The 230,686-nt window shown below is 59.4% G+C and carries 176 protein-coding genes and 2 pseudogenes (2 of these 178 cut by a window edge); 72 read left to right on the forward strand and 106 right to left on the reverse strand.

Annotated elements, in window-relative coordinates; genetic code table 11:
* The 3 genes from AC5WNI_RS10355 to AC5WNI_RS10365 all read left to right on the forward strand — a co-directional run.
* A protein-coding gene (locus AC5WNI_RS10355; RefSeq protein ID WP_495928396.1) for an LTA synthase family protein crosses the window boundary here: on the forward strand, positions 1 to 173 show its end. It extends 1,579 nt beyond the left edge of the window; 173 of the gene's 1,752 nt are visible here — the last part of the coding sequence; its start codon lies off the left edge, out of view; its stop codon occupies positions 171 to 173.
* Positions 170 to 8,380, forward strand: coding sequence for a type I polyketide synthase (locus AC5WNI_RS10360; RefSeq protein WP_495928397.1), 8,211 nt, complete (start codon positions 170 to 172; stop codon positions 8,378 to 8,380). Before AC5WNI_RS10355 ends, AC5WNI_RS10360 begins: the two co-directional genes overlap by 4 nt.
* 1,139 nt (positions 8,381 to 9,519) lie before the next feature.
* On the forward strand, positions 9,520 to 10,857 hold the full coding sequence (locus AC5WNI_RS10365; RefSeq protein WP_495929195.1) for an aminotransferase class I/II-fold pyridoxal phosphate-dependent enzyme: 1,338 nt from the start codon (positions 9,520 to 9,522) through the stop codon (positions 10,855 to 10,857).
* Between the two features lie 184 nt (positions 10,858 to 11,041).
* On the opposite strand, the gene AC5WNI_RS10370 is transcribed toward AC5WNI_RS10365, so the two are convergent.
* The 16 genes from AC5WNI_RS10370 to AC5WNI_RS10445 form a co-directional block, all read right to left on the reverse strand.
* Positions 11,042 to 11,692 (reverse strand): DsbA family oxidoreductase, encoded by a 651-nt coding sequence (locus AC5WNI_RS10370; protein WP_495928398.1) that lies wholly within the window; start codon positions 11,690 to 11,692, stop codon positions 11,042 to 11,044.
* 225 nt (positions 11,693 to 11,917) lie between these two features.
* Positions 11,918 to 13,255: an O-antigen ligase family protein gene (locus AC5WNI_RS10375; RefSeq protein WP_495928399.1), complete on the reverse strand. Its 1,338-nt coding sequence runs from the start codon at positions 13,253 to 13,255 to the stop codon at positions 11,918 to 11,920.
* Positions 13,256 to 13,503: 248 nt separating this feature from the next.
* Positions 13,504 to 14,670, reverse strand: coding sequence for a nucleotide sugar dehydrogenase (locus tag AC5WNI_RS10380; protein ID WP_495928400.1), 1,167 nt, complete (start codon positions 14,668 to 14,670; stop codon positions 13,504 to 13,506).
* A gap of 92 nt (positions 14,671 to 14,762) precedes the next feature.
* The gene (locus tag AC5WNI_RS10385) at positions 14,763 to 16,169 is read right to left on the reverse strand and encodes a mannose-1-phosphate guanylyltransferase/mannose-6-phosphate isomerase (RefSeq protein WP_495928401.1); all 1,407 of its coding nucleotides are present in this window, start codon (positions 16,167 to 16,169) and stop codon (positions 14,763 to 14,765) included.
* Between the two features lie 26 nt (positions 16,170 to 16,195).
* Positions 16,196 to 16,678, reverse strand: coding sequence for a GDP-mannose mannosyl hydrolase (locus AC5WNI_RS10390; protein ID WP_495928402.1), 483 nt, complete (start codon positions 16,676 to 16,678; stop codon positions 16,196 to 16,198).
* A gap of 5 nt (positions 16,679 to 16,683) precedes the next feature.
* Positions 16,684 to 17,658, reverse strand: coding sequence for a GDP-L-fucose synthase (gene fcl, locus AC5WNI_RS10395; protein WP_495928403.1), 975 nt, complete (start codon positions 17,656 to 17,658; stop codon positions 16,684 to 16,686).
* A 2-nt stretch (positions 17,659 to 17,660) separates the two neighbouring features.
* The gene (gene gmd / locus AC5WNI_RS10400; RefSeq protein WP_495928404.1) at positions 17,661 to 18,782 is read right to left on the reverse strand and encodes a GDP-mannose 4,6-dehydratase; all 1,122 of its coding nucleotides are present in this window, start codon (positions 18,780 to 18,782) and stop codon (positions 17,661 to 17,663) included.
* A 29-nt stretch (positions 18,783 to 18,811) separates the two neighbouring features.
* The gene (locus AC5WNI_RS10405) at positions 18,812 to 19,558 is read right to left on the reverse strand and encodes a WecB/TagA/CpsF family glycosyltransferase (RefSeq protein ID WP_495928405.1); all 747 of its coding nucleotides are present in this window, start codon (positions 19,556 to 19,558) and stop codon (positions 18,812 to 18,814) included.
* Positions 19,555 to 20,751, reverse strand: a complete 1,197-nt coding sequence (locus AC5WNI_RS10410) for a glycosyltransferase family 4 protein (RefSeq protein ID WP_495928406.1) — start codon at positions 20,749 to 20,751, stop codon at positions 19,555 to 19,557. The genes AC5WNI_RS10405 and AC5WNI_RS10410 overlap by 4 nt, the downstream gene beginning before the upstream one ends.
* 104 nt (positions 20,752 to 20,855) lie before the next feature.
* A complete protein-coding gene (locus tag AC5WNI_RS10415) occupies positions 20,856 to 21,959 on the reverse strand; it encodes a glycosyltransferase family 4 protein (protein ID WP_495928407.1) in 1,104 nt (367 codons plus the stop codon).
* Positions 21,960 to 22,030: 71 nt separating this feature from the next.
* Positions 22,031 to 23,218, reverse strand: coding sequence for an O-antigen ligase family protein (locus tag AC5WNI_RS10420; RefSeq protein WP_495928408.1), 1,188 nt, complete (start codon positions 23,216 to 23,218; stop codon positions 22,031 to 22,033).
* Between the two features lie 770 nt (positions 23,219 to 23,988).
* Positions 23,989 to 25,074, reverse strand: coding sequence for a polysaccharide pyruvyl transferase family protein (locus AC5WNI_RS10425; protein WP_495928409.1), 1,086 nt, complete (start codon positions 25,072 to 25,074; stop codon positions 23,989 to 23,991).
* A gap of 44 nt (positions 25,075 to 25,118) precedes the next feature.
* Positions 25,119 to 26,414 (reverse strand): oligosaccharide flippase family protein, encoded by a 1,296-nt coding sequence (locus AC5WNI_RS10430; protein ID WP_495928410.1) that lies wholly within the window; start codon positions 26,412 to 26,414, stop codon positions 25,119 to 25,121.
* A gap of 248 nt (positions 26,415 to 26,662) precedes the next feature.
* Positions 26,663 to 27,958 carry an exopolysaccharide biosynthesis polyprenyl glycosylphosphotransferase gene (locus tag AC5WNI_RS10435; protein WP_495928411.1) on the reverse strand — a complete coding sequence of 432 codons (1,296 nt, stop codon included), beginning with the start codon at positions 27,956 to 27,958 and terminating at the stop codon, positions 26,663 to 26,665.
* Between the two features lie 49 nt (positions 27,959 to 28,007).
* Complete coding sequence (locus tag AC5WNI_RS10440; RefSeq protein ID WP_495928412.1) at positions 28,008 to 30,236, reverse strand: polysaccharide biosynthesis tyrosine autokinase; 2,229 nt, start codon at positions 30,234 to 30,236, stop codon at positions 28,008 to 28,010.
* 81 nt (positions 30,237 to 30,317) lie between these two features.
* Positions 30,318 to 31,421: a polysaccharide export protein gene (locus AC5WNI_RS10445; RefSeq protein ID WP_495929197.1), complete on the reverse strand. Its 1,104-nt coding sequence runs from the start codon at positions 31,419 to 31,421 to the stop codon at positions 30,318 to 30,320.
* Positions 31,422 to 33,108: 1,687 nt separating this feature from the next.
* Between AC5WNI_RS10445 and AC5WNI_RS10450 the strand changes: the two genes are divergently transcribed.
* The 4 genes from AC5WNI_RS10450 (at position 33,109) to AC5WNI_RS10465 (ending at position 37,601) form a co-directional block, all read left to right on the forward strand.
* Positions 33,109 to 33,438, forward strand: a complete 330-nt coding sequence (locus AC5WNI_RS10450) for a hypothetical protein (protein WP_495928413.1) — start codon at positions 33,109 to 33,111, stop codon at positions 33,436 to 33,438.
* A 5-nt stretch (positions 33,439 to 33,443) separates the two neighbouring features.
* Complete coding sequence (locus tag AC5WNI_RS10455) at positions 33,444 to 34,265, forward strand: hypothetical protein (RefSeq protein ID WP_495928414.1); 822 nt, start codon at positions 33,444 to 33,446, stop codon at positions 34,263 to 34,265.
* A gap of 85 nt (positions 34,266 to 34,350) precedes the next feature.
* Entirely contained in the window at positions 34,351 to 35,307 is a 957-nt protein-coding gene (locus AC5WNI_RS10460; protein ID WP_348473504.1) for a hypothetical protein, read from the forward strand.
* A 65-nt stretch (positions 35,308 to 35,372) separates the two neighbouring features.
* A complete protein-coding gene (locus AC5WNI_RS10465) occupies positions 35,373 to 37,601 on the forward strand; it encodes a YjbH domain-containing protein (RefSeq protein WP_495928415.1) in 2,229 nt (742 codons plus the stop codon).
* A 186-nt stretch (positions 37,602 to 37,787) separates the two neighbouring features.
* Here the strand turns inward: AC5WNI_RS10465 and AC5WNI_RS10470 are convergent, their stop codons facing one another.
* Positions 37,788 to 39,518, reverse strand: a complete 1,731-nt coding sequence (locus AC5WNI_RS10470) for a thiamine pyrophosphate-dependent enzyme (protein ID WP_348473502.1) — start codon at positions 39,516 to 39,518, stop codon at positions 37,788 to 37,790.
* A gap of 193 nt (positions 39,519 to 39,711) precedes the next feature.
* Between AC5WNI_RS10470 and AC5WNI_RS10475 the strand changes: the two genes are divergently transcribed.
* Positions 39,712 to 40,836: an NAD(P)H-dependent flavin oxidoreductase gene (locus AC5WNI_RS10475; protein ID WP_495928416.1), complete on the forward strand. Its 1,125-nt coding sequence runs from the start codon at positions 39,712 to 39,714 to the stop codon at positions 40,834 to 40,836.
* Here AC5WNI_RS10475 and AC5WNI_RS10480 read toward each other — a convergent pair whose 3' ends face one another.
* On the reverse strand, positions 40,837 to 41,565 hold the full coding sequence (locus AC5WNI_RS10480; RefSeq protein WP_495928417.1) for a FadR/GntR family transcriptional regulator: 729 nt from the start codon (positions 41,563 to 41,565) through the stop codon (positions 40,837 to 40,839). It lies immediately after the preceding gene.
* A gap of 224 nt (positions 41,566 to 41,789) precedes the next feature.
* On the opposite strand from AC5WNI_RS10480, the gene AC5WNI_RS10485 reads away from it, so the two are divergent.
* The 11 genes from AC5WNI_RS10485 to AC5WNI_RS10535 all read left to right on the forward strand — a co-directional run bounded on the left by AC5WNI_RS10485 (position 41,790) and on the right by AC5WNI_RS10535 (position 55,951).
* Positions 41,790 to 42,818: a 4-hydroxythreonine-4-phosphate dehydrogenase PdxA gene (locus AC5WNI_RS10485; protein ID WP_495928418.1), complete on the forward strand. Its 1,029-nt coding sequence runs from the start codon at positions 41,790 to 41,792 to the stop codon at positions 42,816 to 42,818.
* 60 nt (positions 42,819 to 42,878) lie between these two features.
* A complete protein-coding gene (locus AC5WNI_RS10490) occupies positions 42,879 to 44,051 on the forward strand; it encodes an L-rhamnonate dehydratase (protein WP_024952543.1) in 1,173 nt (390 codons plus the stop codon).
* 10 nt (positions 44,052 to 44,061) lie between these two features.
* Positions 44,062 to 45,075 carry an AraD1 family protein gene (gene araD1 / locus AC5WNI_RS10495; RefSeq protein WP_495928419.1) on the forward strand — a complete coding sequence of 338 codons (1,014 nt, stop codon included), beginning with the start codon at positions 44,062 to 44,064 and terminating at the stop codon, positions 45,073 to 45,075.
* 151 nt (positions 45,076 to 45,226) lie between these two features.
* Positions 45,227 to 46,225, forward strand: coding sequence for a TRAP transporter substrate-binding protein (locus AC5WNI_RS10500; RefSeq protein WP_495928420.1), 999 nt, complete (start codon positions 45,227 to 45,229; stop codon positions 46,223 to 46,225).
* A gap of 38 nt (positions 46,226 to 46,263) precedes the next feature.
* A complete protein-coding gene (locus AC5WNI_RS10505) occupies positions 46,264 to 47,298 on the forward strand; it encodes an amidohydrolase family protein (RefSeq protein ID WP_495928421.1) in 1,035 nt (344 codons plus the stop codon).
* A gap of 68 nt (positions 47,299 to 47,366) precedes the next feature.
* Positions 47,367 to 48,410 (forward strand): TRAP transporter substrate-binding protein, encoded by a 1,044-nt coding sequence (locus tag AC5WNI_RS10510; RefSeq protein WP_495928422.1) that lies wholly within the window; start codon positions 47,367 to 47,369, stop codon positions 48,408 to 48,410.
* 158 nt (positions 48,411 to 48,568) lie between these two features.
* Positions 48,569 to 49,237, forward strand: coding sequence for a TRAP transporter small permease (locus AC5WNI_RS10515; protein WP_495928423.1), 669 nt, complete (start codon positions 48,569 to 48,571; stop codon positions 49,235 to 49,237).
* The gene (locus AC5WNI_RS10520; RefSeq protein ID WP_495928424.1) at positions 49,234 to 50,514 is read left to right on the forward strand and encodes a TRAP transporter large permease subunit; all 1,281 of its coding nucleotides are present in this window, start codon (positions 49,234 to 49,236) and stop codon (positions 50,512 to 50,514) included. The genes AC5WNI_RS10515 and AC5WNI_RS10520 overlap by 4 nt, the downstream gene beginning before the upstream one ends.
* Positions 50,515 to 50,587: 73 nt before the next feature.
* On the forward strand, positions 50,588 to 51,649 hold the full coding sequence (locus AC5WNI_RS10525) for an amidohydrolase family protein (RefSeq protein ID WP_495928425.1): 1,062 nt from the start codon (positions 50,588 to 50,590) through the stop codon (positions 51,647 to 51,649).
* Between the two features lie 42 nt (positions 51,650 to 51,691).
* Positions 51,692 to 53,275, forward strand: coding sequence for an aldehyde dehydrogenase (NADP(+)) (locus AC5WNI_RS10530; RefSeq protein ID WP_131432341.1), 1,584 nt, complete (start codon positions 51,692 to 51,694; stop codon positions 53,273 to 53,275).
* A 453-nt stretch (positions 53,276 to 53,728) separates the two neighbouring features.
* The gene (locus AC5WNI_RS10535; RefSeq protein ID WP_495928426.1) at positions 53,729 to 55,951 is read left to right on the forward strand and encodes a sensor domain-containing phosphodiesterase; all 2,223 of its coding nucleotides are present in this window, start codon (positions 53,729 to 53,731) and stop codon (positions 55,949 to 55,951) included.
* A gap of 696 nt (positions 55,952 to 56,647) precedes the next feature.
* Here the strand turns inward: AC5WNI_RS10535 and AC5WNI_RS10540 are convergent.
* A complete protein-coding gene (locus tag AC5WNI_RS10540) occupies positions 56,648 to 57,568 on the reverse strand; it encodes a LysR substrate-binding domain-containing protein (protein WP_495928427.1) in 921 nt (306 codons plus the stop codon).
* Between the two features lie 204 nt (positions 57,569 to 57,772).
* Here AC5WNI_RS10540 and AC5WNI_RS10545 point away from each other — a divergent pair, with 204 nt between their 5' ends.
* Positions 57,773 to 58,714 (forward strand): DMT family transporter, encoded by a 942-nt coding sequence (locus AC5WNI_RS10545; protein WP_495929198.1) that lies wholly within the window; start codon positions 57,773 to 57,775, stop codon positions 58,712 to 58,714.
* 187 nt (positions 58,715 to 58,901) lie between these two features.
* On the opposite strand, the gene AC5WNI_RS10550 is transcribed toward AC5WNI_RS10545, so the two are convergent.
* The 6 genes from AC5WNI_RS10550 to AC5WNI_RS10575 all read right to left on the reverse strand — a co-directional run bounded on the left by AC5WNI_RS10550 (position 58,902) and on the right by AC5WNI_RS10575 (position 64,856).
* Entirely contained in the window at positions 58,902 to 60,185 is a 1,284-nt protein-coding gene (locus AC5WNI_RS10550; protein WP_024952532.1) for a TRAP transporter large permease, read from the reverse strand.
* The gene (locus AC5WNI_RS10555) at positions 60,182 to 60,811 is read right to left on the reverse strand and encodes a TRAP transporter small permease (protein ID WP_495928428.1); all 630 of its coding nucleotides are present in this window, start codon (positions 60,809 to 60,811) and stop codon (positions 60,182 to 60,184) included. Before AC5WNI_RS10555 ends, AC5WNI_RS10550 begins: the two co-directional genes overlap by 4 nt.
* Positions 60,812 to 60,814: 3 nt before the next feature.
* Entirely contained in the window at positions 60,815 to 61,789 is a 975-nt protein-coding gene (locus AC5WNI_RS10560; protein WP_495928429.1) for a TRAP transporter substrate-binding protein, read from the reverse strand.
* Positions 61,790 to 62,246: 457 nt separating this feature from the next.
* A complete protein-coding gene (gene folE2 / locus AC5WNI_RS10565; RefSeq protein ID WP_495928430.1) occupies positions 62,247 to 63,146 on the reverse strand; it encodes a GTP cyclohydrolase FolE2 in 900 nt (299 codons plus the stop codon).
* A 139-nt stretch (positions 63,147 to 63,285) separates the two neighbouring features.
* Positions 63,286 to 63,714 carry a DUF4440 domain-containing protein gene (locus AC5WNI_RS10570; protein WP_107336434.1) on the reverse strand — a complete coding sequence of 143 codons (429 nt, stop codon included), beginning with the start codon at positions 63,712 to 63,714 and terminating at the stop codon, positions 63,286 to 63,288.
* A gap of 80 nt (positions 63,715 to 63,794) precedes the next feature.
* On the reverse strand, positions 63,795 to 64,856 hold the full coding sequence (locus AC5WNI_RS10575; RefSeq protein WP_495928431.1) for a zinc ABC transporter substrate-binding protein: 1,062 nt from the start codon (positions 64,854 to 64,856) through the stop codon (positions 63,795 to 63,797).
* 126 nt (positions 64,857 to 64,982) lie between these two features.
* On the opposite strand from AC5WNI_RS10575, the gene AC5WNI_RS10580 reads away from it, so the two are divergent.
* Both AC5WNI_RS10580 and AC5WNI_RS10585 read left to right on the forward strand, forming a co-directional pair.
* Positions 64,983 to 65,885, forward strand: a complete 903-nt coding sequence (locus AC5WNI_RS10580) for a metal ABC transporter ATP-binding protein (RefSeq protein ID WP_495928432.1) — start codon at positions 64,983 to 64,985, stop codon at positions 65,883 to 65,885.
* A complete protein-coding gene (locus tag AC5WNI_RS10585) occupies positions 65,885 to 66,730 on the forward strand; it encodes a metal ABC transporter permease (protein ID WP_495928433.1) in 846 nt (281 codons plus the stop codon). Before AC5WNI_RS10580 ends, AC5WNI_RS10585 begins: the two co-directional genes overlap by 1 nt.
* A 140-nt stretch (positions 66,731 to 66,870) precedes the next feature.
* Here AC5WNI_RS10585 and zigA read toward each other — a convergent pair whose 3' ends face one another.
* From zigA to urtA, 14 genes are all read right to left on the reverse strand, one after another.
* A complete protein-coding gene (zigA, locus tag AC5WNI_RS10590) occupies positions 66,871 to 68,103 on the reverse strand; it encodes a zinc metallochaperone GTPase ZigA (protein WP_495928434.1) in 1,233 nt (410 codons plus the stop codon).
* 349 nt (positions 68,104 to 68,452) lie between these two features.
* Positions 68,453 to 69,037 carry a HupE/UreJ family protein gene (locus AC5WNI_RS10595; RefSeq protein WP_495928435.1) on the reverse strand — a complete coding sequence of 195 codons (585 nt, stop codon included), beginning with the start codon at positions 69,035 to 69,037 and terminating at the stop codon, positions 68,453 to 68,455.
* 103 nt (positions 69,038 to 69,140) lie between these two features.
* Complete coding sequence (gene ureG / locus AC5WNI_RS10600) at positions 69,141 to 69,779, reverse strand: urease accessory protein UreG (RefSeq protein WP_107336429.1); 639 nt, start codon at positions 69,777 to 69,779, stop codon at positions 69,141 to 69,143.
* 81 nt (positions 69,780 to 69,860) lie between these two features.
* A complete protein-coding gene (locus AC5WNI_RS10605) occupies positions 69,861 to 70,562 on the reverse strand; it encodes an urease accessory protein UreF (RefSeq protein WP_287021040.1) in 702 nt (233 codons plus the stop codon).
* Positions 70,552 to 71,190 carry an urease accessory protein UreE gene (locus tag AC5WNI_RS10610; protein ID WP_287021041.1) on the reverse strand — a complete coding sequence of 213 codons (639 nt, stop codon included), beginning with the start codon at positions 71,188 to 71,190 and terminating at the stop codon, positions 70,552 to 70,554. Before AC5WNI_RS10610 ends, AC5WNI_RS10605 begins: the two co-directional genes overlap by 11 nt.
* 48 nt (positions 71,191 to 71,238) lie before the next feature.
* The gene (gene ureC, locus AC5WNI_RS10615) at positions 71,239 to 72,942 is read right to left on the reverse strand and encodes an urease subunit alpha (RefSeq protein ID WP_347420932.1); all 1,704 of its coding nucleotides are present in this window, start codon (positions 72,940 to 72,942) and stop codon (positions 71,239 to 71,241) included.
* A 158-nt stretch (positions 72,943 to 73,100) separates the two neighbouring features.
* Entirely contained in the window at positions 73,101 to 73,430 is a 330-nt protein-coding gene (locus tag AC5WNI_RS10620; RefSeq protein WP_287021043.1) for an urease subunit beta, read from the reverse strand.
* A gap of 11 nt (positions 73,431 to 73,441) precedes the next feature.
* On the reverse strand, positions 73,442 to 73,744 hold the full coding sequence (ureA, locus tag AC5WNI_RS10625) for an urease subunit gamma (RefSeq protein ID WP_024952521.1): 303 nt from the start codon (positions 73,742 to 73,744) through the stop codon (positions 73,442 to 73,444).
* Between the two features lie 40 nt (positions 73,745 to 73,784).
* The gene (locus tag AC5WNI_RS10630) at positions 73,785 to 74,708 is read right to left on the reverse strand and encodes an urease accessory protein UreD (protein ID WP_287021044.1); all 924 of its coding nucleotides are present in this window, start codon (positions 74,706 to 74,708) and stop codon (positions 73,785 to 73,787) included.
* Positions 74,709 to 74,719: 11 nt separating this feature from the next.
* Entirely contained in the window at positions 74,720 to 75,463 is a 744-nt protein-coding gene (gene urtE, locus AC5WNI_RS10635; protein WP_286989450.1) for an urea ABC transporter ATP-binding subunit UrtE, read from the reverse strand.
* 47 nt (positions 75,464 to 75,510) lie between these two features.
* Complete coding sequence (gene urtD / locus AC5WNI_RS10640; RefSeq protein WP_495928436.1) at positions 75,511 to 76,338, reverse strand: urea ABC transporter ATP-binding protein UrtD; 828 nt, start codon at positions 76,336 to 76,338, stop codon at positions 75,511 to 75,513.
* Positions 76,335 to 77,504: an urea ABC transporter permease subunit UrtC gene (gene urtC, locus AC5WNI_RS10645; RefSeq protein WP_286989445.1), complete on the reverse strand. Its 1,170-nt coding sequence runs from the start codon at positions 77,502 to 77,504 to the stop codon at positions 76,335 to 76,337. Before urtC ends, urtD begins: the two co-directional genes overlap by 4 nt.
* A 3-nt stretch (positions 77,505 to 77,507) precedes the next feature.
* Entirely contained in the window at positions 77,508 to 79,145 is a 1,638-nt protein-coding gene (urtB, locus tag AC5WNI_RS10650) for an urea ABC transporter permease subunit UrtB (protein WP_287021045.1), read from the reverse strand.
* A 135-nt stretch (positions 79,146 to 79,280) separates the two neighbouring features.
* Entirely contained in the window at positions 79,281 to 80,555 is a 1,275-nt protein-coding gene (gene urtA / locus AC5WNI_RS10655; RefSeq protein WP_215824586.1) for an urea ABC transporter substrate-binding protein, read from the reverse strand.
* A gap of 650 nt (positions 80,556 to 81,205) precedes the next feature.
* Here urtA and AC5WNI_RS10660 point away from each other — a divergent pair.
* From AC5WNI_RS10660 to AC5WNI_RS10675, 4 genes are all read left to right on the forward strand, one after another.
* Positions 81,206 to 82,198, forward strand: coding sequence for a site-specific integrase (locus AC5WNI_RS10660; RefSeq protein WP_286989443.1), 993 nt, complete (start codon positions 81,206 to 81,208; stop codon positions 82,196 to 82,198).
* A gap of 115 nt (positions 82,199 to 82,313) precedes the next feature.
* Positions 82,314 to 83,123: a hypothetical protein gene (locus tag AC5WNI_RS10665; RefSeq protein ID WP_286989442.1), complete on the forward strand. Its 810-nt coding sequence runs from the start codon at positions 82,314 to 82,316 to the stop codon at positions 83,121 to 83,123.
* Complete coding sequence (locus AC5WNI_RS10670; RefSeq protein ID WP_286989440.1) at positions 83,120 to 85,570, forward strand: hypothetical protein; 2,451 nt, start codon at positions 83,120 to 83,122, stop codon at positions 85,568 to 85,570. The genes AC5WNI_RS10665 and AC5WNI_RS10670 overlap by 4 nt, the downstream gene beginning before the upstream one ends.
* A 107-nt stretch (positions 85,571 to 85,677) precedes the next feature.
* Positions 85,678 to 88,266 (forward strand): site-specific integrase, encoded by a 2,589-nt coding sequence (locus AC5WNI_RS10675; RefSeq protein WP_213115092.1) that lies wholly within the window; start codon positions 85,678 to 85,680, stop codon positions 88,264 to 88,266.
* Between the two features lie 85 nt (positions 88,267 to 88,351).
* Here the strand turns inward: AC5WNI_RS10675 and AC5WNI_RS10680 are convergent, their stop codons facing one another.
* Entirely contained in the window at positions 88,352 to 91,858 is a 3,507-nt protein-coding gene (locus AC5WNI_RS10680; protein ID WP_286989437.1) for a DEAD/DEAH box helicase, read from the reverse strand.
* Positions 91,859 to 92,128: 270 nt separating this feature from the next.
* Between AC5WNI_RS10680 and AC5WNI_RS10685 the strand changes: the two genes are divergently transcribed.
* The 4 genes from AC5WNI_RS10685 to AC5WNI_RS10700 all read left to right on the forward strand — a co-directional run bounded on the left by AC5WNI_RS10685 (position 92,129) and on the right by AC5WNI_RS10700 (position 96,762).
* On the forward strand, positions 92,129 to 93,550 hold the full coding sequence (locus tag AC5WNI_RS10685; protein WP_213115090.1) for an aminotransferase-like domain-containing protein: 1,422 nt from the start codon (positions 92,129 to 92,131) through the stop codon (positions 93,548 to 93,550).
* A gap of 547 nt (positions 93,551 to 94,097) precedes the next feature.
* The gene (locus tag AC5WNI_RS10690) at positions 94,098 to 95,513 is read left to right on the forward strand and encodes a cytochrome ubiquinol oxidase subunit I (RefSeq protein WP_495928437.1); all 1,416 of its coding nucleotides are present in this window, start codon (positions 94,098 to 94,100) and stop codon (positions 95,511 to 95,513) included.
* Positions 95,514 to 95,530: 17 nt separating this feature from the next.
* Positions 95,531 to 96,538 (forward strand): cytochrome d ubiquinol oxidase subunit II, encoded by a 1,008-nt coding sequence (gene cydB, locus AC5WNI_RS10695; RefSeq protein WP_495929201.1) that lies wholly within the window; start codon positions 95,531 to 95,533, stop codon positions 96,536 to 96,538.
* Between the two features lie 11 nt (positions 96,539 to 96,549).
* The gene (locus AC5WNI_RS10700) at positions 96,550 to 96,762 is read left to right on the forward strand and encodes a DUF2474 domain-containing protein (protein WP_024952509.1); all 213 of its coding nucleotides are present in this window, start codon (positions 96,550 to 96,552) and stop codon (positions 96,760 to 96,762) included.
* A gap of 167 nt (positions 96,763 to 96,929) precedes the next feature.
* On the opposite strand, the gene AC5WNI_RS10705 is transcribed toward AC5WNI_RS10700, so the two are convergent.
* The 6 genes from AC5WNI_RS10705 to AC5WNI_RS10730 all read right to left on the reverse strand — a co-directional run bounded on the left by AC5WNI_RS10705 (position 96,930) and on the right by AC5WNI_RS10730 (position 104,212).
* Entirely contained in the window at positions 96,930 to 97,313 is a 384-nt protein-coding gene (locus AC5WNI_RS10705; protein ID WP_495928438.1) for a RidA family protein, read from the reverse strand.
* A 99-nt stretch (positions 97,314 to 97,412) separates the two neighbouring features.
* Positions 97,413 to 98,201, reverse strand: a complete 789-nt coding sequence (locus AC5WNI_RS10710; RefSeq protein ID WP_479398272.1) for a DUF3726 domain-containing protein — start codon at positions 98,199 to 98,201, stop codon at positions 97,413 to 97,415.
* The gene (locus AC5WNI_RS10715) at positions 98,198 to 99,997 is read right to left on the reverse strand and encodes a hypothetical protein (RefSeq protein WP_495928439.1); all 1,800 of its coding nucleotides are present in this window, start codon (positions 99,995 to 99,997) and stop codon (positions 98,198 to 98,200) included. The genes AC5WNI_RS10710 and AC5WNI_RS10715 overlap by 4 nt, the downstream gene beginning before the upstream one ends.
* A gap of 1 nt (position 99,998) precedes the next feature.
* On the reverse strand, positions 99,999 to 101,615 hold the full coding sequence (locus AC5WNI_RS10720; protein WP_495928440.1) for a BCCT family transporter: 1,617 nt from the start codon (positions 101,613 to 101,615) through the stop codon (positions 99,999 to 100,001).
* Between the two features lie 119 nt (positions 101,616 to 101,734).
* Positions 101,735 to 102,736 carry a dipeptidase gene (locus AC5WNI_RS10725; protein WP_495928441.1) on the reverse strand — a complete coding sequence of 334 codons (1,002 nt, stop codon included), beginning with the start codon at positions 102,734 to 102,736 and terminating at the stop codon, positions 101,735 to 101,737.
* A gap of 9 nt (positions 102,737 to 102,745) precedes the next feature.
* A complete protein-coding gene (locus AC5WNI_RS10730) occupies positions 102,746 to 104,212 on the reverse strand; it encodes an aldehyde dehydrogenase family protein (protein WP_495928442.1) in 1,467 nt (488 codons plus the stop codon).
* A gap of 114 nt (positions 104,213 to 104,326) precedes the next feature.
* Between AC5WNI_RS10730 and AC5WNI_RS10735 the strand changes: the two genes are divergently transcribed.
* From AC5WNI_RS10735 to AC5WNI_RS10770, 8 genes are all read left to right on the forward strand, one after another.
* Positions 104,327 to 105,208: a LysR family transcriptional regulator gene (locus AC5WNI_RS10735; protein ID WP_495928443.1), complete on the forward strand. Its 882-nt coding sequence runs from the start codon at positions 104,327 to 104,329 to the stop codon at positions 105,206 to 105,208.
* A gap of 154 nt (positions 105,209 to 105,362) precedes the next feature.
* Positions 105,363 to 105,827, forward strand: coding sequence for a methylenetetrahydrofolate reductase C-terminal domain-containing protein (locus AC5WNI_RS10740; protein WP_479398281.1), 465 nt, complete (start codon positions 105,363 to 105,365; stop codon positions 105,825 to 105,827).
* The gene (locus AC5WNI_RS10745; RefSeq protein ID WP_495928444.1) at positions 105,824 to 106,795 is read left to right on the forward strand and encodes a methylenetetrahydrofolate reductase; all 972 of its coding nucleotides are present in this window, start codon (positions 105,824 to 105,826) and stop codon (positions 106,793 to 106,795) included. The genes AC5WNI_RS10740 and AC5WNI_RS10745 overlap by 4 nt, the downstream gene beginning before the upstream one ends.
* 85 nt (positions 106,796 to 106,880) lie before the next feature.
* On the forward strand, positions 106,881 to 107,549 hold the full coding sequence (locus AC5WNI_RS10750; protein ID WP_495928445.1) for an Xre family toxin-antitoxin system antitoxin: 669 nt from the start codon (positions 106,881 to 106,883) through the stop codon (positions 107,547 to 107,549).
* Positions 107,546 to 108,010, forward strand: a complete 465-nt coding sequence (locus AC5WNI_RS10755) for an RES family NAD+ phosphorylase (RefSeq protein WP_495928446.1) — start codon at positions 107,546 to 107,548, stop codon at positions 108,008 to 108,010. The genes AC5WNI_RS10750 and AC5WNI_RS10755 overlap by 4 nt, the downstream gene beginning before the upstream one ends.
* Positions 108,011 to 109,036: 1,026 nt before the next feature.
* Positions 109,037 to 109,762 carry a gluconate 2-dehydrogenase subunit 3 family protein gene (locus AC5WNI_RS10760; RefSeq protein WP_404627476.1) on the forward strand — a complete coding sequence of 242 codons (726 nt, stop codon included), beginning with the start codon at positions 109,037 to 109,039 and terminating at the stop codon, positions 109,760 to 109,762.
* A 61-nt stretch (positions 109,763 to 109,823) separates the two neighbouring features.
* Positions 109,824 to 111,284, forward strand: a complete 1,461-nt coding sequence (locus AC5WNI_RS10765) for a c-type cytochrome (protein ID WP_404627474.1) — start codon at positions 109,824 to 109,826, stop codon at positions 111,282 to 111,284.
* 13 nt (positions 111,285 to 111,297) lie between these two features.
* Positions 111,298 to 113,070 carry a GMC family oxidoreductase gene (locus AC5WNI_RS10770; RefSeq protein WP_495928447.1) on the forward strand — a complete coding sequence of 591 codons (1,773 nt, stop codon included), beginning with the start codon at positions 111,298 to 111,300 and terminating at the stop codon, positions 113,068 to 113,070.
* Between the two features lie 289 nt (positions 113,071 to 113,359).
* Here AC5WNI_RS10770 and AC5WNI_RS10775 read toward each other — a convergent pair whose 3' ends face one another.
* Entirely contained in the window at positions 113,360 to 114,289 is a 930-nt protein-coding gene (locus tag AC5WNI_RS10775; RefSeq protein WP_279856089.1) for a LysR substrate-binding domain-containing protein, read from the reverse strand.
* Positions 114,290 to 114,716: 427 nt separating this feature from the next.
* Here AC5WNI_RS10775 and betT point away from each other — a divergent pair, with 427 nt between their 5' ends.
* Positions 114,717 to 116,837 (forward strand): choline BCCT transporter BetT, encoded by a 2,121-nt coding sequence (gene betT / locus AC5WNI_RS10780; protein ID WP_495928448.1) that lies wholly within the window; start codon positions 114,717 to 114,719, stop codon positions 116,835 to 116,837.
* 236 nt (positions 116,838 to 117,073) lie between these two features.
* Here betT and AC5WNI_RS10785 read toward each other — a convergent pair whose 3' ends face one another.
* The 4 genes from AC5WNI_RS10785 to tnpA form a co-directional block, all read right to left on the reverse strand.
* Positions 117,074 to 119,632: a bifunctional diguanylate cyclase/phosphodiesterase gene (locus tag AC5WNI_RS10785; protein ID WP_495928449.1), complete on the reverse strand. Its 2,559-nt coding sequence runs from the start codon at positions 119,630 to 119,632 to the stop codon at positions 117,074 to 117,076.
* Positions 119,633 to 120,311: 679 nt separating this feature from the next.
* Positions 120,312 to 121,841: an IS66 family transposase gene (tnpC, locus tag AC5WNI_RS10790; protein WP_479399325.1), complete on the reverse strand. Its 1,530-nt coding sequence runs from the start codon at positions 121,839 to 121,841 to the stop codon at positions 120,312 to 120,314.
* A gap of 92 nt (positions 121,842 to 121,933) precedes the next feature.
* Entirely contained in the window at positions 121,934 to 122,269 is a 336-nt protein-coding gene (gene tnpB / locus AC5WNI_RS10795) for an IS66 family insertion sequence element accessory protein TnpB (RefSeq protein WP_175090695.1), read from the reverse strand.
* The gene (gene tnpA, locus AC5WNI_RS10800; protein WP_479399323.1) at positions 122,266 to 122,619 is read right to left on the reverse strand and encodes an IS66-like element accessory protein TnpA; all 354 of its coding nucleotides are present in this window, start codon (positions 122,617 to 122,619) and stop codon (positions 122,266 to 122,268) included. Before tnpA ends, tnpB begins: the two co-directional genes overlap by 4 nt.
* 1,480 nt (positions 122,620 to 124,099) lie before the next feature.
* On the opposite strand from tnpA, the gene AC5WNI_RS10805 reads away from it, so the two are divergent.
* The 8 genes from AC5WNI_RS10805 (at position 124,100) to AC5WNI_RS10840 (ending at position 132,103) form a co-directional block, all read left to right on the forward strand.
* Positions 124,100 to 124,771, forward strand: coding sequence for a hypothetical protein (locus tag AC5WNI_RS10805; RefSeq protein WP_495928450.1), 672 nt, complete (start codon positions 124,100 to 124,102; stop codon positions 124,769 to 124,771).
* On the forward strand, positions 124,768 to 126,300 hold the full coding sequence (locus tag AC5WNI_RS10810) for a DEAD/DEAH box helicase (protein ID WP_495928451.1): 1,533 nt from the start codon (positions 124,768 to 124,770) through the stop codon (positions 126,298 to 126,300). The genes AC5WNI_RS10805 and AC5WNI_RS10810 overlap by 4 nt, the downstream gene beginning before the upstream one ends.
* A 1,119-nt stretch (positions 126,301 to 127,419) precedes the next feature.
* Positions 127,420 to 128,589 carry a TauD/TfdA family dioxygenase gene (locus AC5WNI_RS10815; protein WP_495928452.1) on the forward strand — a complete coding sequence of 390 codons (1,170 nt, stop codon included), beginning with the start codon at positions 127,420 to 127,422 and terminating at the stop codon, positions 128,587 to 128,589.
* Positions 128,589 to 129,188 carry an HD domain-containing protein gene (locus tag AC5WNI_RS10820; protein ID WP_285461570.1) on the forward strand — a complete coding sequence of 200 codons (600 nt, stop codon included), beginning with the start codon at positions 128,589 to 128,591 and terminating at the stop codon, positions 129,186 to 129,188. Before AC5WNI_RS10815 ends, AC5WNI_RS10820 begins: the two co-directional genes overlap by 1 nt.
* Before the next feature lie 262 nt (positions 129,189 to 129,450).
* Complete coding sequence (locus AC5WNI_RS10825; protein WP_175089526.1) at positions 129,451 to 129,777, forward strand: gamma-glutamylcyclotransferase family protein; 327 nt, start codon at positions 129,451 to 129,453, stop codon at positions 129,775 to 129,777.
* Positions 129,778 to 129,952: 175 nt separating this feature from the next.
* A complete protein-coding gene (locus AC5WNI_RS10830; protein ID WP_487886113.1) occupies positions 129,953 to 130,429 on the forward strand; it encodes a GFA family protein in 477 nt (158 codons plus the stop codon).
* A gap of 284 nt (positions 130,430 to 130,713) precedes the next feature.
* Complete coding sequence (locus tag AC5WNI_RS10835; RefSeq protein ID WP_175089524.1) at positions 130,714 to 131,697, forward strand: LysR substrate-binding domain-containing protein; 984 nt, start codon at positions 130,714 to 130,716, stop codon at positions 131,695 to 131,697.
* Between the two features lie 76 nt (positions 131,698 to 131,773).
* Complete coding sequence (locus tag AC5WNI_RS10840) at positions 131,774 to 132,103, forward strand: gamma-glutamylcyclotransferase family protein (protein WP_153636169.1); 330 nt, start codon at positions 131,774 to 131,776, stop codon at positions 132,101 to 132,103.
* A gap of 121 nt (positions 132,104 to 132,224) precedes the next feature.
* Here the strand turns inward: AC5WNI_RS10840 and AC5WNI_RS10845 are convergent, their stop codons facing one another.
* Positions 132,225 to 133,100 carry a LysR family transcriptional regulator gene (locus AC5WNI_RS10845; RefSeq protein ID WP_175089523.1) on the reverse strand — a complete coding sequence of 292 codons (876 nt, stop codon included), beginning with the start codon at positions 133,098 to 133,100 and terminating at the stop codon, positions 132,225 to 132,227.
* A 204-nt stretch (positions 133,101 to 133,304) separates the two neighbouring features.
* On the opposite strand from AC5WNI_RS10845, the gene AC5WNI_RS10850 reads away from it, so the two are divergent.
* On the forward strand, positions 133,305 to 133,820 hold the full coding sequence (locus AC5WNI_RS10850; protein ID WP_043333918.1) for a lactoylglutathione lyase family protein: 516 nt from the start codon (positions 133,305 to 133,307) through the stop codon (positions 133,818 to 133,820).
* A 153-nt stretch (positions 133,821 to 133,973) separates the two neighbouring features.
* On the opposite strand, the gene AC5WNI_RS10855 is transcribed toward AC5WNI_RS10850, so the two are convergent.
* Both AC5WNI_RS10855 and AC5WNI_RS10860 read right to left on the reverse strand, forming a co-directional pair.
* Entirely contained in the window at positions 133,974 to 134,219 is a 246-nt protein-coding gene (locus AC5WNI_RS10855; protein WP_175089522.1) for a hypothetical protein, read from the reverse strand.
* Positions 134,220 to 134,669: 450 nt separating this feature from the next.
* The gene (locus tag AC5WNI_RS10860; RefSeq protein ID WP_267895301.1) at positions 134,670 to 134,795 is read right to left on the reverse strand and encodes a hypothetical protein; all 126 of its coding nucleotides are present in this window, start codon (positions 134,793 to 134,795) and stop codon (positions 134,670 to 134,672) included.
* Between the two features lie 358 nt (positions 134,796 to 135,153).
* On the opposite strand from AC5WNI_RS10860, the gene AC5WNI_RS10865 reads away from it, so the two are divergent.
* Positions 135,154 to 135,849 (forward strand): haloacid dehalogenase type II, encoded by a 696-nt coding sequence (locus AC5WNI_RS10865; RefSeq protein WP_368449391.1) that lies wholly within the window; start codon positions 135,154 to 135,156, stop codon positions 135,847 to 135,849.
* Between the two features lie 215 nt (positions 135,850 to 136,064).
* Here the strand turns inward: AC5WNI_RS10865 and AC5WNI_RS10870 are convergent, their stop codons facing one another.
* Positions 136,065 to 136,814 (reverse strand): IclR family transcriptional regulator, encoded by a 750-nt coding sequence (locus AC5WNI_RS10870; RefSeq protein WP_217485853.1) that lies wholly within the window; start codon positions 136,812 to 136,814, stop codon positions 136,065 to 136,067.
* 118 nt (positions 136,815 to 136,932) lie between these two features.
* Between AC5WNI_RS10870 and AC5WNI_RS10875 the strand changes: the two genes are divergently transcribed.
* Together AC5WNI_RS10875 and AC5WNI_RS10880 are read left to right on the forward strand one after the other, a co-directional pair.
* Positions 136,933 to 138,519 (forward strand): MFS transporter, encoded by a 1,587-nt coding sequence (locus tag AC5WNI_RS10875; protein WP_487886114.1) that lies wholly within the window; start codon positions 136,933 to 136,935, stop codon positions 138,517 to 138,519.
* A gap of 86 nt (positions 138,520 to 138,605) precedes the next feature.
* Positions 138,606 to 139,637: an HlyD family secretion protein gene (locus AC5WNI_RS10880; protein WP_487886115.1), complete on the forward strand. Its 1,032-nt coding sequence runs from the start codon at positions 138,606 to 138,608 to the stop codon at positions 139,635 to 139,637.
* Positions 139,638 to 139,859: 222 nt separating this feature from the next.
* On the opposite strand, the gene AC5WNI_RS10885 is transcribed toward AC5WNI_RS10880, so the two are convergent.
* The 6 genes from AC5WNI_RS10885 to AC5WNI_RS10910 all read right to left on the reverse strand — a co-directional run bounded on the left by AC5WNI_RS10885 (position 139,860) and on the right by AC5WNI_RS10910 (position 144,106).
* Positions 139,860 to 140,228: a Lin0512 family protein gene (locus AC5WNI_RS10885; RefSeq protein WP_175089518.1), complete on the reverse strand. Its 369-nt coding sequence runs from the start codon at positions 140,226 to 140,228 to the stop codon at positions 139,860 to 139,862.
* Complete coding sequence (locus AC5WNI_RS10890; RefSeq protein ID WP_487886116.1) at positions 140,225 to 140,623, reverse strand: Lin0512 family protein; 399 nt, start codon at positions 140,621 to 140,623, stop codon at positions 140,225 to 140,227. The genes AC5WNI_RS10885 and AC5WNI_RS10890 overlap by 4 nt, the downstream gene beginning before the upstream one ends.
* Before the next feature lie 51 nt (positions 140,624 to 140,674).
* A complete protein-coding gene (locus tag AC5WNI_RS10895; protein ID WP_285461560.1) occupies positions 140,675 to 140,845 on the reverse strand; it encodes a hypothetical protein in 171 nt (56 codons plus the stop codon).
* Positions 140,846 to 140,964: 119 nt separating this feature from the next.
* Complete coding sequence (locus AC5WNI_RS10900; RefSeq protein ID WP_487886117.1) at positions 140,965 to 142,179, reverse strand: ABC transporter substrate-binding protein; 1,215 nt, start codon at positions 142,177 to 142,179, stop codon at positions 140,965 to 140,967.
* Positions 142,176 to 143,027, reverse strand: a complete 852-nt coding sequence (locus AC5WNI_RS10905; protein ID WP_175089516.1) for an ABC transporter ATP-binding protein — start codon at positions 143,025 to 143,027, stop codon at positions 142,176 to 142,178. Before AC5WNI_RS10905 ends, AC5WNI_RS10900 begins: the two co-directional genes overlap by 4 nt.
* Positions 143,024 to 144,106, reverse strand: coding sequence for a FecCD family ABC transporter permease (locus tag AC5WNI_RS10910; protein ID WP_175089515.1), 1,083 nt, complete (start codon positions 144,104 to 144,106; stop codon positions 143,024 to 143,026). Before AC5WNI_RS10910 ends, AC5WNI_RS10905 begins: the two co-directional genes overlap by 4 nt.
* A 405-nt stretch (positions 144,107 to 144,511) precedes the next feature.
* Here AC5WNI_RS10910 and yghX point away from each other — a divergent pair, with 405 nt between their 5' ends.
* Positions 144,512 to 145,399 carry a YghX family hydrolase gene (gene yghX / locus AC5WNI_RS10915; RefSeq protein ID WP_495928453.1) on the forward strand — a complete coding sequence of 296 codons (888 nt, stop codon included), beginning with the start codon at positions 144,512 to 144,514 and terminating at the stop codon, positions 145,397 to 145,399.
* Positions 145,400 to 145,510: 111 nt separating this feature from the next.
* Here the strand turns inward: yghX and AC5WNI_RS10920 are convergent, their stop codons facing one another.
* Positions 145,511 to 146,767, reverse strand: coding sequence for an endonuclease/exonuclease/phosphatase family protein (locus AC5WNI_RS10920; protein WP_495928454.1), 1,257 nt, complete (start codon positions 146,765 to 146,767; stop codon positions 145,511 to 145,513).
* 232 nt (positions 146,768 to 146,999) lie between these two features.
* On the opposite strand from AC5WNI_RS10920, the gene thiM reads away from it, so the two are divergent.
* Positions 147,000 to 147,839 carry a hydroxyethylthiazole kinase gene (gene thiM, locus AC5WNI_RS10925; RefSeq protein WP_495928455.1) on the forward strand — a complete coding sequence of 280 codons (840 nt, stop codon included), beginning with the start codon at positions 147,000 to 147,002 and terminating at the stop codon, positions 147,837 to 147,839.
* The gene (gene thiE, locus AC5WNI_RS10930) at positions 147,829 to 148,452 is read left to right on the forward strand and encodes a thiamine phosphate synthase (protein ID WP_368449404.1); all 624 of its coding nucleotides are present in this window, start codon (positions 147,829 to 147,831) and stop codon (positions 148,450 to 148,452) included. The genes thiM and thiE overlap by 11 nt, the downstream gene beginning before the upstream one ends.
* Positions 148,453 to 148,562: 110 nt before the next feature.
* Here the strand turns inward: thiE and eat are convergent, their stop codons facing one another.
* The 4 genes and pseudogenes from eat to AC5WNI_RS10950 form a co-directional block, all read right to left on the reverse strand.
* A complete protein-coding gene (eat, locus tag AC5WNI_RS10935) occupies positions 148,563 to 149,981 on the reverse strand; it encodes an ethanolamine permease (protein ID WP_487886121.1) in 1,419 nt (472 codons plus the stop codon).
* 72 nt (positions 149,982 to 150,053) lie between these two features.
* Entirely contained in the window at positions 150,054 to 150,914 is an 861-nt protein-coding gene (gene eutC / locus AC5WNI_RS10940) for an ethanolamine ammonia-lyase subunit EutC (RefSeq protein ID WP_285461552.1), read from the reverse strand.
* A pseudogene (locus tag AC5WNI_RS10945) lies at positions 150,911 to 152,317 on the reverse strand (ethanolamine ammonia-lyase subunit EutB). The gene eutC and the pseudogene AC5WNI_RS10945 overlap by 4 nt, the downstream one beginning before the upstream one ends.
* A gap of 178 nt (positions 152,318 to 152,495) precedes the next feature.
* Positions 152,496 to 153,428, reverse strand: a complete 933-nt coding sequence (locus tag AC5WNI_RS10950; RefSeq protein ID WP_175089508.1) for a MurR/RpiR family transcriptional regulator — start codon at positions 153,426 to 153,428, stop codon at positions 152,496 to 152,498.
* A 165-nt stretch (positions 153,429 to 153,593) separates the two neighbouring features.
* Between AC5WNI_RS10950 and AC5WNI_RS10955 the strand changes: the two genes are divergently transcribed.
* The 3 genes from AC5WNI_RS10955 (at position 153,594) to AC5WNI_RS10965 (ending at position 157,059) form a co-directional block, all read left to right on the forward strand.
* A complete protein-coding gene (locus AC5WNI_RS10955; RefSeq protein ID WP_495928456.1) occupies positions 153,594 to 154,922 on the forward strand; it encodes an aspartate aminotransferase family protein in 1,329 nt (442 codons plus the stop codon).
* 65 nt (positions 154,923 to 154,987) lie between these two features.
* Positions 154,988 to 155,560 carry a carboxymuconolactone decarboxylase family protein gene (locus AC5WNI_RS10960; RefSeq protein ID WP_495928457.1) on the forward strand — a complete coding sequence of 191 codons (573 nt, stop codon included), beginning with the start codon at positions 154,988 to 154,990 and terminating at the stop codon, positions 155,558 to 155,560.
* A gap of 242 nt (positions 155,561 to 155,802) precedes the next feature.
* Positions 155,803 to 157,059 carry an NAD(P)/FAD-dependent oxidoreductase gene (locus tag AC5WNI_RS10965; RefSeq protein WP_285461548.1) on the forward strand — a complete coding sequence of 419 codons (1,257 nt, stop codon included), beginning with the start codon at positions 155,803 to 155,805 and terminating at the stop codon, positions 157,057 to 157,059.
* A 34-nt stretch (positions 157,060 to 157,093) separates the two neighbouring features.
* Here the strand turns inward: AC5WNI_RS10965 and AC5WNI_RS10970 are convergent, their stop codons facing one another.
* The 16 genes from AC5WNI_RS10970 to AC5WNI_RS11045 form a co-directional block, all read right to left on the reverse strand.
* On the reverse strand, positions 157,094 to 158,200 hold the full coding sequence (locus tag AC5WNI_RS10970) for a glycosyltransferase family 4 protein (protein WP_368449412.1): 1,107 nt from the start codon (positions 158,198 to 158,200) through the stop codon (positions 157,094 to 157,096).
* Positions 158,201 to 158,843: 643 nt separating this feature from the next.
* Positions 158,844 to 159,323 carry a hypothetical protein gene (locus AC5WNI_RS10975; RefSeq protein WP_175089503.1) on the reverse strand — a complete coding sequence of 160 codons (480 nt, stop codon included), beginning with the start codon at positions 159,321 to 159,323 and terminating at the stop codon, positions 158,844 to 158,846.
* Positions 159,324 to 159,340: 17 nt separating this feature from the next.
* The gene (locus AC5WNI_RS10980; RefSeq protein ID WP_368449414.1) at positions 159,341 to 160,507 is read right to left on the reverse strand and encodes a glycosyltransferase family 4 protein; all 1,167 of its coding nucleotides are present in this window, start codon (positions 160,505 to 160,507) and stop codon (positions 159,341 to 159,343) included.
* Between the two features lie 163 nt (positions 160,508 to 160,670).
* The gene (locus AC5WNI_RS10985) at positions 160,671 to 161,789 is read right to left on the reverse strand and encodes a hypothetical protein (RefSeq protein WP_285461544.1); all 1,119 of its coding nucleotides are present in this window, start codon (positions 161,787 to 161,789) and stop codon (positions 160,671 to 160,673) included.
* Between the two features lie 8 nt (positions 161,790 to 161,797).
* Positions 161,798 to 162,595, reverse strand: a complete 798-nt coding sequence (locus AC5WNI_RS10990) for a glycosyltransferase family 4 protein (protein WP_368449416.1) — start codon at positions 162,593 to 162,595, stop codon at positions 161,798 to 161,800.
* Between the two features lie 114 nt (positions 162,596 to 162,709).
* On the reverse strand, positions 162,710 to 163,699 hold the full coding sequence (locus tag AC5WNI_RS10995) for a phosphoribosyltransferase family protein (protein WP_368449418.1): 990 nt from the start codon (positions 163,697 to 163,699) through the stop codon (positions 162,710 to 162,712).
* 142 nt (positions 163,700 to 163,841) lie between these two features.
* A complete protein-coding gene (locus AC5WNI_RS11000; RefSeq protein WP_495928458.1) occupies positions 163,842 to 164,966 on the reverse strand; it encodes a glycosyltransferase family 2 protein in 1,125 nt (374 codons plus the stop codon).
* The gene (locus AC5WNI_RS11005; RefSeq protein WP_285461540.1) at positions 164,960 to 166,429 is read right to left on the reverse strand and encodes a lipopolysaccharide biosynthesis protein; all 1,470 of its coding nucleotides are present in this window, start codon (positions 166,427 to 166,429) and stop codon (positions 164,960 to 164,962) included. The genes AC5WNI_RS11000 and AC5WNI_RS11005 overlap by 7 nt, the downstream gene beginning before the upstream one ends.
* The gene (locus AC5WNI_RS11010) at positions 166,420 to 167,283 is read right to left on the reverse strand and encodes a WbqC family protein (RefSeq protein ID WP_175089497.1); all 864 of its coding nucleotides are present in this window, start codon (positions 167,281 to 167,283) and stop codon (positions 166,420 to 166,422) included. Before AC5WNI_RS11010 ends, AC5WNI_RS11005 begins: the two co-directional genes overlap by 10 nt.
* A 2-nt stretch (positions 167,284 to 167,285) precedes the next feature.
* Positions 167,286 to 168,428 (reverse strand): DegT/DnrJ/EryC1/StrS family aminotransferase, encoded by a 1,143-nt coding sequence (locus AC5WNI_RS11015; RefSeq protein ID WP_368449422.1) that lies wholly within the window; start codon positions 168,426 to 168,428, stop codon positions 167,286 to 167,288.
* Between the two features lie 178 nt (positions 168,429 to 168,606).
* Positions 168,607 to 169,917: an exopolysaccharide biosynthesis polyprenyl glycosylphosphotransferase gene (locus AC5WNI_RS11020; protein WP_285461537.1), complete on the reverse strand. Its 1,311-nt coding sequence runs from the start codon at positions 169,915 to 169,917 to the stop codon at positions 168,607 to 168,609.
* Between the two features lie 55 nt (positions 169,918 to 169,972).
* The gene (locus AC5WNI_RS11025; RefSeq protein WP_368449425.1) at positions 169,973 to 172,192 is read right to left on the reverse strand and encodes a polysaccharide biosynthesis tyrosine autokinase; all 2,220 of its coding nucleotides are present in this window, start codon (positions 172,190 to 172,192) and stop codon (positions 169,973 to 169,975) included.
* A gap of 90 nt (positions 172,193 to 172,282) precedes the next feature.
* On the reverse strand, positions 172,283 to 173,401 hold the full coding sequence (locus AC5WNI_RS11030) for a polysaccharide export protein (protein WP_285461536.1): 1,119 nt from the start codon (positions 173,399 to 173,401) through the stop codon (positions 172,283 to 172,285).
* A gap of 1,618 nt (positions 173,402 to 175,019) precedes the next feature.
* A complete protein-coding gene (locus AC5WNI_RS11035) occupies positions 175,020 to 176,129 on the reverse strand; it encodes a glycosyltransferase family 4 protein (protein WP_285461582.1) in 1,110 nt (369 codons plus the stop codon).
* Positions 176,130 to 176,248: 119 nt separating this feature from the next.
* On the reverse strand, positions 176,249 to 177,430 hold the full coding sequence (locus tag AC5WNI_RS11040; protein ID WP_175089488.1) for a glycosyltransferase family 4 protein: 1,182 nt from the start codon (positions 177,428 to 177,430) through the stop codon (positions 176,249 to 176,251).
* Complete coding sequence (locus AC5WNI_RS11045; RefSeq protein WP_175089486.1) at positions 177,427 to 178,479, reverse strand: glycosyltransferase family 2 protein; 1,053 nt, start codon at positions 178,477 to 178,479, stop codon at positions 177,427 to 177,429. The genes AC5WNI_RS11040 and AC5WNI_RS11045 overlap by 4 nt, the downstream gene beginning before the upstream one ends.
* Positions 178,480 to 179,167: 688 nt before the next feature.
* Here AC5WNI_RS11045 and AC5WNI_RS11050 point away from each other — a divergent pair.
* Complete coding sequence (locus AC5WNI_RS11050) at positions 179,168 to 179,929, forward strand: sulfite exporter TauE/SafE family protein (protein WP_175089484.1); 762 nt, start codon at positions 179,168 to 179,170, stop codon at positions 179,927 to 179,929.
* A 370-nt stretch (positions 179,930 to 180,299) separates the two neighbouring features.
* Here the strand turns inward: AC5WNI_RS11050 and glmS are convergent, their stop codons facing one another.
* The 11 genes from glmS to AC5WNI_RS11105 all read right to left on the reverse strand — a co-directional run bounded on the left by glmS (position 180,300) and on the right by AC5WNI_RS11105 (position 196,647).
* Positions 180,300 to 182,246 carry a glutamine--fructose-6-phosphate transaminase (isomerizing) gene (gene glmS / locus AC5WNI_RS11055; protein ID WP_368449427.1) on the reverse strand — a complete coding sequence of 649 codons (1,947 nt, stop codon included), beginning with the start codon at positions 182,244 to 182,246 and terminating at the stop codon, positions 180,300 to 180,302.
* A 208-nt stretch (positions 182,247 to 182,454) separates the two neighbouring features.
* Positions 182,455 to 183,801: a UDP-glucose dehydrogenase family protein gene (locus tag AC5WNI_RS11060; RefSeq protein ID WP_368449429.1), complete on the reverse strand. Its 1,347-nt coding sequence runs from the start codon at positions 183,799 to 183,801 to the stop codon at positions 182,455 to 182,457.
* Positions 183,802 to 184,457: 656 nt separating this feature from the next.
* Positions 184,458 to 185,408, reverse strand: coding sequence for a glycosyltransferase family A protein (locus AC5WNI_RS11065; protein WP_368449431.1), 951 nt, complete (start codon positions 185,406 to 185,408; stop codon positions 184,458 to 184,460).
* The gene (locus AC5WNI_RS11070; RefSeq protein WP_175089476.1) at positions 185,392 to 186,147 is read right to left on the reverse strand and encodes a glycosyltransferase family 2 protein; all 756 of its coding nucleotides are present in this window, start codon (positions 186,145 to 186,147) and stop codon (positions 185,392 to 185,394) included. Before AC5WNI_RS11070 ends, AC5WNI_RS11065 begins: the two co-directional genes overlap by 17 nt.
* Positions 186,140 to 187,414, reverse strand: coding sequence for a glycosyltransferase (locus AC5WNI_RS11075; RefSeq protein ID WP_495928459.1), 1,275 nt, complete (start codon positions 187,412 to 187,414; stop codon positions 186,140 to 186,142). The genes AC5WNI_RS11070 and AC5WNI_RS11075 overlap by 8 nt, the downstream gene beginning before the upstream one ends.
* 1 nt (position 187,415) lies before the next feature.
* Complete coding sequence (locus tag AC5WNI_RS11080) at positions 187,416 to 188,945, reverse strand: polysaccharide pyruvyl transferase family protein (RefSeq protein WP_368449435.1); 1,530 nt, start codon at positions 188,943 to 188,945, stop codon at positions 187,416 to 187,418.
* Positions 188,946 to 189,091: 146 nt separating this feature from the next.
* On the reverse strand, positions 189,092 to 190,453 hold the full coding sequence (locus tag AC5WNI_RS11085) for an MATE family efflux transporter (RefSeq protein WP_368449437.1): 1,362 nt from the start codon (positions 190,451 to 190,453) through the stop codon (positions 189,092 to 189,094).
* The gene (locus tag AC5WNI_RS11090) at positions 190,450 to 191,517 is read right to left on the reverse strand and encodes an EpsG family protein (protein WP_285461530.1); all 1,068 of its coding nucleotides are present in this window, start codon (positions 191,515 to 191,517) and stop codon (positions 190,450 to 190,452) included. Before AC5WNI_RS11090 ends, AC5WNI_RS11085 begins: the two co-directional genes overlap by 4 nt.
* Before the next feature lie 2 nt (positions 191,518 to 191,519).
* On the reverse strand, positions 191,520 to 192,815 hold the full coding sequence (locus AC5WNI_RS11095) for a sugar transferase (RefSeq protein ID WP_052384635.1): 1,296 nt from the start codon (positions 192,813 to 192,815) through the stop codon (positions 191,520 to 191,522).
* Positions 192,816 to 193,013: 198 nt separating this feature from the next.
* Positions 193,014 to 195,377: a GNVR domain-containing protein gene (locus tag AC5WNI_RS11100; protein WP_495928460.1), complete on the reverse strand. Its 2,364-nt coding sequence runs from the start codon at positions 195,375 to 195,377 to the stop codon at positions 193,014 to 193,016.
* A gap of 73 nt (positions 195,378 to 195,450) precedes the next feature.
* Positions 195,451 to 196,647 carry a polysaccharide export protein gene (locus tag AC5WNI_RS11105; RefSeq protein WP_175089466.1) on the reverse strand — a complete coding sequence of 399 codons (1,197 nt, stop codon included), beginning with the start codon at positions 196,645 to 196,647 and terminating at the stop codon, positions 195,451 to 195,453.
* 1,435 nt (positions 196,648 to 198,082) lie between these two features.
* Between AC5WNI_RS11105 and AC5WNI_RS11110 the strand changes: the two genes are divergently transcribed.
* The 5 genes from AC5WNI_RS11110 (at position 198,083) to AC5WNI_RS11130 (ending at position 203,145) form a co-directional block, all read left to right on the forward strand.
* A complete protein-coding gene (locus tag AC5WNI_RS11110; RefSeq protein WP_285461528.1) occupies positions 198,083 to 198,469 on the forward strand; it encodes a hypothetical protein in 387 nt (128 codons plus the stop codon).
* Positions 198,469 to 199,257 carry a YjbF family lipoprotein gene (locus AC5WNI_RS11115; protein WP_175089463.1) on the forward strand — a complete coding sequence of 263 codons (789 nt, stop codon included), beginning with the start codon at positions 198,469 to 198,471 and terminating at the stop codon, positions 199,255 to 199,257. Before AC5WNI_RS11110 ends, AC5WNI_RS11115 begins: the two co-directional genes overlap by 1 nt.
* Positions 199,251 to 200,162 (forward strand): hypothetical protein, encoded by a 912-nt coding sequence (locus AC5WNI_RS11120; protein WP_368449443.1) that lies wholly within the window; start codon positions 199,251 to 199,253, stop codon positions 200,160 to 200,162. The genes AC5WNI_RS11115 and AC5WNI_RS11120 overlap by 7 nt, the downstream gene beginning before the upstream one ends.
* A 99-nt stretch (positions 200,163 to 200,261) precedes the next feature.
* Entirely contained in the window at positions 200,262 to 202,736 is a 2,475-nt protein-coding gene (locus AC5WNI_RS11125; RefSeq protein WP_368449445.1) for a YjbH domain-containing protein, read from the forward strand.
* Between the two features lie 79 nt (positions 202,737 to 202,815).
* A complete protein-coding gene (locus AC5WNI_RS11130; protein WP_175089458.1) occupies positions 202,816 to 203,145 on the forward strand; it encodes a YkgJ family cysteine cluster protein in 330 nt (109 codons plus the stop codon).
* A gap of 59 nt (positions 203,146 to 203,204) precedes the next feature.
* Here the strand turns inward: AC5WNI_RS11130 and scpC are convergent, their stop codons facing one another.
* Together scpC and AC5WNI_RS11140 are read right to left on the reverse strand one after the other, a co-directional pair.
* A complete protein-coding gene (gene scpC, locus AC5WNI_RS11135) occupies positions 203,205 to 204,935 on the reverse strand; it encodes a succinyl-CoA:acetate CoA-transferase ScpC (protein ID WP_495928461.1) in 1,731 nt (576 codons plus the stop codon).
* A gap of 343 nt (positions 204,936 to 205,278) precedes the next feature.
* A complete protein-coding gene (locus tag AC5WNI_RS11140) occupies positions 205,279 to 206,220 on the reverse strand; it encodes a LysR family transcriptional regulator (RefSeq protein WP_043334148.1) in 942 nt (313 codons plus the stop codon).
* A 307-nt stretch (positions 206,221 to 206,527) separates the two neighbouring features.
* Here AC5WNI_RS11140 and AC5WNI_RS11145 point away from each other — a divergent pair, with 307 nt between their 5' ends.
* Together AC5WNI_RS11145 and ppnN are read left to right on the forward strand one after the other, a co-directional pair.
* A complete protein-coding gene (locus AC5WNI_RS11145; protein ID WP_166018474.1) occupies positions 206,528 to 206,827 on the forward strand; it encodes a hypothetical protein in 300 nt (99 codons plus the stop codon).
* A 16-nt stretch (positions 206,828 to 206,843) separates the two neighbouring features.
* On the forward strand, positions 206,844 to 208,256 hold the full coding sequence (gene ppnN / locus AC5WNI_RS11150; protein WP_282627783.1) for a nucleotide 5'-monophosphate nucleosidase PpnN: 1,413 nt from the start codon (positions 206,844 to 206,846) through the stop codon (positions 208,254 to 208,256).
* Between the two features lie 166 nt (positions 208,257 to 208,422).
* Here the strand turns inward: ppnN and AC5WNI_RS11155 are convergent, their stop codons facing one another.
* From AC5WNI_RS11155 to AC5WNI_RS11165, 3 genes are all read right to left on the reverse strand, one after another.
* Complete coding sequence (locus AC5WNI_RS11155; protein WP_107336349.1) at positions 208,423 to 208,839, reverse strand: hypothetical protein; 417 nt, start codon at positions 208,837 to 208,839, stop codon at positions 208,423 to 208,425.
* Positions 208,840 to 208,908: 69 nt separating this feature from the next.
* Positions 208,909 to 209,370 (reverse strand): flavodoxin domain-containing protein, encoded by a 462-nt coding sequence (locus AC5WNI_RS11160; RefSeq protein WP_043334117.1) that lies wholly within the window; start codon positions 209,368 to 209,370, stop codon positions 208,909 to 208,911.
* A 302-nt stretch (positions 209,371 to 209,672) separates the two neighbouring features.
* Positions 209,673 to 211,694 carry a TonB-dependent receptor domain-containing protein gene (locus AC5WNI_RS11165; RefSeq protein ID WP_495928462.1) on the reverse strand — a complete coding sequence of 674 codons (2,022 nt, stop codon included), beginning with the start codon at positions 211,692 to 211,694 and terminating at the stop codon, positions 209,673 to 209,675.
* Positions 211,695 to 212,412: 718 nt separating this feature from the next.
* Between AC5WNI_RS11165 and AC5WNI_RS11170 the strand changes: the two genes are divergently transcribed.
* Both AC5WNI_RS11170 and AC5WNI_RS11175 read left to right on the forward strand, forming a co-directional pair.
* Positions 212,413 to 213,321, forward strand: coding sequence for a LysR family transcriptional regulator (locus AC5WNI_RS11170; protein ID WP_175089453.1), 909 nt, complete (start codon positions 212,413 to 212,415; stop codon positions 213,319 to 213,321).
* 148 nt (positions 213,322 to 213,469) lie between these two features.
* A pseudogene (locus AC5WNI_RS11175) lies at positions 213,470 to 213,727 on the forward strand (secondary thiamine-phosphate synthase enzyme YjbQ); the annotation flags it as partial.
* 536 nt (positions 213,728 to 214,263) lie between these two features.
* On the opposite strand, the gene AC5WNI_RS11180 reads toward AC5WNI_RS11175, so the two are convergent.
* Positions 214,264 to 215,400 (reverse strand): hypothetical protein, encoded by a 1,137-nt coding sequence (locus AC5WNI_RS11180; RefSeq protein WP_317292173.1) that lies wholly within the window; start codon positions 215,398 to 215,400, stop codon positions 214,264 to 214,266.
* Positions 215,401 to 215,486: 86 nt separating this feature from the next.
* On the opposite strand from AC5WNI_RS11180, the gene AC5WNI_RS11185 reads away from it, so the two are divergent.
* The gene (locus AC5WNI_RS11185) at positions 215,487 to 215,729 is read left to right on the forward strand and encodes a helix-turn-helix domain-containing protein (RefSeq protein ID WP_317292174.1); all 243 of its coding nucleotides are present in this window, start codon (positions 215,487 to 215,489) and stop codon (positions 215,727 to 215,729) included.
* A gap of 159 nt (positions 215,730 to 215,888) precedes the next feature.
* On the opposite strand, the gene AC5WNI_RS11190 is transcribed toward AC5WNI_RS11185, so the two are convergent.
* From AC5WNI_RS11190 to AC5WNI_RS11220, 7 genes are all read right to left on the reverse strand, one after another.
* On the reverse strand, positions 215,889 to 216,638 hold the full coding sequence (locus AC5WNI_RS11190; RefSeq protein WP_317292175.1) for a M48 family metallopeptidase: 750 nt from the start codon (positions 216,636 to 216,638) through the stop codon (positions 215,889 to 215,891).
* 8 nt (positions 216,639 to 216,646) lie between these two features.
* The gene (locus AC5WNI_RS11195; RefSeq protein WP_317292176.1) at positions 216,647 to 219,946 is read right to left on the reverse strand and encodes a type I restriction endonuclease subunit R; all 3,300 of its coding nucleotides are present in this window, start codon (positions 219,944 to 219,946) and stop codon (positions 216,647 to 216,649) included.
* Between the two features lie 39 nt (positions 219,947 to 219,985).
* Positions 219,986 to 220,468: a hypothetical protein gene (locus AC5WNI_RS11200; RefSeq protein ID WP_317292177.1), complete on the reverse strand. Its 483-nt coding sequence runs from the start codon at positions 220,466 to 220,468 to the stop codon at positions 219,986 to 219,988.
* Complete coding sequence (locus tag AC5WNI_RS11205) at positions 220,465 to 221,760, reverse strand: AAA family ATPase (RefSeq protein WP_317292178.1); 1,296 nt, start codon at positions 221,758 to 221,760, stop codon at positions 220,465 to 220,467. The genes AC5WNI_RS11200 and AC5WNI_RS11205 overlap by 4 nt, the downstream gene beginning before the upstream one ends.
* A 151-nt stretch (positions 221,761 to 221,911) precedes the next feature.
* A complete protein-coding gene (locus tag AC5WNI_RS11210) occupies positions 221,912 to 222,979 on the reverse strand; it encodes a restriction endonuclease subunit S (RefSeq protein WP_495928463.1) in 1,068 nt (355 codons plus the stop codon).
* Entirely contained in the window at positions 222,969 to 224,492 is a 1,524-nt protein-coding gene (locus AC5WNI_RS11215) for a type I restriction-modification system subunit M (RefSeq protein ID WP_317292180.1), read from the reverse strand. Before AC5WNI_RS11215 ends, AC5WNI_RS11210 begins: the two co-directional genes overlap by 11 nt.
* 14 nt (positions 224,493 to 224,506) lie before the next feature.
* Complete coding sequence (locus AC5WNI_RS11220) at positions 224,507 to 225,091, reverse strand: restriction endonuclease subunit S (RefSeq protein WP_317292181.1); 585 nt, start codon at positions 225,089 to 225,091, stop codon at positions 224,507 to 224,509.
* Positions 225,092 to 225,198: 107 nt separating this feature from the next.
* Here AC5WNI_RS11220 and AC5WNI_RS11225 point away from each other — a divergent pair, with 107 nt between their 5' ends.
* The 4 genes from AC5WNI_RS11225 to AC5WNI_RS11240 all read left to right on the forward strand — a co-directional run.
* Positions 225,199 to 226,617: a site-specific integrase gene (locus AC5WNI_RS11225; RefSeq protein ID WP_317292182.1), complete on the forward strand. Its 1,419-nt coding sequence runs from the start codon at positions 225,199 to 225,201 to the stop codon at positions 226,615 to 226,617.
* 454 nt (positions 226,618 to 227,071) lie between these two features.
* Complete coding sequence (locus tag AC5WNI_RS11230) at positions 227,072 to 228,535, forward strand: hypothetical protein (RefSeq protein ID WP_495928464.1); 1,464 nt, start codon at positions 227,072 to 227,074, stop codon at positions 228,533 to 228,535.
* The gene (locus AC5WNI_RS11235) at positions 228,532 to 230,508 is read left to right on the forward strand and encodes a site-specific integrase (protein WP_317292184.1); all 1,977 of its coding nucleotides are present in this window, start codon (positions 228,532 to 228,534) and stop codon (positions 230,506 to 230,508) included. Before AC5WNI_RS11230 ends, AC5WNI_RS11235 begins: the two co-directional genes overlap by 4 nt.
* Positions 230,505 to 230,686: the beginning of a hypothetical protein gene (locus tag AC5WNI_RS11240; RefSeq protein WP_317292185.1), read on the forward strand. Its footprint extends 187 nt past the window's final position; 182 of the gene's 369 nt are visible here — the first part of the coding sequence; its start codon is at positions 230,505 to 230,507; its stop codon lies beyond the right edge, outside the window. Before AC5WNI_RS11235 ends, AC5WNI_RS11240 begins: the two co-directional genes overlap by 4 nt.

The following is a 230,686-nucleotide window of genomic DNA, read 5'->3' on the forward strand; positions in this document are numbered from 1 at the left end:
AGCTGATGGAGTGGGCCCTCGATTGCGAAGGGCCCTTCAAGACTGACGAGCAATGCCGCAAGGGCGACCCGCGCGTCATCAATATCGATACATTAGGAAGTGCGCTGCTGAAGGCGACCGCGAAACATGCTCGCCACAGTGCCGTGACTCAGAAGTTCAGGAGCTTGTCATGACCCGACGCGTTGCCATCATCGGCGCAGCCAGCCGTTTCCCCGGCACCACTCAGGCCACCCTGTGGGACGACCTCCTGGCCGGCAAGGACATGGTGACCGAAGTCGCCGACGACCGCTGGAGCAAGGAGTCTCTCTCGCACCCGGACAAGAAAGCCCCGGGCATGAGCTACAGCTTCGCCGCAGGTTCACTGGGCGACATCACCGGCTTTGACCCCGCCTTCTTCGGCATCAGCCCGCGCGAAGCCGCCAGCATGGACCCTCAGCAACGCATGCTGCTGGAGATGAGCTGGGAAGCCATCGAGCACGCCGGCATCCCGGCCGAGAAGATGCGCGGCTCACGCTGTGGCGTCTTCATGGGCATCGCGAGCCTGGATTATTCCTATCGCATGGCGGATGACCTGAGCGCCATCGGCCCGAATACCGCGACCGGCAATACCTCCAGCGTGGCCTCCAACCGCCTGTCGTATGCCTTCGACCTGCACGGCCCGAGCCTGTCGCTGGATACCGCCTGCTCTTCTTCGATGGTCGCCTTCCATCAGGCCTGCCAGTCGATCAGAAGCGGCGAGACCGACATGGCGCTGACCGGCGGCATCAGCCTGCACCTGCATCCGTACGGCTTCCTGATCTTCTCCAAGGCCACGATGCTGTCGAAGACCGGCCGCTGTCAGGTATTCGATGAGGCCGGCGACGGCTATGCGCGCTCCGAAGGCGGCGGCGTCTTCCTGCTCAAGGATCTCGATCAGGCCATCGCAGATGGCGATCGCATTCTCGCCGTGGTGGCCTCTTCCGTGGTCAATACCGATGGCTACAAGTCCGGCCTGACCGTGCCCAACCCGGCGGCGCAGATCCAGTTGATGGAACAGGCCTGCGAGCAGGCCGGCATCAGCCCGGACGAGATCGACTACCTCGAGGCCCACGGTACCGGCACCGCAGTCGGTGACCCGCTGGAAACCCGCGCCATCGGTGCCGCCATCGGCCAGAAGCGCTCCAGTCCGCTGCCGATCGGCTCGATCAAGAGCAACATGGGTCACCTGGAAACCGCCTCTGGCGTGGCAGGCCTGGCCAAGGCACTGGGCGTGATCGCGCACCGTGAAGTGCCCGCAACGATCAAGATCCAGCGCCTGAATCCGAAGATTCGTACCGACGAGTGGAATCTGGATATCGTCACTCAGCCGCGCAAGCTCAAGGCGGACGGGCGCCTGGTCGTCGGCGTCAACTCCTTCGGCTTCGGTGGCGCCAATGCCCACGTGCTGCTGGAAAGTGCCCCCGAACAGTCGTTAGCGCAACCGCATACTGAAGGCGAACAGACGCCGCCGCTGCGCCTGAGCGCCCGTTCGCCACAGGCGCTCAAGCAATCCGCGCTGGAGCTGGCAGAGCACCTGCGTGAGCTCGCCGCCCACGACATGGCGCCAAGTCTCTACGATCTCGCCTGGCAGCTGGCCGCTCGTCGCGAGCACCATGTGCATGGCGCCCTGCTCAGCGCGGATACCTTCACCACCTTGCTTGAGGACCTCGACACCCTCGGCAGCGAGGGGGATCTCGGTGACCATCCACGCATCACCCTGGCAGACCGTCTGCCAGCATTGCCGAGCGCCAGCGACAATGGTGCATCGCCACGCCATGGCGCAAAAGTCGTCAGCAGCGTGCAGCAAGAGCGCGGCCCGGTGTTCGTGTATTCCGGCAATGGCTGCCAGTGGGCCGGCATGGGGCGTACCCTGCTGGAAGAATCCGCCAGCGTGCGCGCCTGTCTCGAGCGCCTCGATGTCGCCTTCCGCGACTTCAATGGCTTCGAGCTGCTCAAGGAGCTGGACGGCAGCCTGAGCGAGAAAGGCGAGAACCGCCTGGACGCCACCGAGATCGCCCAGCCGACGCTGTTCGCGCTGCAGGTCGCGATCACCGAATGGCTGATCGAACGCGGTATCCGCCCCGCTGCCGTCACCGGCCACAGTGTCGGCGAAGTCGCTGCCGCCTGGGCCAGTGGCGCGCTGACGCTCGAACAGGCCACCCGCGTCATCTTCCAGCGCAGCTACCACCAGGGGCGCACCCGGGGCACCGGCGCGATGATGGCCGTCGGCCTCGGCGAGTGTGAAATGCGCGAGTGGCTGGAGCAGCCGCAATGGGCGTCGCTGTCACTGGCTGGCATCAATGGCCCGCGCGGCACCACCCTGGCCGGCGAGCGTGAGCTGCTGGAAGCACTGAGCAAGGAGCTCTCCGCCCAAGGCACCTTCGCACGGGTACTGGGGCTGGATTACGCCTTCCACAGCCCGGCGATGGACCCGATCAAGCCCGGCCTGCTCGAATCCCTCGACGGCCTGACGCCCCGCGCCACCCATACCCCGTTCATCTCCACCGTCACCGGCAGCGTCATTGCCGGCGAGCAGCTGGATGCACGCTACTGGTGGGAGAACATCCGGCAGCCGGTCATGTTCGAGGCCGCCGTCACGTCGCTGGTCAACTGGCACTCCGAGGCGGAGGAGAACGCTGCCCTCGGCCGCCATCGCCTGCTGGTCGAGATCGGCGCACACCCGATCCTGCGCAGCTACCTGAACGACATCCTCAAGGCGCGCAGTGACGAGGCGCCCGCCGGCCAGGTGCTCGCCAGTCTCGACCGTCGCCATGCCGGGCTAGATGCCCTGGAGCATCTGCGCGGTCGCGTGCTGCTTTCCGGCGCCGTCGACATCACCGGCCTGTTCCCGGTCGCCGGTCAGTTCGTCGAGCTGCCAAGCTACCCGTGGCAACGCATCCCGTGCTGGATCCAGACCACCAGCGAAAGCCAGCGTCTGCTGGATCGTCATTACGTGCACCCGCTGCTCGGTTATCGTCTCGCTCAGCAACGCCTGACCTGGGAAGCCCAGCTCGACACCCAGAAGGTCGCGTGGCTGGCCGACCACCAGGTCGGCGAGAGCGCCGTCTTCCCGGGGGCCGGCTATCTGGAGCAGTGCCTGGCCGCCGCCCACGAATGGCAGGCCGCCAGCGCCGATGCGGACAGCCTGCCCGACGTGCTGGATCTGGAAGACTTCGAGATTCGCGCCCCGCTGCTGCTCGATGACAGCACCCTGCGCCTGACCCGCCTGTCGCTGGACAGCGCCAATGGCGCAATGCGTCTGGAAAGTCGTGAGACTCGCGCAGAAGATGCCGACAAGTGGAACCTGCACGCCGTGGCGCGCGCCTTCACCGCCACGCGTGGACGTTTGCTGGAGCGAGCCGCCCCGATCATGCCGACTCGCGCCGCCGATTTCGGCCGCGATGAGCACGTGGCGGCTGCCGCACAACTCGGCCTGCATTACGGCCCGCATTTCCGCGCCGCCGAGCAGATCTGGGTCGACGCGGGCAACGACCATCACGCACCGGGCACTGCGCGTCCGCAGGTGCTGGCCCGTTTCTCGCTGACCGAGGAAATGGCCAGCCAGGACGCCGACTTCCACCTGCACCCCGGCGTGCTCGATAGCGCCTTCCAGCTGTTCATTCCGCTGCTGGGGGTGCTCAAGGGCCAGATGGCGGCCAGCAATGGTATGGCCTTCGTGCCGGTGCGCGTCGGTCGCCTGCAGGTGCGTGAGCAGGTACGCGCCTCGCAGATCGTCACCGCACGCGTCGTGCTGCGCTCGCGTGGCCCGCACTCCCTGTGTGCCGACTTCGAGCTGTTCGACGCCGAAGGCCGCGCCGTGGCAGTTGCCGAAGAGGCCCGCTTCCGCGCCGTACGCCTGGGACGTGATGGCACGGCGCATCTGGATTACCTGGATATCGAACTGACTGCCGCACCGCACCCGCTCACTCAGCCGTCCGCACCGGTATTGGATCTCGCAGGCCTGGTGAATGACGCCATGCAGGCGTCAGGGGCTGCCGATGGTGGTGAGGATGGTGATGCGAATGTTGGTGAGAGCGACGCGGCCGCCAGCGCACAGATGCTGATGGCCGACAGCCAATGTTTCCGCGATGAGTTGGAGCCGCTGCTCGACAGCCTGATGCTCGCCAGCGTCCACGAGACTCTGCTGCGTCACGCAGCGCCGGGCGACCCGGAGCTTGCCCACCTGGATCACGAGGCACTGTCGCGCTGGCAGCGCCGTTGTCCGTTGTTCAGCCGTGCCCTGCTCGACTGGGCCGAGTCACAAGGCCTGACGGAAGCACTCGACAACGGCGACTGGCAGATCAACTCGCTGGATCTGCCCGCCGCCAATGACATCTGGCAGCTGCTGGTACGCGACTACCCGGGCCAGTTCCCGCTGACGCATGCCGCCGGTCGCCTGCACCTGCATCTGGATGAATGGCTCAATCGCGGCATGCCGTTGGACGGGACTCAGTCAGAAGGGACTCAGCTGGACGGCACCGCTGATGAAGCGGTGGCAGATCGCGAGGCGCTGCTCTCGACGGACGCCAGTGCCGCACTGGAGCATCTGCGCCAGCCGCTGATCCCGACGCTGCTCAAGACGGCGGTCGGCAATGCCGGCTGGCAGTGGTTGAGCGCACAGCTCGATCAACGCATCAGCAGCGCGCTTGCCACTCTGCCTGCCGGCCAGCGCCTCGATGTGCTGGAACTGGGGGCCGGCGGCCCCTGGCTGGGCCAGCGTCTCGCGACACTGCGCGAGGCGGATGCACGCAACGGTCGCTACGCGGCGCTGGATTACCGCTTCGTGGCCGCCAGTGCCGGCGCCCTCAGTGAAGCCAATCGCCTGCAGGATGACTTGCCGCTGATCGACGTGATCGCGGGCGAGTCCTTCGAGGACACCGCCACGCCCCGCAAGGCTCAGCTCGCCATCGTGCATCTGGACTTCGAGGCACCGTCACAGGCGCGCGAGCTGCTGACAGCACTGATCGCCTGTCTGGCCCCCGGCGCGCAGCTGCTGCTGTGTGGCTGTGAACCGGCGGCCTGGGCCGGGCCGATTCTGGCCCTCGATGATGGTAAGCAGCTGCGCAGTCATCCGGGCATCGCGCAATGGCAGCGTCTCTTGACCCAGCTGGGCCTCGACATCGAGTCACCAGCGCCTGCCAGCGACAGCCTAGCCAGCGATCACCTGGGTACTGAAACATCAGGTGCCTGGTGGCTGTCCGCGACACTTGCCGCTCAGGCACAGCTTGCGGAAGGCCAGACGGCGCCAAGTGGATCAGTTGAAAGCGAAGCAGTGGCAAGCTTAGCCGCAGAAAGCAAAGCTGTAGAAAGCCAAGCCGCCACGCTCTCCATCGCGCTATTGGATTGCCCGCAGGCACCGGCGGATCAAGCACTGCTGACGCGCTTGAGCGACTCACTCGCCGCGCCTGGTCATCAGGTCAGCCATCAGCGCCTGTCAGCCAGCCTGCCTGCGGACGTGTCCGCATTGATCGAGCAGCTTGGCGACGTTGATCACCTGATCGCGCTGCCCAGTGCTGCGGCGACAGCTGAGCAGAATGGTGCGGATCACACCAATGCTCTCCAGTGCGCACGCCAACAACTGCTGACGCAAGTCGCCCAGGCCTTTGACAGCGCCCAGGAGCAGGACGACAGCCGCGTGGCCCCGACCCTGTGGGTGCTGACACATGACGTGGCGACGCTGTGGCAGACAGATGGCGCCCCCGCGGCGACCCCGCCGGCGGATGCCGCCAGCTGGGGCTTTGCGCGCAGTCTGGCCAACGAGAGCCAGTCGCTGGCCATTCGCCTGCTGGATACGCCGACGCTGGAGCACGACGCCGTCAGCATGCCGGCCTTGATGGGCGCGCTGGTACAGGAACTCGAAGCGCCGGATCACGAGCAGGAAGTGGTGCTGAATGCTACTGGCGCGCGCTTCGCGACACGCCTGCGTCAGGTAGCAGCGCCTCAGCAGGCCGCTGGTGGCGAGAGTGCCCGCTTGCAGATCTCAGGCTCGCAGACATCAGCCTCTAAAGCCCCAGGCACCCAGCGCCACGGCGTCAGCCTCGGCTTCAGCCAGCCCGGCCAATTGCGCAATCTGGAATGGCAGCCACGCATTCTGCCCGCCGTGGCAGCCGGCGAAGTCGAAGTGCGTGTCGAGGCGACCGGCCTCAACTTCCGCGATGTCATGTACACCCTCGGCCTGCTGTCGGATGAGGCCATCGAACACGGCTTCTCCGGCCCGAGCCTGGGACTCGAGTTCTCGGGCATCGTCACTCAGGCCGGTACCAATGCCGAATTCAAGGTCGGTGAGCGCGTGGTCGGCTTCGGCCCGGCCAGCTTCTCCGACCGTCTGGTGATCGCCGACACGGCGCTGGCCCATGTGCCCCACGGCGTCAGCCTGGAAGCCGCGGCGACCATCCCGACCACCTTCTTCACCGTCTACTACGCGCTCAAGCATCTGGCACGGTTGGAAGAAGGCGAGAAGGTACTGATTCACGGCGCCGCCGGCGGCGTGGGCATCGCGGCATTGCAGATCGCCGAATGGCTGGGCGCCGAGGTGTTCGCCACCGTCGGCTCGCCGGCCAAGCGCGACTTCCTTGCGCTGATGGGCATCACCAACGTCTATGACTCGCGCAGCCATGGCTTCGCCGAGGATATCCTGGCCGATCTCGCCGCACGTCAGCAGCGTGACCCATCCGTCGATGCGCGTGGTGTCGATGTGGTGCTCAACTCGCTGGCCGGTGAAGCCATCGCCCAGAACCTGCGCGTGCTCAAGCCGTTCGGGCGCTTCTGTGAGCTGGGCAAGCGCGACTTCTACGAGAACACCCCGATGGGGCTGCGTCCGTTCCGCAATAACCTCAGCTACTTCGGCATCGATTCCGATCAGCTGATGAAGGAATGCCCGGGCCTGACCACGCGCCTGTTCCGCGAGATGATGGCGCTGTTCGAGGACGGTACCCTGGCGCCGCTGCCCTACACCACCTTCGATGCCAGTCAGGTGGTCGAGGCCTTCCGCTACATGCAGCAGGCCCGCCAGATCGGCAAGGTCGTCGTCACTCAGCGCGTCGCCGAACACGCCGCTGAACAGACAGCCAGTGCAGTGTCCCATCAACACGACGCGCAAGCGGCCAAGGGAAAGACACTGACATTCGACCCGGCGGGCAGCTATCTGGTCACCGGCGGTCTGGGCGGCTTTGGCCTGCGCAGCGCCGAATGGCTGGCCGCGATGGGCGCGCGTGAACTGGTCCTGCTCGGGCGTTCCGGCGCGGCCAGTGAAGAAGCACAGCAAGGTGTCGCGCGTCTCGAGGCCCAGGGCGTGAACGTGCATGCGCTGGCCTGCGATGTCGCCGATGAGGCCGCGTTATCAAAGGTGTTCGCACGCTTCGGCAAGTCCGCTGACGCCGATGGCATCGCACCGCTCAAGGGCATCATTCATGCCGCCGCGGTAATCGATGATGCACTGATTCGCCATCTCGATGCCGAGGGTATCCAGCGTGTGATGACGCCGAAGCTGGAAGGTGCACGCCTGCTGGATCACCTGAGTGCCGAGCATGCGCTTGACTTCTTCGTGCTCTACTCCTCGGCTACCACCCTGTTCGGCAACCCGGGACAGAGCGTCTACGTGGCGGCCAACCACTGGCTGGAGGGGCTTGCCGCCCACCGTCGTGCACGTGGCCTGCCCGCCACCTGCGCACGCTGGGGCGCGATCGAGGATGCCGGCTTCCTGGCACGCAACGAGAAGACGCGCGAAGCACTCAAGAATCGCCTCGGTGGCGATGCGCTGATGGCAGACCATGCCCTGGCCTGTCTCGGCAAGATGATCAGCGCGGATCAACAGGCCCAAGCACTCGGCCTGCCAGGTCGCTCACTGGGCGTGCTAGAACTGGACTGGGGCGCGCTTGCACGCTTCCTACCAACCGCCGCTACACCCCGCTTTGAGGAAATCGCGCGTCGCGCCGGTGAGGATGACTCCAGTCAGGCACAGCAAGATGATATCGCCGCGATACTGGCAGGGCTTACAGGTGAGGCGCTTCAGACGGCCATCGTTGAGATACTCAAAGGCGAGCTGAGCAAGATTCTACTGATCGATGACACGGCCATTGACATCAATAAGAGCGTCTATGATATGGGCTTCGATTCACTGATGGGGGTGGAGCTGATGACGGCAGTCGAGGTGCGTCTGGGGATCAGCATTCCGGTGATGATGATCAGTGAAGCCGCCACCCTGTGGCGTCTCGCGGAGCGCCTGATGCACAAGATGTCAAATACCGACGGCGAGGATGCCGAAATCAGCTCGGAAGACCAGGCCATGGCGCAGCTGGTGAAGCAACATGGCAGTGAAGCAGCCACAGCGACTTCTAAACGCGGTGAGATGGTCAGCAAGTAACGCGTAATACTAGATGATCATCCAATCCTGAAATTAGTTGATACTTTTGGAACTCAAACGAGCACAATTTTGCATCGGTCGTTTGAGTTCCAAATCCATTTGAGGCTGAATTTGTAGATAGCACTCGCTCGTGCCTCAGCACTTGCCTCGAGCAGACCGAAGTGGAGATGCCAGCCATAAGGACCTGTAGACACCTTGAAATACGGCTACGTTGACAGGCGCTGACGTCGATCAACTAGTAAGCGATGAATCCAGGGAATGAAGTGAACATCAATATTTCAACCATTTTAGGACGCTAACTTCAAATTTGATGCCGAAAGTATCTACACCCTCTTACACTTATTGCGCTAAAAAATAAATGACAACTAGTGTTTTACTTACTAGAGTATTATAGCCAGCGGTGTTGCCTAAACGGACAATAGGCATCATCCAGTAAGTTCCCATATTTTCATGAGATGAGATCACCTTCATGGACGAAATGAGCATCCTGTCTGTCAACGCACATAGAGACATCGTAGATCATGTGCCTTTAGCTATCACTACGAGTACCGAAGGTTACGCATTGCTCCTTGCCCGAACGCAGCAGGCTACTTATCTCGTGATCGTCCAGCTGATGGGACGCACTGTCTCGACAATAGAACTCGCCTCATCGCGTTATGCGGAATTTGTCATTCAGCTAATCGATGAACAAATTCGGCAACACCCTGGGCTTCGGGGAGAGGAGCTCAATACGCACATTACTCTCAGAGCCAAGAACCATTTAACCCGTACCCCACTGCCTGGCGACTTTCTGGCTCCTATCGCTTGATCGCCCTGGCCGCTGAGTGCAACCGCTCGCCTGGCGGCCAGCCAAGAACGGCGATAAGACCTTGATATGGCAGCACACGTTGGATAAGGGACATTATTGTGTGCGCAACGCCCCGTGCCGTCCCCCTCTTCGACCAGCATGATCTCAGTGCACTCACGAACTCGCACGCTTGCCTGCAAGGCGCCTCCTGAAAGCCTGAGAGATTCGTCCCCACACCTGCAAAGACTTGCCCTCTTGCGCGTGCACACTCATCATCGGGGAAAAGACTGCTTCTACTTCAAGGACTTCCTCTTTGGCATCTCGTCACTCCTCCGGCCCCAACCCCCGCGACATGAAACAACAGTTGTTGGACAAAGCGCGTGCCCGTCGCACCCAAGCTACCGCCGCCATGGCGGGCGAGGCTGACAATGATGTGTTTGCCCCCAGGACACCGACACTGGAGATCAGCGACGACTTCGTGCGCTTCGATCGCCAACCCGGCTATCAGCAACTCAGCATGATGCAGCAGGCCGGTGCCGCCTTTGGCGTGCCGGAACCCTTCTTCCGCGTGCATGACGGCTGCGCCGGTGCCACGACGCGTATCGAGGGGCGTGAGCTGGTCAACTTCGCCAGCTACAACTACCTCGACTACTCGCGCCATCCGGAGGTGGTCAAGGCCGCGGCGGACGCTGCTGCGCACTATGGCACCTCGGTGTCGGCCTCGCGCGCGGTTTCCGGCGAACGTCCGATCCACCAGCAGCTGGAAGCCGCCGTCGCGCGCACCTACGACGTCGAGGATGCGGTGGTATTCGTCAGTGGCCACGCCACCAATGTCTCCACGCTGGGCTATCTGCTCGGGCCGAAGGACCTGATCCTGCATGACGAGTGGATCCACAACAGCTCGCTGGTCGGCGCCCAGCTGTCCGGCGCCCGCCGCATGCCGTTCGCGCACAATGACCCGGACGCGCTGGAAGCGCTGTTGCGTGCCCAGCGGGGCAAGTTCGAGCGCGTGCTGATTGTCACCGAAGGCCTCTACAGCATGGACGGCGACGTACCGGACCTGCCGCGCCTGATCGCCCTCAAGCAGAAGTACCGCTGCTGGTTGATGGTCGACGAAGCCCACTCCTTCGGCGTGCTCGGCGAGCGCGGTCTTGGCCTGAGAGAGCATTACGACATCGCTGCACGTGACGTCGATATCTGGATGGGCACGATGAGCAAGACGCTATCCGGCTGCGGCGGCTATATCGCCGGCTGCAAGGAGCTGGTCAGCATGCTGCGCTACTTCGCGCCGGGCTTCCTCTACTCGGTGGGCATGCCGGCACAGGTCGCCGCCCCATCGCTGAAGATTCTCGAACTGCTCCAGGGCGACGATGCCAGGCAGCGCATCGCCCGCCTGCACGATGTCTCCGGCTACTTCCTCAAGCGCGCACGCGCCCTGGGGCTCGATGTCGGCGACAGCCTGGGCGTTGCCGTCGTACCGGTGATTCTGGGCAGCTCGCTGGTAGCCGCTCGGCTCTCCAACCAGCTGTTCGAGGCAGGCTTCAACGTCCAGCCTATCCTGCACCCCGCCGTGCCGGAGAAGAGCGCGCGGCTGCGCTTCTTCCTCTCCTGCGAGCATACCGAAGCGCAGGTCGACGCCGTCCTCGACACGCTCATGCAGCAGCTGAGCAATATCAAGGCGGGTCTTTGACCAGACTTGTGAGCCAGAGTGACAAGTCAGCGCAGGAAGTCAGAATCGTGAGCCAAGGCTGATCGGACTTTCGCAACGCCTTCTCTGCTGATACATCCCACAACGAAAAACGCGGCCCTGCTTTTCAGCGGGGCCGCGTTCTCTATCACGACAGGAATCAGTGGCGGTGCCAGGTGTCAGTGCCTCAAGACTGCTCAGCCATCAGCTCGCTCAGCACCTGCTCGAACACTTCCTTGGGCTGAGCACCGCTCAGGGCACTGCGGCGGTTGAAGACGAAGGTCGGCACGCTGGAGATTCCCATCTGCTTCCAGTGGTTCTCATGCTGAACGACCTGCTCACGTGCCTCGGCGTCATCGAGTTGCGCGAGCCCTTCCGTGGCATCCAGCCCGACCGCTGCCAGAGAGTCCGCCATCACAGCGCGGTCCGACATGTCCTTCTGCAAGGTGAAGTAGTCAGCGTAGAACTGCATCATCAGATCATGCTGCATGCCCTGTTCGGCGGCGTACTCGAGCAGGACGTGGAGCTCGAGGGTATTCACCATGCGCATGTCGTCGAAGAAATTGAAGACCAGGCCTTCCTCGGCCGCCAGAGCGGTCAGATTGCGACGTGCCTCGGCACTTGCCTTGGGCGTGGTGTCGTACTTGCGCTCGATATGGGCGCGCAGATTCTCGCCGTGTGCCGGCATGTCCGGGTTCAGCTCAAAGGGCTGCCATTCGATCTCGACCTTGTCTTCCAGGCCCAGTGACTTAATGGCGCTCTCGAGGCGCTTGTAGCCAATGATGCACCACGGGCATACCACATCGGAGACGATGTCGATCTTGAGCTTGTCTTGCATGTTCATTCTCCTGAGCGGCGAAGCAATGCGCCTCACCGCTCGTCAATATTCGTGAGCGACTGCTCAAATTTGCGCGTACTGTAGACCCCGTGCGTGCTCAGGTCAAAACCTCTCCAGAGTGCCGGATCGCCTGAGCGCCGAATCACCAGAGCGCCAAGCGCTGAATCTCGAGAGCGCTGAACGCTGTTGCCTCTTCAGGTCTGACATTCCATGCAGACATCCCGATCAGCCATGCTTGGCTTGGGCTTTATCAAAAGCGGCAGGCGACGCTGCCTCAAGGCGACGCTCATGGGCGCGCAACGTGCCCCAGACGATCGCCAACCAGTAGACGTAGACCATCACGCCGCTGGCCTGGGAGAACATCACCCAGGTCATCCCGAAGTCGAGGAAGGTCAGCGGCAGCAGTACCCCGGCGACAGCCAGTGAGCGCAATGTCAGGTCGTCGCTGTCCAGACGACGATAGAAGAGGCGCAGCGGCACCAGATAGAGAGCCAGCAACGCAAGCAGCCCCAATATCCCGCGCTTTACCCACGCATCGAGAAACTCGTTATGGGGATGTTTATACCTTTTCACATGGCCACTCAGGCTGCCCTGTTCGATCAGCGTATCACGTGCCTCGGCGTAACCTGTCTCGCCCCTGCCCAGCCACGGCTGCTCGGCAATCATCAACAAGGCACCCCGCCACATCTCGAGGCGCGCCCCCGCCGAGGTGCCGGCATTGCGGTCTTCCACGTACTTCGTGACATCCGAGACACCGGCTTCGACACGTTGCTGAATGCCGGTCGCCGGCGTCATCACCATCAGGGCGATCACCCCGGCACACATGAAGACGCCCAGCCGCAGTACACGCCGCGAGATCACCTCACCATAACTGCGATACAGCACCCAGGCGGCAAACGGGAGGCCGATCCAACCGCCGCGCGTCCCCGACATCAAGGAGCCGATGATGCCGAACGAGCCGCCGATCAGTAGCGCCAGCAACCAATAGCGCCGCCGAGCTCCCGCCTGACTCATCGCCCAGCCAAGGCCTGCCAGACACATCAGCCCCATCAACATGCTGATATCACCGAAATTGATGGTATTGGTAAAGCCTTCGGCTCGATATACAGATCTAATTAGCTTTTGCCACATCGCCCAGCTGCCGGTCAGCACACTACCGAGGATCAACCCGCCCCACATGGCCCCGAGCGAGGGGGGGCACGACAACACCAGTAGCAGCACCGGCACAGCCAGCAACAGACGAATCGGCACGCCTGTCGTCTGCCACGCATCCCCCTGCAGCAAGATGCTCACCAGCAACAGGGCAGCGAGTCCTGCCACCACGCCGATCACTGCCAGGTCTTGCTTGTGGGCAGCTCCCAACAGTGTGCGCGGCTCGCGCAGCAGGCAATAGCCACTGATCAATACCAGCAATGCCGGCCCCACGCTATAGCCAGAAGGCATCACCAGGCTGAGCGAACCGAACAGGAAGACACTGAAGGAGACGGTGCGCGATATCATAGGGGAAAAATACGGAGCAACCCCGGATGAATCCGAGCGCGCAGCAGAAGCGAATGACGGCATACCTGGCCTTCCTGATCCAATGATGACGATATGAACGGTGATACGGGCAACTCAACCGAATTAGGCAGAGAGTTATCGTGAGCTTGATAAGCGGGATAGCCTGACACAACTGCCCTCCTCCTTGGCATCAGGCACTTAGCATGAAAGTCATCACCTGCTCCCTCTACTCCGTACCTGTAAACCCATACGAAAACGCCGCATCACAAGGATGCGGCGTTTGAGTTTTGATCAAGAATCAGAACTCTGGATCAATCGTTGCCGAACAGATCGCGGGTGTAGACCTTGTCGACCACATCAGCGAGCTCTCCCGCCATGCGATTGCTCAGGATGACATCCGCCTCCTGCTTGAACGCCTCAAGATCACGCATGACGCGTGAACCGAAGAAGGTGTCTTCTTCCAGCACCGGCTCGTAAACGATAACTTCAATACCCTTGGCCTTGATGCGCTTCATCACGCCCTGCATGGCACTGGCGCGGAAGTTGTCAGAGCCGGACTTCATCACCAGGCGATACACCCCCACCACCTGCGGGTTGCGCTTGAGTACGGACTCCGCAATGAAGTCCTTGCGCGTGGTGTTGGCATCGACGATGGCCTGGATCATGTTGTTGGGCACTTCCTGGTAATTGGCCAACAACTGCTTGGTATCCTTCGGCAGACAGTAGCCCCCATACCCGAAAGACGGGTTGTGGTAATGCTGCCCGATGCGCGGGTCCAGTCCCACACCTTCGATGATCTGCCTGGCATCCAGGCCATGTGACTCGGCGTAGGTATCCAGCTCATTGAAGTAAGCGACGCGCATTGCCAGATAAGTATTGGCAAACAGCTTGATGGCTTCCGCCTCAGTGCTGTCAGTGAAGAGCACATCAACACCCTGCTTGATCGCGCCTTCCTTGAGCAGACCAGCGAACACCTCGGCACGCTCGGAGCGCTCACCGACGATGATGCGAGACGGATGCAGGTTGTCGTACAGTGCCTTGCCTTCGCGCAGGAACTCCGGCGAGAAGATCAGATTCTCGGTATTGAAACGCTCACGCGCCTCTACCGTATAACCCACCGGCACAGTGGACTTGATCACCATCACCGCGTCAGGATTGATATCGCGTACATCCTGAATCACCGCTTCAACACTGGAAGTATTGAAGTAGTTGGTGGTGGTATCGTAATCCGTCGGCGTCGCGATGATCACAAAATCGGCATCGCGGTAGGCCACTTCCTTGTCGAGGGTAGCGCGGAAATTCAGGTCCCCACGCGCCAGAAACTCGTCAATCTCGGCGTCTTCAATCGGTGCGACACCACGGTTCAGGCCTTCCACCTTCTCCGGCACGATATCCAGTGCGATCACTTCATGATGCTGTGCGAGCAGCATGGCGTTGGAGAGGCCGACATAGCCGGTGCCTGCGATGGCAATTTTCATTTAGTGGATCCAATCAAATGAATTGAAAGCAAAGCAACTACTTAACACAAAACTTTAAGATGCTTTACTTAGCAGGTACAGACTGATCAGCCTCAACTGCGCCCGTAACGATCATTGAAGCGAATGATATCATCTTCGCCCAGATAAGACCCGGACTGAACTTCGATCAGCTCCAAGGGAATCTTGCCGGGATTTTCCAATGCATGAACCTGGCCAATGGGGATGTAGGTTGACTCATTCTCACTGACAAGCTGAGTCTTGTCGCCAATGGTAACCTTCGCCGTCCCAGAGACGACTACCCAATGCTCAGCACGATGATGATGCATCTGGACGGAGAGTTTCGCGCCAGGCTTCACGGTAATGCATTTGACCTGGTAACGATCACCTTTATCAATGCTGTCGTAGACACCCCAGGGGCGGTAAACCTCACGATGATTGATATGCTCCTGCCGGCCTTCTCTCTTGAGGCGTTCGACGATCTTCTTGACTTCCTGCACCCGGTCCTTGTGAGCGACCAGTACAGCATCCTTGGTCTCAACCACGACCAAGTCTTCAACACCGACTGTAGCCACCAGGCGGTGATCTGCATGCACCATCAAGCCATGACTATCGTGAAGCATGACATCCCCATGACAGGCATTCCGCTGCGCATCATGTTCCTTGACGTCCCACAGCGCTGACCAGGAGCCTATATCACTCCAACCCGCTTCAAGCGGCACAACAGCCGCCCGCTCAGTACGCTCCATTACGGCATAATCGATGGAGTCTGATGGGCAGACCTTGAAGGCTTCCGCATCCAGGCGGGTAAAGTCGAGATCTTGACTCGCGCCAGCCAGTGCCGCTCGACACGCTTCAACCATCGCAGGCTGGAAGCGTTCCAGCTCTTCCAGGTAGCTCTGGGCAGAAAAGAGGAACATCCCGCTGTTCCAGTAATAGCCACCAGAGGCCAGATAATCTTCAGCGGTATCGATGTCTGGCTTCTCGACGAAGCGCTTGACGCGGAAACCGAAGTCATTGAGCCCTTCACCACGCTGGATGTACCCATAACCGGTTTCAGCATGCGTCGGTACTATCCCGAACGTGACCAATTGATTCTGCTCAGCCAGCATTCGTGCATGACCAATGCTTTCGTGAAATTTCGCAACATCACGAATCAGGTGATCAGCCGCCAATACCAGCAGCAAGGCATTCGGGTCTTCCGCTATGGCATGAAGCGCTGCCACTGCTATCGCAGGCGCCGTATTACGGCCTTCAGGTTCAAGTAATATACGCGCGCCGGATACCCCTTGCTGACGCACTTGCTCGGCGACCAGAAAACGGTGCTCTTCATTGCAGATAAGCAATGGTGCGCGATGCTCAAGGGGTTCCAGGCGCTTGAGTGTTTCCTGCAGCATGCTGCCCTCGCCAGTAAGGGGCAAGAACTGTTTGGGATTCAATTGGCGCGACAGTGGCCACAGCCGTGAGCCACTGCCCCCGGCCATGATGACAGGAGTGATCATGGGAATTCCTTGTGAAGATTGCAAAGTTATACCGCCGGCAAGTAGGCACGCGTATTGGTATGTACCTTCTGGTCCTGGGCGATAGCGCTCGGTGGCCACCATTGGTAGCCACCGTGCTGCTGGCGAGGCAAGATTGCCAGATCAATATCAATGTTCAGTTGATAAGCGAGCACTATGTAGTGCGTCGAGATCTCGGCATCAAACATGCTGTCGGTGTAGAAGTGTTGATAGACACCGAGGAAACGCATGCTGGAAAGCGGCACGACTTGTCCCAGTTCATCCTGAGTCAAGCGCTGAGCGGTAGCTTCAAGAGTCTCTCCCTTGAGCACCCTCCCACCAGGGACGAACCAACTGCCCTGTGCTGGCCGGTTCAACCGCTCTCCCAATAACCACTCACCTTGAGAATTGGTAACCACAAAATCCATGGAAACAAGCGGTGCATGCGACACGATGTGCCGAAAGTCATCCTTGCTTAGCCAACCCTGCGGGGTAACAGATGCTTCATGCATGAGAATCAGCCACGGAAGCGGTCCTGATTGTCGATAAACCAGCCATAGGCATCCACAAGCCCTTCTTCCAGGGTAATGCTCGCCTCCCAACCAAGTGCCTTGAGACGTGAAACATCCATCAACTTGCGGGGCGTACCATCTGGCTTGCTGGCGTCAAATGTAAGTTCGCCTTCAAAACCAATCACCCGTTGTACAGTCTCTGCCAGCTCGCGGATGGTGCAATCCACCCCTGTACCGACATTGATATGAGATAGCATCGGTGTGGTATTGGCCTGATAGGCGCTATCGTCCAGTTCCATGACATGCACACTGGCCGCTGCCATATCATCGACATGCAGGAACTCACGCATCGGATTGCCGCTACCCCAGACAACGACTTCACTTTCCCCTTGCTGCTTGGCTTCATGGAAACGACGCAGCAAGGCAGGAATCACATGAGAGTTCTGCGGGTGAAAGTTGTCATGCGGACCGTAAAGATTCGTCGGCATCACGCTACGATAGTCACGGCCGTACTGACGGTTATAGCTCTCACATAGCTTGATACCGGCGATCTTGGCGATGGCATATGGCTCGTTGGTAGGTTCCAAGGTGCCAGTGAGAAGCGCTTCTTCACGCATCGGCTGCTCTGCATGCTTGGGGTATATACAGGAAGACCCCAGGAAAAGCAGTTTAGCCACATCAGCCATATGCGCAGCGTGAATTATGTTCGCTTCAATCATCAGGTTTTGATAGATGAAGTCAGCCGGATAGGTATTATTGGCTTGAATCCCGCCCACCTTGGCAGCAGCCAGGTAAACCTGGTCAATAGCATGCTGCTGGAAGTAAGCCTGTACTTGAGCTTGGTCAAGCAGGTCCAGCTCTTCGCGGCTAGCCGTCAGGATGTTGCGATAACCATGCTTCTGCAGGTGACGCACAATGGCTGAACCCACCATCCCACGATGGCCAGCGACAAAAATCGTCTGATCTAGATCGCGTGACATGCTCAGCCCTCCACCGAAACCGGGATCTCGTAGCCATGCTCTTTCAGTAGTGCATGGCGTTTGGCGACCTTGAGATCTTCAGACACCATCTCGGCACACATTTCTTCTACCGTGATTTCCGGCTCCCAGCCAAGCTTGGCTTTTGCCTTGGACGGATCACCCAGCAGAGTTTCGACTTCCGCCGGGCGGAAGTAACGCGGATCAACCCGAACAAGCACATCGCCAACCTTGAGTGCCGGCGCCTTGTCACCCACGATTTGCGCAACAATGGCCTGTTCGTCAACACCTTCGCCTTCAAAGCGCAAGGTGACACCCAGTTCCTGGGCACTCAGACGAATGAAGTCACGAACTGAAATCTGTTTGCCGGTCGCGATAACGAAGTCTTCGGCTTCTTCCTGCTGCAGCATCATCCACTGCATGCGCACATAGTCCTTGGCATGGCCCCAGTCACGCAAAGCATCCATGTTACCCATGTACAGACACTCTTCCAGGCCCTGAGCAATATTGGCGAGGCCACGAGTAATCTTGCGTGTCACGAAAGTCTCACCACGGCGCGGGGATTCATGATTGAAGAGAATGCCGTTACAGGCATACATACCGTAGGACTCACGGTAGTTGACCGTAATCCAGTAGGCATACATCTTGGCAGCCGCATAGGGAGAGCGCGGATAAAAAGGCGTGGTTTCGCGCTGCGGGACTTCCTGCACTTCGCCGAATAGCTCTGAGGTAGAAGCCTGGTAGAACTTGGTTTTCTTCTCGAGACCCAGTAGACGAATCGCTTCCAGGATTCTCAGGGTGCCCAGAGCATCGACATCAGCGGTGTACTCCGGTGATTCGAAGCTGACGGCAACATGAGATTGAGCGGCCAGATTATAGATTTCGTCCGGCTGCACCTCTTGAATGATGCGAGTCAGATTGGAAGAATCCGAAAGGTCTCCATAGTGCAGTACGAAATTTTGATTTTTAACATGCGGATCCTGATAGATGTGATCCACTCGCTGGGTATTGAATAGAGAAGCCCGACGTTTGATACCATGAACTTCGTAGCCTTTTTCGAGCAGTAGCTCCGCAAGATAAGAGCCATCTTGACCGGTTACACCTGTGATTAATGCTTTCTTTAACATGAAAAAACCTTATTTAGTGTATTTTTAAATTAAGTTTTGATTTTAAACTTAAGCACATGTAGTACAAATATTGGAGCAGAGACTAACATCCGCCTCCAAAGCCGTTTGGGCTGCTGAACCAATCTTGGCAACCACTCTAAACCCATGCGCTGAAAGATAGGATGCGATCGCTTCACACGCCCTGTATAAAAGTCGAATACAGCACCTATCGCTCCTGCAAATTTTACGTCAAGGTATGGTAGGTTATCGTAGATCCATTTTTCTTGCTTTGGTGCCGTCATACCTACCCATAGTACATCTGCTTTAGATGTATTAATAGCTTTCAACATCTCATTTAATTCTTCAGCGCTATAGCTTTCTTTAAACGGAGGTGAGTAAGTACCAACGACCTCTAAAGAAGGATAATCTCGGGCCATTGCTACTCGTATTTTAGCTAAAGTCTCTTCAGTTGAACCCAAGAAAAAAACTTTTCCTCCTCCCATATCATTCAAGCGCTGGTGAACACCTTGAAAAATATCAGACCCAGTAACTCGTTCTTTTATATTACCACCGAGCAGTTTAGATGCATATATAACTCCTATACCATCGGCAACAAGCCAGTCAGCAGATTTTAAAGATCTAGAAAAGTGTTTATCAGCTTGCGCTTCGACGTATGAATGCGGATTAAAGCATGCCAACCAAGCTTTATTGCCTAAGCAAATATTTTTTACTATGTCGTCACAGCAATTCGGGGTGCTATAAGAATCTACTCTGTAGCATAAAATCTCCTCTTTCATAACCTTCTCTCTTTCCTGTCTATAGCAATCTGGTATATGTTAATAAGCGCCTTATAGTTTACATCCTGATTGTATAAAGATTCATATGACTCTCGAGCGCCCTTTGCCAAATCAAGTAATTTATTAGAGTCTCTCCATGCTGCAGAAATCACGTCCCTTATTGAAGATGGATTAAAAGGTTCAAAAATAACCCCGTTGTAGTCATGTTTAACAATACTTGGCAACGGTCCTAAATTAGATGTGGCTACAGGTGTGCCTAGGGCGAAAGCTTCTCTAACGACCATTGGAAACCCCTCGAAACACTCAGAAGGAAGTACTAATAAAGCTGCATTGGCAATTTGCGCTTGAGCAGCTTCAGATGAAATATGACCATAAAAATTGACTGCAAGCCCATCACTTAATTTTTCCAGCTCTTCTCTTAGTGGCCCAGAACCAATTATACGGAGCTCAGGGGCGTCAGCCCCCCATTCTCTCCAAGCTTCTATTAAATTTCGTATACCCTTTTCACTGCTAAGCCTTCCTACAAACACTATATATCTGGGTCTATCCATGTATGGTATCACACAAGGATCTCCTTCATAGAAATTTGGCTTAACATAAATCTTACTCGATGGTAATCCACCCTCCGCCATCAAATTTTTTTGAAAATCGGATAAAGCAATAAAAGCATCGACGTGATTACACCAAGTTTTTTTCGCCCTATGTAAAGAAACATTAGCGGCCAGAGGTATAGTAGCTAAACGACTATTACGGTAACACCCATATTTAATTGCAGGATAAGCCGATTTAGAACTTATACACTCAGTGCATACTTTACCATTACGAATTGGAATAGCAGCGGGACAAAGTAGCCGATAGTTATGAAGAGTTATTACTGTGGCAGTGAGGTCGCTAATTGAATGAAATATCGCAGGGGAAATTAAAGGAAAAGTATTATGCACATGAACTACATCGGGTTCGAACTCAATAACTTTAGTACGTAGAGCAGCAGCTGAGAATGGGTTCCACGGAGTGGATAGAGCACCCTTAATTAACCCTAAAACTCCTTGATTACGAATTTCATCGCTATCACGACTAAAAATATTTACTATATGGCCCTGACCCTCAAGCAGTGCTTTTTCAATATTAAAAACATTACTTTCTCCGGAAGGTGCATCTGAGCCATAGAAATTATGTACTAACAAAATTTTCATTTTGTACTTCCAGGAAATTGTTAATTATAAAATAATTATCTTATTGAAATATTATACTATCAATAATTGATGTTTAGCTGAGATGATTCAATAGATAAAATAATTTATTTATTCACACTTAGCGATCTTAAAATACCATTAACAAAATTTTCACCCATATTTTGAATTGTATAATACTTAGCAGAATTAGCCGCCCCCGTTGCTAAAGTAGTCCGGAGCTCGTCATTCCTGAAGAAGAGAAGCACATTTTCAACATAATCGGTGATAGTATTTTTAGTGATCAAACCATTACTACCATTATCTAAGTACGCTATTTCAGGGCTATGTAAACCACAATTTGTAGTAATCATTGGTACTCCAGCAGTAAATGAATCAAGGATACTCAACCCTACTAAGCCAGGATTAAGTATAACGTTCGCTTCTGCTAGGTATTTGGCTTTACCTTTTGTATCTTTGAACCCAACATAATCACACCAATCATGCTGATTGCTAAACTCTATAACTTTATTTCTTTCAACACCATCACCAATAATAACAAGTTTGAACTCTGGGAGTTTCTTTTGTATTATTTTTGAAGCTTCGAATAAAAAATCCAATCGCTTTTCTGAATACAAGGATCCAATAAAAATAGCTGTTTTATCTATGTTATTTTTTTTATAATGGTTAAAATTTTTTAACTCTTTCTCTAATGATGAGATATCTATAGTGTTTTCTAAGTTTGTGATTTTATTCTTAGGAAATCCAGTATCTTCTACTAACTTTGCACTTAGTCCTGTATAAGCGAACCACCAATGTACATATCGATTCGTGTATTTTTTAAACGATTCACTTAAACTTTTTTTATGTCTAGATTGAAAATTAGCACCGTGTCCCCAAAAAGCAATTTTCTTATTAAAGAGTCTCATTAGCAATATGGCATAGTTACTAATTATTGAATTCTCTTGCGTAATTACAACCAGATCAAATTTTTTCAAATCGCCAGTTAAAGGTATCCAGCAAAATGTTTTATTGAATATGTTGAAATACTTATTTTTTACCTTAATGCCCCAACTGATAACCCCCTGGTCGTACTTTTTTTCTTCAGCAATTGTCGGATCACCATAAATAATTAAAAGCTCTACCCCATATTTGGCAAGCTCTATCCTCATATATTCAAAAAGTGGGATACGATAGTGAGTTAGCCTGCGTTGTATAATTACAACTTTCAATGTAACACCTGTATGTCGAGGTTAATGATATTAAGTTTTAGATATAGCTTGCGAATTCTATATTTAGAATGCTAGTTATGTATTTCTTTCATGCGCATAATATTTATAGAAAGCCCTAGTAATGACATCATAGGGTAAACGACATAACTGTACACAATCGCATTATCAGTAAACATAACACATAACAAAGCTAAGCTTGAAAAGTAAGCAGTCATAACTATAACCTTACTATCTTTATGTAGATTAGCAGATGTTAACACCAATTTTATTTTTTTTATTAGACTTAACAAAAAGGTTAAGAACAATACTAAACCCACAATTCCAAACTGGTGTAAAATCCGTAAATAATCATTATGTGGATGTGACCAACGCGGTATCTCTAGCATTTCTGGCGGGCCAGGGATGCCATATCCGAGCATTGGCCGGTTTAACCACGATTCTATTATTACCTGCCACATGCCTACCCTACCTGAGGTATTAATATGCACACCGTTTATTACTAAAGCCTGGTCGCCACCAGCAAACGAGTTACTAAAATATCCCGAGTGTAATAACCAGCTACCAAAAAGAACAATCATAAATGTAGATATTATACATAGAAGTAAAAACTTTGGAGATAACACCTTACGAATACCATAAAGCAATATAGGTCTTATGAGCAATATCAAAACCTCTGTGACATATACTATCCTAGCTTCAACTAATATATGGCCGGTCAATATCGCCACCATAAACAAAAGCGAACTATGCTTACCTTGTTCATATTTAGCCAAATGATAAAAAAAGAATAATAAACCAGCTAAGGCTGTAGTTGCATTTTCTCCCGAAAACAAGCCTAAATATAAGATCACTAGTATATATAAATAGCTCGCGAGGGATAATATCTTATTTACAGTCTTTATAAAAGAAATATTCAGATTCATCGGAGTTGAAAAGATCAGCAATAGAAATAACATCCCTCCCCATACAGCTGGATAATTTCTTACTGTTAACTCTTTTGCTGGATATAGCCCTAAAAGGCTAGCTATACTTAAGACCCAAAAAATAAAAAGGGCTATAACTGGCAACCATATTGATCTAGAAATCTTGGGGTTATTAATAAATAAAATTAAGGTAAAAATTGGTATAAGTAAAGTAATAATGCCGCTTAAACTAATTGGACCCAGCTTTACAAAAGTTGGAATAGAACCAAAAGCAGAAGATACTATTACAAAAAACAATAGAGCTGCTGGAAGTTTGTAATGAAAATTCAAATTCATAAAGTATTTTCTCTTGAATGTAAGATACCGGATGATCGAGTTTAAAAGAAATACTACATTTAGGGGTCATATTGAAGTCATCTAATAGTCTCAAGTAAAACTTCAGGCGACAAAAAAAAGCAAGCAACTACAACCCCGTTTGTGCCGTGCTCCAAAAGGATTTAATGCAATAAAAACTACTAATTAATATTAAAAATTAAATGCCATTTGACTCAAGAGTATTTGACCTGTATCGCATTCCTAATGCTGTATACGGAGAATACAGTGATTACATGTCATCTCCTACATACTAGAAAGAAATATCTCTGCAGGATAAGCTCGAGGGCCACATAAGCGTTGTTATTGTTTCATGACCGATCAAGGCCGTACCAATGGTGAATTGCGCCATTACCTCGATCCATATGAGTCAATAATTAAATAGCTAAACAAAAATAAATCGATAACCACACGCAGGTCTACTAAACGATTATGGCTTTCCTATGTAGTATCAGAGCAACATTTTGCAACGTGCTTTTCTTGGATAAATACAACCCATATAATAACGACGCGATGCAAAAATTTTGGCCCATGATTTTTAAATATTTTTGTAAAGCTTGTATCATACAATATGTTTAATCGACTCTATGTGTACAGGTTAATGCAATGACTTTATAAACATGGTCAGAATAATACGATACGACTACCTGGTATTACTATATAAAAACACAGGCCTTTAAAAAATCATATTTTAATTAATGTCATAGTGTGTTTTTTACTTACTAATATAGTATTTATGCTTTATTATCAAACTTGAACCAGCTGGTGTATTTTAAATCTGTGTTCTTCACCTGCATTACCTTTATTATAGAATCCGCAATTTTGTCTAATGATTTATTATCATCGTAAGTTATTATATTCGTAATACCTAGACTTTCTAAGCAACCTATAACTTTTTGATCCTTTTTAGAATCCACTAGTGCTATAGGAGTAGCTCCGTTGATTGCTGACAATATTAATACATGTAGCCTATCAGATATAACAAAATTAGTTTTGTTATATTCTTCAACAATATTATCAATTGATGCTTTGTCTATTTTATAACACAAAATGTCTGGAGCATTGAAGCAGCTCTTAGAATATTCAGAGTTTAAGTTATCATCGAATTTTACTTGAGATATAAATTTATAGTTAATTTTCGAACTACCTAAAATGTCCACTAGTTTTTTTATAATATCCAGCCTTTTATCAGTTCGATCAAATCTAAATGAAAATATTAGATTTTGTGTATTTTTTTTAGGTCGTTGAGTTGCTGTAAATTCGGAATTATTTTCTGCGTAATACAATGCCATATCGGGCCAATATTTAGCTTTATCAACCCCAATTTTTTTATAAGAATCTAACGTAATTGCATCCCTGACTAACAACAAATCAACAATATAGTTATTAATTATTTTTTCTAGCCGATTTTTATTACGTGTATTTATATTGTTTGAGTGGGGTAATTTTATTAATTTTCCCCCAGCAAGTTTTGAACATAAAAAATAACTTAAAAACAGTCCTTTTTTTAACGTAGCCTTTAATGTGGGGTTTGAAGCGTATCCACCTGGCTTAATAACATAAATTAAATTTTTATCTTTTAAAAGGCATGTCAGATAACCGGATTTAGTAAATTCTACATTTCGAATGTCATCGAAAAGAGCTAGATATTTATCTGGTAAACCTCTAACATTTAAGATAACACGACCATAATTTTGCAAATATGAGATAGAGGCTTTAGCAATTAAGAAATCACCTAAGTTTTCATATTGAGTCTTTAGAGAAATATAAAAAACATTATCAGCATCTTTTTTTAGCACTTGTTTAAGTAAGCTATCCATTAGATCTCCAAAATTAATCTATATAGTTTGTAAAATACGAATAATTACTTTAACTTCGGCAATATCCATATGCCGAGTTTACTCCATACATAATATAATGCAGCAAGGTTCTGCATTATCAGTGACATGGATAGAGCCAAAGCTGCTCCTAATGCTCCCCACAGAGGTATAAAGAATAAAAATAATATAAGCCCAACAATGCTAGAAATTATGGCAATATTTCGCATCAACCTTTCGTGACCTGTCATGGTCAATATAAAACTAACTGAACCAGTTGCAACATTCACTAATTGCGCTATAGCTATTATCTGTAGCAAGGTTCCAGCTGTTTTAAACTCTTCGCCGAAAATACTTAAAATCCAACTGGGGGCAACAATGCATAAGGCTAGTGCCGGAGACGCCAATATCAGTGCTAAAACAAGCCCTTTCTGGGCTAATTTTTCTAAGGAGGCTATATCTCCGCTTTGGTAGTAACTTGCGAATCGCGGTGGTAATACTGCATTCAAAACCACTAAGATAAAACTAATTATAAATGCAACACGCTCAGCTGTTTTAAAAAGACCTAAGTCTGAAGGGGTTAGCATTAGTCCAGCTATAAATACGCTTACTACTTGTTGTAAAAAAATAGCCAAGCTCATAATAAAAAACACATTAGAGCTCGCTAGAAATTGTTTTTTTGTCACCGTATCTTTAGAATACTGTAATTTATTATTTTTTAACCATATACTAACTTGGTATATACCTTGTAATAATATTAACCAAGCTGCAATTGAAAATGACCATCCAATTAGTCCAATATCATTAGGATAAAGACTATTTAAAACTAATAATAAACCGCATGCTACCAACGAAACAGTACCGTTTTCAAGTAAACAAGCCGCTGCCGGTTTGTGTATACCTTTCATAAATCCACCTATGATAAAGGTAAGAGTAAAAGCAGGTATACTAAACACAATACCAATTAAAACATTTTTTAATTGTGGTGTATCAAACCAATAACTTATTATTTCGCATGAAAAGAAAATAGCAACAGACAATAATACACTTAGAAATGTTGATCTAACAATAGACCACTTTAAATAACTCACAATACCTATCGAACTATTGTTTTGTCCTACGTAACGCATCAAACTATGATTCATGCCATATCGTGCTATTATACTAGCACCAAAATATACCCCTTGAGCTAACGAATATATACCTACACCTTTAGTCCCATATAATTTACTTATAACCAGGATTAATAGAATACCACCAGCCGCTGCAATTATACGCGCAATAAATGTCTGGGCTAATGTTCTATAAATTTCACTCTTATAATATCGGCTTATGCTAAACATTATTTAACCCTAGGTACATAGCTCGAAACCTCTACCGTATCAGTATGTTATTTATTTCAGCCAACGATACAATTGAAACTTAACCTATTTGTAAAAACACTCTAATGCACAGTCAAATATGACTCTTACAAAAAATGCAATTCCCTGATATCTCGCGCTACAAACAATACACTAAGTCCTTCATAATTATCACATAACTTTCTTACAGCTAGTCTGAAGGGCTAAAACTACCCAAAAGCTGCCATCTATTACCTGCTTCCTATACCAGTAAATATTACCTTAATGGTTCTAAAAACAATTAGTATATCCAGCCACGGAGAAAAGTTTTTAATATAATAAAAGTCATATTCTAATTTTTCTATCATGCCTTCCACTTCCGCCGCATAACCTTGTTCAACTTGTGCCCAACCAGTGATACCAGGACGAACGACGTGACGATAATGGAAGAAGGGAACATCCTTTTCATACCACTCTGTCAAACTCATGGATTCAGGGCGAGGTCCTATCATACTCATCTCTCCCTTCAAAATATTAAACAGTTGGGGAAGTTCGTCTAGACGACACTTACGAATAAAGTGCCCAACACGGGTAATCCGCGGGTCATTGCCTTCTTGAGTAAAGCCAGTACCCTTCATGTCAGTATACATGCTACGGAATTTATAGACCGTAAACGGGCGACAGTGGAATCCCATACGCGGCTGACAGAATAGTGCTTTACCGGGGCTATCCAGACGAATGGCGAGCGCTGTCAATAGCATAACGGGAGCCAGCAACGGAATCAGGATTAACGCGGCGAGAATGTCCATGCCGCGCTTGATAACTTCATAATCTTCGCGCGGGGTCAATGAGCCGAATTCATTTGCATAGAGATGATCCAGCAGGACCTTGCCAGTAATCATTTCATGCGCTTGGGTGGCGTGATACACCGGAATACGATGAATCGTGCAATCAGCAAGGAAACGTTGCCATTCTTCCGGTAGATCCGCACGTAAATCTGCGACTACTGCATCAATTCGCTTCATACCGACAAGTGTCGGGGCCTCCAATGGGTACCAATATACTGACTTGCTGTGGTCATCGCACAATGCAGGGGCTTTTCCGAAAGGTACTACTGCCATACGTTTGGTGGTCAGTTTACTGTCGACATAATAGAAGGCCCCGCCAAAGATGATAGCAAGAGCAAAGGATATTCCCACCTGAAGTCGAGACACTTCAATTTCCAATACACTGCAGATAATGATCAACAAGGTATAGGAAGCGGCGACTGTCGGGATAACGTAAGTGAAGGAGCGCGTTCCGGGCAACTGGCACAGGCGGTTGATCAGTGTCAATGACAAGGTAAAGGCAGCAGCGGTGCCCAGAATCGCATTCCACTGCGCCAGCGTAGAGGTATTCCAGAAATCAAATCCCCAGCGGTACATTGCTGGCAGCACTACGACCAACAATACGCCGAAGAACGTCTGCAGGCGTTTGCTGGCCAGCAAGCGCTCGTAATGGCGTGAATAGCGGCGCTGATGCTCCATGGTAGAGCTCATTTCTTTCATCACTGATTTCCTTGCGGTTCAAGACGGCTGATAGCGTAATCAAGCGAAATCATTTATAGCTGTAATTGTAATAGCCATAATTTTCGCCGTAGGCACCTGCGGCCTTGCGTTCCATCGCATTGAGTATCCCCCCCTTGACTACTACGCCTGAGGCTGCCAGGCGCTTGAGCGAGACTTCCACTTCCTTGGGAGCATTTACCTCGAAGCGAGTCACCAGAAGTGTCGTGCCCACGTGCTTACCAATGACGGCAGCATCGGTGACAGCTAGAATCGGCGGAGAATCGATAATGACTAAGTCAAAACGCTCGCTGACTATAGTCAGGAAGTCATTGAAGCGTTCACTCATCAGCAGCTCGGAGGGGTTAGGAGGCGCAATGCCACGCGCCACGTAGGAGAGTGTCTCAAGCTCGGGAACTGCGCGAATAACGTCTTCCAGAGACTTCTTGCTTGCCAGGTAATCGCTCAAACCACACTCTGAGCGCTCATCGAAGATGGAGTGCATATGCCCCTTGCGCATATCGGCATCTATCACCAATACACGCTGCCCAGTCTGAGCACAGACTGCGGCCAGATTGGCAGCTACGAAACTCTTACCGATGCCCGGACTGGGGCCGGTAATCATCAACGTATTGGTAGGGGCTTCCATCATCGCGAAGTGCAAGCTGGTACGCAGGCCACGTAACGCCTCGATCGCCAGGTCAGCCGGATTGCGCGCGGCAAGCAAGCCATTGGGGATTTCACGCGAGTGTTTATCTGTTTTCCGCTTTACCTTGCGACTCAACTTGCCCTGCTCATCCGAGAGCGGGATGGTGGCATACATCGGCAGGCCCAGCGCTTCCAATTGATCTGGCGACTCCACGCCACGGCGGAAAGCTGCACGCAACAGAATAACACCCACCGACAGCATGCCACCCAGCAGCGTCGCGATGGCTACAATCATCGCTTTTTGAGGTTTGATTGCGCCGGGCAAGATACCTGCTTCATCCAGAATGCGCACATTACCGACCGTGCTGGCCTTGGCGATCTCCATTTCCTGCACTTTATTCAAAAGCTGCACATAGATGGCCTGGGTCACTTCGACACTGCGCGTGAGACGCAACACTTCCTGCTGCGTTTCAGGCAAATTCTTCACCTGGGCATTCAGCTTGTCCATCTCACGCTTGAGCTGTGCCTTCTTCTCGAGCAATGCTTTGTAAGTCGGATGGCTGGGCGTATAGCGCTTGGCGATCTCGGCCTCGGTCAGCTCCAGCTGGTTGACCTGGGCTTCCAGGTTGACGATGCGCTCCAGCACTGACTGGGTTTCCAGCGAGAGATCCACACTGTCACGCGAAGTCCTGAATTCATTCAGGCGCGATTCCGCTGCATCCAGCTGCGCCCTCACCTTGGGCACCTGGTTATCAAGAAACTCGAGGCTGTTACGAGCTTCTTCACTCTGACGCTGCACATTCTGCGAATAATAGATATCCGCGATGGTATTCAAAGTACGCTGCAGTGCTTGCGGCTGCTCCCCCGTCATCGACCAGGAGAGAATGCCGGTTTCCTTGCCCTGCTCCGATACGGAGAAGGAGTTACGCAGATCTTCAATCGCCTGCATGCGGCTGATATGGGTCAGTTCGAATTCCGCACCTTGCGCAGCATTCAGTGAAGTCACACGTAGATTAAGCTGACCATCGGCGAAGGTGTCCAGCTGGTTGACGCTACCCTTGCCCAGCGACTCTCCCTCGAGGAGGAGCTCATAATGGGACTCATCCAACACGCGCAGGGTGATGGTGCTGCCAAGCAGGGCATCATCGACTGGCATCTCACTGACGGCAATGCTCTCCCCTGCCCAAGTACTTGCCCAGCCTTGCGCAAAGTCTGGGCGCTCCACTCCACGCCGCACGAGGAAGTCACCCAGCAAAGGCAGACGCTTCGGGGTAATAGTAATATCCAGATTTAACAGATCTACCGCACGGCCCAGCACCATACGTGAACGTATGATCTCGATCTCGGATTGAGACGGCGGCTCCTTGCCAAGCAACGAATTCACATCTGCCAGCGGATTGGTCGAAGGGGCGTCATCAATCTGAATCAGAGCATCCACCTTGTAGATGGGCGTCGCCAATAGCGCGTAGATCACCCCAATGGCGGCAAACAGGCCAGTGATCGCAATGATCCATTGCTTGTGATCAATCAGAGTGCCGAACAAGCGACCCAGATCAATCGCATCGTCATCGTTGTCGCGAGTAGCTGCCGTTGGCATCGCCCCAGTGGCCGTATTTTGCGATGTCTGATTCATGAAACACCCTTCGAGTGCTGCGGCTCTGGTGAGAGCCAGTGATAGTGGGTAGTGAAGAGAAAAGCGGAATGCTGGTGCTGTTTAATCACCACTGCGCAGGTCATCAAAATCATTGGCGGAGCTAGTTACCTGATAGACAGCGGTCAGGGTCGGCAGCAGCTGATTGACAACACGATTCCAACGGCTGAGCGGTGCGGCAGTGACGTAGACCACATCAGAAGGCTGCAGCATGAATTCGGCACCGATGACGAAGGCTGCAGAATCGCGGGCATCCAGCTGATAGACGGTCGCCAGCTTGCCGGTGCTGCTGTCAGCACGGCGCACGACGAAGATGCCCTTGGCATCGGCCTGGCCTTCATCGATGCCACCGGACTGGGCAATGGCATCTGTCAGCGAAATACGCGAATTGCCCATTGCCAGGCTGCCCGGCAGTTGCACTTCACCCATCACGTAGACTTTCTGATTGCCCACATCCGGGATGTGCAGCACATCACCGTCGCGCAGCAGGCGGTTGTTGCTCAGTGCGCCATTCTGCAGCAAGTCGTACAGCGAGAAGTGCTCATCACTGTCATCACGCGTCAGTACCACGTCGTGCCAGTTGGCCAGCGGTGACAGGCCGCCCGCCTGATTGACGGCATCCAGGATGGTCAGCGGCACATTGGTGATCGGCAGGATTCCCGGCGTTTGCACCTGGCCGGTGACGTATACCTTCTGGGACTTGAATGCCGCCACCTGCACATCGATCTGCGGTGAAGCGATATAACCAGACAGGCGACGCTCAATGACGGCACGCAGTTCCTTGACCGTCAGCCCCGCTGCTTTGACGCGCCCGATGTAGGGGTAAAAGATGGTGCCGTCGCTGTGCACGCTGTTGCCGGATTCGATGGCGCTGCGTTCAGAGCCGGCCGGGATGGTCAGTTCGGGGTGATCGTAGACGATGATGTTGAGCACATCACCGCGGCCGATGCGGTAATCGTAATCGGCCAGCTGCTGCTCAAGCAGCTGATTGTCACGCTGGCCCTGGCCACGACTATCATTCAGGGCATCTACCATGCCGAAGGTGATCGGCTTGACCTCAAGCGCATCATCCAGCGGGGCCGTTTCTGTCTGATAGTCCATATCGCCGCCGGGGGCGAAAGCACAGCCCGTGGTAGACAACATGGCAATCAACAGCGCGGTGGTCATTGCCAGGCGGGGGCGCGGCGACAGCGCACAGCCCTTGCCAAACATGGTGACCTTGATCATGTAAAACCCCCGAAAACTGCAAGATGGAATGGGCAGCCTCATGCTGCCCTGGAAGAGAAGGCGTCGTGGTCAGGCCGCGACGTAGTCAATCGAAAGTCGTCAACCGAAAATAGGCTCAGCAGCCCAAACCCGACATGCCAGTCAGGGTGAAGAGTCAAAATGTAGAGAAAGGATCTGCTGGGTGAATCTCGAGGATAGCCAGAGAGCTGTCTGATATCGGCCTGCATTGCGCTAGGCCTGCGATGTGTCTTCCCGGCTCAATCGACCTTTCGTGAGCGTGAGCTGGTTTTAGGCACGCTACCGCCCCAGGGTGGTTGACGGCGCATCCCTGAGGCCCTGACATGAAGATCTTGATGTCTTCCAGCTTGTGTCGTGCCTGGCCACCTGTTTCCCAAGCAGCATCAATCCTTCACTGACGCAAGAAAGCCTTGCTACGAGTGGCACCTCGAATTCAAGACAAGATCATTCCCTTTGAGGAAAATCCGGCGCACTGAACTCGTGGACAGATATCGAGCACAAAATTCAATTAGCTAATACTTAACAACCAGAAAGGTAATCCCGAAATTCAAGACGCAACAAACCCTAGCAGAGCAATCATCTTGTAGATCGCCAGTGCTATCAGATGAGGACTTGTTTTTGTTCAAATGAGTACAGGATTCAGGTTTCGAACTAATAAGACTTGTACAACCCTATCGGCTCGCACTGCCTGGATGGTACCAGTCACTGCAATTCCAATCGCTAACACGCCATGACAGCCTGTTACCGACACTGCTGAGGAGAGAATCTATCGGGCGTTGGTAGAGACACCAGCACCGCAAGCGCAAGATCCTTCCTGCGTGTCGTCAACACGGCATGACGCTCAACCGGTGACCCATCCTTCCTGTGTCGCAAAAAAGAAACAAAGCCTTTTCAATAAGGGACGCATGATACTGCATTCTGCGACTCTCGTTCCACCTTTTATTCATATTCCCCTGCCGCCCACCAAGGCATGAAAGCGAGACGATAACACCTAAATTACTGATATTTTTGGTATTATGTGGACCACTGGGCGCCAGGAGCCGCATTGCAGAGCATTAGATCATGAATCATTGCGTATCCAAAAGGAGACACTGAGCTCGGCCACGGCTGACCGCGATACGCATCAGCATCAATCAGAAACGAAAAATTTACACAAAGTACCAATTACCCAATAGCAAAATGACTAGTCTTCCCATCAAAGCATCATCAATCAGTATTGAAATGGGCTTACCGATAAAGATAACGAGTTTCACGACCCAGAATTCAAGCCCGTATGCTCTCTTCCGAGATTGGCCAATTTTTATCGGCTCGCATTTCTTGCGATTATTGTCGAGAGCCCGAGGCCATTCTTGTCAAGCATGATGCCGCGATCATCATATTCGATGGTTGTTTACGGTTAGATGTCAGTCGACCAACAACCTGAACTCTGTTAATTTCCACAACATTCGCGTATTGAAATCTGTCTCACGAGGCGATAGAACGTAGGCATCATTAATATCTCGCCGCACCAACTGTTTCCCATAAAGAAACAATGATTCAGAAAAATCAAAACTTTGCATGGGCGCAAACGCGCGCAGAGTTTCACCAACCATGAAAGAAGGGAACCCACATGAAACGTATTTCTACCTTGCTTGCCATTGCTGGTTTAGCACTGACTCCGATGGCCCATGCAGAAAGCGAAGCGCCCGCTCAGGCTAGCACTACATCAACCAGCGCTGGCGCCGGTGGTGGTGCCGCTGCCGGAGCTGGCGCAGCCGGCGGCATGGCTGCAGGAACGATCGCGACAGTGGCGGTAGGAGTCGCGGCAGCCGTGGGTGTTGCAGCCAAGGTAGCCTCTGGCGATGACAGCAGCAGTAGCACCACCGGCACTACAGGTACTACTGGCACCACTGGCACCACTGGCACGACAGGTACCACTGGCACCACAGGTACCTTCTGATCACCATGAAGCCGACAACCATCACGATGGGGGGCCGCCTGGCGGCCCCTTTGCTTGTGTCTGGTGCGCTTATGCTCGGTGGTTGCTCTTCTCTTGAGCAGGGACAGATTGCGCAAACCGCTCTGGCGTTCATCGACAGCGACCAATTCGATGCCGAGCGTGCGCGCGCCCTGCCCTATGCCACGCTGCGCTTAAGCTACGACGGCAACACCGGGATGGTGGTGCTGGCGTCTTTGGAGACAGCGACGCGCAAAGACATGGACGCAACGGACGCGGCCTATCAGCAAGAACATGCTGGGCTGACACCTCTGGCAGCCCTGTCCTCTTCCGCCACGCCTGTTAAGTCGAAAGCAAGACAGCCTTCGAGCACGACAGAGCTAGCCCGTTTTGAAACCGCGGATCATGCCTTCGTGCGTCTAGAGAACGGCTGGCTGAGCGGTACCGCCGGCTTCGTGACCGACCTGCTGGACATGCGACGCGATGTATTACTGACCACGCTGATGTCTGCGCTGGACAGGGGCGAATCCACGCCCAGCTACGTGATTCACTCACGCTGGCAGCGCGCCGATGGGATAGAGGGCTATGCGCAGGGCCAGGCAAGCTGGCAATGCGCGCCCCCCTCCGTGCAGGCCTTGCCGTTGGGCGATCAGACAGTGGCCCAGTGTGAGGAAAACATCCTCTGGCAAGATGGCTCGCGTAGCGTCAATCGATATGCGATTGCGCCTTCGACTGATGCCAATGCGGCACCAAGAATCTGGGCGGCGGATGTTCAACCCTGGCCGGATTCTCATTATTGGAGCTGGGAGGTCGCGCGTGGCTGGTGGTAAATGCCAAGAAATTTTCTTTCAGCGCCATGATCATGCCGCCCCGGCTGCACGAGTCGGCAGTGTGTCTTCTGTCCATCGAGGTGTCGTGTCTCTTGCCCGTCGAGGTGTCGTGAAAAGCTATCTGCATGAACGTCTGAAGGCCGCCCTTGGCGTAGCGATGCTCGCCTCTGCTTGCGGTGCACTTTTGCTACCTGGCGCAGCGCTGGCCAGCGAGACTCCGGCAGCATCGTCAGGCCCATCCCAAGACAAGGATGCCAGCGCACAGACACTGACCATCAGTGAGGCGCTATCGCGCCAGCTCGGCGTGCTGACAGATGCCAATGGTATCGAGTGGCCGCATGCGTTCGTGGCGACCCAGCAGACACGCGACAGGACACGTGAGCTGGGGCGCCGCCTGTTCTTCGAGCTGCGTCAGTTGAGCTCGCAGGCCGTCTTTGATGATCGACTGTCGGCTGAAGGGCTCAAGCACTGGATGCGCATCATCGGTCGCACGCCGGTCGAGGGGCGTCAGGTCGGGCGGATCGATCCCATCGCTCTGTGGCGTTTTCCGCGTCTGGACATCCCGCTCACGACGGGTGATTGGATAGGTCAATGTCAGGCCGAGACGCGCATTCAACTCTGGAGTGCCGTAGGCGTGCGTCAGCTGGACTGGCGCCCCGGTCTGACACTGCACGACGCCATCGCCGGCCTACCGGGCGCGCAGGCGGACTCGGAACACGCCAGTGTCATCACGCTGGGCGGCAGAATCATCGTCCGCGGCATCAGCGCCTGGAACGACCAGCCCTATACGCTGGCGCCGGGCGACCGTGTCGTGGTCAACATGCCGCGTATCTCGGCGGCCGCCGCCTGGGTCAATCGCAGCCTGCCCGAGTGGTTGAGTCTGCAATGGCCGGGCAAGGAGTGCCGCAGCGTGGACGCTATCACGGGAGAGCCGCAGCAGCGCGACTACCTGCAGGTAGCGCGGCAATACACTGACAGTGATGACAGTGATTACCGCGATGACAAGGACAGTGGCTCGCTCCCTCAGGGCGACACTCCATGAGCGACGTGACAATGACACAGCAGGACGCCTCGTGCTCAGGCAGGCAAAGGATGGCAGCAGACAGCATGGATCATTCGCACTTCTCTTCCATGGCACCGGCGCGTGCCCGGCTCACCCCCTTGACGCGCGCTATCCGGCAGCTGGCCATGCTCAGTGCGGGCGTGCTGCTGGCCCCGATGAGCTACGCCGGTCTGCTGGATGGTCCGCAGCCGATTGAGACACGTCTCAGCGGCCTGGGGCATGGGCAATCGGATTTCGGTGGCGTCGGCCTGATGCAGACCCCCACCGCGCGCATGCAGAAACCGGGCAGCATTCACTTCTCCTATACAGAGGTGGAGCCCTACCTGCGCTATAACGTCAGCCTGCAGCCGCTCGATTGGCTGGAGGTCGGCTTCCGCTACACGGAAGTCACCAACCGCCTGTACGGCGAAGCCATCGCTGGCGACCGCAACTACCTGGACAAGGGTGTCGACGCCAAGTTTCGTCTGTGGGAAGAGAGCCGTTATCTGCCCGAAGTCGCGGTCGGCCTGCGCGACATGGGTGGTACCAGCCTGTTCGGCAGTGAGTATCTGGTCGCCAGCAAGCGCTGGTATGACCTCGACTTCACGCTGGGGCTGGGCTGGGGCTATCTCGGTTCACGCGGTGATATCAGCAACCCTCTCGGCTGGGTGCGTGACAGCTACAACGACCGCCCCGGGCGTGGCGAGACCGGCGGTGATCAGGGCGGTGAGTTCTCCCTCAACAGCCTGTTCAAGGGTGATGTCGGCATCTTCGGCGGCGTGGAATGGCAGACACCGTGGGACCCGCTGGTGTTGATGGCAGAGCTTGATGGCAATGACTATCAGAGCGAACCGCAGGACAACGATCAAGAGCAGGACAGCCCGATCAACCTGGGTGCCCGCCTGAGCGTGACCGACAACCTGACCGTCAAGGCCGGCTGGGAGCGTGGCAATACCGCGATGTTCGGCGTCAACTTCGGGGTGGATCTCGCCGGGCTCTCGCAGGCCAAGCTGGATAGCCCGCCGGAGCGCTTGATTGCCGAGGCCCCCACGCGCAACCAGGTCAGCTGGCCAGAGCTCTCCCGGGAGATTCAGGCGCAATCGGGCATTCGTGTCGATAGCCTCTCGCGCGAGGGAACGGCGCTGATCGTCAGTGGCGAGAGCACGCGTTTCCGCTCCACCGCTCAGGCCGAAGGGCGTGCCAACCGCGTGCTGCACAACCGGCTGGATGACGATTTCGAGAGCTTCCATTACCGCCTGCGTTCTGGCGGTCTGGATACGCGCGAAGATGTCCATTCCCGCGCCGATGTCGTCAGCGCCGGACACGATGCGCGCCAGCAGCTGCGCTATACCCACAGCGTCTATGCGTTGGCGGCCACCGAGCCGACCGATGAGCATGGCGAAGGGGCGGCCCGCTACAGCGGTGAAAAGGTGCTGCTCGAGAATCCTGATGATCGCTGGAGCGCCGGCTTCTCGCCTGGCCTCAACCAGAATATCGGCGGCCCGGATGGCTACCTGTATCAGGCCTATCTGCGCGGCTCCGCCTCATGGCGGACCGATCGTCACGGCTGGCTCTCCGGTTCGGCGCAGCTGACCCTGTTCGACAACTTCGACAAGTTCGATTACATCTCGGACTCCAAGCTGCCCAGGGTTCGCTCCTATATCGGTCGCTATATCGAAGAGACCGACGTCGGCATCAATAACCTGCAGTACACCCGCACACACCAGTTCGGGCGTGACTGGTACGGTATGGCCTATGGCGGCATTCTGGAAATGATGTATGCCGGTGTGGGCGCGGAGGTGCTCTATCGCCCGCTGGGCTCGCCACTGGCCTACGGGGTCGATGTAAACTGGGTCAAGCAGCGCGAGTTCGATCAACAGTTCGGCCTACGTGATTACTCGACCACCACTGGCCATGCCAGCATCTACTGGGATACCGGCTATGAAGACGTGTTGGCCAAGGCCAGCTTCGGCCGCTATCTGGCAGAAGATGTAGGCATGACGCTGGATCTCTCACGCGGCTTCGCCAATGGCGCACGCATGGGCGCCTGGGCCACCTTCACCGATGCCGGCGACGACTTCGGCGAGGGTAGCTTCGACAAGGGTCTCTACATCGTGCTGCCGCTGGATGCGTTCTTCATGCATTCCAGCCGTGATAATGTCGGCCTGGCCTGGAATCCGCTGACCCGTGATGGTGGCGCACGTCTCAGCCGCAAGTTCAGCCTGTATGACATGACCAGCTATCGCGACATGGATGACTACTGGCGCGGCTTCGCTGCCCAGGTCTGGAAGTGAACGACGCCATTAGCTGTTCTTTGCCGCGAGGCGGTCTAGGTAATGAGCTGAGCTACGTAATGAGCTGACCTGAGTCATAGGGCAATAGCCGCACCCACAAGAAGGCCCCGATCCACAGGATCGGGGCCTTCTTTCGTTTCTGCTACGCAGAGACAACTGAGCAGCTTACCGCCTCATGTCATTTGTTCAGCGCTTGGTGAAGTTGTTACGCACCAGGTCAACCACGTCATCCATGCGGCCATTGAGCACCGCCTTGGCGGAGTAGAGCGCGGTGGAGGCGACCTGGCCGGCTTCCACATGCGGCGGCATCACCAGCTCCATGCGGTTGACCTTGACCTCGAGCACCCCGGGGCCGGCCTGGGCCAGCAGGCTCTGCACCGCCTCATCCAGCTCGTGCTTCTCCTCGACGCGACGCCCCCACAGCCCCATGGATTGTGCCAGCAGCGAGAAGTCAGGGTTCTCGAGCTCGGTGTAGGTATCCAGGATGCCCTCGACCTTCTGCTCAAGCTCGACGAAGCCCAGCGTGCTGTTATTGAAGATGACGATCTTGAGCGGGGTCTTCTCCTGCTTGAGGGTCAGCAGGTCCCCCATCAGCATGGCAAGGCCGCCATCGCCACACATGGCGATTACCTGACGCTGCGGGTAGGCCTTCTGGATGCCGATGGCCTGAGGGTAGGCGTTGGCCATGGTGCCGTGCATCAGGCTCGGCAGCGTGCGGCGCTTGCCGTTGGCCCGAATGTGGCGCAGGCACCATACCATCGGGCTGCCGCCATCGGCGGTGAACACGGCGTCCTCGCTGGCGTGGCGATCCAGCGCCAGTGTCAGCTCCTGCGGGTGGATGAGGCGCTCGTCATCGGAGGTGACGGCGGCATCGTCACGCGCCTCGAGATACTTCTTGCGGCAGCTGTCGAGCCAGGCGCTGTCATCACGCGGGTCCACACGGGTCAGCAGCGCCGCGCAGGTGTCCTTGACGCTACCGACGACCCCGAGATCCACCGGGTGGCGGATACCGATCTTGCCGGGGTCCAGATCGACCTGAATCACCGTCGCCTTGTCCGGATAGAACTGGGTCCAGGCGAAGCTGCAGCCGAGCAGCAGCAAGGTGTCACACTCCGCGACGGCCTCGTAGCCACCTTGCAGCCCGAACACGCCGGTCATGCCGACCTCGTGTTCATTGTTCGGCTCGATGAAGTCCTTGGCGCGCGACGTCCAGGCTATTGGCGCCTTGAGCCGCCGTGCCAACGCCAGCACTTCCTCCTGCGCATGCTGACAGCCGATACCGGCATAGATCGAGACCTTGCCCGGCGCATTCAGCGCCTCGGCCACGGCGGCCAGCTCCTGCTCGCCGGGACGAATCACCGGCGTAAAGCGATGGGCACGCCACGGCAGCGAGCCCTTGGGCTTCTGAGTGAAGAGATCCCCCGGCACGATCAGCACCGCGACCCCGCCTTCCGCCAGCGCCTTCTGCGCCGCGATGGCGACCATGCGGCGGGCATTCTCGGGGTTGGTCAGATACTCGCAGAACACGCTGTACTGGGAATAGAGCGCCTTCTGATCCACATCCTGCGGGAAGCCGACGCCCATCTCGCTGGTATCGATCTGCGAGGCAATGAACACCACAGGCGCGCCGTTGCGGTGTGATTCGATCAGGCCATTCAGAAAGTGTGTGCTGCCCGGCCCGCAGGTACCGGCGCAGCAGGAAAGCTCGCCACTGATGAAGGACTCGCCCCCTGCCGCGAAACCGGCCACCTCCTCGTGCCGCACATGCACCCACTCCATCTCGGAGCGCCGAATGGCGTCGGTGAAGTGGTTGATGGTGTCACCCACGATGCCGTAGCAACGCTTGGCGCCTGCCTCAAGCAGTGAATCGACGATGATCTCGGAGACGGACGCTGACGAAGATGTGGTTAGTGCCATGGAGGTGCTTTCCTTTTCCGGTGAACTTTCGGGTCAGGATGAGCAATGCATTCACTCATTCGAATAAACAGTGAACAAGACTTTGGGATCGAGACGCGGAAAACAATGGCCAGCCACGAAACTCACGTTGGCACACCGCGTTGCGTCAAGCGTACGATGAGGCCATACACCCTAGAGGCTTGAGGAGAACACCATGCAGCAAGCAGCGGGAAGCAGTGGCTCAATCAGCCTCAATCCCGACAGCAAACGCACGTCCATGGGCGAGCTGCTGGGTGTCGAGCTGCCGATCATCCAGGCCCCGATGGCCGGGGTCTCGACTCCACAGTTGGCGGCCGCTGTCTGCAATGCCGGTGGACTGGGCTCGCTGGGAGCAGGAGCCACTGATGCAGCAGGCGCACGCCGCATGATCCAAGAGTTGCAGTCACTGACCGACAAGCCCTTCAACATCAATGTCTTCGTGCATCAGGCCCCCGTTCATGACACAGAACGTCAAACGGAATGGCTCAAATGGCTGGCCCCTCACTTCCAGGCCTTCGACACAGAGCCTCCTACCCAGCTCGATGCGCTCTATACCAGCTTTGCCGATGATCCTGACATGTTGGCGATGTTACTCGAGACTCGTCCGCCGATTGTCAGCTTCCACTTCGGACTCCCCTCTTCGCAGGCCATTGCTGCCTTGAAGACAGCGGGCATCTCGCTCTTCGCAACGGCGACCTGCCTTGAGGAAGCCATCGCCATTGAACGAGCTGGTCTGGACGCCATCGTGGCGCAAGGGTTTGAAGCCGGGGGACATCGCGGCATGTTCGATCCACAAGCCGCAGATGCCGAGCTGAGTACTGCCGCACTGACACGGCTGCTGGTACATGAGACGCACCTGCCGATCATCGCCGCGGGCGGCATCATGGATGGTGCGGGCATTGCCGCTGCTCTCGTATGTGGCGCCGTGGCGGCACAGCTCGGCACCGTCTTCATCGCCTGCCCGGAATCCAGCGCCGATGACGCCTATCGAGACGCACTCACCGGGTCAGCAGCGCATCACACGCGAATGACCTCGATCGTCTCGGGCCGTCCCGCGCGCATTCTCGCCAACCGATTCGCCAGCCTGATGGAGGAACCTTCACGCCTCACCCCACCGGACTATCCTCTGAGCTACGCGGCAGGCAAGGCGCTCAACGCCGCAGCCAGATCAAAAGGGGAAACCGGTTTCGGGGCGCAATGGGCGGGGCAAGGGGCCCCGCTGGCCAGGGCAATGCCAGCGGAAGAATTGATGGATGTACTGAAGCAGGAATGGATTGAAGAGTCTGGCAATGCGAAGTGATCAATGCTTCATCTTGTCCTTCGTCGTGTAATACACGCTATCGATATGCGAGAGCATGGCGCGTTCAGCAGCATCCGGGTCACCGGCACGTAGCGCCTCGACAATACGCACATGCTCTTCATAGCTGCGCTTGATCGAGCCGTGTTCGGCCATGACCTGGCGGCGAATGTTGAGCGCGTAGGTATAAAGCTCATCGGCATAGCGGATCAGGATCTCGTTGCGCGAGTATTCGGCGATGACGTGATGGAAGTTCTGATCCGAGAGCTGGAAGTTCACCGGCGAGTCGAAGTGCTGTGACTGGGCTTCCAGCAAGACGTCCAGCTTCTTGAGCCCTACCTCATCAATATGCCGCGCGGCGCGGCGGGCGATGGCCGATTCCACCACGATCCGGCTCTCGAAGACGCTCTCGATATCCAGGTTGTTGAGCTCATCCCCCTGCTGACGCGCAGGATGATTGCGGAAGCTGTCGATCACGGCCTCACTGGCGCAGACCCGTGACTTGCTGCCGTGCGAGACATTCAAGAGGCCATAGCCCGTCAACAGCGCCAGCCCACCGCGCACCGTCTCACGACTCACCTCAAACAACTGCGCCAGTTCACGCTCGCTGGGCAGCTCATCTCCATCGCGCAGCAGGCCTGTCAGAATCATCTCGATGAGCTTGTCGGCGAGAATTTCCTTCTTGGTCTGATTCTTCAGCGCTTTCTCGAAGGCGAAAGGCGTCTGCTTCATGCAGCCTCCACTGGTATAGATTTCATACCAGCATAACCGACAACCGCATATCACGCATCCACAAACCGACCATGGTCGCAATTTTCGAGAAAACCTTGACCGATCAGCGTGGGCTCGGCTAATTTTTATCTCAACTGGTCTGGTAAACCAACCAGCAGACCATAAAGTGCGAATTGATTGAAGAAACCAACAACAACGCCAACTCTCACAAGGCTGGAATTCACATGTCAGCAACACGCCCTGTCATTGCCCTCACCCTTGGTGACCCCGCCGGTATCGGCCCGGAGCTGATCGCGCGCCTGGTCGCGGAACCCGAGCAGTTCGCCGAGACCCACAGCGTGCTGGTCGGCGATCAGTGGCTGTGGGAGCAGGGCCAGCGCCAGGCCGGTCTCTTCACCCAGCTGCCGCGCGTCGCAAGCTTCGCCGAGGCCCGCCAGCATGAAGGCCTGTCATTGATGCTGGTGGAAAGCGTGGCGCAGCAGGAGGTGACGCTGGCCGAGGAAAGCGCCGCCTGTGGCGCCTCGACCCTCGCGGTGCTGTCTCGCTGCCTGGAAGCGGCCCAGAACGAGGAAGTCGATGCCATCTGCTTCGCGCCGCTCAACAAGCTGTCGATGAAGAAAGGCGGTCTGGGGCATGAGGACGAGCTGCACTTCTTCGCGGAGAAACTGGGAGTCGAGGGCTATTTCTGCGAGTTCAACACCCTGGGGACGCTATGGACCTCGCGCATCTCCTCGCACATCCCGCTCAAGGACGCCGCCGAGTACGTCACCCAGGAGCGCATCATCGCCGCCAGCCAGCTGATTCATGACTCGCTGAAACTGGCCGGCTTCGAGCGCCCGCGCATCGCCGTCGCCGCCTTCAACCCCCACGGTGGCGAAGGTGGCACCTGTGGCCGCGAGGAAATCGACGTCATCGCGCCGGCCGTCGCGCGCTGCAATGAACAGGGCTACCCGGTCGAAGGCCCCTTCCCGGCCGACACCATATTTATCAAGGCGCGCGATGGCGAGTACGACGCCATCGTGACCATGTACCACGACCAGGGGCAGATCGCGATCAAGCTGCTGGGCTTCAAGTCCGGCGTCACCGTCCAGGGCGGCCTGCCTATCCCCATCACCACGCCGGCCCACGGCACCGCCTTCGATATCGCCGGCCAGGGCAAGGCGGACGTCAACCCGACCCGCAATGCCTTCGCGATCGCCAAGCGCATGGGCACCAACCTGCGTGCGCTGCGCCTCGAGACCGCTTCTGCCTGATGCGGCCGCGCCTCTCGCTCATGAACCTGGATCAACGCCATCCACAACAAGGATAATTCGATGAAGATCACCAACGTCAGAACTCGCGTCTTCGAATGGAAAGGCCACACCGTCCCCCCGACCGCCCACTTCTGCTCCAACGCCATGGACGAGCTATGGGACAAGGGCGACTCGATGGGCACCTTCCGCTTCCATGGCTGGACAGTGGTGGAGATCGAGACCGACAACGGCCTGGTCGGGCTGGGCAACGTGGCGCTGGCGCCGCGCATCGCCAAGGCGATCATCGACCAGTACCTCACGCCGCTGATCATCGGTCAGGACCCCTTCGACTACGAATACCTGTGGCAGCGCATGTACCGCTCCACCCACGCCTGGGGTCGCAAGGGCATCGGCATGGCCGCCATCTCCGGCGTCGATATCGCCATCTGGGACATCATGGGCAAGGCGGTCGGCAAGCCGGTCTTCAAGCTGCTGGGCGGGCGCACCAAGGAGAAGATCCCCTGCTACGCCTCCAAGCTCTACCGCACCGACCTCAAGGGCATGCAGGAAGAAGCCCAGTCCTATCTGGATCAAGGCTTCACCGCCATGAAGATGCGCTTCGGCTACGGTCCGCGTGATGGGGTCGAAGGTGTGCGTGCCAACCTGGATAGCGTGGCCGCTGTGCGTGAGGTCATCGGCGAGGATGTCGACCTGATGCTCGAGTGCTACATGGGCTGGAACCTGGACTACGCCAAGCGCATGTTGCCGAAGCTGGAACGCTTCCAGCCGCGCTGGCTGGAAGAGCCGGTGATCGCCGATGACATCGATGGCTACGCCGAACTCAATCAGCTGACCAGCATTCCCATCTCCGGTGGCGAGCACGAATTCACCCATTACGGCTTCCGCCAGCTGCTGGAAAAGCGCGCCGTCTCCGTCATCCAGTACGACACCAACCGGGTCGGTGGCATCACCGCCGCGCGCAAGATCAACGCCCTCGCCGAGTCCTTCAGCGTGCCGGTCATCCCGCACGCCGGCCAGATGCACAACTACCACCTGACCATGGCCTCTCTGGCCTCCCCGATGAGCGAGTACTTCCCGGTGCACGATGTCGAGATCGGCAACGAGCTCTTCTACTACATCTTCAAGGGTGACCCGGAGCCGGTGAACGGCTTCATCGACCTCGACGAAGAGACCCCGGGGCTGGGCCTCGAGCTGAACAGCGACTACTTCGATCAGTTCAACATCATCGAGTGAGGAAGCCATCATGAGACTCGTCCAACTTCGCACCGCCAATGGCCCGCGGGTCGCCGTGGTCGAAAGCCGTGACCAGCTGCGCCTGCTCGACTTTCCCGGCGGCACCTATGAGCTGGCCACCCGCGCCATCGAGCTGGGCATCGGGCTCAGCGCGCTGATCGAACAGCACTACTCGCACACCCTGGTCGACTACAAGCAGGCGATCGATCGCCGCGAACTGCTGCCGCCGGTCACCCACCCCGACCGCGCGCGCTGCACCATCACCGGCACCGGCCTGACCCACCTGGGCAGCGCTGACACCCGCGATGCCATGCATGCCGCCGCCCAGGCACAAAGCGAGAATGACGCCAACGTCACCGACTCGATGCGCATGTTCCGAATGGGCCTCGAGGGCGGCAAGCCCGCCGCGGGACAGGTCGGCGCGCAGCCGGAATGGTTCTACAAGGGTGACGGCAGCATCGTGGTCGCGCCGGAAACCGCGATCAGCGTACCGGCCTTCGCCGAGGATGCCGGCGAGGAGCCCGAACTGGTCGGCCTGTACCTCAACGATGCCAATGGCCAGCCGCACCGTATCGGCTACGCCGTGGGCAACGAGTTCTCCGACCACATCACCGAGCGCGCCAATTATCTATGGCTGGCCCACTCCAAACTGCGCGCCTGCAGCTACGGGCCTGAGCTGCTGATCGGCGAGCTGCCCCAACACCTGGAAGGCACCAGCCGCATCACCCGCGAAGGCCAGACCCTGTGGGAGAAGCCCTTCCTGACCGGTGAGGCCAACATGGCCCACAGCCTGGCCAACCTGGAACACCACCACTTCAAGTACGCCCAGTTCCGCGCGCCCGGAGACCTGCATGTGCACTTCTTCGGCACCGCCACTCTGAGCTTCGCCGATCAGATCAAGGTGCAGGAAGGAGACCGCTTCGAGATCGAGCTGCCGGCCTTCGGGCGCGCGCTGCGCAACCCGGTCGCCTTCGAGTCCCACGACAACCAAGCGGAGCAGCCATCCGCCATGGCAGTGCTTTAGGGCCGCCGATCAACACAAGAAGTAGAGAAAGGATCAGGGTCTTGAGACTTCCGCCCTCCCACGGCCCTGAACCCAGCAGCAGCAGTACCAGTAATATCAGCGTCAACACGCCGCCAACGCATCACGACAATAACGAGAAAAGGGTTTCGCCATGACAACCTCACGCCGCCACACCACCGCCACCCTCCTGACCGCCGCCCTGCTCAGCCTGGCGATGACAGGCACTGCAACTGCCGCCACCTCGCTGACCTTCGCGCATGCCCACCCGGTCACCGATTCGCAGCATCTGGCCGCCGAGCGCTTCGCCGAACGTCTCGCTGAGCGCAGCGCGGGAGAATTGACGGTCAAGATCTTCCCCAACGGCCAGCTGGGCAATGACCAGGCGATGATTTCCGGTGTCCGCAGCGGCACCATCGATCTGGAGCTCTCGGGCAATCCCTACTTCAGTGGTCTGGTCAGCGAGCTCAACGTGCTGGACCTGCCCTTCCTGTTCGACACCCGCGAGCAGGCCTATCAGGTACTGGACGGCGAGGTCGGTCAGGACCTGCTGACTGCCATGCAGCCTCAGCAGATCGAAGGGCTCGCCTTCTGGGAAATCGGCTTCCGCAACCTGACCAACTCGCGCCGCGCGGTAGAAACCGCCGATGACATCAGCGGCCTGACGCTGCGCACCACCCCGAACCCGGCGCATATCGCCGCCTTCCAGGCCCTCGGCGCCAACCCGACCCCGATGCCCTTCGCGGAGCTTTATACCGCGTTGGAAACCCGCACCGTGGATGGCCAGGAGAATCCGGTCAGCCTGATTCGCTCCGCCAACCTGTATTCGGTGCAGGACCATCTGTCGCTAACCGCGCATGCCTATACAGCCGCGCCCTTGATCATGAACAAGCAGACGTTCGACAGCCTCGCCCCCGAACTGCAGACGCTGATCAAGGAAGAAGCCCGCGAAGCGGCCCGCTATCAGCGCCAGCTCAATCATGACAATGAACAGGGCGATCTGGCCTTCCTCGAGGAACAGGGCATGCAGGTCGTGCGCGAACCCGATACCGCCAGCATGCGAGCCAAGGTCGCCGAGCCGGTGCGCGCCGAGTTCACCGCCAAGCACGGCAGCGAACTGCTGGAACGCATCGACGCCGCTCTCGCCCACTGATCACGCTCGCCTGACTCGCCACTGGAAGGAAGCTCGCCATGCTCTCTGACTCACTCCAATCCCCGGTGATGCCTGCGTCTCTTGCCGAACTGGGCGAGCAACGCGAGCGCTATCTGGCCACGCAGCAGGATGATGACCTGCCGATCATCGATGCCCACATGCATGTCTGGGACCCGACGCGCAATTACCACCCCTGGCTGTGCGATGAGCCGATGATTCCCTTCCGCTACGGCGACTATGCCGCGATTCGTCGCCCCTACCTGCCTGCCGAGCATCTCAGGGCGGCGGGAGAGGCGCATCGCGTGATGGGCTGCATCTATATGGAAGCGGAATGGGCGCGGGGTGATGCGCTCAAGGAAGTGCGCTGGGTCGAGGAGACTGCCCGCGAGACCGGCTGGCCGAATGCCATGATCGCCCAGGCCTGGCTGGATCAGGACGACATCGCCGAGCAACTCGCAACGCTGTGTGAGCCACGTACCCCCAGGGGCAGCCTGGCCATGGGCATTCGCCACAAGCCGGCCGCGCTGGAACGTCATGACCCTAGGCTTGCCACCCACGCCATGCCCGGCTCGCTGCGCTGCCCGCGTTATCAGTACGGCGTCAGTGAAGTCGCGCGGCGCGGGCTGATCTTCGAGTTGCAGGTGCCCTGGTGGCACCTCGAGGAACTGCTGCCACTACTGCACCGCCACCCCGAGATGTCGGTGGTGATCAATCACGCTGGCGTGCCCGGTGATCGCCATCCCGACACCCTGCGTCAGTGGTCACGAGCCCTCGCCAAGGTCGCCGCCTGGCCACAGGTGATGATCAAGTTCTCGGGTCTCGGCATCGCGGGTCAACCCTGGCGGCTGGAAGACAACCGTGAGGTCTTTGCCGTCGTGCTGCGCCATTTCGGGGTCCACCGCGTGATGTTCGCCAGCAACTTCCCGGTCGATGGGCTGGTGACCTCGCTCGATACGCTACTGCAGGACTTCAAGGACCTCAGCCGCTCCTTGAGTCCCGAACACCGCCTCAAGCTGTTCTGCGACAACGCCGTGCGCCGCTACCGCTTGAACGCTACCGACGGGCCGGAATGACCTCGACCGCCACGACAGCGATTGCCACAACGACAGCTTCTATAACAACAACTTGCAAGGAATTCGCCATGCTTACCCGCCACGCCCTGTCCATCAAAGCTCTTTTCCACAAATCCCCGTCCAACAAAGCCCTGCTCAAGACGGTCTCCACGCTGGGACTGATGCTGACTTTCGCGACCACTGCCCACGCCGAGATCACCGCGCGCATGGGCACCAGCCTGCCGGATGCCCACCCGCAGACGCTGGGGGCCAAGAAGTTCGCACAACTCGTCGAGGAAAGATCCGACGGCGAGATCACCGTCAAGGTGTTCTCCAACGGCATTCTGGGCAACGACGTCAACATGACCTCGATGCTGCAGTCCGGGACTCTGGATTTCACCGTACCGTCCACCGCGACCCTCAGCAGCCTCAATCCTGACTTCAACATCGTCAGCCTGCCCTTCCAGTTCGATGACAGTGCACATGCGGACGCGGTGCTGGATGGCGAGGCCGGCCGAGCCCTGCTCGCAAGCCTCGATGACAAGCAGCTGGTGGCACTCGAGTACTGGGAAAACGGCTTCCGTCACATGACCAACAGCCGCCGCCCCATCGAGACGCTCGAGGACATCGAGGGCCTCAAGATTCGCACCATGCAGAACGCGCTCTACATCGACCTCTTCAATGGGCTGGGTGCCAACGCCGTGCCCATGTCGGTCAATGAGCTGTTTACCGCCATGGAGACCCGCACGGTGGATGGCCAGGAAAACCCCTACACCGTGATCGACACCAAGCGCTTCTTCGAGGTCCAGAAGTACCTCTCGCGCACCGCGCATGCCTATGACGCCCTGGTGCTGGTCGCCTCGGCAGGCTTCATGCAGTCACTCGATGAGGCGCAGCGCCAGCTGGTCCACGAGGCCGCCCGTGAAGCCACGCTCTATCAGCGCGAACAGAGCCGCGCCCTGAACGAGGAGCTGCTGAGTGCCCTTGAGAAGAAGATGGCCGTCAACGTGGTCGCGGACAGTGAGCGCCAACGCATGCGTGAGGCCCTGGCACCGGTGATCGAGCAGCACACCCAGGCGCTTGACGCAGACGTGGTGACGCAGTTCCAGACTGCCCTGGCCGACGCGCGCTGAACACTTTCATCAGCGCCGGTCATCAGCGCCTGTGTCATCGGTCCCTGACATCAGTCCCAGCCACCGACACGCGGCAGCGCCCTTTTCGCTGCAACCAGAGGGGCGCAATGACAGCGCTGCCGCACCGTCATCGAGATGCCTCCTTCGGGGATGACACCATGAACAAACTGACCCAAGAGATGCCGTTATCCATGTCGATCAAACCGCCCTCTGCCACGCACGCCGAGTCCCGCAAGGCCACTGGCGCCGAGCAGGAAAAGACAGCTCCGCAGGACACGGCCGCCCCCTCAAGCATTGCCGTTGGCATCACGGCGCTGTTCAAGGGACTCGAGAAGACCCTGACACTGCTGATGGTGCTGGCGCTGGTGGCGATGATCGTACTGGTATTCGTCAATGTGGTGCTGCGCTACGGCTTCAACAGCGGCATCTCGATCAGTGTCGAGCTGTCCCGCTTCCTGTTCGTGTGGGTCACCTTCATGGGCGCGGTCACGGCGCTGATCCGTCAGGAGCACCTGAGCGTCAATACCTTCGCCGACAAGCTGCCAGCGGCCATACGCGCCGGGCTTGATCGGCTGGTGACCCTGGCGATGCTCGGCTGCTGTTTGATGCTGCTCAAGGGCAGCTATGCCCAGACGGTGCTCAACTGGAGCAACCTCTCTCCCATCAGCGGCATTCCGGTCGGCGTCTTCTATCTCGCCGGCCTGATGGCAGGCGTGCTGATGTCCCTGATTCTGCTCTGGCGTCTGCTGACGCCGCTGGCACTGCATGCTGTCACGCCGCGCGTCGCGCCGAGCCACGCCTCTGATTCGCAAGGAGATACGCCATGACCATCGGGCTCTTCCTCGGCTCCCTGCTGGCCGCCATCGGCCTGAGCCTCCCCATCGCCTTCGCCCTGCTGGTCAGCGCCATCGTGCTGATGCTGCATCTGGATCTGTTCAACTCGCAAATCCTAGCCCAGAACCTGGTCAATGGCGCCGACAGCTACACCCTGCTGGCCATTCCCTTCTTCCTCACCGCCGGCGAAGTGATGTCGCGCGGCGGACTTTCCCAGCGCATCGTCACGCTGGCGATGTCACTGGTGGGCCATCGCAAGGGCGGGCTCGGCTTCGTCGCCATCTTCGCCGCCATCGTCATGGCCAGTCTGTCCGGTTCCGCCGTCGCCGATACCGCGGCGCTGGCCAGCATGCTGCTGCCGATGATGCGCAAGGCCGGCTACCCGCTGGGTCGCTCCTCCGGCCTGATGGCCGCCGGTGGCATCATCGCGCCGATCATTCCGCCCTCCATTCCGCTGATCATCATCGGGGTCGCCGGTGGCATCTCCATCGGCAAGCTGTTCCTCGCCGGCATCGTGCCTGGGCTGATCATGGGTGTGACCCTGGTGGTGATGTGGCTGTTCATGACGCGCAAGGAAGATCTGGTGGTCACGAAGAAGGCCAGCGGGCGTGAACGCCTCAAGGCCCTCAAGGACAGCTTCTGGGCCATCATGCTGCCGGTCATCATCATCGGCGGCATCAAGAGCGGCATCTTCACCCCGACCGAGGCCGGTGTGGTCGCGGCGGTCTACGCCATCTTCGTCGCCACCGTGGTCTACCGCGAACTCGACCTCAGCCAGCTCTACGCCGTGCTCGCCCAGGCCGCCCGCAGCACCGCCATCGTGATGTTCCTGGTCGCTGCGGCGATGGTCGCCTCCTGGCTGATCAGCATCGCCCAACTGCCGCTGATGGTGGCCGGCCTGCTGCAGCCGCTCGCCGATGACCCGCGCATCCTGATGCTCGCCATCATGGGCATCGTGCTGGTGGTCGGCATGGTGATGGACCTGACGCCGACCATTCTGGTGCTCACCCCGATCCTGATGCCCATCGTCAAGCTGGCCGGCATCGACCCGGTCTACTTCGGGATCATGTTCGTTCTCAACTGCGCCATCGGCCTGATCACCCCGCCGGTCGGCAACGTGCTCAACGTGATCACCAGCGTCGGCAATCTCAAGTTCGAGAAGGCGGTCAGTGGCGTCGCGCCCTTCGCCCTCGCCTATGTGGTGATTCTGCTGCTGTTCATCGCCTTCCCACAGATCATCACCGCGCCGCTTTACTGGATGACCTCATGATGACTTTGACGATGATGAGGTGGGCGCTACATAGGGCAACCCTGCGCTCAATCATGCCTGTATGGAGATGCAGATGACCTCGCCTTCGATCAAAAGCAATATTCGCGCGCGATCCTTGATCGATGCGCACCATCACTTCTGGGCACTGGATGGCCAGGTGGCGTACCCCTGGTTGGAAGAGTCGCCGGTGGAGAACTTCTTTCTCGGCGATTACGCCGCGATCCGCCGGCCCTTTGTGGCCGCGGACTTGAAGCGACTGGTGCCTGAGGGCTTCCGGCTGGTGGGCAGTGTGCACTGTGAAGCCGAGGCTGCACGCTCGCAGGCACTGGTAGAGACGCGCTGGATCACCCAACAGCAGGCCACTCATGCACTACCGAGCGCGCATGTCGGCTGGGCCGCCTTCGGCACTGACGAGTGCGCCGCTCAGCTGGACGCCCAGCGCGAATCGCCGCTGTTTCGTGGCGTGCGCGCCAAGCCGGTCACCGCCGCCACGCCCCAGACCCGCCAGTCGGTGGCGGGCACCAGCGGCAGTCTGCAGGACCCGCGCTGGTGCGAGGGACTGGCGCTGCTCAAGGAGCGTGACCTGAGCTGGGACCTGCGCGTGCCCGCCTGGCATCTTGAAGAGGCGGCCGCGACGCTTGAGGACTTCCCCGGCTTGCGCGTCATCCTCAACCACAGTGGGCTGCCGTGGGATCGCACGCCACAAGGCCTTACTCAATGGCGCGCAGGCATGCGGGCGCTTGCCGACAACCCGAATGTCGCCGTGAAGCTGTCGGAATTGGGCACGCCCTGGCATGCCTGGGATGCCGGTGCCAATCGCGAGCTGCTGTGTGAAGTGCTGGATATCTTCGGCGCCCAGCGCTGCCTGTTCGCCAGCAACTTCCCGGTCTCCGGCCTCAAGGCCAGCTATGGCGACTGGCTATCACTGGTGACCGGCGCCATTGAACAAACGGCGAGCGCCGAGCTGCGCCAGCTCACGCTCGACAAGGTACTGCACGACAATGCCATTCATTGGTATCGGCTACCGATTGCCGCTATCGCATCGCCTACGGCCGCTGCCGCTGTCCCCAGCTCCACCGCTACTACACCTTCTATCACGTCCTCTACTGCAACCCACACGACACCCACGGCCTGACTCAACCTGCCTCAGGGCTTCACTTATCAAGGAGAAGACACGATGTCACTCAACGGTCATCAGCTTATCGGACAACGCAGCTGCGCTGCTCAGGGCGAGGCGATCCACGCCATCAATCCGGCCACGGGTGGGCGTCTGGAGCCCGCCTATCCGGGCGCCAACGCGAGTACGGTGGAAGAGGCCTGCCAGCTGGCCAGTCAGGCCTTCGATGCCTATCGCGCCACGTCGCCCGACGCGAGAGCCGTCTTCCTCGAGACCATCGCCGAGGAAATCGATGCACTGGGCGACACCCTGACCCAGCGCGCCCTGCAGGAAACCGGCCTGCCCGAGGCACGCCTAAACGGTGAACGCGGCCGCACCTGCGGGCAGCTCAAGCTGTTCGCCAAGGTACTGCGCCGCGGTGAGTGGCAGGATGTGCGCGTCGATCCTGCGCTGCCGGAACGTGCGCCCCTGCCGCGTGCCGACCTGCGCCAACGTCAGATCCCGCTGGGCCCGGTGGCCGTCTTCGGGGCCAGCAACTTCCCGTTGGCCTTCTCGGTGGCCGGTGGCGATACCGCTTCAGCGCTGGCCGCGGGCTGCCCGGTGGTGGTCAAGGGACACTCGGCCCACCCGGGCACCTCGGAACTGGTCGGTCAGGCCGTGGCGCGCGCCGCCAAGCGTTGCGACATGCCGGAAGGTGTCTTCTCACTACTATTTGGCCCGGGCAATGAGGTCGGCCAGGCACTGGTCAAGCATCCCGAGATCCAGGCGGTCGGCTTTACCGGCTCGCGCAGCGGGGGCACCGCTCTGCTGGCCCTCGCTCAGGCTCGCCCACAGCCGATTCCGGTCTATGCCGAGATGAGCAGCATCAACCCGGTCATCCTGATGCCGGCCGCACTGGAAGCCCGCGGCGAAGCGCTGGGTGGCGCATTCGTCGGCTCGCTCAACATGGGCGCCGGTCAGTTCTGCACCAACCCGGGGCTGGTGCTGGCCGTCAAGGGCGAAGCACTGGAGCGCTTCAAGCAAGCTGCCATCCCCGCCATCAAGGCAAGTCCGGTGCAGACCATGCTGACGCCGGGCATCCACAAGGCCTATGCCGAAGGCGTGGCGAGCCTGTCCTCACAGCCCGGCATCACCTGCCTGGCCAGTGGCGAAAGCGACTCTCCCATCGCCAGCCCCTGTCAGACCCAGCTGTTCAGCACCCAGGCGAGTGACTTCCTGGTCAATGAAGCTATGCAGGCGGAAGTCTTCGGCTCCAGCTCGTTGATCATCGAATGCGATGATCTCGCTCAGCTCAAGCAGGTCTGCAGCGCGCTGGAAGGCCAGCTGACCGCCACTCTGCACCTGGATGAGGCCGATCACGATGCCGCACGTCAGCTGCTGCCAGTGCTGGAGCGTCGCGCCGGGCGCATCCTCGTCAATGGCTGGCCGACAGGGGTCGAAGTCTGCGATGCCATGGTCCACGGTGGCCCCTGGCCCGCCACCTCCGACAGTCGCACCACCTCAGTCGGCACCGCCGCGATTCACCGCTTCCTGCGCCCGGTCTGCTATCAGGACCTACCGGATGCCCTGCTGCCACCGGAACTCAAGCACGACGCGCCCTCCGACATCAATCGACTGGTGGATGGGGTACGGGAAGGTCAATGAAGTACAACGACTGTAACTAGAATACTTGCTTAGCGTTTCTGTTAGGTGCCCGCCGGATAGGTGAAGGCACACGAGCGGCTGGAGGCCGTATGCCAGCCGCTCGAGCCAATAGCAACTCATCAGGGTTTACTTGCAAGATAAATTCTTCTTTAATCAATTGCATCGATCTGCAATGCGACTCGCCCTGGCTGTACCTCGTCCAGCTTGAACTATGACTTACCAGCACTACCACATTTCCCCCAATGCGGCAGGATGGTAGCAACAGAGCGGTAAACCGGATTCCCGAGAAGGCACGACCTCGTGAACCTCAGCGATATGCTATACCTGTATCAGTTCCTCCAGATGCGCCCATAGCTGGCTCACCCCATACTGAGAGGACTGCTTGAAGACGCTCTTTCCTCGTCATTGATACTTATTCATCGTAGGGTGTTACCGTAGCAAAAAGAGGGCTGTATGGAGGGTCAAAAAGTGGTCAACTGGTTAGTAATATTGAAGGCGCAGCTGGAAGTGCAAGAGCGAATTTTGCAACAAGCGCCACTTGAGGAGATCCTTGACGCTGTCACGCGTCAAGTCGAGCTACTACTCCCAGAGGCAATTATCGGATTCATGAGCTTTGATACCAAGGATAAAACGCTCAGTCTTCTTCGCAGTCGATACTTCTCATTACCTTACCAAGAATGCCTTCAGTCGGTTGAGGTCGGACCTGATGTGGCATCTTTCGGCTGTGCAGCCTTTTATCATAAGCCTATAATCACTGAAGATATCCGCACTGACTCGCGCTGGTCAGCATTCTACGATGCCGCAGAAAGCGAAGGACTACGTGCATGTTGGTCGACCCCTATCCTGACCACTAAAAACGAACTGATTGGGATTTTCAGCATCTACTTCCGTAAGCCCTGCTATCCTGATGAGGTCAGTCGACTAGGCTTAGAGCAATCCGCTGGGCTATTATCTTTGGCCTTTCTGCGTAAACGCGATATTACCGATCTTCGGATGCTATCTGAGTGGCATCGTTCGCTTTACTTGAATCACCCTGAAGGAGTCTATGAGTTTGACTTAACAGGGCGCTTCCAGCGTGGTAATGCGGCACTTACTCGCATTACGGGATATCATGAAAAAGAGTTGATCGGTCGACACTTCAATGAGTTTATCGAGCCAGCATATCGCGAACTGACACAGTCAGGATATGATATTGCCAGACAAGGTGGGACACACCAGTATGAGACTGTAGGGATCCACCGTGATGGTCATAACTATCGACTACAGATTTTTAATTTCCCAGTTTCAGTAGATGGTGAAGTTGTAGGGGTCTACGGTGTCTGCCACGACATTACCCAACAGCGCGAACAAGAAGTTCAGCTTTCCTACCAGGCGACACATGATTTGCTTACTGGTCTACCCAACCTCACATTTTTCGACGAGTGCCTACAGGTTTTATTTAAAAACAATCGACATGATCAGCTGTCGTTTACAATAATGCAAATTGGTCTAGATGGATTCAAAACGATAAACCGTAGTCTTGGTTACCAAAATGGCAATCAACTGCTGATAGCAGTGAGCCTCCGATTACGCCAAACAGTAGATAGTGCTGTCACATTAGCCCGTATAGGCGGGGACGAGTTCGCCCTATTAATTCCCTCTCAAGATAGTCGCCAGTCCAGTATCGAGTTAGCTGAGCGCATACTAGACTCACTGTCTAGCCCCTTTGTAATTGATGATACACCTCTCCGTATCAGTGCCAGCATCGGTATCGTTGACAACATCGAGGACGTACGATGCTCCCGCGAGCTGATGCCGATGGCCGACTTAGCCATGCTCGATGCCAAACGGCAGGGCTACAACACTTGGTGCTGGTATCTCAGTGGTCAAAACCAACTCAACCGGGATAACATACAGTTACATCATGACCTGCATACAGCACTACATAAGGATCAGAATCAGTTTGAGCTTTATTACCAGCCTATCGTAGAGGCGGTAAATGGACGTATATGCGGATTAGAGGCATTGATTCGTTGGCACCACCCCACTCGTGGATTAGTCTCTCCTGGAGTGTTCATTCCCCTAGCCGAACAAACGGGGCAAATTGTTCAACTAGGCCGTTGGATACTGCGCCATGCATGCCAAAATGCCGTAGAGATGCGCGCCAAAAGCGAACAAGTGATACCAGTCGCCGTCAATGTTTCGTCTCTTCAGTTTAGGCGCGACGATTTCTTGAGAAACCTTCAAGAAATACTAGATGAAACTTGCTTGCCGCCACATTTATTGGAGCTGGAGATTACCGAGAGCGTACTCATAGATTGGGCCCATAAAGCTATCGAATTGATCAATGCACTTAAGACAATGGGCATCCGGGTCGCGCTAGACGATTTCGGCACTGGCTTCTCCAGCCTCAGCTATCTACGTGATTTACCAATTCACAAGGTAAAACTCGATCGAGCTTTCATCCAAGATATTGATTCCAATCGCAGCCATGCTGCAATTGTGGAAGGTATCATCACTATGTCACATCATTTAAACTTAGTTGTAGTCGCAGAGGGCATTGAGAATCAAGAACAACAACAAGCTCTAATATGCCATAACTGCGATTTATTGCAGGGTTTCTATTTTGCCAAACCTATGCCAAAAAGAGAGTACATGGGGCTACCTAATCTACTCCCACTGCTTTCTGATGCCTGAGTATCAGGTTAGACACGCTATCGATAGCCAGGGCCTGTCACCCCGGTAATGCTGAGTAATAGCAGCACGAGGCCTCATATTAATCTGGGTTACTGGAGTCAAGTACACATCCTCGTAATCACGCAGAGTCTGGTGCTTATCGACTGGATTGGCCATCGGCGCGGTATCTGTCGCTGATGGCCATCATCATAACCTTACCAACGCTTCCTCACACGGGCCGACAGCTGACTCCGGTCTTCTGGTGACTTCGAAATCTCGAACCAAGCGAGTAGCAACCCGGCGCATCGAGCGTCGCTAAAGTCATTGAGGTCTATGTGAGATCGTAGGCCATCACCTACAGGTTGGCTCGAGCGAGACGCACCTACTAACCGAGCCTTCTCTCTTCGTGGTTAAGGGTGCCAGCATTACGCACTAGGTCTAGGACGCCCGAGATCATAACAAAGACGGGACTCAACCGCGCGGCCAGCCACAGCGGCGCTTTCTTCTGACACAATCTACTGCCAGACACCGCCTGATTGACTACAACTCCAGACTAGTTATTACAGCTTTAGATATAAAATTTTAAAACTCCTGAAGATCACATTGAAAAATACTTTGATGGACACTTTCAGCATACATCGCTCCCCATGCAAGGACTTCCTCCATACCCCAGCGAGCTACAGCTGCCTAAAAGTCCGATATGTTGAGCCCTCCTGCTCAGACATTCTGCCCTGACACACCACCCTCCCCAGCCTTGGCGATCAGCCAATCTCGGAACAGTCGCGCGGAGGCCGAGAGCGGTCGATCGAGATCAAACACGAGATGCTCCGCGAGGCCGGTGATCGCGCGATGATCCGTGACACGAACTAGCTCGCCCTTGGCGATGGCGTCCGCCGCCATGAAGTCCCACGCCAGTCCGATGCCGGCACCTCGCTGGATGGCGGCGAAGGTCAGCGTCAGCTGGTTGAAGGTGATGTCTGACTTGGGCGGGCGGTAGCGAATACCGAAATGGGCGAACCAATGAGACCAGTCCATGCAGTTCCAGGAGGAGTCCAGCTGAATCAGCGGCCGCTGAGCCAGCTCTTCCAGCGAAAGCTCCTGCTCCTTGATCACATCGGGGCGCGCCACCGGATAGATATCTTCGTGAATCAGCGGCGTGGCACCCAGCGCTGGCCATTCGCCGTCGCCATAGAGGATCGCGAGATCATGGTCCGACACCATGCTGGCACCCATCTCGTTGCTGGCGTGGATATGCACGGTGATCTCGGGGTGCTCGGCGCTGAAGCGCAACAGGCAGGGGAACAGCCAGTACTGGGAGACGGCATGCGTTGCCAGCACGCTGACGGTGTCAGAGTGCTGGAGCGCGCGCAGGCGCTGTCCGGCCATCTCGAGCCCTTGCAGCGCCGGCAGAATGTGCTGCTGGTAGAGCATTCCCGCCTTGGAAAGCGTGACACCGCGCGCCTTGCGCACGAACAGCGGCGTGCCAAGTGACGCTTCCAGCGCGCGAATCTGCTTGCTGATGGCGCTCTGGGTCAGGCACAGCTCATCGGCGGCACGGGTGAAGCTTCCCAAGCGACTCACGGACTCGAAGGCCGCGAGTCCCTCCAGTGAGGGAAGATGGCGAAAACGTCCTGCCATGGGGGCTCCCTGTATTTGGAATTGTGTCAGTGTTCGTCATTGCGCTCGCGCGGATGGCTCCAGGCAGCTCTCTCGGCGCACATTCCTTGATGGAATGTCTGGATGCGGCAAAGTCGCTGCTTGATCCCGAAGTAACGCATTAGAGTGGCCCCTTGATCAAGACAAGGGCGACTCATCATGAAAAAAGCAATAGTCCATGCTGGCATGGCAGGCGCCCTCTGGGGAGGCGTCATCGTGTTGCCCTCATTACTTGGCGACATCCATCCAGTGGTCATCAGCTGCGCACGTTTCGGGCTCTACGGACTGTTTGCCGCGGCGATCGCGTTACCCCATGCTCGCCGTCTGTCCGCTCGCCTCACTGCGCGCGATACCCGCTTGCTGCTGGAGTTGGCGCTGACAGGCAATGTGGCGTATTTCATCCTGCTGACGGCAGCAGTCCAATATGCCGGTGTGGCCATTGCGGCATTGATCAACGGGCTGGTGCCGGTGGCGGTGATGTTGATCGGGAGACGCCATATTCAGGCGAGCCGCCTGTCCGTGAGCCTGTCCCTGACACTGATCGGGGTGGGAATCGTCTGCATGAACGTGCCTGTTCTACTTCGCTTCCTGCAGGGGGCAGGAGAGTGGCGAGACCTGATCGGCGTGCTGTGTGGCTCGCTCGGCGTGATGTCCTGGGCATGGTTCGCGTTGCGCAATGCCCAACAACTCAAGGCAGGTCGTTTTTCCGCGCGTGAATGGTCCACCCTGCAAGGCATCGCGACCGGGATCGTGGCAGTGATGATTCTTGTGTTGGTCGCCGTCTTGCAGCCGCGGATATTGCCGCTGGAGCTCTCGTCTGAACGCTGGCTGGCCTTCACTGCTGCAGCCCTGTTCATGTCGGTCGGGGGCTCCTGGATCGCCAATGCCCTGTGGAATTCCTCGGCCCAGCGCCTGCCGGTATCGGTAGGCGGACAGATGATCGTCTTCGAGACCTGCTGCGCGTTGCTCTACGGATATCTGCTGGCATGGCAATGGCCGCAGAGCAATGAAGTGCTGGGCATGCTGTTGATTCTCGGCGGTGTGATGTGGACGCTGCGCGCCGAGCAGCGTGTGGCCGGCCCTCGAGAGGTTGCGAAAGGCGTACCTGTTACGGGATCAGAGCAGTGAAATACCCCGCCTGATGAAGTCTGGGTTGGCCGATGGTCATTCCTCGCACATTTCACTCGCCTATTTCAGACACGACAAGGCCGCCCTTTGAGGCGGCCTTGTCGTGTCTGGCGGGCAGTCTCCACCACTGCCCTCTCGACCATTGCTCTCAGCCATAGCGCTTAACCATGGCGCTCAACCATAGCTATCAACCATAGAAGTGCTCGACAAGACTCATGGGAATCGCCGGCACGTAGGTGACCAACATCAGCACCAGGAAAAGCACGAAAATCATCGGCAGATTGACCTTGGTGGTTTCCCACATGTCCGTCTTGGCGATGGAGCATGAGGTGGCCAGTACCGAAGCCACGGGTGGTGTCTGCTGACCGATGGCCAGATTGAGGGTCAGGATCAGGCCGAAGTGGATGGGGTCGATGCCGATCTGCTGGATCAATGGCATCACGATCGGTACCACCAGGATGATGGCAGCGGCGCCATGCAGGAACATGCCGAGCAGGAGCAGCAGAATGTTGAGCAACGCCAGCACCGCCACCGGGTCCGTGGTGATCGCGGTGATCTCCTGAGCCAGCTGTTGCGGCAGCTGCATCTCGGTGAGGAATAGCCCCAGTACCGCGGATGTGGCGACCAGCAGCATCACGACGGAAGTCTGGATCACGCCATCGATCACCGCGCGATACAGCACCTGCAGGTTCAGCTCACGATAGACCAGCCCCCCGATGACCAGCGCCGCCAGCACGGCGATGCCTGCGCCTTCGGTGGCGGTCACGAAGCCACCGAAGATGCCGCCCAGAATGATGACCGGCAGCGTCAGGGCCCAGAAGGCCTCGCGGAACGCCTTGCCGAGTGTCGACAGCGAGAAGGCAGCCTCACGCGGCATGTCGTACTTGCGGGCGTAGTAGTAGCAGAGCATCGCCAGCCCCAGACCACCCAGAATCCCCGGGATGATGCCTGCGACGAACAGCTTGACGATGGACGTGTCCGCGATGGCCCCGTAGAGAATCATCGACAGCGACGGCGGAATGATGATGGCAAGCGACGCCGAAGACGACGTGATCGCCGCCGAGAACTGCGGCGTGTACTTGCGCTTCTTCATCTCGGGAATCAGCACCGAACCCGTGGCGGCCACATCGGCCACCGCAGAGCCGGAAATCTCGGCGAAGAACAGCGATACCCCGACATTGACCATCGCCAGGCCACCGCGCACGAACCCGACCATGGCCGTGACGAGGTTGATCAGTCGCATGGAGATGCCCGAAGTATTCATCAGCGCGCCGGCCAGAATGAACAGCGGAATCGCGATCAGCGGGAACTTGGTGGCGCCATTGAAGAGCGTCAGCGGCACGTTCACCAGCGCGTCCACGCCCATGAAGATCACCACTCCGACGACCCCGACGGTACCGATGGCGACCGCAATGGGCACGTTGATCAACACCAGTGCGAACAGCGCCGCGATAATGATCAGTAGCGTCATGAACGGTGCTCCTTGAGGTCTTGCTCGGCGAGACGGATGGCTTCCGCGATCTCTTCCTCTTCGCTGTTGACGCCCGCACACATCTTGCGCCAGGCATGAGGCAGACTCAGCAGTTCACACAGGATGAAGAGCGCCGCACTGATCGGAATCACCGACTGTGTGACATCCAGACCGATGGTCGGCAAGGCGATGAGGGAGTCCCAGGCCAGCACGTCCAGCACCTGATAGCCGAACCAGCCCACCACGGCAAAGAATCCGACCACGATTAGCTCAGAGGTAATGAATAGCGTACTGCGCAGTGCGATCGGCGCCTTGGTGATCAGGCCCGGGAAGCCCATGTGGGAACGCTTCAGAGCCGCCAGACCAGCGCCATAGAAGCTGAGCCAGGCCAGATTGATCGAGGCGACCTCGTCATACCAGGGCAAGGAGCCACCGAAGGTACGCAAGGCCACCGCCGCCAGCACGATCACCGTCAGCGAGAGCAGCAACCCGACGGTGAACACTTCCAGGCAGCGCTCCACCACCTGGTTGACTCTGTCCAGCAGGGTCACATCAGCCGTGGCCGTCAGTCCTTCCCCACTCTCGGTGGGGAAGGTTGCCTTGGCCGCATGGGAATGCGAGCTCATGACTTACTCCTTGGCCAGTGCCATGGCCCGGTCGACCATCGCCTGACCACCGTCGACCTTGTCGGAGAACGCCTGATAGACCGGCGCACTCGCGGTGACGAAGGCATCCCGATCCACCTCATTGACGGCCATGCCGCCCGCCTTGAGGCTCGCCAGCAGCTTGTCATCCAGTTCTGCACCCTTGGCGAAGGCCCAGCTCTGGGTCTCGGCAGACACCTCGGCAATCGCGGCCTTCAGGTCCTCGGGCATCTTGCCCCAGCCGGCCTGACTGCTGGTCAGCCAGATGGGCGAATAGACATGATTGGAGAGTGACAGGTACTTCTGGACCTCCTGGAACTTGGCGCCATCGATGTTGGACAGCGGGTTCTCCTGGCCATCGACCACCCCGGTCTGGAGTGCCACGAAGACTTCCGAGAAGGCCATCGGTGTCGGATTGGCGCCCCACGCCGTGAACATGCCGGTACGCCATTCGCTCTGCGGGGTGCGCAGCTTCAGCCCGTCCAGGTCTTCCGGCTCCACCACGGGATGTTCATTGTTGGTGATCTGGCGGAAGCCGTTCTCCCAAGTGGAGACCAGCTTGAGGCCCTTGGCCTTGGCATCCTCGGCCAGGTCCGTCATCACGATCTCGTCATCGATGCGCTTGAGATGCTCGCGATCCTTGACCATGAACGGCATGTCAAACAGTGCAAAGCTTGGCGAGACGGATGACATCACCGAGGAAATCGCGGCCAGATCGACCGTGCCGAGGCGCAGCTTCTGGATCAGCTGGCGCTCATCGCCCAGCTGACCGCTGTGGTAGTACTCGACCTGATGCTCATCCCCAAGTCGAGCCTGCAGGCTATCGGCGAAATGTTGCGCAGTCTGGCCCTGCAGACTGTTGGGGCTACCGCCGATGGCAAACACGATCTTCTCGGCATGCGCAGTGGTGGTACCCAAGGCGGCGGCTAAAAGCGTGGCGGCAAGCATGGCTCGCTTCATTGTCGAATCCCTTTGATTGTTCTGTTGTGGGGTATGGACGTATCGGGTCTGGCTTGCCGCTTGAACGCTCCGGACCTGAGTCTGTGTCGGCGAGACTGACTCACGTACGTCACGTTCAAATTCCACTCCCTAAAGTGGACTGCAAACCATACCAGATGAAGCAAAACTTAGTCGTCCACTGCCGCATCGGTCAATCACACCGCCGCAGAAATAGACCTTTGTCTAGCGAAACACGCAACAATCCCCCTTCCACAACCTCATCTGGACTGGATGGCAAACCACATACCGACATCAACCATCTGCTGCCGTCAGCCGCGGTGTCTGGAAGTTTTTCAGCCCTGCAAAACCAAAAGCCCCGCCGATTTCCTCGGCGGGGCGTGCATGCGGATCAGAGACGTAACGCCTCGAAATAGGGCGTAACTGAGGAACGAAGCTGAAGAACCAGGCTGGACGTCACTCAGTCACGGCGACCCCAGGCCACGGCGTCGTGCGGGTGAAGGCTTTCGATATGCCGTACATGTACATGCGCCTCGCCGTCGGTGATCGCCAGGCCATTGATCAACCTGCGTGCGGCGTCTTCAACGAACATCAGGTTCTGGCCATTGAGCGCCGCGAAGGCTTGCTCATCGGCGCGTTTCACGGCCGTCTGGACCGGCGTGGCCACGGCCTGCTCGATGGCATCGATCAGTGCGATCAACCCCAGATCCCGCGCAGCGGGCTTCAGCTCGACCTGGACCTGCGCCTCGCTACGCTGGCTGTGGGGCGTGGCCAGAGTGGCGTTGTGGGTGAGCCACTCGGCGACCTGCGCAGGCGTCAGCGTAGTGTCATTGCGATGAGCCGCCAGGAATGCCTGCTCGATCAGCTGGCGCGACAGGGCCGCCGAGCACGGACAGGTGGAGGAATACCCCACCGTGACACTGGCCTGCAGTGTGAACCTGCCCTCGTGCAGGCTGGCCTCCAGCGTGACGGGATAGGACTTCCATCCTGAGAGTTGCGGTGTGACTAGCGCCGGACGTTTCACCAGCAGCGCGAATTCCAGCCTGACGCGTGCATTGCGCGAGGCGCAGTCGTGATGGCTTGCCACCATCGCGGCGAGCACGTCCTGCAGATTGCCCGGGGTCAGTGGCTCGCCCTCCGCCAGCCCATCCAGCAGGCGGTAAAGGCGCGACATGTGAATGCCCTTGGTATGCGGCATCGGCAGGTCGACCTGCGCATCCACGTGGGCATGCAATTCACGGCGATAATCGCCCTCCTCGATGAGTACAGGCAGATCGATCCCCTGCATGCCCACCCATTCCAGGGGACTCAAGGAGCGCGAGCGCTCGGTCAGGGAAACGTCGGGGAGTATTGCGGTCATTCGTCAGATATCCAAAGCGGCCCTCGTCAGTGACCGCCTCCCCCAGGATGCAGGAAGGCGGCACTGAGCTCAGCCAAAGTGTGGGGTGTGTCAGGAGAAATGAAGAGCAGAGCGCAGACGGCTCGTCGTCAGGTCAGAATCATCCCGCCAGTCGCGAGGAATGATGACCGGTGATCTTCCACTCACCGAGGATCTCCTCGAAGGTGAACAGAAAACGGGCCGGAATCGTGACCGTCTCGTCAGCGACGCGATATTCGAAGGTGTAGTGCCCTCCAATCACGACGGTACCCAGCTTGCGACTGACTCGGGGTGAGTACTCCCCCAACTCGCAGGCCAGCGCTTCATTGGCGAGAAAGCCATCGAAGTAGGCCTGTCGTTGCTGGCGATTCTCACGCACATCATCGGCGACCGTCGGCACCAGAATCGCGTCCTCTGCATACAGCGAGAGAAGCGTCTCCTTCTCCCCGCGAGTGACGGCAATCGCCCAGCGCTCCAGCGTGCGCGTCGCGGCATTGATGCAGAACTCTGCGTCACGCTCACTCAGCGGTGGCGATGTCGGGTGGGGCATGCGGTGGCTCTCCCTTGAGGATGAGGCTCTTGAGGAAAGACGGGGGCCGACAGCGCCCCCGTCGATTTGTCACGGAGCGATCAGGCGTCGGCACACCGCAGGATGCCCTGTCCCAGGCGCTCGATCAGCTGCGGATACAGCGTCTCGCCCAGCGGCAGTCCCACACCCAGCGGCTCGAAGACGATGGAGGTCTTGACGCCGGTTCTCTCGAAGACGCTCTCGATCAACGCCGGGTTGTACTGTGGCTCTCGGAAGACGCACTGGATGTCGTCCTGCTTCACGCGCGCCTGGATCTCCTTGACGCGGGCCGGGCTGGGGGTGGAGGCGTCGCCCAGCGAGATGGCACCAGACGCCGGCACGTCGAAGCGGTGCTCGAAGTACTGATAGGCATCATGGAAGACAATGTAGCGAGTGCCCTGCACCTGAGCCAGACGCGCTGACAGTGATTCGGTCAGCGCCTCGAGCTCCTGCTGCCCCGCCTGGGCATTGCTGCGATAGGTCGCCGCGTGCTCCGGGTCCTGTGCTGCCAGTGACTCCGCAATGGCGCCCAGCCAGGTGTGAGCATTCACCGGGTCCAGCCAGCCATGGGGATTCTCGCCGTCATGACCATGCTCGTCGTGATGCTCGTCGTGATCTGCATGGGCTTCGTGATCGCCATCGTGATGCTCGTCATGGTCGCCGTGATGCTCGTCGTGATCCGCATGGGCTTCGTGGCCACCATGCTCGTCGTGCTCTTCGCCATGCGCGGAAGAGGCTTCATCAGCGTGATGATGTGCCTCGAAGGTGGGGCCCGAACGATAGGTCAGGTGCAGGGTGCCCGGCACCTCCATCAACTCGACGGTATCGGCATCCGCGGCCAGCGACGCACGCGCCTTGGCAAGCCAGGGCGTCAGCTCATCACTGACGAAGAACACCACATCCGCATCGGACAGTGCCCTGGCCTCGGAGGGACGCATGGAATAGCCATGCGGTGAAGCGCCTGACTGGATGACCAGATCGGGGCTGCCCAGCTCCCCCATGACACGTGCCACCAGTGAGTGCACCGGGGGGATGTCCACCGCGACCGATGGCACCTCGGCCACTGCCACGGCAGGTGCCAGCATCAGGGGCAGAGAGAGGGAAGGCAGTAACCGATGGCGCATGGCGGTTCTCCAATAGAGGCGATATCGCGGAAGGAAGATCGGAGGCTGCAATGACCAGCCTCAATATGTTATAACATAACATTAATGATTGCTGCCCCGTCAACTCTTCAGCGCCAAGAGGTCCCCATGTCGCTGTTATCGATCAAAAATCTGTGTGTCACGCTCGGCAGGCATCGTATCCTCGATGCGATCGATCTCGAGGTTGAGCGCGGCGAAATCGTTACCCTGGTAGGCCCCAATGGCTCAGGCAAGTCCACGTTGCTTCGCAGCATCATCGGGGCGGTGTCCCCGACGAGCGGGCGGATACATCGTCAACAAGGCTGCAGAATCGGCTACGTCCCCCAGCGCCTGAGCCTGGACCCGACACTGCCGATGACGGTGGTGCGTTTCCTGAATCTGCCCCATCGCCATTCGCGCGCGGCGGTGGCAAATTCCCTGGCGCAGGCCGGCATCCCCGGCGTCGAGCAACAGCAGATCGCCGACCTCTCGGGGGGACAATTCCAGCGTATTCTGCTGGCCCGTGCCCTGATGGATTCGCCCGATATATTGCTGCTCGATGAGGCAACCCAAGGGCTGGATCACCGTGGCATCGCGGACTTCTACCGTCAGATCGATCGCGTCCGCCACACCCTCGGCTGCGGGGTACTGATGGTCAGTCACGAGCTGCATGTGGTGATGCGCGCCTCCGACCGTGTCGTCTGCCTGCATGGCCACGTCTGCTGTCAGGGCACGCCTGAGCGTGTCATGGCCTCACCGGCCTACCAGGATCTGTTCGGGCTCGATACCGCTGATGCCCTGGCCTTCTATCGCCATGAGCATTCACACGATCACTCTCCTGCTCAGTCTCACGATCACTCTGACTCTCGCACCCACTCGCCCGCTGACGCTGCGCCCACCTGTCGGACCTCATCCGGACCTGCACCTGCACCTGCACCCGCGCCTGCAGCCAAGCCTGTGCTCAAGCAAACAACGCAGAGCCGGGAACCAGCGCTCCAGCTCATTGCACCGAACGCAGAGGGATGTCACTGATGTTGGAGGGACTGATACTGGATGACTTCATGCTCCGCGCCGCCCTGGCCGGGATATTAGTGGCGCTTGCGGCAGCGCCGCTGGGCTGTTTCGTCGTCTGGCGACGCATGGCCTATTTCGGCGACGCCACGGCCCATGCCGCGATCCTCGGCGTGGCGCTGTCGCTCTTGATGTCCACCTCGATTCTGGCCGGCGTGCTCGCCGTCTCGCTGATCATGGCGACACTGGTCACGCTGCTCAGCGGACGCGGCTACGCCATGGACACCCTGCTTGGCGTGATGGCGCACTCCGCACTCGCCTTCGGCCTGGTGGCCGTCTCCTTCCTGCCCGGCGTACGCATTGACCTGATGGCCTATCTGTTCGGCGATATCCTGGCGGTCAGCAAGACAGACCTCGCAATCATCGCCGCAGGTGGCGTGTTGGTCATCGGCCTCATCTACTGGCGCTGGTCGGCGCTGCTCACTGCCACCCTGAATGAGGACCTGGCGCGTGCCAGCGGCATCAACCCGCGACGCGAGCAGCTGGTGCTGACACTGTCGCTGGCCGTGGTGGTCGCGGTTGCATTGAAGGTGGTCGGTGCGCTGTTGATCACCGCACTGCTGATCATCCCGGCGGCCACGGCGCGCCGCTTCTGTCACACCCCGGAACTGATGGCGATCGCCGCCGCTATTATCGGCGGAGTCTCCACCACCGGCGGGCTGCAAGCAGCTTACTGGCTGGATACCCCCACCGGCCCCACCATCGTGTGCCTCGCCACCCTGCTGTTTGCCCTGAGCACTGCAGCGGCACGCATCTCACGCCTTGTCGCACAGACCGGCAACGAAGCGTCTGCTCGAGGAAAGTGACGGCCCCTCCCTACTTGATCAGCACAACAGTACCGATCAGGAGCGCCAAAGACGCGCCAGCAATGAAGACACCCCACTGATCGCGGATCAGCGGGGTGTCTTGGCGAGTGTCAGCAGTTCAGAGACTCATGCGCCGTCGCTCATTCCCAGGCGGGGAACGGGTCTGGCAGGTCACGCCAAGCTTCCTTGCCCGCCAGCAGCGTGGCGTCATCGAGCAGGCACTCATCCAGCGCCTGGCGGATACGGGCTTCATCCAGGTTCTGACCGATGAATACCAGCTCCTGGCGCATGTCACCGAACGGCTCCTGCCACTTTTCTCGGATCGACTCCAGGTACTCGGGGTCTTCTGGCCATTCGACCTCCGGGACTGCCTTCCAGAACATGCAGCCGAACCCGTAGTGCGCGATGCCGCCGGCCTGGTTCCACTGCCCGGCAAACTGCGGCCGCGTGGCCAGCCAGAAGAAGCCCTTGGAGCGCAGCAGCTTGCCGCCGAACCAGTCTCCGTGGAGCAACTGGTGGAATTTCTCGGGATGGAACGGCACGCGCGCATGGTAGGAGAAGCTAGAGATGCCATATTCCTCGGTCTCCGGCACGTGCTCGCCGCGCATCTCCTTCAGCCAGCCCGGTGCCTGTTGCGCGCGATCGAAACTGAAGCGGCCAGTGTCCAGCACCTTGGAAAGCGGCACGGCACCCTTCGTCATGGGCAGAATCTCGGCCTCCGGGTTGAGCGAGCGCAGCACCGCGCTCAGCTCGGCAAGCTGTGAGGCATCGAGCAAATCCGTCTTGCTTATCAACAACACATCACAGAATTCGATCTGATCGACCAGCAGATCCGCGACATTGCGCTCATCGTCTTCGCCGAGGCTTTCACCCGCTTCGGCCAGTGACTGCGCTTCGCGATACTGGGTCAGAAAGTTGGCGCCATCCACGACGGTGACCATGGTGTCGAGACGCGCGACACTGGAGAGGCACTGGCCGTCCTCGTCCTCGAAGGTGAAGGTTTCCGCCACCGGTAGCGGCTCGGAAATGCCGGTGGATTCGATCACCAGGCAATCGAAGCGCCCTTCCTCGGCCAGTCGCCGTACCTCAATGAGCAGGTCCTCACGCAGCGTGCAGCAGATGCAGCCGTTACTCATCTCGACCAGCTGCTCCTCGGCACGATTGAGCGTCACCTCGTTGTCCGCACCGGGCGCGCCACGCACCATGGCAGCATCGATGTTGACCTCGCTCATGTCATTGACGATCACCGCCACCCGACGCCCTTCGCGGTTGGCAAGGATGTGATTGAGCAGCGTCGTCTTGCCGGCGCCCAGAAAACCGGACAGCACAGTGACTGGCAGGGGTTGCGACAGGGGCACTTGTGGGGAATTCATCAGGCGGTACCTCGATAGGATAGGGTCTTGGCCACGTCTCTTGCGCGTGAAGGCATCCTTGCCGGCGCAGGGCCTGGATCAGGGCCTGGGGCAGGGTCAGGTAAGTGCCTGGACGTGGGGACCTCTGGATTCTCGATCATCAAACACGCCAAATGATACGTTATAACATAATCTATCGTCAGCCATTTTTTGCCAGTGCCGCCCAGCGCGTGAGATCCCCCAAGCGATTATCAGAACGGCGAGAGCGCGCAGCAAGCAGAAACGCACACGCCCCGCTGGCAAGCCAGCGGGGCGTGAAGTGGTGTAATCAGCGGTACTTTTTAGCCGCGAGCGAAATCTCAGGTGATGATCAGACCGCCATGATCACGGCAGAGGCCATCACCGCCCCACCCACCAGACGTGAAGCGATGGCGGGCACGCCCATCAGGCGCTGGCCGATTGCACGGCCCAGCAACGCCAGGGCCAGCGTTGCGACCACGAAGCCCGCCATGTAGCCCGCGGCGCTGCCAGCCGCCGGCATTTCCAGCGCATGGGCGAAACCGTGGCAGGCCATGAAGCCGGCAACCATGACGGCACCAGCCAGGGTCGGCAGACGCAGCAGCAGCGCTACCAGCGCGCCAGAGGCCAGCACCGAGAGCAGAATGCCCTGCTCGGCGATCAGCGCATGCAGCGCCTGACCACCGCTGAGCAGCGCGATGCCCGCCCCCGCCAGCATGCCGACGACCATCAACAGCGGCGTGGCAAGCGTCAAGGCCCGCGACTGACGCGCACTCCAGATGCCGATGGCCAGCATGGCCAGCAGGTGGTCCAGCCCGGTGAAGGGATGCGACAGGCCCGCCATCAGTCCCTGGGCATCATGGCCGGGGTGGGCGAAAGCCGAGGTCGCCACCAGCAGCAGCGAGGTGGCAAGCAGTGCGGAGTGAGAACGCTTCATGTGTCATTCCTGAACAAGATGATGATAAATCCCCCGACACCCGTGGTGAGGCGAATGCCGGGAGACAATGGCTCGTAGAGAAGTGGTAGAAAACGCTGCGCCGTCAGGCCTGTGCCGCCAGCTTTTGCGGGCGACGCTCCGGCAACATGCCGCGATCCAGAATGAAGGCGATGATCTCTTCCAGCCCGACACCGTCATACAGATTGGCGAACACGAAGGGCCGCTCACCGCGCATCTTGCGCGAATCGCGATCCATCACTTCGAGGGAGGCATGCACCTGCTCGGCGATGTCGATCTTGTTGATGATCAGAAGATCCGACTTGGTGATGCCCGGCCCGCCCTTGCGCGGAATCTTGTCGCCTGCCGAGACATCGATCACATAGAGGGTAAGATCGGAAAGCTCGGGGCTGAAGGTCGCGGACAGGTTGTCGCCGCCGGATTCCACCAGCACCAGCTCCATGTCCGGATGGCGGGCCTGGAGATCATCAATGGCCGCCAGATTCATCGAGGCATCCTCGCGAATCGCGGTATGCGGACAGCCGCCAGTCTCGACCCCGAGGATACGGTCCGCCTCCAGTGCTTCATGTCGCAGCAGGAAATCGGCATCTTCGCGGGTGTAGATGTCATTGGTGACCACCCCGATGTCGTAATGATCGCGCAGGGCCAGACACAGCTGGCGCAACAGCGCCGTCTTGCCGGAGCCCACCGGCCCACCCACTCCTACGCGTAGACAATGCTTCATGGCAGCTTCCTTTCTCGTGAGATATCAGACGTTCATGTCGGTCGGTTCAGGCGCCGCCGCCTCAAGACAGGCGGTCTTGGCTCAACTCCTGAACAGACGGGAATATTGGGTTTCGTGCTGGGCGGAGGCGAGCGCCAGCCCCGGCAATATCGGGCCAAGCTCACCATCCAAACGCTCAAGCGCCTGCGCGACGATTTCCACCACGCGGGGGCGCAGCTGCTCGGTCAGGCGTTGGGCGGCGGTGTGCCCCAATGGCATGGCTTTGCAGGCCACCGCCAGCTGATTCTCGAGCCAGGCCCAGGCGAAGCCGATCAAGGTCTGGCGCGGCGGCACCCCACGCTGATGCGCCACCCAGGCGAACACCGTGACGTAGCCGGGTGCCTGGGGCATCAGCGCCACTGGCGGTTCGAGCTCGAGACTTCTGAGCAGGCGCAGCAGCGCCGCCCCGAGACGCGCGTCCTCATCGCTGAGTTCGGCGGTTTCGCGTGTCGCCTTGAGCCAGCCATCCCACTCATTGAGCGCCGACGCATCCTCCTCGGCCCATGCCTGCTGCAGGCGCACCAGCAACGGCAGTTCGCAACGGCCGAGCCCGTCTTCCAGCACGCCGTCGATCCATTCGCCAAGCTCCTGCTCCTGAGTGACCCACCCAAGTTCGAAGGCACTTTCCAGCCCCTGGGACCAGGCAAAGGCGCCGATGGGCAAGGCCGGACTCACCAGCTGCAGGAGCCCCAGTAGTGCCAGGTCCTCCTGAGCCGGCAGGCCCGCCATGGCATCAGTGCTCATGCGTGTGCTCATGAGTGTGGCTGTGAGAATGACCGTGGCTGTGAGAATGACCGTGGCTGTGCTCATGGTCATGTGGCTGACCATGATCGTGGCTATGGTCATGGCTGTGAGCATGGGAATGCGCTTGCCCCGCCTGGGCATAGGCGCCCGGCTCAGGATCAAAGGGTGCCTCGTGATGAGTGAGGGTCGCCCCCAGTCGCTCGGCCAGCGCTTCCAGCACGTGGTCCGGCGGGAAGCGCACCCAGCCGGTTTCGTCCTTGGCTTCAGCATCAGCGTCAGGCGTATGCATGCCGATCGCCAGCTGCACATGGCGATTGCCCAGGTGATAGCAGAGCGCCGCCATCGGACGCCCGGCGGCGATGTGGGCAGTCACTACCGGCTCATCCGCGGCGCGGATGCGGATCACCTCGCCCTCGCGCGAGGCCAGCCGATCGCCGTCACGCAGCACCGGTCCGCGATCCAGAAACAGGCCGACCTCGCGCCCGCCGTCCGTGGTAGCACGCAGCCGCCCACGAATGCGCAGCTCCAGCGGCAGAGTCAAGGTATCCAGAGGCTCCGCCTCGGTGTGAGCGCTCGCTGGGTCGCCTGATCCACTGGCGTCTGGCAGGCGATGTATCAGTTCCATCATGGCGTCATTCTCGAATAGGGAATCAGAACAGGCACTTGAAACAGGCCCTCAGAACAGGTGATAGCGCTGGGCCAGCGGCAGCTCGGTGGCAGGCTCACAGGTCAGAAGTTCACCGTCGGCGAAGACTTCGTAGGTTTCGGGGTCGACCTTGAGCTCCGGGCAGGCATCGTTGAGTTTCATGTCACGCTTGCGCACCTGGCGTACGTCGCGACAGGCGGACAACGGGCTGTCGAGTCCGAGGGCCTCGCCGACACCGGCCTTGAGTGCCGCCTGAGAGACGAAGGTCAGGCGCGTGGCGCTGGCCGCCTTGCCGAAGGCGCCGAACATCGGGCGGTAATGCACTGGCTGCGGCGTGGGAATCGAGGCATTCGGGTCGCCCATCGGCGCGGCGGCGATCATGCCGCCCTTGAGAATGCAGGCCGGTTTGACGCCAAAGAACGCCGGTGACCACAGCACCAGATCCGCCAGCTTGCCGACCTCGATGGAGCCGACTTCATGGGCGATGCCGTGGGTAATGGCCGAGTTGATGGTGTACTTGGCGATATAGCGGCGTGCGCGGAAGTTGTCGGTGCCGCGCTCGGCATCCTCCGCCAGCAGGCCGCGCTGCTCGCGCATCTTGTGCGCGGTCTGCCAGGTGCGGCAGATCACCTCGCCCACACGGCCCATCGCCTGGGAATCCGAGGACATCATCGAGATGACACCCAGATCATGCAGGATGTCCTCGGCGGCGATGGTCTCGCGGCGAATGCGCGAATCGGCGAAGGCCACATCCTCGGGGATGCTCGGGTCCAGGTGGTGGCAGACCATCAGCATGTCGAGATGCTCATCCACCGTGTTGATGGTGTAGGGGCGCGTCGGGTTGGTGGAAGACGGCAGCACGTTGGGCCGCGAGCAGGCGGTGATGATGTCCGGGGCATGGCCGCCACCGGCGCCTTCGGTGTGGAAGGTGTGGATGCAGCGGTCCTTGAAGGCCGCCAGGGTGTCCTCGACGAAGCCCGACTCGTTCAGGGTGTCGGTATGGATCGCCACCTGCACGTCATAGGCATCGGCGACGGTCAGACAGTTGTCGATGGAGGCCGGCGACGTGCCCCAGTCCTCATGAAGCTTGAGGCCGATCACGCCGGCCTCGATCTGCTGCTCCAGCCCCTGTGGCAGCGAGGCATTGCCCTTGCCGAGAAAGCCGATGTTCATCGGCAGGCTGTCCACCGCCTGCAGCATCTTGCCGATATGCCACGGCCCCGGCGTACAGGTAGTGGCATTGGTGCCGGTGGCAGGCCCGGTGCCGCCGCCGAGCATGGTGGTGATGCCGCTCATCAGCGCCTCTTCCACCTGCTGAGGGCAGATGAAGTGGATGTGCGGATCGACTCCACCAGCGGTGAGAATCTTGCCCTCACCGGCGATGATCTCGGTGCCCGGGCCGATCACGATATCCACATCGGGCTGGGTGTCGGGGTTGCCCGCCTTGCCGATGGCCGCGATGCGCCCGGCCTTGAGGCCGACATCCGCCTTGACGATGCCCCACCAGTCCAGAATCAGCGCATTGGTGATCACGGTATCCATCACGCTGTCATCGGCGCGCTGGCTCTGACCCATGCCATCGCGGATCACCTTGCCACCGCCGAACTTCACTTCTTCCCCGTAGTGGGTGAAATCCTTCTCCACCTCGATCCACAGCGCCGTATCGCCCAGACGCACGCGGTCCCCGGTGGTCGGGCCGTACATGTCGGCATAGGCCTGTCGCGTTATCTTCATGGGTTGCCTCTTGATCCCTGAGCCACAGCTTCTAAGCCAACGCTTTTGAGCTGCAGTTGCTAAGCCGCAGTTTCTGAACTGCTGATGCCAGGTGTGCTCCGAACTGAATGCCTGTCAGCGCCATTGCCTGACGCCTTGTCGTGAGAGGCATCGCTCGCTCAGCGCTCGACACTGCCGTCATCCTTGAGTTGCCCCATCACCTCGCCGCGGAAGCCATAGATATGACGACTGCCGGCGAAGGGAATCAGCGTGACGTCACGCGTCTGCCCCGGTTCGAAGCGAATCGCCGTGCCGGCGGCGATGTCCAGGCGCTGCCCGAGGGCGGCCTCGCGATCAAACACCAGCGCCGGATTGGCCTCGGCAAAGTGATAGTGCGAGCCGATCTGGATCGGTCGGTCGCCGGTATTGCCGACCGAGAGCGTGGTGAGCAGACGGTCTTCGCAAAGAGAGATCTCGCCGTCCGCCACCAGGTATTCACCGGGAATCATGATTGCTCGCCTCACACGATGGGGTTGTGAACGGTCACCAGCTTGGTGCCATCCGGGAAGGTCGCCTCGACCTGCACTTCGGGAATCATCTCGGCGATGCCTTCCATCACGTCGTCACGGGTCAGCACCTCCGCGCCGCGCCCCATCAGCTCGGCCACGCTCAAGCCTTCGCGGGCGCCCTCCAGAATCTCGGCGCTGATCAAGGCGATGGATTCCGGGTAGTTGAGCTTGAGGCCCTTGGCCTTGCGGCGTTCCGCCAGCAGCGCTGCGGTGAACAGCAACAGCTTGTCCTTGTCTCTTGGCGTCAGTTCCATGTCGTGGCTCTTGTGGTTGTCATTCAGTGGGCTTTCGAGATCAGGTCAGCCAGATACGTGGCACCTGTGCCTCAAGCCCCGTCATCAGGGGGCGCAGGAGCTGCCATGCCTGCTGGCACAGCGCCCAGGCCTCGTTGCGTTCATGGCCCAGATAGCGCAGCAGCAGTACGCCTTCGCGGCGGGTAACCGCCCAGCGCGGGGAGGCAGGTAGCGCCTCACGCAGGGCCTCGATGGCCGCCGCCTCATCCTCGAGCCCGACCGCCCACAGCGTCGCCTGCACACTGCAGCCGCCCTGCCCCCAGCGCCCGGTGAAGCGCGGATGCAGCGGGTCCAGCGACTGGCGCTCGATCCACACTGGCTTGCCGTCGCGGGTCAGGCGAAAGCGTTGTTCGAGATGGCCGCTGACGAAGGGCAGCTCGCCGACCGGGCGCCCCAGCGCCAGCACTTCCCAGCCCAGGCAGCGCGCAGAGCCGGCAAGCTCGAGGGTGGTGGTCTGCTCGCCGCGCGAGCCATTGAAGGCCAGCGTCTCCTGGGGCAGCCATTCCAGGGTGGCCCCGTCGGCGACCTTGAGATGCGTATGCTGGCCCCAGGCCACACCGTTGCGGTCGGCCTTGTAGAGCTTGGCCGCCGCCGGCGTGGTCAACAGCACATGCGCGCCCTCCTCCACCTCGGCCTCGATCTGCAGCGCATCGCCGCTGACCAGCCCACCGGGGGGATGCAGCAGATAGACGTGGCAGCAGCCGTGGCGGCCCTCGGGATAGAACGGGCGCTGCACGCGCAGCGGGCCATGATGGCGTCTGCGCGTCAGGCGGGTGATGGCGCGACCGGAATCACTGGTGTCGCGCGCATCCGCCTCGAACCGCAGCGCCAGCGCGGCCTGCCACTGGCGCTGGTCATCGAAGCGATGGCCGGAGGCATTGGCCTCACTGCGCGCGGCATCCGTCGCGCCATCAACGGGAATCACGCACCGGATCGTCATACGGTCAGGTGCTGCTTGATCAGTTCATCGGACAGCGCCGCGATCTCGCCTTCGGCTACCCGCCGGCCGCGATCCATGATCACGAAGCGATCAGCGTACTTGCGCGCGAAGGGCAGCTTCTGCTCGACCAGCAGTACCGTCAGGCCGTCTTCCTTGATCAGGCGGCGGATGACCTCGCCTATCTGCGCGACGATATTGGGCTGGATGCCCTCACCGGGCTCATCGAGGATCAGCAGGCGCGGTTCAATCACCAATGCGCGACCGATGGCGAGCTGTTGCTGCTGGCCGCCAGAGAGATCACCCCCGCGCCGGTGACGCATCTCCTTGAGCACGGGGAATAGCTCATAGATGCGCTCGGGAATCTGGCGCAGGCCATCGCGACGCACAGCAAGCCCGGTGCGCAAATTCTCTTCCACCGTCATCATCGGGAAGATCTGCCGCCCCTGGGGGACGTAGCCGACACCCAGCCGCGCACGCTCCTCGAGCTTGCGCCGCGTCAGATCAAGAGGCTCATTGCTGCTGGCATCGCGACTGGAATCGCTGCCACTGGCATCGGCGCGGTACAGAAGCTTGCCGTCACGGACGCTCTCCTCGCCCATGATGCATTTCATCAGCGTGGTCTTGCCGACGCCGTTACGGCCCATCACGCAGGTGCATTGCCCAACGGGAATCTCCAGCGTCAGGTCCCACAGCGTGTGGCTTTCCCCATAGAACTGGTTGAGCGTGTCGATGGTCAGCAGCGGCGACTCGCCGCTCGGCATCGGTGCCTTGGTGTTCAGCGCTTGCGTCATCCGTCACTCTCTCCCAGGTAGACCTCGACGACTTTCGGGTCGCTCGATACCGCATCCATGCTGCCTTCCGCCAACACCGCGCCCTGATGCAATACCGTGACCTTGCGCGCGATGGAGCGCACGAAGCCCATGTCATGCTCGACCAGCACCACCGACTGGCGCCCCGCCAGACTGGTCAGCAGCTCCGCGGTGCGCTCCATCTCCTGCTCGGTCATGCCGGCCACCGGTTCATCGACCAGCAGCAGCCGCGGCTTCTGCATCAGCAACATGCCGATCTCCAGCCACTGCTTCTGGCCGTGGGACAGGATGCCCGCCTCGCGCGCATGCCACTCCTTGAGGTGAATCGTCTCGAGCACCTCCTCGATCCTGGCGCGGGTCTCACCGCTCATGCGCGCGGCCAGCGTCGGAAAGATGCGCTTGTCGGTGGCCATGGCCAGTTCGAGATTCTCGAACACGCTGAGCGCCTCGAAGACGGTGGGCTTCTGGAACTTGCGCCCGATGCCCAAGGTGGCGATCTCGGGCTCACTCATGCGCAGCAGATCGTGCCGGCTGCCGAACCACACCGAGCCACTGTCGGGGCGCGTCTTGCCGGTGATGATGTCCATCATCGTGGTCTTGCCCGCGCCGTTGGGGCCGATGATGCAGCGCAGCTCGCCATCGTCGATGGTCAGGTTGAGGTCATTGATCGCCTTGAAGCCATCGAAGCTGACACTGACATCCTCCAGATAGAGGATCGGCCCGTGGGTCACGTCCACCGGCGAGATGCGCGGGGTCAGGAAGTCGAACACGCGGTCACGCGTGGCCATCTCTTTCAACAGGCTCATGCGGTGGCCTCCTCGATGGGGCGGGAACCGGATGCCGATTCGCTCTTCGCGTTGGACGACTGCGAGCGGCTGCCCCAGCCACGCTGGGCAAAGAGGCCAGCGATGCCCTTGGGCAACAGCACGGTGACCAGCACGAACAGGCCGCCGAGGGCGAACAGCCAGGCGTCCGGCATGATGCCGGTGAATACCGTCTTGGCGTAGTTGACGATCAGCGCGCCCAGCACGGCGCCGTAGAGCGTCGCGCGGCCACCCAGCGCCACCCACACCACCACCTCGATGGAGAACAGCGGCGAGAACTCGCCGGGATTGATGATGCCGACCTGCGGCACGTACAGCGCTCCCGCGACCCCGGCCAGCATCGCCGAGACCACGAAGATGAACAGCTGGACACGTTCGACGCGGTAACCCAGAAAGCGCGTGCGCGCCTCGGCGTCGCGACAGGCGATGCTCAGCCGCCCCAGCTTGGAACCGACGATGCCACGACACAGCAGATAGCCGAGCCCCAGCGCCACACCACTGGCGATGAACAGCGCGATGCGCACCGCATCCGTGCGCAGATCGAAGCCGAGAATGTCCTTGAAGTCGGTCAGGCCGTTGTTGCCACCGAAGCCCATCTCGTTGCGGAAGAACGCCAGCATCAAGGCAAAGGTCAGCGCCTGGGTGATGATCGAGAGATAGACGCCGGTGACGCGGGAGCGGAAGGCGAGGAAGCCGAACACCAGCGCCAGCAGCCCCGGCGCCAGCAGCACCATCAGGAAGGCGAAGCCGGGCATGTCGAAGCCCTGCCAGAACCACGGCAGCTCCTGCCAGTTGAGGAAGACCATGAAGTCCGGCAGTTCCGGATTGCCATAGACGCCGCGGTCACCGATCTCGCGCATCAGATACATGCCCATGGCGTAACCGCCCAGCGCGAAGAAGGCGCCGTGCCCCAGGCTGAGAATGCCCAGGTAGCCCCAGACGAGATCCACCGCCACCGCCAGCAGCGCATAGCACAGGTACTTGCCCAGCAGGGTGACGGTGAAGGTGCTGACATGCAGCGGATGCCCCTCGGGCAGCAGCACATGCAGCAGCGTGATGGCGAGCACCGACAGCGTCAGCACCGCGAGGAAGATCTGGGTGGAGCGCTCCGTGAAGGGGCGCGCCAGCCAGGAACGTGAATCAGGCATGGATCAACCCTCCGCGGCGCGGCCCTTCTGCGGGAAGAGTCCCCGCGGGCGCTTTTGAATGAACAGGATGATGAAGACCAGCACCACGATCTTGGCGAGAACCGCGCCCGCCCAGGGCTCGAGGAACTGATTGAGCAGCCCCAGCGACATGCCGGCCACCAGCGTGCCCCACAGATTGCCGACCCCGCCGAACACCACGACCATGAAGGAATCGATGATGTAGTTCTGGCCCAGGTTCGGCCCGACGTTGGTGATCTGGGAGAGCGCGACACCGGCCAGGCCGGCCACACCGGAGCCCAGCGCGAAGGTCATGATGTCGACGCGGGTCGCCTTGATGCCCATCGAACGCGCCATGGCACGGTTCTGGGTCACCGCACGTACTTCAAGGCCGAGACGGGTGCGGCGCATGATCAGCATCAGACCGGCGAACACGAACAGTGCGAAGCCGATGATGTAGAGGCGATTGAGCGTCAGTGACAGCGCCTCGTTGATCATCAGCGAGCCACTCATCCACTCCGGCGTGACCACGATGCGATTCAGGGGCGAGATGGTGGTACGCACCAGCTGCTGCAGGATCAGGCTGATGCCGAAGGTGGCCAGCAAGGTCTCCAGCGGACGCCCCTTGAGGTGCTGGATGACGCTGCGCTCGATGATGACGCCCACCGCCGCCGCGACCAGAAATCCCGCCGGAATCGACAGCAGCAGCGCCAGCCCCGGCTGCCCGGGCAATAGCTGCTGCATGCCCCAGGTGGTGTAGGCGCCCAGCATGATCAATTCGCCATGCGCCATGTTGATCACGCCCATGACACCGAAGGTGATGGCAAGCCCGATGGCGGCCAGCACCAGTACCGAGCCCAGCGAGAGGCCGAAATAAAGTGTCGCGAGCCCGCTGTTGAGCTGCAGCTTCTGCTCGATACCGGCCAGCGCCACCTTGGCGGCCTGGGCCAGCTGCGGATCATCACTCGCCGCGGCGCCATTGATGGCGGCGATCGCGGCGGCGTTCAGGCTGCCGGACAGTGTGTCCAGCGCTGCGGGGTCGCCATTGGCTTCCAGCTGCTGGATGGCGAGCCCCTCCTCGAGAGTGGCGCGGATAGCGTCATCGCCTTCCTGCTCGATCAGGCTCGGCAACCGCTCGGCCATGGCTTCATCGACACTGCCGCGCAGGCCGCGCGCCGCCGCGAGTCTGACCTCGGCATCCGGCGAAGACAGATCGATCATCGACAGCACGCCATCGATATGCCCACGCAGCGAGTTGTTGCTGCGCAGCGTCTTTAAGTCGCGGCGCGAGACCTTGCCCGCCGATTCTCCCGACAGGGCGTCGGAAACGGCCCATTCGCGGCCGCGATTGTTGTCGATGATCAAGAAGCGCTCGGCGTCCTTGAGGCGAGCCAGCTTGCTGGCAGAAAAGGCTTCCAGCCAGCCACGTGCACGCACATCGCCGCTCATGGCGATCTCATCGATCACGGCCGGCTTGGCCGGGTTGCGTGCCTCGGCGAGCCGGGTCAACAGGGATTGGGCAGCGCCGTCAGACAGGCGCGCAGACTCGGACTGGGCAGCAGCAAACAGGGGGAATGACAGCAGACAGACCAGCAGCATCCACTGCCAGCACCCGCGGTACATCGTTGCAACGGAGATAGACATCAAGAAGGCCATCCATGGTTAACGCGCAAAGGCGTCGTCAGTCTCCGCGGGCATCGTGACCTCGGAGGCTGACACTCAACAAGGCGGCATGCAGGTGAGCCTGCACGCCGCCTCGCTCTCAGAACGTGCTACGCATCATTGCGCCGCAACGCTCTGTTGAGCCCCACAGGAATGGGTCACGACATTGTAGTTGCCGCATTCCATCGGCTTGCGCCAGTCACTGATCAGGTCCTTGGAACCTTCCAGATAGTCCGACCAGGCATCGCCTGCCACGGTGGACGGGGTCTGCCAGACGACGGAGAACTGGCCGTTGTCCTGGATCTCGCCGATCAGCACCGGCTTGGTGATGTGATGATTGGGCATCATGGTGGCGTAGCCGCCGGTCAGGTTGGGCACCGAGACACCGATGATGGCGTCCTTGACCGCATCGACCTCGACGCTGCCGGCCTTGCGAGCGGCTTCCATCCACATGTTGAAGCCGATGTAGTGGGCTTCCATCGGGTCATTGGTGACCGCATCTTCCTTGCCGGTGTAATCGATCCACTCATCGATGAAGTCGTAGTTGGTGTCACTGTCCACGCTCATGAAGTAGTTCCAGGCGGCCAGGTGGCCGACCAGCGGCGCGGTATCGATGCCCGATAGCTCCTGCTCGCCCACCGAGAAGGCCACCACCGGGATGTCCTCGGCATTGATGCCCTGGTTGGCCAGCTCACGATAGAACGGCACATTGGCATCGCCATTGATGGTGGACACCACGGCCGTCTTCTTGCCGGCACTGCCGAATGACTTGATGTCCGAGACAATGGACTGCCAGTTGGAATGGCCGAAGGGGGTGTAATTGACCATCACATCCTCGTCCGCCACGCCCTTCGACTTGAGGTAGGCGGCCAGGATCTTGTTGGTGGTACGCGGATAGACATAATCCGTGCCCGCCAGCACCCAACGCTCCACGCCTACATCGTTCATCAGATAATCCACTGCCGGAATCGCCTGCTGATTGGGCGCCGCTCCGGTGTAGAAGACGTTCTCCGAGGACTCCTCGCCCTCATACTGCACCGGATAGAACAGCAGACCATTGAGCTCCTCGACCACCGGCAGCACCGACTTGCGCGAGACGGATGTCCAGTTGCCGAAGATCACGTCGACCTTGTCCTGTGCCAGCAGCTCACGCGCCTTCTCGGCGAACAGCGGCCAGTTGGAAGCCGGGTCGACCACGACAGGCTCCAACTTGCGTCCCAACAGCCCGCCCTGCTCGTTCTGCTTCTCGATCAGCATCAGCATGGTGTCTTTCAGTGTCGATTCACTGATCGCCATGGTGCCGGACAGTGAATGCAGGATGCCGACCTTGATCGGCCCCTCTTCTGCCTGAGCGACATTGGCCAGCGAGAAACCGACACAGGCGGATAGCATTGCGGCAGCGATTTTCTTGTTCACGACATTCCCTCGTGTCTTGTTGTACTTGTTGTCCCGACTGAGGTACTGCAATCGATGTGCCAGCCCGTGATCAATCGCCCCGTTATTGAGACATCATCCTTGTATCGCGCTTGTGGAGAGATGCGCGCGCACCTCAAGCGCACCGAAACAGAGCAACAAAATCTCCTTCATGCTAAAAGCGCACCAATATGGTGAGCTTTTTATAAAATCCTTATATAAGCCTCTGTTTCACAGTGCTTCTTAGACTGGTTTTATTGTTGCGTACTGGTGCATATCGAATTCGACAGACTTTCCGTCCACATGATGTCTCTGCGAAATCAACCCCTTTTTAACAGCCCTTCCCCTCTCTATGAGGACAGCGACTTCTGACATACAGACTGCAGGAGTGCGGCCGTCAGGCCGTTGCAGATCGCCTTCCCTGAAGCACGAAGCCCGATAGCGTAGGTGGGACTTGCGAACAACAGCGCAAGTCACAGGCGTCACAGCGTCGACGCCCCACACTACTGATCAACCGAGGTGCTTCATGACCATCCCATTGCCATACCGGTATTCATCCAGGCGTGAAAACGCCCCGTGCTGGATAACACCCTCTGACTTCGATGGATTGACACCATCAGGAGGTGAGCATGTCGCTTGAAAAGGAACCGGGACGCTTACCGAGCGAAGTCACGCCATGGCTCGGGAAAGAGCAGAGCCATGAGCTGACAGGCAACATGCAATTGTCACGCGCCGCGAGACGGCTACTGGCTGACAGCATGGCAAAGAACACCATCCTGGCATTTCGATCAGATATCCGGGGCTTCTTGAAAGCCGGCTACTCACTCCCCGCCACTTCCCATCAGGTCGCCAACTATCTGGCGGAGATGCATGCCAAAGGACGCAAGCCTGCCACGATTTCTCGTCACGCCAGCTCGCTGGGTACCTGGCATGTCTATATGCAGTTGCCCTCGCCCACGCTGAGCCTGGAAGTGAAAGGGGTATTGAAGGGGATTCATCGCAAGAGTGATGGACGACAGCGCCAGGCCCCCGCTTTGCGGCTCCATCATTTGCAACAGCTGTTGCAAGCTCTGGACCTCGATGCTCCCCGAGATCTACGTGATGCCAGCATGTTCTGCCTGTGCTTCTACGGGGCGTTTCGCGCAAGTGAGGTCGTCGCGCTCTACCGAGAGGATATCGAATGGCGTGATGCCGGTATCGTGATCACGTTGCGCCACAGCAAAACCAATCAAAGCGGACGGATCGAACAGAAGACGCTCCCCCGCAATCCAGCCGGCGGGCGTTGCTGCCCAGTGACGTTACTGGAGGCTTGGCTTGCCTGGAGTGGCATTCGTCGAGGTGCGCTGTATCGTTCCATCGATCAGGCAGATCGAGTGGGGGCCGGCAGAATGCACCCCGTCACGTTCGGCAATCTACTCAAGAAGGCGTTACAGCGCGCCAACCTCAGTGCAGAAAAGTTCACCACCCACAGCTTTCGTGCCGGCTTCATTACCGAAGCGCATCTTCGTGGGAAAAGCGATCAACAGATAAAGCGCATCAGCGGGCATCGTGATCAGAAAACCTTCGAACGCTACATTCGACTGGCGGATGACATGCATGACCCGGGCAATGACCTCTTCTGATAGCTCAGCCCATATAGGACGCTGCCAAGGATGGCAGCACTTTCCAAGGCACCAACGAGGTGATATTTATCCTACTATAAGGATTAGATAATTAATAAGACGCAAGGGACAGCTCATGACCGATACCTACACGCCCCTGCCCGAGGCTGACTTTTCCATCCCGGGCAAGATACGAAATCTTTCACGACGCTCTCTTGGCGATCTCATCTACCTTCAGCCTCCTCGCAAAGGCAAGGCCCCTTCACACAAGGGGCTGCTGCTCAGCCACCTCCCCATCGTGCTTGTCGGAGCCCAGGGCCACACCGAACTGCTCACCCATGGCATGCTCCTGCGACAACTCATAGGATCATCTCTCGAGAACTTTCGTTCCCTCAAGGTGTTTGAGGTGGAGCGTGAATCTCTCACCCACGAGGAGCTGGAGGTGTTGCGCTATTTGTCAGAGGTACTGCCCCAAGAGCTTTTCAATACCACACACGTGATGGAAGCCCGTACATTCATCAAGCAGCTCAATGAAAAACCTGGGCTGGAAGAGAAGTTGGCCCGTATCGTGTTCGGGTTATCGAAACCCACCCTGGATATCAAGAGTCTCATGATCCTGACCCAGGGCCGCTGGGCGAAGAGCACGCTGCAACGTGCCCACAGTCCCAAAGGCCAGCAGAGTCTCGACGACGATCGCGGAGCCTCAGAGCCACTCTCCCTCGAGACAAGCAAGGACAACGAGGCACAAAAAGCGGCGCCAACATCAGTGCCCCTCACTCCCCAGGCACCCAAGCCGACTCCACCCACTCGGTGGCAAGCAGCATCAGGCACCGCTAAAGACACTACGCGGCCAGCCCCACCACGCACCCGACAGTCGCATGTACTCAAAACGACAGGCGATCTGTTTGGCAACCCGTGGGATGAGTCGGAGAGCCCATCGTCATGATGCTTGATATTCCCGAAAGCAAGACATGGCTCCCCGAAACCATCCTTCATCAGTGGGAAGAACAATTAGATGACGTGGTATTGTCGGCTGCGGAGGAAACGCGCTTATGGCCGTTTCTTCACTGTAATCTTCCCCCATGTAGTCAGGCGGATCTCTGGATATCCGCTCATATTCAGGCAGCGGATGACAATGATCCTGAATTGCTCGACCTCATCAACAAACTCCTGAGGAGACTCCCTCTTGCGCCGGGACCATTACAGGCGATTCGTCAGAGCCACCCACTGCATAGTCAGCTGACCTTTCCCGATAAATTCGCCCCCTCCATGGTGCGAACCAATATCGCCAAAGAGGCAATACAGCTCGCGCGCCATGACACGACCTCAACAAACGCTTTCGAACTCTTGCCAGGCTATGGCGAGCCATCCCCCATCGAGCACAATCGCCGATTGATTCGTCTTGCCTTGCGCGACATGGCCGGCTACCACTCGGGGCCTTCTGTCGATTGCAATCTCTATTATCAACATTTATCGACCCTACATATCGCATTGAAGTACATGCTGCCACTTTGGCAGCACCCGATTGCGTGGCATCGTTCTGCCAATCTCTCGTTACTCAGCGCCTGTAAACATATCCCGTGGCTGAAAAACGGCAACCCCAGGCTGTATGACCAATTGCAGCTGGCCCAGGAACTGCTCTCTGGTTACCTGCCCATCGGGACTCGTCGCGCGCCCTACGCGAAGCGGCTCCCGCAACGCTCCGTCTTTTTTCAAGACTCATTCAAGCGCGACTTTTCATCGGTTGCCTCCAGCCCTGAACTACCTGAGACACTCGGTACCGCACGACTCTCGGACGACAACGAGGACGTTGATACCAGTCTCGAACCAGACAAGATCTCTCAGCCACAAGAAGAAGTGGAAGCGCCCTTTCATCACAAGGGAGACACCCTGTTGACACCGGAAGATTGCAGGGTGATCGCGCGCAAACGTCAGCAAACCTCTATCGCACAGAGTCTGGGAAGTCTGTCGAATTTCGCCACCACTCAAGGGCAGATCCGAAGAATACTGACATTACCTTTACCGCCTGATGCCAGACTGCTGGTGCAACTTGTGCTCGCAACAGGTATTGCCCCCGAACGTCTCAGTCAGCTCCGTGTGACGGGTGTCGAGCAGGAGACACTGCTCTGCACTGCGACGATGTCGCGGAATCGATCACTGCAGTGGGTCCCCGAAAGCAACACACTCTACGTTCCTGTCATTCATGCACCGTCAAAAAGCCCACCCCTGCCTCTGCGCCTACCGGACGCCCTCGCGATACCCCTCAATCAATTGAGCGAAGCGACAACTCAGCCTCTGACCAAGAGCCTGGCGGTGCTCAACCGCCAGCTCAGGCAACACATGGCAACGCACACAGGCACGACTCCCACGGCCCAGCGCGTGGCCAGAGCCGCACGTCATCACCTTCTCGGCATGGCGAATACCGATATCGAAGCGGAGTGGCTTCACGGGGAGCTCAGCCTGAAAACAGCAGCGCCTGCCGCTTACCGCAAGACGTCCCTACGTGAACTGCAGCGTCTCATGAACACGTCTCTGGCCTGGTGGGGGATCGCGACACCGATGAACACGACACTGCCGCCCAGGAATGCACACGCCATCACGACCTTGGGCTCGAGCATGACACTTTCGCTCCACACTGCCAGGGAGGCACTGAAGGGCTTGCATGATCTGGTCCAAAAGGGTCTTTCCGACTTTCCCATTGCTGTCCGTGGCCGAACCCCTTCACCTGAGGACTGCTCGGCCTTGATCGAGCTCAACAGTGCGCTTTGCTGCTACGTACTCATGGGAGTCCAGCTGACGGCAGGACTTCGTCCACCAGGTGCCACTACGCAAATGTCTCGGCGTGGACGCCTGCTGTGGGTCGCTGACAAGGATTCAGGTCTCTACAGAGAAAGCCGGGTCATCCCGTTGCCTCTCCCGGTTTGCCAGAATCTCGATACCCTGCAGGCATGGCAGGCCTCCTGGCGGCAGCACTGGCCACGAAATGGCGGGACCTGGCTGTCATGGCCAGAAGACGAGCAGGCACTGACCATGTGGTGGTCAAGACGCCAGGCCAGCCTCAATCTGACCGCAAAGCCTTGCCAGCAGACCCACATCCGAGGCTGGATCAGCACACATCATCAAGCGCCATCACTGACAGCCGCGTCACGCAGTGCACTCGCTACCCTGCTGGCACTTCCCGATAACGCGCCACGTCATTTCGTCGCCCAGATACTCGATGGGCGAATGCAAGCGAACACGCTGGATATGCTGCTGGGCCATGTCAAACGCGGCCAGCAGCGCCATGCCCCCTATGCCAGCAACATCTGCCTACCGCCGGAGATGCAACGCCTCTTGGGGGAGTTGTCCGATGAGTTGCGAATCAAGGTGATACCTCTCAAGGATTTGCCATGAGTAGAGATGGGAAGTTTTACCTTGCACCTGCAAGGGAGACGTCAGGAATCCGATCACTGGCCAAGCTCGACCCTGACTTGCACCTAAAGCTCATGAGCACCCACCACATGCAAGAGCTATGGTCGCGCTGGGAGGAACGCCGACTTGATCGAGTCAAAGGCACGCAACGCCAGCAAAGCCTGCACCTGCTGTACTGGATCGAGCGTCACGCCAAGCGCCAACCGGCCAACGATATGCCGGCAGAGGCCGGAAGCATGATGCTGTACCTCAACCATACGCAAGCCAAGGCAATGGTCACGGAACTGATTCGATGGAGAAAGGTGCATCATCGCCGGCCGATAAGGCCCCGTGAAGCTTACCGCGTCATCGGCCGCTTTCTGGAGGAAGTCAACCAAAGCCCGGGAGTCGTGGCGATGCTGCCACAGTGGCCCACACAGGCCCGGCGCAAAAGCGTGCTACCAATGGAGGCCAAAGCTCTGGACCGCGCGACCAGGGTCTTGCCGATCATCCGCGCGCTACGTCAACCCGGGACTGGCTTTCCGCTGTTGCGCGCTGCCGTAGAGCTCGGTGTGCGTGCAGGGTTGGGCCAACAGGTGATTCTGGTCACATTGGCCTGCCTGACGCGTCGTCACTTCGAGAGCGATCGCAACGCCCCCAATGAGTGGGTCTGGATCCCCGCTCACGCGGCACCGTCGACGGTCATGTCGCCTCACATGACGGCCTACCGTCTGCCATTGGAGTCGACACTGACGACTGCGCTCAAGACATTGAGAGCCAGAAAACCCACCACAGCCAAGGACGAGTGGTTATTGGCCGAGAGGCCAGAAGACCAGTCCCTCTCGATTCCCGAACGGATTCGCATCGTCAAGGGTCGCATGAGACAGGAGCTGGCCTCCCTGATCACCACACTGCCCATGACAACCGAGGAACGCCGAAGGCTTAAGCTGACCACCTTGCTGAGCGCATTGCCTCATGCGGCAGTCCTGGGGGGATTGCCCGGCTACTGGGTCAGCCAGTTCAGTCGCTATCCGATTCCCTACAGCAGCGCGCATGGGCTTTATGAGCCCCACTCCTACTTCGCTCGGCTCGAGGCTCCACCGGTCAGCACGGTCATGGCTATTGATTCCGGCTACCATCAGCAGGAACCCATGGCGGATGACGACTCGGTGAGCGCCATGGATCTTTTCGCGACCAAGGCATCAGAAACGAACGCTACCCCCCACTCAACCGTATTGACACAACCTCCGGGGCAGCGCTTGATGACCCAGGATTCCTGGCAGATAGACTGGCTTCCGTCGGCGAGACGCATCCTCAAGCAATGGATCGGGGTCATTTCCTCTGATCATCTTCGCAAGACAAGTGACGAAAGGGTCAAGAAGCGTCTGGAGGCGCTGCTGCTCGAGACAAGCAGACGCCTCACAAGACTCATGGGCATCCGCCATAGCTACCCGGTCATGGTGCTCTATTGGCTGCATGATCTGCGCGTGACTCGCATGCTGCGCGTCAGTTCGCTGCACACCTATCTTTCTCGCAGCTTGCCGATGGCGATGGCGGACTACACCTTGTCGATCGACATTCAGGAGTGGGACAACGACAGTGCCCAGGAAATGTGCTGGTGCGTGCCACGCGACATGGGGTGGTCAGCCAGCACGACACACAGCTTTCTTGGCAATATGGGGCAGCTCATCCGCTTCATGCACAGCATGGGAGTATTGCTGGACGTGGAGCCGCCGATATCAGGCAATCACAAGACCCCCAGCGCCAAACGAATTCATTTCGCCACCCTGAGACAGATGGAAAAGGTACGTACTCATCTTCTCGCAGTACCCGATGCAACACCTGATGCCACCATGCAGTGGCTCAGCATCGCGCTGGGCTTCCACGGGGGGATGCGCGCCAGCGAGGTCTGCGCCCTGACGCTACGGGACATTCGCATCGAATGTCCTCAGGGCACCTTTTCGCTCGAGCAGTGGTTGGAGGACCACTGCCCGGCCGAGCCCACAAAGGCGCTACCTGATACGGGATTCTCACCTCCCTCACCACATGAGAGAGATACCCTACACGTGAAGTTGCGTGAACTTCTGAAGTCATTGCCGGAGATTGAGTGTCGCGTTTATATTCACGCCGGAAAGACGCCTTCAGCGCGGCGCGTACTTCCCCTGCACCTTCTGACATTCTTCGGCGATATTGAAATGTTGGCAGCATGGTGGGTATATCGACGGCGATGCTTCCCCTCGACAGCCCTCTCTGATATCGCGCTGTTCGGCCCGAGCGAGAGTTGTCAGGCATTCAATCATGCCGGCCTGATCGCTCCGGCAATCGACACTATGCGAAGTGTGCTGGGGAGTGCCATCGATTTTCACTCGTTGCGCCATGCAGCGGTCAGTTGGTGGCTGATTCGTCTTGAGGCGGCGCAGAACCGTGACATACTCGACGACTTGCAGGAGCACGGCTCCTGGGGACTGCAAAAAGCGCCCCTGAAACGCTTTCTGAAGGGGGTTCGAGGCTATGCCGGACAGGACAGTCAGGATCGCGGCATGTTGTTGTATCAACTTGCCGTCTGGATCGGCCACCGCACCCCGGAACAGACATTGACGCACTATGCCCATAGTCTGGAATACCTGCACCGGCAGGCCATGCGGCGCGCCAGTGAGTACACCCGGGCGATCACACCCTGGGTAGCCCCAGTAACATGAGGTGCCATGGCCTGACTCAACGCCTCTCCCCCCAATAGGCAACCGCCTTGCCATGCCCCAACGGGGGGGGGGGGCCATATCGGGATCACACCGGAGCAAACAACAAGGCCAGATCCTCCTCATCAAACAGGGGCCCCTCCTCCTGACGCCCGCTTCCCCCTTCCAGTACTGATGCGGCAAGATCCGCCTTGCGAGACTGCAGCTCCAGGATGCGTTCCTCAACAGTTCCTGCACAAACCAGCTTGTAGACAAACACCGGATTCGTCTGGCCCATTCGATGAGCACGCCCGGTGGCTTGGGCCTCTACGGCAGGATTCCACCAGGGGTCGTAGTGGATGACCGTATCTGCCGTCGTGAGATTGAGCCCAGTCCCCCCTGCCTTGAGGCTGATCAGGAATACGGGTACCTCGCCACGCTGAAATTGCGCCACACGCTCGGTTCGCACTGCCCCGGGCGTCTGCCCTGTGAGAGTCAAGTGAGAAATCCCCTCCCGCTCCAGTGCTCCCCCGATCAATTCAAGCATTTCCGTAAATTGCGAGAAGATGAGGATACGCCGACCGTCCTCGACCAATGATGGCAACAGTTCACGTAGCGCCTCCAGTTTGGCTGAGCGCTGAACCGTCGCCGCACTTTGATGTTTGACAAGCCGTGGGTCACAGCACACCTGGCGTAATTTCAACAGCGCATCCAGCATCACGATGCCGGAGGCTGCCAGCCCGCGTGTCTCGATCGCCTCCTTGACCCGTTGATGCTGTGTCAGTCGAAGACTCTCATAAAGCTCTCGCTGCGCACCGGTCAGCGTGACGTCTCGCTGAGTCTCCGTTTTGTCCGGCAATTCATTGAGGACTTGCTGTTTGGTACGCCGGAGGATGAGTGGCGAGATACGACGAGAAAGTCGTTGACTCACAGCGTCGTCAGCATGTTTCTCGATAGGGGTACGAAAATGCCGACCAAACCACTGCTGGCTTCCCAAGGCGCCTGGTGCAGCAACATCCAATTGCGCCCATAACTCACCCAGGTGGTTTTCCAATGGCGTTCCGGTCATCGCGATCATGCGATCTGCATTGAGCCTGCGTACGGTACGCGCGGTCTGACTGGCAGCATTCTTGATGGCTTGGGCCTCATCCAGTACCACGATACCGAAGTGCTGCTCGCACAGATGCTCAATATCTCGCACCAGGAGGGGGTATGTCGTGATGACGAGATCCACATTGGCGACAACAGTATCGATCTGCTCACGACGGCTGGCCTTGGCTCCCTGAAGCGCCAGCACGCTCAGTGTCGGCGCAAATCGAGCCGCTTCGGCGCACCAGTTACCGACGAGACTTGTCGGGGCCACCACCATGACAGGCCCGCGCAGCTCCCCTCGCGAACGCTCATCGAGCACGTGTGCAAGGATCTGGATGGTTTTTCCAAGCCCCATGTCATCGGCCAGAATACCGCCAGTACTCAACTCCGAGAGGAATCGCAACCAGGCTAGTCCTCGCGCCTGATAATCGCGCAATTCACCCTGGAAACCGTCAGGGGCTGGCAATTTATCAGGAAGCTCACGCAATCGTTGGGCAAGGGCCACGGCATCCTCTCGCCCCACCCAGCGCTCATGATCTGCCAAGGGGGCCAGCTGATCGATGGAGGTCAATGGCACACGAAGTGCGCTTGTGGGTGCCTCGCTATCGTGAAGCCAGTCCATCAAGGGAGCCAACCAGGCACGTAGCTTGGCAAGTGGAAGCACCAGCCGACGGTTATCCGGCAGGTGTACTACCCAGCTTGCCCCCGCTTCCTCATCCTCCTCCGGCGTCAACGGAAAGTCTTCGCGCTGAATGAGTTGACGCAGAATGGGGAGCAGATTGAAGGATTCATTCTCCACCTCAACGCCCAACGCAAGATCGAACCAGCCGTTCTCGGCGGACTCGAGCGCTCCATACCAGTTGTCTGGCGATAGATATTCGGGCTCTTGCGGGAAGTCGTCACTGAACTCGACCACACATCCCGCCTGACGTAATTGCAGGATCATGTCCCACCATTCCTCAGGAGCAGAAAGACAGGTCCTCCATTCCGCCGCATTTTCTGGCACCTGCCTATCTATCGGCAGCAGCAAGCTCCACGAGGGCAACTCCAACCCATCCGGTACATCGTGGTGCGCGGCGAGTTCTTCCAACGTGACCATGCCTGGCGGAATGGCGCGAATCAGCGCGATTTCCGCCTGTTGATCACGTGGTATCGTCAAACGCTGCCCATCGCGCAGCCCCTGGGCCACCTCTCCCTCCTCTGGGGGTATCTCGATACCGGCATAGCTCAGGCTCACGACACCAGCGCCCAACCGAATAGGAGTTTCGTTCCAGACATGGCGGCGCGTTGGCAGACGTGCCTGTGCGACACACATGGTGATCTTCAGCTTGGGTTTCACATCCTCGAGCGTTGTTTCCACGAGGGTTCTCGGAGAGGGGACTTGGGCTGCCAGCCCCGAGACATTCTGGAGGCGAGAGGTCAACCACTCGCTCACTTCCGGCGGTAACGCGGGAACGTGCTGGAGTTGGCGCCAAAGCTCAACATCCCCCTCCAGAGGGCCAAACTGCTTATTTTGAGGGTCAAGATAACAAAGCGACTTGCCGACACTGGCTACGATAGCCGCGGGAGACAAGATATCTTCAGGTATCGTGGACATCTGCAGCCGCTGCACACCCTGCTCATCCATCTGCCAGGTCGGGGCGATACGGCAGGTCGGCCCAATACCAAGCTGTGGGCCCGTCTGCTTCTGATGGAAAAGCAAGGGGGAGGCATCGCTTGCCAGCAGGGACCAGAGCGCTTTCGCCTGGAATGCCTTGTTCAACGTCAAACCTTTGGATTGCCCAGGAAAGTACCATTGCGAATCTTTGCTGCCATGCAATAACTGCTCGATGGCCTCCTCCTGCGCCGGCTGCCATCCCATTGCAGGAACAGGTGACAACTCCCCCACGTGAGAGACTTCAACTTTCACTGGCGAGACCCATCGATCAAGCTGCGTCTTGCTCTTGGAGGGCCTCAACCACACCGGCTGCACCGTCAGCGCGGGAAGCCCCCTGTGGCCGGACTGCACATCAAGGAACAACCCGAGACGGTGGTTGGCACCTACTTGGACGGCTGACGGCACCGCCGGGGCTTGACTGTGATGTTGCAGCCAGATTGTCCACTCACGTTTCGCCGCCTGAAGTGACGGCGCTTGCTCCACTTCGTCGGGCTCAAGCGTGTCAGGAACCTCCAGGGCTTTTCCCAAAGGGCCGCTACTCAGGAAGGTATCGATCAATGCGACTGCGTGCTTGCAGGTACTGCCCACCGGACAACTACAAGCTGTTCGCATCTGGTGCCGAGTACCCACAGGAGCCAACATGATCATCGTGCGATAAGGGGTGCCCAGACTGCCCGCGACATCGCCAGAAAGCGTCAAACCACCCTTCTCATCCAACTCTACCTGCCACTGCTCATCCACTCGCTGCTGGCGCGCGTAACGCAGACCACGCTCCAAGGTGCCTGCATCAAACTCATCACGCCATCCATGCTGAAGGAGTGCGATATTCAAGGCGAACGATGCATTACTCAAACCAGTGGCTGCCACAGCGGCACTCTCCATAGAAATATGACGATATTGGAGCAAATTACGGGACTGCTAGTAAACCAGACGGATTCGCCGCCATAGGGCAGGCCTAACAAGCCTCATGGACCGAAGCAAACCTCTATGCAAAGGGGCTTGCTCCGATAGCCAGAGAAGTGAGCGAACACCATGAGAATTAAGGTATCAGTCGCGATGCCACCTGAGACTCTCTGGTATAGCGCCGTCCCCCACTTCGGTATCCTTGCCCTTCCACAGCCCACCAGGATAGCTCCCATGAAGCGTTATGAACGCTTTGCTGCCGAGATCTCAAACCTGATTCGTACCGGTATTCTCGCCCCAGGTGAGCGCGTGCCGTCAGTGCGTCAGGCCAGCAAGGCGCATGGCATCAGTCCCTCTACCGTCTTCCAAGCGTATTACCTGCTGGAGAATCAGGGATTGATCAGTGCGCGGCCGCGCTCGGGATATTTCGTGCGTGACAATGCCTCGCGGATACTCGATGAGCCGCATGTCGCCCTGCAGCAGCAAGCTCCATCCGATGTCGCCGTCAGTGAACTGGTGTTCTCGGTGCTGGGCTCACTGCGCGACAACGATACCGTCCCCTTCGGCTCTGCCTTCCCGAGCCCGGAGCTCTTTCCCCTCGCGCGGCTTGCGACCAGCATGACGCGCGGGCTGCGCCAGCTGTCATCGCATGCCGTGATCTCCGACATGACCACAGGCCATCCTGACCTGTGCCGACAGATCGCTCAGCGCTACATGGTCAATGGCATGCAGCTGCCGACAGAGGAGTTGGTGATCACCAATGGCGCCATGGAGGCGCTCAATCTTGGCCTGCAATGTGTCACCCAGCCCGGGGACCTTGTCGCCATCGAGGCGCCGGCCTTCTATGCCACGCTTCAGGTGCTTGAGCGGCTCAAGCTGCGCGCGGTGGAAATTCCGGTACACCCGCGCGAAGGGATTGATCTCGAGGTACTCGAGAATCGTCTGGAGACGCTGCCCATCAAGGCCTGCTGGTTCATGAGTCATCTGCAGAATCCGCTGGGGGCCAGCCTGAGCGATGCACGCAAGGCCGAACTGTATGCGCTGCTCTGCCGTCATCAGCTACCGATGCTGGAGGATGATGTCTACGCGGAACTGTATTTCGATCAACGTGCCGAGGTGTCGCCCCCGCAACCCGTCAAAGCGCTGGATGTCGAAGGTCTGGTGATGCATTGCGGGTCGTTCTCCAAGTGCCTGGCACCGGGCTATCGGGTGGGCTGGATATCCGCGGGGCGGCATACCCGGGAGATTTCGCGCCTCAAGCTGATGACGACCATCTCGCCATCGCTGCCCGCCCAAGTGGCCCTGGCCGACTACCTTCAGCATGGCGGCTACGACCGCCACCTGCGCAAGCTACGTCTGGCGCTCGAGACCCAGCAGACAGCCATGCTGGCAGCCATTGATCGCTACTTCCCCGAAGACACTCGCGTGACCCACCCCCACGGGGGTTATTTCCTGTGGTGCGAGCTTCCCGAGCACATCGACTCGCTGGCCCTGTTCCAGCAGGCGTTGGCCCACGGCATCAGCCTAGCGCCGGGGCCTATCTTCTCGGCCACACAGGGCTTCAAGCATTGCATTCGCTTGAGCTACGGCCACCCATGGGATGCGGCGTCAGAGCGCGCCATGCAGACATTGGGTGAATTGCTCAAGGCAGCCTGAAACGCGGACCGCTCAGGCTGCATGCGAGGTGCGAGGAGTGCCTCGAGTATATGCGCGCATGAGTGCGCGCAAATGCCGCAGCCCTTGTGGCCGCCTTGCCACACAGTCTTCACTCGTCATCCGCGGGGGCGAAAACAGCCTTTTGCGGCACATGTCACTCGCGCGCCAGCCGCTTGCCACACCTGGATGTCGCACCTTGTTGCGCACCCTGGCTGCATGCCTTGATGCCGCACGCGTGCCCTAGCAGGGTGCGCAAGAGCCCGCCATGGCGGGGCCTGCCGCCAAGGGCGATGTGGCACGCGCCTGACCCCGTCATAGTGCTGACGTGAATCAGAGTGCGCCCTCCTGCCCGACTCGCCTTGCTGGATTCTCGCCAGACCACCTGGCTGGCTCACGGGCATTTAACGACTGACCAAGATTCAGCTCGCAACTGATATGGTTTTTTCTCGCACAACTGAGCCTGTTATGGCTTCCGGTGGCTCCCTAGAGTAGCGGCGAAGATTCAGGCAGGGCCGTCCCCCTTGCCGCCTACTCAGGAGACATTGCCATGTTCGGCACCGAGGCCATCGACCTGGCCAGGATACAGTTCGCCTTCACCATCTCGTTTCACATCATCTTCCCGGCCATCACCATTGGCCTCGCCAGCTATCTGGCGGTGCTGGAAGGCATGTGGTTGAAGACGGGCACACAGGTCTACCGCAACCTCTATCATTTCTGGTCGAAGATTTTCGCGGTCAACTTCGCGATGGGCGTGGTGTCAGGGCTGGTCATGGCCTACCAGTTCGGCACGCATTGGAGCGGTTTCTCGGCCTTTGCCGGCAGCGTGACCGGGCCACTGCTGACCTATGAAGTGCTGACCGCCTTCTTCCTCGAAGCCGGCTTCCTCGGCGTGATGCTGTTTGGCTGGAATCGCGTCGGACGCGGCCTGCACTTCTTCTCGACCTGCATGGTCGCGCTTGGCACCCTGGTCTCGATGTTCTGGATCCTGTCCTCCAACAGCTGGATGCAGACCCCGCAGGGGCATGAGGTCATCGATGGCATCGTCGTGCCGGTCGACTGGTTCGCGATCGTCTTCAATCCCTCCTTCCCTTATCGCCTGGCCCACATGGCACTGGCCGCCTTCCTGAGCACTTCGCTGTTCGTCGCTGCCTCCGCCGCCTGGCTGCTGCTCAAGAAACGCGATACGCCGGAAGTGCGCAAGATGCTGGTCATGGCGGTGATGATGCTGATGGTGACCGCCCCGCTGCAGGCCTTCGTCGGCGACATGCATGGCCTGAATACGCTCAAGCACCAGCCGGCCAAGATCGCGGCCATCGAAGGGCATTGGGACAACAGCCATGGGGAACCGACGCCGTTGATCCTGTTCGGTGTGCCCGACATGCAGCGCGAAGAGACGCGCTTCGCGCTAGAGATTCCGGCTCTCGGCAGCCTGCTGTTGATGCATGACATCGACAAGCAGGTACCAGCACTCAAAGACTTTCCCGCCGCGGACCGTCCCAATTCGACCGTCGTGTTCTGGAGCTTCCGCCTGATGGTCGGCCTGGGCCTTGCGATGATTCTGCTCGGCCTCTCGGGTGTCTATCTGGCTCGCAAGGGCAGACTCTTCACCTCAGAGCGCTGGCTGAGGCTAGCCGTCGCCATGGGGCCGGCCGGTCTGATCGCGATACTCGCGGGCTGGTTCACCACCGAGGTCGGCCGCCAGCCGTGGGTGATCTACGGATTGATGAGAACGGAAGATGCAGTCTCTGCCCACAGCACCGCTCACCTCAGCATCAGCCTGACGGCCTTTGTCACGGTCTACTTCATCGTCTTCGGCACGGGGATCAACTACCTCTTCAAGCTGATCAGGAAAGGGCCGGCGGGTGATGACAGCCACGCTCCCAGCGGCGGCCCCGGCAAGCCACGCACGCCTTCCCGCCCACTATCGGCCATCGAGGAATCTCTCGACGGCCAGATTCACTGACTGGAGCGATGAACACTATGGGTATCGACCTTTCTGTCATCTGGGCGGGCATCATCCTGTTCGGCCTGATGATGTACGTGATCATGGATGGCTTTGACCTGGGTATCGGCATTCTCTTCCCGTGGGTGGAGGACAAGGTGGACCGCGATGTGATGATGAATACCGTGGCCCCTGTGTGGGATGGCAACGAGACATGGCTGGTACTGGGCGGCGCGGGGCTATTTGCGGCCTTCCCGCTGGCCTACGCCGTCTTGCTGGAAGCCCTGAGCATTCCCCTGGTCGCCATGTTGATCGGCCTCATCTTCCGCGGCGTCGCCTTCGAATTTCGCTTCAAGGCCTCGGACGCGAGCCGCCACTGGTGGGACAAGGCCTTCGTGGGCGGCTCGGTGCTGGCCACCTTCAGTCAAGGCGTCGCACTGGGAGGCTACATCCAGGGCATCGCCTTCGATGGGGTTACCTTCAGTGGCGGCTCGCTGGACTGGCTGTCCCCCTTCCCGCTGTTCTGCGGTGTGGCCTTGCTTTTCACCTATGCGCTTCTCGGCAGCACCTGGCTGATCATGAAGACCGAAGGCATTCTCCAGGCGCGCATGTTTGCCCTGACGCGCCCGCTGACGCTGTGGGTATTGATCATGATCGCGGCCGTCAGTCTGTGGACACCGCTGGCGCACCCCGCCATCGCCGAGCGCTGGTTCACGCTGCCGCAGCTATTCTGGTTCCTGCCGGTGCCAGTGCTGGTAGTGCTGGCCGGTTATGCGCTGATCCGCGCTGTCGCCTTTGAATATCATGCCCAGCCTTTCCTGCTGGTGCTGGCCTTGATCTTCCTGGGCTACAGCGGTTTCGGCATCAGCATGTGGCCTGACATCATTCCCGGTCATGTGACGATCTGGGAAGCGGCCTCTCCGCCACAAAGTCAGGGCTTTGCCCTCGTCGGCACGCTCTTCATCCTGCCGATCATCCTGGTGTATACGGCGTGGAGCTACTTCGTGTTCAAGGGCAAGGTCCGTCATACCGATGGCTACCATTGAGAGGTTCTGACATGACATCCCCGACACACGAGTCACCCTCAGCACCACTGCATACCCCCACAGCCAGACCCGGCGGTGAGCCATCCGGGACGCCCGCGCGCCCGGCCAGCTGGCTCAGTAAGATCGGCTGGCTAGTGCTGATCTGGGGAGGCAGCGTAAGCGCGCTGGGCCTCGTCTCTCTGGCACTGCGTCGCTTCATGCAGGCCGCGGGCCTTACGCCCTGAAAGCAGCGAAAGAAGACATCAAGTAGACACAAGAAAGACGCCGGAGCAGCAAATGCTCCGGCGTCTTTCTTGTTGGTCTGGGGGCTTGGTGAACCGATTGGCCTGAATGACGAGTCAATGCAGGGCGCAAACGTGACGGGTCACTCCCTCCCCCCATCACGGCGACTTTAGACATCAGCCTCCAATGCGGCATAGGCGACCATCTCGACCAGCATCTCTTCGCGTGCAAACCCGGAGACGATGATGGCAGCCCGGTTGGGATAGGGCTCACGCACATATTCTGCATAGAGGCTATTCACTGTCGCCAGGTGCTCGCGATCAGTCACATAGATCAGTACCTGGGTCAGCGAGGAGGCGTCACCACCGGCGCATTCCAGGGTATGAATCAGATTATCCAGGGTCTGGCGGGTCTGAGCCGCAATTCCACCCTCCACGACATTGCCAGCGGCGTCGATTGGAATCTGCGCAGTGAACAGGATGCCATTGCCGACACTCGCCCATGACAGGGGCGCACGAGAGGCAAACAGATCAGTCTTGACGGGATGAACCATGGGTGATTCCTCGGAAATCTTTCGATAGGTGCACTCCATGACTCGCCGGCGCAAGAGCGGCGAATCATGGAATGTTGGGGCGTATTGAGAAGCGAGAGGTCAGTCGTTGTCGGTGATACCGGCGCCGGCACCACTGCGAGAACCTTCCGTTGCCTCGACCAGCAGGCGTGTCGAGAGCGCTTTCAGGCGTGACCAGAGTTCGTCATCCACCTCGATCCCTTCCTGCATGGCTCGTTGGCGACAGGCAAGCAGCTTCGACTCTTCATGACAGGCCAGCAGGTCAACGTCATAGTCGGAGCGAAGGGATGGCAGCAGATCGACATGGTTGGCCATCACCAGGGTGATGCCGTCATTGGGCTCATTCTCTTCTGGCACTTCACGCACGGCATAGACCCGTATCTCGGGGACCGAGCTGTTGGCCCTGAAACCCACGACCTGCTCGATCATGGGGCAGCCGATCGCCTCATCCACATCCTGGGCGTTGCGCCAGAAGGCGGTAACATTCATGCCACGCCCCGCAAGACGCGCCAGATAGCCCATGATCAGCTGCCGATTGTGGCAATGCTGGATCTTGATGACAGCGAGGCCACGCGCACGGGCCTTGGCGAAACCGAGTTCCAACGCCAGCGATGAGCTCTTCAATACGCTGTGGCCGTGACTATCGAGTATCGCGAGGTCTCCATCGGCATAGACAATTTCCGGCGGACGCTCCTCGGTATCCTCCAGCAAGAAACGCAGTCCGCGATTGAGCGCCGCCAACCCTTCCAGCTCATAGAGCTGCATCCAGGCAACCATGTCGGCGGCATCACCGGCATCACCGTCTTCGAACCCCATCGCCTGAAAGGCCTTGCGACACAGTCCGTGAAGCTCGTTGTAGGAGACCTTCATGACATTCCTCCCACTGTCGTGGTGTTGCCCTGCCGAGGATCGGCAGTCATCTCTGGCCGCGTCGTGCTGGCAAGCTGCGGTGCCAGCGGGAAGCTCCAATCATCAAACGCGACAGGATCCTCTGGCTCGGCGTTGAGTTCCTCCACCAGCGGAGCCCCCTGGAAGAGCGTGATACGCACCCAACGATCAGACTTCGGGTCGAAACGGCTGGCACCGAAGAATGAGAGCTTGGTCCGCAACAGGTGCATGGGCTTCATGTCCCGCGCCCACAGGTTGGCGCGTATCTCGCCAAAGTTGGTGTTGGCCATGCTCTGAATGCGGCGCACGATATCCTTGTGACGTGGGCAATGGATGAGGAATTCCACCACCAAGGCACGAGGGTGGTCTTCCAAGTACTGACTGATCGCCGCATGGGTATCCGCGACGCGCGGGGCAATCGCCAGTTTCATTTCCTTGTCGGCGCCCGCCTCCCTGTCGCGGACTCCCAGACGAGGCTCCTCCTTCTCGACCGAGCGATACCAGAACCAGTGGCGATTCTCGGGAAGTGAAAAATCGAAGCGCAACGTCCAGTCGTAGTGCGTTTCGATCACCTGCTTGAGGTGAACCAGTGGCATGTCCGGGGTCAGCTCCAGACTTTCCTCCACCGCCATCAGGTCCTCATAGCGGTCGACGATGCTCGGGTACAGTTCCAGCAAGAGGGTATTCACCAGCTCCTGGGCTTCGAGCCCATGCTGCTGGTGGCTCCAGTCGATCAACTCCTGCCAGAGCTCCGGCGACAGCGGCACAAGCTCGAGCCAGGTCATCAGCTCAGGCAAGGACGCCACCGTGGCCTGGTTGCGCAAGGTCTGCTCGTGATCATCCGTGACCGTCTGGCGAAGATGGGTCTCGGCGCGCTTGAGGAGAGCCAGCAGACGTGAACGCTCCTGCTCTCCCGGCACCTGTGCCGTCACTTCGGCAAGCGCCAGTTCTCGGCTTTCCACCCAGCGCTGTACCAGCTGGGGATGATTGATCAGGAACGGCGCCATTCCGAGGCCAGTGGAGTTGCCAATGCCCAGATAACGCTTCAATGAGGTTGCCAGAGGTGCGGCGGTCTCGGGGGCCTGGGCACGGGCCATGTGCTCTATCTGCTGGATCGAGAAATGACGCAGCAGGTAGACGCCCAGCATCTGGGCAGAAAATGGCCGATGGAAATCCGCGTTGTCCTTGAGACGGTCATAATCCGCGATGCCGAACTTGCCATTGCCATAGACGGCCGTGGTTCGATACAGATAGCCGACCCGGGTCAGCCACTCAGGATCAGGTTGCTGGCCTGCACTCAGTGCCTCCAGGAAGCTTGCGAAGTTACGCAAGCTGCGATTGGCACGTGAAAGGACCAACAGTCTGGGATGCTGGCGCCCGGCTTCCTGCAACGGCACATTGGCCGCCATCTGCTCGAGAAGCGCATCATCCACATCACCTTCCACGACGCCGAAGGTGACATCCCAGGCTTCGGCGATGACGCGGTCAGAGCGTGCGGAATCCTCAAGCGCCTGAGAAAATATGACGCCGTGATAGCGCTTGCTCGGCGTCTGCAGGCAGTAGATCGCCACACCGTGACCGAGGGCATCCAGTTCGAAGCGGGTCGTGGTGATCTTCCATTTTTCAAGTGCCATCTGGCGCACCAGACTTCTCACGAAACTCAGGCGGCTGGCATGCAGACTGCCGAGGCGCTCCAGCTGCATCACATCGTCCGGTGCCCGTAGCCGTAGCCGCTGCTCGGTGGATGAGAGGCGTGCACCCTGGTAATTGCGCGACATATCAACGCTCTCCTTCGTGTTCCGGGGCCGGCATGGTGGGCCGCTGGCTGGTGATTCCCTGCGCACGTGCCATCGCGAAGGCGGATTGGGGGCCTGTCCACAATGAGGGCAGCAGCACCAGCGAGACAGGGATGGCGGTGATGACGATGAACTGCTGAAGCGCACTGATCTGACCGGCGCCCATATAGAGGAGTATCGCAGCCATCAACGCCATGCTGATGCCCCAGAAGGCACGCACCAGCGGGCTGGGGTCATCGTGCCCGGCACTGACGACGGCGATCGCGTAGCTCATCGAGTCACCGGTGGTGGCGACGAAGATGGTGGTCAGCGTCAGGATGGCAGCTGCCATTGCGGTCCCGCCCGGCAGTGCCTGCGCCACGGTGAGGGTCGCGACATCGAACTGGAAGTTGTTGAGCGCTTCGGTGAGGTCGATCACGCCGGTGAACTGATAGAAGATGCCCGCTCCGCCCAGTAGCGTGAACCAGACAGCGGTCGCCAGGGGCGCTAGTACGGCAACGGTCAGGATCATCTGGCGGATGGTTCTGCCCTTGGAAATGCGCGCCACGAAGATCGCCATCAGCGGGCCATAGCCGAGGAACCAGGCAAAGAAGAACACGGTCCACCACTGCATCCACCAGTCTGGAGCGCTCTGTGCCGTCATGGTCGACATGGTGAAGAACGAGCTCAGATACTCGCCAAAGCCCTGAGTGAAGGCATTGACCATGAACAGGGTCGGCCCGAAGACGAAGATCACCGCCGCCACGCCCAGCGCCAGGAAGACGTTGAAGCGCGACATGATCTGGATGCCCTTGTCGATGCCGGTCACGGCCGAGGTGACATAGATCACCCCGAGCACTACCAGCACGCTCAGCTGCGTCGAATAGTCATTGGTCACGCCAAAGAGTTCATGCAGGCCGAAGCTGACCTGGGTGGCCAGAAAACCGATCGGGCCCACCGTTCCCGCCACCACGGCGATGACGCACATGGCATCCACCACGCCCCCCAGCTTGCCCTTCATGATCTTCTCGCCGAAGACGGGATACAGCAGCGTTCTCGGCTGCAGGGGCTGGCCCTTGTCGTAATGGGCATGCGCCAGCACGATGGCGGTCAGGCTGCCCAGGATGGCCCAGGCAAGAAAGCCCCAGTGCATGAAGGATTGCGCCAGTGCAGGCGCGATGGCGTTCGCAGTGCCCGGTTCGGTATCAAAGGCAGGCGGCGTCACCAGGAAGTGGTACACCGGTTCGCCGGCAGCGAAGAAGACCCCGCCTCCCGCCAGCAAGGTGCACATGATGATCGACACCCACTTGAAGGTGGATAGCTCAGGCGTTCGTGTGCCACCGATACGGGCACTGGCCGCAGGCGTTGCGGTCAGCCCCAGGGCAATGAAGAAGGTAAGCAGCAACAGAATCTGGAAGTAGCTGCCCAGTGTTCTGGCGGTCCAGGCAAAGCCGGCACTGATGGCTTGCGCAACCCCTTCAAGATCAAACAGGGACAGGCCGACGAACAGCAGTATGAAGCCGATGCTGCAGGTCAGAACGACAGGGTCACCAAAGCGGTACTGACCTTGTGGTAACGCATCCGACGTGGCAGACGTCGTGGTCTTGCGAGATGAAGTCATGTGGCATTCCTCTGACGAGCTCTCGTCATTGGCAGGCATTTATTATGGTTGTTGGTTGCCGAGCGATACCCTGAGGATTCCTGGCTCGGCACAGGTGCCATGGCATAGCGTTACGTTGATCAGGCAGGCGCGGTCTCCTTACGGGTCGCGGCGCGCTTGAGGAGCGCGACCCAGTTCTTGCCCATGATGCCGGCCACTTCGTCCTCGGACATGCCGACCTTGCGCAAACCGGCAATCAGGTTGGGGAAGTCACGACTGTCTCGCAGCCAGGACAGCGGACGCGGCCAGTCAGCGTTGTTGGCACTGCCTTCACCGTAATCCATGTCCTTGGACCAGCGACCATTGCGCATCCACTCCAGAATGGACACCGGCTGGTTCTGGCACAGGTCGGTACCGATCCCCAGGTGCTCGATGCCCATCAGGTCTGCGGTTCTGGCGATCATTTCGCAGTATTCGGTCAGGGTACAGTCGGAGCCATTGCGCAGATGGAAGGGATACGCCGAGAACCCCAACAGCCCATCACTCTCCGCGATGGCCTTGAGCACCTTGTCGGACTTGTTGCGCTTTGCCGGATGGAAGCTTTCCGGGTTGGCATGGGAAATGATCACGGGGCGCTCGGATATCTCTATCGCCTCGAGCGTGGAGCGCTCTGCGCTGTGTGACATGTCGATGACCATGCCGACGCGATTCATCTCACGGATCACCTGGCGTCCGAAGCGAGTGATCCCGCTGTCTTCCGCCTCATAACACCCGCAGGCCAGCAGACTCTGGTTGTTGTAGGTCAGCTGCATGATCATCAACCCGAGATCACGCATCACCTCGACCATGTCGATATCATCCTCGATGGGCGAGCAGTTCTGCGCCCCCAGAATGATGCCGACACGCCCGCTGGCCTGCGCAACCGCGATGTCCTGCGGCACATGCACGGGCATGATCAGATCAGGCCAAGCCTCGAAACGGCGATTCCACTCGCCAAGACGCGACAAGGTCTCTCGCGTCGTCTCGTGGTACACAAGGGTGGCGTGCACGGCGTCCAGCCCGCCTTCACGCATCTGTTCAAATATCTCGCGTGACCAGTTGGAATACTGCAGGCCATCGATCGTCAGCATTGTCTTTGACATGGGGCCTCCTCACGCCTTGATGTAGCAGGTCTTCACGATGGTGTAGAACTCGCGCGCGTATCGCCCCTGCTCACGAGGCCCGAAGCTTGAAGCCTTACGTCCGCCAAAGGGCACGTGGTAATCCGTCCCCGCAGTCGGCAGATTGACCATCACGCAGCCGGTCTCGGCACGCGCCTTGAAGCTGCTGGCCAGTTTCAGGGAGTTGGTGATGATGCCCGCCGTGAGCCCGAAGTGTGTGTCATTGAGCACACTGATGGCCTCTTCTGCGTCGCTCACCTTGATGACACAGGCGATGGGACCGAAGATCTCCTCGCGATTGATGGCCATGTCGTTGCTGGTATTTACCAGCAGCGCCGGGCTCATGAAGTAACCCTCGGTGGCGCACTCCACACGCTCGCCGCCGCAGACCAACGTTGCCCCCTCTTGCTGTGCGCGCTGCACCCAGGACAGATTGGACTCGAGCTGTCTGGCATCGACGGCCGGCCCCATGTGAACGCCCTCTTCCAATGCGTGGCCGACGCGTACCTGAGACAGTCGCTGAGTCAGCTTTTCCACGAACTCGTCATGGACTGATTCCATCACGATCAGCCGCGAAGATGCCGTGCATTTCTGACCAGTGCCTGAGTAGGCACCATTGAAGGCTGCCTCGACGGCCAGCTCCATGTCGGCATCATCGGCGATGATCAGGGCGTTCTTGGAGCCCATTTCCAACTGGCACTTGACCAGATTGGCAGCAGTGGCCGCTGCCACTCGGCGCCCCACTTCCAGAGAGCCAGTGAAGGACAGGGCATGAATATCAGGGCTGGAGATCAGTTCATCCCCGATGCTGCTGCCCGGGCCCATCACCAGATTGAAAGTGCCTGCCGGGAGTGACTGGCGATGAATGATTTCGGTCAGCGCCCATGCGCTCGCAGGAACCAGATTGGCCGGTTTGAAGACGACCGCGTTGCCGAAGGCCAGCGCAGGCGCAATCTTCCAGACCGCTGTCGCCATCGGGAAATTCCAGGGGCTGATCACACCGACGACACCAACGGGCTCTCGGCGGACCTCGACCTCGACACCAGGGCGCACAGAGTCTGCGCGTTCATCAATCTGGCGCAGCACTTCAGCGCCGTAGTAATGGAAGAACTGCCCGGAGCGATGTACCTCACCCACTCCCTCCGCCAGGGTCTTGCCCTCTTCACGCGCCAGCAACTCACCCAGCTCCGTCTTGCGGGCGATCAGCTCATCGCCAATGGCCATCAACACGGAATAACGTTGCTCGAGGCCTGACTGTGCCCATTGTGCCTGGCCACGCTTGGCCGCCCGGATGGCACCGGCGACCTGATCGACACTGGCCTGCGCATAATGGCCGATGACATCACGGGTATCGGACGGATTGAGATTGGCGATGCTGCCCTGACCTGCGACCCACTGACCATCGATGTAGAGATCGTGAACAGCGGCGTGAGTGGCGGTAGTGGTGTGGTGTGACATGTGAACCTCCTTGAACGCGGTGACAACAGACTAGGAGGACCAGAGGGATAAAGATAATCAATAATAAATACCCTATGATAAATTTCCCTTACCACTTTGAAGAGGTTCGACGCGATGGTCGCAGAGCTGAAGATCACACCGCTGCGCTATGTCCTGGCAGTGGTGGATCACGGTGGTTTTCACGCAGCCTCTCGTTATCTGCATCGCACGCAACCGGCCCTGTCGATGGCCATCCGCGAGCTGGAAAACCGCCTGGGGGAGGCACTGTTCGAGAAGGGTGCCAAGGCGACTCTGACACCCTATGGCAGCTATTGCGTGCCGCGCTTTCGGGAGCTGATCAATCAGCATGATCGTCTGAGCCGGGAACTACAGGCGCGTGCCGCCAAAGAGGCAGGCCAACTGGACATGGCAGTGGTGCCGTCAGTGGCCAGCCGACTGATGCCGAAATTGCTCTCCGAGTTCGTCAGTCGCTATCCGGGGATTAAGGTCGGCCTCCACGATGGCAACGCCGATTTTGTTCGCGAGCAGGTCATCAGCGGTCAGGTCGACATCGGCATCACCAGCCTGTGGGGATTGGAGGAAGAATTGCTCTTTCATCCGTTGTTTCATGACGAAGTCGGTGTGGTCTGCCGTGACGATCACCCCCTGGCCGAGCGCCAGACTCTGACATGGCAAGCACTGGAGACAGAATCCCTGATCGGCAATGGCACCTCTCGGCTGTTGCAAGGCACGGCGGCCGAGTCACTGCTCGAGATGCATGCCTTGTATATCTCCAACATGATTTCGCTGACAGCCACGCTGGTCGCCGGGATGGGGATCACGACGCTGCCCCGCCTGGCGTTTCCGCAGGAATATGAACGCCTGCGGTTCATCGAACTCGCCGAACCGCGAGTCAGTCGCGAAGTGGGCCTGATTCGCCGCAAGGGCGCCAGCTTGTCGCCGGCGGCGCAGGCCATGGAGAGCTTCATCATTGAAAGCCTCGGCGCCAAACAATGAGTCCTTCATGGCCCGTCGCCTGCGCCTTGGCCTGCGCCATTCGATGGTGACCCTGTCGCCCATGGGATGTCGGCCCGGGTGGCGGCCGTGCGAAGATAGCGCTTTGAAACGCCCAAGGCGCGTTACCCCCGCCAGGTTTTGACAGGAGGCATGCGTGTATTCGATTCGTCTGTGGGCCGCACGTCACGCGCGACTGCTGGAGCTCACCTATCAGGCCGTTGAGCCGGTGATCATCAAACTGCAGCCGCTGTGGAAGTCCGTCGGTTACGCACGCGCCGAGAAGCCCGTCGCCAGGCTGGAGCAAGCCTGCAAGGGCTTGCTGTTTGATTGCCAGATGTGTGGCCAGTGCATCCTGAGTTCGACCGGCATGTCCTGCTCAATGAACTGCCCCAAGCACCTGCGCAACGGCCCCTGCGGCGGTGTCATGCAGAATGGCAACTGTGAAGTCAAACCGGACACACGCTGCGTCTGGGTGGAAGCCTGGGAAGGCAGCCAGCGGATGAAGGATAGCGACGCGATCCAGATCGTGCAGTTGCCGGTGGACCACCGCCTGCAGGGCACCTCATCCTGGCTGCGCGTGGCCCGGCAAGCCGCTGAGCGTCGAGAGAGCCTGAAATGACCTCCAGACTCACTATCCCGAACAGTTCCCAGCTGCCACCTGCCGAGGACGCTGGCAACGTCGGTCACCTGGAGCGAGTGCTTAGAAGCGGTCAGTTTGCCGTCACCGCCGAGCTGGCGCCGCCCGACTCGGCCGATCCAGAGGAGGTGCATGCGCGCGCGCAACTGTTTGCCGGCCATGTGGATGCCATGAACGCCACCGATGGCTCGGGCGCCAACTGTCATATGTCGAGCGTGGCGATGTGTACCCTGCTGGCCCGCGAAGGCCATGAGACGGTGATGCAGATCTCGTGTCGTGACAGAAACCGCATCGCCATCCAGGGCGATGTGCTGGGGGCCGCGGCGTTGGGCATTCGCAACCTGCTGTGTCTGACCGGCGATGGCGTGCAGGTCGGGGATCACCCCGAGGCCAAGCCGGTGTTCGATCTCGACTCCCTGTCGCTGCTGGAAATCGTCGCCGGATTGCGTGACAAGCACGCCTTTGCCAGCGGCCGGACACTGACCTCAGCGCCCCAGGTATTTCTGGGCGCAGCCGCCAACCCCTTCGCCCCGCCCTTCGCGTTTCGCCCTCATCGTCTGGCCAAGAAAATCGCCGCCGGGGCTCAGTTCATCCAAACACAGTACTGTTTCGACCTGCCACGCTTTCAGGACTTCATGCATCGTGCCCGTGATTTGGGGCTGGTAGAGAAGTGCTTCATTCTACCCGGCGTCGGCCCGCTTGCCTCGGCACGCACCGCCGAGTGGATGCGCCACCATGTTCCTGGCGTGCATATCCCGGATGACGTACTCAAGCGCTTGAAAGGAGCCAGGGATCAGAAGGCGGAAGGACGGGATATCTGCATCGAAATGATCCAGCAATTACGTGAGATCGAAGGCGTGAGCGGCGTGCATATCATGGCGCATCGCCAGGAGGCCTTCGTGCCCGAGATCGTGAAGCGCGCGGGCATTCTAGGAGCGCGTAAATCATAAATACCCGAACCTCGCCCAACCCCTTCTCCATAACCCGCTAGCCTGTGATTGATAGCGTCAAACTTCAGGAAGCAATTACAGGGTGATGACCAACAACAAGATTGATATCCGCTCGGGCACCCTTGTCGATATCGCGTCCAGCGAGGCTGGTGGCGGCGTTCGTGTTCTTCTGTCTGATGCCTGTTCAGGTTTTGGCTTATGGCCAGTACTACCTCAGGAAGCCGACAAACGATACGAGATGCTGTCAAATGAATCATCTGATACCCTGAAGAGGTATCAAATGAAGTCACGGGAGAGAGCTATGCAAGCCGCTATTAAAGAGTATCGCCCAAAACCAGCCGCTCGGAAGGACGACTTCTGGAGGGCTCTGGGTCTCCCCTCGCGTGGAGCCAAGCTGCATGAAGCGCTGAGTGCCGGCATCTCGTACAAAGTCTATACCAAGCTCACCGAGGCCTCCGGGCTTGAGAGCAAGGAGCTGGCACGGTATGTGGTCATTCCTCCGGCAACCCTGAAGCGTCGTGCCGATACTGGCTACTTCAAACCTGCCGAGGGCGATCGGCTTTACCGTTTCGCTGAGATGTACAAGAGCGCGGTGGACCTGTTCGAAGGCGACAAGGCGAAGGCGAAAGAATGGTTGCTCAGCCCCGTGCGTGGGCTGGGGGGCCGTCGACCGGTCGAGATGGTGGCTACCACTGCTGGCGCCGAAGCCGTTCTAGATCTGATCGGCCGGCTTGAGCATGGCGTCTTTGCATGACTGTGGTGCGCGGTTATCGGCTCGTTAAGCGGAAGTGGCTAAAGACAGCCTTTGATGGGGAAGGGGCTCGGCTGTACGGCGGGCGCTGGAACAGCAAAGGTAAGGCCTGTGTGTACCTCGCGAGCACAGAGTCATTGGCCATGCTCGAGGTGATGGTTCACCTGGAAGACAATCAACTGCTGAAGGAGTATACGCTCCTAGAGGTAACATTCCGGGAAGAGGTGCTAATGCAGCTCCCGGAGGACGTTCTGCCAGCAGATTGGCGAGCTGAGCCGGCGCCACCCTCCACAGCCGAGATCGGTGACGACTGGCTTGAGGGACAGTCGAGCCTAGTTCTGGCGGTTCCAAGTGTGGTCGCGCCCCGAGAAACGAACTACCTCGTTAATCCAGAGCACCCCGCTTTTCTGGCTCTGGCCCAAAGTGCCGAAGAGGTCGATTTCACTCCAGATCGTCGACTGTAGTGCCCCCCCCTCAGTATCAGCGCTCCCCTTTGCACCGGGAAAGCCGTGTGTTGCTCTTTCTTTCTGTCAGGAGCGCTATTGCCTCGCTCCTTTGCCCTTCTGACACTGTATGCCTGCATAAAAGTCGAGAGTGAGACGCTGCCCTTCCAATATGATGACGCCACCCCTTGCGGAGTCGAAATGCTGGGGCAGTCGGCTAGCGATTCTTGCTATACCCTGCCGTTGATGGCTGGGGAGGTTCGGGCTGGGTTTCCATCCACGCGGATGCGGCGCTTGATCACGTATTGGGCCCCACCGAACACCTGATCCCTCACCCCAGCACCAGCGACTTCTGTCGAGCCAAGGCGACAGCATGTTGGGCCAATGGCATGGCCAGCGGCGTTGCTGTCGGGGAACCCCGAGCACCCGTCTATCGCGCTGCGTGGCGTAGAGCCCACGTAAAGCTCGAGACGATGTGGAGATGACGTGGTATCCAGATGCTGGTCCTTGAGTTTCCAAGGCGCTTGCAAGCCCAAACCAAGGGTCAGGATCTGAGTACCATCCATATCAATTCTCCAGTCTGTTCAGGCCCCATATCCTGGACCATTCCAGGGCACTAATTCCACACCTGGCGTCGAAGAGCCAAAATGCACGACACTTACTGAGTCAGGTAACCTTCGTTGAGGGGCAATCTTATCCATCACGTTTGAGTCTAGAAGTATTGAATCACTCCACACGCCATTACCTGCCGACAAGCCTCTCACGCCTAGCAGACTGGTAAACGCAACGCTGCGTCACACCAACTCTTTACCCTCTCCTCTCAAATGCAACCAATCATGATGTTATTCTAATATTGTAGCATAGAATTCTGACACCCCCTCTGCATTCTCTAGGCATCACCACCCCATGACAGGAGTGACCTCGAAGAGAGGCGGCAAGAGTCGTCATATGGTGTGCCCCGCTCCCGAAGGAGTAAGCCAGATATCGCGTTGAATACTCGCTGAGAAGTTAAGCCAGTCACCGATGCACCGCGCGTAAGGAGGCAATATGTCGCTTGATCCCGAAGGCCAGAAACGCCGTGAGTTCATGCGAGACTCACTGACTGTCATTCCTGCCGTCACCTTGGCCCCAAGCCTGCTGTTCAGCCAGACGTCGGATGCGGCGACCCCACCTCTTCATCAGTACGCTCCCGCGTTTTTCAACGCGGAAGAATGGGAATTCATTCTCGCCGCCACCGATCGCCTGATACCTGAAGATGAACATGGTGCCGGGGCCTTGACGGCCAACGTCCCAGTCTTCATCGACAAGGAGTTGAGTGGAGACTACGGGCAGGCGAGCGACTGGTACATGCAAGGCCCCTTTCACCCGAACGCCGATCCCGTCTTTGGGTATCAGCTCCCCCACACACCTGCAGAACTCTATCGCTTGGGGATTCAAGGCGCTCGTCATCATGCCAAGCAACAAACGGGACAGGAATTCACTGACCTTTCATCAGAGCAACAAGATGCGCTGCTAACCGACCTGGAAAACGGACGAGCTGATTTCAAAGCCGTGGGGATACCTGACCTCCCTTCCGCCACCTTCTTTGCTTTTCTCTTGCAGAACACACGCGAAGGGTATCTCTCCGATCCCATGTATGGCGGAAACCGGGACATGGTGGGCTGGAAGATGCTTGGCTTCACCGGCGCTCGCGCCAGCTTCCGCGAGTGGGTCACACAACATGATGTGCCCTATCCGCTCGGTCCAGTCAGCCTTGCCGGAAAGCGCGGCTGATCAGCACCGCTCAAATTATTCAGCCAATCTCCCACTGGACAACGGGTAACAGGAGCAACGGATGCCCCAATACAGAAATTGGCCAGTACGCCTCGCACTCCTGGCGGCTGCCGTGAGTGCCGCAGGTGTGGCAATGGCCGTTTTCGGTGACAGCCCTACACATAGTCAGTCCTCAATCAGTACGGATAGTACGGCCAATCCCCAACTGATCAAGCGCGGCGCCTACCTGGCCCGAGCAGCAGATTGCATGGCATGCCACACCCGTGAGGGCGCGAGTCAAGAGTATGCAGGGGGACGCCCCATCGAGAGCCCCTTCGGTACCATCTACGCCACCAATATCACGCCAGCGCCCAAGGCAGGGATCGGGGAATATCGTGAGCAGGATTTCGCCGCTGCTCTGCGACAAGGGATACGTGCAGATGGCAGTTATCTGTACCCGGCAATGCCGTACCCGTCTTATGCCAGCCTGAGTGACGACGATATCAAGGCACTGTATGCCTATTTCATGGAGGGAGTCGCCCCTGTCACCGAGCCCGCACCGAAGACCTCTCTCAGCTTCCCATTCAATCAGCGCTGGGCGATTCGGTTCTGGAACTGGCTGTTCGTCGATGAGGTATCGAATACTTCTTCCGCCAACCTTTCCAGTGATCTCTCTGGTGATCGACAGCAACTGTTGGAGCGTGGACGCTATCTGGTGCAAGGCGCGGGACATTGCGGCAGTTGTCATACGCCCCGCGGCCTGTTCATGCAGGAAAAAGCGCTCAACGACCAGGACGGCGACGAGTACCTGGCTGGAACTGAGCTGAACGAGTGGCAGGTACCTTCTCTGCGTGGGGGCGACGCATCAGGATTACGCGATTGGTCGGAAGACGATGTCATCGATTATCTGGCCACTGGACGCAATCGCCACGCCGCGACTGGCGGCGAAATGACCTCTGTCATTCAGCACAGCACGTCTCACCTCACTGATGCGGACTTATCGTCCATCGCGGCCTATCTGACGACTCTGGGCGCCACGGACAAGCAACATGCCTCGTCCGCCCCCGCATCGACGCCACCTTCCCACACAGCACCGGATGCCACGACACGGCAACTGACGAGCGCGACTTCCCTGGACGAGGGGGCTCGTCTGTATCTGGACAACTGCAATGCTTGTCATTTCGCCAATGGCAGAGGGGCAGATAGCGTCTTCCCCCCGCTTTCCGGTAACACCCAGGTCAACGCTGACAATCCGACAGCCCTGATCAGTACCATTCTGTATGGCGCACAGTTGCCGTCGACGCCAAAACGCCCAGAACGCTTGCAAATGCCGGGCTTTGATTGGCGCTTGAGCAACGAGGAAGCCGCCAGCCTGGCAAGCTTTGTCCGACAGAGCTGGAGCAATGACGCCTCCAGGGTGACTCCTGAGCAGGTGGCGGAAGTGAGGCAGGCACACGGGCCTGTCAATCATGCGCAACAAGGCCGACCAGACTCCCTAGGCCACGCGCCCGAAGGCGCCACGTCCACTCCTCTGTCGAACTGAAAGGAATCACGACATGACCGTTACACAACCAGACGTCGATGTCGTCATCATCGGTCTTGGCTGGACCGGGTCCATCATGGGCCTGGAAATGACGAGCGCTGGATTGAACGTGCTGGCGCTTGAGCGCGGGGAAGATCGTAGCAAAGAAGACTTCCTGTATCCCAAGCCTGCCGATGAGCTCAAGTACGGCGTACGCCTCAAGATGATGCAGCGCCCACGTCAGAGCACTGTCACGATACGACGCAATCGCCAGGAACAGGCCGTTCCCCAACGTCATTGGACAACCTTCCATCCCGGTGATGGCGTGGGCGGCGCGGGTTCGCATTGGACTGGCGTGCTATATCGCGCCACACCAAACGAACTGGCACTCAAGAGCTTTGCCGATCGCACCTTTTCTCCCGGATTTCTGCCTGAGGACATGACCATCCAGGACTATGGCGTCAGCTACGACGAGCTGGAACCTCACTATGACTTCTTCGAAAAGGTCGCAGGCTTATCCGGTCAGGCTGGCAATATCCAAGGGGAAATGATTGAAGGGGGGAACCCCTTCGAAGGGCCGCGCAAGAACCCGTTCCCGCTCCCTCCCTTGCCGAGAACCCTGACGGACACCTTGTTCACCAAGGCGACCAAGGCACTGGGCTGGCACCCTTATCCCTACCCTTCTGCCAATGTGTCAGGCGCCTGGACCAACCCCTATGGCATGCAATTGGGTCCCTGCAACTTTTGCGGCTTTTGCAGCAACTACGGATGCCTCAACTATTCCAAGGCATCCCCACAGACCTGCACACTTGATGCACTCAAGCAACGCGAGAACTTCGCGTATCGGACGGGCTGTGAAGTCACACGTATCGTGAAGCGCAAGGAAGACGATACGGTCAAAGGGGTCATCTATCGCGATGCTGATGGCAATGAGGTCTTTCAGCCCGCGGGCATGGTCATTCTTGCCTCATTCCCCCTGTCCAATGTCCGCTTGCTGCTGCTATCCGAGATTGGAAAACCCTATGACCCGGAAAGCAACACCGGGGTGGTGGGGCGCAACTTCTCCTACCAGATCACGGGCTCCATGGATCTTTACTTCAAGGATCATCAATTCAACCCCTTCATCTCAGCTGGAGGAAGTGGACAGGTCATTGATGACTTCAGCCCCGATACCTTCGATACCGAGCAACACGGTTTCATTGGAGGCTCCTACATCTATACCACCCAAGGTCCGGGAGGCGCTATCGGTGCACTGCGCACGCCTCCGGGAACGCCGCAGTGGGGCAGTGAATGGAAAAAGCAGGTACGCGAGCACTACGGACATCACATGATGCTGGGCACTACCGGAACGAACATGTCCTATCGAGACGTCTACCTGGATCTGGACCCCACGTACAAGGATCCGCATGGTGATCCCTTGCTGCGCATGACCTATGACTGGAAAGATAACGACCTACGAATGACGGAATTCATGGCAGAGCGGATGCGTGAAATCGTCGCCCAGTTGCAACCTGACTACCATACCGAGAGCGTCAAACAGCGGGGTGACCACTTCGATCCCTCAAGTTATCAGTCAACGCATCTGACCGGTGGTGCCATCATGGGGACAGATCCAAAGACATCCGTCCTCAATCGATATCTACAGCATTGGGATGCGCACAATCTCTTCGTCATGGGGGCCAGTGCCTTCCCACAGAATATGCAACACAACCCCACGGGAACGGTCGCAGCCCTCACCTATTGGTCGGCACAGCATATTCGAGAACGCTATCTTGATAATCCGGGGCCTCTGATGTCACGCAGTTGACTGCCCCACGCCACGACACCCCATACCCTGTGTCCGACGAGATGTTCCAACCTCATCGTGACATGTCACTCGATCCCACTACGCCTGGTGCTTTTTCAGGGTCAGATTGCCCAGGCGTAGGAAAACGACAAGCTTCCTTTCCATGACATCCTCGACGCCCTCCAGCGCTGCCGAGGAAGGTGTCACACGCCTGAGGGCCCCCCCCTGGAAGCGTTAATACCCCAATAGGGCTACGTATCTCGCACAGCAACTTCCACAGCGGGTTTCGTGCAGACGGCTCACTCTCGTATCACTTGTCTAAGGCTACCTGTGTAACAGCATCGGGATCACCAAACCGAGCGGTGATCCAGTCAATCAACGCCTGCTTGGCCGGAGAAGGTTCGGTGGGATTGACCTCGATCAATGCGTACCCGTGGCGTGTGTCATGACAAAAGTCACGAAGCGCCACCAGACGCCCAGAGGATAGGGCCTCATCACATAACCCATCCCATCCCAACGCCATGCCTTGCCCCGCAGCTGCAGCTTGCAACAGAAGTGGGTAGTTGTTCATGACCAGCTCACGCTGCCCGGAGACATGGCCGATCCCATGGGCCATGAAATACGCTGGCCAATCCATCCAGACCTGTCCGTGTGCGGCCGTCAAGGTCAGCAGCGGAAGCTGGCATAGCTGCTCAGGTTGCTCAATGGGCCCATGGCGCGCCAGAAAGTCAGGGCTACAGATGGGAAAGACCCGCTCGCGCAATAGCCGAGGCCGTCGGTCCTCTTCACCGCAGAATAACAGCGCAACGTCGATCTCCTGCATCGAATGATCGAGCACGCCCTGATTGGTCATGCAGTGAACGTCAATGCCCGGATTGAGCCGTCGGAACTCGGGCAGATTTGGCATCAGCCACGCACTGGCAAAGGCGAAATCGGTCAAGATATTGAGAGCCGGGGACGTCGTCAGTTGCTGAATGTCACTGATGCTTCTCTCGATGACAGCAAACCCCTCCTGCACGCTCTGGAACAGCTGCTCACCTGCTTTCGTCAAGCGAACCCCACGATGCACTCGTTTGAAGAGCGCCACCCCCAACGCATCTTCGAGCGCTCGAATCTGCTGACTGACGGCAGATTGGGTTGAGCGCAATTCCTGAGCAGCGTGCGTGAAAGCATGATGACGTGCAGCCACCTCGAACACACGCAACAGGTTGGGTGACACATGACGACCGATGTTTGCCATAAGTTCAGGTAATACCCTCTGATTAACAATGGGCCAGTTTACAGATTCATGCCGCTCATGGAGACTCGCGACTTGCATAATATCTTGTGATGACCCGGTCCTCTCAGAGGACGTCGTTTCGCCATATTCCATAATCAAATGTAATGCATAGAGCCTATGACTCGTTTAGCCCCTCATTTCCTGCATCACATCCGATTACGGCCTGCTACAGCGCTGCCTCCCCCCATGCCTGGGTAGCGACGTCGTCTCCAGTTTGCCTGCACCATCAGGCCTTGAGGCATGCCGCCTGCGAGTGCACGTATTCCCGCCAGATCCCTATTGCAAGCAGCGCCCCATGCCTGGTCTGCCCTTTCCGGCTGACACGGCAACTCTAAAATAATTGTCGCATCGACTCCCTCCCCATTATCGCAGGAGCTTGAGATTGAGCATGACACCAAAGGATGTAGCGCATCTTGCGACGCATGATGCATCTCAAACGGATTCAAGCAATCATCTCAACCACGCGGTCTTTCGCTATTCACTGATTGCCATCGTACTGCTTGTGGCGTATGCCATGGGCTTCACGGAGCAGGCCACCGCCTTCTTCGGGTATTGCCTCGACTGGATAGGCAATACCTTCGGCTGGTATTACATGCTGGCCGTCACACTTTATGTCATCTTCGTGGCCGGGATTGGCATGTCACGTTTCGGGCGCATACGGCTGGGGCCTGACCACTCGCGCCCGGAGTTCTCGACACTCTCCTGGGCAGCCATGCTGTTCGCCGCAGGTATCGGCGGCGCGATCCTCTTTTTCGTGGTATCCGAGCCACTGTCGCACTTTCTGACACCGCCAGGTGGCTCAGGGACGACAGAAGAGACGCAACGTCGTGCCATCGTGCAGACCTTCATGCACTGGGGGATTTCCGGCTGGGGAGTCTTCGTGGTGATGGGAATGGCGCTGGCCTACTTCAGCTATCGTCATCGGCTGCCATTGGCAATTCGCTCGACCCTCTTCCCACTGCTCGGCAAGCGAATCTATGGCCCCATTGGCAATGCAGTAGACATCACGGGGGTTTTGGCGACGGTATTCGGGATCGCCACTGCACTCGGGATCGGCGTGATGCAGATGAACTACGGGCTGAACTATCTATTCGGTATCGGCGAGGGGCTGGTCCCCCAGATTCTGATCATCATCATGGTCATCGTACTGGGCACAATGTCTGTGATAACCGGTGTCGAGAAAGGCATTCGCCGCCTGTCAGAACTGAATCTGCTATTGGTCGGCGGGCTGGTGCTGTTCGTGTTACTCCAGGGGCCCACGCTACACCTGCTCAATGCACTGGTCACCAATGTTGGGGACTATGCCACCGCCTATCTGGGGTTGAGCTTCGAAACCTATGCCTACGCCCCCGACAAGCAGTCCTGGTTCAACAGCTGGACCGTCTTCTTCTGGGGATTCTGGATTTCCTGGGCCCCGTTCGTGGGTCTGTTCCTGGCGCGAATTTCTCGCGGTCGTACCATTCGCCAGTTCGTGGCTGGCGCCCTTTTCATTCCGTTGTCCTTCGTCATGATCATGATGAGTGTCTTCGGCAACTCCGCCATCGAATTGGTGCAATCCGGTGCTGTGGAGTTGGGGGAGCAGGCGCTCAACACGCCTCAGACCAGCATCTACACCTTCCTTGAGCAATTGCCCGGTGTCGGTTTTACCGCGAGCCTGCTGACACTGCTAAGTATCGTGTTTTTCGTGACATCGGCGGATTCCGGAGCACTCGTGCTCGCCAATTTCACCTACGTGCTGCGTGACGTGAATCACGATGCTCCCATTCGACTGCGCATCTTGTGGTCCGTCCTCATTGGAGTGATCACTATCGCGCTGCTGATGGCAGGCGGGCTCAAGACCCTGCAAAGCGTTGCCGTGATCACGGCGCTTCCCTTTTCTTTCGTCATCCTCTTGGTGATGATCAGTATGTATCGCGCGCTGAACATTGAAAGTGAGAAAGCCGAGGCCCGCCAGCTGGTCTCTGTCATCAGTGGCGAAGGGGGGGATTGGCGTGAGCGGCTCACCCGTACCCTTGATGGCTCGACGCGACATGGGGCTGACAGTCTACTCAAGCATTCCGTGCGTCCAGCCCTGCAACTGCTCGCTAGCGAACTGCAGGCACATGGCCACCAAGCCTCGGTCACGGACCGCGACAGTGAAGAGGTCGAGGGCGGGTGCCCAACCCTGCAGGTTGATTTTCCCGGCGCCCCCAGCTTCCTGTATCAGGTGCATCCATGCCGCATGCGTACCCCGAGCTTCCTGCCCGCAGATGACGACTACTATCTACGGCTGGATGTGCATCTCGCCGAAGGGGGGATCGGCCAGGACCTCAATGGCTTCACACGTACGCAGGTCATTCATGACGTCCTGAATGAATATCAGCGTCATCTGCAATTCCTCAGTCAGGTCGATAAAACCCTCGATCTGGCCAACATCCCGAGCGGGCATATGATGAGTGAGCCAATGGAGGATATCCCCTCTGGCTCGCACGAGACACCACCTACCGCTTCCTCGGTAACGGGGGCGTAACCAAGCGGGGGCGTAACCAAGATGCGTAGACGCCTTCAGCGGTAAGGCCCCCATGCAAACGCCGCCGGCACCCTGAGCAGGGCGTCGGCGGCGTTTGCGTTTCCCGGAACATAGCAATCAGCTCTCTATGCCTTCAGGCATCGATGCCGTTCTCAACGGGAGATCGAGCTCGACACGATCCTCGAGAGAGACTGAATCGTACAGCGCGAGACACGCCGATGACGCATGTCCCGACATTATCGGGAGACATCGTCACATAACAGCTCCTTGAAAGAGGCTGGTGAGACTGGCGGGCCAAGATAGAAGCCTTGTACCTGGTCACAGGATAGGCTGGAGACCCTCTCGAGCTGCTCGGTCGTTTCCACACCGCCGACTGTCACATTGAGAGACAGGGCATGCCCCATTCTGATGATCGCATCCACGACCGCCTCATGACGCTCGGAATGATCGAGGTACATGAGAAAGCTGCGATCAATCTTGATGCCATCGAATGGATAGCTTTGCAGGTACCCCAGCGAGGAGTAATCCGTCCCGAAATTATCCATTGAGAGCCGTACCCCGAGAGCTTTGAGATCGCTCATCGTCGTCAGGATCGCCTCGGAATCCTCCCGCATGATGTTCTCGGTGATTTCCAGCTCCAGACGTTCAGCAGACAAGCCAGTTTCCTCAAGTACCCGTTGGATGCGCTGCACCAGATCATGACGCTGGAACTCGACCGGCGACAGATTGACTGACACCCAAAGCTTGTTGTCCCAACTCATGGCGTTCCAGCAGGCTTCTCGCAAGACCCAATCGCTGATCTCGAAGATCACGCCATTTTCTTCTGCCACAGGAATGAAGCAAGCCGGACTTAACACATCCCGAATAGGGTGATGCCAGCGTACCAACGCCTCTGCGCCGATGATGTCCTGAGTCATTGCATCGAAACGCGGCTGAAACTCAAGCCTCAACTCCTTGCGCGCGACAGCCTGGCACAAATCCATTTCCAGCTGACGTCGCTCCATGATGCGCTCGCTCATGGAAGGGTCGTAAATGCATGCCACATTTCTGCCCTGGGACTTGGCTTCATAAAGCGCAATATCCGCACCCCGCAACAGCGCATCATGAGTCAATGCATGATACGGCGCGGCGACGATACCAATGCTGGTCCCGACGTGAATCACGTGATTCTCGATCTGGATCGGTTGATTGATCTTGTCGATCAGACACTGGCCCAGTCGTGTTGCGTCCTGAGGCGTCTTGCACTGCGTGGCGACCACAATGAATTCATCTCCCCCGAGTCTTGCGACCATATCGCGATCCTCTATGCAGCCTTGGATCGCTTTCGCAATTTCACGGAGCACCTGATCCCCAACTGCGTGCCCGTAGGTATCATTGACTGGCTTGAACCGATCAAGATCAAGCGCCAGCACGAACAACGGCTGGTCACCGCTCACCTCGGTACGCAATCTCTCGTCAAGAAACCGATCGAGACGATGGCGGTTGGCGAGCCCGGTCAGCGGATCATGTTGACTGATGTGCTCGATCTGCGCCTTGGCTTCCATTTCACGCGTGATGTCACACACGGTCCCCTGGTACCCCTTGAGCTCTCCACCGGCACGAAATTCACAGGCAAAGACCTGGCAATACCGAGTGCGGCCCTCTCCATCCTGCAACTCACACGCGATTGGTTGACGTCCAGCGCCCGCACCGTGAGCCGCAATGTCGGCCAATATCGACGGATCGTAATGCAAGAGTTCTGACAAGGGCCTACCTAGCCACTCGGATGCCGTGAGCCCCGTCAACGGCTCAAATCGATCTGACAGGTAGGTCAAGACCTGCTGCGTATCGGACTGCCAGATCCAGTCAGACGAGATTTCTGACAAATTCTTGAAGCGACGCTCACTGAGCTTCAAGGCATGCTGTACCTCGACCACGGCCTGACTGGCATGATGCAAATGCTTGCGAAGCCATATCAACAGGAACACGACCAACGCTCCCACCATCCCCCAGAGAGGCAAGACGTTGATCAGAAGATGTCGGCCATAAGCCTCTTTCTGCCATTGCACGACAATATCCCCGACATCCTCAGTGGCGAGAATCACGTAGGGCTCTTCGATGTCCTTGGTCCCAGCAACACCAATACGCAGATCCGTCAGCCCGTAACGTTCCGAGATGGCAGCAAGTTTAGCCCCATCCAGAATGTCGACATACACAAGGTAGGAAAGCGTCTCGAACTGAGTGTAGGAACTGTCGGGACGAATAACGGCAGCGGACACGACCGCCGGCACACCGCCCACTGTCGTATATTCCGTGGCAACCTCATCCTCCCGTGAGCCCTCTCTGGCACTTTCCAGCAATCGTGGTACGTCACTCTCGACCCAATCCTCGAGATTGACATCTTGTAACTCACCTTTGAGGAGCGCATAGCGAGTACCACCTGCCGGTCCTACGATGAACACGCCATCCAATCCATAGGTGGGATACAGAGAGGGGCCAATGTTATCTCGGTCATACGCCCACTCATGGTCGACGGCACCATAGGTGTACTGATACGAATCAATCCAGAAGGCGTAATCATCCAAAGCAATGGCAATCTGTGTCTGACGATCCTCCAGGGCCAGCAAGACATCGGCTTTGTCATGTGCCAGCTGCTCTTCATCAATCGCCATACTGAGATATACCAGAGCGCCACCCGCCATGAAAAACAGGAAGACAGTGAGGTACATGAAAAGACGTGTAGCCAACCGAGAGGTGGCCGCATAACGAGCACTTTCATCAGGAGAGTCTGGTACGGGATATGAAGTCATGGTCATCCAGCGTGTGAAAGTCCTTGAAGGGTCGTACGCCATGCTCGATCACTGCCGACATTGTCATGCAGACTGAGTCACTGGCTAACGGCATTCATGGTGGATTCTTTAGCGACTCCTGATGACAGTGGCGGTCACGCCATGTGGCAGACGACACTCAACGAAGAAGAAACCATCCTATCGGCCTACGACGCCTAATTACGAAGTACGTCGCAAACGTTGATCATTGTGGGAAACCTCGTACAGGGTGAAGAGGTCTTACCTCAATGCACGAACAAGAGGATAAAGAAACTTGCCGTTTAAGTCTCAACGCTAAATATCCTGAGAAATAGGCATGCCAGTGTTTTCAGGTACCTTGACCAGCACGAACGGCCAATCCTCCCTTAATATGATTAAATCTCATTTTTATTTTCATGAAAGAACGCGCCAAGGCGGCACCTTGGGCGGGAGTACGACTACAAGGCCTACCGGATCCAATGATCTCCTACTGTTGTTTAGCGCTACCTGCTGACGAAAGACGCGATCGTTCGCGGGAGTGTTCATCATCACGCCGGGACTACCGAAGCCGGTAAGATCAAGGCGTGGTCGCGCAGCATCAATGGCCACCCCCCGTTGTCAGTCACTCATGCAGTGTCCCTACAGCGCAATGTGCCGTAAGCGTTCGGGCATCACCGCTTGCGAGTGATCACGCAGTATGCTGCCAATGATGGGGCAGAAGTTCGTGCACTTGGCTAGCCTTTTGGGTCGGCAGCCTTTCCAACACATTCTTCAGGTAGGTATAGGGCTCATGGCCGTTCAGCTTGGCACACTGAATGAGGCTCATGATGGTGGCAGCACGCTGGCCACTGCGCAGAGATCCGGCGAACAGCCAGTTTGAACGCCCCAGCGCCCAGGGGCGAATCAGATTCTCCACCCGGTTGTTATCGATCGGCAACGCGCCGTCATCCAGGTAGCGCGTCAACGCCGCCCAGCGCTTCAGGCTGTAATCCAACGCTTTCGCCGTCGCCGAACCATTCGGGACCTTCTCGCGATGCGCCAGCATCCAGCGATGTAGCGTATCGGCGATGGGCTTTGCTTTCGTCTCCCGCAGCCGTTGACGCTCTTCCGCACTGAGTGACTGTACCTCACGCTCCACCTGGTATAGCTGACCGATCAGTTCGATAGCCTGCCCGGCGATCTGGCTCTTGCCAGCGACGTGCAGATCGACAAATTTACGGCGGGCATGGGCCATGCAACCGATCTCGGTAACACCGTTGGCGAAGCTCTGCTTGTAGCCGCTGTAGTCGTCACAGACCAGCTTGCCCCGCCACTTCCCGAGGAAGTCGCGGGCATGTTGTCCGCCACGTCCCTCGCTGAAGTCGTAGATTACGGCCTTCAACCCGGCATACGGGGTGGTGGCGTAGGCCCAGAGATAGGCGCGGTGCGTCTTCTTCTTGCCAGGGGCCAGCATCGGTACCGGCGTTTCGTCGGCATGCAGCACCGGCTCGTTGAGCAACACTTCACGCAGTGCATCGATCAGCGGCTGAAGTCGCACCCCGCAGGTGCCGACCCACTCGGCCAGGGTGGAGCGGGGAATCGCTACGCCGGCGCGGGCGAAGATCTGCTCCTGGCGATAGAGTGGCAGGTGATCAGCATATTTGGCAATCAGCACCTGGGCCAGCAAGCCGGCGGTGGGGATGCCCTTGTCAATGATCTGCGTCGGCATCGGTGCCTGGGTCAGTGTCTCGCATTGGTCGCAGACCCACTTGCCACGGATATGCCGCTCGACGTGGAACACGCCCGGCGTGTAATCCAACTTCTCACTGATTTCCTCGCCGATCCGCCTCAGCTGACAACCACACCGGCAGTGATCATTCTCCGGATCATGATGAATCTCGGTGCGCGGTAGCTCGGGAGGTAAGGGCGTGCGCTTGGGCGTCTTCCTTGCCACTGGCGTGTCAGCAGTGAGGTGGAGCTCTTCCAGCTCGGTCTCGATGGCAGCAATGTCGGCGTCCACCCCTTCCTCCAGCAGGCTGATCTGCAGGACATTGAGCTGCTCGCTGCGCTTGCCGAAGGCGTGGCGCTTGAGCAATGCCATTTCATAGGTCAGCTTTTGATTGACCTGCTCGCTGTGGCGTAGCGCTTTCTCCTTTTCCTCCACCTGCGTCATCAGCGTTGCCGCCAAGTGGCGGAGCTGATCGGGAGAGAGTTGAGTCAGGTCGGGGGGCGTCGTCATTCCGCCAGTATGCCAGCCCGCCGAAGGCAGTGGGATTGGCGCATCAGCGAATAGCGGGCCGGGAGGTTCTGTGCCGTACCTGGCCTGGCGTGTCAGACGACAGAGATGACGCCGTCGGTGCCGAGACGCTGCCAGGGTAGGCCCTGCACCAGTGCCATGGCCTGCTCGGGGCAGAGCTCGACGCAATCACCATGCCGGTTGCCAGCCCAGTGGAACTTGCCCTGGTTCAGGCGCCTGGCGCACAGCCAGATGCCCAGACCATCGTGGACCAGCACCTTCATGCGGTTGCCACGCCGGTTGGCGAACAGATAAGCACAGTGCGGGCGAGCCGCGCCGAAGACCTTCACCACTCGGGCCAACGCAGTGTCCGGACCGGCCCGCATATCCAGGGGGGCGGTAGCCAGCCAGATTTCGTCGATGCGGATCATACGAGCAGCTCCCGAACCAGAGATCGACAGGTGTCGGCCTCCGAGGCAGGCCACTCGATGACCATCGGGCCGTTGGGGTGCGGGATGGTGAGGCGAATAGGGTCCGCCACCTGATGCTGGGGAGTGGCCGGTGACAACTCGCGAGTCATGGGCACCGGTACAAATGCCGGTATTTCTGGCACAGCCGTTTGCTGACGGGTGGTACGGATCCAATTGTGGACCAGGTTAGCATTCAGGCTGTGCTCCAACGCCACTCCGGCAACGGAGGCACCGGGTTGCTGACACGCTTCGACGATCCTGGCCTTGAAGGCGGCAGTGAAGCGGCGACGCTTGCGAGGAACTTCCAACACGCTTGATTCCATCATGATAAGTGTCCACTTATTAATAGGTGGACATCTAACGTGACGAAATTCAGGACTCTGCGGTAGATGGGATCACCGGTCGCTTACAATGTGCCAGCGCTCAGGATACATGACACGCACGCGACGAAATGGGCGGATCTTTAACTTGAACAGGTCTGCCATGCTCACACGATCGAACTCTATCAGCTCGTCTGCTGACTTCCCCTTGACCAGACTCTTGCACATTACCGACTCGCAACCGCCATGCTCGCCGTCTCTGCTGAGCAATGCGGTGGCTTACCCAGCATCTCGCTTGCGCAGCACCTAGATCAAGGCATCACTCACAAAGCCGGGATCGTTCATGATCCTGGGCACGCTGCTCATGCTATCTCCCTCCATTCAAATTCGGCCTTGGCCCCCTACCGACTGGCCAGCTCCCGTTCTCGAGCATGTCCGGTCAAACAGGCTCGCGGCAGTGCCCACCTCAAGGCTACGCCATCGTGATGCTGCCCGTTCGTATGACCTTCTTCATTGTGCTCACCTCACTCAGGCCTACCGAGCACTCATTACCGAAGTGATCTTCATGTCGCGATCGACAGAGCCATGCAACCAGGTAAGCGTGAATGCGTAGTGGCCGAAGTGGATATCACGCCACTCCCCGCTCTCTATGTTGGCCTCTCTAGCCTCACCCAGTGCCCTATCCTCCTTTAGCGTCTTATCCACCAGGGGATGATGGATCACGTGCGCCGTCAGTTTGCCAACTGACGACAACAGATCAGCGAATACAGCTCCCCGGACATGCCTTTTTATTCAGGCTATGACAGCCAATCCCTCTCCTCGCATCCCGGCCGATCGCCTGACGCTTGCGAATGACACAGCGTCTCATCCGTCGCGCCGGCCAATATCAGCAGGCTTCGATAGGACCTTCTTCAGGCGTCCAAAAATGACACCAACTCCAGCAATGGATCGCCCGACATGACTGTGGCGACGTAGTCTGTCTTTGACAAAATGGTCATATATCACCGTCGATTCAAATCGCATCAGGTCACGACCAGCAACTTAAATCATTAAAAATGGTTTAGACAACATCATCTCGTGACATAGGAGGTCTGGCACCACTATCGCCTAGTGAATTACCACTACGCTCTCAGTCAACATCGTATCTGTCCTGATAGAGCTCGAACGCTGCCCCATTAGAAGGATTAATCTTTTAAATACATCAACTTAGCCTCACGTCATGCTGAGTAAAGGGTACGCATATCCGAGAGTCGTTGACGCGCCTTCTCATGAAAATCTCTCTCCTACAGTCTGAAAATATCTGCCGCCTGCAGAATTAAAATATCTGTCTCCTGCGGACGGTAAACGTCAGGCCTCGACGTATTGCAGATCGACTTCCCAGATTCTTGAACTCTCGTAGAGTCGAAATGACTGACCACAACGTGTCAGCACCATGATCTGTTTCATGATTATCGACCCGAGGGACGCTCCAATGACTGACGCAACATCATTGCCTGACACTTCACCGGTTGATGGTACCCAACACCAGGGCGACGACCGCCAACTCAAACGTCGACACACCATCAATCAGTGTCTGATTCCGCTCTTGAATCAATATGCCGAGACGAAATCTCACTTCACCATTGTGGAATGTCGAGATGCGCTACTGACACACGCATCACTCAAGTCTCTCGACAAACACACTCTCTATCGTGCCATTACCAAGCGCTTGAAGCAGTGCATCGACAAGGGACTTGCCATTGAAGTCGGTATTCGAGGCAAGAAACGCAAGCTGTTTCAAATGCTCAGCGCACTAAAAATGCCGGTCGCCCCGGGGCTCGAGCTTGTCCATTCCACTACGATCACAGTAAAGGAGGCCGCCACTCACGATACGCCCATCGAGGCTCCTCAGGCTCCCACTCTGCCATTTACGGAGGAAGATCAGCGTGAGTTGGAGAAATTGATTGCTCAGAATCTCGTCACGCGACAAGAGATCGGTTACATGATCGAGTACCTCGACCTCTCCCTGCACCAAAAGCCACAATGGCGCGACGTGATACTTGCGGCGCGAAAGAGTGCCGAGGACATGGCGATGAAAGCGTGGGGACACTACATGGCCTTGAGCCAACTTCGTGAAGTGACAATGCCGGAGGGCGAGGCATGAGACACAGATCGCACAACCGTCTAGTGAAAAATGGCAAGACACCGCCTCTGCGGGACTGGCAAGCGCGCTGCATTGAAACCGCGCTTCAGGTGCTGAATGACGATAGCCCTCACTTTCTCTGCCAGGCCACACCGGGGGCCGGGAAGATGCTCATGTCAGCGATACTGGCCGAGGAGCTGATGCTCAATGGCAGTATCGACTTGATTCTCTATCTCGGCCCCACGAGCACCATCGTGCAACAGGCAAGGCAACAGTTCGAGCGCGTACTGGAGCGTCCTCTGCGCGGACAGGCCGGCGATGCAGGTACCTGCGTGACCTATCAAGCGCTTCACCACCGACTCGACACGCTGAAGCAACTTTGCCAGAGAGGGCGAGTACTGATGATCTGGGATGAAAGCCATCATGCCGCCAGTCAAACCAGTGCCGATGGCACTCATGTCACGGGACTCAATCAATGGGGTAACGCCCTGCTATCCCTTGAGCAATACGTTCGCTTCACTCTGGCGCTGTCGGGCACGCCATGGCGGACGGATGGAAGCTGTTTACCCTTGCTGCATTATCAGGCTCACGATGCGGCATCGTCATCCGGCGCTGCGCACACGCCTGACCGCCGCCTGGTTCCCGGATTCGTCTACTCCCTACGCGAAGCCATCGACGATCAGGTGTGCAGAATTCCGACGATGCATATGCTCGACAACCGAGAGATTCTGCTGCGCACGCATGCCACACCAGCTCAGCCTTCTAACACGAAGCGCTATACCAGTCTGCCTGCATTACTGAGACATCCGCAGGTGCCTTATGCGTCGTTGGTTCGCCATGACGGCCTCGTGACGCAGCTACTCCACCAGGCCACCGATCAATTGGCCTGGTGGCGCCGGGAAGACCCGACGGCGGCTGGCTTGGTGATTGCCGCCGATATCGTCCATGCCAGCGCTATCGCTGAACGGCTTGATCAGCAGGGACATACTACCTGCCTGGTCCATAGCCAGTTACCGGGAGCCCATGAGACGCTGGCCTGTTTTCAACAGACGAGCGCCCAATGGATCATCTCGGTCAACATGATCAGCGAAGGCGTTGATCTCCCACGTCTGCGGGTATGCTGTTACCTGAGCCACATCAAGACGGAACAGTACTTTCGCCAAGCCTTGGGTCGCATCATTCGTCGCCAGAACCACCTCGATGGACAGTGTGACCTCTTCATGTTGCAAGACCCCTTGTTGGAGCGCTATGCCCAACGCGTGCTGGAGGACCTCCCGGAGTCGCATTCACGAATTCAGTACTCAAGCTTCGCCGGTAGCGCGCCCAAGGCCCTCCCTCATGCACGACCATTGCGCCAAGGCGCTCCCCCTGAGCTCGAAACGCAGGACTATGCCCGACTGCCGCCTCATCGACGGCCTCCCGGCACACTGACCGATGCCATGATCACCAGGCTCGCGGCAGACACGCCAGGCCCCTACTCAGACCGCGACCTCATCGCAGAGATTCACTTCTCTCGAGAGTACCTCACCCATGTGATACGCCCGACATGATGTCTTGGGGGCGAGACGGTCCCTCGCTCCTTGCCTGCCCACCCACCGTGCCGGCCTCTCCCTGAGAGACCGGCACGGGACATGGTCCTGCCGCCATTCACATCGAGACAGCGAGTTGGCAGACGCACGTCGCTCTCTTCCATCACTCACCGCATCGCCAAGAGATGGGGGGTCATGTTGACAGGGCTGAAAGCGCTCACGGTACATGACGATATCCCGTCACATGTCGTGACAATAGACGTCAGGCTATCGCCAGTCCGAAGTTCTCCGTGCCCCTTTCAGGGCGCACTGAAGGCGCTGCTCGAGTTCCGTGCGCTGGTGCCTCCTCGCCATGTATATCCCATTGACCGACCACGACGTCGTTTCGAGCCAGATTCCCACCCGATTGGCACTGCGACAGAAGGATAACGATAACTCCTCCATCTTATATGGAGGTGGCTGCCTTGCATGACTCATACAACAAACCGCAAATAACGCAATAATAATACATGGCAAATCCAATTATATTATTTCCCTTTCCCCCTCATGGTGCGTTACGATACCACGGAATCTCACCTCCTCCGACAGGCCCTCAACAGCCGCTCCCACGCGGAAATTTCCGGACCGCCCCCGGGGTAGGCCGTCAGGTCAGGCCATCCTCACAACCTGTTGATGGCCATCAGGAAATCGGCATATTTTGCTGAATGACAAGGAACGCTGCCCCCTAGAATGGCTTACCATATGACAACAGAGTGCGACTTCTCATCTATTGCTCTACAGCAAGTGACTGATTTAATTAAGCACATAAAATAAGGGGGACTATGTTGCATGACCCGAAATCAGTGCCAGTAATCTCGGAAACTACGCACCGAAACGAACAACTTTCGGGGTTCACCTCCACTCCAGCGCACTGCAGGAAACAGGCAAGTCAGTTGACTGTCCCCTACAACGGCTCGAAGTGAGCATCACTGAATCCTTGTATCAATTCACCAAGACGCATCACGAGCCAGGTTCTCTGACTCCATCCACCCCCATAAGAAAAATGCATACCCTCCGATAACACTCACCCCCTACTTAGGTCCCATGCCTCGCTCCCATAATGGCCACGATATACAACCGTGCTAATGGAGAGATGCCTGCATGCCCCTGACCAATGCCCTGTCCGACGCGCTGCCGCTGACCCTGAGCGAGTCGCCGCTGTCACTGAACCTGATCACCGCCGAAGGCCTGGAGCCGGTCAGCCCGCTATGGCTGCGCGAGCGTACCCAGGATCCGGAGCAGCTCGATGAGGTGACCACTCAGCGCCTGTTCGATTCGCATGCCATCGACGTCAACCTCGAGCTGACCGCGGCGCGCCCGGTCGACGAGACGCACGTGGAATTCACTTTCAGTGACGGGCATTGCGAGGTGTATGACCTCACCATGCTGGCGCATGAACTGCAGGGCATCACGCCGTTCCCCAAGCCCGAGAGCTGGGATGCGAGCATCGATCAGCAGGCGCAGCGCGTCGACTGGGAGAAGATGGGCAACAATGAGGACTTCCAGAAGGCATTGAAGGCCTATCTGCGCTTTGGTTACCTCATCGTGCAGAACGTGCCGACCGACCCGGAGCGCATTCTGGAAGTGGCCGGTCACTTCGGCTATGTCAAGGACACCAACTTCGGCAGCTACTTCGAGGTGTACTCGCGTCCGACGGGCAATGACCTGGCCTACCGTAGCGTGGCGCTCGGGCCGCACACCGACAACCCGTACCGTGATCCGGTGCCGGGCATCCAGATGCTGCACTGCCTGGTCAACGAGACCACCGGCGGCCTGTCCACGCTGGTCGACAGCCTCAATGCACTCAAGCAGCTCAAGGCCGAGATGCCGGAAGGTTATGAACTGCTGCGCACCACGCCGGTCGGCTTCCGCTTCCTGGATGCCGGCACCGAGCTGACCACGCGTCGCTGCGTGATTCGCGAGAACTCCGATGGTGAGCCCATCGGCGTCAACTACAGCCCGCGCCTCGATCATTTGCCGCACATGTCGCTGGAAGACACTCGCCGCTACCATCAGGCCCGCCAGCGTCTGGGGCAGCTGTTCCAGGACCCGGCCAACGAGATTCGCTTCCAACTCGAATCCGGAGAGCTGATGATGTTCGACAATACCCGCGTGCTGCATGGCCGTACGGCGTTCGACACCAATGAAGGGCACCGCCACCTGCAGGGCTGCTACATGGATAGCGATGGCCCGCGTGAGCGCTTCGCCACGACCCTGATGCGTCAGCGTCAGCAGCAGGCACAACAAGAAAACCGTGAGGAAATGGCGTAATGGATCAGGTTTCATTCACCCAGATGAAGGACGGCACCGCAGAAGATTATGCATTGCTCGAGCGTCTTGAAGATCAGTTCAATGAAGGGCTGGTGGAGCGCCTCAAGCTTGCCCTGCGCAAGCTCGATGATGGCCTGAGCGGCTACAAGGTCAGCCGTCTGGAGCATTCCCTGCAGTCGGCGGCGCGCGCCGAAGCCGATGGTGCCGATGACGACCTGGTCGTCGCCACCCTGCTGCATGATCTCGGCGATGAGCTGGCGCCCTACAATCACTCGCAGCTGGCCGCCGCCATCATCCGCCCGTACGTGCGTGCCGAAGTGGCCTGGATCATCCATCACCACGGCCTGTTCCAGAAGTTCTACTACGGCCACTTCTACGGCGAGGACCGCAACGAGCGCGAGATCTACAAGGACCACCCCTGGTATCAGAAGTGCGTGGATTTCTGCGAGCGTTATGATCAGGCAGCCTTCGATCCCGACTACCCGACCCCGCCGCTGGAGCACTTCGAGCCGGCACTGCGTCGCGTCTTCGCGCGCAAGCCCTTCGACCCGGACGTGATTGGCGAAGAGCCGGCCGGCGGTTTCGACAGCCGCGTCTGAGCATGTGAAGGCAGGTGCGTGAGACGCGTCTGACTCTCTCTGCTCCTGCGCTACCTCGCTTGACCATTGCCCTCACTGGCTCGCCCAGTGGGGGCAATCTGGTTTGTGGGCGTTGCGTTGAGTGCGCCACATCAACAAGGGGTTGAACCTCGCCACTCAGCCTTCATCATCACTGACTAACGTCAGCGTCAATGAAGGCGGCGCCGATACGGCCGTCTTTCCCTCGCGGATCTTCCCCCTCCTCAACCCGACAGGCAGACGCATGGAACATCTCTTCATCTACGGTCCACTGGGCCCCGGCGGCCTCAATGAGCATGTCATCGCCAACATCGATGGCGAATGGCGCTCGGCCTACCTACGCGGCCGACTGGAAAACACCGATCACGGCGATGAGCACAACTTCCCGGGGCTGGTCGTCGACAACACGGGCCAGGTGATACGTGGCCACGTATTCTCCTCGGCGCAATTGCCCGAGCATTGGGATGCCCTCGATGACTTCGAAGGCCCCATCTATCAGCGCACCGTTACTACCGTCATTCTCGATGACAATCGTGAACTCGAGGCCCATGTCTACGCACTGCCCCAGTGAGACTCACGGCGCGACACGGAAAGCGATTGCTGATGGCTGATGGCTGTGGCATGTGCTGGATGGCGGCGCATGACTGCCCGCCGCCTTGCGCCCGGATGGCGTAACATTGCCCTTCGGCGATGCATGGCCAGTCAACGCCAGCGTCCTCATTCATGCATCACAAGGGAGATTCCTCATGCAGCTTGAAGGTTCCTGCCACTGCAAGGCCGTCACATTCCAGCTCGAATCGCCGCACCCCTATCCGTATCAGCGCTGCTATTGCTCGATCTGTCGCAAGACGGCGGGCAGCGGTGGCTACGCGATCAATCTGGCGGGCGATGCCAACACCCTGAAGGTAGAAGGCCGGGACAATCTCTCCATCTATCACGCGGGGACCGACGGGGTCGAAAGTCCGGCGGAACGACACTTCTGCAAGCGCTGCGGGAGCGCGCTGTGGCTTTACGATGCCCGCTGGCCGGAGCTGATTCATCCTCAGGCCGGGGCGATCGACACCCCGCTGCCCGTACCGCCGGAGCATGTCCACATCATGCTCGACAGCAAGGCCAACTGGGTGGAAGTCACGCACGAAGCACGTGATGCTCATCATGCCGAGTATCCCGAAGAGAGCATTGCCGCCTGGCATGCGCGGATTGCCGAGCGCGACACCGACTGATATCGGCGGCACGTCAACAGGGCCAGCCATATCATCGTTCAGGATCGGGCGCGACCTTGATCAGAGTCAGGTGCGACCTCACGGCTTGATCCACTGGGGTGAGCGTTGATGTCATTCGCTGCGTCGCGTATAAGTGCCGTCTATACAGGGCGGCGCTCCTGTTCGTATCCGGTAGTTGCTGGCTGATGCCTTCTCATGCCTCATTCAGGCAATCGCCCGAGCCATCAGCCAGGCAGGACAGTACGGAAGGAGCGCCGCGACAGCGCATCACAGTGAGGACTCTCGTGCCGGCCCGGAAGACAAGCACCCCAGCGCCGCTGGAAAGCGCAAGCCCTCTGGATGACCTGCCCTCCCTGCGCGGGCTGGTCGCCTTTGACGTGACGGTCCGCCTGGGGTCGATGACGGCCGCCGCCAGTGAGCTCGATACCACCCAGCCCACCATCTCCCAGCGCATCCGCGCGCTGGAGGAGCACCTGGGCCATCCGCTGTTCGATCGCCAGGGCGGCCGACTGATCCTCAACCACTACGGCGAGACCTTCCACGCCGAACTGGCAGGCGGGCTTGGCAAGGTATGCAGCGCCGTCACGGAAGCACGTCGCAAGGTGCACAAGCCGACCCCGCGTATCACCATCGCCGCGGGCGCCGGTTTCGCGCATGTCTGGCTGCGCCCGCGTCTGGAGCGGCTGGAGCAGGACTTTCCCGACTGCCACTTCACGCTGCTGCCGATCGATCGCGATGAAGACCCGCAGATGCAGCAGGCCGACATCGCGATCCGCTTCGGCCCGCCGTTGACGGGCGATCATCGCGATACGCTGGTGGTCGCGGAACGCGCCTTCCCGGTCTGCTCCCCGGACTACGCCCGACGTCATGGGCTCGAGAAGGGGCTGGACGCCGAGGCGCTGGCGCGCATCACCCTGCTGCATCTGGACATGCGCGATACCCGCTGGCTGGACTGGGCTACCTGGTGCCGCCACGCGGGGCTGCCGGTGCCGCGCCTCGACAAGGCCTTCCCCTACAACAACTTCCCGCTGACGCTCAATGCTGCCGTCAATCATCAGGGCGTCGCGCTGGGCTGGAGCCACGTCATCCAGGATCTGCTCGACAACGGCTCGCTGATCGCCCTGACGCCGCATATCTCGCGGGACCGCCACGGCTATCGCATGAGTGTCCGCCATCCCAACAGTGCCGTGATCCAACCCATCACCCGCTGGCTGACACGCGAATTCTCCGGCCTCGAGATTCCGGGACCTACCACAAGGCAGCCGTGAGCGGCCGCAAGCCCTCGATACGTCCGACGCGCGCCGCCGAGACAGACTTCTCCCCCGACGAACGACAGAGACTCCCATGCAGCATCTTTTCATCTACGGCACCCTCGGGCCGGGCGGCCCCAACGAACATGTCATGCTCGACATTGGCGGCAGCTGGACACCCGGCACCCTCAAGGGCCGGCTGGAGGCAGCTGGCTGGGGGGCTGAGATGGGCTTTCCGGGGCTGAGACTGGATGAGGCGGGCGACACCATCCGCGGTCACGTCTTCTCCTCCGACAACCTGGCCGATCACTGGCAGGCGCTGGATGATTTCGAAGGCAGCGAATACCTCCGCCAGCCGGCCACGATCACGCTGGAAGATGGCAGCACCCTGACGGCACAGGTCTATGCGCTGAGCCAGCCGTGAGCTGCTCCATGAACTGTTTCATGAACTGCTCCACAAGCTGATCAGTGCGCCGATACCTGAGCGTCGCTGTCTTAGCGCCGATGCCTGAGCATCGAGGCCTGAGCACTGATGCCTCGGCGCGCTAAAGCGACGCCTTCAGATACTCCAATACCCGTCTGGCGCGCGCCGAGAGCGGCCATTCCGCTCGCGTAAGCAGCCACAGGGTATCGACCACCTCCGTGCTGCCCTCAGGCGGTGGCACCACCCGGATGGCCTGATGATCAGTAAAGGCCTCACGGGCATGGCGCGGTACGACGCTGAAGCCCAGCCCGCGGGCGACCGGCTCCAGAATCAGGCTGATCTGGTTGGTGGAACCACTACGCGGCAATGAGCTGATGCCCGGATTGCCCGGGAAACGCCGACTCAACAGGCGCGAGGCCATGTCCTGACCATCCGGGTGATCGATGAAGCCCAGTGTCTCGAGATCCCCCCAGTCATGGATCTCGACTCCCGCCGGCACCACCAGCTCGAGGGGCTCACGCGCCCACTCCGTCACGCTCAGGCGCGGGTCATCAGGCTTGAGCGTGACGATCCCCAACTCGAAGCGATTCTCCAGTACGGCCTCCACCACCTCGCGCGTCGGCGCGAAGCGATGGTGGACATTGAGGCCCGGCGACTCCTGCTGAAGCGCCAGCAAGCGCGGATAGATCGCCAGGCCAATGCTGCCCGGCGTGATCAGCCGAATATCGCCATGACTGTCTTCATTGCCCGCCAGCCGCTGGGTCAGGCGCTGCTCGGCGGTTTCCATCTCACGCGCGAAATCCAGCAGAGCATGGCCGGCCGGCGTCAGTTCGATCTTGCGCGGATGACGGATCAACAGCGTGCCAAGCCGGGTTTCCAGCTGGCGCACATGCTGACTGACGGCGGCCTGGGTCAGATCGAGCCGCTCCGCAGTGCGCGTGAAGTTGCCGACACTCACCAGAGTACGAAAGGTGCGTAGCCATTGGGGTTGCAGCATTCAAGCTCCTGGGGGGTTGGAAGAATCAGGGGGGCAGCATCAGCAAGACTGCGACGGAGAGCCTCTACAGCCATAAGCAAGTCTTATCATTATCATAACAACTACGTGGTTTTCATTATTGCTCATGACGCCCAAGATGGCATCCAACGTCACGCAGGCAGTGACCGAGCCATTTCCTTCACGACTCACATATTGAGGTGACTCATGAGCAACGAAAAGAACACACCGTATCCGCGCACCTTCTCCCACATCGGCCTGTCCGTCGGTGATGTGGAAGCCGCGGTCAAGTTCTACACCGAAGTGCTGGGCTGGTACGTGGTGATGGAGCCGACCACCATCACCGAAGATGACTCCGCCATCGGCGTGATGTGCAGCGATGTCTTCGGCCCGGGCTGGGGCAGCTTCCGCATCGCCCACCTGTCCACCGGCGACCGTATCGGCGTCGAGATCTTCGAATTCCCGAACCACGAGACGCCGGAAAACAACTTCGAGTACTGGAAGACCGGCATCTTCCACTTCTGCGTCCAGGACCCGGACGTCGAAGGACTGGCCGAGCGCATCGTCGCCGCCGGCGGCAAGCAGCGCATGCCGGTACGCGAGTACTTCCCGGGTGAGAAGCCGTTCCGCATGGTCTACATGGAAGACCCGTTCGGCAACATCCTCGAGGTCTATAGCCACAGCTATGAGATGACCTACGCCGCCGGTGCCTACCAGAACTGAGCACGGCGCAGACGTCAGATACAGCAAGGCCCCGCCATGGCGGGGCCTTGCTGTATCTGACATACATGCTCGAGACATCTCGAAAGCAACCTCGAGAGCGACACACGATGATCTTTGTCGGGGCAGCTCAGCGAAAGCTGACCCGTCTGAACCTCAGTGAATGACGGGCATGCTGCGCACACGACGGTAAAGACTCTGGCTGGCGAGTTCCGGACTGAGCAAGGCAATCCGTGCCTTCTGCACCGCGAGCTCACGTTGCAGCAATGACCAAGTGCCGATGAACTCGGCACACTCACCACAGTGCACCAGGTAATCATCAGAGTGCTCATGATATTGGTAATCCATGCTCAGGCAGTTACATACCGGGCAGGACAGAACGGCGTTGGCTTTCTCATCCATGATTCGATTCCCTGGAGCCACACTGATTGAATTCATGGCAATGATCACACGCGTTCAGGTAATCATTACGGGTGTGAACATCCCTCATACTCTGCAAAACCCGCTGAACTCACACTATCCATGATGTGATATCTGTACAACTCACTCTTGTGGGCGGGAATTCTCGAAACGTTAACCAGTGGTAACGTGCTGGCGTGTTCAGCACGTTGATCTCATCGCGAATCGCGAAACACCATGACTGCGACAAACACCCCGATAGCAAATCACTTCTCCATGATTACACAGCGATACGCAAGACTACATTCGCTAACCGATGGCGAGCCGCCTTCAGACTCTCGAACCGTCAAGCGCGCTTGGTTTGCAGATTGTATCGCCAAACGGGCATGAAAAAACCCACCCTCGGGGGGGGGGGGTCTTGCGTGAATCCCTTCGGCTGTCACCGCCAGCAGATCATTTCATCTTGCGCGCCGAATCATCCTGCTCGATGCGGGTCAGTAACCTGTCAAAGACGCCAGTCGCCAACAGCACAAAGGTGACGGCCAAGCCAAGCCCCATCCAGATAGCGATATTGCTCATTGTCCCTTACCCCTGCTGTTTTCTTGGTTTTTTCAGCCCTTCTGCGACGCAATATGGCGTAAATTCAATGTTTGTACAACATTTGATCATGAAAATGTCGACCTCCGTCTGGCGCTGAAATTACCGGTGCCATTCCAGACCTCTGACCGGCGTCAACACTCTGCCAGCGGCCATGATTTGAGCAATCGCTCAACAACGGGTAGTCTTGCGCCATGAAGCATGAAGAAAACGGCGTGGGCTTGCCTGCACTGATTCCTTGGCGCTGAACCGTTGGTGTTGCCCCTCCCATGGCGCCACCCGTGCCTGCTACCTCGCTTCGCGCCCACTGCATGTCTGAATTATCACCCCAGGAGCCACCATGTCTGACACGACCTTTCCCGATGTACTGGTGTTCGACGTCAACGAGACACTACTCGACATCACCACTCTCTCGCCGTTGTTCGCACGCGTGTTCGGTGATGAAAGCGTGTTGCGCGAATGGTTCGCACAGCTGGTGCTGTACTCGCAGACCATGACGCTCTCACAACGCTACACCCCCTTCGGTGCGCTCGGCGTGGGCGCCCTGAAGATGGTCGCCGACATCCATCAGGTCAGACTCGCGGATGACGATATCGATGAGCTCAAGTCGCGCATGGCCGAGATGCCGGCCCATCCCGATGTCGCCCCGGCGCTTGAGCGCCTCAAGCAGGCCGGTTTCCGCCTGGTGACGCTGACCAATTCCCCCGCAAGCGCCTCCCCGACGCCGCTTGAAAAGGCCGGTATCAGCGAGGCCTTCGAGCAGCATTTCAGCGTCGACAGCGTCAAGCAGTTCAAGCCGGCGCCGGCCACCTATCAGCATGTCGCCGAGCAGCTCGAGGTCGAGCTGGGCGACATGTGCATGATCGCCTGCCATGTGTGGGACACCATCGGTGCCCAGGCCGCCGGCATGCAGGGCGCCCTGCTGACGCGCCCGCACAATGCCGTGCTGCCCGCCGAGAATGTGCCGACCCCAGACTTCATCGCCGCGGAGCTGATGACCCTGGCGGACCAGCTGATCGCGGCCAGAGAGGCCTGAGCGAGCCCTGGCCTCTGAGCTCTCTTGCTAAGCTCTCTTTATAGACTCTCTTTCCAAACTCAGTTTCTCAGCTCTGTCTCTGAGTGCTGCCTTGTAACAACACGCCGCCCGCCCATTCGGTCGGGCGGCGTGACTGTGCCTGCCTTCCTGTTCGCCCTCTCCACCACCTCGTCGTTCGATCAGCCGCCGCACATGGCCGCCTTGGCGGAGCGCCCTCACTTGAGTGAACGAAAGGTCTTGAGCATCTCGTTACGGGTCGCCTGCAGCGCGGCCTGAATCTCCGCCCTGTGCTCGCTGATGCGCCATGAGGGGCCGACCACGGACACGGAGTAATGGCCCTGACTGGTCTCCAGGCCAATTGCGATCGCACCAACCCCCTGCATATGCTCATCCTCATCATGGCCGATGCCGGTGCGACGCACCTCGGCCAGTTGCGTCAGCAGTGCCGGCATCGCGAGGGTGTTATGCGTGTAGGCCATGAGATCCGTCCCCAGCAGGCGCTCCACCTGCTCATCCTCGAGATGCGAGAGCAACACCTTGCCGCTGGCTGTCGCATGCAATGACAGGAAGTTGCCGGCCATCGGCGATACCCGCAGCGGCAGCGGCGACAACACCGAGTGCAGTATCAGCAGCTCGTTGCCGCTCAGACTGCAGAGCACCACCGTTTCCTCGGTGGTGCCGCTCAACGCCTCCAGAAATGACTTGGCATGCGTGATGATATCGAGCTGGCTATGGCGCGCCAGCCGCATCAGCGCAGAGCCGAGCCGTATCCCGCCATGGCCGTGGATTTCCAGCAGGTCTTCCTGGGCCAGCGCATCGACCAGCCGCTTGACGGTCGAGCGCGGCAGATCGTTCATGGCGGCGATCTCCCCCAGGCTCATGCCCTGCTCACTGCCTTCCAGACTCTTGAGGATCGCCGCCACCCTGGCCACGACCTGCACGCCACTACCTTCTCTTGTGGACACAGACATAACTCCTTAACAAGCTAACTACTTGCCTAACTAAACCGCTGAGTGGTACAGTGTACCGCATTATGAGACACCCAAAGTGTCTAGCGCTTCACCTCAAAACGGGAACTCTACAGTGGCCGCTCCTCACCCCTTCAATCCACGACTCGCACTCGGTCTTGTGGGCATTCTGCTCGCATCGCTGATGTCCGGTGTGGGAGAGCGTGTCACGCAGACCGTCCTGACGGATGTGGTCGGACACTTCGGCTTCTCCCACGATGAGGGCAGCTGGCTGACCACGATCTACAGCGCGGCGGAAGTCTCGATGATGCTGCTTGCCGGCTGGCTGGCCGTCACCTTCAGCCTGCGCCGCTTCGCGATCGGTGCCTGCCTGGCACTGGCCCTGTTCTCGCTGCTGGTGCCTCTGGCCGACAGCTTCCCGCTGATGGCGGGGCTGCGCTTGGCCCAGGGCCTGGCCTCCGGCAGCATCCTGCCGCTGTTGATGATGTCAGCACTGCGCTTCCTGCCGTGGCATAGCAAGCTCTATGGCCTGTCGGCCTATGCGATGACGGCCACCTTCGGCCCTTATCTGTCGGCACCGCTGGCCGCTCTCTATGGCGACCTGGGCGACTGGAATCTGGTGTTCTGGGAAACCGCTCCGGTATGTATTCTCGCCGCCGCGCTGGTCTCCTGGGGCCTGCCGCAGGACCCGCTCAAGCTGGAACGCTGCAAGCAGTTCGACTGGCTCGGTGCCTTGCTGGGCGTCACCGCCCTGTGCGCGCTGGTCGCCGGCATGACTCAGGGTGAGCGACTCGACTGGGGCAACTCACCGTTGGTCGTCGCCCTGCTGACCACGGGCGGGCTGGTCTTCGTGACCTTCCTGATCCATGAGTGGTTCCACCCGATGCCGCTCTACAAGCTGCAGCTACTGGCACGCCGCAACTTTGCCTTCGGCATCATCACCCTATGTACCTTCATGTTCCTGCCCCTGGCCGCTGGCACCATTCCCGCCGCCTTCCTGGGGGAGGTGCAAGGTTATCGCCCCATGCAGCTGTTTCCGGTCATGTTGACCATGGCCCTGCCACAGCTGCTGCTGGCACCGCTGGTGGCGACACTGATCAACCGCAAGATCGTCGACAGCCGCTACGTGATGGCCACGGGCCTGGTGTTGATCCTGATCAGCTGCCTGCTGGGCTCGCAGCTCACCAGCGACTGGAATCGCGACAACTTCTATCTCATCGAGGTGCTCAACACCCTGGGTCAGCCGATGGTGGTGGTACCGCTGCTGATGAATGCCACCGGGGCGCTCAGCCCGCTGGAAGGGCCGTTCGCCACCGCGATGGTCAACTCGCTGCGCGCCCTGTTCACGGTGGTAGCCTCCACGGTCTACGGAAGCTTCCTCGTCACGCGTGAAGCCCTGCACACCACCCGCCTGGGCGAAGCACTCGGCCTGCAGGGCAATCAGCCCGCCGGACTCATCCAGGTCGACGCGGCAAGCGATATCACCACGCGCATCTCCGAGCAGGCCTCCGTGATGAGCTATGCGGATGCCTACCTCGCCATCATCCCCTTCGTGGTGGCGCTGCTGATACTGGTCATGGTGCTGCCGATCCGCGCCTATCCGCCCCAACCGGCACCGGCACCTCAACCAGAGCCAGCACAGCGCTCTCAGTCTCAGCCCTCTCAGTCTCAGCCCTCTCAAGCACAACCCTCCGGGGCATAGACACAGACACAGGCAACGGCAACCAGCTAGCCAGGATTCAGCCACTTCCCCCTTCTTCGACATAGACGACGAGATACGACACCGACATGAACAAGACACGTACCACCCTACTGTTGAGCGTTCTGGCGCTCCTGCTGGTCGCGACCTACGCGGGCCTCTACTGGAAGGGCCACGATGGCCGCGAAGCCACCAACAATGCCTATGTACGCGCCGATAGCGTGATGGTGACCACACGCGTCGCGGGCCAGATCGACAAGGTGCTGGTGGAAGACAATGAAGTGGTCAAGGAAGGCCAGATCCTGGCCACGCTGGATGACCGCGATTACCAGGCCTCCCTGCACTCCGCCCAGGCCGATCTCGCCGCCCAGCAGGCAGCGGTCGGTGACCTGGATGCCAACATCGAGCGTCAGCAAGCCGTCGTGCAGCAGTCCATCGCGGAAGTGAAGTCCACCCAGGCCTCACTGCGTTATGCGCGCAATGATGCCAAGCGTTACCGCAGCCTGCGCATGACCAACGCCGCCTCCCAGCAGGACAAGGAAAAGGCCGATGAACAGCAAGGCATCTGGGAAGCCAATCTCGTGCAGGCCCAGGCGGCTCAGCGCTCGGCGGAAAAGCAGATCGGCGTCCTTGAAGCCCAGCGCGTGGAAGCCCTGGCCGAGGTCGAACGCTCACGTGCAGCACTCGAGCAGGCGGAACTGAACACTGGCTATACCGTCATTCGTGCGCCGAAGGACGGCATCATCACCCAGCGCTCACTGCGTGTCGGTGCCTACGTGCAACCGGGTGATTCGCTGCTGGCCATCGTGCCGCACAAGGAAGCCTATGTCGTCGCCAACTATCTCGAGACCCAGATGGCCGAGATGGAGCCGGGCCAACCGGTCGAGATGACGCTGGATAGCCTGCCGGGCACGACCTTCACTGGCCATGTCGACAGCATCGCACCGGCCTCCAGCAGCGCCTTCTCGGCCGTGGCCAGCGAGAACGCCACCGGCAACTTCACCAAGATCACCCAGCGCATGCCGGTCAAGATCGTGTTCAACCCGAATCAGCCCGACTTCGACAAGGTACGCATCGGCATGTCCGTGATCGCCCATGTCACGACTCAGCAACAATCCTGATTCGACACGCGGCTCGGCGGGTGATTTCGCCGGCAACTCCCAGGCCATGTCACTCTGCCACGTGCCATGGCCACCAGAGCTGCCATACGAATGTCGCCGCACGAGTCCGGTGTCATCACCTGTGCCATCGGGTCTGAACCGAAAAGCCCCCGCGCGTCACTGACGCACGGGGGCTTTGTTCGTTATTGGCCAACACGCCCTCAGTCGGCGCTTGCGCATTGCCTACGACTGGCACAGCTGCCATGCGTCGTGGTCGATATCGAGCATGGCGGCGACAGCGGCCGAGGCCACGACATGCGTCTGGCCACTGGCCTCGTCATGCACATTGAGCCCGCCCTGCACCACCGTCACCTCGGCGCGCCCACGGGGAAGCTCGCGCGCTACCGCGTCCACATCCACGGCGTCCGGTTCCTGGACCGCGATGGTGACCTCGACGCGCATCTGGTGGTGATCGATGCCGAGTGACTGGAACATCACGATTGAGGAATGATGCAGGGCGTCATGCACCGCACGGCAGGCAGCCTTGGTGTAGTCCATGCCGTAGAGGTCATTGCCGGTGCCCATCTCGAGAATGATGCGTTGCTCGCTCATGACTGACCTCCTGCCGACTGCCCGGCCGTGGAAGAGGTGGTTGCCGCACCGGCGGCCGCCATGTCGAATGACACGATGATGGCGACGTTGGCGATCACGCTGACCCCGCTGCCATCCGGCTTGGCGACGTCCAGCCCGCCCTTGACCACGCGCACACTGGGCTGACCGTAGGGAAAGATGCCCAGCAGGGCATCACTGTCGACCTTGTCGGGCTTCTGCACGCCGATCTCGACCTCGATCAGCATCGCCTCCTTGGGGAAGCCGAAGGCGTCCGCCACGTTGAGCGAGTTGTGCCACAGGGCATCGCGGATGCCACGTGCCGCCGCCTCGGTGTAGTCTTGGCTGCGGATGGAGGTGCCCATGCCGAACTGGGTCACCATGCGTGTCTTGGCCACATTACCCCCTGATTTCCTGTCACGGAAAAGACGTACCACTCGCGCCGCCTATCAGCGCGGATGCTTGAAAAGCCCGATCACCCACCCTAGCCCGCCCAGCAGCAGGGCGCCCTGCCAATCTCCCCGGAACAGCTCGATCAGCGCCAGGACGATTGCCACCAACTGTGCGCTGCGCACCGGACTGACCGTCGCTATGGGCTTGCGGTCACCCTGCTCTGACATGCGGCCTCCCGTCGCTGGCCCGATGTCTTCATCAGGCGATGACAACGTGGCTCCATCGTTTCAGGAAAGCCTCAAGTAGAAAATACGACTTCCGTCCCCGAGCACCTGCCCCGGTCAGCTCATCGGGGCGTGTCAGGCGCCTCAAGCGCCAGCTGCCCCCAGAAGTGGCCGCTGCTGCGCGACAGCGTCGGGTCGTTCATCAGCCAGGCAAAGGTGGCCATGGGGTCGAGGTCGGCAAAGGTCTCGGGGTGCAGCCAGCGCGCGATGGCCTCCAGCGCGACGATGGCATAGGGCCCCTGGTGGAAGCCATGCCACAACGCCATCACCCGGCCCTGCTTGACGGCATCCAGTGACTGCCAGCCGGGCAATGTCTGCACCATGCGCGCCAGATCATGCTGGATATCCTCACCCGAGATGCCGATGCCGGCACGCAGGCCATCGCCCTTGGCCCACTGGCCACCGGTATTGAGAATCGCCTCGGGCGGGTGGGCCAGCACCCACTCCTTGCTGAGGGTGGCACCGCTGACCGGCGCCAGTTCAGCGGACAGATTGCGCCCGCCGGCCCGCGTGACCAGGTCCGCCACGCCGTTATGCAGATTGGTACGACAGCAATCCACCTTCACGCCCGGTGCGATGTTGATCAGCACACGCGGCCGATCGGCTATCGTCGCCAGACGTTCGTCAATCAGCGCCAGATGCGCCGCCATGGTGTCCTCCACCTCGCGGGCACGCGCCTCGACGCCGAGCACCTCGCCCAGCAGGCGCACGCTGACCGGAGTATCCTGCAGCGGATGATGATTGAACTCGACATACAGCCAGGGAGTGCCAACCTCATCCAGCAGCGCCGCCAGCGGCGAGCCTTCGATACGCGAACGCTGGGAGAGATCGAACAGTACCAGGTCCGGCGTCAACGCCAGCAGGGCCTCGCCTTCGAGGCTCGGCGTCGAGGCCCGACTCAGCGCTGGCAGCGTGGCAAGTTGTGGCCAGCGCGCCTCGAGACGCTCGGTCATCGCCGGGTCAAACACCGCCAGGGGATAGCCCCAGCCGACGATACGCTCAAGCGGCGCCTCCAGCAGCGTCAGCAGCGCATATAGCTGACGCGGCTGGGCGAGGAAAATGCGCTGCGGCGAGGACTCAAGCGTCACCTCGCGCCCGGCGAGATCCGTGACCTGACGCGGAAAGCTGGCCTGGGCCTGTTCAGTAGCGAAGGGCACCTTGGCGACCGGCTCGGCGGCATGGGCAAGGTTGCCCGGCGCGCTCGAGAAGGCCCCTGCGAAGACAGTGGCGAGTGCCAGCAGGCGGACACCTGCCAGTCTTGTGCGCCTCGCCATCATCGTCTGGCTCCGGCATCGCGCGTGATATGACCGATATCGGCCTGGGCCGAGTCGGCGACGCGATCGGTGAGCACCACCGGATGGCCCAGCGAGCAGCTCTCGATCCGTGCCTCGATCCCGTAGGCCTCACGCAGATGCTCGGCGGTGATCACCTCCCGCGGGGCCCCGGTGGCCAGCAGGCCGGAGGGTGCGAACAGGATGATCTGATCACAGAAACGCAGCGCCAGATTGATGTCGTGCAAGGCGATCAGGCAGATGGCCTGCTGCTCCTGTACCACGCCGCGCACGCCTTCGATCAAGGCCAGCTGCCAGCGCAGATCCAGCGCGCTGGTCGGCTCATCGAGCAGCAGCAGTTGCGGCTGGCGCACCAGCGCCTGGGCGAGACCGACCATCTGACGCTGGCCACCGGAGAGCGTGTCCATGCGCCGGAAGGCCAGAGAATGCAGCGACAGGCGTGCGAAGACCTGCTCGACCAGCGAATCCGTGGCCTCGCGGCTCAACTCGGCACGCGCCGCGCGACAGGCGCTGGCCACGGCTTCATAGGCCACCAGACTGGTCGGCTGCGGCAGCGTCTGCGGCAGGTAGCCGACATGACGCATGCGGTTCGCCCCGTGCAGCGACGACAGCGCAAGCTCCCCGAGGTGGATGTCGCCCTTGGCCGGGCGCATGCCGGCAATCGCCTTGAGGAAGGTCGACTTGCCGACCGCATTCGGCCCGAGCACCCCGACCAATGAGCCCGCCGGCAGCGGTGGCAGATCGAGTTGATCAAAGATCATGCGCCGCTGATAGCCGGTGGTCAGCTGCGAGATCTTCAAGGAGGCTTGCGAATCAAAGACGTGATGGCTCATCCCTGCCCCCTGCGCTGACCGAGCAGCAAGGCGAGGAAACAGGGAATGCCGATCAATGAGGTCACGATTCCTACCGGCAGCACCAGGCCAGGTACCAGTGACTCACTGGCCGTGGCGGCCAGGGACAGCACCAGCGCCCCCGCCAGCGCACTGCCGGGCAGGTAGAAGCGATGGTCTTCCCCCAGCGCCAGACGCGCCATGTGCGGCCCGACCAGACCGATGAAGCCGATGGTGCCGACAAAGGCCACCGCCACTGCCGCCAGCAGGCTGACACGCAACAGTGCCGTGCGGCGCAGGCGAGTGACCGGCACGCCAAAGCTGCGCGCATGGTCTTCCCCGGCACGCAGCGCTGTCAGCGCCCAGGCACGCCGCATGGCGAAGGGCAGGCAGACGACCAAGACGCTTGCGATGATCGCGACTCGCTCCCACGAGGCTTCCGACAGGCTGCCCATGGTCCAGAACACCAGCTGCTGCAGCGCATCGGGACTGGCCACGAACTGCACCAGCGCATTGACGGCGTTGAGCACGAAGACCAGCGCGATGCCGAACAGCACGATCACTTCGCGACTGGCGCCATACAGCGAGGCCACGGCATCGATGGCCAGAATCGACAGCGCCGCGAACACGAAGGCCATCAGCGCGATGGTGTAGCTGGGCGGCAGCCCCGGCAAGGCGACATCCAGGATGATGACCAGCGAGGCGCCAAGCGTCGCCGCGGCGCCCACACCCAACGTGAAGGGGCTGGCCAGGGCGTTGTTGAGCACGGTCTGCATCTCGGCGCCCGCAAGCCCCAGGGCTGCACCGACCAGCGCCGCCATCACCGCCGTCGGCAGACGAATCTGCCAGACGATGGCTTCATTGATCGGCCCGTGCGAACCGGGATTGATGAGTTCGCCCAGCAGATCAGACAGCGCGAGATCGGCAGGGCCGGTCATGATGTCGCCAAGGATGGCCAACAGCAGTGCCAGGCACAGCGCGGAGAGAATCACCACACGCTTCCAGGCGAAGCGCCGGTATTGCTGGGCGAGCGTAGGCGACGACTCAGGCGCTGAGGCCTGAGCGTGCGCGGGGGGGGACATCGGACGTTTTTCAATCACCAGCAAGGTCTGCCACTAGGAGGAGGAAGTGAACTTCCATGCATCAGGGCCCACCGGAGCCGCCAGGCGGCTCGGTTATCAGCATGAATCATGCGCAGATGATAATGATTGACGCCTGCAGTCACAATGCGCACGGCCGCGACGGGTGATATGCGCGACCCAGCTCACGTCCATTCAACCCAGCCTGGCGCCGCCGCCAGGCCTTCCCACACCCGCCCTGCTCACGTCCGCTTCGACAAGTACCTGGCTTAGCAAATGTCAGGCTCAGAAAATGTCAGGCTCGGAAAATGACAGACTCGATGAACAGGGCGGCAAAAACTTGGTAGCGTCCTGACGGGTTGCTATGTTCAAGATTCGCTCGCCCCTTCTCTTGCCCAGGAGCCTGACATGGCCCGCCTCACTGCAAAGGATTTTGCTCCCGAGTTGCTGGAGCTGTACGACGGATATGTGCATGGCAACATCACTCGCCGCCAGTTTCTGGATCGCGCGGCGGCCTTTGCCGTCGCGGGCATGACAGCCACCTCGATTCTGGCAAGCCTCAGCCCCGACTACGCGCTGGCTTCTCAGGTCGAGTTCACCGACCCCGACATCGTCGCCGAATACATCACCTATCCCTCCCCCGAGGGCCACGGCGAGGTGCGCGCCTATCTGGTGAAGCCCGCCAAGGCCAGCGGCCCGCTGCCGGGCGTGGTGGTGGTGCATGAGAACCGTGGCCTCAACCCCTATATCGAGGACGTGGCGCGCCGCGTGGCCAAGGCCGGCTATATCGCGCTGGCCCCGGATGGATTGAGCTCGGTGGGCGGCTATCCGGGCAACGACCCCAGGGGCAAGGAGCTGCAGGCACAGGTAGGCCCTGAAAAGCTGATGAACGACTTCTTCGCCGCCATCGATTACCTGATGAGCGAGGACCGCACCACCGGCAAGGTCGGCATTACCGGCTTCTGCTACGGCGGGGGCGTCTCCAATGCCGCCGCCGTGGCCTATCCTGAACTAGCCTGTGCCGTGCCCTTCTATGGCCGCCAGCCGCGCGCCGAGGAAGTCGCCGCCATCAAGGCCCCGCTGTTGCTGCACTATGCGGAGCACGATGAGCGCGTCAATGCCGGCTGGCCCGCCTATGAAGCCGCGCTTGAGGAACACGCCAAGGTCTATGAGGCCTACATCTACCCGGACACCCACCACGGCTTCCACAACGATTCGACGCCACGCTATGACGAACAGGCCGCCAGGCTCGCCTGGGCCAGAACGCTTGAGTGGTTTGCCAAGTATTTGACCTGATCCGCTCGACGCAATGTGGCTCCTCTCTGAACGACAAGGCCCGCACCCCATGCTTCATCCTTGGGGGGCGGGCCTTGTCATGAGCATGTCAGGACACCATCGGGCCGTCTTTCAGCTGCACAGCATGCCGCTGGCGACGATCTCGCTGAGCGTGCCCTTGCCGATGCCGCTGATGCGAGTCAGCTGAGCGCTGGAACTCCACGGGCGCTGCCGGATGATATCGGCGGCGCGTGCCGGCCCGATGTTGGGCAGGCGATCCAGCTGATCGGCGTTGGCGGTGTTGAGGTCGATACAGGTCTGACCCGCCGAACTGGAGGCGTTGGATGCACGACTGGCCACCTCTGTGCCCGCCGCCTGCGGCTGGCTGCCGTCCAGCGGCAGCAACGCCAGTGTCTCGCCGGTCACCGACAGATAGATCGGGGCGTGATCGGAGACATCGGCACGCGCCGCCTCATGACTGATACCCAGATAGTCCGGGAAGCGGAACACCTCGCCGCTGGCGCTGGGCCATTCGCTCGACACATACCAGATGTTGTCGTAGAGCGAGGCATAGCGGCCATCGCTCTTGGAGAGCGTCGTCGCGCCCTCGGTGATCAACGGGCGCAGGCCGAGGGTGCGCAGGTCTCCCCAAGCAGGCTCGTCCGGCGCCATGTTGAAGTCACCCATGATGATCGCCGGGGTACCGGGCGAGATTTCCTTCATCAGGTCGTAGATATCCGCCAGCGCACGGATTTCCGGCGCGCGATCCGCCTTGCTGTCGCCATAGACGATATGCACGTTGGCGGCGCTGAAGGCCCGCCCGCTGTCCTTCTCGACGAAGGTGGCCAGCAGCGGCTCGCGCGAGAACACATCCTCGGGATCGAGATAGACGGTAGCCCCGCCCTGATAGGCGATCGTCTTGTCGCGATACAGGTAGGCGTAACGCTCGGTATAGGTGCTGCGCCCGACCGCATGGCTGACCAGGCTGCCCCACTCATCGCCGGTCAGGGCTTCAAGCTGCTGCTCGAGCTCGCTGACGACCTCCTCCTTCATCACCTCCTGCAGGCCGATCAGGTCCATATGGCTTGCCACCGCCGCGACCTGTTCGAGATGCTTGCCGTTGTTCCAGCCGGCATGCTTCAGATTCCAGCTGGCGATCACCGCATCCGCCTGACTGCTGGCCGCAGCGCCCAGCAGTACGGGCACTGCCAGCGCCATCGCCACCCGTCTGACAATCCGCTCAAGTCGTGAGTCGCCAGACGGCTGCCGTCCGCGCGAGGGCTTGCTGCTGATGCTAGTACTATTGCTGCCGTTGCTGGTGCTGCCAGCGATATTGGAGTGATTGTTGCTCGAATTGCTGACGCTACCGCGCTGACCTGTGCGTATCACTGCATGACCCTTGACTGATGACTCGTACAAAAAAGACCGTAAGAGACTGTATCTTATGGGCTTGTCGTCAAGGTTTATAGAACCACGATATTATTTATTATCCTTTGCGCGACTCTTGATAGATAACAGAGAGCTCCCGCGTCACGTCAGCGCCGGCCCTTGCCACTTGACCTTTCAAAGCCAGCTTCTACTCTCGAGCGCTGATGCCTCCTTTCTCCAGTCACGAGATCCCATGACCCCATCGTCATCCCTTTCCCCCGGCAGCCTGCTGAATCAGCTGCGCCAGACCACTCCGCTGGTGCACAACATCACCAATCATGTCGCGATGACGCCGACCGCCAACACCCTGCTGGCCATCGGTGCCTCGCCGTTGATGGCGCATGCACAGCAGGAAATCCAGGAGATCTCCGCCATCAGTGCAGCGCTGTCGATCAATATCGGTACCCTCTCACCCAGCTGGATCGAGGCCATGCAGCTGGCCGCGATGTGCGCCCACCGCGATGGCAAACCCTGGGTGCTGGACCCCGTCGGCATCGGCGCCTCCAGCCTGCGCCAGTATGCCTGCCGCTCGCTGCTGGAATATCGCCCCAGCGTGATTCGCGCCAATGCCTCCGAAGTGCTGGCGCTGGTCGGTGAGATGAATCAGGGCCGCGGCGTGGACAGTGGCGATGATGGTGAGGATGCGCAGGAGCGCGCCTATCGGGCAGCCGTCGCCCTGGCGCGCGCGCAGAATTGCGTGGTGGCAATGACTGGCCGTGTCGATATCGTCACCGATGGCAAGCGCCAAATCACGGTTCAAGGTGGCCATGCGCTGATGGGCCGCGTCACTGCCATGGGCTGCGCGCTGAGCAGCGTGGTCGCCGCCTTCCTCGCCGCCTCCCTCGCCGGACATGACGAGCCCCTGCAGGCCACCGCCGCCGCGCTGGCCTGTTACGCCGAGGCCGGTGAGACGGCGGGCCAGTCAGCGCAAGGGCCGGGCAGCTTCGTGCCACGCTTCATGGATGCCCTGTATACTCTCGACGCCGATTCCACCCTGCTAGCCTCTCGTCTGGAGCTGACCGATGTCACTTGATCTATCCCTTTACCTGGTCACCGACCCCGCGCTGTGCGCCGAGCGCGGCCTGGAAGCCACCGTGATGGCCGCCGTACGCGGTGGCGTCAGTGTCGTGCAGCTGCGCGACAAGTACGCCAGCGACGAGGAGATGATCGCCCAGGCCATCCGCCTCAAGGCGCTGCTGGACGAGTACGAGGTACCGCTGATCATCAATGACCGCATCGAGGTCGCGCTGGCCAGTGGCGCCGATGGCCTGCACATCGGTCAGAGCGATGGCGACCCGGTCGAGGCGCGTCGCCGTCTCGGCGAGGACGCCTTGATCGGCCTGTCGGTACAGACGCTTGAGCAGCTCAAGGCCGTCGATGTCGAGCGCATCGACTACCTCGGCCTCGGCCCGGTCCATGCCACCCCGACCAAGCCGGATCATGCCGCGCCGCTGGGCATCGAGGGGCTCACGCAGCTCGTGCGCTCAAGCCCGCTGCCGACGGTCGCCATCGGCGGTATCTCGCTGGCCAATGCCGGCGAAGTCATGACCAGCGGCACCGACGGCCTCGCCGTCGTATCGGCGCTGTGCAGTGCCGAAGACCCCGCCGCGGCCGCCCAGCAATTCCTGGCGCAGTATCCTTTCTGATCTGATCCCACCCATCAGATAGAGACGCCAACGCCCGCCATGGTCAGTCATGGCGGGCGTTGGCGTCTTTGCTATCTGAGGGCTTGAGCTGATTGAACTGCTTGAGCGGATCAGCTGGCCGCCAGGTCACTCTCGGCATTCGCCACCAGCGCGAACTCCTCCTCGGCGGTCTTCGCCACCAGTCGATGACGGCTGAAGATGGTGTAGTAGGCGATGCCCACCACGAACAGCACCACGGTGTAATTGAAGGCACGCGGGTCGAAGGCATAGACCCCGGTCAGCGCGATCAGCGAGAGCACCAGTGCGATGGCGGACGTCACGATGCCGCCCGGCGTGCGATAGGGACGCTCCAGCGCCGGCTGACGCAGCCGCAGCAGGATATGGCTGGCCGCCATCAGCGCGTAGGAGACTGTCGCCCCCACCACCGCCATGCCCAGGATCAGATCGCCCTCGCCAGTCAGCGAGACCAGGAACCCGAAGATGCCCGGCACTACCAGCGCCCAGGTCGGCGCCTTGCGCTTGCTGGTCAGCGACAGCGTCTTGGGCAGGTAGCCGGCTCGTGACAGCGCGAACACCAGACGGCTGTAGCCGTAGATGATCGAGAAGAACGACGCCACCAGCCCCGCCAGGGCCAGCACATTGACCAGCGTTGCCAGCCCTTCACTGCCGGTCGCGTTCAGCGCATCCACCAGCGGCACGGCACTGCTGCCGATCGCCTCGGCACCGGCGGCACCGGCCAGCAGGAAGACGACGAGCACGGCGGTGAACATCAGAAACAGCATGGCGCCGATGATGCCACGCGGAACATCACGAACCGGATTGCGCGATTCCTCTGCCGCCAGCGGCACCCCTTCCACGGCCAGGAACAGCCACATGCCGAAGGGCAGCGCCGCCCAGATGCCATACCAGCCATTGGGCATGAAGTCGCTGGCCCCCCAGGCGTCGGTAGGTGCGATGTCGAACAGGCGACTGCTATCGAAGTCACCGATCAGCGCGACGGCGGTGGCAATGATCGCGAACACCGCCAGGCCGCTGATCACCATCATCACCTTGAGCGCCTCGCCGACCCCCGCCAGGTGGATGCCGATGAACACCAGATAGAAGATGGCGTAGATGATCGGGCCATTGATCCCCAGCAGCGACTCCACCGCGCTGCCGATGAAGATGACGATGGCCGCGGGTGCCAGCGCATATTCGATCAATACCGCGAGGCCGGTGAGATAGCCGCCAGCCGGGCCCATGGCCTGACGCGCGAAGCTGTAACCGCCGCCGGCGGCCGGAATGGCCGCTGACATTTCCGCCAGCGACAGCACCAGCGCCAGATACATGATGCCCATCAGCAGCGCCGCGATCGCGAAGCCGCCCCAGCCCGCCTCGCCGATACCGAAATTCCAGCCGGCGAAATCGCCGGAGATCACATAGGAGACCCCGAGTCCCGCCAGCAGGACCCAACCTGCCGTGCCCTTCTTCAACTGGCGTCTGGCCAGATAGTCCTGCTCATTCGTGTCGTGATGCGTGTCGCGAGTCATGGTGCCGCCTTGTTGCCGTCAAGCATTGTCATTGTTGGATCGGGAGTTTCCCGCTGCTGCGCTGCCGTCCCGTCAGGACAGCAGAAAGTTCTGGATACCGCCCCCGCTCTCCAGCGAGTTGTCGCCACTTCTGTCCTTGAGCCCCACCCCGGTGAGACCGAGCTTGCGTGCCTCGCGCAATAGGTAGTGCAGACGCTGGGCGGCCATGGCGAAGTCGAGCCCTGCCGGGCGCACGTTGGAGATGCAGTTGCGGCTGGCATCGCTCAGGCCGACGCGCGGCTGCCAGGTCAGATAGAGGCCGAGGCTGTCCGGAGAGCTGAGGCCGGGGCGCTCGCCGACCATCACCAGCACCGCCCGCGCCTTGAGCAGCTCACCGACTTCATCGCCGATCGCGACCCGCCCCTGCTCCACCACGCTGATCGGTGTGAGCGTCCAGGCATCCGGGCCATCCTCGGCAAGCGTTTCCAGCAATGCCGCGATGAAGGGCGCGGCGTTGTTCTGTACCGCCAGAGACGAGAGCCCATCGACGACCACGATGGCCAGATCCGCAGGCTCCGCTGCGAGGCTGGACAGCTGCCCACACGAGGTCTCATCAAGACGCCGGCCGTAGTCGGGGCGTTGCAGATAGGTGGTGCGGTCTACGGCGCGGCTATGCAGATGCTGGATGTCCGGGGCGTTCTCGAGTGCAGGCAGTTGCTGGAGATCCTCGATCAGTCGAGGAATCTCCAGCGGCAGGTGGACGGCGTCCTGGGCGCGGGCGTGCGCCAGCTGGAATTCCAGCGAACGATTGGTCGGCAGGCTGATGCCGGCACGGCCCAGGCCGATGCGCGCATCCGTGAACTGGCCAAGCCGTTGCCAGGCATTGGGCGTGACGATGGCATCAGGTTCGAGGCTGCGCGAGAGTGCGTCAGCAGAGGGCTGGTCATGGCTCATGCGTCACCTCCGGATACCTGACGCAGGGAATCGGCAAAGCAGGACGGCATGTCAGTGGGCAGCTTCTGCTGGGCGACATCGGTGAAGATCTGCATCTCCTCGAGCCAGGCGGCGAATTCCGGCGCCGGGCCCAGGCCCAGTACCCGCCGGGCATAGAGGGCATCGTGGAAGGAGGTGGTCTGATAGTTGAGCATGATGTCATCCGAGCCGGGGATGCCCATGATGAAGTTGCAGCCCGCCACCCCGAGCAGCGTCAGCAAGGTATCCATGTCGTTCTGATCGGCATCGGCATGATTGGTGTAGCAGATGTCGCAGCCCATCGGCAGGCCCAGCAACTTGCCGCAGAAGTGGTCCTCAAGCCCCGCGCGGATGATCTCCTTGCCATTGAACAGATACTCGGGACCGATGAAGCCGACCACGGTGTTCACCAGCAACGGCGAGTACTTGCGGGCCACTGCATAGGCGCGCGCCTCGCAGGTCTGCTGGTCCAGGCCGTGATGGGCATCGGCGGACAGCGCACTGCCCTGACCGGTCTCGAAATACATCACGTTGTCGCCCACCGTGCCGCGCTTGAGCGACAGCGCGGCCTGCTGCGCCTCTTCCAGCACGCAAAGCTCGACACCGAAGCTCTCGTTGGTGGCCTGGGTGCCGCCGATGGACTGGAAGACAAGATCCACCGGGGCGCCCTGCTCGATGCATTCAATGGTATTGGTGACATGGGTCAGCACGCAGGACTGGGTAGGAATCGAATACTTCTGGATCACCTCATCCATCAGGCGCATCAGCTTGATGCTCTGGGCCACGTTGTCGGTGGCCGGATTGATGCCGATCACGGCGTCGCCGTTGCCGTAGAGCAGACCATCGAGAATGCTGGCGGCGATACCGGTGACGTCATCGGTAGGATGATTGGGCTGCAGGCGGGTCGAGAGATGGCCGCTCTTGCCGATGGTATTGCGAAAGGCCGTGACCACCTCGCACTTCCTTGCGACCAGAATCAGATCCTGATTGCGCATCAGCTTGCTGACCGCGGCGGCCATTTCGGGGGTAATGCCGGCACGCACCTGCGCCAGCATCGCCGGCGTCGCGAGGTCACTCAGCAGCCAGTTGCGGAAGTCGCCGACGGTGAGATGCGCGATCGGCAGGAACGCCACCGGATCATGCTCATCAATGATCAGGCGGGTGATGTCGTCCTGTTCGTAGGGAATCAGCACGTCTTCGAGGAAGGTCTTGAGGGGCAGCTCCGCCAGACACAGCTGCGCGACGACTCGCTCCTCGGCGGTTTCCGCGATCACACCAGCAAGACGATCTCCGGAGCGGGCGGGCGTCGCCTTGGCCATCAACTCCGCCAGATTGGCGAAACGATGGACCTAACTGCCCAGGGTATAACGGTACTCGCGGCTCATGGAAAATTCCTTGCACTGACAGATGTCATTTCATCTCAGTCGGTTTGCAGGAATCACGCCAATATCTCTCCATGCCTCTTTGGTCCCGCATGCGCCTTGAAGCCGCATTGCATAGGGCTGCGCTAGCACCACTATGGTGCATGCCCGCGTTCACGCTCGGTGCAGTGAGTCGCGGGGGTCAGCCGCGTGCGCCCCCCAGCTTCGTGATGATCGCCTCGCGATGCTTGAGCGAGGCCACCCCGGCCTCACCCAGCTTGCTGGCCACCTCGCTGAGCAGACCTTCGGCGAGGAACATGAAGGCGCTCATGCTGTTGCTATAAAAAAGGCTGTGATTGGGCACATGGAAGCTGTAGCGCGCCAGCGGCTCCAGCGGAGAACTGGCCGAATCGGTCAGCGCAATCACCTCGACACCACGCTCCACCGCCACCTCGGCGCAGGCCACCACGCTTGGGGTATAGGGGAAGCAACTGGCCACCACCAGCACATCACCCGCCGTCAGCTGAGCCAGCGCATCCGCCACGCCCTGACGACTGGCGTCCAGCGGTGCCACGTCCGGGCGCAGCATGCCCAGCCCATAGGCCATGAACAGTGCCAGGGAATTGAACTGGCGCATGCCGTGCAGGCGCACGCGCGGTGCCTCGGCCAGCAAGGTGGTCGCGGCCTCGAAGGCCGCGGCGTCCACCTTCTCGAGCATGCCGAGAATGTTGGCGCTTTCCTGACGCCCCAGCCGCGCAAGCTGCGCCATGGCACCACTGTCGGCATCACGTGACGACAGTCGCGCCGCCTGCTGACTGTAGAAATGCTCGCCATCCGTCACCGCCTGACGGAAGACAGCCTGAAATCGGCTGAAGCCCTCGTAACCCAGCCGCTGGGCCAGACGCGAGAAGGTCGAGGCGTTCACGCCGGTCAGCTCCGCCAGCTGGCTGATGGAAGACACCGCCGTGCGTTGCGGGGACTCGATCAGCACCGCCAGCACACGCCGGGAACTCGCGCCGAGGCGGATATCCACCTCACGGCGATCAATCGCCACCAGCAGCTGCTTCAACCCCTCCAGGGTCTCCGGCGGCGAGTCAGGGGATACGGGCCCGGGGGCTTGTGAGGATGGGGGCATGGGACGCCTCCTTGGCAAGGGACAGGACAGATGGCGGCAACGGTAGCATCTCTGGCCGGTCGAGACCGAAGATTCAGGCGACTTCATGCAATGATTTATTGCATAAAACATAAATGCACTACATATTTGCATTACACCTTCGCACCCCTGCCCCCCGGAGCCCACATGAGTCACGTACTGCATCGCAACCTCAATCAGGACTATCCCATCGCTGCAAAGGGCGATGGCCCTTACATCGTTGATCGCGAGGGTCGCCGTTATCTGGATGCCAGCGGTGGTGCGGGCGTGTCATGCCTGGGGCACAGCGACGAGGCCGTGGCGCAGGCCATCAAGAATCAGGTCAGCCAACTGGCCTACGCGCATACCTCGTTTTTCACCAGTGACCCGATGGAGCAGCTGGCCGACTTTCTCATCGAACGCGCCCCTGCAGGACTCGACTCCGTCTACTTCGTCTCCGGCGGCTCGGAATCGGTCGAGGCGGCTCTCAAGCTGGCCCGTCAGTATTTCGTCGAGATCGGCCAGCCCCAGCGCAAGCATCTGATCGCGCGGCGCCAGAGCTATCACGGCAATACGCTGGGTGCGCTGGCCACCGGCGGCAACGCCTGGCGCCGTCAGCAATTCGAGCCGCTGCTGATCAACGTCAGCCACGTCAGCCCCTGCTACGCCTATCGGGACCAGCAGCTCGCCGAGACGCCCGAGGCGATGGGCATTCGTCTCGCCGCGGAACTTGAGGAGGAAATCCTGCGCCTGGGCGCCGAGAATGTGATGGCCTTCGTGGCCGAGCCGGTGGTCGGTGCCACCCTGGGCGCCGTCACGGCGGTACCCGGCTACTTCAGACGCATCCGCGAGGTCTGTGATCGCTACGGCGTGCTGCTGATTCTCGACGAGGTGATGTGCGGCATGGGACGTACCGGCAGCCTGTTCGCCGCCGAGCAGGAAGGCATCACGGCGGACCTGATCACCATCGCCAAGGGCCTGGGCGCCGGCTACCAGCCGATCGGCGCGACCCTGGTCAGCCAGCGCATCCGTGATGCCATCGCCAATGGCTCCGGCTTCTTCCAGCACGGTCATACCTACATCGGCCATGCCACCGCCTGTGCCGCGGCGCTGGCAGTCCAGCAGACCATCGAAGCCCGCGACCTGCTCACTCGCGTCAACGTCCTCGGCGAGGGGCTCAAGGCGCGCCTGAACGAGCGCTTCGCGGATCACGCCCATGTCGGTGACATCCGTGGTCGCGGCCTCTTCCAGGGACTGGAGCTGGTGGCGGATCGCGACAGCAAGCGCCCCTTCGACCCGACCCTAAAGCTTCACGCACGGCTCAAGAAGGCTGCGATGGCTGAAGGCCTGATGTGCTACCCGATGGGCGGCACCCTGGATGGCCGCCAGGGCGATCACATCCTGCTGGCACCGCCGTTCATTCTTCAGGAGTCGCACCTGGACGAGCTCACCGCCAGGCTGGGGCGTGCCATCGATACCACCCTGGCCAGCCTGTGACGGCTAAGCTGCAGGCGCATTGCCTACCTAACGATCTTTGAATGGATTTGAAAGGAGTGACTTTCATGGCGATCACATCGCGTCTGACCGAACTGGATGACGCCAGCATGAGCGCGGCTCAGCGCGAGGTGCTGGCCGAGATTCTCAGCGGCCCGCGCGGCAATCTGGACGGCCCCTTCCTGGCCTGGATCCACAGCCCCGAGCTTGCCAGTCATGCCCAGCGCCTCGGCGCCTTCTGCCGTTACGCCACCGGCCTCGAGCTGCGCCTCAGCGAGCTGGCGATTCTCACCACGGCGGTGTGGTGGCAATCCCAGGCCGAATGGCAGATTCACGCGCCGATCGCCGAGCAGGCCGGCCTCGCACCCGAGGTCATCACGGCGCTGCGCGAGGAGCGTGAACCCGAATTTACACGGGAAGATGAGCGGCTGGTCTATCGCATCACCCGCGCGCTCTACGCCAAGCGGCGCATCGATGATGCCCTGTACGGCGAGGCCGTCGCGATGTTCGGCGAAACCGTGGTAGTGGAGCTGGTCGGAGTACTGGGGTATTACGCCCTGGTGGCCATGACGCTGAATGTCTTCGCCGTCCGGCGCGGTGATGACATCCCGCTACCCTTCGAGGAGCCGAGCCGAACTTGAAGCGCGTGTCTTGAAGGGCCTGGATTTCGCCACGCCCGCAACGCTTGAGTACGACACGCACGGCCACAGCGCGCTTGCCCAGCTGTCGCACGCGAGGCATTCTCGAAGGTCTCCTGCTGCGCCCCGGCCACCCTCGGGGCGTGCGTCATTGCGGCGCGAATACCTCGATGACGGCGCTTCGATATCGACGCCAGGATGACAACACCTCGATAACAACAAGATGACCACAAGGTGAGCACTCGATGAGTGATGGCGAACACACGGAAGTGGCGGTGATCGGCGCAGGCGCCGTGGGTGTCGCCTGTGCCCTGTGGCTGCGGCGCAACGGCCACGAGGTGATGATGATCGAACGCGAAGGCATCGCCAGCGGCACCTCCTTCGGCAATGCCAGCACTCTGGCGGATTACGGCTGCCTGCCCATCGCTCGCCCGGAAATCTGGCGCAGCATGCCTTCGCTGTTGCTGTCGCCTGACTCGCCCTTCGTCATCGACTGGAAGTGCCTGCCCAGGCTCTCGCCGTGGCTGATGCGCTTCATGGGCCAGTGCAACGCCACTCGCTTTCGTGCCAACAGCGAGATGCTGGCCCGGCTGCTCAGCCATACCTACACGGACTACCAGCCGCTGCTCGACGATGCCCCCGCCGCTGCCGCGATGATTCAGCGCAAGGGCTGCCTGTATGCCTACGGCAAGGCCGAGAACCTGCAGGCCGCACAGGGCGATATCCAACTACGCGATCAGCTCGGCATCCACCAGCAGGTGCTGACGGCGGACGAGCTGATCGCGCTGGAACCGGCCATGGAAGGCCACACCGCGGGCGGCGTGCTGTTCCCCTCCTCCTGTCACCTCGACGACCCGCAGGTGTTCATCGACGCCCTGGCCACCCCGCTGCGCGAAGAGAGCCGAATCGTCAGCGCTGAGGTCATCCGCCTGAGCCGACAGGCCTCCGGCATGCTGCTGGAGTACGCCGATGGCCGGCGACTCAGGGCGGATAGAGTGGTGCTGGCAGCCGGGGCCTGGTCGGCAAACCTAGCCCGCCAGCTCGGCGACAGGATTCCGCTGGATACCGAGCGTGGCTATCACATCGAATTCGATCTCGAGCACTCGCCGCTCAACCGCCCGACCTGCCCGGTGGAAAGCGCCTTCTACATGACGCCACTGCACAGCGACGAGGGTGCGCGTCTGCGAGTGGCCGGCACCGTGGAGCTGAGTTCGCTTGCGGGGCCGGCCAATCCGGCCCGTTTCGACTATCTGGAAAGCCGGGTGCGCAAGGTGCTGGGAATCAACGCCCCGGTCGCCCGGCGCTGGCTGGGCTTTCGTCCCACCCTACCCGACTGCGTACCGGTGATCGGCCCATCACCCAATGAGCCTCGCGTGATTCATGCCTTTGGCCATCAGCATATCGGGGTGACACTTGCAGGCGTGACGGGGCGCCTGGTCAGCGAATGTCTAGCCAAAGGCTCACCAGAGTGGATCACGCCCTGCTCCCCTGCTCGGTTTTGAAACCATGCTCCATCTCTGATGTCAGGGCGTTATTTTACGAGGCATCCGCGATGCGGGCTTGACCGGTGGTCAGGCGCTCCAGCAACTGCTGCCACTCGCCGCACAGGGTGTCGGCATCGAAGCGCGCGGCATTGTCGCGGGCCAGCAGGGACATCTCGCTGCGACGAGCCTCATCCGTGATCAGGTCACGGATCTCGCGCGCCAGAGCCTCATCGTCCTCGACATCCACCAGCACGCCACTGCCGCCGGCCAGGATTTCGGCAGGCCCGGTCTCACAATCTGTCGAGACCACCGGCAAGCCAAAGGATTGCGCTTCCAGCAGGGTCATCGGCAGCCCCTCCCAGCGTGAGCTCATCACGTACAGCGCCGCCCGCTGATACTCCTTTTCCACCTGTGAGGTGCGGCCCACGAAGACGACGCTGTCACTCAGGCCCAATGTCCAGGCCTGGGCCTTGAGGTCATTTTCATCCTCGCCCCAACCGACGATGCGCAGCCGCCAGTCAGGGTGGGCCGACACGACCTTGTGCCAGGCATTCAGCAGCACATCGAAGCCCTTCTGCTCCGTCAGTCGCCCGACAGCCAGCACGGTACGCGACGCTGTGCTCTCTTCGCTGGGCCTGGGGAAGTGCGGTACCGGATTCCAGATCGCGCCGACCTTGTCGCGGATGCGGTAGCGCGCTCGCCAGGCCTCGGCGTCCCGCTCGGTGAGCACCACGATGGCGTCGGCCAGGCGCACGGCGGTCGAGCGCCCCACCGAACGCAGGCGTGAACCATGATCGGTGGCGAGGTTGAAATGCTCCCAGCAGATGATCCGGGCGCGCTGGAACGGAGCCCACGGCGCACAGAAGGCGAACAGGATCGAATCCACCAGCACCACGACATCAGCCTGTTGGTGACGGACCTTGGCCAGCAGCGCCGAACTGATGCCCAGCGAACGCCGGGCCCCGCCTCTGGCTTCCTTCAGATTCAGGTAACAGGTCGTGATGCTGGCCTCCAGGGCAAACGAGCTGGTCGCTGGCCCGAACAGACTCGCGATCATCACCTCATGATCCGAACGCGCCAGTCCGCTGGCGATTTCGCATGTGACACGTTCCGTGCCTCCGTCACTGGAAAGATTACCGACGACAAACAGAATCTTCATTGGCTCATGCGCTCCACAGGGAAATGCTCGCCGCGAGGCACCCGACAGCAGACGAGATATCGCCTTGCTTGATCGAAATGCCCGACTGCGGCGCAGAAAAAACCCGCCACCGACGAGGGTCGATGGCGGGAGATAGGGGGAAAGACATGAAGCGGTGCGACCTTGCCCAGCACGCTAATGCAGAAGCCAGTGCAGGCATGGTCGCGCAAAACTACTGAAAGCAAGACGACCGGCGGGCCACACGACATGACAGCTTCATGGAGAAAGATGCCTCAGGCACCTTTTCGGAAAGCCAGTACGTCGGAAAGACAGCACGTCCAGAAAGACAACGCGTCAGCAGGAAACACGGCAATAGGAGCGTGCGTGGTAAGCCGACACGGGGAGCTAGCACGGAAAGCAAGCTCGAGAAGCGAGTTCGAAATCGAGAGTGGCAAGCGGTCTGAGCGCTGAACGAGCACTGCCAGGCAGCATGCGAGAGGCCAGCTCAACGCGCCCTGCTCACCCCCGCCTTCTGAGAAGCACGCTTGTCCTGAATCGGGGTGGGCGTACAACGCGCGCCGTGGCATGGGTGATGACGAGCCAGATCCACTGCCGGCGCGCCAGGTTCATCTCAATCGCTCAATGCTGGCACCTGGAGACAGGATCAGCGGTCAGCAATCGGGTGAGACGATTCAGCGTCCTGCTTGCTCGTCCGGCTGGCAGTGATGGCTTCAGTCGAGACGCGATGGATGATGCCGCAATCTTCACAGTGATAGAGCGGCGCCTTGCCGGCCAGTCGCTGCCACCAATGGCGTTTTACGCGATGTACGCTGGCGCCCCCGCATTGGGCGCAGAAACGATATCCACTCATGACGACATTCTGCTCTCTGTTGATGGTATTCACGGGCATCCTTCCCTTTGATAACGATCGATCGCGTTCCAGCGAGACGGCCTGTTCAGCGACACGCGATGTGTCATTGCAAGAAGAAGCACTGTCCCGACCGATTGAGCTCTCCAGGCAGGCGCCTGTCACTCTCACTCGCGGGGCCATTATGCGCGTTAAATCCAGCAGCAGTTCCTGATATTTGCCCAACCGTCGAGAACGATTTTCTTCATCTTCCTGACGAAAATCCAACGGTGTCAATATGTTAGCGTCCTACCTCACGCAGTAGCGAGTACTGACTTACGCAACTCGATATCCAGTGTGTGCTGCAGACAGCCCAGGTAGGCACGCACCACGATCTGCTGATCGAATTCACGCTCGATACGCACGCGTGCCGCCTGCCCCGCCTCCATCAACGCCGCATACGGCATGTCCAGACAGCCCTGCATCTGCTGCTCCAGGGACTCGGCATCGGCCGCTTCGCACAGCCATCCGGTAACGCCTGGTTTGACCGAGCTGCGACAGCCCGGCACATCACTGACGATCGCCGGACGTCCCATCGAGGCCGCCTCCAACACCGTGCGTGGCATGCCTTCCCGGTACGACGGCAGCACCAGCACATTGGCCTCGGCCAGGAAGGGGCGCACATCCCGCTGTTCGCCCAGGTAGTGCAATATGCCGCGCTCGCGCCAGGCCGCGATTTCCTCATCGCTGATCGCGGTGCGATTGCTGATTCCCGACGGGCCGATCAACCAGAAGCGTGCCTGCGGATAACGCTCATGCAGACGCTCGGCCGCCGTCACGTATTCCCGTACTCCCTTGTCGCCGATCAGGCGTGCGACCATCACGAAGGTCAGCGGTGGCGTCTGCGGCTGCGGGGCAAAGGCGAAGCGTTGCGGGTCGATACCGGCGCCGGGCAGCACGACAGACGGTGTGGACTTCTGCAGCCCGAGGCGCATGAACAGACGCTGATCATCGCGGTTCTCGAAGAACACGCAACGCGCGCCACGGTTGGCGAAGCCATACAGCGCCCGTACCCGACGAAACAGCCAGCTGTCATGTATGAAGGCGGTGCCCAGCCCCGAGACGTTGTTGGTGTAAGGAATCTTGAGCAGCCGACAGGCCAGCCCCGAATAGACATTGGCCTTGATGGTGAAGTTGAGAACATAGCGTGGCTTGAGTTTCAGCAATGTCCCCAACAATGCCAGCAGACTCTTGCCCTCGCCGATCAGCGAGGTGCCCTTGCCTTCCATGCCCAGCGCACGATGCTCGACCTTGAGCTCGTTCACCAGGTACTCGCTATGCGCATCGGTGGGTGCAAGGCATACCACGCGATACCCCGAGTCACGCAGCCCTTCGATGACGCCGCGATGGAAGTTGTAGAGAAAGAACGACGAGTTGGAGACCAGCACCACCGTGGAGGGCTGTGCGTCACGTGTTGGCATGGGGCATTCCTTGCGTGTCATGCGAAGAAGAACATGCGCGAGCTTGAGCCCGCGCGACCGGCAGCATCCCGAAGAGAGGCCATCGACAAGCGAAACGATCGAGAAGCGACACCAGCGAGAAAGGAAGGGCGTCGAGTCCAGTCCAGCAGCTCGGTCCAGCAGGTCAGTCCAGCAACGCAGGCCGGCGTTGCTGCTGCCACAGCCGCACCAGTCCTGTGTCATGCGCCATGCACACCACATAGATGACCAGGAACGGGAAGCGATAGCGCACCGCGGTGCCGTAGTTGAAGACGACGAGCCCATAGATGGTGAAGGCACCGATCAGATACAGCAGCCAGAAGAGCGTCTTCTCACGCTGGATCTGCCAGCACTTGAGGGTCAGCCAGACAAGGAAGGCGACCACCAGCAGGTTCTCTCCCGACTGGATCAACTGCAGCACATTGGCGGCTTCCCAGGGCAATGGCTTGATCAGGAAATAGAGCGCGCCCTGGATCCCCGTCACCACGAAGTCCCCGAAGCCTTGAATGACTTCCACATCCTCGATCTTGCCGCCATCTTCCAGATACATGGCCGCGCGGAAGAAGTTGATCTGGTCGACCGCCAGCGGATAGATGACCAACACACTGGCGGCCAGCCCGACCAGCAACCAGCAGAATCGCCTGGTCGACAGGCCCTGACGGCTGACGTCGTAGAGGAGATAGATGCCGAGGAAGATCAGCATGATCAGAGCGTTCTGGAACTTGATGATCCATAACGGCAACAGGAAGATCAGCGCCCACACCGGCCGACGTTCGATGGCCAGCAGGAAGCTGCCGAGCATGAAGCCGGTGACCAGGGTGTCGCGCAGGCTCAGTGAGCTGTAGAGCACCAGGCTCGGGTAGCACAGCACGAAGAGCAATACCGCGTGGGAGATGATGCCGCGGCGAATCAGCACCATCAGCGCGCCGATATAGAGGAACTTGTTGAAGAAGCCCAGGCTGGTGATGGTTTCCGCCAGCGGCAACGGCAACAGCGCCAGAAATCCCGACGAGACCGAGACGGTCAGGGAATGGTCCATCGCTCCCCAGTCCATGCTGCGCATGGCCAATACCTGCTCCCAGTAGCGGAACTGGTCCGGCATGTACTCGGCATCGAACAGCACATTGTTCAACAGATACGGCACCGCACTGCTCAGACTCAGGATGATCGCGACATTGCGCGTTACCCAACCACGCAGAAAGCCCACCATCACCAGTACCAGACAGACAAGCAGGTTGGGCAGGTCGAGCAGAATGTGTTCCATGGAAAGACTTATTCTCGTGCGCCGCTGTTGGCCAGTTCGGCCTGCAGACTGGCGGATGTCATGAGGGGCGCGGACGCGCCGGTATCAGCGCTGGGGGCCTGGCGACTCACCACGCCAGAGGTGTCGAGCGTTGACGAGGACTGCGCGAGGCCAGCCGCAGCTCCCCCGCTGCTGACCTGCCAGCCCCGGGTCGAGAAAGGAGATGCGCCCTCGACCTGGGCTGCCGACAGCATCAACGACAGGCACTGCATCAATTGATGCTCGCTCAGCGCTCCTGTCTCCTCATCAGGGGTCAACGGCAACGTCACGACGCGCGCGGCCTCGATTCCGCCCTCGTGGCGTACCTGGCAGCCGGCTTCATCGCTTTCGACCAGCACCAGTGCCGCATGCGGATACTTGAGCGCCATCCTGCGCCTCAGGCCCCGCGCCTTGCTGCCAGCCGCCACCAGTTCAGTGGCCGGTGACACGACATGATGTGCAATCACCGGCACGCGCCAACGGTCCAGACGGCGCGCCTTGAGCGCATTGAAGTTGGCTTCCAGGCCGCTGGACAACAGGACACACGGGCGATGACGCGCCAGATAGCGCGTCAGGGCCAGCACGCCCGTCAACTCAGTGTGCACGCCCAGCTCTACCAGCCGCACCCCATGGGCCAGACCTTCGATCAACTCCTCATGGGCCTGGGGCACGATGAGGTCCACCTCGTGCCCCAGGCGCGTCAGCCCCGCCGCCAACGCCAGCATCTGGCGAGTCTCGAGGGTCATCTGCCGTGCCACGACCAAAAGCGCCATCCGATGCGTCTTCATTGCCACTCCTTCGCCAGTGTTTGCCTTGAGCCAGGCTCGATCGAATCAATTCACGATGAGCGCCATGTCATCTGCGCATGGCGCTCATCGTCAGCCCCACTTCCTTCTCTGCGTTCAGGCCAGTCGCTGATAGACACTGCGCGCCTGGCGGGCCAGCGGCGCCGGCAACCAGGCCACGACCCGGCGCGCCATGCGCTTGAACATGCACATCAGCACCTGGCCCTTCTTCTGCGCTGACATCGAGGCCCACTCGGGGGTCATCATCTGGTGGGCATCCACGCAGTAGACAGGCCTGCCGGTCATGCGCGTGATGTTGGTGGCCTGCCCCACCTCGCTCTCGATGAACAGGCGACAGCCGGAGTCACGGTAGTAATCCGCCTTGTGGCTCGAATGGCGGTTCTGGCGCAGGCGCTCTTCCTTGCTGGGCAGGTCAAGCATGATCAGGTGGTCATACTCGACACCGTGACGGGCCAGCCAGGCGGTCGTCTCGGGGCGATATTTTTCCAGCCGATTGGTAACCAGCGAGTGCACACGGTAGGTCGGGATATGCAGAGGCGCCGCGTTGGTCAGGAAGTCGCGATAGCGCGGGCCGTCATCGTTCTGCTCAGGTGTCGGGTCGAGGCACAGCACGCCATCGATATCCAGGCAGCTATCGGCCAGCGCCGGGTGATGGAACAGATTCCACTGGAAGGCACGCGGGTGCTCCAGCTCGACCAGATACATGTCCACCCCCACCACCGGTGCCGGGTTGGCATAGATGACGCAGGTGGTGATGTCACAGGGACATTCTTGCGGAATGCGCGCCAGGGAGGCCTTGAGCGAGGCCCCACTGTTGAAACTGTCATCGACCAACAGCACACGCTGACTTTCCCAGGCGCTCTGCGCCGTACCACGTAGCTTGCGCGTCATTCCCTTGCCGGGCGAGCCGTTGGCGATGAAGGTATCGAGGTCCGTGCAGGCTCGATTGAGCATGGCGCTGATCATGTAGGCCGGCACCATGCCACTGCGCGGGATCCCGACGATCAGATCGAAATTCCCGGCTTGCAGGCGCGGCAACTGCCTGGCGATATCCGAACTCAGATCGGCATAACTGCGATAATTCATGTTGCGGTCCCCTTGCGACTCACGACGGCCCGAGGCCGCTATCCTTCGCGCTTTTGTGTGTTGCAGCGCTTTTTTGATGTCATTGACGACGTCCTGTCATCAAACGCTTCTCTCGCCCTCATCTCCCCGATAATCGGGGCATTCAGGCGCTTTTCCGCTTCTGTACTGCGCTGTCGGCTGTCACACGACGGCGACGAGTGCCTGTCAACCTGGTCATCACATCCTGGCGCACGAGGCGCAGCAGCCGACTGCGGTCCATGTGCGAAAGCAGCGCGACCCCCTGGCGGAAGTTGGCCAGGCGCTGCATGGGGCTCGCGGGCGCCATCACGTACTGCTTGAAGTAGTGATAGAGCGGGATATACAGGCTGTCGGAATGCGGCATGTGCCGGGTATTGGCATGAAAGACGTCGATGGCCGAGATCATGTCGCTCTGATAGCGCTGTTCGGCCTCGCTTTCCTGCTGCTGCGATGTCCAGGAGCCCTTGGCATTGCGGCGATAGACACAGGCAGCATCTTCGTAATAGAGAGTCTCGCCTTGCAGTGCCATGTAGGACTGCAGGAAGAAGTCCATGATCGGGGCACCGCGATAGGACGCCATCATCGCGTCGACGGTGGCGTCGACGCGTCGGAAGCTGAAGGCCGGTGACGGAATGGAGGCGCCGCGCAGCCCGATCACCGCCTCGGCAGAGATCTTCTTCACGCTATCGGCATAGCGGCAGATGAGCGAGTGCTCGCCGGTGGCTTCATTGAACTCCAGCGCCGGATGGAAACAGACCGTCGCCTCGGGATAGGCGTCGAACAAGGCGACCTGACGGGCCAGCTTGTCGGGCTTGATCCAGTAATCATCGCCTTCGCAGTAGGCGATGATGTCGCCACGCATCACCGGCATGCAGAAGGTGATCGGCCAGATATGCTGTGAATACTGGTTCACGTCCTGCAGGATCGGCCGCACGATGTTCGGGTAACGGGCCGCATATTCCTCGATGATTTCCCGCGTGCCATCGGTCGAGGCATCGTCATGCACGACGATCTCGAACGCAAAACGCGTACGCTGCATCAAAAAGCCATCCAGCGCCGTGCGAATATAATCGCCATGATTGAAGGCGAAACACATCACCGAGACGCGCGGGGCGCTGAGATCGCCCTCCCACTCCGCCATGATGGCGGCTTCCTCGGCAGGCACCGGCGGCACAGGCAAGGGGCCCGACTGCGGTGTGCCATCCATGAGAGGCGTCGCGAGTGCCCGGGCATAGCTCAGTTCTAACATGCAGTATTCCCCACTTTCCGTTGTGAAAGACGCTCCTGGATCCATCCGGCGCCGTATTGCCAGGCCGCGAAGCGCAACCAGCAGGACAGCAACAGATAGGCCGCCCCTGCCAGCAGGCCTGATACCACCAGCACCACCGGCGCCGGCCAGATGGCCAACAGCGCAGGCACGGCCCACCAGGTGGCGCCCGCCACCGCAGCGGAAAGCCACAGAGCCGGCAGGAAGTCGGCCAGCTGCTCGCGGATGCTGTAGTTGATCAACGCCCGCGAGAACCAGGCATTGGGGATGTAGGACACCACCGCCACCACGATCTGGCCGATCAGGATCGCCATCACGCCATGGCGCCAGGTCACCGCCAGCACCGCACAGATCAACACCTTCTTGATGATCTCGAGCCCGAGGAACAGGTCCGAGCGGCCCTTGACCTTGAGCACATTGAGATTGAGCGTGCTCAGGGGATACATGACGGCCGCGATGCACATCAGCTGCAGATAAGGCACCGCCGCAAGCCACCGGCTGGGCAATAGCGTCAGGAACAGCGGCTCGGCCAGCGCCGCCAGCAACAGCATCGCCGGGAACAGCAGATAGACCATGACCTGCAGGATCTGACGATAGGCATTCTTGAGGCGTACCGGGTCCTCCTGGATGCTCGCCAGCGCCGGGAAGGTCACGTTCTGCACCGCCGTCACCAGCTGATTGATCACCAGCTCCTTGAGACGCTCGGCGAAGAAGAACAGTCCCGCCACCGAAGCGGAGAACAGCTTGGCGACCAGCAGTACGTAAAGATTGACGAACACCACATCCAGCATGCGCGACAGGAACATCTTGTAGCCGAAGCGGAACATCGCCTTGAAGGACACCACATCGAATTCCAGTCGTGGCCGCCAGCTCCCCCACCACCACATCAGGGCGGTAGTGACCAGCGCCGCCGTCAACATCTGCCCCACCAGCGCCCAGACCCCGAAGCCCAGCCAGCCCAGCAGCACAGCCACCCCGCCCGACACCACGCTGCCGGGAATGCCAGCCTTCATGCGCGTGCGAAAATCCAGAGCGCGGTTGAGCATCGCGCCCTGAATGACCTCGAAGGAATTGATCAGCACCACGATACCGCCGATACGCACCAGCACGATCAGGCGTGGCTCGGCATAGAAGTCGGCGATCAGGGGGGCGCTGGCATACAGCAGGCCGTAGGCCAGCACCCCGAAGGCGATATTGCTGAAGAAGGCGGTGCTGGCATCACGCGGCCCGAGGGTCGGCATGCGCAGGATGGCCTGTTGAAGACCGGAATCCATCATGGCCGAGGCGATGGTCAGAAAGACCAGCACCATCGCCAGCAACCCGAAATCTTCCGGTACCAGCAGCCGCGCCAGCAGCAGCGTGACCAGACTGGCCATGCCACGCCGCAATAGCTGATCGGAGAAATTCCACAGAATGCCGATGGCGGTCTTGTTGCTCAGTGACACGAGGCGAGGCCTCCCTGAACCGAGTGGGTGGAGACATCGCGCACCAGCGGCCCCGGCACAGAGGCCGTGTCTCCAGCAACATTGCCCGCGGCGCGCAGCAGCTCCGGGCCTTCCGGCAGCAGCTGGTACTCGGCGAGTCTGTCGCGCACCTCGCTCGGTGAACACCACATCAGCATATCGATGATCGACAAGCCGGCGACGAACTCCTCGTGACGCTCTGGGCGGCATATATCTGCCCCCGCCTCGCCACACGAATCACGTGGTGTCTGGCAATAGTCACTCGGCTGGCTTGCGAGGAATGACAGCGTGATGCCATGGGCCGCAAAGGGAGCCGCCTGGTAGAGCTTGCGACCGCCGATGCTGTTGATGTAACCCTTGGCCCCGCGCATCAGTGACATCCCGATCAGGCGGTCCTGGGCCTTGAGGCTGCGGTCGTGCTCAAGCTCGCTGGTGAGCAGAAAGCGACACTCCAGCCCCAGGTAGTCACACACCCGTTCGAAGCTGTACTTGCACAGCGCCCCGATGCGGCGGTCTTCATGCTGGAACACCGACTGCAGCAGCGGCATGACCTGTGCGTAATACGGTGCCCTGGCATAGGCGTGATGCAGCGTGGTCAGCAGGCTGTCAGGTGTCGGGCCGAAGACGAGCTCGCAGATCAGGCGGTTGGGCGATGCCTTGGGCACCGACAGCGTGAAGCGATGCGCCCTGCCGCCCAGCAGCACATTGTTGCGATTGATATAGCCACGCGGAATGAAGGCGACATCGTCATAGACGAGAAACTCGTCACAGGCATGCATCAGCTGGAAATAGCCGATATGCGGGAATAGATAGGGCTGCATGATCGCGATGTTCATGATCAGGCGGCCTTGACGTGGCGATTGACGATGATGCGCACCGCCCCGAGGATCTCGCTGACCTCAAGGCCCGAGTAGAGCGGCAGACACAGGATACGACTGGCGATATCGGTGGAATGCAGGATCTGCGGGGTGATGACATCCTCGTCCTGCAATTCGGCGGCGGGCCGCCCGAGGAAGGACAGCGATTCCAGTGACGGGCAGAAGTAACGTCGTGCCAGATAGCCTTCCTGCTGCAGGCGCTGCATGACCTCGAGGAGCATGCTTTCGCTTTCGAGGATGATCGGGAAGTAGGCGTAATTCAGGCTGGCGCCGGTCTGGCGGGTCTGCAGCTGGACATTGCCGCGCAGCGCCTGGGCATAGGCATGCCAGACAAGCGCCCGGCTCTCCAGATTGCCTTCGATCTCATCCAGCACGCACAGCCCCATCGCCGCCTGGAACTCGTTCATCTTGGCGTTGATGCCCAGCTCCTCGATGCACTCCGGGCCGGTGATGCCGAAGTTGATCAATTTGCGGGCACGCTCCAGATCTTCCTTGCGCTTGAAGATGATCGCGCCGCCTTCGATGCTGTGGAACAGCTTGGTGGCGTGGAAGCTCAGGGTGCTGGCATCGCCATGTGACAGCAGGCTGTTGCCGCGATAGGTCACGCCGAAGGCGTGAGCACCGTCATAGATGACCTTCAGATCATGCGCCGCGCCCAGCGCATCGATGGCCTCGACATCACAGGCATTGCCGAACACGTGCACCGGCACGATGGCACGGGTGCGTGGCGTGATGGCCGACTCGATGCGCGCCGGGTCCAGACACAGGGTGTCGGGGTCGATATCCGTGAACACCGGCTGCATGCCCTCCCACTTCAGGCTGCTGGCGGTGGCGATGAAGGTGAAGGGCGTGGTGATGACCTCCGCCGATTCGTACTGGCCCGGCATCTGGGCGATGCCCAGCGCGCGATAGGCGATCTGCAGCGCCAGGGTGCCATTGCTGACCAGCAGCAGGTTCTCGACACCCAGATAGGTTTCCAGACGGCGAGTGAGCTCCTGCTCGAGCGGGCCGTGGTTGGTCAACCAGCGCCCCTCGAAGATGGAATCCACATAGCGGTCGAAATTCTCCCGCTCCGGGAAGTAGGGACGCGTCACCGTGATCATGATATCGACTCCTTTCGTACATCAGATGAAGGTTGGCTCTGACAGCAGACGAGTGCCCGGTGCAGCGAGTCGCTGCCGAGTCCCTCTGGCAGCGACTCGCTGCACGTTTCAAAGCAAAACCGCGCACTCGCCTGCGCATACGCTCGTCTACAGACATCTACAGATAGTGAAGACCCGCTCAGCGCGAGCCGTTGCCGCTGATCACGATCTTGATGGTGCGGATCACCACCAGCAGATCGAGCCAGAAGGAAAAATGCTTGATGTAGAAGAAGTCGTATTCCAGCTTGCGGATCATGCCTTCCACTTCAGCGGCGTAACCCTGCTCGACCTGCGCCCAGCCGGTGATGCCCGGGCGCACGACATGGCGGTAGTGGAAGAACGGCACGTCCTTGCGATACCAGTCGGCCAGATTCATCGACTCGGGGCGCGGGCCGATCAGGCTCATGTCGCCCTTGAGCACATTGAACAGCTGGGGCAGCTCATCGAGACGACACTTGCGGATGAAGCGCCCGACTCGCGTGATGCGTGGGTCACTGCCTTCCTGGGTGAAGCCCGCGCCCTTCATGCCGTCGTACATGCTGCGGAACTTGTAGACGGTGAAGGGGCGGCAGTGAAAGCCCATGCGCGGCTGGCGGAAGATCACCGGCCCGGGGCTGTCGAGGCGGATCGCCAGCGCCGTCAGCAACATGACGGGCGCCAGCAGCGGCAGCATGAGGGCGGCGACGGTGAAGTCCATCCAGCGCTTGATGACCTCATAGTCTTCCCTCGGCGTCAGCGAGCCGAACTCGTTGGCGTAGAGGTGATCCAGCAGCACGCGACCGGTGATCATCTCGTGGGCATGGGTCGCGTGATAGACCGGGATACGGTGGATGGTGCAGTCGGCCAGGAAGCTCTCCCACTCGCTGGGCAGCTCACCGCGCAGGTCCGCCACCACGCCGTCGATACGCGGCAGACCGACCAGGTCCGGCCCGCGCAACGACAGCCACTCGACGCCCGGGCGAGTGCACAGACCCGGTGCCTTGCCGTAGGGCACCACCGCGAAGCGCATCCGGCGCAGTCGGGTGTCGATGTAGTAGTAGGCCGTGCACAGGCTCACCGCGAGCAGGAAGGACAAGCCGACCTGGTGACGCGAATACTCAAGTCCCAGCACGCCCAGCACCATCATCAAGGTCAGATAGGAGATGACGATCGCCGGCACGACATAGAGGTAGGAGCGCGTGCCCGGCAGGCGGGACAGGCGGTTGACAGCCGTCACCGACAGGGTGTACGCCACGCCGGTGCCCAGCAGGGCATGCCACTGATCATCGCTGGTCAGCCACCAGTGGGTGTCGCCCTGCACCAGCTGGTTCAACCCTGCCTGGTACAGTGCCGGCGCGATGACCACCACCAGCATCCCGAAGATCAGCTGCAATCGCTTGCTGGCCAGCAAGCGCTCGTAGTGATGCGAGTAACGCCGCTGGTGCTCCATCGACAAGGGTATACCGCTCATCGTGCTTACCTCCTCCGTGATTCAAGCGTCATGAGAGCTGTCAAGCGAGACGATGTCAGGCGTAGCTGTAGTTGTAATAGCCGTAGCCATGCTTGTCGCCAGCTTGCGATTCGATGGCATTCAGGATGGCGCCCTTGACGTGAATGCCGTTGTTCTCGAGCTTCTTGCGCGCATGCTCGAGTTCGCGTACCTGGTTCATGCCAAAGCGCGCCACCATCAGACTGGCGCCGACGTGACGACCGATGATCAGCGCTTCGGTCACGGCCAGTACCGGCGGCGTGTCGATGATGATCAGGTCGTAACGCTCACCGAGTTGTTCCAGCAGCTCGGCGAAATTGGGCTGCATCAGCAGCTCCGACGGGTTGGGCGGCGCGACGCCACGGCCCAGGAAATCAAGATTGTCGATGCGCGAGTGATACAGCACGCTGTCCAGCGGACTGGCACCGCTGAGCACATCCGACAGACCGCCCTGCTCGGAGGTACGCTGGAAGGCGTGATGCAGGTGACCACGACGCATGTCGGCATCGATCAGCAGCACGCGCTGGCCGGCCTCGGCGCTCACCGCCGCCAGATTGAGACTGACGAAGCTCTTGCCGATGCCCGGGCTCGGCCCGGTGAACATCACCGACTTGCGGCGATTGTCGAGCAGCGCGAAGTGCAGGCTGGTGCGCAGGCTGCGCAGGGCCTCGATACTGATGTCCGACGGCTGGGAGGTGGCCAGCACCCCCTGATAGATCTCGCGACCGCCCTTCTCGCCCTTGAGACGCACGCGGCGCATCATGTTGTGCTGCTGCGGGGAGAGCGGCACCGTGGCATAGACGGGCAGGTCCAGCGCCTCGATCTGCTCGGCAGTGTCGATGCCCTTGCGCATCGCATGCCGCAGCAGCGCGGCCAGCGTGCCCAGCATCAGGCCGATCATGCAGAACACGGCCAGCATCAGGGACGTCTTCGGCGAGATGGGCACTGGCTGCAGCACCGCCGGGTCCAGGATGCGCACGTTGCCGACGGTGCCGGCCTTCTTGAGACGCACTTCCTCACGCTTGTTGAGCAGCGCGACATAGATTTCCTGGCTGACTGTGACGTTGCGATTCAGATTGAGTGCCTCGCGCTGGGCGGCCGGCAGCTGCTCGGCCTGCTTCTGCACGCGCGCCTTCTCCTGATTGAGCGAATCACGACGTGCCACCAGCGCCCGATAGGCCGGGTGCTCGCTGGTGTAGGCACGGGACAGCTCGGCCAGGCGCAGCTTGATCTCGGTCAGCTGATTGTCCAGTCCGACGAGATTCTCCATCACCTGCTGACTCTCGGCGGTCAGATCGACCGAGTCGCGACGGCGGCGATAGTCGTTGAGTGCCGATTCGGCCTCATCGAGCTGGCCACGCAGCGTCGGGATCTGGTCGCCCAGAAAGCCGAGCTGATTGTCCGCCTCGGCGGATTCCCGCTCGATGTTCTGCTGCAGGAAGACATTGGTGATGGTGTCCAGGGTGTTGACGATGGCGGTCTGGTCACTGCCGGACAGGCTCAGCGTGACCACCCCGGTGTCGGTGCCATTGCGCACGGCGGTGAAGCGCGACTTGAGCGAGTTGATGGCGCTCAGGTCCGAGATGCTGGTCAGCGTGAAGCGTGCCCCCGGCTCGGCTGACAACTCACGCACGAAGACCTTGATGCCCTCCGCCAGCGCGTTCTCGCCCACCTTGCCATCGACGATCGCCTGCCCCTCGGCATCCCGCAGGCGGTAGCGCTCATCGCCCAGGGCCTCGAGCGTCAGCGTCTGCTGTTGCCACGGGCCACTCAGCTCGAGCGTGGTGACCTTGAGGGTGTCATCGCCCCAGGCGTAATCCTGCCCGCCGAGGCTTGCCGGCAGGCGCAGTTGGCGATTGGAGAGCCAGTCGCCGATGACCGGGTAGCGCACCGGAGAGACCACGATATTGAGGCGCTCACGCTCCACGGCCTGCCCCAGCACCAGTCGTGAGGCGAGAATTTCCAGCTCATCGCTGGTGCTGCTCTCATCGCTGCCGGTCGCCTGACCGGCCAGCGGCCCCAGCAGGCTGGCGCTGCCGCCCTTGTCCTCGATCTGGATCAGGGAATCGGCCAGGTAGATGCGTTGCTGACTGCCGACGAGATAGATGCCCAGGAGAGTGAACAGCAGCGTGCTGCCGATCAGCCACCAGCGTCGATGCCAGAGCAAGGCGAGGATGGTGCTGAAATCGAGTCGGCGCGTGGTGTCCTTGCCAGGCTGTGCAGAAGAGGATGGCATGGGAGAGGTGTACTGATTCATGACGCCGCCTTGAGTAAGCGATTCAGGCCCGGCAGGCAGGTGATACGGCAGGTCGCGACGCGACCTGCCATGCGGGAGTGGGACATGACCTCAATCCTCGATGTCATCGATGACCGAGACGAAGGCCCCGGTGCTGGTCACGGATGGCAGCAGCTGGCTCAGCACACGGTTCCAGCGGCTGACCGGCGCGGCGGTCACGTAGACCACATCACGCGGTTGCAGCGGGAAGCGCGCGCCCAGCATCAGCGAGGTCGCATCCGAGATATCGAGAATGAAGACCGTGGCCAGCTTGTCGGACTCCGGCGAATTTTCACGCACCACGAAGATGCCTGACGGATTGGCGCGATCCTCATCGACCCCACCGGCTCGCGACAGCGCATCGGTGAGGCTCAGACGTTCATTGCCCACCGGCATGTTGCCGGGCTTGAGCACCTGACCGAGCACGAAGACATTCTGGTCTTCCGCCACCGGCACATTGATCACGTCACCGTCCTTGAGCAGACGGTTCTGACGCATGTCGCCCTGCTGCAGCAGCTGATAGAGACTCAGGTGCTCCTGCTGGCCGTCGCGCGTCAGCGTGATGTCGTGGGTGTTGGCCAGTGCGGTGACTCCGCCGCTGGCACTGATGGCATCGATCAGGGTCAGCGGAACATCCGTGACCGGCACGAAGCCGGGTTCGGTCACGGCGCCACTCAGATAGACGCGCTTGGAGCGGAATTGCGCCACCGAGACATTGACCTGCGGCTCGGTAATGTAACGGGACAGCCCCGCGACCAGCGCGGCGCGCACCTCATCCACCGTCATGTCGCGAATGTTGATACGCCCGACATAGGGGTAGAACAGCGTGCCATCCGGCTGGACGATGTAGGTCAGTGCCTCGACCGTCTGACGCTGCACACCGCTTTCCTGCGCCAGGTCCAGCGGCGTGCTCAAGTTGATGGCCAGAATGTCGCCGCCGCCCACGCGGTAGACGTACTGCTTGATGTCATCGACCAGCTCTGGCGGCGCGGGAGCGGTCTGGGCGGGGCGTGCGCGATAGTTGGAGATCAGCCCGGGGGTGATCGGCGTGACTTCCACCTGGTCGGTCAGCGGCGCGACCTCGGCTTCATAATCCATATGCCCACCGGGTGCGAAGGCACACCCGCTCATCGCCAATACCACGGCGGCAAATGAGAACGCCCGGAGCGTCGTTCTGACCGGTATATCCATATCCTGTCTCTTCCCCTGTGATCCTGACCGCTACCGCCAGGCGCTGTTTCGGCACGCTACCGCCCCGAGGAACTGGCGTTCTCCCCTGCTGCCGATAGCGGCGCCCTGTTGGCGTACATGTCATCTGTCATGGAGTGGTCACGCCTGCCCTTCGATACCCCTGCGATATCCGCGGACACACGTCAGGCATGTGTCCATGACACATGCCCATGACCGAACTCCGAAATGGAACGTTTATTAGTATTTTAGTAATTCACTACCAGTCATCTAACACACGAGACATATTGCATTGATCGACTTTCTCATCAATCAAGACAACATGACTCATTTGATTAACCGATACTTATAAGATTGATCGCGCCAACATCACTGATTACTTCTTTCTTGCACTTTTATTGACATTTCTTCTCAAGCGACTCGTTGCTTGAACCTGTCAGGAGCGACTGTCGACGGAAGGTTCGTGCAGCCCCTTCACGCAGGCGAGATCTGTCGATCTCGTTGGCGAGTCAGCTGGCACGGCAGCGTCAGAACGGGATGAGAATTCATGCCCGCATGCATTCCATGGAGAGGTGCGATGATTGAAGTGCAACGCTCGATCGCCCGGATGCGCCTGCGCCATCTGCCCGACCTGGCAGGTAACGCGCGACCTCGAATGAGACGATCGCCCAATGCCCTTGAGGCAAGGGACACGCCGCTGGCGCGCATGGCACCTGCGGCTTCGCCAATCACGCCCAGCACATCAAATCCATTCAATACAATAAGTTACTGACATTCTCTGCCTGAGCTGACGCACTATCCTGTACGTCTTGTGGCAAGCTCGGGTCTGACTGACCACTCGGCGGCAATGACCCCGACTCCAGACTCACTCCCGGGTCTCGATGCCTTCTCATGAGGCATTTCGCCGTACCCGAAGTCGCACACTGGAGCGATGCCTCTACCCGCCTGACCGCCCATCTGCGAAGCCCGGCCTGCTCTTGTAGCACCCTTGTGTCGCTCGACTCTTGCGCATGGGCGCATGCTGTCTGCCTCCCTTGGCCATGTCCGAAGACCTCGACAGATCTGCACATGACGCACGTCGCAACGAAGAGCACCTGGCGCTTTACCGACGACATTTGATTCGCCAATAAGCGACATTACTGTCCCCTCTTCAACAGGGCTGATAATAAATCAATTGACTTCAACAGCAAGGATTTGTCAGGTCGTCGAGACGATTGTACTGGCGGTGGTAACTTTAAGCTGCTTCCCCTAATCCTCATCATTGGCAGTCAGGTACCTGACAGACGACAGATTACCCTTAGCTCATCTAATGCATATTGCGAAATCAAACTACGTTAATTCAGCAACAACTCATCATCTGACTCATCTTTGCAGAATGAGAAATCCCAACCGCACTTTGCACAAGCCCCACATACGCTGCGCAGATTCCTGGATATGCCCCGCAAACGTTTAGCAGATACTGCGCAGATGCCTCGACCACGCCTGGACACGCCCCAAGGACAAAAAGGCCAGGGAGTGTCAGCGACACCCCCTGGCCTTTCCAACAGCGATCATGAGCGACGCAACGTGGTCGGCTTTCCTGAACATGCCTTTCCGTCACTTCGGTGTCCGCTGTGGACACTCAGGGCGTCATCTCCAGCCCCGAGGTGTCCTGCGCCGGTTGGTGACTGCCATACAGCGCCAGATGCCCACTCAGCGCGGTATCGATGTGATAACTGGCCCCGTAACGGCGCGCGTTGCGGGCGAAGGCACGCCGCAATTCAGCGTCCCCCACCAGTCGTCCCAACGCCTCGGCGTAGCGCTCAGGCGTGTGCTGGTCGACCACCAGGCCGTTGCCGACCCGATGCACCACCTCGGCACAGCCGCCGACATCGGTGACCAGTACCGGCAGGCCACTGAGCGTCGCCTCCAGCAGCGAGATCGGCAGGCCTTCCCAGGCAGATGACATGACGAAAGCATCGGCGCTGGCCAGGAGTCCCGCCACATCCGGGATATTGCCCAGCAAGCTGACCTCATCAGTGAGCCCGAGCGCCTCGATCTGCGCCATCAGCTGTGCCTTGTGCGGCCCCTCACCGGCAATCCTGAGCGTGAACGCCAGGCCCTGCGCCTTGAGTCTGGCGCAGCTTTCCAGCATCAGGGGGTATTGCTTGGCATCGGTCAGACGTCCGATCGCTACCAGCTGCACCGGGGCCTGCTGATTCGCCTCGCGCCAGCCACTGGCCTTGAGACGCGCCCCGGAGACGGCGTTGTCGATCTGCACCACCGGACGCGCCGCAATCGGCGCCAGCTTGTCGGTGCAGGCGCGACAGATACCGACGTAGGCCGTCACGCGACGATCAAACAGCCGGAACATCCAGGCCGGCGCGCCCAGCTCGATGCTGTGCACCGTCATCATCACCGGCAACTGACGCGGCAATCCAAAGGCGAACATCAGCGCGTAATACAGGTGGCAGTGCACCACGTCCGGCGCGAAGCGCGTCACTTCCCTGCGCAGCCTCGTCGCGCCTCGCCACGGGCGGCGGCGTGTCTCGATACCCAGAAACGAGTAGCTGACATTGCCAGCACTCAGCTGGCTCAGAAAGCGATGCTCGTATTCGAGGTCACGGCCACATTCCGCGGCGGTTTCAAGAAAGGTGATATGCACACTGTGGCCAGCGGCCACCATCGCCAGACTCAGGTCCTTGACGTAGACCTCGGCGCCGCCAGAGGCGGGAGTCGAGATGACATGCATGATTCTCACGGCGATAGCCTCCTGCTGTCGTTCATGAAAAAAGTGAGGGCGGCTGCCCTCACTTGTCTGTCCACTAGCTGTCTTGCCTACCACCGTCATCCAGGCGGTCGCCATGCTGATCAGATCACCTTCAACAGCGCCGGGGCTTCCAGTCCCTCAAGCATCGTGCGCCAGCTGGCCTCGACGGTATTGCGCGAGAAGCGCTCCAGGCCGTAATCCACATTGGCGCGCAACCTGTCGAGCACCGCCTCATCCCCCAGCACTTCGTCAAGCTGTCGGGTCATGGCCTCCACGTCGCCCTGCGCGACCAGATAGCCATTGACGCCATGCTTGATGATCTCGCCCGGCCCGGCCGGACACGCGAAGCTGACACAGGGCACACCACAGCTCAGCGCCTCGACCAGCACCAGACCAAAGCCCTCGAAGCGCGACGAGAGCACGAACAGGTCCGCCGCGGCGTATTCGCGCCGGATGTCCCGGCATTGGCCCGGCATCTGCAGCTGATGGGTGATCTTCAGGCGCTCGGCCTGCGCCGCCAAAGCGTCACGCTGTGCGCCCTCGCCGACGATGCGCAAGACCCAGCCATCGCGGGTCGCCTCCGGCAACGCCGCCCAGGCCTCAAGCAGCAGATCGAAGCCCTTCTGCGGCTCGAGGCGGCCGACGGCCACCGCCACCTTGGGCGACTTGCCACCGCGTGACTCCGCCACTTGCTCAGCACAGCCGCCACGATTCTGAAGCGCTTGACGCTCGACGACGACATGCTCAAGCGGGTTGAGATTGGGCACCACACTGAGGCGCTCGCGCGCGGCCGGATGTAGACGCTCCCAGTACTGGCGATCTTCATGCGACAGCACCACGATGCGATCGGCACGATGCGCCGCCAGCCGCCGCGCCGTATCACGGCGGGCAACGCCGAGATCCGAGGTGGCGTTGAAGTGTTCCCAGCACAGGTAGCGCGTGCGGCGACAGAGCAGCGTCGGCAGCAGGAAGGGCAAAAAGCCGATGCTCTCGACCACCACCACTACATCCGGGCGCTTGCGCAGCACCACCCACAAAAGACGCAGGAACAGCCACAGGCCGCGCACGGCCCCAAGGTGTGAGCGCTCGGGATAGAGTGATTCGTGCACGATGTCGTCATGCAGCGGATAGGGGCTCTCCGCCGGGCCATATTCGCTGAGAATCTCGACCTGATAATCGCCACTGGCGGCCAGCATGTTGGCGGTATCGGCACAGGCACGCTCGGTGCCACCGGTACGTGACTGAGCACCGGTATAGAACAGGACATGCTTGCGAGTACTCATGAGGCGTATTGACTCCGACGAACAAGTTGCCGGGACAATGCCGGGCTCACTGCATAGCTCATCAACAGCGCCTGCTCCTTCAGCGAGAGCTGGCGCAGAGATGACCAGGACGCTTGTCGCACCTGGTCGAGCACAACCTTGCGCACCCGCGAATCATCCGCCGTCTTGTTGATCGCCTGGCGCATTATGAAGCTGACGCCGACGAACCGCAGGCCGCGGATTTCCAGCAGGGCCATGCCGTGCTTCGCGGCGAAATGCTCACGATAATGCTCCGCGAAGACCCGCCAGCTGCGGTGGAACTTGTCCAGCTCCTGGTTGCTGAACGGCTTGCGCGTCAGAGAGCCGTCATTGCGCTTGTCGAAGTAATACAGCACCTCGGGCAGATACAGTACGCGCTCTGCGCGTCCGAACAGATCCAGGTTGTAGAGACCATCCTGCGACACGGGCAGATCAGGAAAGCTCAGCGAACAGGCCAGATCGGCGCGGATCGCCTTGCCCCAAGGGGATGAAACGATGGTGTCATGCATGAAGTCACGGAAGGCCCGGTCCAGCGGGCGCTCCTCGGCCTGCTGGCAGAATGCCAGGCTGTCGTGATCGCCCTTGGGGCCCTGCAGGCAGTAGCGGAAGACCACCGCCTCGGGCGAGTCGAACGCCTCGATGCGCGCCTGCAGAATATCCAGCGCGCCGGGCGCGAAATGATCATCGGCGTCACAGAACAGCACATAGCGGCCGCTGACCAGGCTCAGACCATGATTGCGCGTGCCACCCGGCCCCATGTTGCGGGAGTTGCGGCGCAGGACCAGCCGCCCGTGGATGTCAGGCGCCTCTCCGGTTGGCGTGGGTACTGAGGATTGCTGCTCGATTTGCTGCTGCGCCTGGCGCTCAGCCCACAGGAATCCATCATCCGTCGAGCAATCATCAATGATGATGTGTTCATAGGATGCCTGGTTGTCACGCAAGCTGTTGATACAGCGCGCAAGACCATCCCCTGAATCATGATTTGGCGTCACGATGGAAAAGTAAGGCGACTTCCCTGTATAGCGTTCCATGCCCTGCCTTCTTTATTGTTCACTGTCATTGACCAGCACAGCCGACCAGCGCCCCTAAGCAGGGCACACACTGCACTGAAGAGTGGGTCAGTTCTCGCGACTGACTTGTATTCGCAATTTCCTGGATTCCAGTGCTCGAGTCCCGATCATCCGACAGGAGTTGATCCTGCACTGAAGATGAACAGGTAAGCGACGTAACCGTGAGGGGTGATCTCTCAAGGGATGACCACTCTGAAGAAAGGAAGTGGCAGTAAGTGGCAGCAAATGGCGACACTTCCTGCCCCACCGTTGACCACAGACTAATAATCCCCCCCAGCCCAAACAAGCTGCGCTGTCGTCAAAAGCCGAAATCATGAGCGTTTATGCGTCAATCCTCCGGTAACTCATGCCAGATACTGAGAATCAGTGACTACTGAAATACGCCCCGCCAACTGAGCCAATTGAGCCAGCACGACCAAGACCGTCATGCCCGCGGCCTTATGTGACGCACATCAACGTGAGCGCTTTGCGCGAGTGTCATACTGCCAGAGCGCGATGCAGGCTATGATGGCAGGCATTGGTCGGCCTCCCCGCACGCGTACGGCGCCCCGCTCTCAAGCTCTCTTGCCTGCCAGCGCCAGGCGTCATGCATGACGGAGCCAGCGCCGTCCTGCCCTTTCTGTTCTATCCCCTTGCCCACGGAGACCTCATGGAGCCTTGGCAACTTGTCGCCATCATGATGAGCCTGGCACTCGCCAGCTATATCCAGACCCTGACCGGTTTCGCCTTCGGATTGATCGTGATGGGCCTGCTGGCGACCCTCGATGTGCTGCCCATCGAGAGCGCCGCGTTGCTGTGTACCCTGCTGGGCCTGTTCAACAACGGGATGGCAATGCGCGGGCACTGGCGAGAGATCAATCCACGTCTGGCACGCCGCCTGCTAGTCACCAGCCTGCCAATGTTGCCGGTGGGCTATTTCCTGGCAGTCTGGCTGGGCAGCGAAAGAGCCCCTCTGTTGGGCATGTTGCTGGGCATCGTCATCCTGATCGCCTGTCTCGCCCTGCTGGCTCAACCGGGCCCACGTGCCACGACATCGCCACGCTGGCACTTTCATACCGCGGGTGTGCTGTCAGGCCTGATGGGGGGATTGTTCGCGGCCAATGGCCCGCCTCTGGTGGTCGTGCTCTATCGTCAGCCGATGACCCTGATCGCCATACGCTGCACGCTGTTCGGTGTCTTCATCGTCACCGGCATCGTGCGCATGGGCCTCAGCATCGCGGCCCCGGGGCGTATCGGCGACACCCTGCCCCAACTGCTGCTCGTGGGTCTGTCGGGCGCCCTCGTCGTGATGCTCTTCACCGAGCTGGCGCGTCGCTTCCCGCCGCCCTTGAGTGACAATCGTCTGCGCCAGGTCGCCTATGCCATTCTGCTGGTCTCGGGCATCAATCTGATCATCAAGGGCGTGATCTGATGCATCGCAACCCGTCAGCACACGACACGCCAGATTCAGCGGGGATGAAGGCTTCATCGGGCTGGCCCCCGGCACACTGGAAGAGCTGAGCGAAGCAGGTAGAAAGCGGCGTCTGGCAATCGAGGCCGGGGATGTCAACGCAGGAGGCTCGCACTGGGTCACACTCTCAAGCGGTGATCGCTTCTGCTTGGCAAGCCCTCGTCCGGCTCCTGACGCAGAGACGCCGTGCAGGAAAACACCGGCGCCATGGTGGCGGCGACTACTGACACGCTGGCTGCCGTAACAAGCAACCGACACAAAAAGGGACCGCCAACAGGCGGTCCCTTTTCTTTACATGCCACGTCATCTCATGGAGTGATTCCCCAGACGATCATTCCACCGTGACACTCTTGGCGAGGTTGCGAGGCTGGTCGACGTCAGTGCCCTTGAGCACGGCCACGTGGTAAGAGAGCAGCTGCAGCGGCACCGCGTAGACGATCGGTGCGAGGAAGCGGCAGACGCCCGGCACGGTGACGACGTGAACGCCTTCGCCAGCCTTTAGGCTGACTTCCGGATCAGCGAACACGAACAGCTGGCCGCCACGCGCACGAACTTCCTGCAGGTTGGACTTAAGCTTCTCCATCAGGTCATCCATCGGTGCCACTGCCACCACCGGCATATCTTCGTCGATCAATGCCAGCGGGCCGTGCTTGAGCTCACCTGCCGCGTAGGCTTCGGCATGAATGTAGGAGATTTCCTTGAGCTTGAGCGCCCCTTCCATGGCGATGGGATACTGGCTGCCACGCCCGAGGAACAGGGTGTGGTGACGATGCATGAACTTCTCGGCCAGCTGCGCGATCTCCCCATCCAGCGCCAGGGATTGCTCGATCACGTGCGGCAGGTCCTTGAGGCGCATCAGCAGCTGACGGCTCAGCAGATCATCCGTCTGACCATCGCCCTTGGCCTGACGCAGCGCCAGGGTGGTCAACATCAAGGCCACCAGCTGGGTGGTGAAGGCCTTGGTGGAGGCGACCCCGATTTCCGGCCCGGCGTGAGTCAGCAATGACAGGTCGGATTCACGCACCAGCGAGCTGCCCGCCACGTTGCAGATGGCAAGGCTTGCCAGATAGTGACCGGCCTGCGGGCCTTCACGGTTGAGCTTCTGGATGTCGCGCAGCGCCGCCAGCGTATCGGCGGTCTCGCCGGACTGGGACAGAGTCAGGAAGAGCGTCCCCGGTGCCGCGACGCGCTCGCGATAACGGAATTCCGAGGCCACCTCGACTTGCGCCGGAATGCCCGCAACCTCCTCCAGCCAGTAACGCGCCACCATGCCGGCGTTATAGCTGGTGCCACAGGCGATGATCTGTACCTGGCGCACATCGGCGAACAGCTGTGTCAGGCGCGCCACATCCACGCCCTGCTTGCCGCCCTCGTTGCCAGCGCTGGCGGCGAGGAAGGAATGACGCGAGACATCGAAGGCCTCCAGACGCACGCCCTGCGGGTCCAGTCGCTCCGCCAGCGTGCGCGACAGTACACGCGGCTGCTCCATGATCTCCTTCATCATGAAGTGGCGATATTCACCTTTGCCGGCAGCTTCGACGCTGTGTTCGTAACGCACCACTTCACGCGTGACCGGTGTCAGCTCATCGCGGTCGCCGGTACGTTCCAGCACCTGGATACCCGCCGGCGTGATGGCGACCATGTCGCCTTCATCGAGATAGATGAAGCGATCGGTCACCGGCAGCAGCGCCAGCGGATCGGAGGCGATGAAGTGCTCATCGATCCCCACGCCGACCACCAGCGGGCTGCCCTGACGGGCGCCGACCAGCAGTTCGGGGTTGCGCTGCTCCATCACCGCCAGCGCGAAGGCGCCATCGAGACGCGCGGTAACCGCATTGACGGCTTCCGGCAGTGCCAGACCGCTGCACAGTTCGCGATCGACCAGGTGCGCGACCACCTCGGTGTCGGTCTCGGAAGTGAAGACATAACCGGCGCCTTCCAGCTCGCCGCGCAGCGCTTCGTGGTTCTCGATGATGCCGTTATGCACGACAGCGACCCGCTCACTGGAGAGATGCGGGTGCGCATTGTGCTGGGCAGGACGCCCGTGGGTCGCCCAGCGGGTGTGCGCCACGCCGATGGCGCCGGACAACGGCGCCTCACGCAGCTCGTCTTCCAGCGCACGCACCTTGCCCACGGCACGCGCACGACGCAGTTCACCGGCAGGGTCGATGACCGCCACGCCGGCGGAGTCATACCCGCGGTATTCGAGGCGATGCAGCCCCTCGATCAGAATCTTGCTGATATCACGCTGAGCCAGACCGGCAACGATGCCACACATGAGAAATTCCTCTACTGCGTGCCACCCTCATGAAGGAGGATGGCACGACTGAATGGATGTCTTTCAGGGAGTGCGTACGCAGATCAGGTACGCGTGCTGAATCTTTCAGCGACGTTCAATGCCTGCTTGAGCCTTGATGGCTGAGCATTGATGCTTGAGCACTGACGTTTGAGCAATGACGCCTGGGCTGTGATGGCAGGCCGCAAGCTCAAGCTTGATTCAGCAGCAGGGTGTCACCGCGACCGACCGCGTAGTACATCAGGCCAGCGGCCTTCATGGCGGCGGGCTCGAACAGGTTGCGGCCATCGACCACCACCGGGAAGCCGAGCTGGGACTTCAGCCACTCGCCATCCAGGGTGCGGAATTCCTTCCACTCGGTGCACACCACCAGCGTATCGGCACCCTTGACCGCCTGCTGACGGTCCGCGACCAGCACCAGGTCGTCGCGCTCGCCGTAGATGCGGCGGCATTCCTTCATGGCTTCCGGGTCATAGGCCTGCACGGTGGCGCCAGCGGCCCACAGCGCTTCCATCAGCGTGCGGCTCGGCGCGTCGCGCATGTCATCGGTGTTGGGCTTGAAGGCCAGCCCCCAGACGGCGATGGTCTTGCCCTTGAGGTCGCCATCGAAGGCCCGCGACAGCTTGTCGAACAGCGTGACCTTCTGGCGCTTGTTGACCGACTCGACCGCGGTCAGCAGCTCGGCGTCATAGCCGATCTGGCTGGCAGTACGTGCCAGCGCCTGGACATCCTTCGGGAAGCAGGAGCCACCATAGCCACAACCGGGATAGATGAAGTGGTAGCCGATACGCGGGTCACTGCCGATGCCGCGACGCACTTCCTCGATGTCCGCGCCCAGGCGCTCGGCCAGGTTGGAGATCTCGTTCATGAAGCTGATCTTGGTGGCCAGCATGGCGTTGGCGGCGTACTTGGTCAGCTCGGCGGCGCGCACATCCATGAACATCAGCTTTTCATGGTTGCGGTTGTAGGGGGCGTAGCATTCGCGCATGCGCTCTCGCACCGCTTCGGAATCGGTACCGACCACGATACGCGCGCCACGCGTGAAGTCGTCCAGCGCCGCGCCTTCCTTGAGGAATTCCGGGTTGGAGCAGACATCGAAATCGACGCTTGCACCACGGTCCTTGAGTACGTCCTTGACCCGCGCCTTGACGCGGTCCGCCGTGCCCACCGGCACGGTGGACTTGTCGATGATGACCTTGTAGTCATTCATGTGCTCGCCGATGGTGGTGGCGACGGACAGCACGTACTTGAGGTCGGCGCTGCCGTCTTCATCCGGCGGCGTGCCCACGGCGATGAACTGCAGCACGCCATGCTCGACGGCTTCACGCGCATCGATGGTGAAGTTCAGGCGACCGGCTTCCACGTTGCGCAGCAACATGCCTTCCAGGCCCGGCTCATAGATGGGAATCTCGCCCTGCTTGAGACCCTCGATCTTGGCGGAGTCTACATCCATGCACACTACGTCGTGGCCGACGTCGGCCAGGCAGGTACCCGTGACCAGACCGACATAACCGCTTCCAAAAATCGTGATCTTCATTGATGTCATCCTTGCTGGCCTTGTCGCCAGATCGTGTCGTGATACTCAAAGTGAAACGAGGCAATGGCGGCTGAATCCTGTGCACATCTGACGGCCTTCCAGCGGCAATCGAGGCGGATTCCAGGGCATTACGCCGTAAAGTCCTTGTCCCTCGAGACTCCCTTGAGACTGCCTAGGATCTCTCTCAAGAGATATCTTCTAAGGCGGAATTTCCCGCCTTCATTGGCCGAAAAAGAAACGCCGACAATGTCCTGTGCATGAGGATTCATCCCCATTGAACCGCGATGTTTCGTGACAGCGGCGCGAGGTTACCCAACCCACGGGCCAGGAGGCTCGCAGGTGATTTCAGGTAGACTGCTGCAGGTAGCTCGCAGGGAAAAGACGCGCCGCTTGAGTCAGTGACGGGCAATCATCGCTGCCCGTAGTGTGGCTCTTTTATAAAGCAACTTCGTGAAAAGTCATCCTGTCTGGCGCAATATGATCCAAAACATGACCCTATATAACTTGTGACTTATCTTTCTGATTCTGCCTGTCGCAACTTCCCTGATATGCCGCTTGATCAATTGACTACCCGGGCGGCAATGGCCACCTCATGGGGGGCCATTCCTTCGCGCTAGAGCCGTCATCAAATCAGAGCCAACAGCCAATGAGAGCCATCAGCGAAAGTAATGCTTCGCGAAGGTCGCCAGGTGACCATGCTTCATGGCGACCGGCGCCTTGCGCAGGAAAAAGGCCAATGACAAGGGCGAGAAACGACTGCCGGTGGCGCGGGCAAACATGCGCCCCTTGGTGCGCGCCTTGGCTGGCGTGCTGTAGAAGTCGCTGCCGGAGGTGACCCCCGCATGGGCGACGATGCCCAGATTGGCACGCATCAGACGCGCGCCCTGACGACGCGCATCGCTCAGTACGATGAACTCCTCGCCGGAGGGCTGATCGGTGCCCAGGCCGAACTGCTCATCGAAGCGCGCATGGAACTGGCAGAGATCCAGCGCCATGTCGACCGAGCGCACGCGCGCCAGTGACATCAGGCTGTGGGTCTTGAAGGACACCGGCGGCGCGGGCCGATCCGGGTCCCGCTCATGCAGCGGGAAGGCCTTGACGTGGGGGAAGCTGATCGCGGCCGCTTCGGTGCAGGTGAAGGCTTCCATCACCAGCGCGACGGCCTGGGGATGCAGCTCGATGTCGTCATCCAGCACATAGGCGTAGCGCGTGGCACAGGCGGCCAGCGCCGTGTTGCGGCTCCTGGACAGTCCCCGCCCATCGATCGCCAGGTACTCGAAACGGCTATCGAAATTGGCCAGCGCGTACTCGCGGTATTGCTCGCGGCTAGCGGAGTCAGACAGCTGATGCACGATCAAAAAGCGCGCCCCGGGCAGCGCATCATGACGCGGCACGTGATAGAGGCCGTCATCCAGCGTCGAGATCAGGAAAGTCAGCTCCGGCACCTGGCGACGCGTACTGCCATCTACCTGGCGTGCTCCGACCAGCACGCGCGGGCGCGAGTCGTGAGTAGGCTGCGCACCAGTATCGGCGTGGCGGGAAGCCGCCGTGGACTCGGTGGAAGATGTCGCGGACGCCGCGACATCCTGTTCAACGATGTTTTGCATAACCGTTCACCGCGTAATGGACAAAATTGCGACTGGCGCTGATCACATCCATCCCCAGCACCTCACGATACAGACGCCACTGATAGGCGGCGGCCTTGAACTTGTTGGACGACACGCTGCTCTCGCGACGCGTGTAGCGCGCCAGCGGTTCCGGCATGCCCTGCGCCGGGCCCAGCTGACCGATGATGATCAGCCACAGCGCCAGGTCCTGACGCTTGCGGATCGTCGGCATGTAGAAACGCCCATAACGACCGGCATCATAGATGGCAGTCAGGCAGCCGATGGAGTTGGAGCGCAGCATGTCATCGCGCGTCAGGCGCTCGGGCGGCGCGAAGTACGAGACATGCTCGCCCTGCTCATCGACCATCTCGTAGCCGGTGTAGGAAAGCCCGGCGCCGGTGTCCTGCATGAAGGCGATCTGACGTTCGATCTTCTCGGGCAGCCAGGCATCGTCGGCGTCCAGAAAGGCGATGTAGCGACCCTTGGCCTCGGCGATGGCACGGTTGCGTGCCCGGCCCGGGCCGCCGTTGGTGTCGGTTTCCAGCACGCGGATCTCGACGCCAGCGGTCTCCAGCGCCGCGAAGTCGTCACGCAGACGACTGGCGGCACCATCCGGCGAGGCATCGTCGCTGATCAGGATCTCGCGTACCGGCTCGCTCTGGGCCAGTACCGAGTCGACGGCAGCGTGCAGGCGGCGGTCATAGCCGTAGTTGGGCATGATGACGGAGACATCAGCCATGGGCCTTCTCCTCAAGCGGCTGTCGCTGAACGCGACGCGAATGTGTGTCTGGGCGCGACTGCGCGGATGAGCCCTGGCGCGTCTGCTCGGTCGTCGCCGCATCGCCGGGCGTCGGCGGCGCGAGACGCGAGATCAGACGCTGATATTGCGGCAACACCGCGTGCGCGCTGTAGCGGTCAAAGCTCTGCCAGGCACCATTCGAGAGGCGCAGCAGAAGCTCATCATCGAACTCGAGACGCGCAAGCTCGTGGGCCAGCTCAGTCATGATGGCGGCGTCCTCGCTGCCATCCGATTCCGCGCTGAGCACCCCGTCGCGGCCATGTTCGATCAGCGCCAGCGGGCCGGAACGCACCGGACGCGACAGGCACGGCAGCCCCTCACGCTTGGCCTCGATCACGTTCATCGGCAGGCATTCGCGCTCCGAGGTCAGCAGCAGCAGGCGTGCACGCCGCAGCTCATGAGAGACATCCCTGAGCGCGCCGGTGAACAGCACCTGCGTGCCGGCAGGCACCGTGCTGTCGTTGGCCCCCTGGAAGGCACGCAGTCCCAGCTCGTTGCACAGCGCCAGCAGACGTTCACGCTCCGGGCCATCACCGACCACCACCAGGCGACCGCGACGGTACCCGGAATTCGCGAAGGCACGAATCGCCAGATCGAGGCGCTTGATCGGCGCCAGACGCCCGACCATCACCACATCGACCTGATGCTCGCAGCCGCTGCGTGCCTCGTCTGCCCGCTGGTCATCCAGATAATTGGGAATCACCGTCGGCGTGAGGCCACGGCGACGCCAGCTTTCGGCATCGACCTCATTGAGCACCTGCAGTGCGTCGAGATGGCGATAGGCCAGCTGCTTGACGATGCGCTTGGCACGGCGGTCATGGTGATAGGCGCTGTGCTCCTGGGCGATGATGCGCGTGCGTGGACGCGGACGCCCCTCGCCATCGACACCACCGGTACCGCGTGCCGCCAGCTGCGCCGCCAGATGGAAGGCGAAATAGCCGCTGATCATCACCTCGATCCGCTCCTCCAGCATCAGGCGACGCAGGTGCGTCACCCAATGGCGGAAGTTCTGGCGCGTGCCGGTGGCCGGCAGTCCCAGGGTGCGATATTCGACACCCTCCATACGTCCCCAGTAGGGCTCGCCTTCGCGCACCGAGACCAGCGTGACCCGGTGGCTGGCGCTCAGGTCCCGCGCCAGACCATGCATCACCTTCTCGACGCCACCACAGGCGCTGATGTCCTGAATCAACAGAGCGACATGTGCCATATCAGGCTCCTCGCACGACAGGCTCGCTGTCGTGAGCGGCAGTCGCGCTGTTGTTGTCGGCAGTTGCGCTGTCGTCACCGGCAGGCGCATCCGCCGCCATGGCAGTGGCCGCCTCGGCAGTGGCTGGTTCGGGTGCCACCGGGGCCGGGAAGGCAGCGTCATTGAGCTTCAATTCACGCTGTCCCCAGACGCCGGCACGCCCCGGGGCACGACGCAGGAAGTCACGCGTGATGTCGGCGGTGATCGCCAGCTTCTCGGCGATGACACGCTCGGCCAGCGCCGGGAAGGCCGTGTCGGCGACCAGCTGTTCGATATCGGCCACGATGCGTGCCGGATCGAAGTTCTCGATGTCCTGCACGCTGTCGCCGAGCCCGAAGTCACGCATGATCCCCGGCGCCTTGGGTCCGCAGTAGGACAGCGCGTAGACCGGCGTGCCGGACATCAGCGCGAAGATGACCGAGTGGAAGCGGGTACCGACCAGGAACCGGGCATCGCGGTAGAGATCGACCAGCGCGTCAGGGCTCGGGTCGCCCTGCACCAGCTCGATGCGCTTGGCGAGGTTTTCACCGCCCGCCGTGGCCAGTGCCTTCTGCAGATGATCGAACACCAGCCGGGAGATGCGCTGGTCATTCTCGATATCGGTCGGGCCCAGCACGTGCGGGACCACCAGCAGGCGCTCGATGCCCAGACGCTCGCGGGATTCCAGCAGTGAGCGCGACAGCACCTCGACACGCTCGGCGAAGGCTTGCTGATCCAGGCCCCACCAGTCGCGCAGGGTGATCACGGCGTACGGCGAGGCCACGCCATTCGGCGCCTTCACCGCGGCATGCTCGTCGCTGGCACGCGGGGCCATGGCGAAGGCCATGTCGGTGCCCAGCAGCGCATGCGGCAGTTTCGGGTCGGCCTTCTGGGTCATGGCGTGGGTGATTTCCTCACGCGAGACCACCAGGCAATCGCTCAGGGTGCGCAGGAAGAAGCGTTCCTGCGCCGGGGTCTTGAACGGGCCGAAGGAGTGACCCAGCAGAAGCACGCGCTTGCCGGCCTTGCGGGCCAGCATCACCGGCGCCAGATAGCCGATCAGCGCCAGCCACGAGGACAGCGTCTTCTTGAAGCTGCCGTTGTGGAAGATATGACCGCCCTTGACGACCACCAGGTCTGCGGCGTCGATGATGTCGTTGCCACTCTTGCCCTGCTTGCCGAACATCATCTTGGCGCCCAGGCCGAGCAGCGAGGTCACGAAGCGCAGCTTGTCACGCATCGGCGGCATCAGCGGCTGGCCGACGGTGACGCGTTCACGGTAGCGGCGACGGATATGACGGAAGGGTCCGCGCTCGGTGGCGAACACCTGATCATCGATGGGCAGGATGTCGATGCGGTGGCCTTCGGCCTTGGCCACACCAGCGCCGGACACATCGCTGCGACCCTGTTCGGCATCGATCAGCTGATCGAGAAAATCGATGGTGCCCATCAGGATGGCGGAGTCGCCCTTGTTGTCGTCATGCCATCCGTGCGTCATGCATATCTTGGCCATGCTGTTCGTCCTTCTGTCCGTAATGTCGCGATTCGGAACGCGCGATGCCTGAGGGCTGTGTCTGAATCCCCGGCATCGCCGTCATGTCATCAACCGGAAGTCACAGATGCTGACCTTCCGATTCCTGCTGCGCGCGTAAAGCCCGGTCAGGCACTCGCCGCAGCGTTGTCTTCGTGTGCCTTGCCACCACGGGACAGTGATGGCTGGAAGAGGATCGCCATCGCCAGCATCACCACTTCGGCGGCGACCGGCACACACAGGAAAAGGCGGTAGAGATCGATGCCCAGCAGGCTGCCGGTGTCGCCGGACGCGTTGCCCAGCGAGTGATTGAGCGCCGCGATCGCAAGCCCCCCGCCGACCACCAGCGTGGCGCCTGTGCTCTGGCACAGCAGGCGCTTGCCGTTGAGGCGCAGCGCGGCCAGCCGCGTGAAGGCGCAGGTGACGAAGGCGTGCACCAGATAGACCAGCGCGAAGGCGCGCAGCGTCAGGGTCAGGCGCGGGTAGGCGCCGCTCAGGAAGTGTTCCGCCAGCCACGGCGCGACCAGCGCCAGCCCCCCCGCCACCGGCAGCGCGAAGCCACTGGCGATGACCAGGTACTCCTTGAGGCGCGCATCGCCATGGGTCAGCTTGGGCAGGTAGTAGCGATACAGGCTGGTGGGGAAGACATAGAGTGCGAACACGATGGAGGTCACCACCGAGACACTGGCCACCTGAGCGGGCGCAAAGGCAAGCCCTGCCAGAATCACCCAGGCCTGCAGGTAGGCGAACGACATCAGGTTGTTGTAGAGAAAGCCGCGACCGCGTGCGAAATCCGCCTTGGATGGCAGGCGGCGCTGGCTCGCGGCGTCGCTATCGACCGCCTGAGCATCTGCCGCTGCATCACGTGACAGCCACATGCCCAGCGCCATCACGATGACCAGCGCGATGGCGCTGACCATCACGAAGGTCGGCACCGGCGCCAGACCGAACATGCCGGCGGGGGTGGTCAGGTCAGCGCCGAACTCGGCGCCGGTCACTAGTGCGACGCCCTGATGGTAGAGCGCCGGGCCCGCGGCGCAGGCGACCGCGATCGCCACCGCCAGCGAGATCAGCACCGTCATCAGGTTGACGCGCCCCAAGCGCTCCTGACGCTGCAGGCGCGAGTTGATCATCTGCAGGCCGACCTGCTCCGCCGCGGCGCGCAGCGCACAGAAGGCGAAGATGAAGGCCGACAGGCCCAGCAGCGGCGCGATGCCGACGGCGAAGCCGATCGCCAGCAAGGCGTAGAGCGAGATGCCGACGCCCATCCAGCGACGCAGTGCCGCGCCGCTGGCACCATCGCGGGTGACCAGCAACACCTCGTTGCCGCCCATGCGCGCCAGTACGCCCAGCAGTACCGCGTAGTTGAGGGCCAGCGCGTATTCACCGAAGGCCTCCGGCGCCACGGCACGCGCCAGCAGCAGGCCTGCGGCTGAGGACAGGCCGCGCGCCATCAGATTGAACAGCGAGAAGATCAGCGCTTCGCTCATGACTGGCCTCCGTTGCCGACGACCAGGGCTTCATCGCTGAGGAAATAGAACTCGTAGTTGTTCAAGAAATCGTGGTCCTGATTGCCGGCCGCCACCTTCAGCGACATGAAGAACAGCGCCATCATCAGCGCACCGCTGATCAGGCTGGGCAACAGCTTGTCGCGGAAATGCTCGATCACGTCACAGATGACGAAGATGGCGAATGGCAGAAAATAATAGCTGGCACGTGCCACATGCTCACCGTAGGTGATGAACAAGGTATAAAGCGCCACGCCGATGAACATCAGGTTGAAGGCCCAGGGGTCCAGTGACAGGCGGAAATGCTTCCACAGCACCAGAGTCCCCAGGCAGATCAACAGGTAGATGACGTAGAGCTTCTCGCCACCGCCGGAAAAATCCTCGAAATAATGCGCATAGAGGCCCAACGCACTGAGAATGCTCTTGGCCAGCGGCCCGGCCACGAAGCACAGTGGCAGCAGCCCCAGGTAGAGCCAGAACGGGTAGGCACGGCGCAACAGCGGATAGATCACCAGCAGGGGCAGATACAGTGCCAGGGTGTAGTGGAAGCTGGTGCCGACGAGCATCAGCACCAGCGCGGGCAGCCGCATGCCGCGCTCCAGGCACGCCATCGCCAGCATGAACAGCGCAATCGCCACGTGCTGCTTCACGAATCCGAAGGCCGACAGATAGATCAGCGGCAGGCAGACGAAGAACAGCAGGCACCAGGCCAGATTGCGACGGCTCATCACCAGTGCCGAGACGAAGCACGACACGTAGAGAATGGCGGTGATGATGAAGAACAGCTGCGGCTCGCCCCAGGCCCGCGCCATGCGTGCCAGGGCAGCAGGTGCGGGCTCGAGAAAGCTCAGGTCGACCTGCCAGGTGGCCATCTGGCGGTACGAGAAATAGTCGTACCCTGCGTCGTAACGCAATGCCATGAACGCCAGACACAGCCCACCGGCCAACCAGGCACCCACCATGCGGGTGCGCTCGTTGGCAGCCAGCGGCAGGATTGCCACCAGCAGGGCCATGAAGCCGACGTAATAGCCACTGACGGTCAGCATGCTCAGCGTGCCCCGAAGCCGGTCAGCATGGTCTTGATGGTACGGCCGACGATCAGCAGGTCGAGCCACACGGAGAAGCGCTTGATGTAGTAGAAGTCGTGCTCGAGCTTCTCGCGGGTCTCGTCGGCGTCAGAGGCATAGCCCTGGGTGACCTGCGCCCAGCCGGTGATGCCCGGACGCACCACGTGACGGTAGTTGTAGAACGGAATCTGTTCGGCGAATTCATTCACGAACTTGACCTGCTCCGGGCGCGGGCCGATCAGGCTCATCTCGCCCTTGAGCACGTTGATGAACTGCGGCAGCTCATCGATGCGGGTCTTGCGGATCACGCGACCGATGCGGGTCACGCGCATGTCATTGGCCTGGGCGAACTGGGCACCGGTCTTCTCGCTGTCGTGGCACATGCTGCGGAACTTGAACATGCGATACGGACGACCGCCCTGGCCGACACGCTCCTGGACGAAGAACACGCCGCCCGGCGAATCGAGGCGGATCAACACGGCGGTCACCAGGCAGATCGGCAGCACGAACGGCGCCACGGCGAGCACGGCCAGCATGTCGAACAGACGCTTGAACAGCTCATATTCGCTGTTGGGAGCCAGCTGGCCGAAGCTGTTCTCACGCACCTGATCAAGCTCGACACGACCAGTCAGCGACTCGCGGACTTCGCTGGCGTCATAGACCGGGATGCGATGCAGCACGCAGTTGGCCAGGAAACGCTGCCATTCTGCCGGCATGTCGGCTTCCAGGTCGGCGACCACACCGTTGTAGCGCTCTTCGCCCAGGTCCGGCGCGCGCATCAGGTTCCAGCGTGCCCCACGGGTGGTGAACAGGCTGCGATAGTCACCGAAGGGCACCACGGCCAGCTTGCGGATGCGGGTGCGCTGCTCGGCCCAGAAGCCGATGGAGCAGATCAGCATCGCCGCCAGCCATGAGCTGCCGAGCACGATGCGGCTGAAGCGCAGATCCAGCGCGATCAACACGCTCATCGCCAGCAGATAGCTGATGGTGATGGCCGGCAGCACGTAGGCGAAGGCCTTGGCGCCGGGGTAGCGCGACATGTGACGAATCGCCTGCAATGCGAGCAGGAAGCCGCCGCTGGCGGCGATGACACTGTGCATGCGCATCTCGCTGACCCACGGGCGCAGGCCATTGATCAGCAGCAGCGGGACACCCACTGCCAGAATCAGACCGACGATGGCCTGACACAGCGAGTTGAACATCAGTCGCTCGTACATGCGGGAGTGGCGCTGACGCCCTTCCAGCCCGGAGCTTGCATGGTTCGTCGTGGTATTCATATGCCGTTACCCCCTTGGCTTGCGTTCGTGTTGTGGTTCCGTTCATCACGCTCGGAGCCGCTGGTGCCGTCGCTCGACGGCGTGCTACCCGATGCTTCACCCGTACCGCCTCGGCTCTCGCCTCGACTGCCGATCCCCACTGCCAACGAGGCACGCAGTCTCAGACATCGGGTTCGCGGGCTCTAATGCAAGTGGCCGCTAACCCTTGGCGCCACCCTGGTACTGATAATCGTGATAGCTGTAGCCGTAGCTGTAGGTCGTGGTGGCCTTGCGCTCGACGGCATTGAGAATCGCGCCATCGACATGCACGCCACTGGAGGCGAAGCGCTCCAGCGCCGCTTCGATTTCCTTGGGCGAGTTATGCATGAAGCGCGTCACCATCACGCTGACACCGCACTGCTTGCCGACGATGGCGGCATCGGTAACCGCCAGGATCGGCGGCGTATCGACGATGACCATGTCGAAGTTCGCGCTGGCCCAGTCGAGGAAATCGCTGAAGCGTGACTGCAGCAGCAGCTCCGACGGGTTGGAGGGCGTGGTACCGCGCGCCACGTAGCACAGGTTGCTAGGCGCACCATTGGCGGCCGCCCCTTCGCCAAGCGCCACGGCAGCGGCCTCGGACATCGCCAGACTCGGATCAGTGATGCCACGCACGATGCTGTCGCGGTCGGCCTTGCCGAGCAGGAAGTCGCTCAGGCCCGGCGCGGCGTCGCTGGGCGAGACGCCCGCCATGCTCTGGTGGACATGGCCACGGCGCATGTCGGCATCGATGACCAGCACCCGATTGCCGGCCTGGGCGCAGACGGCAGCCAGGTTGGCGGACACGAAGCTCTTGCCGATGCCCGGGCTCGGGCCACAGATCATCAGGCGATTGTCGGGGGCCTCCATCATCGCGAAGTGCAGGCTGGTGCGCAGACCGCGCAGACCCTCGATGGAGAGATCCGCCGGGTTGCGGATCGCCAGCAGCCCCGGCGCGACGTTGTCATTGGCCGCTGCGGCGACACCACGACCGGTGAAGCGCTTGAAGCCACGCGCCAGACGACGGTTGAGGCGTGCCTGCTCCTCGGAGAGCGGCAGGGTCGCGTGGACATTGAGCCCCAGGTCGGAAAGCTCCGACGGCGTCTCGATACCGCGATGCAGCATGGAGCGCAGCAGCACGAAGACCACCCCGAGCATGCCGCCCAGCAGGGTCGCGATCACCACGATCATCGCCTTGCGCGGGCTGATCGGATGCGGCTGCGCAACGGCCTCGTCCAGAATGCGGATATTGCCGATGGTACTGGCCTGGGCGATGTTCATTTCCTGGGTCTTGTTGAGCAGCTGCACGTAGATCTGCTGATTGACCTCGACCTCACGCTCCAGACGCAGGATTTCCTGCTGGGTGTCCGGCAGGTCACCGACCTGCTTCTCCAGCTCCTTGCGGGTCTGCTGCAGGTCCGCACGCTTCTTGCGCAGTGCCACGTAGTTGGGGTGACTGGGGTTGAACTTGCCGGACAGCTCCGCTTCTTCCAGCTGGGTCTCGTTGATCTGGTTGTCGATATTGACCAGCTGCTCGAGCACCGACTTGGTCTCGAGATCCAGATTCACGCTATCGCTCTTGCCGCGATAGGCATTGAGACGGTTCTCGGCCACTTCGAGACGCTCACGCACCGTCGGCACCTGCTTCTTGAGAAACTCGAGCGACTTCTCGGCTTCGGCGGACTGACGTTCGATGTTCTGCTGCTGGTAGGTATCGGTGATGCGCTGCAGGGTCTGCTGGGTGCGCAGCGGGTCTTCGCCGACCAGCGCCAGACCCAGCACCCCGGTTTCCTTGCCCATCTCGGCCACCGCGAAGCGCGAACGCAGCGCATTGGTCGCTTCCAGGGTCGACTGATGCATCAGCGTGAATTCAGCACCTCTGGCCGCGTCCAGTGCACTGACCTTGAGCGCCACCTCGCCCAGCGGGCCATCGAAACGTGAGGTGTCGCCGACCACACCGGTGCCCAGCGCATCGCCGTCGTACTGCAATTCGTACTCACCGCCCTCTCCCAGCGACACGAGCGTCAGCGGCACGTCGTCCCAGGCCGCCGGCACTTCGAGGCTTGCCACGTCGATCGACTCGCCGGCCCAGACCATGCTGGACCCGGCAAACCAGCTCGGACGCGTGAATTCGTGGGTACGCAGGAAGGTGCCGATCAGCGGGTACTGATACGGCTTGACCACCAGATCCAGCTGTTCCTTCTTGACCGTCTCGCCCAGCACCAGGCGTGAGGTGATGATCTGGACCTCGGACTCGGACGGCGGCGCCTCGCCACGCAGCAGGCTGGAGACATCACGCAGCGGGTTCATGTTGCCGCCGCCCTCCTCGACCTGCACCAGCGCATCGGCCTTGTAGATCGGCGTGGCCAGCAGCGCGTAGAGCACCGCCAGCACGGTGAAGGTGCCGGTGATCAGCGCCAGCGTCAGACGGCTGTCATACAGCTGGCCCAGCATGCGGCCGAGATCGAGACTGGTGCGCGCGGGCACGCTTGACGACTCGCTGGCCGAGGCCTGACGCGTGGTGTGGGAATTGCGGTTCGACATCGTTGGGTCACTCTCCTGGTGTCCTGCTCGGCCACGGCGGTGCCGGGCAGGGACGCCTTGACGACCCCTCGCCTTACTGGCCGAGGGTATCGAGGTTGTCCTGGATTTCGGTGCTGTAGTAGATGGAGCTCACCGTCGGCAGCAGCTGGGTAATCACACGGTTCCAGCGCGAGACCGGTGCAGCGGTGACATAGACGACGTCCTGCGGCTTGAGGCCGAAGTCCGCCCCCAGAATCAGCGCCGTGGAATTGCGTGCATCCAGCTGATAGACGGTGGCCAGCTTCTCGGGGTCTTCACGATCACGACGGATGACGAAGATGCCCGATGCATCGGCGGAGTTTTCCTTGATGCCGCCGGCACGCGCGATGGCATCGGTCAGCGAGATAGGGCTTCTGCCCAGCGGCAGGCTGATGGACTTGTCCACCTCGCCCATCACGAACACCTTCTGGGTACCGACGTCCGGCACGTAGAGGGTGTCGCCATCCTTGAGCAGGCGATCATCGCCCGCCTCGTCATTGGCATTGCGCTCGGCCAGCAGCTCATAAAGGGAGATGGTGGTCTCTTCGCCATTGCGCTTGAGCACCACGTTGTGCCAATCGGCGTCTTCGGACAGACCGCCCGCCGCCGCGATGGCGTCCAGCAGGCTCAACGGCACATCGCTGATCGGTTGCACGCCGGGCGACTGGACCTCGCCAGTGACCCGCACCTTCTGACTGCGGAAGGCGGCGACCTTGACGTCGATCTGCGGCGCATTGAGGTAGGGCTGCAGCTTCTCGCCGAGATCTCGGCGAATCTGGTCCAGCGTCATGCCACTGACCTTGACGCGGCCGACATAGGGATAGAACAGCGTGCCATCGGCATGCACGACGTTGCCGGCTTCCTGCGCACTGCGCTCGGAACCCGTCGGCAAGGTCAGCTCGGGATGGTCATAGACGATGATGGTCAGGATGTCGCCGGGGCCGACACGGTACTGATAGTCCGGTGCCAGACTGGCGCGCGTGCTGCTGTTGAGCTCCTGGGTCAGCGCCTTTTCAAGCTCACGACGCTGCCTGTCATCGCCACTGGACTGGCGCGATTCGGCGTCTGCGCGCGCCTGGGCCTTGATCAGGCCAAAGGTGATCGGTTCCACATCGACGATGTCGTCCACCGGCGCAGCGCTGGTGTCGTAGTCGATGTTGCCACCGGGGGCGAAGACGCACCCGGCGAGCCCGGTGAGGGCGCCGATGCTCAAGCTGGCGCCCAGAAGTCGTGCTATCAGTGCATTTTTCATCTGAAGTCCGTTGAGTCGACAGGCCCGATGACCCGGCACCCCAGTGCCATGATCATCGCGCCTTCCCCCGCCGCACATGGCCGCCGGGATGGATTCGATAACGTCTTCAGTTCCTGCTGCGTCATGCGTGTCGCCGGCCTTGCCTGGCTGTCACGCGGCTGCCGAGGGTTGGCCCTCGTGCATTGGGTACCGGACCCTGGCGGTCTCGGCGTCTTGCGACTGGCGACTGGCTGCTGCGACCTCATTCACGCTGCGCCAGTGTGATCCGCAACGCTTACAGCGATATTTCCGCCATATGAATCATGCACATGGCTTGTCATGTCCCGCCGTCACCCCCAGTCAGAATGTAGGCACATGGTTCAAGATTTACGAAGCAAGACCCTGAACCGCAACCAACGATACTCAGCAAGCGTGTGCATTCAATGCACTTTCCACTTGCAACTCTGACACCATTCTCTGCATGGCGGCCTTCATGCCCCTCTTGCTGGCATTTGGGCAATATCTTCAGCGCCATTGCAGAGCAAACTTTCTGTAGTTTTTTTACCGAAATACGGTACACCTCTTTCGACTACAGCCCACGACCCATGGAGCTGCCAGAGGATCTGCCGATGAATCAGTAACACCAATACAGCGGCATCGCCCTGCATTGGATCACGCCATTCGTGGCGTTCTTGGCAAGGTGACCAAACCCTGTCTGCCGTGCATTTTACCTGATACACGCCTCCCGCCAATCAGCACCCTGTTACAAAAATCCAATAAAAACATTGGTTTGTAGCGCCACAAGTACGCTCGATGTCGCCACTTCCACGAAAGACGCGTTGCCGATGACAGACACCTCAAACTCCGTTTCGTCGGCAATGCGACACACTCAAGCACAGGATTCCAGTCGCCACGCGGACCCCGTCTGGCGCAGCGCTCGATGGATCATCGACAGCCACGTCGCCAATCATCCACACCCCAATTACTCTTTTTTACATAAATAATCCTCAAGCCATCAACGCGAATAATACGCAAGGCTTCGCGCTAGACAGTTCACATATTCTCGTTAACATGAGCCTCGCTTTGCCGTGACTCATTGGCCTTGTCTCTGTGCGGAGAAGGACTTCTTGCATCAACCGCTCTGCGGCTGACACCTGACAGGACTGTCAGGCGCAGACAACAAGGCGCAACGATGAATTTCGGCAAGCGCATGACCAGGGAATACGGTCATGACAGGAACACCTCAGGACGAGGTCGCGCCACGGAGGATGCCAGGGATGGTGTCAGGGACGGCGCTCTTCTCCTCTATCGATATCTTCAGCAGCAGGTTGGATGATCGCCAGCATCTGCTGGCAGCCTCGACGCCGATGTCTCAGTCCTTGAGTCATTACATCGTGGTCTGATATCCCTTCCTGGTCGGCTGACCGCCGGCAATGCTCATCAAGGAGAGTTATCCATGCGCAAGACACATCTCGGAGCCATCATCGGCCTGACAGGTGCCCTGCTTCTCGCTGGCAATGCCATCGCGGAAGAAGAAGCGCCTCAGGGTGCGACCGGTACGACTGGGACTACCGGCACCACCGGCACGACTGGCACCACCGGAACGACTGGTACGACTGGTACGACCGGGACTACCGGCACGACCGGGACGACAGGCTCTGTACCGACAGGTAGCGCAGCTGGCACCGGCACTGCCAGCCAGAATGCCACCGGCAGCGTGACGCCGAGCGCCAGCAGCGGCAGCGTCGCTGCAGGTGCCGCCACCGGCACCGTCGGCGGCGGCACCGGCACGAGCGGTACCACCGGGACAACCGGCACCACTGGTTCAACCGGGACTCGCTGATGAAGACGGCACGTGCGACGCAACGCTTCACGTTCTCAAGCCCTGCGCAGGGCACGGCGGCTACCTCGGTGGTCTCCCGTGCTCTGCGCAACAGGTCGTTGGCGGCCTTCGGCACCCTCGCGTGTCTGGTGTCGCTTTCCGGGTGTGCCCAGATCGTCGCGAGTTCGCTCGGTGACGTGATGGGCAAGGACGAGTTTGACGCCACACGTGCCAGCGAGCTGCCCTATGCCTCTCTCAAGCTTGAGCATGCCAACAGCACCGCGCTGGTGGTTCTCGCGACGCTTGAAGGCAATGGGCGCATCGCGCGTTTCGAGAGCCGCGACCGCGGCATCGTCGAATTGCGCGATGGCGTCCTGTCCGCCACTTCAGGCTTTGCGCGTGATGTGGCGGACAGGCGTGAGCAAAGTACTACCGGGCACGCTCTGGCGCGTCCGGCCTGGTTGATGGCCAGTGGCACGACCTATCAGGTCAGTGTCAGTGCGCTGTCCCCCTACCCGCGTCGCCTGGTGCGTCAGGATGCCGCCTCCACCGGCAGCCAGCGCCAGGATGACGTCGCCGTGATGCAGGTACACGAGGCCACGGCGCGACTCGAATGCGAGGCCGCCGCCCCCTATTCGCTGCCGCTGGCAGAACTGCCGCTGCAGCACTGCCGCGAGATTCTGAGCTGGGACGATGGCAGCACCACGCGCAATGACCTGTGGCGTGACGAGAATCGCGTCTGGGCGGCCGACATGACGGCCTGGCCCGATGGCCCGCGGTTCGGTTGGGAGGTCGCCAAGGCATGGTGACCCCCCTCTTCTCATCGCTGGCCCGTCTGCCATCACTGGCCCGTCTGAACAGTGCCGCCCGCCTGCTGCCCCTCGGGCTGAGCGCACTGCTGGCCGCGCCCCTGTCGAGCGCTGCTGACACCCCGCTGCCGTTCAGTGCCGCGAGCACGCCGCTGGCCAGTCAGGTGCTGCAGGCGCAATGGAATAGCCTCGCGCCATCCAAAGCGCTGGATTGGCGCTATAGCTTCGTCAGCACGCCGCTGATTCGCCAGCAGATGGCCGCACGGGCCAACCGCGTCAGCGCCGAGCTCGAACTGATCGCGGCGCGCTACGCCGTCGGCGCGAAGGAAGACAGCCTTCAGGCGCGTTACGCCGAGGCATTGCAGGCCTGGCAGGCCTATGTCGAGCAGGGCCGCGCGTCAGGCACCCACTCGCCAGATACTGACGCCGTGGTGGCACGCCTGCCCGGTCAGCTCGACCCGCGCCGCGACATGCACGACGGCCCGCAGGCGATCCGCATCGCCCCGGGCATGGTGGTCGGTGCCTGTCAGGCGCCGCGCAGCGTGGTAATTCTGGACGCCACCGGCGTTCATGAGCGCAAGTGGACGCCGAATCTCAGTCTGGATGCGCTGATCGACGAGCGCGCCGCTGCCGGCGGCATCGGGCCAGCCGTCGAGGTCAGCCTGGTGACGCCGCAGGGCCAGGTGCTGACCCGCCCGGTGGCGAGCTGGAATCGTCTGACCAGCGGCGACGCCGACCTGCCCGTCGCCCCCGGCGCCAGCGTGGTGATCAGTACGCCGGGCATCGATACCGCGCAGCAGTGGGTGAACGAGGCGCTACCGGCCTGGCTTGCCAGCCGTCTCCCCGGCGATGCCTGCCAGAGCTGGCAGCTGGACGCCGCGAAGCTTTCGACGCCCCCGCGCTAGCCGGCGGGGCTGCCCCGGCGCAGCACACTGCACCTGACCGCGAACCCAATCCCTTATTCACGTACGTGAGCCCCTGGCTTGCGTGCATGCGAGACGCCCATGTCGAGTCCTTTTCGCCCTGCCAATCACGTTACGCACTCAAGCCCCGAGCAGCGCCCTGCCCTGGCACGCAATGGCTGGCTGGCACTCGGCATGGCGGGCGGATTGCTGGGTGCGCAGATCGCCCATGCAGCGACCGGCGAATCCCAGAGCGACTTCGGTGGCGTGGGCCTGATGCAGACGCCCACGGCGCGTTTTGCGCCCCAGGGCGAATTGAGCTTCACCTACAGCCGCACCCAGCCCTACAAGCGTTTCAGCGTCAACGCCGCGCCCTTCGACTGGATGGAGCTGGGCTTTCGCTATGTCTCGGTGGAAACCGTCAGCTACGGCGCGGCCGCCCCGGACCGCGACTACCTGGATAAATCCTTCGACACCAAGTTCCGTCTGATGGAAGAAGGCCGCTATCAGCCCGAAGTCGCGGTGGGCCTGCGAGATCTCGGCGGTACGGGCCTGTTCAGCTCCGAGTATCTGGTCGCCAGCAAGCGCTACGGCGACCTCGACTTCAGTCTGGGCCTCGGCTGGGGCTATCTGGGCACGCGCGGCGACTTCAGCAATCCACTGGCAATAGTGAGAAGCAGTCTCGAGACGCGCAGCGACTCGACCAGCGATGACGGCGGCGACTTCCAGCTCGGCAGCATGTTCAGTGGCAGCCCGGCCGTCTTCGGCGGCATCGAATATCAGACGCCCTGGGACCCGCTGACCCTGATGCTGGAATATGAAGGCAACGACTATTCCGACGAGCCACTGACGGTGGAGATCGAACAGGATTCGCCGGTCAATCTGGGGGCGACCGTCAAGGTCAATGACAACCTGTCGCTGCATGGCGGCTGGGAGCGAGGCAACACCGCCATGCTGGGGCTGTCGCTGTCGACCAATCTGGCCGGGCTCGCCCAGGCCAAGGACGATGGCACGCCGGAGGCGGTCGCCCCCAGCACCCATAGCCGTTATCGCAACGACCAGACACCGGAAGCCTTCCGCGTGCGCTCGCTCAACGCGAACGCTTCACCAAACACCGCACCCTCCGCCCCCACCGCCAGCGCTGCCCGACCGGCAGACGTGGCGGCTGAGCCGTCAGCCCATGAAGAGCCTTCAGCGAACAGAGAGCCGTCAGCGAACAAGGATCAACAAGGCCGCCTGCTGACCCTCGACTCGTTCGGCGGCGCGCCCGCGGACACCCCACTCGAGCCCGGCACGACTGATGGCCCGCAGGCAGAAGATCTCCCGCGCCTTGCCGACGTGGACTGGGACGCGCTGGCCGATACCCTGCGTGCCCAGAGCGGCCTTGAGGTGTCACAGCTGCGGGTCGATGGCGATACCCTGATCGTCGAGGCCGAGGCGACGCGCTTCCGTGATGACCTGCAGGCCGAAGGCCGCGCCAACCGCGTGCTGCACAACCGCCTGCCCGTCGAGATCACCACCTTCCGCTATCGCCTGAGCAGCAATGGTCTGGCGCTGCGCGAAGATGAGCATCCGCGCCAGCCCTTCGTGGCCGCCGCCAATGACCGTCGCTTCGGCGCTGAATACGAGCACTCCATCACCGCCCATGCTGCCTCGCCTCAGACCATCTCGCCCGATAGCGACGATGATGCGGCACGCCAGGCGACAGGGGATGGCGTCAAGCTGGCACGCGAGCCGTTCGGCTTCAGCTGGGGCTTCTCGCCGAGCCTCAAGCAGAACTTCGGCGGCCCCGATGGCTACCTCTATCAGCTCAACCTGCAGCTGGACGCCCTGTGGCGCACCGACCGCAATGGCTGGTTCACCGGCGTGGCGACCTATCAGCTTGCCGACAACTTCGACAACTACGAGTACATCGCCGATTCCGAGTTGCCGCGCGTGCGCACCTATGTCGGGGAATACATCAAGGAAACCGACCTGGGCATTACCAGCCTGCAGTACAACCGCACCCACCAGTTCGGGCGCGACTGGTACGCCCAGGCCTACGTCGGCATTCTCGAGATGATGTATGCCGGGGTCGGTGCCGAGCTGCTCTATCGTCCGATGAACAGCTCGCTGGCGCTGGGGCTGGACATCAACCGCGTCCGCCAGCGCGAGTTCGACCAGCAATTCGGCCTGCGTGACTACTCGGTCACCACCGGTCACGCCACCGCCTACTGGCAGTCCGGCTGGCACGATGTACTGGTCAAGGGCTCGGTGGGGCGTTATCTGGCCGGCGATATCGGTGCGACGCTGGACCTGTCGCGCAGCTTCTCCAACGGGGTCAGCGTCGGCGCCTGGGCGACCCTGACCGATGCCGGCGATGACTACGGCGAGGGTAGCTTCGACAAGGGCCTCTACGTCAGCATCCCGCTGGATGCCTTCTTCACCACCTCCAGCAAGGGCAGCACCGGCTTTGCCTGGGCACCGCTGACCCGTGATGGTGGCGCACGCCTCAACCGCCGCTATCAGCTGTATGACATGACACGCGATCGTGATCCCGAGACTTACTGGGAAGGCATCGACAAGGTCTACAAGTAATCCGTGCGTGAGTGTGTTTCACTGCCGGCTGAAGCGTGCCGATGTTGGCGCCTGACTCACTGTGGCTGACCCTGACCCGATGAATATTCCGATTACCGACGTCTCGCTGGCCACCGCCGGCGCTGCGACACCTGCCAATCACGAGATCGCCTGCAGCAATTGCCAGGCCTGTTGCTGCCGTCTTGAGGTCATTCTGCTCACTGATACCGGCGTGCCGGACTACCTGATCGACGAGGATGAATGGGGCGGCGAAGTCATGCGCCGTCTCGACGATGGCTGGTGTGCCGCCGTCGACCGCGAAACGCTGATGTGCACCATCTACGACCGGCGCCCGCAGCTGTGCCGCGATTACGAGATGGGTAGCCCCGAATGCGAAGACGAGCGCCTGGAAAACGGCCTCGATCAGTAGGCCGCCTGCCAGCGCTCGTCTTCATTGTCTGCCAGTCGTGCCCGGCCTGATGTGCTGTCTCAGGCAGTGGCATCCGGCACCGATGGGGCCGCTCCTTCAAGGCTCGGGCTTGTCTCGGGTAGCGTGCGCATGGCGCGCATATGCCCTTTCACCTCTACCTCGCGATGCCAGCTCAGCGCCTGCTCCAGACAATGCGGCGTGTGGCCGCCCCGCTGGCACGCCTCCTCGAAGTAAGCGCGCAGCGCAGGACGATAGCTCGGGTCCGAGCAGTTCTCGATCACCTGTACCGCCCGCTCGCGTGGCGCCAGACCGCGCAGGTCCGCCAGCCCATGCTCGGTGACGAGGATATCGACATCGTGCTCGGTGTGGTCCACGTGGCTGGCGAACGGCACCACGCTCGAGATATCACCGCCCTTGGCCAGTGACTTGGTGATGAACACCGACAGCTGGGCATTGCGCGCAAAATCGCCGGAACCGCCGATACCATTCATCATCCGCGTGCCGCAGACGTGGGTGGAATTGACGTTGCCGTAGATATCGAATTCCAGCGCCGTATTGACCGCGATCACGCCGAGGCGCCGCACGATGCCCGGATGATTGGAGAGCTCCTGCGGGCGCAGGATAAGGCGATCACGATAGCGCTCGAGGTCCTTCCACAGCGTGCGGCCACGCTCCTCGGTGACGGTGATGGAGGAGCCGGAGGCGAAATCGAGCTTGCCGGCATCCAGCAGGTCAAAGGTGGAATCCTGAAGCACCTCCGAGTACATGGTCAGGTGCTCGAAGGGCCCTTTCTTCAAGCCACTCATTACCGCGTTGGCCATGCTGCCGATGCCGGCCTGCAGCGGCAGCAATGCCGGTGTCAGACGCCCCAGCGCGACCTCCTGCTTGAGCAGTTCGACCAGATGACCCGCCATGCGCTCGGTGCCGTCATCCGGCGGCGTGCAGGTCGAGGGGCTGTCACTGCCGCGGGTCAGCACGATGGCCGCGATCCTGGCGGGGTCGATGGGGATATATGGCGTGCCGATGCGCGAATCCGGCGCGACCACCGGAATCGGCTGCCGGCTGGGGCGCATCTGCGGAATGTAGATGTCGTGCAACCCTTCAAGCGCCGCCGGCGACTCGAGATTGAGCTCGATGATCACCTTGTCGGCGAGAATCGCATAGCTGGCCGAGTTGCCCACCGAGGTGGTCGGCACGATGCCGCCATCGGCGGTGATGGCACTGGCCTCGATCACCGCGATATCCATGTCGCTCAGCTGGTGGTTGCGCAGAAGCTCCACCGTCTCGGACAGGTGCTGATCCATGAACATGACTTCGCCGGCGTTGATCGCGCGGCGCAGCACCGGGTCGACCTGAAACGGCATGCGCCGCGCCAGCATGTGGGCATCCGCCATCTGGCCGTCGAGGTCATTGCCCAGCGAGGCGCCGGTCATCAGCGTTATGGAGAACGGCTCGCGACGTGCCTTCTCGACCAGCGCCAGCGGCAGGGCCTTGGCCTCTCCCGCCCGCGTGAAGCCGCTCATGCCAACCGTCATGCCATCGTGAATCAATTCGGCGGCCTGGCTGGCGCTCATCTGGCGCGACTGCCAGTCAGGCCAGCGACAGCGGCGCGCGATCTCGGCGTACTGCTCCGGGGTCAGCTCGCCGACCTCCATGCGCGCCAGCAGCGAGAAGACCTCGCTTGATGCAGCTGCTGCGACAGGCGCGGCTGATGCCTCGGAAGCAGTGGAGGCTGCGGAGGCTGACGGAGCATGAGGCGTGACACTGGAGCGAGAACCGGATGAAGACACGACGGCAGAACCTCCTGAGGGGCAAGACACTACGAAATGAGCAAACAAGGCGCTGGCAGACGCCGACCAGACCAGACCAGACCAGACCAGACCAAGCATAGCCAAGCCTGAAATAGCCAGGGCTGTAATAAACAGGTCTGCAATAACCAGGCACTGGCTTTCAGCATCCCACGCAGTACGCCGCCCCCGCATCAGGCCTTGGTCGCAAGGCGGTGGCAGGGGCTGGAACCCGGTGGTGCACAAAGGGCGACGCAGCATGCGGCGCAGATGGCGACGGCGAGACACGAAAAAGCCCGCTCATGAAGAGCGGGCTTTCGGGAGGCGCAGATGACGACGCGAGGAATTACACCATGCTGTCGAAGTCCATGTTGTCGAAGCTTTCCGGCGCATCGGCGTAGCCGTAGAGCGTGTTGCGACGCTGCAGGCGGAATTCACCCAGCAGCTGCTCGTAGCGGCGCGGCACCTCGGCATTGTCACGCGTGACGATGTAGAGATTCTCATAGACGGCTTCGGTCAGCGGCATCTCGCGCACCTGACGCTGCCACGGCGAGGTCTCCAGCACCGTGCGCGAGACGACGGTGAAGCCCAGACCACGCGCCACGGCGTCCAGCACCATGCCAATATCGTTGGTGAAGCCCTGCTGCGGGAAGTGGCTCATGGAGCGAAATTCACCGGCGAAGTTCTCACGCAACAAGGCACTGGCATTGTTGACGCCATCGGCGTAATTCATGAAGCCCAGCGCCATCAGCTCGTTGAGACTGTTGCCGGCGAAGTCGGCGGGCACCACCAGACACAGCGGCTCCTGATGCCACAGCTCGAAGTTCAGGTCCGGATGCTTGACCGGCTCGGTGACGATGCCCAGGTCGAAACGACCCGCCAGCACGTCCTGCACGATCTCGGAATTGAAGGCGAAGCTGTAGCTGACCGTCAGCCCCGGATGCTGCTGCTGATAGCCCAGCGTGAACGGATAGAACATCAGCCCGACGCTTGAGGGACTGGCCACGCGGCATTCGCCGCTGTCCGGGGAATCATCATCCAGCGAGTGCATGAACTGGGTGTGCTCGGCGAACAGCTTGATGGAGTAGTCATAGCAGCGACGCCCCGCTGCGGTCAGCGAGAACTTGCGTCCCTGGCGATTGAGCAGCGAGCGGCCCAGATACTGCTCCAGCTTGCGAATATGCTGGCTGACGCCGGGCTGGGTCATCTCCAGCTTGCGCGCGGTATGGGTAAAACTGCCGGTCTCCACCAGTGTGATGAAGGTACGAAAATACTGGGCGTTGAACATGAAGGCACTGACCACTCACGAACGGGGGACGCGACTCGGCGCATCGTGTTGCCGGCGACGACCTGCATGACGCAACTGCCATGTCAGCACAGGGGCCACCGACCCGCAAAGCACATGATTCTACCAGAGCTGGCCGCCATGCGCAGCGCTGCGCCCCGCCACTCTCGCGTGTTAGCATCATGGACAATGCCAGCTGCCACCCTGGCTGCGTCTACCGTGTTCAACGTCACGATGACGCGCCAGGGCCCGGCGCTTTACCCCTGTCCTGGCCAATCTTCGGACTGGCCCGAAACACGAGATGCTTTAGATGTCTGATGCTCTGGCTGCACGCGGCGAAGCCATTCACAAGGCGCTGCTCGCCATGGAAAGCGAGTGTGCCGAAAATGACCTGTTCCCGCTGGGGTACATGATTCCCCAGGTGGAACTGGTGCTGGAAAACGCCGATTACGATCCCGAGGATGTGGTTGCGGAAGACTTTGACGCCACCTTTGAAGAGTGGATGCAGCACGCCTTTGCCCAGGACAGCATGAGCGTGGACGACCGCGAGCGCATTGCTGAACTCTGGGCAGAAGCCCGGAAACGCGCCCAGACCACCGTGGGCGCCTGACACAAGGAAGACAGTCATGAATTCTGTCACCAGCGAAGCGACGACCTATTCACGTGATGCCAGCTCCATGCTGGTCTCGACCATCATCTCGCCGGAAGGCAGCCTGGAAGTGCTCTCCCAGGATGAGGTCAATCGCCTGCGCGACACCTCCTCCAACGGGTTGCACGACATCCTGCGCCGCTGTGCGCTGGCCGTGCTCAATTGCGGCAGCCAGACCGATGACAGCGTTGCGGTGCTCAACGCACACAAGAATTTCGAGATCGAGGTACTGCAGCAGGACCGCGGCATTCGCCTCAAGCTCGACAATGCGCCCGGCGATGCCTTCGTCGACGGCAAGATGATCCGCGGCATTCGCGAGCATCTCTCCAGCGTGTTGCGTGACATCGTCTATGTGGCCAACGAGATCCAGAACACCCCGCGTTTCGATCTCACGACCACCGAAGGCACCACCAATGCGGTATTCCATATCCTGCGCAACGCCGGGGCGCTGAAGTCCTCGCGTGAGCCGAGTCTGGTCACCTGCTGGGGCGGGCACTCCATCAACCGCGAGGAATACGAGTACACCAAGGACGTGGGTTACCACCTCGGCCTGCGTGATCTCGACATCTGCACCGGGTGTGGCCCGGGCGCCATGAAGGGCCCGATGAAGGGGGCCAACGTCGCGCACGCCAAGCAGCGTCGCACCGAAGGGCGCTATCTGGGCATCTCGGAGCCGGGCATCATCGCCGCCGAGTCGCCCAACCCGATCGTCAATGAACTGATCATCATGCCGGATATCGAGAAGCGCCTTGAAGCCTTCGTGCGTACCGCACATGGCATCATCGTCTTCCCGGGCGGCGTGGGCACAGCCGAGGAGATTCTCTATCTGCTCGGCATTCTGCTGCACCCGGAAAACAGCGAGCTGCCGTTCCCGGTCATCTTCACCGGCCCGGCGTCCAGCGCCGAGTACTTCAAGCAGATCGACGAGTTCATCGCCTACACCCTGGGCGAGGAAGCGCGCTCGCGCTACCGCATCATCATCGACAATCCGGTCGAGGTGGCACGCACCATGCGCGGTGGCATCGACAAGGTGGCGGAATTCCGTCGCCAGCATCAGGATGCCTTCTACTACAACTGGCGCCTGCACATCGCGCCGCACTTCCAGCAGCCCTTCGCGCCGACCCACGCCAACATGTCGGGCCTGGCGCTGCACCGCAACCAGCCGGTGCACGAACTGGCGGCCAACCTGCGTCGTGCCTTCTCGGGCATCGTCGCCGGCAACGTCAAGAAGGAAGGCATCGAGGAGATCGAGCGCGACGGCCCCTTCCGCCTGACCGCCGAGGCCGAGCTGATGGAGCGTCTCGACGCCCTGCTCACCTCCTTCGTCGCCCAGGGCCGCATGAAGCTGCCGGGCAGCGATTACGTGCCCTGCTACACCCTGTGCAAGTAAGTGGCCCGGTGTTGACACGCTGAGGCGTGTCGTCACCTCACAAGTCATCACAAGAACGCCATCACAAGAACGCCCCGATCATTGCTGATCGGGGCGTTCTTGTTGCCAGGGATGATCTTGCTGACGGTAGGGATGATCTTGCTGACAGCACCGCAAGAATCGAGGCTCAGCCTTCCTCGCCACGACGGCGCTGCATCCACATGCTGATCACGTGCGCCAGCAGGCCCAGCGTCAGACCATCGACCAGCACCTCAAGCGCGCCCTCCTGGGGGCGGTTGAGCATCGGCGCGGCAAAGTTGAAGGCCGCCATCGCCGCCAGCCCCACCACCAGCCAGACCAGCAGACGACGCATCATGGTCGGTACCTTGGCCTTGGCGGTGTCTGACAGCTGGCGATAGATGTAGATCCCCAGTGCGCTGACGGCGACGGCAAAGCCGACGATCAGCATCAGACGCGTATTCTCGCCGCTGATCAGGAAACGCGGAATATTGGCGACCATTACCACCGCCAGACCCGCCAGCACGGAGACGCGCTGCGGCGTCAGGTTGCGGGCACGCGGATGATCAGGATTCAGTTTCGGCATGTGAAGCAGTCTCGATGAAAGAACGGACAACAGAAGAAGCAGGCGGCGGGCCAGCCCACCGCCGCAGGATCAGGCCGTGGCCGGCAGGGTCGGAATCCAGCTCTCGACCCACGGCAGCGCCGCGTCGTCGGCCATGAAGGTTTCCATGGCGTCGATCTCGAGGCGCTCGCCGTGGCGCGTGGCGCCCAGGTCGGCCAGACGCTCATCCAGATGACGCCCCGCGCCACAGTAGGTCTCGCCGTAGGAGCTGTCGCCTAGGGCGATCAGCCCATAACGCAGCCAATCCAGCGCCGGAGACTCGGCAGACAGCGCATTGAGGAAGCCGGTCAGATTGCCCGGCACATCGCCACTGCCGGTGGTGGAGGTGACGAACAGCGCCAGATCAGGACGCGCGTCAGTCAGGTCGGCCAGTGTCGGCTGGTCGAGCACCTCGACCGTGTAGCCGGCCTGCTCGAACAACGGCTGGACCTGCTCGGCCACATCCAGTGAACCGCCATACATCGTGCCGACAAAAATCTTCAGAAGCGCCATGCATCCTTCCTTATTCGAACGATCACCCGCCAGTGGCGGGAACGTGAGTGCAGTGCGAAGAGTCGCGCAGACGCTCTCCGACATTTGGTCGCGATGGTAGCACAGCGCGCCTGCGGGACGCAGGCGGCAGGAGCTGGCATCCCCCTTCTGAGCATCCCGCAAACGAAACAGCGCCACCGTGAAGAACACGATGGCGCTGCGGGGGCCTTGCCAGTGAAGCATCCTGCGTTGCGAGCCTGGATCACGACCGCTGGCGAGAAAACCCTGTCAGGTGCGAACTTGCTGGCGCGAAGCCCTTCTGATCAGAAGCGGTAAGCCACTGACAGACGCACGTCACGCCCCGGGCTGGTGATGGCGCCCGGCATGATGCCGCGTGCGCTGTTGGTTTCCAGATAATAGGTGTTCTGGTCGCTATATTCCTTGTCGAACAGGTTGTAGATACCGGCAGTCAGGGTCAGGTCCTGCATGTCACGCGGCACCCAGCTGGCGTAGACATCGTGCGTGGCGTAACCGGCGCGCTCGCTCTGATCATCCGGCAGGTCAGTGAGGCGCTCGTAGGCGGTCACGGTCCAGCCGATCGTCATCTGCGGGTCAGCGAAGGTGTAGCGGTTGTCCAGGCTCCAGCGATCACCGGTCTGGTTGCCCAGGCCCATGTCGTCGACCACGGTCTCGCCCTGGTTGTCTTCCAGGTCCATGGTCAGGTAGCCCAGCGTCATGTCCCAGCCGCCGATGCCGTAGGTAGCACGCGCCTCGACACCCTTGCTGGTGACGATACCTTCCATGTTGGTGATAGTGGTCACACCGCCCGAACTCTCTTCGGTGATGTAGTTGTCGAAGTGGGTATCGAAGTAGGTGACTTCCAGGCCAGCGCGGTCACGCTGGGTGAGGAGGCCATTGCCCTTCCAGCGCGCGCCGACTTCCGTGCTGCGCGAGGTCTCGGCCTCAAGCCCCGGCTCAACCACCAGGCTCTCGCCGGGACCGACACCACCATCGACCAGGATGGCTTCACGACCCTTGTTGCCGCGCACCGCAGTGGAGTAGCCGGTGAACAGCTCGACACCGCCGCCGACACGCCAGTTGAGGCTCGCGTTCGGGCTGACATCGGTGTCATCCAGCGTCTCGCCATTGGCGTATTCGGTCTTGTAGTCATCGACACGCGCGCCGAAGGACAGGTCCACCGCACCAAGTGTCATGCGGTGCTGGGCGTAGAGCGCGAGGTTGCGCGCCTTCTCGTCGAAGCCGCCGGTGCTGGATTCGTCGTAGACATAATCACTACCCAGCGTCAGACGGTTGTCCATGTCCTCGGGGCCGAAACGGAAGGTGTTGTTCAGATCGCCGCCGTAGCTCTCGACATCGGCGTTCAGCTCGGCGCCGGTGGAAACCGTGGTGCGCTCCAGCTCGGTCTTGGTATGGAAGACGTTGGTGTGCACGTCCACCAGACGCGAGTCCGGATCAAAGTCATAGTTGGCGGTATAGGTGTCACGGCTCAGGTCGGTATCGACCTTGGCATTGTTGAACTCCTGACATTCCATGTTGGGACGCACGCAGTAGATGCCGGTGTCCTCGTTGTGCTCGGCGCTGATGCGCAGGCTGTGCGCGCCCTGACCCAGCAGGCTGAACTTGCCGAAGTAGCTGCGCTGATGGCCGCCGGTGCCCTCTTCTTCATCACCGCCGCCAGTGCGGTAGTCATCGCTGTTGCGTGCGCTGGTCGAGAACAGCAGGCCCGCGTTCGGCGCGACTTCACCGTAGACGGACAGCGTGCCCTTGACGGCGTCGGCCGCGGACTCGGTGCTGCCCTTGACCACGCCACCGAAGGTCTGGCCCGGCTTGAGCAGGTCCTGGGCATCCTTGGTGACGAACTTGATGCTGCCGCCCAGGGCGTTGGGGCCATTGTCGGCGGCGCCCGGTCCGGCCTGAACTTCGGCGCGCTTGAGCAGCTCCGGCTCGATGTTGAAGCTGGAGCTGTGGTGGAACAGATAGCCGTTCTGGCTGGCACCATCGACGCTGATGTTGAGGTTGGTGTCTTCCAGACCGCGCACGTAGATCTTCTCGGACGAGGCGGTGGTGCCGCCGACGGTGACTGACGGCGTATCACGGAACACATCCTTGAGGTCATGCGCCTGATGCAGGGCGATCTCTTCGCTATCGATGACCGCCGTGGCGTTGATGCGATCGTCCTCGATCTGCAGCGTGTCCATCTGCAGCGTCTCTGCATGGGTAGTACTGGCGCACAGCAGCGCAATGGCTGCCACCAGCGGACGCGGAGTGAAAGCAGTGGCGCGGGAAGCGCTGGCTGCCACGCACGGAGTGAGGCGGTCGGTCATGAGCGGAAGGTTCCCAAGAGTAATAATAATAATGATTCTTTTTGCGAACGAGATGATGCACGCGTTTGCACATTTGCGTCATCAACACTCCCTGCAACGCCGCACTGCAATTTCTGCAATCAGGGCGAGTCACTTCTCGCCTCTTGCAGCGCCAGATCGTGCCTCTAACGCCAGAAACGCCCTGATTTGCACACTTTTTCACCCGTGCAGTCACCGGATTCACTTTTTTATCACCTGTCTGTCATCAGATACGGAACCATCGCCAGCCACTGACGTCTTAGCCGACATGGCTCGACAAGTGCCTGTCCCACGCAAATTTCTCGCTTCACGACAGGGTTTCGTCTTGCGGAGATCGGATTTGCGCAATGTGTGCGTCTTTGGATGCAACACTACGGGCAGAGTGATATAGTTAGCGTGCTCAGATTAAGGGAGCTTGCTGTCACGCCGGACAGTGCCCTGTCATGGCCTCGGCCCTGAAGATATCTGCAGCAGATGCAAGACCTGCCGCCGCGCGCTGAGGTGCTCGGCTGGCAGTGGCGGTTGTTGATCGATGAGCGCGTCTTTGCCCGGGGGGAGCCCCCTGCGGCCTTAGGGGCACGGTCATCGACAGGCAATCCGTTGTGCAGCGACTGGCGCTGCAACGGGCCCGTTTGGCCCGTACAAGGTGGGTGTTTCCCTGACGGCACACCCCGACCCTCTGAACAACCGGACCTATTCGATGAGCGATATCGACGCCTATAACACCTTCCTGATGGTCGCGGACCTCGGCAGCCTGTCGCGCGCAGCAGAACGCCTGCGCCTGCCCAAGTCCACCGTCAGCCGTCGCCTCGACGCCCTTGAGGGCCGTTTCGGCACTCGCCTGGTCGAGCGTGGTCATCGTGGCATTCGCCTGTCAGAAGCCGGCGAGACCCTTTACCGTTACGCACGCTCGATGGCCAATCTCGATGATGAAGCGCACCGCGCCATCGAAGACCGCCAGTCAGACCTCACCGGTACCATCCGTATCCACGCCACGCCGTCGCTGGGTCGTCACTTCCTGGGTCACGCGCTGACCAGCTTCCTGTCGGAACATGAAGGCGTCGATATCAAGCTGAAGCTGTGGCACAACGGCCGCGAGATTCTCGAGAATCAGCCGCACCTGGTGATCGGCTTCCCGCATCTGGCGGGCAGCACCCACGTCTTCCGCCCGCTGACCCACTGGCATCAGGCGGCCTACGCGGCCTCTCACGTCGAGAACCCGGAAGAACTGCCGTGGGGCGAGCTGGAACCGCTGGTGTCCGGCACCTCCCTCTCGCGTCACCCGGAAGACCCGCGCCCGAATCACATCCAGTCTGATGACCTCGAAGTCCTCACCGACTACGTGGCCGATGGCCTGATTCGCGCCGTGCTGCCGACCGACTGGGTCAACACCCTCAGCGAGCGCAACGGCCAGTCCTTCAAGCGTCTGGAATGCGACGAGATCCCGCCGGTCGAGATCGGCATGCTGCTGCCGCGTGGCCCGATCCCGACCCGCGTGCGCATGCTCGCCGACTGGCTCGCCCGCGAGATCGGCAAGTCAGAGCCGGAACGCGTCACCGCCAAGGCCGCCCGCCGCACCGTCAGCGAAGCCGCCACCACTGCCGGTTGATTCAAGCATTGCAACGCTGGCTCTCACCCTCGTGGTGACATGAATCAGCGCGGCGCGCAGAAAAAAGGCCAGCCCTCAGGGGCTGGCCTTTTGCGTTCTGGCTTATCATGTTTAGCATGTACTGAATCAATGACAGGCAGGGCTCCTAATGTGGCAACGCGACACTCTCACCCTCTCCGCCCGCAAGCGCGGTTTTCACCTCATCAGTGACGAGGTGGAACAGGCATTGGCCGAAATGCCGCCAGTCAGTGTCGGCCTGCTGCATGTGCAACTGCTGCACACCTCCGCCTCGTTGACCCTCAACGAGAACGCCGACCCCGACGTACGCCATGACATGGACGCCTTCCTGCGCCGTCTGGTGCCCGGCAACCTGCCCTACTTCCGTCACACACTTGAAGGCGATGACGTACGGGTTATATGAGTGTGCCTTTCCGGATATGGACATATACCTCCGTATGGACACATCCAACCCCCTTCACCTCAGCTTCCTGGCTAGAAGCCGCCTCCCATGAGATAACAGCCAAGTGATCGTGCCTACTCTTCATTTCTGGCCAAGAAAATAAACCTCGGCTATTTTCATTAGGGTGGCTGAATGTAGAAAAGCATTACACTATCCCTGCATACGTCACCACCTACGAGCAATCCACTCATCGCAAAAAAATTGTTAAAAAAGAGGTTTGATATGGCTGTCAAACACACACCTACTGGCGTGGTGCACAAAGGAACAAAAGGTGGAACCACAGGATGCGGATTTAACACCCGAGAAAACTCTCATCATTGGGTTTCATCATCTCAACGGATAACGTGTGACAAAAATGGCTGTAAAAACTAAAACCTAAGCCCTCAAGCCCTCTCAGCCATCACACCTAATGACTGAGAGGGTCGGTTTTTTAAAGCACAACAACACTAAGTTCGCAAATTTCTAAAAAATCTCAGACATACCTAAACGGCTTCTTTTTCTTCCAAAAGATCAGTTAACAAATACTCAAACCCACCATCATCAGTTCCCAGCACCATGTTAAAGATGATGCGGCTCAGGGAAGACTGAGGAAGACTATAGTTCCTGTTAAACGGCTTCACATCCCAGCCATTGGCCAAAGCCCGCTCCATGTTCCGTGAGATGTTTCCTACGACCGAGTTAGCTGCCTGCCTTTTGCTGATAGAACCTCTCATATAATAGGCGGCTGCGTCCTTAGCGGCTCGCCAAATGAAGTTGTAGACCTGGGCCACACTGAACTTCTCTAAGCACTGGCTTAGAACCTGCCGAGTTTTCTCCCCCGGCGACAGGTACAGTTGATGTTCCTCCAGAACAGTCTTCAGAAAACCGAGGCATTCATTCAGTTGGACTTCCTTGCATAGCGTTATGAATTCCGGCGCCTGTCGGAAGCTTTGTACGGTTTCCTCATCGAAAAAATCATTGATCAGCGCCGTGATCTGATCAGCGCCTAAAGCAAGGTTAAACGCGCACTCACCAAGATCGATACTGAACCGATCATCTTCCTGAAGTTCGACCGCCTCAAGACGCGTATCCAGGCAGATTAGCAGTAGGTGGCCGTCAATCAAATGCCGAAGAACTTTGTGGTCATAGACAAAATCGGGCGACAGAGTACAGGCGGGGTAATCATCTAGCGGCTCAATGATACTGAAGTTTTCATCGCCTAACGCCTGAATCACAGCTAAAAGGTAGATTTTGCTGGTCAGGTCTAGCATTGCTGGGTCTGGCGTGTTGTTTTCCGCCGACTGCCGCATTTTCAGGATCAAGTCCCTCTTCTTGTCGGCGATGGCTTGGCGCTCAGCACCCATACATGCTTTGCAGACCCGATCCTGAAGCCACCGGCGCTCCTGATACTGGCTGCGGGTGCCAAAGCGGTACGGCTGTTTGCAACGCCCACAGCAGATGTCTTCCAGCCATATGAAGGCGTGCTGCTCGACGAACCTACTGACCACATGGGGCTTCATTCCATGAGTGGTCGCAATCTCGCGTATCTTGAGCGCATACTCGCCTTCCTCAGTCTGTCGCCAGTAGTCCGCGCAGATGCGAGCGTTCTGCTCATCATCAGTGAGAATCTCCAACTGCATCCAGGCCACTCCAAATGAGAATTATAGTCCGTGGAATTGTATGCAGTGGGCCGTGATAGTTCCATCCTTTGGATGGAGCGGGACAGATGCGGAACGAGAAGCTGGTGGCATTCGGCCAGAGGGTCAGAGAGCTCCGCAAAAACAGAGGGTTATCTCAGGAGGCCATGGCTGCACTGGCCGGAGTGGACCGTAGTTATATGGGCCACATAGAGCGCGGTGAGAAGAACATCACCCTGACCAAGGTCTACCAGATCAGCGAAGCCCTCGGCATCGAGGTCGCCGACCTCTTCCCCCGCACCGCAACCCCTAGCGTGTCTTCTTCGGATTGACGATCCCTCGTCGCTTCTTCCTGAGCTGCGCTTTCATCCAGTGGCCCGCCTCACGCATCTCATCACGGAGATCCTGAAGCTCCTGTACGCTGAGACGCCGAAACTGACCGTGTTTCCCGGCCTCCAGCTCATCTGATCCGTGCGCCATACCTGCCCCGCTCAATCGATCAGTCGGCCTGCCATGTCATCCAGCCTGGCCTTGACGCCCTCCCACTGTGGCATCACTTGCCCCATCAGGCGATAGAAACGCTCGCTATGGTTATGCTCCGCGATGTGACATAGCTCATGCAGGATGACGTAATCCACGCATTCCCGAGGAGCCTTCACCAGGTGCGGATTCAGCGTCAGACGCCCTTGCGGCGAGCAGCTTCCCCAGCGCGTTTGCATGGCCTGCACCCGCATCGGTGGCTGCTCAGAGACCCAGAGCGCCTGTTCCAGCATGGCGTCGAGCCGCCGCCCAAACACCTCACCCGCACGCTCCCGATACCAGCGTGCCAGTAGCTGTTTGACCTTGTCAGGCCGCCTATGGCGAACGCGTACCTCCAGCCGACCGCGTAGCAGCTTGACACCTTGTCGCTCCGTCAGCGTCTCGATCACTTTCAGAAGGTGCTGCCTGCCCAGGTAGTAATGGCTTTCGCCACTCACATAGCGGCGTGGGATCACGTATTCATTCTGAGCGCGAAACTGGCGTAGCTGTTGATAGATCCACCGCGCCCGCTGCCGAACAGCATCGAGCACCTCATCGTCACTGGCTTCCCGTGGAGCCAGGGCTTCGACCCGGGTATCCGGATGGACCTTGATCAGCACCCGATTGATGCCTTGGGACCGGTCCAGGCGCCGGATGGTGATACATTCGTCGCCATAACGAAACACCAGCTCGCGACCATAGAGAGCGGCATCAGCGATCATGACGCTCATTATGTTGCCAATCCTACTCGGGTGATCTGAACAATGCTCTCCACAATCTGTTTCGCCTGATCCATGCCCGCGCCAACGGACTTGCACTGCCTGAAGACCACCGGCAACAGTTGCTTGCGTATCGCGGCTTCGATGTTCTGCGGATTGATGGAGTGAACGGCTACCGCGTCGTCGACCACCTCACAGGTCTCGAATGCCAGATTGATCCAGAGTTGCTGAACCTGGGAATCGTCACTGGACAGCACCTTAGGCAACGCCTGCTTGAAGACACCATACACCGCCTGCGCATGCCGATTGCCCTGAAAAGCGTCGGGCAGTTCATCTAGTCGGCGCTCGCTGACCTGCTGCTCGAACTCCTTGAACAGAAGATATTGTTTCAAGGGGTGGTCGAACAGCTTCTCGGCCTCCTCGATGGCCTGGCGCAGAAGAGCCGAGAAGGCTTCCTGGGCGTAAGGGTCATCCTTGAGGTCCTGCTCAATCATCTTGGTGACCCGAGTCTTGATGATATCCGTCTCGTTGCGGGTCTTGTCCTCGCTCCAGACTTCTGGCGCCTGCGGTGCTCCCATACGGCTAACTTCGTAGGCCCCGTCCGCTTCCTGGATATCGATACCTACCACATGGCGATCCAGCAGCTTCTTGACCTGCTCCACGTAGTCGTCGTAGTCCACGGACTCGCCAGCGTCCTGCTTGACCAGCTGGCGAAGGCTGGAAAACTGCTTGAGAGTCTCCTTGTAATGACGACGATCGTCGTCAGTGAAGCTCTTGTCTTCGAAGAAGGTGGCAGACTGAAGCGCGACTTTTAGGCAGCTGGCAAACGCCGTCAGCGCCTCATAGAAGTCTTCACGCACCTTCTGATGCACATCAACCAGCTCGGACTTTCCTCCCGACGAGGCGGGCTCCAGAGTCTCCATACGTGGGACTAGCACCTGGCGTAACTGCTCGATATCCTGCTTGTTCGTCACCCCTTCGAAGATGGACCACAGCTGGGTGTAGAGCTGAGGCAGCCGCTTATACTCCGTACCCATGGAGTGATAGAGCCCCTCGATATCGTTGATATCGAAGCCCCCCTGGGTGCGTGAAGCCAGGTCCTGATACTGGGCGATGGTGGTATCCAACTCGGCCAGAATGCCGCGATAGTCGATCAGGAAGCCAAAACGCTTCTTGTCGTGCAGGCGGTTCACGCGAGCAATAGCCTGGATCAGGTTATGGGACTTAAGCGGCTTATCGATGTAGAGCACCGCATTCTTAGGCTCATCGAACCCGGTCAGCAGCTTGTCGACCACGATCAGCAGCTTGAGGTCATCATTCTTGTTGAAGCGTTCTATCACGCTGCGGGTATAAACCTGTTCTTCCTGGTTGCCGACATTGTCTTTCCACCACTGCTGCACCTCCGGCAAGGTGGTTTCATCCACCTCGGTGTTACCTTCACGGGTGTCCGGTGGGCTCATCACCACCGCCGACTCGAACAGTCCGGCCTCGTCCAGGTACTTCTTGTACTTGATGGCTGATCTCTTGCTGTCGCATGCCAGTTGGCCCTTGAGGCCCTCCGGCACGTGCTTGATGAAGTGGTTGGCGATATCGAGTGCGATCAGACGAATACGGTCATCGGCACTGTAGATTTGCCCCTTCCTGGCCAGCTTGCGTTTGAGGTCTGTCTTCTGAGCATCTTCCAGCCCTTCGGTGATCCGCTCGAACCAGGCATCGATGGCCCGTTCGTTCACATCCAGATCAGGGATACGCTCCTCATAGAGCAACGGGGAAACCGTCTTATCCTCTACAGCTCGCTGCATGGTGTAGGCATGAACGATGGGGCCGAACTTGTTAGTGGTTCGGTCCTCCTTCAGCAGGGGGGTGCCCGTAAAAGCCACAAAGGCGGCATTGGGCAACGCCTGCTTCATGCGGATATGGTTCTCGCCGCCTTGGCTGCGGTGCCCCTCATCGATCAAGACGATGATGTCAGAGCTGTCGTTGTGGCACTCCGGAAGCTTAGTCGCGGAGTTAAACTTTTGAATCAGCGAGAAGACAATGCGCTCGTTGCCCTTACCAATCTGCTCGGCCAAGCGTGTACCTGAGGTGGCCATGGCCGCAGCCTTGTCCTTCTTGGTAGCCAGCTCGCCACCGGACGTAAAGGTGGCACTCAGTTGGCTCTCAAGGTCGACTCTATCGGTGACAATCACCAGGCGGCACTGCTTGAGCGATTCATGCAGGATCAGTGCCTTGCTGAGAAACACCATGGTGAAGGACTTGCCGGAGCCCGTGGTATGCCAGATGACACCACCTTCTCGTCCACCATCCGGACGCCGGGTATTGATCCGCTCGATCAGCCGCTTGATACCGAACACCTGCTGATAGCGAGCGACGATCTTCCCGGCCTTCTTGTCGAATAGGGTGAAGAAGCGCGTCATCTCCAGCAGACGCCCCGGTGAAAGCAGACTGATCAGGAGCCTGTCCTGGCCAGTCACGGCCAACTCGCCAGCCTGCAGACGCTGTTCGTACCATTCGCGGTCTGCTGGGGGACGATGACTTAAGAGCGCATCTAGTTGCTGCGACGAGAGAGGCGCATTCTTGAGCGAATGCATGTCGGCATCCGGAATGTCCTCCTCGCTCCAGGTCGTCCAGAACTTCTCTGGTGTATGGCAGGTGCCATAGCGCCCCTCGTGGCCATTGATGGAGAACAGAAGCTGGCTGTATGCGAAGAGATGGGGAATCTCGTCGTAGCGCTGATTACGTAAGCACTGAGAAATCCCTTCCTGAAGAGTTGGCCCCTTGTGAGACTGGCCGTCAGGCCGCTTGGCCTCAATCACCGCCAAGGGGATACCATTTACGAAGCAGACGATATCCGGCCGGCGCGTATCCACGCCTCCCGAGCGAGCAACGCTGAACTCCTCTGTGAAGTGGAAGCTATTGTTCTCTGGGATCTCCCAATCGATCAGAGCCACTGTCGGACTAGCCTTACGGCCCTCCACAAATTCTGTGACCGAGATGCCGTAGAGCAAATGGTTATAGAGCTTCTCGTTCGCTGTCAGCAGCCCTTCATTCAGGGCGGGCGTAGATATCTCATCAATCAGGTTATCAACCGCATTTTTGGAAAGAGGGTAAGATTTACCTCCAAAGAAAAAGCGACGTTTTTCAAGTTCCTGACGCAAAATATTTCGAAGCACCACCTCATCAGGCTGCTGATCACGTGCACCCAATGCCTGCTCAGGTGTAATAAACGACCAGCCTAATTGAGACAATAACGAGAGAGCAGGAATTTTAGCACTGTATTCTTCCTGAAACTTAGGTGCGTTCTGAGCCATTTCTATCTCATTAAATTTTAAAAAATTTGCTGACACTAACTATGGAACATAGTGATAACAACAGAGATCACCATCCAGAGACCAGATGAAAACCTCAGACATTGAGAAACGTTCAACACATTTTTCAAACTCTTTAATAATACTTAAGTCACCAAAACTAGTCCCTTCACCTGTTTTTTCAGGACTCTTGTTACAGCCAGCATGATTAGGAAATTCATGAAGCCACCTGAGCACCTCGGTAGCAGCAGGAAAATCACTCGGACGATAAGGTGCAGCTCCAGAAAAAGCACCTTCCACAACCTCACAGAATCGACCAGCGACGCTTCGCCTTTGGTTTCCATCGCCATTCTGTGCGATATGATTTCCTGTTTCGACAATAGTAGCCATTGGCAAAATAAAAGTCATCCCAAGCTCGGCGTACTCGGAATAAGATTCAACAACCTGTTCCTTTTCAGCATTCTTCCCAGGAACATTCAAAAGGTTTAAGAAAACACTAGTATCAATAAGACAGACAGAACTCATTGGTCATCCCCCTGCATTTTGGCCAACCAGTCCATCGCATTTTGCCTTTTATCTTCTGGCGTCGCAGGAGTCTTGATAAAGCGATCAACCACACCGTTAGTTACTAGCTCACCCAACGGGCCTTGTGATACAAGCCCAACATAATCATCAAGATCAGACAACCTAACCAAACAACTATCGCCAACTTCTGGATTACGATAACAGAAGACCACATCACCTAGTGATCTATCTGGCAAAGCATCCATTAGCGCTGGGTTATGTGTAGAAAGCAGAAGGTGCACATTGCGACTCTCAGCCTGCTCGCGCATTGTAGCCAACAGCTGGCGAGCCCTAGAGGGATGCACACCATTATCGACTTCTTCAATGACTACAGTAGAGCCCTCTGGTGCAGACAGAATGGCAGCAGCAATTGCTAGTACTCGCAAAGTTCCATCAGATAGCAACTCAACGGGATACTTTCTCGCCTGCCCACCAAAGCTCTCTATAAGCTCCAGAGCCACTTGACCACGGCGATCTTCGAAAAACTCAATATCTTGAACATCCTGCTCGGGCAGGCTTTTAATAAATTCAATGACAACAGGACGGGCATCATTGTCTTGCCACAAGCTATATAGGACACCTGACAAGTTGGCACAGTCACCACGCAGCTGTTTTTCTGGATAACTTTCACCTCTCATCAAGGAGGGCACCGGATCTAAAAACAGAGTGTTTTCTAGCAGCTTCTGAAATCGCCCGGTTACCTTGGGAATTTCAACTTGAGCTTTTTTATGTCCAGACTGAAACATAGCCGAGCTCGCCAACTGGCTCATAATCAAAATCTGGTCTGTACAAGTTACCTGCGGCTTTTTCCCGCCTTTAGCAAAATTGTTATACGCCACCCTTACGTCCGTGCTCAGGCCTGAGGAGGGCTGTTCAACTCTGTAAAGCGGAAACCCTTCACTGGGAGACACAATACATTCATTAGATATATGTAACTCAGAATCTCGCAGTGTCACCTCGACATCAAACTGATTCCAAACTGAATCATCTGTCAGGCACCCCAGCTGAAAACTCTCCGAACCTAGATATCCCAAGTCCTTAACTTGACCGCGTAAAACCTGCTCGGAATCATCAACCCGATGCTTCAAGACAGACAATTTCTGCCCTTGGCTCAACCAGCATAAAAAGCGGAAAGCTTCCAGTGCATTACTTTTACCAGAAGCATTAGCTCCGATCATCAACGTCAGCGGCGAGAGGTGCAAGACCTGGCTTTTGTAGCTTTTAAAATTATTGATATGTATTTGCTTCAGCATACGACATCCTCAATACACACTCTACGTTTACCTGACAACAACTGTTGCGCTAAGGCTTTCTTCTCTTGCCTTAAGGCATTGACCATCTTCTTAAGGGCATTCAAATCTTGATCAGAAGAAGATAAAACAGCTGCGATTTTCTGTTGCTCTTCTAAGCTTGGGTATGGATTTTCAAAAAAGAGAAGTCGCCATAACTAATTTGCTTTCCATCTCTTATACCAATCACCGCAACAGCAAGGTGCCCAATAAATTCATGGGACTTATAATACTGCTTATAAAACTCATCCTCTATTTTTTTAATAGGCTCCAAAACTGTATATGCAGGACTGACGACCCCCCTGAATTTAGAATATTCTAGCCCACCCTGAAATGAACGAAGGCTAATAACAAAATTCCCCGGAACAACCAGCTTGTAACCGTTGGTAGAGCCATCAGGCATCACTACCCGTCGTTCTAAAAATGAACGCGGCAGAACACCTTGATCCTGAGTTACTGCAAGCAACTCTTCATTATCAGAGTTATTTTTTTTGGATACTGTCCTAAACAACTCGCTCGCTTTAAGCCACTTCCACTCTCCACCGAACCTTACCCCATTCTTATCATGTAAGCGTTCCTTGCCAGTCAGCAGTTTTTGCATCAGGGCTTTTTTCTGCTTCTGGCTATTGGCGAGAAGCTGCTCAGCCTTGGATATAGCTTTATCCCAGGTAGTCAAAATTTTGGCTATCTTCTCCTGTTCTTCTACAGGAGGAATAAGCAGCGGGATTTTCTCAAGCGATGCTTTATTTAATTTATAGCGACCAGCACCTTGACGACTCAGAAAGCTAAATATGTCACGATGCATAAAATAGTAATAAAACCATTCTCTAGTAGCCTTTTTTGTCCCTTCAATGATGTGCGCGTGATTATTGACGGTACATTTCCCATCGACCAATTGCGTCATCGACTGCACTTTGTACTTCAAGAAATGATCGCCATCCTCACCGATCAATGCATAGCTTCCATCCTGCTCAAAGGTGCCTATGTAGCCCTGAACCTTTGTCGGCCCATAATATGGATACGATCCGGGATTATTTTTCCTTTCTTCTTCGCTTATCGGCTTGCGCAAGTTGTTTTTAATATTAAATATTTTTCCGACATAACCAAAGCCCCAACCTTCAGGCACGAATTTAACTCGTGCCTGCATCAATTCAAGTTGCGAATAACCTTCGTCATTCACCATATCCAAGCTCCTGAAGATACTTGTCCATTACACCTTCCAGCTCGAACAGCTGATATTTCAGCTTTTCTCGCTCGGCCCTCACGGCGACCAAATCAATCTCCTCTTCCTCCTCAAATGTATCCACATAACGCGGAATATTGAGGTTGTAGTCATTTTCCAAAATCTCTTCACGAGTTGCTAGATAAGCGTACTTATCGACATTAACACGCTCGCGATAGGTCGAAACGATCTTCCGGATATTATCATTAGTCAGTAGATTCTGATTCTTTCCAGGCTTGAATTCACGACTGGCGTCGATAAAAATCACCGAATCATCTGACTTCTTTCTCTTGAAAATAAGGACGGCCGCAGGGATACCCGTACCGTAGAAGAGCTTTTCCGGCAGGCCGATAACAGCGTAAAGCAGGTTTTCGTCAATCAGCTGCTTACGGATCTTGCCCTCGCTAGAGCCACGGAAAAGCACACCGTGAGGCACCACTACTCCCATGCGGCCAGAAGACGGCTCCAGCGTTTCAACCATGTGCTGGATAAAGGCGTAGTCCCCCTTTGTCTTGGGCGGGATGCCTCGACGGAAGCGACTGAACTTGTCATGGCTCGCATCGTCATGGCCCCACTTGTCGAGACTGAAAGGGGGATTCGCCGTGACGATGTCGAACAGCATGAGTTCGCCGTTTCGGTCCAGCAGCTTCGGATTGCGAATGGTGTCGCCCCATTCGATCTTGTGGTTGTCCTCGCCATGAAGAAACATGTTCATCTTGGCCAGTGACCAGGTCGAACCGATGGCTTCCTGGCCATAGAGGGCATACTCACGGCTATCATAGTTTGCCAGGACCTTGCGACCACACTTCATTAGCAGCGAGCCTGAGCCACAGGCAGGGTCACAGATGGTGTCACCCGGCTGCGGATTCAGCAGCTCTGCGATCAGATCCGACACTTCCGGTGGCGTATAGAATTCACCGGCCTTCTGGCCACCGTAGGCGGCGAAGTTCTTGATCAGGTACTCATAGGCATTGCCGATCACGTCCAGTGAACCGACGCGGCTGGGCTTGAGATTCAGCTCCGGCTTAGCGAAGTCCTCCAGCAAGTGGCGCAGAATGGTGTTCTTCTGTTTCTCTTCCCCGAGCTTGTCGGTATTGAAGGAGATGTCCTGGAACACGCTTTTGCCCGCGTCCTTGAGCTTAGTACCGTTGGCTTCCTCGATGGCGTGCAGCGCCTGGTCGATCCGCTCACCATTACCTGGTTCGTGACGGTGCTCCCAAAGCGTATAGAAGCTGGCATTGCGCGGCAGGACGAAGCGCTCGTTCTTCATCAACTCTTCGATCAGCTCCGGCTCATCGCCATAGTCGGCTTGGTAGCTATCGTAGTGGTCCTGCCATACATCCGAGATGTACTTCAGAAACAGCATCGTGAGGATGAAGTCTTTGTAGGTGTCCGCGCTGATGGTGCCGCGAAACGTATCGCAGGCCGCCCACAGGGCCTTGTTGATACTGTCCTGGTTGATTTGCTCGCTCATTGAGTCATGTCCTGTCATGGGTTGCGTTCATCCTGATGGCCCAGCAGATCAGCGGCCAGTGCCGACTGCAATGCCGAATTAGCGGCCAGTTGTTCATGCAGCAGCCTGCGCTCCTGCGACAGCGTATCGATCAGCCCGACCCACTGGTGCTGCCGCTTGAGCGGAGGAACGGTAATGGGAAGCGATTCCAGCACACGACGCCGGATGCTCTTGGTCAGGCTGCCTTCGGCATTCTGTTCCAGGAAGCGCTGGCAAGGGCGCTGGTTGATCAGCCAACAAAGGTATCGAGGGAGAATCCGCTCTAGCTGGGCTTTCACCACGTAGAAGTGCGGCGCCGCCACGCAATGCTCCTCGGCCTGAGTATCCACCTCGATTGCGTAGTAGTGACTGCCTCGTGCAGCCACAAGCAGGTCGCCCGGCTTGAGCCAATTCGGCGCTCGCTTGCCGGTGAGTGCAGTGCGGGTGCAAGAGGCCCATTCGATGCCGTCATCCGCGATGTCTCGCATTTGCACCACCAGAGCTTCCCCTTCCGGCACGTCGGCAATCTTGCCCCGGAACGGGTAGCCCGCCTGGATACTTGCTAGGTCGCCCAGCTGCATATTGATCTCGTTTCATCGTCAATGATGCAGAATACTGGTTTGCCTTCTCACTCCTGTCAAGCTATTTTTGTCTCATCGCCATTGATGCAATAAAAAGGTGCATGGTAGTGAAGGCTTCACCGACACAGGTGCGCGTTGAGATACTGCGCAAGCTGGACTGTTACCAGCCGACCGTCTCCCAAAGTCCCAGCCCCGAGGCATGGCGGTGCTCCCCCCGTGATGGGCGGCCCTTCTGGGCGGAGCGCCTTCAGAGCCATTTCCGGGACAATTGCTACCACTACCCGGTGGTGCTGGATCCGGACGGTAGCCCCTGGCAAGAAGCCAACCGCTACCTCTTAAGCCGGCTAGCTGACATCTCGCCGATCAGCCATCGCACCCTGGAGTCTATCGCTGGCGACCTCGCTCACTTTCGCCAGTGGCAGCTCGATGACGATATCGATTTCCTCAACGTCCCCGGACGCCCTCGTGCTCGCCCGACCTATCGCTACTGCGCTTTCCTGCATGACCTCGTGGGCTTTCACACCATCAAAGCCAGCACGGCCAAACGCCGCATGAGTACAGTGCAGAATTTTTATCGCTGGCTGGAGCATGATGGTGTTCGTTTCCCCCACCCCCTTTGGGTCGAGAGTGACACGCGCCTCAGCTTCAAGGATGCGAAAGGCCTCCAGCACCAGAGGCAAGTCAAGAGCACTGACTTGACCCGATCGTTCCGCACAGCGCGACAAAGTCACGATTTCAGCGAATACCTGGAAGACGGCGGCAAACTGCGGCCACTGCCGAAAGACGAGCAGATAGCCTTAGTCGAGGCACTCCAGCGCATTGGCAATACCGAGATGACGCTGGCGTTCCTGCTCGCCTTGACGACAGGTGCCCGACTACAAACCGTCTTCACGCTTCGCTCGAAGCATGTGGCCTCACCACCACGTGACGGCACCGTATCGAAGCGAATCAAGGTCGGGCATGGCACATTGGTCAACACCAAGTATGGCAAGCAAATGACGCTACTTGTGCCAGTCTGGCTCTACACCAGGCTCCAGATCTACAGCCAATCACCGCGCAGATTGCAACGGGTGGCGAAAAGTCAGCACACCTATCCGGAGGTTGATGAGCAGTATCTCTTTTTGACCCGAGCAGGTCAGCCTTACTACATGGCCACAAGCGACCCTTTTGCGTTTCTATATCGCTCTCCGCCACGCGGTAATGCTGTGACTCAGTTCATTCATCAACAACTGATGCCAAACCTGAATCAGCATGGACATGATTTCACCTTTCGATTCCACGACCTCCGTGCCAGTTTCGGCATGAATCTTGTGGAGAGCCTGCTTGACCAACATAGCGAAAGACACGCTACCGATGAACAGCGGCCCGAGTTCTTTCAGGCATTGATGTACGTGCGGGAGCGAATGGGGCATAGCCAACTCAGCACAACTGAGGGCTACTTGAATTACCGGAAGAAATTCAAGATCGCTAGCCACCTGCAAAGCGACTTTGAATCCTTCTTGGAACGAATTGTTAACGAAGAGTGACTCTATGGCCTGGATGGAGCGCAACACTACAGTATATAAACTTTCGGACCTCCCCTTCGATACGCAAGGCAAGCTTACCCTGATTGCCCCGCACTTGGTTCGTGTCTACATTCCCGGTTACAAATTCCCTATGGACGTTGGCTCCTGGTGTTATTCGGTCCGCAGACGCAAAAGTGGCGATAACACAAGGGAGGAAAGCGTTATCAACCTTGTGGATACGGACAGTTACCGTACGGGTCGAAGGACTTTTATCACAAACTACCTTGACTATCTGAGTCAGCATATACGACTAGGAAAATCACCAGCCAGCCTAAAAACATCAGTCGGTCAATTTCAACGCTTTGTTAATTGGTGTGACGATAGCTACGTGCAAGGCCTGGACTCCCAACAGCATTATATAGATGCAGTTGGAGTATTCACAGAATATTTAATTGACCTTGTACGAAAGAGTCAGATGAATATCAATACCGCTGCCACTCTTCAGCTAGTGCTATTCACTGCTGGTAGAAACATCTACTCTGATCGTTATGGTGATCTTTTCAGAGGCGTTAGAAAAATCAGTCGCTCATTTAGAGCGGTTAACATCACTGAAACACCTGAGCAGAAACAAGCACGATCAGCACTAAAGTTCTACACATTATTATTCCACCAACTGTCTGACTTTATCATTGACTTTGAGCGCTTCCCTAAGAGGCTAGACTTTGAACATGGCTACTATTGGTTTTTCCCTACTCAGATGCCATTTGCGGGCCCCTCGAATATCAAGAAAAAAACTCAGAATGGGAAAAACTATAAAGCTTACGACTATATCAATGGAACGATATTCGGTGTTGAAGAAATAGCACGAAAAATGCCACGGCACCGCTCCCAAGGACAAAATGCAAAGGTTGCTCGAAATAGAGCATTAAAAAGAATCGATCAAGCCAATAATGATAAATACAGTATCCATAGGATGAGGGCCGCATCAATGGCCTTTCAGGCTTTCATGATGCTATTTTCTTCCAGCACGGGTATGAGCCTCGGGCAGTTCGCCTCTTTAGAGTGGTCAGACGACTACCAGGTCGGCATCGACCGACAGGGATTTCGATCAATCAAGTATAGGGCAGGCGGAAGACCGGTTGAATTCTACATTGAGGCTAGGTTTCTCAACCTTTTCAGGAAAGCATTAAGGTTGCGAGACCACTTAATCAAAGGAACCGGAAGGGAAAGCTTTAATTATCTCTTCTTCTCCTTCAACGGGAAAGATATCTACCCTCTATCCATGAACCTATCAACGGACTTCCATCGAAGGCTTGAAATATGTTTCGACTTCAAAACCAAAATCACAACGCGCATGTGGCGAGCCCACAAGAGCAACTGGCTACTTGAAAAAGCTGACTTAAGCACCACCGCTACGCTATTACAGAACACACCGGAGACGGTGATAAAGCATTATTCTGAAGGCTCTGACCAGCAAGCCAGCAAGGAGCTGACGGACTTTTTCACCAAGTTTAAAAACGATATCATAATCTCCAATAAAAAGCCTACCAACTCTATCGCCACAGGGCAGTGTGTAGAGCTTCACTCACCCACCCCCTCTTCAAGCTCACATATCCAGCCAGACTGTAAAACACCGGAAGGGTGTTTGTTCTGCAAAAACTTCCGTGTTCACGCAGACACTATAGATTACAGAAAAATCTTAAGCCTCAAATACATACTTGAGCAGTCAAAGCATTTAGCTTTCAATGACCATCACTTCGAGGAAATGCTTCAACCGGTCGTAGATGCCATCAACAGCATAGCTTCACAGATAGAGGCATCGGGCAAGCTCTCCAAAGTTGATGCACAAGAAATACAAAGCTCAATAAAAGACGAAGAGTTGCTATCCAAATACTGGGCCAAGAAGCTTAAACTTATGGATGACCTGGAGTTAATATGATGAAAGCACAGGCCTACTATCCAAACTTTTCATCACTGGCCCAGGACATCGCCAGTGCGCCTGCCCCATTTACTCCAAATGAAGTGGGCCAACGCCCTCTTCCTGATTTTGTTGTATCAAAGACTCTTGAGGGCAAAACACTATCTATCTATTCAGATGATGTATGGGATTTTAGACCCTATCGCCTGAGTGGCAACACTGGTAATGCAAGATTCAATTTCAAGATCTTCAGCAACAGCACAAAAGAAGAAGTCAAATGGCTGATGTTCCTCTTATTATTTATGGTAGATTCTGGGCGAGCATCGGGTATCAGCATTAGCACCACGATGACATATTTCAAAGCAGTCAGAAGTCTGGCCAAATACTGTGAGAACCATGGACTAACTATCAAAGAAGTGCTTCAGGCGGAAGACGAACTAACCAAATTTGTGGGCAAGATTACAACGAGAAGTCTTCTTGCTGGTCTATCTTCCGTGTTATCTCACCTAATCACGCTACCAAGCGAAGCGTCGGGGTATAAAATATTATCCAATTTTAAGTTCGAGACGGTAAAAAGAAGACTACACAGCTTGGGTGAAGACAACCAGCATCCGGTGATCCCCAACAGAATTTACTCAGAACTGATACAGCAGCTGGATGACTTCTTTCAAGATCTCCATGAGATCAAAGACCAGCTGCAAAGGTTCATTGAGTCAATCCTTGCCTGTGACCGTTATGCACGCTCTTCAGCTTTACAAACAAAGATTGGCTATCGCACAAAAGATTTCAAACCTTTTTTCAAGGAAGCTGCACAGGAACACGGCATCTGGGAGTACCTAGTCAAGTACAAAGTTAAAAACATGCCTTCTCTGTCAACTTTCTTAACGCGAATTCAGCATGGCGCTCGTATTATTTTACATATCTACACAGGAATGCGAAGCTCCGAATCGCTGAGCCTTCTAACTAATTCGCTGAAAGTATCTAATGGAACTTACAAGCTTTTAGGGACAACCAGTAAGTTTGTGGGTCAAAAAAAGGGGGTTAGCTGGATCACCAGCCAAGAAGTAGAAAGAGCTTACGAGATAGCCGGCATGCTTGCCAAGCTCGTTTCACAGAAGATCAAACTACTGTATCACGAAACCCCGCTATTCATATCAATAGGGTATCTTTCACTTTTCACCCGGGTTGACTATGATGGAATCAACATAATCATGGGTGATGCATCAAGCAAATCTCATGAAATCTACAACCTTCTGGATCAAGATGCATTCAGGGTTACTGAAGACGATCTCAATGAGCTTGAAAAAATAAACCCTTTCCGTGCCTGGGAAAGTGAGAAAGCCTTTGCAGTGGGCAGCATATGGCGATTTACAATCCACCAGTTCAGACGTTCGCTTTCTTTCTATGTCGCCCAATCGGCTCTAGTTTCTCTCCCCTCGCTCAAAAGGCAGCTAAAGCACGTCAGTCGAGAAATGACCATCTACTACTCTCAATCCAGCAGCCAAAACTATGATGCCACTGGTCAAGAGCACATTGCTCAGCTGATCAAACGGGAAAAACCAGAAGCAGACGCCATTGCCTACATTAGTGATGTTCTGAGTTCTGGAGAGCCTCTGTATGGGGCACATGGTACCTTTATTGACCGGAACAAACCTAGCAGCAACAAACAATTGGTCTTTTCGGATAGCAGAGAAGAGCTAATAAAACAGTTCAAAAAGGGTGAAATCGCGTATACTCAAACACCATTGGGTGCCTGCACAACGGTTGCGCCCTGTGACCAGAAGCTGCTTCGTTCGATGACCTCCTGCCTAACATGCTCTAGGTCTGTTATTAAACAGAGCAAGCTTGATCGTGTCATTGCTAGGCAACAATTGTTCATCGACGAGCTGGAAGACACCGCTCCTGATAGCGTAGAGTTTCGCACAGAAAAGGAGGAACTCCTCCATCTCCTCGAATACAAAGACCGCGTCATGAGCAAGGCAGGTGATCAATGAGTGCATTGAATGATTATTGGGAAGCGTTAAGTAGACTGCGTTCCAATACGCCGGCCATAGTTCCCAAGAGCAGCCCCATCAATAAAGATACTGTTGCGCTTGAGGCTGGCCGAAAGCGGGGATCCATCAAGAAATCTCGCGCTTCTTTTTCTGAGCTGATCGAGGCTATTGACGATGC

It is taken from the genome of Cobetia sp. PDI-12MA (assembly GCF_059507695.1).

Bases quoted from the DNA above. Each gene is read 5' to 3' on its own strand.
- AC5WNI_RS10360 (WP_495928397.1), top strand. From the start codon at position 170: ATGACCCGACGCGTTGCCATCATCGGCGCAGCCAGCCGTTTCCCCGGC.
- AC5WNI_RS10365 (WP_495929195.1), top strand. From the start codon at position 9,520: ATGAAACAACAGTTGTTGGACAAAGCGCGTGCCCGTCGCACCCAAGCT.
- AC5WNI_RS10370 (WP_495928398.1), bottom strand. From the start codon at position 11,692: ATGCAAGACAAGCTCAAGATCGACATCGTCTCCGATGTGGTATGCCCG.
- AC5WNI_RS10375 (WP_495928399.1), bottom strand. From the start codon at position 13,255: ATGCCGTCATTCGCTTCTGCTGCGCGCTCGGATTCATCCGGGGTTGCT.
- AC5WNI_RS10380 (WP_495928400.1), bottom strand. From the start codon at position 14,670: ATGAAAATTGCCATCGCAGGCACCGGCTATGTCGGCCTCTCCAACGCC.
- AC5WNI_RS10385 (WP_495928401.1), bottom strand. From the start codon at position 16,169: ATGATCACTCCTGTCATCATGGCCGGGGGCAGTGGCTCACGGCTGTGG.
- AC5WNI_RS10390 (WP_495928402.1), bottom strand. From the start codon at position 16,678: ATGCATGAAGCATCTGTTACCCCGCAGGGTTGGCTAAGCAAGGATGAC.
- fcl (WP_495928403.1), bottom strand. From the start codon at position 17,658: ATGTCACGCGATCTAGATCAGACGATTTTTGTCGCTGGCCATCGTGGG.
- gmd (WP_495928404.1), bottom strand. From the start codon at position 18,782: ATGTTAAAGAAAGCATTAATCACAGGTGTAACCGGTCAAGATGGCTCT.
- AC5WNI_RS10405 (WP_495928405.1), bottom strand. From the start codon at position 19,558: ATGAAAGAGGAGATTTTATGCTACAGAGTAGATTCTTATAGCACCCCG.
- AC5WNI_RS10410 (WP_495928406.1), bottom strand. From the start codon at position 20,751: ATGAAAATTTTGTTAGTACATAATTTCTATGGCTCAGATGCACCTTCC.
- AC5WNI_RS10420 (WP_495928408.1), bottom strand. From the start codon at position 23,218: ATGAATTTGAATTTTCATTACAAACTTCCAGCAGCTCTATTGTTTTTT.
- AC5WNI_RS10425 (WP_495928409.1), bottom strand. From the start codon at position 25,074: ATGGATAGCTTACTTAAACAAGTGCTAAAAAAAGATGCTGATAATGTT.
- AC5WNI_RS10430 (WP_495928410.1), bottom strand. From the start codon at position 26,414: ATGTTTAGCATAAGCCGATATTATAAGAGTGAAATTTATAGAACATTA.
- AC5WNI_RS10435 (WP_495928411.1), bottom strand. From the start codon at position 27,958: ATGAAAGAAATGAGCTCTACCATGGAGCATCAGCGCCGCTATTCACGC.
- AC5WNI_RS10440 (WP_495928412.1), bottom strand. From the start codon at position 30,236: ATGAATCAGACATCGCAAAATACGGCCACTGGGGCGATGCCAACGGCA.
- AC5WNI_RS10445 (WP_495929197.1), bottom strand. From the start codon at position 31,421: ATGACCACCGCGCTGTTGATTGCCATGTTGTCTACCACGGGCTGTGCT.
- AC5WNI_RS10450 (WP_495928413.1), top strand. From the start codon at position 33,109: ATGAAACGTATTTCTACCTTGCTTGCCATTGCTGGTTTAGCACTGACT.
- AC5WNI_RS10455 (WP_495928414.1), top strand. From the start codon at position 33,444: ATGAAGCCGACAACCATCACGATGGGGGGCCGCCTGGCGGCCCCTTTG.
- AC5WNI_RS10465 (WP_495928415.1), top strand. From the start codon at position 35,373: ATGGATCATTCGCACTTCTCTTCCATGGCACCGGCGCGTGCCCGGCTC.
- AC5WNI_RS10470 (WP_348473502.1), bottom strand. From the start codon at position 39,518: ATGGCACTAACCACATCTTCGTCAGCGTCCGTCTCCGAGATCATCGTC.
- AC5WNI_RS10475 (WP_495928416.1), top strand. From the start codon at position 39,712: ATGCAGCAAGCAGCGGGAAGCAGTGGCTCAATCAGCCTCAATCCCGAC.
- AC5WNI_RS10480 (WP_495928417.1), bottom strand. From the start codon at position 41,565: ATGAAGCAGACGCCTTTCGCCTTCGAGAAAGCGCTGAAGAATCAGACC.
- AC5WNI_RS10485 (WP_495928418.1), top strand. From the start codon at position 41,790: ATGTCAGCAACACGCCCTGTCATTGCCCTCACCCTTGGTGACCCCGCC.
- AC5WNI_RS10490 (WP_024952543.1), top strand. From the start codon at position 42,879: ATGAAGATCACCAACGTCAGAACTCGCGTCTTCGAATGGAAAGGCCAC.
- araD1 (WP_495928419.1), top strand. From the start codon at position 44,062: ATGAGACTCGTCCAACTTCGCACCGCCAATGGCCCGCGGGTCGCCGTG.
- AC5WNI_RS10500 (WP_495928420.1), top strand. From the start codon at position 45,227: ATGACAACCTCACGCCGCCACACCACCGCCACCCTCCTGACCGCCGCC.
- AC5WNI_RS10505 (WP_495928421.1), top strand. From the start codon at position 46,264: ATGCTCTCTGACTCACTCCAATCCCCGGTGATGCCTGCGTCTCTTGCC.
- AC5WNI_RS10510 (WP_495928422.1), top strand. From the start codon at position 47,367: ATGCTTACCCGCCACGCCCTGTCCATCAAAGCTCTTTTCCACAAATCC.
- AC5WNI_RS10515 (WP_495928423.1), top strand. From the start codon at position 48,569: ATGAACAAACTGACCCAAGAGATGCCGTTATCCATGTCGATCAAACCG.
- AC5WNI_RS10520 (WP_495928424.1), top strand. From the start codon at position 49,234: ATGACCATCGGGCTCTTCCTCGGCTCCCTGCTGGCCGCCATCGGCCTG.
- AC5WNI_RS10525 (WP_495928425.1), top strand. From the start codon at position 50,588: ATGACCTCGCCTTCGATCAAAAGCAATATTCGCGCGCGATCCTTGATC.
- AC5WNI_RS10530 (WP_131432341.1), top strand. From the start codon at position 51,692: ATGTCACTCAACGGTCATCAGCTTATCGGACAACGCAGCTGCGCTGCT.
- AC5WNI_RS10535 (WP_495928426.1), top strand. From the start codon at position 53,729: ATGGAGGGTCAAAAAGTGGTCAACTGGTTAGTAATATTGAAGGCGCAG.
- AC5WNI_RS10540 (WP_495928427.1), bottom strand. From the start codon at position 57,568: ATGGCAGGACGTTTTCGCCATCTTCCCTCACTGGAGGGACTCGCGGCC.
- AC5WNI_RS10545 (WP_495929198.1), top strand. From the start codon at position 57,773: ATGGCAGGCGCCCTCTGGGGAGGCGTCATCGTGTTGCCCTCATTACTT.
- AC5WNI_RS10550 (WP_024952532.1), bottom strand. From the start codon at position 60,185: ATGACGCTACTGATCATTATCGCGGCGCTGTTCGCACTGGTGTTGATC.
- AC5WNI_RS10555 (WP_495928428.1), bottom strand. From the start codon at position 60,811: ATGAGCTCGCATTCCCATGCGGCCAAGGCAACCTTCCCCACCGAGAGT.
- AC5WNI_RS10560 (WP_495928429.1), bottom strand. From the start codon at position 61,789: ATGAAGCGAGCCATGCTTGCCGCCACGCTTTTAGCCGCCGCCTTGGGT.
- folE2 (WP_495928430.1), bottom strand. From the start codon at position 63,146: ATGACCGCAATACTCCCCGACGTTTCCCTGACCGAGCGCTCGCGCTCC.
- AC5WNI_RS10570 (WP_107336434.1), bottom strand. From the start codon at position 63,714: ATGCCCCACCCGACATCGCCACCGCTGAGTGAGCGTGACGCAGAGTTC.
- AC5WNI_RS10575 (WP_495928431.1), bottom strand. From the start codon at position 64,856: ATGCGCCATCGGTTACTGCCTTCCCTCTCTCTGCCCCTGATGCTGGCA.
- AC5WNI_RS10580 (WP_495928432.1), top strand. From the start codon at position 64,983: ATGTCGCTGTTATCGATCAAAAATCTGTGTGTCACGCTCGGCAGGCAT.
- AC5WNI_RS10585 (WP_495928433.1), top strand. From the start codon at position 65,885: ATGTTGGAGGGACTGATACTGGATGACTTCATGCTCCGCGCCGCCCTG.
- zigA (WP_495928434.1), bottom strand. From the start codon at position 68,103: ATGAATTCCCCACAAGTGCCCCTGTCGCAACCCCTGCCAGTCACTGTG.
- AC5WNI_RS10595 (WP_495928435.1), bottom strand. From the start codon at position 69,037: ATGAAGCGTTCTCACTCCGCACTGCTTGCCACCTCGCTGCTGCTGGTG.
- ureG (WP_107336429.1), bottom strand. From the start codon at position 69,779: ATGAAGCATTGTCTACGCGTAGGAGTGGGTGGGCCGGTGGGCTCCGGC.
- AC5WNI_RS10605 (WP_287021040.1), bottom strand. From the start codon at position 70,562: ATGAGCACTGATGCCATGGCGGGCCTGCCGGCTCAGGAGGACCTGGCA.
- AC5WNI_RS10610 (WP_287021041.1), bottom strand. From the start codon at position 71,190: ATGATGGAACTGATACATCGCCTGCCAGACGCCAGTGGATCAGGCGAC.
- ureC (WP_347420932.1), bottom strand. From the start codon at position 72,942: ATGAAGATAACGCGACAGGCCTATGCCGACATGTACGGCCCGACCACC.
- AC5WNI_RS10620 (WP_287021043.1), bottom strand. From the start codon at position 73,430: ATGATTCCCGGTGAATACCTGGTGGCGGACGGCGAGATCTCTCTTTGC.
- ureA (WP_024952521.1), bottom strand. From the start codon at position 73,744: ATGGAACTGACGCCAAGAGACAAGGACAAGCTGTTGCTGTTCACCGCA.
- urtD (WP_495928436.1), bottom strand. From the start codon at position 76,338: ATGAGCCTGTTGAAAGAGATGGCCACGCGTGACCGCGTGTTCGACTTC.
- urtC (WP_286989445.1), bottom strand. From the start codon at position 77,504: ATGCCTGATTCACGTTCCTGGCTGGCGCGCCCCTTCACGGAGCGCTCC.
- urtB (WP_287021045.1), bottom strand. From the start codon at position 79,145: ATGTCTATCTCCGTTGCAACGATGTACCGCGGGTGCTGGCAGTGGATG.
- urtA (WP_215824586.1), bottom strand. From the start codon at position 80,555: ATGCTATCCGCCTGTGTCGGTTTCTCGCTGGCCAATGTCGCTCAGGCA.
- AC5WNI_RS10660 (WP_286989443.1), top strand. From the start codon at position 81,206: ATGTCGCTTGAAAAGGAACCGGGACGCTTACCGAGCGAAGTCACGCCA.
- AC5WNI_RS10665 (WP_286989442.1), top strand. From the start codon at position 82,314: ATGACCGATACCTACACGCCCCTGCCCGAGGCTGACTTTTCCATCCCG.
- AC5WNI_RS10670 (WP_286989440.1), top strand. From the start codon at position 83,120: ATGATGCTTGATATTCCCGAAAGCAAGACATGGCTCCCCGAAACCATC.
- AC5WNI_RS10675 (WP_213115092.1), top strand. From the start codon at position 85,678: ATGCAAGAGCTATGGTCGCGCTGGGAGGAACGCCGACTTGATCGAGTC.
- AC5WNI_RS10685 (WP_213115090.1), top strand. From the start codon at position 92,129: ATGAAGCGTTATGAACGCTTTGCTGCCGAGATCTCAAACCTGATTCGT.
- AC5WNI_RS10690 (WP_495928437.1), top strand. From the start codon at position 94,098: ATGTTCGGCACCGAGGCCATCGACCTGGCCAGGATACAGTTCGCCTTC.
- cydB (WP_495929201.1), top strand. From the start codon at position 95,531: ATGGGTATCGACCTTTCTGTCATCTGGGCGGGCATCATCCTGTTCGGC.
- AC5WNI_RS10700 (WP_024952509.1), top strand. From the start codon at position 96,550: ATGACATCCCCGACACACGAGTCACCCTCAGCACCACTGCATACCCCC.
- AC5WNI_RS10705 (WP_495928438.1), bottom strand. From the start codon at position 97,313: ATGGTTCATCCCGTCAAGACTGATCTGTTTGCCTCTCGTGCGCCCCTG.
- AC5WNI_RS10710 (WP_479398272.1), bottom strand. From the start codon at position 98,201: ATGAAGGTCTCCTACAACGAGCTTCACGGACTGTGTCGCAAGGCCTTT.
- AC5WNI_RS10715 (WP_495928439.1), bottom strand. From the start codon at position 99,997: ATGTCGCGCAATTACCAGGGTGCACGCCTCTCATCCACCGAGCAGCGG.
- AC5WNI_RS10720 (WP_495928440.1), bottom strand. From the start codon at position 101,615: ATGACTTCATCTCGCAAGACCACGACGTCTGCCACGTCGGATGCGTTA.
- AC5WNI_RS10725 (WP_495928441.1), bottom strand. From the start codon at position 102,736: ATGTCAAAGACAATGCTGACGATCGATGGCCTGCAGTATTCCAACTGG.
- AC5WNI_RS10730 (WP_495928442.1), bottom strand. From the start codon at position 104,212: ATGTCACACCACACCACTACCGCCACTCACGCCGCTGTTCACGATCTC.
- AC5WNI_RS10735 (WP_495928443.1), top strand. From the start codon at position 104,327: ATGGTCGCAGAGCTGAAGATCACACCGCTGCGCTATGTCCTGGCAGTG.
- AC5WNI_RS10745 (WP_495928444.1), top strand. From the start codon at position 105,824: ATGACCTCCAGACTCACTATCCCGAACAGTTCCCAGCTGCCACCTGCC.
- AC5WNI_RS10750 (WP_495928445.1), top strand. From the start codon at position 106,881: ATGACCAACAACAAGATTGATATCCGCTCGGGCACCCTTGTCGATATC.
- AC5WNI_RS10755 (WP_495928446.1), top strand. From the start codon at position 107,546: ATGACTGTGGTGCGCGGTTATCGGCTCGTTAAGCGGAAGTGGCTAAAG.
- AC5WNI_RS10760 (WP_404627476.1), top strand. From the start codon at position 109,037: ATGTCGCTTGATCCCGAAGGCCAGAAACGCCGTGAGTTCATGCGAGAC.
- AC5WNI_RS10765 (WP_404627474.1), top strand. From the start codon at position 109,824: ATGCCCCAATACAGAAATTGGCCAGTACGCCTCGCACTCCTGGCGGCT.
- AC5WNI_RS10770 (WP_495928447.1), top strand. From the start codon at position 111,298: ATGACCGTTACACAACCAGACGTCGATGTCGTCATCATCGGTCTTGGC.
- AC5WNI_RS10775 (WP_279856089.1), bottom strand. From the start codon at position 114,289: ATGGCAAACATCGGTCGTCATGTGTCACCCAACCTGTTGCGTGTGTTC.
- betT (WP_495928448.1), top strand. From the start codon at position 114,717: ATGACACCAAAGGATGTAGCGCATCTTGCGACGCATGATGCATCTCAA.
- AC5WNI_RS10785 (WP_495928449.1), bottom strand. From the start codon at position 119,632: ATGACCATGACTTCATATCCCGTACCAGACTCTCCTGATGAAAGTGCT.
- tnpC (WP_479399325.1), bottom strand. From the start codon at position 121,841: ATGACGACGCCCCCCGACCTGACTCAACTCTCTCCCGATCAGCTCCGC.
- tnpB (WP_175090695.1), bottom strand. From the start codon at position 122,269: ATGATCCGCATCGACGAAATCTGGCTGGCTACCGCCCCCCTGGATATG.
- AC5WNI_RS10805 (WP_495928450.1), top strand. From the start codon at position 124,100: ATGACTGACGCAACATCATTGCCTGACACTTCACCGGTTGATGGTACC.
- AC5WNI_RS10810 (WP_495928451.1), top strand. From the start codon at position 124,768: ATGAGACACAGATCGCACAACCGTCTAGTGAAAAATGGCAAGACACCG.
- AC5WNI_RS10815 (WP_495928452.1), top strand. From the start codon at position 127,420: ATGCCCCTGACCAATGCCCTGTCCGACGCGCTGCCGCTGACCCTGAGC.
- AC5WNI_RS10820 (WP_285461570.1), top strand. From the start codon at position 128,589: ATGGATCAGGTTTCATTCACCCAGATGAAGGACGGCACCGCAGAAGAT.
- AC5WNI_RS10825 (WP_175089526.1), top strand. From the start codon at position 129,451: ATGGAACATCTCTTCATCTACGGTCCACTGGGCCCCGGCGGCCTCAAT.
- AC5WNI_RS10830 (WP_487886113.1), top strand. From the start codon at position 129,953: ATGCAGCTTGAAGGTTCCTGCCACTGCAAGGCCGTCACATTCCAGCTC.
- AC5WNI_RS10840 (WP_153636169.1), top strand. From the start codon at position 131,774: ATGCAGCATCTTTTCATCTACGGCACCCTCGGGCCGGGCGGCCCCAAC.
- AC5WNI_RS10845 (WP_175089523.1), bottom strand. From the start codon at position 133,100: ATGCTGCAACCCCAATGGCTACGCACCTTTCGTACTCTGGTGAGTGTC.
- AC5WNI_RS10850 (WP_043333918.1), top strand. From the start codon at position 133,305: ATGAGCAACGAAAAGAACACACCGTATCCGCGCACCTTCTCCCACATC.
- AC5WNI_RS10855 (WP_175089522.1), bottom strand. From the start codon at position 134,219: ATGGATGAGAAAGCCAACGCCGTTCTGTCCTGCCCGGTATGTAACTGC.
- AC5WNI_RS10860 (WP_267895301.1), bottom strand. From the start codon at position 134,795: ATGAGCAATATCGCTATCTGGATGGGGCTTGGCTTGGCCGTCACCTTT.
- AC5WNI_RS10865 (WP_368449391.1), top strand. From the start codon at position 135,154: ATGTCTGACACGACCTTTCCCGATGTACTGGTGTTCGACGTCAACGAG.
- AC5WNI_RS10880 (WP_487886115.1), top strand. From the start codon at position 138,606: ATGAACAAGACACGTACCACCCTACTGTTGAGCGTTCTGGCGCTCCTG.
- AC5WNI_RS10885 (WP_175089518.1), bottom strand. From the start codon at position 140,228: ATGAGCGAGCAACGCATCATTCTCGAGATGGGCACCGGCAATGACCTC.
- AC5WNI_RS10895 (WP_285461560.1), bottom strand. From the start codon at position 140,845: ATGTCAGAGCAGGGTGACCGCAAGCCCATAGCGACGGTCAGTCCGGTG.
- AC5WNI_RS10900 (WP_487886117.1), bottom strand. From the start codon at position 142,179: ATGATGGCGAGGCGCACAAGACTGGCAGGTGTCCGCCTGCTGGCACTC.
- AC5WNI_RS10905 (WP_175089516.1), bottom strand. From the start codon at position 143,027: ATGAGCCATCACGTCTTTGATTCGCAAGCCTCCTTGAAGATCTCGCAG.
- AC5WNI_RS10910 (WP_175089515.1), bottom strand. From the start codon at position 144,106: ATGTCCCCCCCCGCGCACGCTCAGGCCTCAGCGCCTGAGTCGTCGCCT.
- yghX (WP_495928453.1), top strand. From the start codon at position 144,512: ATGGCCCGCCTCACTGCAAAGGATTTTGCTCCCGAGTTGCTGGAGCTG.
- thiM (WP_495928455.1), top strand. From the start codon at position 147,000: ATGACCCCATCGTCATCCCTTTCCCCCGGCAGCCTGCTGAATCAGCTG.
- thiE (WP_368449404.1), top strand. From the start codon at position 147,829: ATGTCACTTGATCTATCCCTTTACCTGGTCACCGACCCCGCGCTGTGC.
- eat (WP_487886121.1), bottom strand. From the start codon at position 149,981: ATGACTCGCGACACGCATCACGACACGAATGAGCAGGACTATCTGGCC.
- eutC (WP_285461552.1), bottom strand. From the start codon at position 150,914: ATGAGCCATGACCAGCCCTCTGCTGACGCACTCTCGCGCAGCCTCGAA.
- AC5WNI_RS10950 (WP_175089508.1), bottom strand. From the start codon at position 153,428: ATGCCCCCATCCTCACAAGCCCCCGGGCCCGTATCCCCTGACTCGCCG.
- AC5WNI_RS10955 (WP_495928456.1), top strand. From the start codon at position 153,594: ATGAGTCACGTACTGCATCGCAACCTCAATCAGGACTATCCCATCGCT.
- AC5WNI_RS10960 (WP_495928457.1), top strand. From the start codon at position 154,988: ATGGCGATCACATCGCGTCTGACCGAACTGGATGACGCCAGCATGAGC.
- AC5WNI_RS10965 (WP_285461548.1), top strand. From the start codon at position 155,803: ATGAGTGATGGCGAACACACGGAAGTGGCGGTGATCGGCGCAGGCGCC.
- AC5WNI_RS10970 (WP_368449412.1), bottom strand. From the start codon at position 158,200: ATGAAGATTCTGTTTGTCGTCGGTAATCTTTCCAGTGACGGAGGCACG.
- AC5WNI_RS10980 (WP_368449414.1), bottom strand. From the start codon at position 160,507: ATGCCAACACGTGACGCACAGCCCTCCACGGTGGTGCTGGTCTCCAAC.
- AC5WNI_RS10985 (WP_285461544.1), bottom strand. From the start codon at position 161,789: ATGGAACACATTCTGCTCGACCTGCCCAACCTGCTTGTCTGTCTGGTA.
- AC5WNI_RS10990 (WP_368449416.1), bottom strand. From the start codon at position 162,595: ATGAAGACGCATCGGATGGCGCTTTTGGTCGTGGCACGGCAGATGACC.
- AC5WNI_RS10995 (WP_368449418.1), bottom strand. From the start codon at position 163,699: ATGAATTATCGCAGTTATGCCGATCTGAGTTCGGATATCGCCAGGCAG.
- AC5WNI_RS11000 (WP_495928458.1), bottom strand. From the start codon at position 164,966: ATGTTAGAACTGAGCTATGCCCGGGCACTCGCGACGCCTCTCATGGAT.
- AC5WNI_RS11010 (WP_175089497.1), bottom strand. From the start codon at position 167,283: ATGAACATCGCGATCATGCAGCCCTATCTATTCCCGCATATCGGCTAT.
- AC5WNI_RS11015 (WP_368449422.1), bottom strand. From the start codon at position 168,428: ATGATCACGGTGACGCGTCCCTACTTCCCGGAGCGGGAGAATTTCGAC.
- AC5WNI_RS11020 (WP_285461537.1), bottom strand. From the start codon at position 169,917: ATGAGCGGTATACCCTTGTCGATGGAGCACCAGCGGCGTTACTCGCAT.
- AC5WNI_RS11025 (WP_368449425.1), bottom strand. From the start codon at position 172,192: ATGAATCAGTACACCTCTCCCATGCCATCCTCTTCTGCACAGCCTGGC.
- AC5WNI_RS11030 (WP_285461536.1), bottom strand. From the start codon at position 173,401: ATGGATATACCGGTCAGAACGACGCTCCGGGCGTTCTCATTTGCCGCC.
- AC5WNI_RS11035 (WP_285461582.1), bottom strand. From the start codon at position 176,129: ATGCATGTCATCTCGACTCCCGCCTCTGGCGGCGCCGAGGTCTACGTC.
- AC5WNI_RS11040 (WP_175089488.1), bottom strand. From the start codon at position 177,430: ATGAGTACTCGCAAGCATGTCCTGTTCTATACCGGTGCTCAGTCACGT.
- AC5WNI_RS11045 (WP_175089486.1), bottom strand. From the start codon at position 178,479: ATGGAACGCTATACAGGGAAGTCGCCTTACTTTTCCATCGTGACGCCA.
- AC5WNI_RS11050 (WP_175089484.1), top strand. From the start codon at position 179,168: ATGGAGCCTTGGCAACTTGTCGCCATCATGATGAGCCTGGCACTCGCC.
- glmS (WP_368449427.1), bottom strand. From the start codon at position 182,246: ATGTGTGGCATCGTTGCCGGTCTGGCTCAGCGTGATATCAGCAAGATT.
- AC5WNI_RS11060 (WP_368449429.1), bottom strand. From the start codon at position 183,801: ATGAAGATCACGATTTTTGGAAGCGGTTATGTCGGTCTGGTCACGGGT.
- AC5WNI_RS11065 (WP_368449431.1), bottom strand. From the start codon at position 185,408: ATGCAAAACATCGTTGAACAGGATGTCGCGGCGTCCGCGACATCTTCC.
- AC5WNI_RS11070 (WP_175089476.1), bottom strand. From the start codon at position 186,147: ATGGCTGATGTCTCCGTCATCATGCCCAACTACGGCTATGACCGCCGC.
- AC5WNI_RS11075 (WP_495928459.1), bottom strand. From the start codon at position 187,414: ATGGCACATGTCGCTCTGTTGATTCAGGACATCAGCGCCTGTGGTGGC.
- AC5WNI_RS11080 (WP_368449435.1), bottom strand. From the start codon at position 188,945: ATGGCCAAGATATGCATGACGCACGGATGGCATGACGACAACAAGGGC.
- AC5WNI_RS11085 (WP_368449437.1), bottom strand. From the start codon at position 190,453: ATGAGCGAAGCGCTGATCTTCTCGCTGTTCAATCTGATGGCGCGCGGC.
- AC5WNI_RS11090 (WP_285461530.1), bottom strand. From the start codon at position 191,517: ATGCTGACCGTCAGTGGCTATTACGTCGGCTTCATGGCCCTGCTGGTG.
- AC5WNI_RS11095 (WP_052384635.1), bottom strand. From the start codon at position 192,815: ATGAATACCACGACGAACCATGCAAGCTCCGGGCTGGAAGGGCGTCAG.
- AC5WNI_RS11100 (WP_495928460.1), bottom strand. From the start codon at position 195,377: ATGTCGAACCGCAATTCCCACACCACGCGTCAGGCCTCGGCCAGCGAG.
- AC5WNI_RS11105 (WP_175089466.1), bottom strand. From the start codon at position 196,647: ATGAAAAATGCACTGATAGCACGACTTCTGGGCGCCAGCTTGAGCATC.
- AC5WNI_RS11110 (WP_285461528.1), top strand. From the start codon at position 198,083: ATGCGCAAGACACATCTCGGAGCCATCATCGGCCTGACAGGTGCCCTG.
- AC5WNI_RS11115 (WP_175089463.1), top strand. From the start codon at position 198,469: ATGAAGACGGCACGTGCGACGCAACGCTTCACGTTCTCAAGCCCTGCG.
- AC5WNI_RS11120 (WP_368449443.1), top strand. From the start codon at position 199,251: ATGGTGACCCCCCTCTTCTCATCGCTGGCCCGTCTGCCATCACTGGCC.
- AC5WNI_RS11125 (WP_368449445.1), top strand. From the start codon at position 200,262: ATGTCGAGTCCTTTTCGCCCTGCCAATCACGTTACGCACTCAAGCCCC.
- AC5WNI_RS11130 (WP_175089458.1), top strand. From the start codon at position 202,816: ATGAATATTCCGATTACCGACGTCTCGCTGGCCACCGCCGGCGCTGCG.
- AC5WNI_RS11140 (WP_043334148.1), bottom strand. From the start codon at position 206,220: ATGTTCAACGCCCAGTATTTTCGTACCTTCATCACACTGGTGGAGACC.
- AC5WNI_RS11145 (WP_166018474.1), top strand. From the start codon at position 206,528: ATGTCTGATGCTCTGGCTGCACGCGGCGAAGCCATTCACAAGGCGCTG.
- ppnN (WP_282627783.1), top strand. From the start codon at position 206,844: ATGAATTCTGTCACCAGCGAAGCGACGACCTATTCACGTGATGCCAGC.
- AC5WNI_RS11155 (WP_107336349.1), bottom strand. From the start codon at position 208,839: ATGCCGAAACTGAATCCTGATCATCCGCGTGCCCGCAACCTGACGCCG.
- AC5WNI_RS11160 (WP_043334117.1), bottom strand. From the start codon at position 209,370: ATGGCGCTTCTGAAGATTTTTGTCGGCACGATGTATGGCGGTTCACTG.
- AC5WNI_RS11165 (WP_495928462.1), bottom strand. From the start codon at position 211,694: ATGACCGACCGCCTCACTCCGTGCGTGGCAGCCAGCGCTTCCCGCGCC.
- AC5WNI_RS11170 (WP_175089453.1), top strand. From the start codon at position 212,413: ATGAGCGATATCGACGCCTATAACACCTTCCTGATGGTCGCGGACCTC.
- AC5WNI_RS11180 (WP_317292173.1), bottom strand. From the start codon at position 215,400: ATGCAGTTGGAGATTCTCACTGATGATGAGCAGAACGCTCGCATCTGC.
- AC5WNI_RS11185 (WP_317292174.1), top strand. From the start codon at position 215,487: ATGCGGAACGAGAAGCTGGTGGCATTCGGCCAGAGGGTCAGAGAGCTC.
- AC5WNI_RS11190 (WP_317292175.1), bottom strand. From the start codon at position 216,638: ATGATCGCTGATGCCGCTCTCTATGGTCGCGAGCTGGTGTTTCGTTAT.
- AC5WNI_RS11195 (WP_317292176.1), bottom strand. From the start codon at position 219,946: ATGGCTCAGAACGCACCTAAGTTTCAGGAAGAATACAGTGCTAAAATT.
- AC5WNI_RS11200 (WP_317292177.1), bottom strand. From the start codon at position 220,468: ATGAGTTCTGTCTGTCTTATTGATACTAGTGTTTTCTTAAACCTTTTG.
- AC5WNI_RS11205 (WP_317292178.1), bottom strand. From the start codon at position 221,760: ATGCTGAAGCAAATACATATCAATAATTTTAAAAGCTACAAAAGCCAG.
- AC5WNI_RS11210 (WP_495928463.1), bottom strand. From the start codon at position 222,979: ATGGTGAATGACGAAGGTTATTCGCAACTTGAATTGATGCAGGCACGA.
- AC5WNI_RS11215 (WP_317292180.1), bottom strand. From the start codon at position 224,492: ATGAGCGAGCAAATCAACCAGGACAGTATCAACAAGGCCCTGTGGGCG.
- AC5WNI_RS11220 (WP_317292181.1), bottom strand. From the start codon at position 225,091: ATGCAGCTGGGCGACCTAGCAAGTATCCAGGCGGGCTACCCGTTCCGG.
- AC5WNI_RS11230 (WP_495928464.1), top strand. From the start codon at position 227,072: ATGAATATCAATACCGCTGCCACTCTTCAGCTAGTGCTATTCACTGCT.
- AC5WNI_RS11235 (WP_317292184.1), top strand. From the start codon at position 228,532: ATGATGAAAGCACAGGCCTACTATCCAAACTTTTCATCACTGGCCCAG.